Below are 173,990 nucleotides of genomic sequence, written 5' to 3'. Positions count from 1 at the left end.
GGCGGGTGTCGGCCACGAGCAGGCGGTTGTTGGCCGCGTCGAGCACCAGCGGCCCCGCCGTCTGCACAAAATTGTCCTTGAGGAGCACGTCCCCCGTGCCAGACGCCGCCACGCTACGCAACTGGTCGGTGGTGCTCGTGGGCGCGCCGTCGCTTAGCGTGTAGTACACTTGGGCGTGGCCCTGAAGCGGCAGCAGCACCAGTAGCCAGACGCAAAGGCTGCCCAGCAAGGTCAGCCTTTGGAAAAGAGTGCATAAAGATGTTTTCATCTGAAATTGGGAAAGGAAAAAATAAGGATTAAAGAACAGCGAATGCCTTCGTGCACAGTGAAAAGTTAGGCAGAAATCCCAACAACCAAAGCGGAATGGTTAAATAAATTCACAATAAATAACAACGCGGTACCACTCCGTTCCCCATCAATAGAAAACAGCGTGATACCGCGTTGTTACTACACCAAGCGCTTAGCTACGAGGCGGGTACAAGCCATTGAGGCAGATGATGTAGTTCATGCCCAGATAGGGCTGCATCAGGCTAACCGGCTGACTGTTGCCGGCCATGCCAATGGCGCTGGGGCTGGCGGGAACCAGGTTGGTGGCCGCCCCATAGGTATTCACGGTCACGGGAGATTCGTCGCTTCCCGCGCCATTGTCAACGGCCAGCACGTTGTTGGCGGGGTTGTTGGTAGTGGCGCTGCCGCTCGAAACCTGCATCTGGTGATTGTGGGCGGGCAGGTTGCCCGTCGTCAGCGTCACCGAAGCGGTGCCGGCTACTTCTCCTGGCACTACCGGCGGCAGGCCGGCGCCATTGCCGGCGCCCACGGGCACGCGGCCCATCAGGTTGGGCAGGGCAAACGTCGTCCGCCCGTCGCCGCCGTAGGTGGTGCCCAGAATGGAGAAGAGCGCCGAGTTCTGGGCGATGGACATCAACTGCCCATTGCAGAACGCCCAGTTCTGGGGCGCAAAGTTGCCCGCAAACAGTTTCACGATACCGATGTACTCATCCATAACAGAAAAAAAGGAAAAGGGTAAAAAGAGCCCCGGCACCCTGCCAGAGCCAGAAAGAAGTGTGTTGCAGTTGGGCTACTCGGGCCGGCTGTCCCTGCGCTCGCCTAACCGGGGCATGAGGCATGGCAGCGGCCGGTACCCGGCTCCAACCGCTTGGCCAACGCCTTGCGCAGGGGCGGACGCAGTCGGTGGTTGGCCGGCAGGCCAACGACGTAGCTGCCAACGGTTTCAGGCTAGGCAAACAAGCTGCGGCGTGCGCAACACCCTGTTTGTGCCAGCAAAGGAAAGGGCCTAACCCGGTCGTTTATAGCGTAGAAATACGTGGTTTCGGAAACCGCGTATTTCTACTAGTGCCTAGCGGAGCCGGGCAATGCCGGCACCGGCCCGCTACACCTCCAGCATGCCGTGTTTGGCGGCGAATACCACGAGGCCTGCCACGTTGCGGGTGCCGGTTTTTTCCAGCAGCCGCTGCCAGTGGCCTTCCACCGTGCGCTTGCTGATGAACAGGTGCCGGGCAATTTCGGCGGCGGTGTGGCCTTCGCAGATGAGACGCAGCACTTCCTCCTCGCGGGGCGTGAAGTGGTCGGGCTCCAGCAGCTTGGCCGGCTGTTGGCGGGTGGGCTGCTGCACGCCCCGCATCAGCGCCCGCGAGATGCGGGGCGTGAAGTGGTAGCCGGTGGTGAGCACCTCTTCCAGGGCCCGGATGAGCTCTTCGGGGCCGGCGTCTTTGGGCAGGTAGCTGCGGGCGCCCAGCTTCATCATCTGGGTGATGAATTTATCGGCCGAATGCATGGAGAGCACCACAATTTTCAGCTCGGGAAACTTGCTCAGCAGCTCCTGGGCCACGGCCGGGCCGTCCATGTGCGGCATTTGCAAATCGAGCAGCAGCACGTCGGGCAGGCGCAGCTCGAAGGAAGCCAGCAGTTCGGGCAGGGTAGAAGCTTCGGTTACGGCCTCCACGTAGGGCAGGGCCTGAAGGATGTAGCGCAGCCCCTGCCGAAACAGGGGGTGGTCGTCGAGAAGAGCAATGTGGACGGGGTGGGTAGGAGCCATGCCAATGGGGTAGCCAAGGTGGGGCAAAGGGTAATGGAGGACGAATGTAACGACTAAATAATCAGCATATTCAGCTGGGTTGTTCTGGCGTTTGCAACTCGATGCGGAAGCAGGTGCCCCCGGCGGCAGGCACCTGTTGGTGCAGGCGGGCGCCCAGCATTTGCACCCGCACGTCGATGTTGCGCAGGCCCGCCCCGGCCACCACGGACGGTACTGGACTGCCGCCGGCCGGGGCGGGCAGGCCGCAGCCGTCGTCTTCCACCGTCAGCACCAGCCGCTCGCCCCGCTGCTGCAGCGCCACGTCGAGGCGGGTGGCGCCCTTGGCGTGTTTCTGGGCGTTGTGCACCAGCTCCTGGCAAATGCGGTACAGGGCCAGCTCCTGGCGCAGGGCCAGGGGGCGCGGGTAGTGCAGCGCAAGGCCGATGCGCAGCGTGCCGGTTTCGTTGGCCACGTCCACGAGGTGTTGCAGGGCCTCGGCCAGGCCGAAGCGGGCCAGCACGGCGGGGTAGAGGCTGTGCGAAATGCTGCGGGCGTCCTGCACGGCGGTGGCCATGAGCTCTTCCACGAGGGTGAGCAGGTCGGGCGCATTGGCGGGGCCGGGCTGGCTGCCGAGGCGGTTCACGAGCAGCTTGGCCGTGGCCAGCGTGGAGCCGATGCCGTCGTGCAGGTCTTGGCCGATGCGCTCCCGCTCGCCCTCCTGGGCCTCGATGACGGCGGCCAGCAGGGCTTGCTGGTGCAGGGCTTCGGCGGTGCGCAGGCGCAATTGCTGCTGCAGCAGGCGCTTTTGGTAGGTTACCAGAAACAGCAGCAGGCACCCCGCCGCCACCAGCATCATGGCGATGCCCCAAAACAGCAGGGAGCCGAAAGCTACTTCTTCGGGGGAAGCCATAGGGCCAGGCTGTAGCAGCAGTAGAGCGTGATGAACAGCAGCGAGTGCACCATCCACACGTTCATGTTCAGGCCGTGGGAGTAGCGCAGCAAGAAGTTGCTGAAAAGCGCAATTTGCAAATACCCCAGGCAATAAATCGTGAGCCCGGCCGACACCCAGAACATGGGTTCACGCTTGAGCTGCTGCACGTGAAGCTCGTGCAGCAGCTTGCGGAAATACAGCCCCACCAGCCCCAGCACCAGCACGCTTTGCAGCACCTGCTGCCCCGGCCGAAACTTCCATAGCCCGTCGGCCACGTGCAAACTGTCGAAGAGCACATAGGCCGCAAAGCCGCCCACCAGCCAGGGCAGGCCGCGCGTGAACGCCGCGGAGGCCAGGGTTTTGTCGTAGACCACGGCCAACAGCCAGAACTCGCCAATGGCGCACAGCGGCATCAGAAAGAGGTTGTTTTGGTGGTAGAGCATCATCACCAGGCCCACCAGCTCCAGCGGCAGGATGAACCACATGAGCGCCGTCAGGTAGCGCAGGTTGAGCGGCAGGTAGCGGAAGCGCACCAGCCCCACAAACGCCGCCACCACCACGGGCACGGGCGAAACCCGAAGTATTATCTGTTGCAGGGAAAGGTGCAGCAAGTCTGCCATCAGGACAAGGATGCTTCGATTAGCGAGTGGCCCGACGTTAGTCTACGGGCGGGCAGGGCGTCGACAGGTCGAAGAAGACGTCGTCAGCGGCCTGCAGCTGGCCGGCGGCGCCCTGCGTGGGGTCGAAGCGGCGCACCATCAGGCCGAAGGTTTGCGTGGGCTGGTCGTCGGGGGTGGTGTAGCCGTGCAGGCCCAGCCATACCCTCACCTGCTGCTTGTCGTAGGGCTGGCCATTGGTGAAGAGCGGCGTGAGGAAATCCTTCAGGTCGAAGTTGTAGCCCTTCAGCACGCCGTAACTGGTGGTGAACATGGCCGACGTGAGGGGCGCGGCCTCGGCCCAGGCGGCTTGCCAACGGCCCGCCAGGCCGCCGGGCAGGGGCTCGCCTACCGTGGGCGGCACGGCCTGGCCGGCGTCGGGCAGGTAATAGGCCGTGAGCTGGCGGTCGTCCTTATCGGCGGCAAACAGCACCAGCGAGAAGCGGTACTGCCCGGTGCTGGCGTCGGGCATCAGCACGAAGCGCGCCTTGATGTGCTGCACACCCACGGCCGACACCAGCTCGGCCACGCGCTGGATGGAAAAATACACGTACGTGAGCCGGCCGCTGTCGCCGTTGGCGAAGTAGCTCGTCACCTCGGGATTACTCACGTCGCTGATTTTGCTGTGCCACACAGCGGCGTATTCGTCAAACAGGGCGGGGGCCAGCGTGCCTTCGGCGGTAGTACTTTTTTGCATGTGAGCAGTGGGGTGAGAAAGTGAATAAGTGAGTGCGGCAACGCCGCGACTTGCCAGCGTGCGACGCTTTTCTGTCCGAAGGCGCTGCCGTAACGGTTTGGCGGAGCAAAGAAACAGCGTACTCCGCCGAGAATAACCCGTAGAAGTACGCTGATTAAAAACCACGTATTTCTACGTGGTACCCCGGCCTGCTCCAGGCCTGGCTACGCAAGGTTGAATGAGGCAACGCCGGGAATGCGGGCCTCCTGCACTGCTTGGGCTGGCGGCGCCTACCCCAACTCCACCATGGCTTTGATGACGCCAGTGGCGGGGTCGAGCCACTGCCCAAACTCGGTTTTCACTTCCTCAAACCGCACGCGGTGCGTGATGTAGGTGGTGGGCTGCACCAGGCCCTGCTTCATGGAATGAATGACGTGCTCGAAATCGGCGCGGGTGGCGTTGCGGCTGCTCATGAGCGTGGCTTCGCGCTTGTGAAATTCGGGGTGCGAAAAGCTGATGTCGCCCTTCTGCAGGCCCACCAGCACGAAGCGCCCGCCGTGCGCCAGGTACGAAAACGCGCCCAGAATGGCCTTCTGGCTGCCCGTGGCATCAATCACCACGGTGGGCATGTCGCCGTGGGTGATTTCGGTCAGCTGCGCCGCCACGTCGGGGGCCAGCGCGTTGAGGGTGTGGGCCACGCCCAGCTTTTCCTGGCAAAAGGCCAGGCGCTGCGCGTTGATGTCGAGGGCAATGACCCGGGCCCCGGCAATGCGCGCAAACTCCATCACGCCCAGCCCAATAGGGCCGGCGCCCACCACCAGTACAAACTCGCCGGGCTCGACGGCGGCCCGCCGCACGCCGTGGGCGCCAATGGCCAGCGGCTCCACCAGGGCCAGCTCGTCGTAGCTCAGGCCTTCGCCGTGCACCAGCTTGTCGGCGGGCACGGCCACCACGTCGGTCATGCCGCCGTCGGTGTGCACGCCAAACACCCGGATGCTGGCGCAGCAGTTGGGCAAGCCGCGGCGGCAGGCAATGCAGTGCCCGCAGTTGAAATAAGGAATAAAGGTGACGGCTTCGCCCACGGCAAAGCCTTCGGCGCCGCCGGCGTCGAGCAGCTCGCCGGCCAACTCGTGGCCCAGCACGCGCGGGTAGCTAAAAAAGGGCTGCGTGCCCTGAAATGCGTGCAAATCGGTGCCGCAAATGCCGATGCGGCGAATGCGTATCAGAGCCTGGCCGGGCTGGGCGGTGGGGGAGGGCCGCTGCTGGTAGGCAAACCGACCCGGCTCAAGGCAAACGAGGGTGTTCATGGGGGAGGAGGTGAAATGGTGGGGCGGTGAAGGGGGCACCTGTCATCCTGAGCGCAGCGAAGGACCTTCTTACGTTTGAGCAAATGGCCCTGACGTGAGAAGGTCCTTCGCGGCGCTCAGGATGACAGATGCTCTCGGCGGCTAGGCATTGGCCAGGGCGCGGTCGAGGTGCACGTAGCCGCCGTCGACGTGCAGAATCTGGCCGGTGGTGTGGCTGCTGCGCGGGGAGAGCAGAAAGGCCGTGGTGTTGGCCAGCTCTTCGGCGGTGGTCATGCGGTTGCCCAAGGGGATTTTGCTGGTGATTTCGCGCAGCTTCTCCTCGGGGTTGGGCAGGGTCTGAATCCAGGTTTCGTAGGCGGGCGTCCAGCATTCGGCCACCATCACGGCGTTTACCCGGATGCCGTATTTGAGCAGCTCCACGGCCCACTCGCGGGTGAGGGCGTTGCGGCCGCCGTTGGCCGCGGCGTAGGCCGAGGTGTGGCCCTGGCCGGTTTCGGCGGTTTTGGAGGTGATGTTGACGATGGCGCCCCGCGACTTTTTCAGCTCGGGCAGCGCGTGGTGGGCCATGAGGTAGTAGTGCACCACGTTGCGGTGCAGGCTCTGCATGAAGGCGGCGTAGTCGCCGGTTTCCAGGCCCACGCCGTCGTTCACGCCGGCGTTGTTCACCAGCCCGTCGATGCGGCCATACTGCGCGACGACGGCCTGCACGGCGCGGGCGCACTCCTCCGGCTCGGCCAGCTCGGCCGCCACCTGCCCCGCTTGCCCGCCCGCGGCCTCGATAGCCGCCACGGTTTGCTGGTTGTCGGCCGCGTTGCGGCCCACAATGACCGGAATGGCGCCCTCGGCCGCCAGCACGCGCGAGATGCCTTCGCCAATGCCCTTGGCCCCGCCCGTGACGATGATGACCTTGTTCTGCAGCTGCAAATCCATGTTTTCAGGTAATAGGTAACAGTGAGCAGTTATCAATTAATGGGTCAGTTGGTAGAAAGCGGCGGCGTTGTCGCCCCAAAACTGCGCCTGCTCGGCAGCCGAAAACGGTTGCATGTACGCTTCCAGAATGCCCAGGGCGCGGGCGTAGCCGCCGGCCACGTTGCACACCGGCCAGTCAGACCCGTACATCACCCGGCTGGGCCCAAAGGCGTCAAACACCACGTCCAGATAAGGCCGAAAATCCCGCGGCTGCCAGCCCTGCCAGTTGGCTTCCGTCACCATGCCCGATACTTTGCAACTCACGTTTCCGTGCGCGGCCACGGCCCGGATGTCGCGGGCCCACTCCTCAATGAGCTGGTCTTTGATGCGCGGCTTGGCCAAATGGTCGACCACGAACGGCTGATTGGGAAATGCCGCGGCCAGCTCGGCCGCAAAGCCGAGTTGGTCGGGGAAAATCAGCACGTCGTAGGTGAAGCCATGCGCCGCCAGTGCCCCAATGCCGCGCCGGAAGCTCGGCTTCAGCATCAGCGCGCGGTCGGCCTCGCCCTGCAGCACGTGGCGGAAGCCCTTCAGCTTCGCAAACTGGCTGTAGTATGCCAGTCGCTCGGCAACATTCGGCGCCTGCAAATCGACCCAGCCCACCACGCCTTTGATGAAATGATGTGCAGCCGCGTTGGCCAGCTGAAACTCGTTTTCGGCTTCGGTTTGGTCCGACTGCACCACCACGCAGCCATCGAAGCCGTGCCGTTGCAAAACGGGCGCTAAGTCGGCCGGCAGAAAGTCGCGCTGAATAACGGCCATGTCGTCGCCTATCCAGGCGTCGCGCACGGGGTCGAATTGCCAGAAGTGCTGGTGGGCGTCAATTCTGGCCATACGCTTTCACGGTTTGGCGCGAGGTGCCCAGGCCGGTTATGCCCAGCTCCACCACGTCGCCGGGCTTGAGGTAGACGGGCGGTTTCATGCCCAGGCCCACACCGGCCGGCGTGCCTGTCGAGATGATGTCGCCGGGCAGCAGGGTCATGAACTGGCTGAGGTAGGAAATCAGGAAGGGAATCTTGAAAATGAGGTTGGCGGTGGTGCCGTCCTGCATCACCTGCCCGTTCACGCTCAGCCAGAGGCGCAGGTTGTCGATGTCGCCGATTTCGTCGGGCGTGGCCAGGAAGGGGCCCACCGGCGCGAAGGTGTCGCAGCCCTTGCCCTTGTCCCAGGTGCCGCTGCGCTCCAGCTGAAACTCCCGCTCACTCACGTCGTTGTGCAGGGCGTAGCCGGCAATGTACTCGTGGGCGTCGGCCTCGTCCACGTAGGAAGCTTTTTTGCCAATCACCACGGCCAGTTCCACTTCCCAGTCGGTTTTGACCGAGTTTTTAGGAATTATGAGGTCGTCGTTCGGGCCCACGTAAGCGGTGGTCGACTTCATGAACAGGACCGGTTCGGGCGGGGGCGTGGCGCCAGTTTCGCGGGCGTGGTCGGCGTAGTTCAGGCCGATGCACAGGATTTTGGACGGCCGCGCCACGGGCGGGCCCAGCCGCTCATTGGCCCCGATTTGCGGCAGCTTTCCTTCGTTTTCTTTCAGGAATTGCGCCAGGCGCGCGAGGCCGTCGGTGGCGAAAAACGCTTCGTTGTAGTCTTCGCCAAAAGCCGAGGCGTCGTAGTGCTGGTCGTGGAGGATGACGCCGGGTTTTTCCTGGCCGGGCTGGCCGTAGCGGATGAGTTTCATAGGGTATGTGGGTTTACGTGCTGGCGGGCGCCTCACCCCCCGGCCCCCTCTCCGAAAGGAGAGGGGGAGCCGAGGTGGCGCGGTAAAGATGCTGCGGGGCCCGTGACGCGACGTTCCTGTAGTGTCCTGTTGCGCGGAGATGGGCGCCGGCGGATTGGGACCGGGCTAGGTATTCAGCTTGATGAAGCCGCCGTCGAGCGGGTAGTCGCAGCCGGTCACGAAGCCGGCCTCGTCCGAGGCCAGGTACAGGGCCAGGGCAGCCACTTCGTCGGGCTGGCCCATGCGGCCGATGGGTTGGCTCTTTGAGAGCTTCTCGAAGATTTCGGCTTCTTTGCCGGCGTAGTTTTTGGCAATGAAGCCGTCGACAAACGGCGTGTGCACCCGCGCCGGCGAGATGCTGTTGCAGCGGATGTTGCTGCCCAGGTAGTCGCGCGCCACCGAAAGCGTCATGGCGAAGATGGCGCCCTTGCTCATGGAGTAGGCCAGGCGGTCGGTGAGGCCCACGTGCGCGGCAATGGAGGCCATGTTCACGATAGCGCCACCGCCCTGCGCCTTCATCAGCGGCACGGCGGCGAAGAGGCAGTTGTAGGCGCCCTTCACGTTCACCTGGTACACGCGGTCGAAGTCGGCTTCGGAGGTGGTTTCCACGGTGCCCACGTGGGCAATGCCCGCGTTGTTCACCAGCACATCAACCCGGCCAATGGCCTGAAACGTGGCCACCACGGCGGCCTGCTGGCTCACGTCGGCGGCGTGCACGGCGGCCGTGCCGCCGGCTTGCCGGATTTCAGCCACCACGTCCCGGCCGGCCTCGGCGTTCAACTCAATGATGTGCACGGCGGCGCCCTGGCGGGCAAACAACAACGCAATGGCCCGGCCAATGCCGCTGCCGCCGCCGGTGATGACGGCCGTTTTTCCGGATAAACTAAACATGCAGGAAAGGAGATTGAAGCAGGAAAGCGGGCAGAACAGCCTGCCCCCTACAAATACAACGCGCCGCCACTCCAGAAGAATGGCGGCGCGTTGGCCCCGGGCCAGGCTAGCCGGCCGGCCGGCAGTTTCAGTTGCTTAGCGCAGCGGGTCGAACGCCCCACCCCAGACGCCGTTGTTCTGCTGCACTTTGGGGTTGTTGTCGATGGCTTGCTGCGGGATGGCAAAGAAGTAGTACTCCGGCTTGTAGGCGATGTTGTACTTCGTGTCGACCTGCTTGGTGGCAATGGTGAAGTAGTTGGTGTAGATGTTGTCCAAGCCGCCGGGGGCCGCGGCAAGGGCGTCGCGGGTCGTGGCGAAGTCGCTCGGGGCCGTGGCCGTCAGCGTGATGGTCAGGCCCAGGCGGCGCTTGCCGTTTAGCGTGCTTTCGAGCTTGCGCCAGCGGCGCAGGTCCCAGAAGCGCTTGCCTTCGAAGGCGAACTCAATCTGGCGCTCATACAGGATGGCATCGAACATCTGGGCGCGGCTCATGCCGGTGGTCAGGCCGTAGTTGCCGTCGGTGCCGGCCTCGATGCCCGCGCGCTTGCGGATGGCTTTCAGCTGGTCGAAGGCCGTGGTCAGGTCGTTGATGCCGCAGGCGGCTTCGGCCAGGTTCAGCAGCACTTCGGCGTAGCGAATCTCCATCCAGTCGGTGCCCACGTACACCGCCGAGCTCACGTCCACGGTGGGGTTGATGGCCTTGCGGGTGTAGAAGCTGGTGGTGCTGGCTTTGGTTTCCACCGAAGCCGTGCCCTTGTAATAGGTCCAGAGGCGGTAGGAGGTGTTGCCGTTGAGGGGCCACACGCAGCCGTTGTAAGCAATGGTTTTGTCGAAGCGCGGGTCGCGGTTTTTGTAAAACAGCTGCTGGCTGTACACGTAGCGCGTCGACTGGCCGGGGCGCTTGCCGTCGAGCATGGGGTAGGCCTGCACCATGTCCCAGGTGGGCTGGTTCGAGCCGCCGCCGGTGCCCGTATACGAGGGACGGGTGCCGTTGTCGTAGGTATTGTTTTTCTTGGTCTGGTCGCCGCTCGAGGTGTTGAAGCCGGTAATCATCACCGCCTCGGGGTTGTTCACTTCCTGGAACCACATCTGGTCGTAGGAAGCGTGCAGGGCGTAGCCGTTGGCCGAGAGCGTGTTTTTGGCGGCCAGGCTGGCGTCGTAGGCGGCCTGCCAGCGGGCCACGTCGTCGCCGGGGTTGAACTGCGGGCTGGCGGCGTAGAGCAGCGCGCGGCCTTTGAAGGCCAACGCGGCGCCCTTTGTGATGTGCCCCCAGTCGGCCGAAGCGGGCCACTTGCCCGGCAGCGCGCGGGCCGCCGAGTCCAGGTCGGCCGCGATGGCGGCGTAGGTTTCGGTGGTGGTGTTGCGGGGCAGGTAGGTGAGGTCGCGGGCTTCCGAGCCCACGCCGTTGAGCGGGCTCATCACCAGGGGCACGCCGCCGTAGAGGCGCACGAGGTCGAAGTAGCGCCAGGCCCGGAAAAACTGCGCTTGCGCAATCAGGCGGTTTTTGGTGCCCGCGGGCAAGCTGCCGGCCCGCACGTCCCGGATGAACATGTTGATGGTCCGGATTTTCCCGTAGTTGTTGCCCTTGTCCAGGGTGGTGCCGAAGTCCGTCACGTCGTTCGGCTGCACGGTGCCCTGCAGGTAGGCGTTGTCGGCAAACGACTCGTCGGACAGGCCGGTGGGGTTGACCGTGCTGAAGCCAACGCCGCCCATGCCAAACCACAGCGGCAGGTTCTGGTCGTAGATGTAGTTCAGGCTCAAGTTGGCCAGCGTCGAGTCGTTGTAAATCAGGTCGCCGGGGGTGGCGCCCAGGTTTATCTTGTCCAGGGCCTTCTCGCAGCTGCCCAGGGCCAGGGCGGCGCCGGTGGCCAGGGTCAGCGCGGAGTATTTCAGAAACGATTTCATGATACCGGAGGGGTGGGAATTAGAGGCCAATGTTCAAACCAAACGACAGCGACCGCAGGGTGGGGTAGGCGTCGTACGCCCCCGAGTACACTTTGTAGCTGTAGGGGTTGTAGAAGTTGAAGGGGTTGATGGCCGTGAAGTACATGCGCACCGACGACATGCCCAGGCGGCCGGTCAGGTTGGTGGGCAGGGTGTACGACACGTTGGCGTTGCGCATGCCGGCCGACAGCGAGCTGCGGAACCAGAACGACGAAGCCAAATCGTAGGAAGCCGCGTAGTACGGCGCCGGGTAAGCGGCGTTGGTGTTGTCGGGCGTCCAGTGGTCGACCCAGAACTCGGGGCGGTTCGACGTGGCCGTGCCCACCTTGCGAGCTGCCGATTCTACCACGGCCTGGCCGCCCCACGAAATGCCCATGGTGGCCGAGATGGTGAGCGACTTGTAGCTGATGGTGGGGTTGAAGCCGATGCCGTAGTGGTTGTCCTTTTTAGGCGTCAGGAAGGTCTGGTCCACGTCGGTGATTTTGCCGTCGGGGGCGGTGTAGTTGCCGTTGGCGTCCTTGGGGCCGCGGATGTCTTCGTAGTACAGCATGCCCGGCTTCAGCGGCAGGCCCTGCACGGTGTAGCCGGGGTGGGCGCTCAGGTAGGCGTCCACGTCTTGCTGCGTGCGCATCATGCCCAAGTACTTGTAGCCCACCACGCCCTGGTCGGTCGATTGGCCCGTCGGGTCGTCCCACTGGCCGAGCTGGCCCCTGGGCACGTCTACCAGAATCTGCTTGTTGTCGCTATAGCTGAAGAAGGTGTTGAGGCGGAACGATAGGTCCTGCGTGATTTTGTCGCCGTAGCCCACCGAGATTTCGTAGCCGAAGCCGTCGACCGACGAGTAGTTCTCCGACGGCAGCGACGCGCCAATCAGCAGCGGGGCCGAGCCCGTGAGGGACGTCAGCATGTTGTAGCGGTGGTCGTAGAAGTAGTCGAAGCCCAGCGAGAGGCGGCCGCTCAGGAACTGGGCGTCGAGGCCGGCGTTGTACTTGGTGTCGTCGTCCCAGCGGGCGGCGCGGTTGGCCAGCGCGTTGTTGGCGGCGAAAATGAGCGGACGGTCGGTGTTGCCGCCAAACACGGCGCCCTTGCCCGTTTGCAGGGCGTAGTTGGTTTGCCAGTTGTAGGGCTTGGTGGCGTCGGAGCCCAGGAAGCCCAGCGAGCCGCGCAGCTTCAGGAAGTTCACAAACGACACGTTGTTCTTGAAGAACGACTCTTCCGACACCACCCAGCCGGCCGAGAACGACGGGAACAAGCCCCAGCGGTACTCCGGCGCGAAGTTGGTGGAGGCGTCGTAGCGCAGCGTGGTTTCGAGCAGGTACTTGCCGGCGTAGTCGTAGTTGAAGCGGCCGGCGTACGACAGCGTCCCCGATTCCGATTCGGTTTCGGTGGTCGTCTGGGTGCCGGTGGCGTAGTTCTGGTTGGGCAGGCCGCCGATGATGACGCCCTCGGCCATGGCCGCCACCCCGTCGGTGCGGGTTTCCGACTGCTCGAAGAAGGCAATGGCCGACACGTGGTGCTGGCCAAACTGCCGGTCGTACGACAGGTAGCCGTTCAGCTGGTAGCTGTCGAAGTAGGTGGGGTTCAGGCGCACCCGGTCGCCGTTGTTCAGGCTCACCACCTTGCTCACGTCGCCGCCGTAAATGTGCTTGTTGGTGCCCAGCATCGTGAACTGGTACACGTTGTACTTCGTGCCGTACTGCTTGCCAAAGGAGTTGTCCATGGTCTTGCTGTACAGCACCCGCGCCTTCAGGCCCTTCAGGAACGGCAGCTCGTAGTCGATGTTGGCCGTCACGTTCAGGCCCGTGTTGCGGGTGGCCGTGAAGTTGTCCGACTTCTGCACCTCAAAGAAGTTGAAGGCGTCGATGGTGTTGGTGTTGCTGCTCGTCGAGAGCAGCGTGGGCAGGCCGTTCACGTAGATGGGCGCGAACTGCGGCGTGTAGAGCAAGCTCTTCATGTCGTTTTCCACGTTCTCGCCCCCCTGCTTGAGGTAGTACATGCGCTTGTTCGACAAGTCGCCGCTCACCGACAAGCCGGCCTTCAGGCCGCGGGCCACCTTCACGTCGGTGCTGGCGCGGTAGGTCCACTTGTTGGAGTTGATGTTGTCGAAGTTGGCGTTCTGGTAGTTGTAAGACAGGCCCGCGAAGTAGGTCACCCGGTCCGAGCCGCCGCTCATGTTCAGGGCGTGGCGCGTCACGATGGCGGGTTGCCAGGCCGTTTTCAGCCAGTTGGTGTTGTTGTTTTGGAAGTGCTGCAGCTCGTCGGGCGTGTACATCGACGCGTCGGTGGGCGACTTGCCGGCCGCCGTGTTGAGGTCGTTGAGGTATACGGCCTGCTGGTAGCCGTTCATCATCTTGGGCAGCATGATGGCGTCGGCGGCGCCCACCGAGCCGCTGTAGCTGAACTTGGGCGCGCCAATCTGGCCGCGCCGCGTGGTGAGCAGCACCACGCCCTGGCCGCCGCGGGCGCCGTAAATGGCCGCCGCCGCGTCTTTCAGAATGGAAATCGACTCAACTTCCGACTGGTCGAGCACGTTGAAGTCGTCCTCGGTGCGCACCACGCCGTCAATCACAAACAAGGGCCGCAGCGTGCCGCCGTCCTTCGACAGAATGATGGGGTTGCGAATGGTGATGGCGCCGGCGTCGCCGGGGCGGCCCGTGCCGCCGCTCACGCCCACGCCGGGCAGCTGCCCCTGCAGCGCCGTGGACAGGCTGCCCACGGGCAGGTCCTGAATTTTCTGCATATCCACCGTGGCCACGGCCCCGGTCATGGTGGCCCGGTTTTGAGTGCCGTAGCCCACCACCACCGCTTCGTCCAGGGCGGTATTGTCGTCTTCGAGGCTCACTTCGAGCGAGGTGCGGCCGTTCACCGCAATTTCCTGGCTCTTGAAGCCGATGAAGCTGAAAATCAGCGTCTCGTTGCCGGTGGGCAGGTTGAAGTGGAAGGTGCCGTCCGGGCCCGAGCTGGTGCCGGTTTTGGTGCCCTTGATGAGCACCGTCACGCCCGGCAGCGGGTTGCCCTTCGAGTCCTTCACCAGGCCGGTGAAGCCCACGGTGATGCCTTTGGACGATTTGGTCTTGGCCGGGGGGCCAGCCACGGCGGCCTGGGCGGGGTCGGTGCCCAGCAAGGCCCCGCCCACGAGCAGCGCGCAGGCCAGTCGGGTGGGTGCCCCCGCAGGCAGGGGCAAATGGGCTCGTAACGATTGGGACATAACAGTTTGGTGGGTTAAACTGAGAAAAAGGTGAGAAAGCTTATTGAGCGCCGCCGGCGGCCTTGCGGGCCGCGATGCGGGCCTGCCAGTCCTTGCCGGCCTGGTTCATGTCGATGCCGGCGGCCGAGAGGTAGTTGTTGATGCGGCCCTTGTACTTGCCAAACCAGGCGTGTTTCTGCTCCGAGGTGCCGCCGTCCATGGCGTGCTCGCGGGCTTCGGTGAGCCAGGCCAGCATCTGGGCTTTTTGCTCGGCCGTGAGGTTGGGCAGCATGTCGTTGTAGGCCGTCATCGTGATGGGCAGCACGCCGTAAGTCATGCCGTCCTTCACCTGCTCCACCTGGGCCGGGGTGAGGCGGCGGCTGAGTTTTTTGAGGTACTGCGGGTGCAGCTTGGCCAGGGCGGCTTCGGTGTCGGCGTCTACTTTGGCCAGCTCGGCCTTGGTGGCGTCGGTGGCGGGCTGGGCCTTGAGGGCGGCCTTGCGGGTTTTCTGCTGCTTGTAGATGTCGTTGAGCTGGCGGTACTGGTCGGCAATGAGGTCGCGCACCTGCACCGAATCCTTGGCCTTCAGGCCGTCAATTTTGGCCACTATTTTGGCTGCCCGCTCCGTGATGGTCCGCGTGTAGGCGGCCTCTTTCGATTCGGCGGGCGCCGGCGCTTGGGCCGATGCTTGCACGAGGGCGGTTGCAGCAAAGAGACCTGTTAAAAACAGGGCCCGCATTGAATTATTCATGTTTCACAGATAGTGCTAGAATAGTAGCAAGTTATCTGTGTTTTTTAAGCCAATTCTGTAAGTTTCAACTAACTTATTGTACGATATTATCATGAGTATGAAGTTTTGATTAAGCCAACCAAAACCCAGTTGCAGAAAGTGTGTTTCTGCTGGTAAAAAGGCCATTTCAGAGACCAAATACCCTTTCCTAGCCATGCCCCACAAAGTGCCTAATTGGCTGGGAAAAGCCACGCAATCGTTCCCGGGATTTTAGTGCCATATAGTATAATTGCCCATTGAAGCGGCTTACACCTCGGGCACATGCGCCACTCTATATAGCGTTTCGGGGGCGGCCTCGGGAGCGGCTACCGGCCGCTTGCGCCAGTAATTGGCCAGAATGGAGCCCGAAATGTTCATCCACGGGCTAAACACGGCGGCGGGCAGCCCCACCGTGCCCAGCTTGCCCATGCTGCCGGCCAGGCCCGAGGCCATGCCGCCATTTTGCAGCCCCACCTCGAAGGCCACCGTGCGGGCCGAGTTCACATCGAGCCCAAACAGCCGGCTCAGCCAGTAGCCGAAGAAATAGCCCGCCGCGTTGTGCAGCACCGAGGCCAGAAACAGCAGGAAACCCACGCGCAATAGGTTGTAGTGCCCGGCCGCGGTGGTCACGGCCGTGAAATAAATAATGCCGAACATGGACAGGTAAGGCATCACCTTATCGGTTGCGGGCAGCTTTTTCGCCAATTGATGGTACAGCACACCCACCACCACGGCCGCCACCAGGAAGCTGAAAATCTCCAGCGCCTGTAGCAACTCGGGACTCGGGACGCTGCGCTCAGCGAAAGCCCACACGCCCAGGGGCAGCGCCGCCAGCCAGAGCACCCCAGCCGCAGCCAGCAGGCCCACCACGCGCCGTCCTCGCGGCGGGGCGGTTTTCAAATAGTCGTGCAGCAAGGCGGCCATGATGGGCACCAGCACAATTTTGATGATTTCCATCATCATGCTCACAAACTTCACCTCGATGAGCGTGCCCGCCAGCAGCTTTAACAAGAGCGGCGTGAGAAACGGCGCCGCCAGCGTGGCCATGGCCGTGACCACCACCGACAGCACCATGTTGGCCCGGGCCAGGTACACCATCACGTTCGAGGCCAGCCCGCTGGAACAGGAGCCGATGAGGATGATGCCGGCCGCAATTTCCGGCTCGAAGTGAAACACCCGGGTGAGCAGCAAGCCCATGAGCGGCATTACCGAAAAGTGGCACAGCAAACCAATGAGCACGCCCTTGCCCGTGCTGCCCAGCCCCGAGAAGTCCCGGAGGCTCATCTGAATGCCCATGCCGAACATCACCAGTTGCACCACCGCCAGAATCAGCCACTTGTGGCGCAAATCCACACCGCCCCACGTTTTGAAGGCGCCGGGATACACCATGCCCGCCACCACGGCCACAATTATCCAGGCCGTGTACTGGTAGCTGCGCAGCAAGGACACCGCTTTCAGGCCCAGGGCCAGGCTCACCGCTGCTGCCACCGCCGCTGGCTGCCACAGGGCAGCGTTTTGCTGGCTGATACCAATGAGCAAGGCCACGCCCGCGAGGCTGGCAATAAGCAAGCAGAGTTGGAAGAGACGGTTCATGGAGCGCGGTGATTGGGATGACGGGCCGTTTTTAAAGATGGGCTGGGGCAGGCCCCGCGCTTACAGCAACTCGGCGGCCAGTTGGCGGATGGCTATGCCGGGGCTGGCCAGAATGGGCACCGGTCGGTCGGCCGCGGCCAGTGTGTCGACGACCCGCGCCATGCTGGCCTGGGCCAGCACCACCACGTCCACTGTGGTTGCCAGCTTTTTGAGCGCCGCGGCTACAATGGCATCATGGGTGGCGCCATCGCCGCTCATGAGGGCCTCGAAGGCGCCTTCGCAGAGCACTGAGGTCAGCTCAATTTCCTGGCCGGCGCGGGCAGCGCGGCGCTGCACCAGGTCGGCGGTGGGGCCGAGGGTGGTGGGCAGCGTGGCGATGACGCCGATGCGCCGACCGGTGCGCACGGCCTCATCGGCCATGGGCTCGTCGACGCGCAGCACGGGCACCCCGGCCAGGCCGGCAGCCTGCTCCACCGCCGCGCCGATGGACGAGCAGGTGACCAGCACGTAGTCGGCCCCGCCAGCCTCGGCCGAGTTCACGTAGCCCACCACCCGGCGGGCCACGGCCGGCGTGAGGCTGCCTTCGCGGTTGATGGTGCGGACCAGGCTGTCGTCGACAATGTTGAAGGTTTGCACGCCGGGCAAGAGCTCGGCGCAAAGCTGCTGGAACACGGGCACCAAGGTGGCGGAGGTGTGGACGAGGGCGAGGGTTTTAGGGGGCATGGCATTAATGATAAAGGAGGAGTAAAAGCTTGGGCCAGCTGGTGGCGTGGACTTTGCGAGTTTGCGCATTGCTTGCTGTGCCGCTGTTCGCCCGGCGCGGACTCGCAAAGTCCACGCTGGCATTCAGCGTTAATTGCCACGCATTTGGCCTTCGAGCAGCACGCCGAAATAGTCGGGCGCGCCTACCTGGCCACCCTTGAAATTGACTTCGGCGCCGTGCAGGGGCGAGCCCGGCGCCGAGGCGCGGCACAGGGGAGCGCCGGGGTAGAAGGGCGCTATCATTTCCACCGCTTCGATGCCCATGGCGCGGGCGGCGTAGCTGGAGGTGTCGCCGCCGGCCACCACCACGCGGCGCACGCCGGTTTGCCGCACGGCTTCGCGGGCAATGCGGCCCAGCGCGGTGCCGAGCACTTCGGCGGGTAGGCTTGGCGTGGGGCTGCCCGCTCCGCCGTTGGTATGAATGATGACGCTGCGCCCTTGCCGAAGATGGCCAATGACTAGCTGCTGAAGGGGCCCTGATGCATCCGGCAAACCAGCGCCCGCCGCCAGCTCAGGCGCATCGAGCACGACTTCCGCAAAGCCGTTGGCCTTAGCCCAGGCAATCTGCCCGGCCGTGACGGGGGAGCAACTGCCCGATACCACCAGCAGCGGCGCGGCGCGGCCGGGCGCGGGCCAGGCTGTCACCGGCTTCAACGTGTCGTTTTGCTGCCAGAGCTGTCCCAGCGCCATTTCAATGCCGGAGGACCCCACCGAGAATAAGGGGCCGTGTGCCGTGGCAAAGCTGTCGATGGCCGCGCCAATGGCTAACAGCTGTTCTTCGTAGATGGCATCAAACAGGATGACTTCGGCTCCGGCCTGTACCTGAGCAGCCAGGGTAACCCGCATTTCGGCCAAGGGCCGGGTGATTTGCAGGAGGTCGAGCAGCCCGGTTTGCAGGTCAGTTTGCCGGGCGAGATGCAGGCGCAGGTCGCTTTCGTTAGCGGGCGTGGTGGGGTGGCGGCTCATCGACGGGTGCCGGTCGAGGCGGAAGATGCCGCCGTCGCTGCCGATGCCCAGGCGCGCAAACAGGTTGCCAAAGGCGCAGTAGCGGCCCAGCGGCGGCGCGGCCACCAGCAAAGGCACGAAGGCACCCGGAAACACGCCGCGCCCCACCTCAGTGGCCCGGCCAATGCTGCCGATGCTGGGCGACGAATCGAACGTGGAGCACACCTTATAATGCACGTGCCGCGGCAGCAGCTCTCGCAGTTTTTCAAAAGCCGGTTGCAGCACCGCCTGCATGGCATGGGGCGGCATGGCGCGGGTGAGGCCGGCCACGCCAATGGCATCCAGGCCAGGGTAAGCGGCGAGCTGAGCGGCCGTGGGTGGCTCGATGAACAAAGCCGTGCGGGCCCCGGCCCGGCTCAGAAATTCGAGCGCGTCGGTACTGCCGGTGAAGTCGTCGCCATAATAGGCGAGGAGTAGCGGCTTGCTCATTTGGCGCCGAATTTTTCAACCGCCGCCGCAAATTCAGGGTGCTGCGCGGCGGTTTCCGTTAAGCTACGGCCGTCCACGGCGCCCTGCCAGGCTTGCTGCAGGGCCTGTACGCCGGCCGCCGGGCCCATGGGGTGGGCCAGGATGCCGCCGCCGGCCATGTAAAGCAAATCGGTGGTTCGGGTGCGGCGGTAAGTCTCAAAGGCCTGCCCGCCCCACTGGCCGGACGACACCACCGGGAGCACCGAATAGCCGCCCAGCAGCGGCGCCTGGCAGGCTTCGATGGAGGCCACCACGCTGTCGTCGGACTCCCAGAACTTGTTCTGGATGCCGTTGACGTGCAACTGGTCGACGCCCGCCAGCCGCCACAGCTTTTGGTAAGCGCGGAAGTCGATTCCTAATAAGGGATGCCGCGTCATCATGCCCCAGCCGTTGCGGTGGCCGTGAATGGCCAGGGCCCGCTGGTCGCAGATTTTGCGGGTGCCGGCCAGGCCCACGCTGTTGATGCTCACCATGGCGCAGGTGCCGCCGGCGCGCACCACGTACTCGTAGCGGCGCAGCATCTCGTCCACTTCCCCGCTGATGTTGAAGGCATACATCACCTTTTTGCCGGTGCGGTCGGCGTGGCGGTTGACGACGGCTATCACGGCATCGACGCGGGCCTCGAAGGGTGAGTTGGCGGCGGCCATCTGCAGCTCGTCGTCCTTCACGAAATCGATGCCCGCTTCAGCCAGCGTCTGCACCAGCCCAGCCGTTTGCTCCGGCGTGAGGCCGATGCTAGGCTTGATGATGGTGCCGATGAGCGGCCGGCCCTGCACACCGGTCAGCTCGCGGCAGCCCGCCACGCCGAAGGCCGGCCCGGCAAAGTGCTGCGCGTACGAGGCCGGCACGTCAATGTCCATCAGCTTCAGTCCCGTAAACTGGCGGATTTCATACAGATTCCCTTGCAGCGTGGACACCAGCAGCGGCAGGTTGTACCCAAAATTTTCCACCGACCACGACACCTGCACCCGCGCCCGATGATACAGCCCGTTGCTGGTCGTCGCGCCCGGAATGGCCGGCTCGCGCACCGTTTCCAACTCCTCAACCGACTCTACGCGGGCGGCGAAGCGCTGCTTGAGCTCCGCCGTTTCGCCCGGTACGGCTACGAAGGTGCCGGACGACTGCTCGCCGGCCAGCACGGCCGCCGCGTCCTCGGGGCGGAAGGGGGTTTCGATGTAGTAAGTGGCGGTGATGCGTTCCATATTATTGCAGACGTGGCGCCTCACCCCCTGACCCCCTCTCCGAAAAGGAGAGGGGGAACCAGATATGCGCGGGCGTCGGGCTCCCCTCTCCCTTAGGAGAGGGGCCGGGGGTGAGGCGTCATGTTAGGTTTTAGCTCTGAAAAACCGACTTCAAATAGGCTGTATTCGCGCCGAAATTCTTCTTCACGTTGCGCGGGTCGGCGGCGTCGCGGGAGCGTTCAATCACCAGCCAGCCCTCCCAGCCCATGCCGGCAAGGGTTTGCTTCACCTTGTTCATATCTAGGCGGGTGTTGTTTTGCAGCCACACGCCGTCCTCGTCGGTGGCGTGCATCTGGCAGATGCGCTTGCGGCCAAGGGTTTTCAACTCCGCATACAGGTCGCGACCTTCCTTGAGCGGGTTCGAGAAGTTGAAGTAAATCTGGATGTTTTTCGAGCCGATTTCCTTCAGCAATTCCACTTCGCCTTTGGCATCGAGCGCGGTTTCGATGCCGACAACGACGCCGGCTTTCTTCGCCATTTCGCCCACCACCTTCAGCCGCTCCACAATGGCAGGACGCAGCTCGGGGTTCTTGCGCAGGTCGCCCTGCGTGCCCAGGGGCAAGAAAGCCACTTTCACATTCAACTGCTTCATGGTGTCGAGGCAGTCCTGAATCATGCGCTGGTAGGTGGGGCGCGTGGCGAAGGACTGGGCATAAAACCCTGTCATCGCCAGCGAGCAGATTTCCAGGTTCAGCTCCTTGGCTTTGTCGATGAACTGCTGACGGATTTCGGGTTTGGCGAGCTGGTTGTCGAAGGTCTCGCGCTGGCCCAGGCCGCCCATGTCAATTTCCACGCCGTCGGCCCCAATGTCCTTGGTGAGCTGCAGCGCGCCCAGCTTCTGACGCTTTAGAATCATCAAGTCGACCACCGCCACTTTGTAGGTAAGCTTCTTTTTGGTGGGCGCGAGGGCACTGGCCCAGCCGGGCAGGAGCAGGCCGCCCGTCAGGAGCGAGCTGGCTTTCAGAAAATCGCGGCGGGAAAGGGTAGCAGTTTTCATCACAAAGCTGATTTAGCGAGTCTTATCAGTGCGAAATGGGCGGGCCGGCAAACCGGCTTCGGAAAACAGGTTGGGTTGCGCCACTTCGTCCCAGCCGAAGCGCACGGCCGTAGGGTGCGGCACGCTCGGGGCCGATACCAGCACCTGCGGACCCTGGATGCGGGCCTGCGCGGGCACAAACACGCCGTCGGCGCCGGCAATGGTGAAGTCGCTCAACGCCTTGCCGTCTTTGCTGACCAACGGTGCGGCCGTGGCAAACGAAACCGTGGCCACCGCACCCTTTACTTTCAGGCTGCGGAAAACCGGGCCTTCGGCCACTACGCTGGGCGTTTTATAGGTATTCGCCAGCGCCAGCAACGCCAGCCGCCGCCCGATTTCCCACTTGAAACCCGGATGAATGCCGCCTTCGGTATTGGCCAAATCGGTGGTTTCAATCATGCCGGTGTGCGGCACCTGCAGCACGGCCGCCTGCGCTTCGCGGAACAGCGGCAGGGTTTCGCGCGTGAGCACCACTTTGTCGTGGGTGTCGGAGTACTTAAACGGAGCCAGCGACACGTAGTAGAACGGTAGGCTGGCGTCGCCCCAAGCCGCGCGCCAGCTGCTGATGAGCGTGCGCATTTTCTGGGTATACGTCGTGGTTTCGGCCAAAAAACAGTTGCTTTCGCCCTGGTACCAGAGGAACCCACGCGCCGCCAGCGGTGCCAGCGGCTTCACCATCGTCTCCCAGAATTTGCCCGGGTCGCCGTCCACTTTCTTGCCCGCAAAAGCCGGGTCCTTTGCGAAAGCTTCTTCCGAAATCCAAGGCTCGATGCGGCTGCCGGGCACAGCGGAAGAAACCATGCCAACTGGCACGTTCAGGCGCTTATTCAGTTCCTTGGCGAAGAAATAGGCCGCCGCCGAGAACGAGCGCAGGGCCGAATCCTGCGCGATGGCCCAGTCGTGGTGCAGGGTGTCGGGTTTGGGCAGCGTTTTGCGGTTGACCAGGAAAATGCGGATGGCGGGGTTGTGGGCCACGCTCAGCTCGTCGACCGGGTTGGGGCCGGGCACGTCGGGCCGCGTCACCTTGCTGTTTTTGCGCATGGTGTATTCCATGTTCGACTGACCTGAGCACACCCAAACTTCGCCCACCAAAATGTTGCGCAGCCGGATGGTATTGCTACCGCTGATAACCAGCTCCGCCGGTGTGGCGGAGGCTTTGAGCGGCTTGAGCAGCACCTGCCACTTGCCCGCCGCGTCGGCCTTGGCGCTGGGGCGCTGACCGGCGAACTGCACCGTCACGGCCTCGCCCGGCGCGGCCGCGCCCCAAATGGGCACCGGCTTTTCGCGTTGCAGCACCATGCCGTGCCCGAGGATGCGCGGGAGGGTGATGGTGGCGCGGGCGGGTAGGGAGAGGAAGAAGGCAAGAACGAGGCAGAGACGCAATATTTTGCGTCTCGTCGTTGAACGACCAGAACTGCGCCGTCCGTCATGTTCGGGCGTCATCGTTCGAACATCGTCGTTCAACGAAGAGACGCAAAATATTGCGTCTCTACACTGTTCTGTTGTCCTCATTTCTTCTGAATCCAAATAACTTCCGCCCCCGTTGCCGCACCATTAAGCGTGACGGATTTTCCCCCTTTCACCGTCTCTTTCGAGTCGGTTAGCGCGCCGGTTTTGGGGTTGATGTGGTGCACCGCAAACGTGCCGCTCATTCCCGACAAATCGACTTGCACCGGCGACTGGCCCTCGCGGTACAGCAGCAGGCCGGTTTTGCCGTCGCTCATGGCCCACTGGTCGGCGGGCTTGCCGGGCAGTTCCATTGGTTTCATCCCGGCCACGGCCGTTGCAAAGCCGGCATCGGCCACGCGGGGCAGGCTGGCCATCGAGCCGCCCGCCAGCAGCACGGCCCAGCCGAAGGCGTCGTAGCCATCGGCCGAGTAGAGCACGGCTTTGTCGGGGAACTGCTGGCGGTACTCGCGCACGGCCCGGTACACCTGCTCAAACGAGCTGCGCTTGGGCGGCGTGAGGCGGGCGTGCTGGCGCGGGGCCAGGTTCTGGCCGCCGGCCGGCGCGTAGGCCTGGCCGTTGAACTGATAGTGCCAATAGTTGATGTCGATGACATCGACCACCTTGGCCCGCGCTGCATCCGCCAGAATGGCGTCCTGCACGTCTTTGGTGGTGCTCAGGGCGATGGTAGCGTGCTGGCCGGTTTCAGCTTCCCACTCTTTGATGGTATCGAGCCAGAACTGCACGAAGGCCAGCGGACCGGTGAATTCGGCTCCGATAAGGTGAATGACGCCGGTCTGGCCCTTGAAGTTATTGAGGCACTGGCGGATGTAGGCGCGGTGCAGCGGCCGGCGCGTGGCATCGGTCACGTCGTAGAATTGCTCGGCCATGAAGATGCGCTTGTCGCCGGCGTAGGGCGCGGGCTCCGGGAAACCCGTGTTGTTCACGTTGTTCACCGGGCGCCAGGGGAAGTCGGCGTAGTGCGCGCCGGCCTCGATGATGTTGTGCTGGAAGTAGTGCTGGTTGAGCAGCACGAGGCTTTTTTGGTCGGCCAGGTCGGCAAACTGGTGCAGGCGGCTCCAGTACCAGGCGTTGTACTTGGTGAGGTCGTAGCGGCTGAGGCCATCCCAGGCCAAATCCTTGCCGCTGCGGGAGAACGGCAGCTCGTAGAACGGCGCCCACACCTCGCCGTCCATGCGGCGGATGCGCTCGTGGTCGTCGCGCCGGCGCTCGTACCACAGGCCGTAGTTGTGGTGCAGGGCCACCACGTTCTGGGCCCGCATCGAGTCAGTCATTTCCGCCAAATCATCGGTCAGCCCGCGGCCAATCTGGCCCGGCACGAAGCGCGTGATATGGGGCTTGGGATTGAGCAGGCCGTAGGGGCGGGCGCTGCCGTTCCACCAGGGCACCTCCTGGCGGCGGCCCAGCACCAAGGCGTTGCCGCGCACCAGCACGCCCTGCGCCACCTGCAGCGGGGCTGCATAGGTCGGCGCCGGGGCTGTCTTCACCTTCAGCTTGTCGATGCTGGGGGCTGAGTTTTGAACCGAAATCGGCTGGCGCGTAGATGCGGCCTTCACCAGCTCCAGCACGGTAGGGGCGGGGTTCACCGAGAGCTTTGTCAGCTCCTGGGCCACGGCCACTTTGGGGCTGCTGCTGGCCTCGGTGGGCACCGGCAGCAGGATAGCGCGGGCCTTGGCGGCGTCGCCGAGCCGCTCCTGCAACTGCGCGTAGTAGAGGCTGCGCGGGTTAACGTTTTCGTTGGATTGGTCCCAATAGCCGTTACCGGCGAACTGCGCCCAGGTGCCGAAGGCCCAGTTCTGGGCCGTAGGCGGGCGGTAGCAGTCCACGCGGGACGCGGTGCACTGCCAAAACACGCTGTTGGCCACGGCCCAGCCGGCGCCCTGCCCGTCCTGCTCACGGTTGCCGAAGCGCAGGGCCTGGCCGTATTCCTTCACAATGTCGAACAGCACGCCCGAAGCCCAGCTGTCCACGCCGCCGCTGAAGCTCAGGGCTTGCTCGGCCTCGCACTGCACGAAGGCGTTGGGGCCGGCCGCGCAGAAACCCAGCGCAAAATCGTGGTAGCCATTCTCCGCATACAGCCGCTGAAACAGTGTCTGCGAACCCAGCGTGTAAAACGTATTGCGCCGCTCGTTGCCGATTTCCGACACCGGCTCAGTCGAAAGGCAGTCCTCCACCGTCAGGCGGCGCGTGGTGGCCTGGGCCAGCACGGCCGAGCCGGCAAAATGCCGGAAGCTGACCTGCCGTACCCAGGCATCCTGCGCGTTTTCAATGTCAATAGCCACCCAGCGGTGGTTTTCGTCTTTGGGGTTAGCGGCGTCAAAGGTTGATTCGAGCCGAAGGTTCTCTACGCCTACCTGCGAAACCAGGCCCGGCCAGGTATAGCGGGCCACGGTGCCGCCGCCATAGGCTTGGTCGAGCGCGGTAGTTAGCGGCGCATCCAGGGTGATGCCGTTGGCATCCACGGCAACTATCTGCCGGTCCCAGGCTAGGTCGCGCTGGCCGGGTTTCCAGCCCAGTGAGGACAGGCCGCCGCCGAAGGTTTCCATGCCCAGCTTATGCACCCAGGCGGCCGTGCTGGGCCGCCGCACCTGCACCCGGTCGCCCACCTTGAAGCTGTTGGCGTTGCCCACTTTTAGCGTGCGCGCATTCACCGGCACGTACTTATCGGTGATGGCCAGCGCGGTTTCAAACCGGCGGTCGTTGCGCCCGGCCACAGTCAGCAGGTGGTCGCGGCTCACGCCCGTGCCGATGACGACGGTTCCCCCGTCGCCCATGCCGCTGCCGCGCAGCACCACGCCCGACGCGCGGATAAACAGCCGTCCAGCCACCTCATACGTGCCCTTCTCCAACAGCACTGCGCCGCGCAGCCCATCCTTGCCCAGCGGTAAACCGGCCACGTAGTCCAGCGCCGCTTGAATGCGCGCGGTGCCATCGCCCGCCTTCACCGTCACCTTGATATTGGCCGTGGGAATGGCCGCCTCGCCCGCCCGGTAGCCAGCGTAGGAAAAGTCCGGTACCCGATTGCCCAGCGAATCCGGCGCGTAGCTCAGCTTGCCGTCCTTATATTCGATGGGGCCGGGTGGCGGGGCCGGCTTGGGCGCTTTCTGCGCGGCAGCCGGGCCGGCGGCGAGCAGGCCGGAAAGGAGCAGGAAGTAAACAGTGCGGGTGGGGCGGGGCACTGGAAAGTAGGTGGGCGTTTTCAGAGCAGCTTGATGGGATAGTCGAATAATCAAGAACGTCATGCTGAGCGCAGCCGAAACATCTCTACCGCGCAATGCATTTCATTTTACCATTGCAGTAGAGATGCTTCGACTGCGCTCAGCATGACGTTCTAAAACCGATAAGAATGGGTTACGGCTTCACCGTATTCAGTGCCACCAGGCTGTTGAGGTAGTTCTCAATGTTGGCGTAGCCGTTTTTGGCAATGGCCGCCGCGTCGGCTGCATTCTTGGGGTCGAAGCCGTTCTTCTTTTCGTAGTCGTCGGGCATGCCGTCCTTGTCGGCGTCGGCGTAGGGCTTGCCGGCGTAGGTGGGGTAGCCACCCACCTGCACCGGGTCGGTAATGATGCCCTGCTTGTAGGAATCAATCGGCAGGCGGCGGTGCTCAAACTGCGTGGTGGGCAGCTTCACGCCCTCTTTATAGGTGATTTTGCCGGTGCGGACCTGCTCCACCACGCGGGTGTCGACGGGGTCGCGCTTGGGCAGGATGGCGCCGGCATTTTCCAGCACGTAGCCGTAGGCTTTATCGGCCGGGATGATGGTAATTTCCGGCATCGGCAGGGGCTTGTCCACCTTCATGTCGGCCTGGTACTTGCCGGCGTTGGGCTGCTCTTCCACCTGCACGCCGCCGTTCCAGTTGTCCTTGGTTACCTCCGGGAAGCCTTCCACGATGTTGCCGGCCACGTAGGCGCGGCCGTACACCTGGTACTTCAGCTTGCTGCGGCCCGATTCAGGCTTCAGAATGCGGTGGCCAATGTTGGTGTCTTTCGGCGTGGAGGGGCCGGGCTTGTAGTAGTTGTTGATGATGTTGTAGAGGGCGCGGTAGTCGCCGCCGTCGGTGGAGCGGTGCACCCAGTTGAACATCACGTTGTTGGCGAAGTTGAACACCCCGTTCCAGCCGATGGACGGGTTGCGGCCCGCGTTGTCGGCCCACAGGTTGCGCATGAAGGTGCAGTTCTCGCCGCCCAGCGTGCTGCCGAAGGCGTGGTTCCAGGTATCGAGCGCTTCCGAGAAGATAGAATTCTGAATGGTGATGTTCACCGTCCCTAGCTTCTGCTCCGGAATGCCAGTGCTGTCGTTGTACATGTGGCGGTACATCGACATGTTCTCGTCCAGCCCCCAACTGGCCGAGACGTGGTCAATCATGATGTTGCCAATCGGGTTGCCGCCGATGGAATCGTCGCGCCGGCCCACGTTGGTTTCGCCCCGGCGGAAGCGCATGAAGCGAATCAGCACGTCGTGCGTGTTCAGCCACACCGATTCGCCAGCCACGCAGATGCCGTCGCCGGGCGCGCTTTGGCCCTCGATGGTGATGTATGGCGCCCGAATCATGAGCGGCGTTTTGAGGCGGATGATGCCGGCCACGTTGAACACCACGATGCGGGCGCCGCCCTGCTCGCAGGCCTCGCGCAGGCTGCCGGGCCCGCTGTCGGCCAGGCTGGTCACCATAATCACGCGGCCGCCGCGCCCGCCGTAGGTATAGGCTCCGCCGCCCTCCGCGCCCGGAAACGCCGGGATGCTGGCTTGCGGCAAATCGATGGGCCGGGCCGCCCACGGAATGTAGGGCTTGCCCTCGCGCTGCTCCTTCTGGATGATGGGGTAGGCTTTGTTCCAGGCAATTTCAGACTGCCGGTAAGCGTCCTTCATCATGGCCTCGCTGGCCTTCTGCACGTCCTGCGGAATCTTCGGGTACTGGGCGTGGGCCGCGAATTGCGCGGAGAAAAAGAGGCCTAAAGTGCCAAGCGAAGCAAGCGGTTTGTTCATGAGCGGGGTGGGGGAGTTTGGATGAAGCGAAATAACAGGGTAAAAACCGCCGGCACCTATACCATTTTCTCGACCCTGTGTAGGATGTTAGCATTCGCTTTAGTCGAGAAGGGGGCGACACGGCTTTGCTGAGTATACGCTCACCCGGGCACCTTTCCCCTGTCTGCTTCCCAGTATCGGAGCACTGCTATTGCTCAGCTCAAAAGGACAGAAAGGGGGCTTTGACTACTGAAAATGCACTTACATCAACTTACATATTCGCATCCCTGGCTTGCGAGCCGGTCGTTTGTGACGCTTCACCAATCCTCAATATTCAAGTAGCGCAAGCGGCTTTCGCAGTTGATTTATCGATTGTGTAAAAACCGGTTTGGCGATGGCAACATGCTATAAAAGCCCGCCAACATGGTACATAGAATTAGGTTGAGCACCCGATAATTTTGACCTGATGCCATTCGCCCATTTTGCTTCTTCTTCAGGTCGATTGCCAGCGCGCCGAAACCGCTGGAATCAGTTGGTTTGCTGCGCCGCCCTGTTGGTCGGCCTGTTGCTGGGCGCGGCCCGGGTGGCCGCTGCAGCTGGTGCCATTAAGCCGTCAGAACACCGTAGAGACGCGACACTTCGCGTCTCCTCGTTGAACAGCTACCTACGGTTGCCCGGCAGCGTCCAGACAAACACCACCCGGCGCCAACGCCGAGACGCGAAGTATCGCGTCTCTACAGCCCGCCAGGCAGCTGCGCAAACCCGCACCATCCTCCTGCCCAAAACCGCCCACGCCCGCCTGCAATATGGCGCGGAGCAGCTGGCCAAAGCGCTGAAAAATGTTGGGTATCAGGTACAAATACAACAGACCAACGAACTGCCCAAGGGCAAGCGCAAGGAACTGATTGTAATAGGCCTCCATTCCGACCCGCTAGTGCAGGATGCCGCAATAATATACCATGCGCCCAATAGTCAAAAGCCTGGCAAGGAAGGATTCACCATCACCTCCATGGATAAAGGGGCGCTGCTAATAACGGGCCTCGATAATTCCGGCGTCCTCTACGGCTGCCTGGAGCTGGCCGAACAGGTGAAAACGCAGGGCAAGCTCAGCGAAAATATTCACCTCACCGACCAACCTGAGATGGTGTTGCGCGGCACCTGCATCGGCGTGCAGAAGCCCACCTACCTCCCCGGCCGCAACGTGTACGAATACCCCTACACGCCCGAAACATTCCCCTGGCTTTACGATAAACAGCTCTGGGTGAAGTACCTCGACATGATGGTCGACAACCGGTACAACTCGCTCTACCTCTGGAACGGGCACCCGTTTGCTTCGCTGGTGCGGCTGAAGGACTACCCGTTTGCGGTGGAAGTGGACGACGCCACGTTTAAGAAAAACGAGGAGATGTACCGCTTCCTCACCGAGGAGGCCGACAAGCGCGGCATCTGGGTGATTCAGATGTTTTACAACATCATCGTCTCCAAGCCTTTCGCCGAGCACTACAACATCAAAACCCAGGACCGCGCCCGGCCCATCGTGCCGCTCATTGCCGACTACACGCGCAAGTCCATCGCCGCCTTCGTGCAGAAATACCCCAACGTGGGCCTCATGGTAGCGCTGGGCGAAGCCATGGAAGGCGCTGGCCAGGACGACGTGGACTGGTTCACGAAAACCATCATTCCCGGCGTGCAGGACGGCCTCAAGGCGCTGGGTACCACCGAGCAGCCGCCCATCGTGCTGCGCGCCCACGACACCGACGCGCCCCGCGTCATCACCGAAGCGTTGCCGCTCTACAAAAACCTTTATACCGAGGCCAAATTCAATGGCGAGGCGCTGACGACTTACACGCCGCGCGGCTCCTGGGCCGAACTGCACCGCAAACTGAGCGGCATGAATTCGGTGCACATCGAGAACGTGCACATCCTGGCCAACCTGGAGCCGTTCCGCTACGGCTCGGCCGATTTCATTCAGAAATCGGTGCAGGCCATGCACAACATTTACGGTGCCAACGGCTTGCATCTCTACCCGGAGTCGTCGTACTGGGACTGGCCCTACACGGCCGATAACGTGGCCGGCCGCCAGCTGCAGGTAGACCGCGACTGGCTGTGGTACGCCGAGTGGGCCCGCTACGCTTGGCGCGCCAACCGCCCCCGCCCGGCCGAAGTCGCGCACTGGAGCCGGCAGCTGGCCGCGCAATTTGGCTGCGACGAGCAGGCTGGCCAGCAGATACTGACGGCCTACGAGGAAGCCGGCGAAATCGAGCCCAAGCTGCTGCGCCGCTACGGCATCACCGACGGCAACCGGCAAACGCTCACGCTGGGCATGCTCATGAACCAACTGATTGACCCCAAGCGCTACGGCTTGTTTACGCTGCTTTATGAGTCGGAATCGCCGGAGGGCGAGATGATTATTGAGTACGCCGAGAAGGAGGCGAAAGGGGAGAAGCACGTGGGCGAAACCCCGCCGCAGGTGGCCAACGAAGTGGTGGAACACGGGAAGAAAGCTGTGGCCGCCATTGAGCGGGCGGCGCCAGCCATCAAGCAAAATCAGGCCGAGTTTGCCCGCGTTAAAAACGACATGTATTGCCAGGATGCGCTGGCCAATTTCTACGCTGAAAAGGCTCGGGCGGCCCTGCAGGTGCTGCGCTACAAGTACTCGCACAACGTGCAGGACCTCACGGCCGCCGTGCCGCTGCTGCAAAGCAGTGTGGCCCGCTGGCAGAAGCTGGTCGACCTCACCAAGGACACCTATCTCTACGCTAACAGCATGCAAACCTCGCAACGTAAAATCCCGATGCGCGGCGTGGACGGTACCTACAAAACCTGGGCAGAAATGCTGCCCGTGTATAAAAAGGAACTGGCCGATTTTCAGCACAACATCGACTCGCTGAAAACCGCTAAATCCCGCGTGGCTGCCCCGAAAATTGAGGTGCTGCGCAACGCCCCGGTGAAGCTGCTGAGCAAGGCCGATACTTACCCCGTTGCCAGCGGCCAGGCCGTTTTCGCTGATACCACGGCGCGCATCACGGCCCTCGCGCCGGAACTGGCGAAGCTGCAGGGCCTGCGTTTTGGCAAGGCACAGCAGGTGGCGCAGGGCACTGAAATCCGCTTCAGCACCACCAAGCCGGTGCGGCTGCTGGTCGGCTTTTTTAATCAGAAAAGCCCGCGCTTCCTGCCCATTCCAACCCTGGAAATTGACGCCAGCGCCAACGACTACGGCCAAGTCGACAGCAAGATTACCAATGCGCTAGCCATCGAGGGCATGCCGCCGGTGAATGTACACGCCTACGCTTTCAAGGCCGGTACGCACACGCTGAACCTGGCCCGCGGCGCCTGCCTGGTGCTGGGGTTTGTGGATGCCAGCCAGCCGCTGCGGACCTACGATGCCGGGCTGGGCGAGAGGGTGCGGAAGGTGGGCGAATTGGATTGGTTGTTTGAGTAAGGTCGTTCTGGCGGGGCGCCTCACCCCCCGGCCCCCTCTCCCAAAGGAGAGGGGGTGCCTGATGAAATCATAGAGAAGCCAGTCAATAAAACGCCTGGCACCCCTTCTCCTTTGGGAGAGGGGGCCGGGGGGTGAGGCGCCCCGTCTGCGCAAATTGAAATCCTTATGAAACACACCCGCCTGCTTCTTTCCCTCAGCCTGCTCAGCGCTACGCCCGCCGTCGCCCAGCAGCCTGTGCTCACGCCCGAGCACCTGCGCGCCAGCGTGGCCCGCTTCAATGCCCTGGACAAGGAGGACGTCATCAACCTGGTGCCCAATGCCCAGGCCGCCGACTGGCTGGCCCGCGAGGTGCCCCTTTTCGAGTGCCCCGATTCGGCCATTCAGGAGACGTACTACTACCGCTGGTGGACCTTCCGCAAGCACCTCAAGCAGACGCCCGACGGCCACGTGTTCACGGAGTTCATCACGCCGATGAAGCACGCCGGGCCCTACAACACCATCAGCAGCGCGCTGGGGCACCATATCAACGAGGGCCGCTGGCTGCACGACCCGCAGTACATCGACCAGTACACGCGCTTCTGGCTGACGGCCAAGCAGCCGCAGGTGAATGCCAAGCTGCACAGCTTCAGCAGCTGGCTGCAGGACGCGGTGTATAGTTTGTATGAGGTGAATAACAACCAGGCTTTTATGCAGGAGCTGCTGCCCGCCCTCAATGCCGACTACCGGCAGTGGGAAAAGGAGCGGCGGCTGCCCAGCGGCCTGTTCTGGCAGTACGATGTGCGCGATGCCATGGAGGAATCCATCAGCGGCGGGCGCAAGGAAAAGAACGTGCGGCCCACCATCAACAGCTACATGTATGGCAACGCCAAAGCCCTGGCCGCAATGGCCAAGCTGACCAAAAATGACACGTTGGAGCGCAAGTACGCCGCCAAAGCCAAGCAGCTCCGCGCCGATGTGCAAAAGACGCTCTGGGACCCCAAAGCTAACTTCTTCAAGGTGCAATACGAGAAGGGCGGCCTGTGCGAGGCACGGGAGGAACTGGGCTATATTCCCTGGTACTTTAACTTGCCCGCCGACAAAGCCACTTATGCCAAACAGTGGGAGCAACTCACTGATGAGCAAGGCTTCAAAGCGCCCTGGGGCCTGACCACGGCCGAGCGGCGCGCGCCCGGTTTCCGCACCCACGGCTCGGGCCACGGCTGCGAGTGGGACGGCGCAGTGTGGCCTTATGCCACCACGCAGACGCTGAAAGGCTTAGCCAACCTGCTCACCGAATACAAGCACCACGACGGCATGAGCGCGCAGGTGTACTACGACGAACTGCGCAAATACGCCCTCTCACACCAGAAAAACGGCGTGCCTTACCTGGGTGAGTACCAGGATGAAAAGAACGGCGAGTGGCTGAAAGGCGACAACCCGCGCAGCAGCTACTACAACCACTCCGGCTTCGCCGACTTGGTGATAACCGGCTTAGTAGGATTAAAGCCACGGGCCGATAACATAGTGGAGGTTTTCCCGCTGGTACCGCCCGGCAAGTGGGACTACTTTGCCCTCGACCAGGTGCGCTACCACGGCCGCATGATTTCCGTGGTTTGGGACAAGACCGGCCAGAAGTATGGCAAAGGCCAGGGCCTGCGCATTCTCGCCGATGGCAAGGAAATAGCCCACGCCAGTGAATTGAAGCGGGTGACAGCCAGGCTGCCCGGCTGAACGATGTAGAGACGCAACATTTTGCGCCTCGTCGTTGAACGTCCGATACCGCGCCAACGCGCATTGTAAACAACATCAGCAACGACGAGACGCAAAATGTTGCGTCTCTACATCGTTCAAGCGACACTCGCTATGAAGCACTTCTTCTCCGCCTTTCTCCTGCTCCTCACCGTCTCGGCAGCCCGCGCCCAGGACCATTACAACGTTCTGAAATACGGCGCGAAAAACGACAGCACCAAGCTGTCCACCGCGGCCATTGCCAAGGCCATTGACGCGGCCAGCAAGGCGGGCGGCGGCACGGTGTACTTCCCGGCCGGGCGCTACCGCACGGGCCCCATTCACCTCAAAAGCAACATCACCATTGAAATAGGCGCGGGCGCCGTCCTCTATTTCAGCGACAATTTCGACGACTACCTGCCCATGGTGCCTTCGCGCTACGAGGGCATCGACGTGACCAGCTTTTCGCCGCTGTTCTACGCTTACAAGGCGGAAAACATCACCATCAAGGGCCGGGGCATCATCGACGGGCAGGGCAAGAAGTGGTGGGACTATGCCGAGGGGCAGTCGCGCAAAAGCCAGGATTCGAAGTGGCAGCAGGAGTTCAAGCGGCTCAATGCCAATATTCTTAAGCCCGATGAGCAGGGCGGCGTGATTGACCGGGCGTTCTTGCGGCCGCCATTCATTCAGCCCATGTTTTGCAAGAATGTGCTCATTGAAGGCATCACCATCCGCAACTCGCCGTTCTGGACGGTGAACCCGGAATTCTGCGAGAACGTGACCATTACGGGCGTCACCATCACCAACCCGAAGTCGCCGAATACCGACGGCATCAACCCGGAGTCGTGCCGCTACGTGCACATTTCGAACTGCCACATCAGCGTGGGCGACGACTGCATCACCATCAAATCGGGCAAGGACGCGGCCGGGCGCAAAATGAACGTGCCGGCCGAAAACTACACCATCACCAACTGCACCATGCTCAGCGGGCACGGCGGCGTGGTCATTGGCTCGGAGATGTCGGGCGGGGTGAAGAAAATCGTGATTTCCAACTGCGTGTTTGATGGCACCGACCGCGGCATTCGCATCAAGACGGCCCGGGGCCGGGGCGGCGTGGTGGAGGATATTCGGGTCGACAACATCGTGATGAAGAACATCCGCGACCAGATGATTGTGCTCGACATGCAGTACGCCAAATCCACGCCCGAGCCCGTTTCGGAGCGTACGCCGCGCTTCCGCAACATCCATTTCAGCAACATCACCGCCGAGGGCAACCAGGCCGGCCTGCTGAACGGCCTGAGCGAAATGCCCATCGAGAACGTTTCGTTTTCCAACCTGAACCTCGACGCCAAGCAGGGCTTCACCATCCGCGAGGCGCGCAACATCGCCTTCCACAACGTGCAGGTGAACACCGCCATCGGCCCGGCCGTGCGCGCCGAAAGCGTGCAGTTGCTGCGCCTCGACGGCGTGGGCAGCGCCACCCCGCTGGCCGGCACCCCGCAGGTGGAGCTGACGAACGTGGAGGATGCCTTCGTGTATAACTCCTTTCCGGCGCTGGGCACCGAAACCTACCTCAAGCTCAAAGGCGCCAAAACCCGCAGTATCGTGCTGCAAAACAACAATTTCAAGTACGTGAAAGCGCCCGTGTCGCAAGACGAGGCGGTGACGGAGCGCGTTGTCGGGCCGTAGTTAGAACGAAACTTGGCCGTCATGCAGAGCACAGCGAAGCATCTTGCTTGCCACCACTAAATCAATCGATTGAATTACCGCCTGCGGGCAAGATGCTTCGCTGTGCTCTGCATGACGTTCTGATTTGTAATAAGTCCCTTTCTTAATGCCGCGCCTCTTCCTTTTCTTCCTGCTCCTCACCATCCCTGCCGCCGCGCAGCAACCGCTGAAGCTCTGGTACGCCCAACCGGCCGCGAAGTGGACCGACGCACTGCCCATCGGCAATGGCCGGCTGGGCGGTATGGTGTACGGTGGGGTGGGGCAGGAGCACATTCAGTTCAACGAAGCCACGCTCTGGACCGGCCGCCCGCGGGCCTACGCCCGGCCCGGCGCCGCGCAGTACCTGCCCCAAATCCGGCAGCTGCTGGCCGAGGGCAAGCAGGCCGAAGCCGAGGCCCTGGCCGAGCAACACTTTATGGGCCTGAAGGACCACGAGGAAACGTACGACACCGAAAAAGCCGCCTGGCTGCAGAAAATACGGGCCGTGAGCGTGGCGCAGGCCCTGGCCCAGCCGGGCTGGAAACCGCTGGCCATCCCGACGCCCAACGGCTGGGAAAGTGCCGGCCTGGAAGGACTGGACGGCGCCGTGTGGTTCAAAACCACCTTCGACCTGCCCGCCGCCTGGACCGGCAAAGACCTCACCCTGAGTTTGGGCCGTATCCGTGACGTGGATGTGACCTACGTGAACGGCCAGCAGGTGGGCACCGACGAGGGCATCAGCAAAAAGCGGCGCTACCGGGTGCCGGCCGCCGTGCTTCGGCCGGGACGCAATGAGGTGGCCATTCAGGTGCTGAATTTCTATGATAAGGGCGGGCTGATTGGCGTGAAGGAAAAGCAGCCGGTGTTTGTGGTCTACCCCGAGAGTGCCGCGCCCGAAACCGGCGTGGCGCTGAGCCCCGACTGGCAATACTGGGTGCAGGATGCCAACCCGCCGCTTACCCCGAGCTACCAGGCCTCGTACCAGCCGTTTGGGGATTTGTGGCTGGATTTCCCGCAGGCTGGTCCTGCAACGGGTTATCGCCGCGAGCTGGACATCCGCCAGGCCGTGGCCCAAACCACCTACCGGCAAAACGGCGTGACGTATACCCGCGAGTACTTCGCGAGCACCCCTCAGCAAGCCCTGTTCTGCCACCTGACGGCTTCGGCCAAAGGCAAAATCACGCTGAACGCCCGCTTCGCGAGCCTGCACGACAAACGCAAAATCTACCGCGTCGACGACCACACGCTGGCTTTGGCGGTGCAGGTGCGCGACGGGGTGCTGCGCGGCGTGAGCTACCTGCGGGCGACGACGAAGGGCGGCAAAGTGACCGTGACCAACGACCAACTGCGCATCGAAAACGCCGATGAAGTCACCTTCAGCCTCACCGCCGCCACCAATTTTAAGAGCTACCAGGACGTATCGGGGCAGCCCGAGCAGCTGGCGAAACAGCCGCTGGACCAGGCTGCAAAACGAAGCTACGCCGACCTGAAAGCGGCACACATGCGGGACTACCAGCAGCTGTTCAATCCCTTTGCCATCGACCTCGGCCACACCGCCAACGAGCAGCTGCCAACCGACCAACGCATCCTGAAATTCAGCCCCACGGCCGACCCCGCGCTGCTGGCGCTGTACCTGCAATTTGGCCGCTACCTGCTGATTTCCTCCTCGCGGGCCGGCGGGCCGCCGGCCAACCTGCAGGGCCTCTGGAACGAGTCGCTGACGCCATCGTGGGGCAGCAAGTACACCACCAACATCAACCTGGAAATGAACTACTGGCCGGCCGAGGTGCTGAACCTGTCGGTCTGCACCGCGCCGCTGTTTGGCTTCATCGACCAGCTTGCCCAAACCGGCCGGGCCACGGCCCAGGCCAACTACAACGCCCCCGGCTGGGTGCTGCACCACAACACCGACATCTGGGCCGGCACCGCGCCCATCAACGCCGCCAACCACGGCATCTGGGTGACGGGCGCGGCTTGGCTGTGCCAGCCCGTTTGGGAGCATTACCAATTCACGCAGGACCGGGAGTTTCTGCGCCAGCAATACCCCGTGCTGAGGGACGCCGCCCGGTTCTATGCCACTTTCCTTGTGAAAGACCCGCGCACCGGCTGGCTCATCAGCACGCCCTCCAACTCGCCCGAGCACGGCGGCCTGGTGGCCGGGCCCACCATGGACCACCAGATTATCCGGGAGCTGTTTAACACCACCAGCGCCGCAGCTAAAATCCTGGGCGAGGACGCTGACTTGCAGAAAGAACTAACCACGAAAGCCGCCCAGATAGCGCCCAACCAAATCGGCCGGCACGGCCAGCTGCAGGAGTGGCTCGAGGACAAGGACGACCCCACCGACACGCACCGGCACGTGTCGCACCTCTGGGGCGTATTCCCGGGCTCCGAAATCAGCCCGGCCGACCCCAAGCTGCTGCAGGCCGCCCGCACCTCGCTCACCCAGCGCGGCGACGGCGGCACCGGCTGGAGCCTGGCTTGGAAAGTCAACCTCTGGGCCCGTTTCCGCGACGGCGACCACGCCCAGCGCATCCTCCAGAACCTGCTTTCGCCCGCCGAAAACGGCACCGGCCCCGAGCAGGGCGGCGTTTATAAAAACCTGTTCGACGCCCACCCACCGTTTCAGATAGACGGCAACTTCGGCGGCGCGGCCGGCATGGCCGAAATGCTCCTGCAAAGCCAAACCGGCGCCCTCGACCTGCTGCCCGCCCTGCCCACGGCCTGGGCCACCGGCAGCGTGCGTGGCCTGCGCGCCCGCGGCGGCTTTGTGGTGGATATGCAATGGGACGGCGGCAAGCTGACCACCGTGGAAATCAAGTCGGAAGCCGGGCAAGAGTGCGTGGTGAAGTATGCCGGGAAGGAAACGCGGTTGGCAACGAAAGCGGGAAAGATTTACAAGTTGAATGGGGAACTGCGCTAGGCGTGGCGCCTCACCCCCCGGCCCCCTCTCCCCAAGGAGAGGGGGTGCCTAACGAATAGCTGAAAATGAACAACGTTTCACACCTCGCTCAAGAAAGTCATCAGGCTTCCCCGAAGAATGCTTGGCCGCATTCCCTTGGGGAGAGGGGGCCGGGGGGTGAGGCGCCACGTCAGAACGGCATGCGAATTCTTTTCCTGCTCCTTTTAGTGCTGCTAGCTTCCCAAGCCCACGCCCAGACGCCACGCATCACCATTCCCCTGCTGGACAACTGGCATACTGCTGCCGACGACCACAACCAGCGAGCTTACCCCAACTTCGAACGGCCCGATTTCAACGACCACGCCTGGCAAACAGTGGCCGTGCCCCACAACTGGGACGCTTACGAGGGCTACCGCCGCCAGCGCCACGGCAACCGCCACGGCTATGCCTGGTACCGCAAAACCTTCACCACGGCGCCCGTTGCGAAAGACGCTCGGAGCTTCCTGTTTTTTGAGGGCGTGGGTTCCTACGCCACGGTGTGGCTCAACGGCCAGCAAGTTGGTTACCACGCCGGCGGCCGCACCACCTTCACCCTCGACGTGACGGCTACGCTCAAGCTCGCCGGCCAGCCCAACGTGCTGGCCGTGCGCGCCGACCACCCGGCCAACATCCAGGACCTGCCTTGGGTGTGCGGCGGCTGCTCCGAGGAACGCGGCTTTTCGGAAGGCTCGCAGCCAATGGGCATTTTTCGGCCGGTGTCGTTGGTAGTCACCAGCCCGGTGCGGGTCGAGCCTTTCGGCGTGCACGTCTGGGCCGATTCTACAGTGTCAGCTCAGGCGGCGCAGTTGCGAGTTGACACTGAGCTAAAAAACTACGGAGCTAGAGCGCAAACTCTGACCATCAGCAGCCAGCTGCTGGACCGGCAGGGGAGGAGCGTGGCCGCAGCCAGCACCAAACAAAAGCTGGCGCCCGGGGCCAGCGCCCAGCTTCACCAGCAGCTGCCGGTGCTGAAGCAGCCGCATTTGTGGTCGCTGGCCGACCCGTATCTGTACCGGTTGGTGACAAAAATCAGCGCCAAGGGCAAGCTGCTGGATGAGGTGGAAATGCCCTACGGCATTCGCTGGGTGAGCTGGCCGATTGGCCGGGCCGCTGCGGCCGGGCAAAAGCAATTTTTGCTCAATGGTAAGCCGGTTTTCATCAACGGCATTGCCGAGTACGAGCATCTGCTGGGCCAGAGCCACGCCTTCACACCGGAGCAGATTCGCACCCGCGTGCAGATGATAAAAGCCACCGGCTTCAATGCCTTCCGCGACGCCCACCAGCCGCACAACCTGCGCTACCAGGCCAACTGGGATTCGCTGGGCCTGCTGTGGTGGCCGCAACTGGCCGCCCACGTGTGGTACGACACGCCTGCGTTTCGCCAGAACTTCAAAACCTTGCTCACCGACTGGGTAAAGGAGCGCCGCAACTCGCCCTCGGTAGTTCTGTGGGGCCTCGAAAACGAGAGTACGCTGCCCGCTGACTTCGCCCGCGAGTGCAGCGCCCTCATCCGCCAGCTCGACCCCACGGCCTCGCGCGAGCGCAAAATCACGACCTGCAACGGCGGGCAGGGCACCGACTGGGACGTGCCCCAAAACTGGACCGGCACCTACGGCGGCGACCCCAACCAGTACGGCGCCGACGTGGCCCGCCAGGTGCTCATCGGCGAGTACGGCGCCTGGCGCACCCTCGACCTGCACCAATCCGGCCCGCCCGCCTTCAACAGCGGCCCGTTCAGCGAAGACCGTTTTGCCCAGCTCATGGAGCTGAAAGTGCGCCTCGCCGAAGCCGCCAAGGACCAGACCGCCGGCCATTTCTTCTGGCTGCTGACCTCGCACGACAACCCCGGCCGCGTGCAGGGCGGCGAAGGCCAGCGCGAGCTCGACCGCATCGGGCCCGTCAACTACAAAGGCCTGCTCACGCCTTGGGAAGAGCCTACGGATGCGTTCTATATGTTCCGGGCCAACTACGCGCCGAAAGCCACGGAGCCGATGGTTTACGTGGCCTCGCACACCTGGCCCGACCGCTGGCTGACACCCGGACGGAAAGACAGCATCACCGTCTATTCCAACTGCGACGAAGTCGAGCTATTCAACGACGTAAATGCCGCCTCGCTGGGCCGCAAAACCTACCCGGCGGGCATTGGCACCCATTTCCAGTGGGATGGCGTCGACATCCAATACAACGTGCTCTACGCCGTGGGCTACGTGGCCGGCAAGGCCGTGGCGAAGGATTACATCGTGCTGCACCACTTGCCCAAAGCACCCAACTTCGACCAATTCCTGGCCGATGCCCAGCCCCTCACCCAGCCTCAACCGGGCCTCAACTACCTCTACCGCGTGAACTGCGGCGGCCCCGCTTACCAGGACCAGCACGGCCAGACCTGGCAGACCGACCAGCCCCGCACCGGCCCCAAAACCTGGGGCTCGGAGTCGTGGACGCAGGCGTTTCCCGGTATCGCGCCCTTCTTTGCCAGCCAGCGCCGCACCCACGACCCCATCCGCGGCACCCGCGACTGGCCGCTGTTCCAAACCTTCCGCTACGGCCGCGAGAAGCTGCGCTACGCCTTTCCGGTGCCCAACGGCGAGTACACGGTGGAGCTCTATTTCTCCGAGCCCTGGCTGGGCACCGGCGGCGGGCTGGATTGCACCAGCTGGCGCCTATTCGACGTGGCTATCAACGGCGAAACGGCTATCAAAAACCTCGATATCTGGAAAGAAGCCGGCCACGACCAAGCGTTGAAAAAGACCGTGAAAGCCCACGTGACAGACGGTCAGTTGGTCGTGTCCTTCCCGCACGTCGCTTCCGGCCAAGCCCTGATTTCGGCCATTGCCATTGCTACTGCCGACGCCAGGGCCCAGCCGGCTCCGGCGCCGCAACCCATCATCGGCAGCCTGAAACTCAACAACCCGGCTCAGGCCGCGCAGTGGTCGGCCCAAACCTGGCTCGATACGGGCAACCCGAGTTTCAGCGACACGCCGGCTTCTTTTAGCGCCCTGCCCTCCGCGCTCTACGGGGCCGAGTGGCTGCGCGGGCCGGGCCAGGGCGGAGTTGTTGGCGGCACATTTAGCACCCGTACTGCCGCCGATGTTTATGTGGCCCTTGACGTGAAGCAGGCGACTCGTCCGACTTGGCTGAAGGAGTATGAGGATACCAAAACCACCCTCGAAACGGCCGGACCAGCTACCAATACTTTCCACCTGTACCGCAAGCGCTTCCCCGCCCACGCCACCGTTTCTTTGGGCGCCAACGGTAGCGCCTACCTCGTGGCCGTAAACCGCGCCAGCACCATCGAGCCGGCCTACGACCTCAAGGCCGTGACCGGCTACAAGCCCGCCACGGCCCGCCTCAGCGGCCCCGGTCTGGTGAAGGAAACGGTGAACACGAAGGAAAGCATCACCTTCAAAGAGCCCAGCGGCGGCGCCCTGGAATGGAGCATTCAGGTAGGCGTGGCCGACACGTACTCGCTCACCTTCCGCTACGCCAACCAGCTCGCCCGGCCGCTCGCCGGCACGCTCACCGTGGCCTTGGCCGATGGCACCGTGCTTAAAACCGAAAAAGTAGAATTGGTGCCCTCCAAGCCCGGCAAGTGGAACTACCTCACCACCTCCACCGGCGGCATGATAAACGCGGGCAGCTACCGCATCAGGCTCGCCGCCACCGATGCCGCGGGCCTGAGCGTTTCGGGGCTCGACGTGCAGTAAGGAAACGGCTGGTCAAGATGCTACAATAGGAGGGGAACATGGTATACCCGGCCGGTTTCGGGCCGAGGTAAATTTGTGCGTAGGCGGCGGGCCCGTTTTGGGCTCAAGTCGCGGCAAATCGGTATTATGGCCTCATGAGCAATTTGCGAGTTCTTGACCTGGTCATCATCGCCCTGTATCTGGTGGCCATGATTGCCGTAGGGGCCTGGTTTTCCCGTAAAAACCTGAATGCCGAGCAATATTCCAGCGCTTCGGGGCTGATTCCGGGCTGGGCCATCGGTATGTCTATCTACGCTACTTTCCTCAGTAGCAACACGTTTTTGGGCGTGCCGGGCAAGGCCTTCGGCACCAACTGGAACGCCTTTGTTTTCAGCATTTCGATGCCGCTGGCGGCCTGGGTGGCCACGCGCTACTTTGTACCATTTTACCGTAGCACCGGCGAAATATCGGCCTATACGCACCTGGAGCACCGTTTCGGCAGTTGGGCGCGCACCTATGCCGTGGCGTGCTTCCTGCTCACGCAGCTGGCCCGCATCGGCTCCATCTTCTTCGGCATTGCCCTCACGCTGCAGGCCCTCACGGGCTTTTCGATGGAGATGATAATGCTGGTGACGGGCAGCTGCATCATCGTGTACACGGTAATGGGGGGCATCGAGGCCGTTATCTGGACCGAGGTGGTGCAGGGCGTGGTGAAAACCTTCGGGGCGCTGCTGATTCTGTACCTGATTGTGACCAACATGCCGGGCGGCTTCTCCAACATCGTGGCCATTGGGCAGGCGCAGCATAAGTTCAGCCTCGGCGGCTTCGCGCCGGATTTCACCACGTCCACGTTCTGGGTGGTGCTGCTCTACGGGTTCTTCATCAACCTCAACAACTTCGGGGTCGACCAGAACTACGTGCAGCGCTACCACACCGCTACCTCGGCTAAGCAGGCGGCCAAGTCCATCTGGCTCTGCGTGTTGATTTATGTGCCAGCTTCGCTGCTGTTCTTCGTCATCGGCTCGGCGCTATTTGCCTACTACCAAGTGCACCCCGAACTGATTGAGGCCGTGAAGCTGAAAGTGGCCGCCGAAAAGCTGCCCCTCACCGCCACCGCCGGCCAAATTGCCCAGGCCGCCGCCGCCCTGCAGCCGGCCGACTACGGCGACAAGGTGATGCCGCATTTCATGGTGACCAAAATCCCGCCCGGCTTTGTGGGCCTCATCGTGTCGGCCATCCTCTCGGCGGCCATGAGCACCATCAGCTCGGGCATGAATGCCTCGGCCACGGTGTTCACCGTCGACATCTACGAGCGGTATTTCAAGTCCAACCTCACCGTGAAGCAAACCATGCGCGCGCTGCACGTGGGCACGGTGGCGGTGGGCCTGCTGGGCATGGGCGTGGGCATTGCCATGATAGGCGTGAAAAGCGTGCTCGACGTGTGGTGGCAGCTGTCGGGCATTTTCGCGGCCGGCATGCTGGGCCTGTTTCTGCTCGGCATCATTAGCCGGCAAACGCGCAACGCCGAAGCCCTCACGGCCACCATCATCGGCGTGCTGGTCATCGTCTGGCTCACGCTCTCGCCCCAGCTGCCCGAGTCCCTGGCGGCCCTGCGCAACCCGCTGCACCAGAGCATGGTGATTGTGGTGGGCACGCTCACCATTTTCCTGCTGGGGCTGCTGCTCACGCGCTTTCGCAGCCGCCGCGCCCCGGCCCTGGCCCCCGAAGAAGTAAAACAGTCCGTGCACTAGCCGGCCCGCCATTTTCTACCCCGAACGGCCCGCCTGCGGCCCCGAACATTAAGCCCTTATGGTTATGCAACATTCAGCGAAGGGATTTATCCCGGTCATGCTCATGCCTTTTCAGAACGATGGGCAAATCGACTATCCGGCCCTTACCCGCCTGACCGAGATGTACTTAAAGGCCGGTGCGGCCGGTTTGTTTGCCAATTGCCTGTCGAGCGAGATGTTTGAGCTCAGCGCCGAGGAGCGCCTGCAAAGCATCCGCCACATCGTGGACGTGGCCGCCGGCGAGGTGCCCGTGGTGGCCACCGGCACCTTTGCCGGCCCCCTCACCGAGCAGGCCGATTTTGTGAAGCAGGTGTACGCCGCCGGCACCGAGGCCGTCATCGTCATCACGGGCCTACTGGCCCGGCAGGAAGAGTCCGACGCAGTGTTCAACGAGCGTTTCCACCGCCTGCTGGACTCGACGGCCGGCGTGCCGCTGGGCTTCTACGAGTGCCCCGAGCCCTACAAGCGCGTACTATCGGCCGAGCAGCTGGGGCAGTTCGTGGGCACCGGCCGCGTGACGTACCACAAAGACACCTGCCTCGACATTGAGCAGATTCGGGCCAAGCTGGCGGCCACCCAAGGCCATCGGTTCGGCTTGTACGATGCATACATGGGCCACGCCGTGGAAAGCCTGCGCGCCGGCGCGGCGGGCCTCTCGTGCATTCAGGGCAATTTCTTTCCCGAGCTCATTGTGTGGCTGTGCCGCAACTACGACAACGCCAGCCTGCGTGCTGAAGTCGACGAAGTGCAGGATTTCTTCATCAAGAACATGGGCGTGATGCACGACGTGTACCCCACGGTGGCCAAGTATTCGCTCAAGCAGCGCGGCGTCGATATTTCCACGTTCACGCGCCGCAAGGTGGGCAATTTCACCAGCACCATCCGCGCCGGCGTGGAGGCGCTGTACGGCGACTACAGCGTGCTAAGCCGCAACCTGGAGCTGGTGGCGTAGGGTGTCGTTCAGACGGGGCGCCTCACCCCCCGGCCCCCTCTCCGAAAGGAGAGGGGGAGCCACGGCATTACTTCGTTAATTAACAAAAAAAAGACCCGCTGTGCGATTGCAGCGGGCCTTTTGTGTAAGCTAAGAGATTAAAATACGTTCGGCTCCCCCTCTCCCTTGGGAGAGGGGGCCGGGGGGAGGCGCCACACTACGGCCCTACGCCGCCATGGCCAGTTCCTTGTGGCTGTGCAGGTACTTTTTCTTGTACTCCAGCGGCGTCATCTTCGTGATTTTCTTGAAGTGACGGTAGAAATTCGACACGTTGTTGAAGCCGCATTCGAAGCAGATGACCTCCGTCGGCAACTTGTCCTCAATAAGCTGGCGGCAGGCTTGGCTGATGCGGATTTCGATGAGGAAATCGTAGTACGTTTTCTTGGTAATCAGCTTGAAGTAGCGGCAGAACGACGTAACGCTCAAGTTGCTGATGGAGGCAATTTCATCCAGCGTGATTTCCTTTTTGTAGTTCGACAGCGTGTAGTTGCACACCTTGTTGATGCGCTGTACGTCCGACTCGTTGCTCTGCTTAAAGGCGTGGTGCTCCGAGGCAATGGTCTTCACCTCCGTGGTTTCGGAGAGTATTTTCAGGATGGAGAGGAAAATGATGATGCGGTCGAGGTCGGTGGCGTGCACGGCCTGGCGCATGAGGGGCGCAAGCTTGGCCTTGGCCTTGCCGGTGATGAGCAGGCCGCTTTTGGCTTTCTCAAACAGCTTGGGAATGAGGTAGGCCTCGGGCAGGCCGAAGAGGTAGCGGCCCAGGCACTCGGGCAGGAACTGAATCACGATAGCCTCCACTTCCTTCTCGGGGTTGCCCTGGAAATACTCCTCGTTGCAGCGCCAGGTGTGGGGCAGATTGGCGCCCAGCAGCACAATCTCGCCCGAGGAGAAGTTGCTGATGTTGTCGCCCATCAGGCGCACGCCCTCGCCCTTGATGACGTAGTGCAGCTCCAGCTCGGGGTGATAATGCCACACCGTGCCGAAGTTGGGCTTCTGGTCGTGCCGCACGCTGAACGAACTCTGGGGAGCTACCGGAACTTTGTGAAAATGGGCTTTCATGAGAAGAGAGGGATGGTGGGAATTGACGGGATTTAGACGGATACCGGGGCGAGGGAACGAAAACGTTTGTGATAGAAGGGCAGGAGGACGGAGTGCTTACGCCAGGTGAGCAAGCTTCTCTAGGATGTTATCCTGCCGATTGCCGGGCGCAAACCCCGATAATTCGAAGCAGCTTTGGTTGGTAAGTAGTCACTAATTTATCTGCCTTTCCCAGGGCAACTCTCCTGTACTTGCCTGCCCTTGCCATTCAGCGCACAAATTCTGGGAAGGGTACCGGCACGGCGAAAAGCGAGGGCCAGAAAATCGCGCAAATGGCCTTGCGCCGGTCCCATGCTAACATCCTACACTAAGTAGGCAAGAACCGGCAGGTCCGCGCGGGGCGGGGCTAGCAAATTTGTCTAGCTGGTATTTCCGCTTGTTTCCGACGCCACTTCCTGCCCCAGTCGGCCGCGCCGAAGCGGCCCGCCAGGACCTGGTTCACCCAAAAAGCCTCTGCACGCCGTGGCCACTTTCCCCACCAAAGAAGTTCTGTTACTCGCCAGCGGCGACCTGCGCCTCGCCGCCAACCAAAACTGCTGGGCCGCCCAGCAGGCCATGGAAAAAAGCCTGACGGCGGCCCTCGCCCGGCAGGGCTGGACGGTGAAGCGCGCCCACGCCTACGACCCCGTGAAAAAGCACGGCTTCATCGACTCGCAGCGCATGGGCATGGACGTGTTTCGCACCCTCGAGCCCTGCCAGCCGCTCATCGTGGCCGAAAGCGTGTGGCAGTACTCGCACCACGTGCTGGCCGGCCTCACCACCCACCAGGGCCCCATCCTCACGGTGGCCAACTGGAGCGGCACCTGGCCCGGCCTGGTGGGCATGCTGAATTTGAACGGCTGCCTCACCAAAGCCGGCGTGCGCTACAGCACGCTCTGGAGCGAGGATTTTACCGACGAATTCTTTGAAAGCAACCTGAAAAACTGGCTTGCCTACGGCCGCATCGAGCAGGACGAGCGCCACGTGCTCAGCTTCAACGACGCCACCGTGCCCGCTGCTGAGGAGGAAACCGGCCGCGAGTTCGGCCAGCGCTTCCGGCAGCACAAGGCCATCATGGGCGTGTTCGACGAGGGCTGCATGGGCATGTACAACGCCATTGTGCCCGACGAGCTGCTGCACGCCACCGGCGTGTTTAAGGAGCGCCTGAGCCAGTCTTCCCTCTTTGCGGCCATGCGCACCGTGAGCGACGCCGACGCCCAGGGCGTGCTCGACTGGCTGCTGGCCCGGGGCATGAAGTTCAACTGGGGCACCCACGACGCCACCCAGCTCACCCCGGCCCAGACCCTGGAGCAGTGCAAGATGTACATCGCCGCCGTGCGCATCGGGGCCGAGTTCGGCTGCGACACCATCGGCATTCAGTACCAGCAGGGCCTCAAGGACCTGACCGTGGCCAGCGACCTGGCCGAGGGCTTGCTCAACAACACCGACCGGCCGCCCGTTTTTTCGGCCGAAACCGGCGAGGAGCTGTACGCCGGCCAGGCCCTGCCGCACTTCAACGAAGTGGACGAGTGCGCCGGCCTCGACGCCCTGCTCACCTACCGCCTCTGGAACGAGCTGGGCCTGCCCGGCGAAACCACCCTGCACGACCTGCGCTGGGGCCAGGCCTTCGACACCGGCGACGGCGAAGAGTTTGTGTGGGTGTTCCTGATTTCGGGCGCCGCGCCGCCCGCGCACTTCGTGGACGGCTACAAGGGCACCAGCAGCGAGCGGCAGCCCCCCATGTACTTCCGCCTGGGCGGCGGCAGCGTGAAGGGCGTGAGCCGCCCCGGCTCCCTCGTGTGGAGCCGCGTGTACGTGATGGACGGCAAGCTGCACTGCGACCTGGGCGTGGGCGAAGCCGTGGCCCTGCCCGCCGCCGAAACCCAGCGCCGCTGGAAGCTCACCACCCCGGAGTGGCCCATCATGCACGCGGTGCTGCGCGGCGTGAGCCGCAACCAGATGATGGCCCGCCACAAGGCCAACCACATCCAAGTGGTGTACGCGCCCTACGAGGCCAAAGCCCACCAGCTCTGCCGCATCAAGGCCGCCGCCCTGGCCGAGCTGGGCGTGGAGGTGCATTTCTGCGGCGACGTGCAGGGCGTGAGCAAAGCCGTGGTGCGCACCCTCGTGGCCGAGCCCGCTTAGTGCCCGCGGCCCGGAGCCGCCCCCCCGACGCTACCTACTCTCCTCCTCAAATTCCCACGCTATGAAACAAATACTGTTCATTTTCGCGGTGGTGCTTTTCATCAGCCACGCCGCCTTCGCCCAAAACCGGACCCTTACCGGGCAGGTGGTGAGCGCCGACAAGTCGGAAGCCCTGCCGGGCGTGACGGTGGTGGTGAAGGGCACTACGCTGGGCACCGCCACCGGCGCCGACGGCAGCTTCACGCTGCAGGTGCCCGACAAGCAGGACGTCACGCTCGTGATTTCCTACCTCAGCTACAAAGCCCAGGAGCTGAACGTGAAGCCCGACCAAGCCCGCGTGGAGGTGCGCCTCTCGCCCGAAGCCGCCGCGCTGGACGACGTGGTGGTGATTGGCTACGGCACGGTGAAAAAGCGCGACCTCACGGGCGCGGTGGTGTCGGTGAAAGGGGAGGAGGTCGCCAAGCTGCCCACCACCACGGTGGTGGAAGCGTTGCAGGGCAAGATTCCGGGCGCCGACATCACGCGGGCCAATGGCTACGCGGGCCAGGGCGCCGCGGTGCGCATTCGGGGCAACCGCTCCATTGGCAACCCCAGCAGCTCCAACAACGTGCTCTACATCGTGGACGGCGTGCAGGGCGTGAACGCCTCCGACATCGACCCGAACGACGTGGAAAGCATCGAGGTGCTGAAGGATGCTTCCTCGACGGCCATCTACGGCTCGCGCGGCGCCAACGGCGTCATCATCATCACCACCAAGCGCGGCTCGAACAACAAGCCCAAGCTCACGCTCAACGCCTACACCGGCATTACGCAGGTGGCGGGCTACGGCAAGTTCATGGACGGGCCGCAGTACGTGGCGTTTCGCCGCGAAGCCTTTCGGGCGGTGGGCACCTGGAACAGCCCGGCCGACGACAGCAAGGTGTTCAACGCCGCGCAGCTGGACGCCATCAACAACCAGCAGTACATCAACTGGCCCGATTTGCTGCTGCACAACGGCTTGCAGCAGAACTACCAGCTGGGCGTGGCCGGCGGCTCCGAAAACACCAAGGTGTACTTCTCGGCGGGCTATTTCGACGAAAAGGGGCTGATGAAGCTCGACCGCTTTAAGCGCTACACCGCCCGCCTCAACATCGACCAGACGGTGAACAAATGGATGAAAGTGGGCATCCAGTCGCAGCTGGCCTACCTCAACAACGACATCCGGCGCGACCCCTTCAACCTGGCCTCGCAGGCCGCCCCGCTGGGCACGCCCTACGACGCCGACGGCAACCTGATTTTGTTTCCGCTGGGCGGCACCGTGGTGAACCCCCTGGCCGACGAGCAGCCCGGCGCCTACCAGCGCAACACCAAAACCAACCGCATCACCGCGGCCGCCTACCTCGAGCTCACGCCCCTGAGCGGCCTGAATTTTCGGTCCACGCTGGCGGCCAACTTTGCCACGTCGGAAGCGGGCAGCTTCTATGGCAAAAACACGATTGACGGCCGGGGCGCCAACTCGCAGGCTTCGCTCACCAACAACCAGAACCGCAACCTGAGCTTCGAAAACGTGCTGACTTACCGCAAGGAGTTCGGCGACCATTCGCTGACGCTCACCGGCGTGGGCAGCATCCTGACGTTCACCAACACGTCGAGCTTTTTGGGCGGCTCCAACCAGGTGTTGCCCTCGCAGTCGTTCTACAACCTGGCCGGCGCCAACCAAAACCCCTTCTACGGCAGCGGCCTGGTCGACAGCAAGCTCATTTCCTTCACCGAACGCATCAACTACACCTTCAAGGGCAAGTACCTGCTCACGCTCACGGGCCGCTCCGACGGCTCCTCGAAGCTGGCGCCGGGCAACAAGTGGGCGTTTTTCCCCTCGGCGGGCCTGGGCTGGCGCGTGATTGACGAGAACTTCCTGAAAGACCAGAAGGTGCTGAACGAGCTGAAGCTGCGCGGCAGCTACGGCGTATCGGGCAACGACGTGATTAACGCCTACGGCACCCAGAACTCGCTCACGCTGGCGCAGATTTCCTTCAACGAAACCACGGCCGCGCCGGCCTACACCATTTCGCCCACCATCGGCAACCAGAGCCTGAAGTGGGAGCTGACCACCACGGCCGACTTCGGCGTGGACTTCGGCCTGTTCGACAACCGCCTGAGCGGCAGCATCGACTACTACGATGCCCGCACCACCGACCTGATTTTTCCCTACACGCTGCCCCTGTTCACGGGCGTGACCACCGTGAACCGCAACATCGGCAAAACCCGCAACCGCGGCGTGGAGGTGTCGCTGACTTCGCAAAACTTCCGCGGGGCGGACTTCACCTGGTCGACCACCCTGACCTACGCCCGCAACAAGGAAACCATCGTGTCGTTGCCCAACGGCAACGTCATTGCCGACGACTACCGCAACTCGCTCATCGAAGGCGAGGCCTCGCAGATTTACTACGACTACCAGAAACTCGGCATTTGGCAGCTGGGCGAGGAGACGGAAGCGGCCAAGTTTGGCGCCATTCCCGGCGACATCAAGGTGGCCGACCTCTCGGGCCCCGACGGCGTGCCGGACGGCAAAATCACCTCCGCCGACCGCACCATCATCGGCACGCGCGTGCCGAAGTGGACGGCCGGCCTCAGCAACGACCTGCGCTACAAAGGCTTCGACCTGAACGTGCTGCTGGTGGCCCGCGTGGGCCAGTGGATTAGCTCCGACTACTACGCCAAGTACACCCGCAGCGGCAACAACAACGGCGCCGTGGTGGAATACTGGACCCCCGAAAACCCCACCAACGAGTACCCCCGGCCCAACGCCACCCGCAGCCTGAGCTACGTGACCACGCTCACCGAGCGCGAGGCGTCGTTTGCCAAAATCCGCAACGTGACCCTGGGCTACACCCTGCCCAAAAGCGTGACCAGCGCCCTGCGCATCGACAACGTCCGCCTCTACGTGTCGGGCAAAAACCTCTACACCTTCAGCAACCTCAAAGACTTCGACCCCGAGGGCGAAGGCGTGATTGACCGGCCGCTGAACCGCGTGTACGTGTTCGGCTTAAACGTGGGCTTCTAACCGAATCAGCAGTCATGAAAACGACTTTTCTTCCTTCCCTGACCCGTTCCCTGGCGCTGGCCGCGTTGGCGCTGGCCGCCACGGCCTGCAAAGACCAGCTCGAAGAATACAACCCCAGCGGCTCGACCGCCGAGGCCGTCTTCACCACGCCCGAAGGCTTCGAAACGGCCGTGAACGCCGCCTACACCTACAACCGCGCCCTCTACGGCAAGGAAGCCGGCTACGCGCTGCTCGAAGTGGGCACCGACATCTGGACCAACGCCGCCAACAACGGCGGCACCGTGGTGAGCGGCGTGAGCCCGCAGCCGGCCCTCACCACCTACCAGGGCCTCAACGCCGACAACATCTGGGTGAAAGCCCAGCTCTGGCAGCAATGCTACGCCGGCATCAACCTGGTAAACCAGGCCCTGAAGTACGTGAACACGGCCGGCCTGCTGCCGGCGCGCCGCCCCGTGCTGGAGGCCGAGCTGCGCTTCATGCGGGCCTGGTACTACTACCACGTGGCGGAGTCCTTCGGCGACGTGCCCCTGCGCCTGGAGCCCACCGAAGGCGTGGTGACCACCGCCACCCGCGCCGCGGTAGCCGACGTGTACAACCAGATTTTTCAGGACGTGGATTTTGCCGTGGCCAACCTGCCCGTGACCACCGCCGACTACGGCCGCATCACCAAGCCCGCCGCCGAAGGCTTTGCCGCCAAAGTGTACCTCACCCGCGGCCAGTACCAGCGCGCCGCCAACCTGGCCAAGCGCGTGGTGAACAACTACACCGCCCAGGGCGTGCGCCTGGTGACGCCGTATTCGGACTTGTGGGACTTCGCGAAGCAGAAAAACACCGAAGTGCTGTGGGCCGTGAACTACTCCACCAACCTGGCCTTCAACGCGGGCAGCAACCTGGGGCACACGTTCTTTCTGATGGACTACAGCACGCTGCCCGGCATGCAGCGCGACGTGCTGAACGGCTTTGCCAACGTGCGCTACATGCCCACGCGCTTCCTGCTCGACCTGTTCAACGAGCAGAACGACGCCCGCTACGCCGCCACTTTCAAGCAGGCCTGGCTGAGCAACAACGCGGCCACCATTCCGAAATGGACCGCCGCCGAAGTGGCCCAGAACCCCACCGGCCTAGCCGGCCTCACGGGCCAGAACAAGTATGCGCTGGGCGACACGGCCGTGCTCACCACCAAGCGCTCGATTGACAATTTCCAGCAGCAGTTCACGCGCCGCTACCGCTACCGGGTGTACGACCTCGACGACATGTACAACACCGACGGCACGCCCAAAGACCGGTTCCATTACCCCTCGCTGAAGAAATTCGACGACCCCACGCGCGCCACGGCCACCGTGACCGAAAGCGCGCGCGACGCCAACCTGCTGCGCCTGGGCGACATCGTGCTCATTGCCGCCGAAGCCCAGTTCCGCCTCAATAAGCTCGATTCGGCGGCCCTCTACATCAACCAGATTCGCACCCGCGCCGCCCTGCCGGGCCGCACCGCCGCCATGCAAATCACGGCCAGCCAGGTCACGCTCGACTTCATTCTGGACGAGCGCGCCCGCGAGCTGGCCGGCGAGCAGGTGCGCTGGTTCGACCTGAAACGCACCGGCAAGCTCCTCGACCGCGTGCGGCTCTACAACCCCGACGCCAAACCCAACATCCAGGACTTCCACGTGCTGCGCCCCATCCCGCAGAGCGACATCGACGCCGTGACCAACAAGGGCGAATTCAAACAGAACCCCGGCTACTAAGCCGTGACCGTGCAAAAACACCACCCCCCAATGAACCACCGCCGCGCCCTATTCGCCGCTCTTTTTGCTACTGCTTGCGCTGCGCCCGCGGCCCGCGCCCAGTACCCCACCATTCCGCCCGAAGTGCAAGCCAAGGCCGATGCGGCCCTGGCCGAAGCCGAAAAACGCTCGGAAGAAGCTTGGCAGAAGGCCCTGCCCATCGTTCAGGCCGAAGCCAAAGCCGGCAAGCCCTACGTGCCCTGGGCCGCCAAGCCCTCGGATTTGCCGCAGTCGAAACGCCTGGCGTTTCCGGGCGCAGAGGGCGGCGGAGCCTACGTGTTTGGGGGGCAAGGTGGCAAGGTGTACGTGGTGAAGAGCCTGGCCGACAGCGGCCCCGGCACCCTGCGCGAAGCCCTGGAGCAGGGTGGCGCCCGCATCATCGTATTCAACGTGGCGGGCATCATCAAGCTGCAAAGCCCCATCATCATTCGGGCGCCCTACGTCACCATCGCGGGCCAGACGGCGCCCGGCGACGGCATCTGTGTGGCTGGCGAGTCGATTTGGATTAACACCCACGACGTGGTGGTGCGCTACCTGCGCTTCCGCCGCGGCGCCATGGACGTGGCCCGGCGCGATGATGGCCTGGGCGGCAACCCGGTGGGCAACATTATCATCGACCACGTGTCGGCGAGTTGGGGACTGGATGAGAACATGTCCATCTACCGCCACGTGTACCACAATCCCGAAACCGGCAAGGCCGACAAACTGCCGACGGTGAACGTGACCATTCAGAACTCCATCTTCTCGGAGGGTTTGGACACCTACAACCACGCCTTCGGCAGCACTATTGGCGGTTTGAACAGCCTGTTTACCCGCAACCTGTGGGCGAATAACATTGCCCGCAACCCCTCGGTGGGCATGTACGGCGACTTCAACTTTGCCAATAACGTGGTGTTCAACTGGTGGAACCGCTCGGCCGATGGCGGCGACAACCACTCGGAATACAACTTCGTGAACAATTACTACAAGCCCGGCCCCATCACGCCCGCCGGCCAGCCCATCAGCTACCGCATTCTCAAGCCCGAGTCGGGCCGCGACAAGAACGCGAAGAACCTCTTCGGCAAAGCCTACGTGGCCGGCAACGTGGTGGCGGGCAACGACAAAGTGACGCAGGACAACTGGGCCGGCGGCGTGCAGGTGGAGGACCAGCCCGACGCAGCGAAAGTGGTGGCTGAAATCCGGACCGATAAGCCCTTCACGCTGCCCAACATGAATACCGTGCTGCCCGCCCAGGAGGCCTACCAGTACGTGCTGGCCAACGTGGGCTGCACCCTGCCCCGGCGCGACGCCGTGGACGCCCGCATCGTGGAGGACGTGCGCACCGGCAAAATCACCTACGCCAAAAATGCCCAGCCCACGCCCAAAAGCCCCTACATCAAGCGCCGCCTGCCCGAGGATTCCTACAAAAATGGCATCATCACTGACCCCGCCCAGGTAGGCGGCTACCCCGACTACAAGGGCACTCCCTACGCCGATGCCGACAACGACGGCATGCCCGACAAATGGGAAACCGCCCACGGCCTCAACCCCCAAAGTGCCGCCGACGCCACCCAGGACCGTGACAAGGACGGCTACGCCAACATCGAGGAATACCTCAACAGCGTGGTGCCGCTGCAAAACGTGCGGCCCAATGCCGGCAAGGCGAAGTCTTAAAACGAACGTCATGCAGAGCGCAGCGAAGCATCTCGCTCGTGCCACTAACCAGATTGTTTACTCTAGCACGCGAGATGCTTCGCCGCGCGCTGCATGACGTTCTTCTGCTTAGGCTGGGAGCTTACCGCAAACCGAATGACCCTGAAAACCCGCTTCTCTGCGCTGCTTTTGCTGCTGCTAGTATCCTTTGCACCGGCCGCCGAACCCACCGGCCCGCTCAAAGTATCGCCCAACGGCCGCTACCTGATGACGGGTAGCGGCAAACCGTTTTTCTGGCTGGGCGATACCGGCTGGCTCCTCTTCAGCAAGCTCAAGCGCGAGGAAGCCGAAACCTACCTCGAAGACCGCCGCAAAAAAGGCTTCAACGTGATTCAGGTGATGGTGCTGCATCAGGTGCCCATCGCCAACGTCTACGGCGACTCGGCTCTGCTGCACGCCAACGTGGCCCGGCCCCTCACCACGCCTGGCAACTCGCCCACCGACGCCGCGCAGTACGACTACTGGGACCACGTCGACTACATCGTGGACCTGGCGGCCAAAAAGGGCCTCTACATGGGCATGGTGCCGGTGTGGGGCACCAACGTGAAGAACGGCAAGGTGAATCAGGCGCAGGCCAAAACCTACGCCACCTTCCTGGCCGAGCGGTATCGAAACCGCCCCAACATCATCTGGCTCAACGGCGGCGACATTGCCGGCTCCGATTCACTCAAGGTGTGGAACACCATCGGCGCTACGCTGAAAGCGGTGGACCCCAACCACTTGGAAACCTATCACCCGCGCGGCCGCACGCAGTCGTCGGACTGGTTTCACAATGCCAGCTGGCTGGATTTCAACATGTACCAGTCGGGCCACCGCCGCTACGAACAGGACACGTCGAAAAACGAAACCAACCACTACGGCCAGGACAACTGGCGCTACCAGCAGGCCGACTATGCCCTGAAACCGGCTAAGCCTTCGCTCGACGGGGAGCCTTCTTATGAAGGCATTCCGCACGGCCTGCATGACATTACCCAGCCCCGCTGGACCGACGCCGACGTGCGCCGCTACGGCTACTGGTCGGTGTTTGCGGGCGCGTTCGGCTACACCTACGGGCAGAACTCGGTGATGCAGATGCACAGCAGCTTCGACAAGGGCAGCGCCTACGGCTCGAAAGAGTTGTGGTCGTCGGCCATCAACGCGCCGGGCTCGGCCCAGATGCAGTATTTGAAGCAGCTGATGCTGTCGCGGCCCGGCTACTTTGAGCGCGTGCCGGACCAGTCGTTGATTGCCGGCGAAGTGGGGGAGAAGTACAACCGCCAGTTTGCCACGCGGGGCAAGAATTACGCCTTTGTTTACACGTATAATGGGCGGAATATGAAGGTGAATATGGGCAAAATTGCCGGCGCAAAAGTGAAGGCCTCGTGGTATAGCCCACGCGATGGCAAAACCATCGCCATTGGTACCTTTCCGAATAAAGGCACCCAGGAATTCAACTCGCCCGGCGAACACAAGGACGGCAACGACTGGGTGCTGATTCTGGATTCCATCAGCTAAAGCGCCGTGTCTAACTCCCTCACCAAATCCTTATTCATCCTCGGCAGCGCCGCACTGCTGAGCTCCTGCTCCAAAGAGGCGTACATGTTCACCTCCTTCCGCGAGCCGGCCACCGACGGGCTGCACTTCCTCTACAGCTACGACGGCTACAAGTGGCAGGACGCGGGCAAGTCGTTCCTGACGCCGCAGGTGGGCCCGAGCAAGCTCATGCGCGACCCCAGCATTGCGCAAGGGCCGGATGGCACCTACCACCTCGTGTGGACCTGCGGCTGGAAGGGCGACAAGGGCTTTGGCTACGCCAGCTCGAAGGATTTGGTGCACTGGTCGGAGCAGCGCTTCATCGACGTGATGAGCCACGAACCCGGCACGGTGAACGTGTGGGCCCCCGAAATTTTCTTTGACCCTCCCACGCAGCAGTTTCTCATCGTGTGGGCCAGCACCATCCCGCTACGCTTCCCCAAAGGCCAGGAAGAAGAGGACAACAACCACCGTCTCTACTACACCACGACCAAGGATTTCAAGACGTTTTCCGCCACGAAGCTCTACCTCGACCCCGGTTTTAGCGCTATAGATTCCGAAGTGCTGCGGCGCGGCGTCGACGATTACGTGCTGGTGGTGAAGGACAACACCCGGCCCGAGCGCGACATCAAAGTAGCATTCGGCCCCACGGCCACCGGGCCGTTCCCGAAGGTTTCGGCCCCCTTCACGGCCAACTTTACCGAAGGCCCCAGCGTGGCCAAACTGCCGCATAATCAGTGGCTGATTTATTATGACGCCTACCGTGAGAAGAAGTACGGCGCCGCCAAAACCAGCGACTTCCTGACCTTCACCGACGTCTCGGCCCAGGTCAGTGTACCAACGGGCCACAAGCACGGCACCATCTTCATGGTGCCCCGCAAGACACTTAAGAATCTGTTGCAAACCGCGCCGGTAGGAGGGGCGGCCGCAACTTCAGCTACAGGAAAACCATGAGTAAAGCTCAACTGCCGGCAGGATGTAGGGTGGATTCTGCGAGTCCGCGCACTGGCGAACGCCCTAGTAGGGCGCGGAGTTGCAGTGTCCACGCTACGGTGCTGGCGGCGCTGCTGCCCGCCCTTGGCCACGCCCAAACCGCGCCCGTCGAAACCATCCGCTACACCGGCACCACGCTTAGCAACGTGGACTACCACCACGGGCAGCTGCGCCCGGCCATCGGCACGCACGCCCGGCAGGTGCTGCGCGCCAACCGCGAGCACCCCGACGCGGCCAACGGCGAGGGCTGGACCTATAACCACGCCCCGATGCTGGCCTACTGGCAGGGGCAGTTCTACTACCAGTACCTCAGCAACCCCGTGGGTGAGCACGTGCCGCCCGGCCGCACCCTGCTGCTGACCAGCAAGGACGGCTACACCTGGACTAACCCCACCGTCATTTTTCCGCCCTACAAGGTGCCCGACGGCTTCACCAAGCCCGACCAGCCCGGCAAGGTGGCCAAAAACCTGATGGCCGTGATGCACCAGCGCATCGGCTTCTACACCTCGAAGAAAAACCGCCTGCTGACGCTGGGCTACTACGGCGTGGCCCTCGACGCTAAGGACGACCCCAACGACGGGCAAGGCATCGGCCGGGTGGTGCGCGAAGTGCTGCCGGGCGGCAAATTTGGCCCGATTTACTTCCTGCGGAACAACAAAACCTGGGATAAGTCGAAGTCCACCTACCCTTTCTACACCACCAGCAAGGATAAAGGCTTCGTGGCGGCCTGCGAGGAAATCCTGGCCAACCCGCTGATGATGCAGCAGATGGTGGAGGAGCAGGACAAGGACGACCCGCTCATTCCCATCAAAAAGGATTACAAGGCCTTCAGCTATTACCACTTGCCCGATGGCAACCGCGTGGTGGGCCTCTGGAAGCACGCCCTCACCACCATCAGCCCCGACGGTGGCAAAACCTGGCCCAACCCGGTTATTCGGGCGCCGCATTTTGTGAACAGCAACGCCAAAATCTGGGGCCAGCGCACTTCCGACGGCCGCTACGCCACGGTATACAACCCCTCGGAATTCCGCTGGCCGCTGGCCATTTCGACTAGCGAAAACGGCCTCGACTACACCGACCTCTGGCTGGTGCACGGCGAAATCACGCCCATGCGCTACGGCGGCAACTACAAGAGCTACGGCCCGCAGTACGTGCGCGGCATCCAGGAGGGCGACGGTGTGCCGCCCGACAAAAAGCTGTGGGTGAGCTACAGTGTGAATAAGGAGGACCTGTGGGTGGCCACGGTGCCCGTGCCCGTGCGCGCCACCGCCAGCAGCCACGCCAATGAGGTTTTCGCCCAGCTGCCAACCGGGCAGGAACTGGACCAGTGGAACACCTACAGCCTCGTGCAGGCCCCGGTTGAAGTCGGCAAGCTGCCCGATGGCTCGAAGTGTCTTGTGTTCAAGGACTCCGACCGGTTCGACTACGGCAAGGCCGAGCGCGTCATCCCCGAAAGCAAGCAACTGGTGGCCGAACTCTCAGTAGTGCCCGGCCAAAACGACCACGGCCTGCTGCAAATCGAGTTTCAGGATGCCAAAGGCCAGCCCGCCGTGCAGTTCAGCTTCGACTCGACCGGCACACTCAGCTATAAAGCCGGGGCCCGCTTCAAGGGCGTGACCAAGTACCAGCCCAACCAGCCGCTGGACCTGAAAGTGACCCTAGACGCTCCAAGCCGCACCTGCACCGTCACAGCCAACGGCAAAACCAGCACCTTCATCTTCTTCGCCCCAGTCGCTGCATTCGAGCGGGTGATGTTCCGCACTGGTCCGGCCCGCCATTTTCCCACGCCCGACACCCCCGCCGACCAAGCCTACGACCTACCCAAAGCTGGCGAGTCGGAGCCGCTAGCCGTGTTTTACCTGAAGGCGCTGAAGACGTCAGCGCCTGACCCGGCTGCAAAAGGGTTGGGTAAAAACTAAAACGACCACAATCCAGAACGGTCATGCAGAGCGCAGCGAAGCATCTCGCGTGCTCAAGTAATCAATACGGATTGCAACGACCCAAGCGAGATGCTTCGCTGCGCTCTGCATGACCATTCTTTCTGACTTTCGATTCCCCACAATTTCCACTGTGTTCAAATACCTACTAGTCTTCCTGCTGCTCCCGCTGAGTCAACTCCACGCCCAGCGCACCGAAACCCAGATGCTTTCTGGCACGGGCAACGACAAAACCGTGAAGTGGCAATTCTACTGCACCGCCGGCCGCAACTCGGGCAAGTGGACCACCATCCCGGTGCCATCGAACTGGGAACTGCAGGGCTTTGGCAAATACAACTACGGCCACAACAAAGACACTGCTCGCGGCAAGGAAAGCGGCCTCTACAAGTACCAGTTCAAGGTACCGGCGAACTGGCAGGGCAAGGTCGTGAACATCGTGTTCGACGGCTCGATGACGGACACCGAGGTCAAAATCAACGGGCAGTCGGCCGGGGCCGTGCACCAGGGTTCGTACTACCGCTTCAAATACGACATCTCGAAGCTGCTCAAATACGGCAAAACCAATCTGCTCGAAGCCACCGTGGCCAAGCACTCGGCCAACGAATCGGTGAACGACGCCGAGCGGCGGGGCGACTTCTGGCTGTTTGGCGGCATCTTCCGGCCGGTATTTCTGGAAGCGCTGCCGGTGAGCCACATCAGCCGCGTGGCACTGGATGCGCGAGCCGATGGCTCCTTCAAAGCCAACGTGCATACGGGCGGCGCGGCCGATGAAGTGGTGGGCCAGCTCTACACCCTGGGCGGCCAAAAAGTGGGCGGCGAGTTCCGGGCGGCCGTGGCGGCGGGCAGCCCCGCGCAGCTCCAAACCACCGTTTCCAACCCCCAACTCTGGACTCCCGAAACGCCCACCCGCTACCGCCTCGCCCTGACCTTGCGCCAGGCCGGCCAGGCCGTGCACACGCTCAGCCAGCCCTTTGGCTTCCGCACCGTGGAACTGCGCGAGCGCGAAGGCTACTACGTCAACGGTGTGAAAATCAAGTTCAAGGGCGTAAACCGGCATTCGTTCTGGCCCAGCTCGGGGCGTGCCACCAGCAAGGCGCTGAGTATCATCGACGTGAACCTGATGAAGGACATGAACATGAACGCCGTGCGCATGTCGCACTACCCGCCCGACGACCATTTCCTAGCCGCCTGCGATTCCCTGGGTCTGTTTGTGTTCGATGAGGTAGCCGGCTGGCACGCGGCCTACGACACGCCCACCGGCACCAAACTCACCGAGGAAATGGTGATGAAAGACGAAACCCACCCCAGCATCATCGGCTGGATAAACGGCAACGAAGGCGGCCACAACTTCGACCTCGACCCTGTACTCGACCGCATGGACCTGCAAAAACGCCCAGTGGTGCACGCCTGGCAGGTGTTCCGCGGCACCGATACCCAGCACTACATCAACTACGACTACGGCAACGGCACCCACCTGCACGGCCACAATATTGTGTTTCCTACCGAGTTTCTGCACGGCCTCTACGACGGCGGCCACGGCGCGGGTCTCGAAGACTACTGGGAGCAAATGTGGCGCGAGCCGCTCTCGGCCGGCGGTTTCCTCTGGGACTTTTCCGACGCCGCCGTGGTGCGCACCGACAAAGGCGGCATCCTCGACACCGACGGCGACCACGGCCCCGACGGCGTCCTGGGGCCCTACCGCGAAAAGGAAGGCAGCTACTTCACCATCAAAGAAGTATGGAGCCCCGTGTTCTTCGAGCGCCGCGAAATCACGCCCGCCTTTGATGGCATCTTTCGGGTGCAGAACCGCTTTACTTACACCAATCTGAGTCAGTGCAAGTTTAGACATCAGCTATACCGCCTGCATGGTCCTATCGGTACCGGTACCCTAGCTACTTCCAATGCTAGTATCGTGGCCCCCACTGTGGCCCCCACCGAAACCGGAAATTTGCGCCTCAACCTACCTGCTGACTGGCAAACTTACGATGTGCTCTACGTCACGGCCACCGACCCCGCCGGCCGCGAAATCTACACCTGGAGCTGGCCCATTGCCCACCCCGCGCAGGTGGCCCAGCGGCTGGTGCCCATCACCGGCCCCGGCACCGCCAGCCTCACCGAAACCGACTCGCTCTACACCACCACCGCCAACGGCGTCACATGTACGTTTAGCCGCCGCACCGGCCTGCTACGCCAGGTCCGCAACGCCAAAGGCCTCATTCCGCTCACCAACGGCCCCGTGCTAGCCGAGGGTGAAACCGCCTTCGAAGGCCTCACCCAGCACCAAGACGGCGCCAACGTGGTCATCGACGCGAAGTTTGGCAAGGCCAGCCGCTACCAGTCGCTGCAATGGACGGTGTACCCCTCGGGCTGGGTCCGCATGACGGCCAAGTACTTCCCCAAAGACTACGATTTTGCCCTGGCCGGCCTCAGCTTCAACTACCCCGAAAAGGAGGTGCGCGGCATTCAGTGGCGCGGCGACGGCCCCTACCGGGTCTGGAAAGACCGCCTGAAAGGCACCAACCTAGGCGTCTGGACCAAGGCCTACAACAACACCAGCACTGGCGAGCCCGACGGCACCAAGAGCCCGCTCTATCCCGAGTTCAAGGGCTACTACTCCAACTTCTACTGGCTCACGCTCCAAACCACCGGCCAGCCCCTCACCATCGTCTGCGACCAGGAAGACGTGTACCTGCGCCTCTTCACGCCCCGCTTCGCCGCTAAGCCCTACAACACGGCCCCGGCCTTCCCCAGCGGCAACCTCTCGTTCATGCACGGCATCACGCCCATCGGTACCAAGTCGCAAAAAGCCGAAAACATGGGCCCTATGGGCAAAACCAATATGTACTACGACTACAGCAAAGACCCGTCCTACGCCAAGGAAATCACCCTCTACTTCGATTTCACCGCCAAGCCTGCCGCCCCCAAGGCTGTCGGGAAGCGGTAGGGAGGGGCGCAGCTTTGCAACTTTAGAACTGTCATGCTAAGCGAAGTCGAAGCATCTCTACCGCTTCGTTGCTATCTTTAAGCAAGGTTTAGTAGTTCAAGAGTTGCGCTAAATAATCCAGTCATGGCAAAGCTGACCCGGTACAATAGCTTCGAAGAATTGAAGGCGGCTCCGCTGGAAAATCCATTATCGCCAGCAGAGCGCGCTAAGGCACATGCAGAATTCGAGGCACTGATGAAGCGTTTGCAACAAGAGTTTGCCGCTCAGAAGAAGCTAAAGTCCTCTAATGAACGATAATACACTTGGCAGCCTCGTAGCCGTTTGTAGCATTCTCAATAAACATGCGGCTGAATACTTAGTGGTGGGCGGTAGCGCTGTCATACTACACGGCTACTTCAGGCTTTCTACTAATGCTGCCGGTATAGTTGCAGACAAACCAGATTTAGATTTTTGGTATAATCCAACATATAGCAACTACTTCAAGATTTTGAAGGCGTTGGAAGAGTTGGGGCAAAATGTCTCAAAATTCAAAGCCGAGCAATCGCCTAATCCTGGGAAATCATTTTTCAGGTACGAGTTTGAACAGTTTACACTTGACCTTTTACCAAGTTTGAGGGCTCCGCTAAAGTTTAATGCCGCTTTCGTGACTAGGGAAACAGTCGTGTTCAGCGAAATAGAAATTCCCTTTCTAAATCTGGATGACTTGATAGCGGATAAAGAAGCCAATGCCCGGCCAAAGGACCTGGCGGATATAGCGCAATTGAAAGCCCGCCGCGCTTCCGAGGAGGGGTAATGAAGCGGTAGAGATGCTTCGGCTGCGCTCAGCATGACCCGGTGTATCTTGCCACCTCCATGCAGCCCACCCCGCTACCCACCAAACCCCATTACCCCATCCTCGACGGCCTGCGGGGCGTGGCGGCCCTTATGGTGGTGGCCTTTCACCTGTGCGAGGCCCACGCCACCAGCCACCTCGACCAGGTGATTAACCACGGCTACCTGGCGGTGGATTTCTTCTTTTTGCTGTCGGGGTTCGTGATTGGCTACGCCTACGACGACCGGTGGGGCCGCCTCACGGTGGGCGGTTTCTTCAAACGGCGGCTGGTGCGGCTGCAACCCCTGGTGGTGCTGGGCATGGTGATAGGGGCGGGGATGTACTACTTCCAGGCGTCGGCGCTGTTCCCCATCATCGGCCAGACGCCGGTGTGGAAGATGCTGCTGGTCATGCTCATCGGCTGCCTGATGGTGCCGGTGCCGCCGGCCCTCGACGTGCGGGGCTGGCACGAAACCTTTCCGCTCAACGGGCCGGGCTGGTCGCTGTTTTTTGAGTACGTGGCCAACGTGCTGTACGCGACGGTGGTGCGCCGCTTCTCCAACGTGGCGCTGGGCATCTTGGTGGTGCTGGCGGCGGGGGCGCTGCTGCACCTGGGCCTCACCAGTCCCCAGGGCGATGTCATTGGGGGCTGGTCGCTGGAGCCCGCGCAGCTGCACATCGGCTTCGCCCGCATGACGTATCCGTTTTTTGCGGGGCTGCTGCTGTTTCGGCTGGCGCGGCTGCGGCCAGTGCAAAATGCCTTTTGGTGGTGCAGCCTGGCGGTGGTAGTGGTGCTGGCCATGCCCCGCGTCGGCAGCCCCGCGCAGCTGTGGCAAAATGGGCTCTACGATGCGCTCTGCATCATTTTCGTCTTCCCCGGCATCATCTTCTTCGGGGCCAGCGGGGCGGTGCGCTCGGGCGCGGCCCAGCGGCTGTGCCGCTTCCTAGGCGATATTTCGTATCCGATTTACATCACGCATTACCCGCTCATCTACACCTACACGGCCTGGGTCGCGACCCATAAAGTGTCCTTGCGCGAGGGCTTGCCCGTGGCGGCGCTGGTCTATCTGGCGGCGGTGATTCTTGCTTATGGGTGCTTGAAGTTTTACGATGAGCCGGTGCGGGAATGGTTGAGGAAGAAGGTGTTGAGGGATGGGGTTTAAGTTGCGTCAGGGAAGTTTTTTCTGTAATGAAATAAATAAAGTAAAGTCATTTTCTCTTGCTATATTGCAGGTGAAATTGGATTTTTCACATTGTTTCAAGGATTTCCAATATCATTCTGTCACATAATTAGTAAAATTGAAAATCATGGCCGACAAGAAAGTAATATTCGTAGCATTTGCAATCGAAGATGTAAGGCAAAGAGATTTCTTAAAAGGACATACTAATTTGGCCCATTGCCCATTCGAGTACATAGATATGTCTGTAAAAGAGGCTTATGATAAAGACTGGAAAGACCGGGTGAGGACTCGTATCCGTCGTTCGCATGGAGTAATAGTCTTAGTTAGCAAGGATTCGCTAACGTCAACTGGGCAGAAATGGGAAATTGAATGCGCAAAAGAAGAAGGTAAACCTATTCTAGGTATTTGGGTATACACAAATGACCGAACATTCTTAGCAGGCGTTTCCACTAAAGAATGGACTTGGGATACAATTGGAAGTTTCATTGATAAAGTATAATCTGTAGTATTATGAAGATTGCATTGATTGTTGGGATAAATTTTTACGAACATGGCGGCTCATTGTACGGTTGTGTCAATGATGCTTATAGCGTAAAAAGTATGCTAGAAAGGAACGACGGCGGCTCCGTGAATTTTGATTGCAAATTATTAACTGCATCATCAGATAGAGAAAAAATAAAAAGAGGTGCTTTAAAGGATTCAATTCAAAAATTGTTTTCAACTAAAGCAGAAACTGCGTTGTTTTATTTCGCAGGCCATGGGCATATAGAGGCAACTGGGGGCTATCTTCTTGCTTCTGATGCAAGCCGTGGTGATGAAGGAGTGTCATTGTCAGAAATACTCGTGATGGCAAATTCCTCCCCAGCTACTAATAAGATTATTATACTGGATAGTTGCCATTCCGGAATTGCAGGAGATGCTCCAGGTAAAGATGATATGGCAAATCTTACAGAGGGATTAACAATACTTACAGCTTCGACTAAAGAACAGTATGCTTCAGAAGAGGATGGAAGTGGTGTATTCACATCGTTATTAGTAGATGCGCTGAGCGGTAGTGCTGCTAATCTTGTAGGTGAAATAACTCCTGGCAGCGTTTATGCTCATATCGACCAGTCTTTAGGTGCTTGGGAGCAAAGACCTGTATTTAAGACAAACGTTAGGAATTTCGTTTCTCTTCGTCAAGTTGCGCCAGCTATTCCTTTAGAGGAACTGCGCCAAATCTATGAACTGTTTCCGACGCCTGGTTTCGAATTTCCTTTAGACCCAACCTATGAACCCGAGATGAAAGGCCGTGGAGAGGATATGCCATTGCCTATTGAAGAAAATACACGCAAGTTCGCAACTCTGCAAAAATTTAATAGACTAAATCTTCTAGTGCCTATTGGTGCTCCTCATATGTGGCACGCAGCGATGGAAAGCAAAGCTTGCAAATTAACCGCGCTTGGTGAACACTATCGTAGATTAATAAAAAAATCGAGAATTTAAGCTCATGCTTTTGTTTAGGATATACGAAAACGAGTAATAATCGATTTTTATGAAGTACGATGTATTCATCAGTCATTCGAATAAAGACAAAGTATTTGTCCGTAAACTCGCTAATGATTTAATGCATAATGGTGTATCTGTTTGGTTGGATGAGTGGAATATTAATTTAGGTGATTCGTTTGTAGACGTTATAAATCAAGCAGTGCTTGATTCCAGATTTATGTTGGTGATAATGTCACCTGATTATTTCAATTCTAAATGGACACAGCAAGAATTAATACTTGCTATGAGTAAAGAAGTTGATGATAAATCCATAAAAACAATACCTATTATGTATAGGGATTGTCAAATCCCCAGTGTCATTGCATATAAACAGTACGCGGACTTTCGTGATGAGGGTGCTTATTCTGTTAATTTTAACATGCTATTACGTGACTTATTTACGATAAATAAGGAGGATTTGTCCTTTAATAGTGTCGATAATATCGAGTCTAAAGAACATATTATTGGTTCGAGTAAGGAAAGTATTAATAAAGGAGAGCTTGACCAGTTAAAAGACATATTAAAAGAAGCAGTTGATGCTCTGAAATCTCAGCCTAGCAGTAAATCAGAAGAAGTCCTAGTAGATGATAAACTTTGCTTTACTGTTATGCCTTTTTCAGTTGAAGAATTAAATATAGTTTATGAGGATTTTGTTAAGCCAGCTGTTGAGGAGTTTTGTAATTTAACTTGCGAAAGGGGCGATGATGTTTTTGGGTCGAATGTGGTAATGGATGATATTAGAAAAAGCATTGAAAAAGCAAGGATAATTATTGCAGATTTAACTGGTCGAAATCCAAATGTATTCTATGAGGTTGGTATTGCTCATACCTTAAATAAACCTGTTCTGCTATTGTCTCAAGATGTTGAAGATATTCCCTTTGATTTGAGGCACAGAAGAATATTGATTTACGAGTATAGTCCTAGAGGATGTAAAAAGCTTGAGAAAGACATTGTTAAAAGCATAAATTCTATGATGAAATAGTTGAACGCTAATACGATTGCTAGCAGAATAGTATAACTAAAGGCTGCATTTTCACCCCCATTCCACCATCCTCCCCACACCATGCACAAATCGACCAGATTCGTGCTAACATCCTAGAATAACGGGAAGCAAAAAAGTCCGAACTATGTGGGTGCCGAACTGCGCCCCGCGCACCCCCCAGCCGGCCCGGTGGCCGAGGCGCTTGCTCTACGTTGGGGCGGGCGCAGGGGGGAGGCTCCGACTATGGCTGCCCGACTCCTGTTTCTTCTGCTTACTTGTTTATCGCTCACGGCGTTGGGGGCCGCGCCGTCCGCCGCCGTGCAGCTTCAGCGGCTGCGCTGCGAGCTGCTGACCAACCCCGAAGGCATCGATGCCACTGCCCCGCGCCTGAGCTGGGAGCTGCGCAGTGCCGCGCGCGGCCTCACCCAAACCGCCTACCAGGTGTTGGTGGCCTCTACCCCCGACAAGCTGGCCGCCGACGAAGGCGACCTCTGGAACTCGGGCAAGGTGGCCTCGGCCCAATCGGTGCACGTGGCCTACGCCGGGGCGCCGCTCCGCAGCCGCGCCCGCTGCTACTGGAAGGTGCGTACCTGGACCGACCAGGGCGAAACCGCCTGGAGCACGCCCGCCCGCTGGAGCATGGGCCTGCTCAACTACCTCGACTGGAAAGGCCGCTGGATTGGCCTGGACCGCGCCTTTCCCTGGGACGATGAATCGACCCACGCCCGGCTGTCGGCCCGCTATTTCCGCAAGGAGTTCAAGGCCGACAAGCCGGTGGCGCAGGCCACCGCGTCCATCATCGGGCTGGGGCTGTACGAGCTGTACCTCAACGGCCAGCGCGTGGGCGACCAGGTGCTGGCACCCGGTCCCACCGACTACACCCAGGGCGTGAAGTACAATACCTTCGACGTGACCGCGCTGCTGCGGCCCGGCGCCAACGCCCTCGGCACGGTGCTCGGCAATGGCCGCTTCTACGCCATGCGGCAGCACTACAAGCCGTACAAAATCAAGACCTTCGGCTACCCCAAGCTGCTGATGCAGCTGGACGTGACCTATGCCGACGGCAGCCACGAAGTCATCAAAACCGACGAAACCTGGCAGGCCACCGCCGACGGCCCCATCCGGGCCAACAACGAGTACGATGGCGAGGAATACGACGCCACCAAGGAAATGCCGGGCTGGGCCACCGCCGGCTTCGACGCCAAAAAGTGGCTCAAAGCTGAGCTGGTGCAGGAGCCCGGCGGCGCCTTCGAGGCCCAGATGAACGAGAACATGAAGGTGATGGAAACCCTTAAGCCGGTGGCCCTCAAGCCGCTGGCAGGCGGCAAGTTCATCCTCGACCTGGGCCAGAACATGGCCGGCTGGCTGCGGCTGCGCGCCACGGGGCCTAGGGGCCAGAAAATCACGCTGCGCTTTGCCGAGACGCTGCAAAAAACCGGCGAGCTCTACGTGGCCAACCTGCGCGATGCCCGCGTGACCGACGTGTACACGCTGCGCGGCGGCGCCCGCGAAACCTGGGAGCCGACGTTTGTGTACCACGGCTTCCGCTACGTCGAAATCAGCGGTTACCCCGGCACGCCCACGCTGGCCGATTTCGACGGCCGTGTGGTGTACGACGACCTGGCGACGACGGGCGAGTTTGTGACCTCAAATGCTACTATTAACCAGGTGTATAAGAATGCCTACTGGGGCATTCGGAGCAACTACAAGGGCATGCCCGTAGACTGCCCGCAGCGCAACGAGCGGCAGCCCTGGCTCGGCGACCGCACCACCGGCGCGTATGGCGAGAGCTTCGTGTTTGACAACTCGCGGCTGTACGCGAAGTGGCTCGACGACATTGCGCAGGCCCAAAAAGCCGACGGTAGCATCCCCGACGTGGCCCCCGCCTTCTGGCGCTACTACGGCGACAACGTGACCTGGCCCGGTACCTACCTCACCATCGCCGACATGCTGTATCAGCAGTACGGCGACGCTCAGCCCATCGCCAAGCACTACGACTCGATGCGCCGCTGGCTCGCCTACATGCGGGCCAACTACATGACCGCCGGCTACCTCGTGACCAAGGACAAGTACGGCGACTGGTGCGTGCCGCCCGAGTCGGAGAAGCTGATTCACTCGCAGGACCCCGCCCGCAATACCAGCGGCGAGGTCATCGCCACCAGCACCTACTACCACATGCTGATGCTGATGCAGCGCTTCGCCACCGTGCTCGGCAAGCCCGCCGATGCGCAGGAATACGCCGCCCTAGGGGCCAAAATCAAGGATGCCTTCAACCAGAAGTTCCTGAACGCCCAAAACCAGCAGTACGCCAACAACACCGTGACGGCCAATCTGCTACCCCTGGCCTACGGCCTGACGCCGGACGCCGAGCGGGGCAAGGTGTTCCAGAACATCGCCGATAAAATATTGGTCGAAAACAAGGGCCACATCAGCACCGGCGTCATTGGCACGCAGTGGCTCATGCGCGGCCTCACCGCCGAGGGCCGGCCCGACATTGCCTACAAACTGGCCACCAACCGCGACTACCCGAGCTGGGGCTACATGGCCGCCAACGGCGCTACCACCATCTGGGAGCTCTGGAACGGCAACACCGCCGACCCCGCCATGAACTCCCAAAACCACGTGATGCTGCTCGGGGATTTAATTATTTGGTACTATGAGGATTTGGCGGGCATCAAGTCGGCCGCGCCTGGTTTTCAGGAGCTGGAAATGAAACCCGCCATGATTGACGGGCTAACGTCGGTGCAGGCGTCTTATAATTCGGTGCGCGGGCTGGTGCGCAGTAGCTGGACGCGCGATGCGAAGCGTTTCACCTGGAACATCACGGTGCCGGGCAATACGAAGGCGCTGGTGTACGTGCCGGCCAGGGATGCGAAGGACGTGACGGAAGGCGGCAAAAAGGCTTCTGGCGCGGCTGGGGTAAAGTTTTTGCGGATGGAAGGCGGTAGAGCGGTCTTTGAGGTTGGGTCGGGGGAGTATGCGTTTGTGGCGAAGCAGTGATGGGTAAGTGTAACCAAAAGAGCGTCATGCTGAGCGCGGCGAAGCATCTCTACCACTCCGTTCAACGTGGCGCCTCACCCCCCGACCCCCTCTCCGAAAAGGAGAGGGGGAGCCTGACGACTGCCGGATTAGGGCTAAGACTAGAGGCTAGAGCTAGTTCCCCCTCTCCGAAAAGGAGAGGGGGCTAGGGGGTGAGGCGCCCCGTCCGGCGAGCTTCTTGCACTACCCCCACATTCTAATTATTCAGACTTCCGCTTAATGAATCAAACACGAGCTATAAATAAGCTGAAAATAAAGGCCCTGGCGCTAGCCTCCGCGCTGCTGCTAGCCCGCGCCCCATCCGCCCATGCCCAAACCCTCGCGCCCGCCAGCACGCAAATCCCCGCCACCGCCAAGTGGTCTGAGCGCATGGCGCTATCGGTGCTGAAGCGTAGCCCGTGGCTGCAAGACCCTGCCCTAGGTGATTCCTGGGGTTACACCCAGGGCCTGCTGATGCACTCGCTAGAAGCGTTGGAGCACCAGAACCACGACCCGCGCCTACGCACCGCCTTGCAGCAGTACGGCAACAAAATGGTGGATGCCCAGGGCGAAATTCACAACAAGGACTACAAGCCGCTGGACAACAGCCTCGACAACATCAACTCAGGCAAGCTCCTGTTTCAGTTCTACACCGATACCAAGCAGGAGAAGTATAAAATAGCGCTGCAAAAGCTGCACGCGGAGCTTCAGCAGCAGCCCAAAACCACCGACGGCGGCTACTGGCACAAAAAGAAATACCCCAGCCAGATGTGGCTCGATGGGGCCTACATGGCCAGCCCGTTTGTGGCCCAATACGCGGCGTTTTTCAAGGAGCCGGCCGGGTTTGACGAGGCGGCCAAGCAGCTGCTCTTGCTCGAAAAGCACCTGCGCGACCCCAAAACCGGCCTGCTCTACCACGGCTGGGATGAGAAGCACGTGCAAGCCTGGGCCAACCCCCAAACCGGCCAGTCGCCCAACTTCTGGGGCCGCGCCATCGGCTGGTACGGCATGGCTTTGGTGGATGTGCTCGACTACCTCCCCGCCCAGCACCCCGACCGCCCCAAACTGGTGCAGGTACTCGACCGGCTGGCCGTGGCCATCCAGAAATACCAGGACCCCGCCAGCGGCCTCTGGTACCAGGTGGTGGACAAGGGCGGCCAGCCCGGCAACTACCTGGAGGCGTCGGCCTCGTGCATGTTCGTGTACACGCTGGCCAAGGGCGTGAACAAGGGCTACCTCAACAAGAAGTACCGCCCGGTGGCCCAAAAAGGCTTCGACGGCATCACGACCAAGCTCATCGAAGTTAAGTCCGACGGCGAACTGAACCTGCTGCAAGTGTGCGAAGTAGCCGGCCTAGGTCCCGGCACCGAACGCAACGGCTCCTACGAATACTACGTTGGCGAGCGCATCAAAATCAACGACCTAAAAGGCGTCGGCCCATTCATCTTGGCCAGCCTTGCACTCAATAAATAGCGGCTTCGGCCGGCTACGAATAGCTATGAAAAAGACTCTTTTGCTACTGTCCCTCGGCCTGCTCGGGCACGCGGTTTCGGCCCAAACCCATCCATGGAAACAGGGCATCGTCACCGACGAATTCATCTTCGAAAAAGCGCCCTTCCCCGAGAGCCACGCCGCCACCATCGCCGAGACGCCGAAGGGCCTCGTGGCCGCTTGGTTTGGTGGCACCAAGGAGCGCAACCCCGATGTGGGCATCTGGGTGAGCCGCCAGGAAAACGGCCACTGGACTGCCCCCGTGGAGGTCGCCAACGGCATCCAAAACGAAACCCTGCGCTATCCCACCTGGAACCCCGTGCTCTACCAGGCGCCGGACGGCGAGTTGCAGCTGTATTATAAAATCGGCCCGAAACCCTCGGACTGGAAGGGCTGGCTGCGCACCTCTAAGGATAATGGCCTGACGTGGTCGGCGGCCCAGGCGCTGCCGGAAGGCTACATCGGGCCGGTGAAAAACAAGCCCGTATTACTCAAAAACGGCACCTTGCTCTCGCCCACCAGTACCGAAGGCAGCGGCGGCTGGCTAGTGCATTTCGAAGCTTCGCCCGATTTTGGCAAGACCTGGACCAAAACTGCGCCCGTGCCCAACGGCGCCACCCAGGGCGCCATTCAGCCCAGCATCCTCACCTACAAGGACGGTCGCCTGCAAGCCCTCTGCCGCAGCCGCGACCGCGCCATCCTCGAAACGTGGTCCACGGACCAGGGCAAAACCTGGTCGCCGCTGGCCAAAACCACCCTGCCTAACAACAACTCCGGCACCGACGCCGTGACCCTAAAAGACGGCCGGCAGCTGCTGGTCTACAACCACGTGCTGCCCCCCGGCACCCTCGCCAAAGGCCCCCGCACCCCCCTCAACGTGGCCGTGTCGAAGGATGGCAAAGAGTGGTACGCTGTAGCCATTCTGGAAGACTCACCCATCAGCCAATACTCGTACCCGTCGGTGATTCAGACCAAGGACGGGCTGGTGCATTTCGTGTACACCTGGCGCCGCCAGCGCATTAAGCACGCCGTGCTCGACCCCAAAAAGATGAAGCTGGTGAAGATTGAAAACGGCGTGTGGCCGGCCATGAAAGGCTACACCGCACCGGTAGGCACGGCGGAGATTACGAAGGATTAATCGCACTATAAGTCAGAACGTCAACCAAAAACGTCCGTCATGCTGAGCGGAGCGCAGCGTAGCCGAAGCATCTCTACCTCAATACTAAAATCTGTCGCTAGCAACGAAGCGGTAGAGATGCTTCGACTGCGCTCCGCTCCGCTCAGCATGACGGTTTCTTGACCGTTTTCCGCTAGCACAAATCACATTCCCACCCATGTCCAGAATCTTCCGCCTGCTCCTAGGTTCGCTTTTCCTCACCACCGCCAACGCCCAGGCGCAAAACTCCGACGACCAGTACCGCGAGCCGTTGCAGCAGGTGCTGGCAGAGATTCAGCAGCGCTACGGGGTGAAAATCCGGCCCGACGCGGCCATGGTGAAGGACAAGTACGTGACCTACGCCGAGTGGCGCTTCCGCCCCGACGTGGACGAAACCTTGCGTAGCGTGCTGGCCCCGTTCGACTACCAGGCAGCGAAAACCGGCGACAAAACTTATAAGCTCAAGACCTTTCAATACCACCTCAAAACGCCCGACGAAGGCGCGGCCCAGCTGGCGCAGCTCGCCAGCCAGTACCACGACGCAGCCACCTGGGAGAAGCGCAAAGCCGAACTGCGCAGTTGCATGTGGTCGGCGCTGAAACTGTCACCCATGCCCGTCAAACCGGCCAGCAAGCCCATTATTACCAACAAAAGGCAATACGACGGCTACACCGTGGAGAACGTGGCCATCGAAACGCTGCCCGGCTACTACATGACGGGCTCGCTCTACAAGCCTCTTAAATCCATGGGCAAAATCCCCGTAATCATCAGTCCCGACGGACACTTCGGCGACGGGCGCTACCGGGCCGATGCGCAGTTGCGTTGCGCCACGTTGGCCCGCATGGGCGCGATGGTGTACAGCTACGACCTCTTCGCCTGGGGCGAGTCGCTGCTGCAATTCAAGGGCGAAGACCACCGCCGCAGCCTCGCCATGACGGTGCAGGCTCTGAACGGCGAGCGGGCACTGGACTACCTGCTGTCGCTGAAAGACGCTGATAAAAACCGCGTGGCCATCACCGGCGGCTCGGGCGGCGGCAGCCAAACCATGCTGCTCACGGCCCTGGACGACCGCATTAAAGTGAGCGTGCCGGTGGTGATGCTCTCGACCTACCACAGTGGTGGTTGTCCTTGCGAAAGCGGCCAGCCCGTGCACCTCTGCGGCAACGGCACTAACAACGCCGAAATCGCCGCCATGGCCGCCCCACGCCCCCAACTCGCCATAACCGACGGCGGCGACTGGACCGCCCAGACGCCCGAAGTAGCCTACCCCTACCTCCAGAAAATCTACGGCTACTACGGCAAAGCCGACCTTGTGCAAAATGCCCATTTGCCCAAGGAAGGGCACGATTACGGCCCTTCGAAACGGCAGGCTATGTACGAGTTTCTAGCCAAAAACCTAGGGCTGAATTTGGCGGCCGCCGAGGATAAAGCGGGCAAGCTGGACGAGTCGAAAGTGACCATTGAGAAGGAGGAAGCGCAGCATGTTTTTGGGCCGAAAGGGGAGGGGCTGCCGGCGAATGCGCTGCACAGTTTTGAGGACTTGCAAGCGGTTTTCGCGAAGGCCACGGCACCCTGATGTATCGTGGACGCTGCGAGTCCGCGCAACGAGCGTAGCGAGCATCTGCGTCTGCGCCTGTTAATTCCAAACATAATTCAAGTGCAGCCGCCACTACTCGCTGCGCTCGTTACGCGGACTCGCAGCGTCCACGATACATTCCGCATGACTCGAATGTTACTCATCGCCCTCAGTCTGCTAGGTGCCGCGTCAGCCCACGCCGCCGACATCTGGGTAGCGCCTAACGGCTCCGACCGCAACCCTGGCACTGCTGCCCAGCCGCTAGCCACCCCAAATGCCGCACTGCGCCAAGCCCGCGACCTGCGCCGCTTGCACGATGTCTCGGTGGCCGATGGCGTGCACATTTGGTTGAAGGGCGGCGAGTACCGACTGACGGAGCCGTGGTTTTTTCGCCCCGAAGACGCGGGCACGGCCGCCAGTCCCACGGTGGTAGCTGCCGCGCCCGGCGAACACCCGGTCCTGAGTGGCGGCGTGTCGGTAACGGGGTGGCATAAAGCAGTTGGCAAGATTGCCGGTCTGCCGGCTGCCGCGCAGGGACAGGTATGGGTGGCCGCCGCGCCGCTGCTGGCTGGCCGCGCCCTCGATTTTCGCCAGCTGTGGGTGAATGGCCGCAAAGCCACTCGTGCCCGTACGCCCAACAACGACAACCTGCCCCGTTTGCTCGCCTGGGACACTGGTAAGCGCGAAACTACCGTGCCGGCTGCTGCCCTAGGTGGCATAAAGCAACCCGGCCAGATGGAAATGGTGCTGCACCAGATGTGGGCCGTGAATGTGCTGCGCGTGAAAACCCTGGCCATGCAGGGCGACAAAGCTCGCGTGACGTTGCAGGAGCCCGAAAGCCGAATCCAGTTCGAGCACCCCTGGCCGCGGCCCATTATCAACGGCAAAAACGGCAGTTCGGCTTTCTACCTGACCAATGCCATCGAACTGCTCGACCAGCCCGGCGAGTGGTTTTATGACGCGCCGCACGGGCAGGTGTATTACTGGCCCCGCTCCGGCGAAAACCTGGCTACTGCCCAAGTAGTAGTGCCCGCTTTGGAAACGGTGGTGCGTGTAGCCGGCACTCTCGACCAACCGGTGAGCTACGTGCAGTTTAAGGGCCTGACGTTTGCCTACACCACGTGGCTGCGGCCCTCGGAGCAAGGCCACGTGCCGCTTCAAGCCGGCCAGTACCTGCTCGATGGCTACTCGCTGGCCAAGCCCGGCACCCCCGACAAAGCCGGCCTTGAAAACCAGGCCTGGATAGGTAGGCCACCGGCTGGGGTAGAGGTACTGAACGCGCACCACACGCGCTTCGAGCGCTGCCAATTCCTGCATATGGGCGCCACGGGGCTGGACTGCCAGAGCGGAACCCACGACGACGCGGCGGTGGGCTGCACCTTCCGCGACGTGGCTGTGAACGGCTTGCAACTGGGCAAGTTTTCGGACGAAAGCGTGGAAACGCACCTGCCCTACAACCCGCAGGATGAGCGCGAAATATGCACCAACGAACTGGTGGAAAACAACCTCGTCACCGATTGCGGCAACGAGGACTGGGGCGCAGTGGGTATCGCCGCGGGCTTCGTGCGGGGCGTCACCATCCGGCACAACGAGGTGGCGCAGGTGCCCTACACCGGCATTAGTCTGGGCTGGGGCTGGACCAAAACCGCCAACGCCATGCGCGACAACCGCGTGCAGGCCAACTACATCCACCACTACGCGCAGCATACCTACGACGTGGCCGGCGTGTACACGCTTTCAGCTCAGCCAGGCACAGTCATTACCGAAAACCGCGTCGATGAAATTGGGCGCGCACCCTACGTACACGACCCCGACCACTGGTTTTACCTCTACCTGGACGAGGGCTCGTCCAACATCACGGTGCAGGACAACTGGTGCCCGGCCGAGAAATTCCTGGCCAATGCCAACGGGCCGGGCAATGTGTGGCAGAACAACGGCCCGATGGTGAGCGAGGCCATTAAGCAGGCGGCGGGGCTGGAAGCGGGGTATCAGGATTTGAAGAAAGCTGCAGCTCAGAAATGAATAAGAAAAGCCTGTCATGCAGCGCGCAGCGAAGCATCTCGCGTGGCTCAGTAATCAATACCGATTGCAACAACCCGGGCCGAGCGAGATGCTTCGCTGCGCGCTGCATGACGCATTACTAAAGAACACATCAACCCACCTGATGATAAAGCCCTACCTGAGACGAATTGCGGCTGTGCTGCTTCTATTCCTCCTAGCCACCTCCGCCCAAGCTCAAATCGCCGCCCAAAAAGCCACCTGGATTTGGTACCCCGGCGACTACGAAATTTGGCTGGGCAACCAGATGCAGAACCGACGCACCGAGCGCGGTACGTTCTTTCCGGTGTTTTGGCGGATGGACAGTCATTACGTACTTATAGACTTCCACAAGGATTTCGACCTCGCGCAGCCCGAGGAAGTGGAACTGCGTGCCGAGGGCCAGTACAATGTGAAGCTCGATGGTAAGCCGTTGACCGGCGCGCCCACCCGCCTGACGGTGCCAGCCGGCAAGCACCGGATTAATCTCAAGGTGTACAATCAGGCCACGCCGCCGGCCGTGTTCGTACGCGGTAAAACCATTGCTTCCGACGCCTCATGGCTGGTGACCTACGAGGATAAGGAATGGATTGACGCCTCAGGCAAAACCTCCGACCAGTCGGGTACGACCTGGCTACAGGCGGGCGCCTGGAATTTTGATGCGCCCGAGGCACGGCCTTCGGCTTTTAAGCTACCGACGGAGGTGCGCCGAGCAGCCCGCGTGGAGCGCACGCCGCAGGGCATGGTGGTCGATTTTGGCCGCGAAACCTTTGGCTACATCAAACTGCATGGCGTGAAAGGCAAGGGCCAGGTAGCAGTGTATTTCGGCGAGTCAAAGGAAGAAGCTTTGGCTACCGAAACCTGCGAAACGCTGGAATACCTGGCCGTGGACCAGCCGCAGAAAGGCGACCGGGTGACGAGCTTGTCGAAGGCATTTCGCTACGTGAACATCCGGCCGGAAGCGGGCGTGAGCCTCGATTCGGTCTCGCTGCTGTACGAGTATGCGCCGGTGGCGGAGCGGGGTAAATTCCGCAGCTCCGATGCGCAGCTGAACAAAATCTGGGACGTGGCGGCCTACACCATGCACCTTAATACGCGGGAGTTTTTCATCGACGGCATCAAGCGCGACCGGTGGGTGTGGTCGGGCGATGCCTACCAGAGCTACCTGATGAACTACTACCTCTACTTCGACACGCCGACCGTGAACCGCACGCAGTTTGCCCTGCGCGGCAAAGACCCGGTGACCAGCCACATCAACACCATCATGGACTACAGTTTCTACTGGTTCATCAGCGTGTACGACGCCTACCAGTACACGGGCGACAAGGCCCAGGTGCAGCAGCTCTACCCCCGCATGCAGAGCCTGATGGACTACTGCCTCGGCCGCCGCAACAAAGACGGCCTAATGGAAGGCCTGGCCGGCGATTGGGTGTTCATCGACTGGGCCGACGGCCTGAGCAAGAAGGGCGAAGTCAGCTTCGAGCAGCTGCTGCTCTGCCGCAGCCTTGAAAGCATGGCCTTGTGCGCCAAGTTAGTCGATGACCAGGCCGGTGCGCAGAAATACCAGCAGCTGGCCACTGACCTCAAGGCCAAAATCTTCGCCACCTACTGGAATGCCGGCAAGGGTGCCCTAGTGCACAGCCGCATCAACGGCCAGCCTACCGATAACGTGACGCGCTACGCCAACATGTTCGCCATTTTCTTCGACTACCTCAGCCCCGAGCAGGAGCAGCAGGTGAAGAAGTCGGTGCTGCTGAACCCGCAGGTGCCCAAAATTACGACGCCTTACATGCGCTTTTATGAGCTGGAAGCGCTGTGTGCGATGGGCGAGCAGCCGTATGTGCTCAAGGAAATGAAGTCGTATTGGGGCGGGATGCTGGACCTGGGGGCCACTTCCTTTTGGGAGGAATACGACCCCACCAAGAAAGGCACCGAGCACCTGGCCATGTACGGCCGGCCCTTCGGCAAGAGCCTATGCCACGCCTGGGGCGCCAGCCCGATTTACCTGCTCGGCAAGTACTACCTCGGCGTGAAACCCCTCACGCCGGGCTACGCGACCTACGAAATCGTGCCCAACCTCGGCGGCCTGCAATGGATGGAAGGTGCTGTGCCCACGCCGCAGGGCGACATCACGGTGGCCGCCAGCCCCAAGCAGTTGAAGGTGAAAGGGGCTATGGGTACCGGCACGTTGCGCTTCAAAAGCAAGTCAAAGCCTTCTTGCAAAGGCGGCAAAATCGTCTCTAAGAGCAACGGGCAGTATGAGTTGACGCTGGAAAAAGGGCGGGAGTATGTGGTGACTTACCAGGCGCTGTAATGGAACGACCTCTGCGTACCTCTGCGAAACCCACTGCGTACCTCTGCGGCAACCGGCGTCTGCTCAGCTTGCTGCTGTGGTTCCTGTTGCCACTGACTGCCACTGCGCAAGCCGGTGAGAAAATGGCGGTAGTAGAAATAATCGGCCGCGGGCAAGCGCCTGTCGCGACCAAAAATCTGCTGAATCTGTGCCGCAAATACCAGGTGCCCACCACAAGCGTGTACCGTTGGCAAAACCACCTGGTTGCCTACGGAAAAGCCGCCAGCATGCAGGCATTGCAAAAGAATCTGGCCGCCGTTTACGCGGGCAATGAGGTGAAATTCTACGCCGCTCCCTTCTACAAATTCGACCGTCATTACTGCTCAGATAAAACCACGGCTAAGCAGTGGGACAACATTGTCCTCACGGCCAATCTGGTGAAGGACCCCGCCAAGCAGCAGCAGTACCTGAACCACCATGCTACCCAGTTTCAGAAGTGGCCCGAAGTGGCGCAGGGCTTCTGCAACGCCAGCTTTCAGCAACTGCTGGTGTTTCGGCAGGGGCGGCAGCTGATGCTGGTTATAAGCATCCCGAAGGGGGCCAATCTGGATGAGCTAAATCCTAAAACCTCGTTCAATAACCCGCGCGTGGACGACTGGAACGCGCTGATGAAGCAGTACCAGGAAGGCTTGCCGAATACCAAACCCGGCGAGACGTGGGTGTTCCTGAATCTGGTGGCAACAAAGCAGCCGGTGCTGCTCAAGAAATGAAAAAGGCGGTCATGCAGAGCGCAGCGAAGCATCTCGCGTGGGATATCAAACGGTCAATAATTCAAAACTCATAATTACCCGAAATGCTAACCCTCGGAATCTTGGGCCTCGGCGAAGGCCGCAGCACCATGTCGGCTGCCCTGAACAGCCCAAAATGGAAACTCAAAACCATCTGTGACCGCAACGAAGACCTGTGCCGTCACCGCGCTGAAGAATTCAACTTCCCGCACTACACCACACAGTACCAGGACTTGCTCGATGACCCGGAAATTGACGCCGTGGCCATTTACACCCCCGACCACCTGCACGCCGAGCACGTGGCCCAAGCGCTGCGCGCCGGAAAGCACGTGGTGTGCACCAAGCCCTTCATCGACGACCTAAGCAAAGCTAATGAGCTGCTGGAACTGAGCCGAACCTCGGGTAAAAAGCTGTTCGTAGGCCAAAGCTCCCGCTTTTTCGAGCCCATGAAGCGGCAGCGGGCCGACTACGAGGCCGGCCTCATCGGCGAGCTCATTACCATCGAAGCCTACTACCACGCCGACCACCGCTGGTTCTTGGAGAAAGGCTGGTCGCTGGAAAATGCCTTCAAGTGGCTCTACGGCGGCCTCAGCCACCCGGTGGATTTTATCCGCTGGTACCTGCCCAACATTGAGGAGGTGATGGGCTACGGCATGCTCAGCAGCAACGGCGCCAAGGGAGGCCTCAAGCACCAGGATACCATGCATCTCATCTTTAAAAGCACCGATGGCCGCGTGGCCCGCGTGAGCGGCTGCTACACCGGCCCCGTGCAACCCGTGACGCGCGACTCGGAGATGAGCTGCATCCTGCGCGGCACCGAAGGCGCCAGCCAGGGCGACTACATGGACCTGCGCTACGCCATCACCGACAAGACCGGCGAAGAAAGAATGATTACCTGGGAGCACAAGCTCAAGCACTACTTCCGCTTCGAGGGCAAGAGCCACCACGCCGGCGAGTACCAGAACTACCTGGAGTATTTCGCCGATTCCATCGAGCAGGATTTTACCGCTTATCCGGATTTGAAAGAGGGCATCGGCACCATAGCGCTGCTGCAAGCCATGGACCGCTCACTGAGCACCGGCCAGCCGGTGAAGGTGCGCGATTTGCTGGCTGAGCACGGAGTTGAGCTTTAAGTCAAAGCCCTCACAGCGCCGTCATGCCGAGCGCAGCCGAGGCATCTCGCTTGGGGTAGTAACCAAATCGTGCAAAGAAGCAAGCGAGATGCCTCGGCTGCGCTCGGCATGACGACCTCTCAAAACTTACTTCTTTTTCAAATCCCACCCCCGATATTACTCCCCCATGGGCAACAACCTACTCGGCCACATCACCGCCTGGGACTACGCCATTGTCGCGGCCTACGTCGTGATTCTGGCCGGCATTGGCTACCGGGCCAGCACCGCTAAGAAGACGGAAGAATCCTTGTTTCTGGCCAATAAGTCGCTGGGCTGGGCCAGTATTGGGTTCAACATGTGGGGCACCAACGTGGGGCCGTCGATGCTGCTGGCTTTTGCTAGCATTGGATACAGCACGGGCATTGTGGCGGTGAATTTTGAATGGTACGCCTTTGTGTTTTTGTTTTTGTTGGCAGTGGTGTTTGCCCCGCGCTACCTGGCGGCCAATGTGAGCACCATGCCCGGATTTATGGGCCGGCAGTACGGCGACTCCACGCAGAATATCCTGGCCTGGTACGCACTGATTAAAATCCTGATTTCGTGGCTGTCGCTGGGCTTGTTTTCGGGCGGGCTGCTGGTGCGGCAGATTCTGGGCATCCCCATGTGGCAGTCGGTGGTAGTGCTGGTGCTGTTTGCGGGCGCGTTCACGTTTGCGGGCGGGCTCAAGGCCATTGCCCGGGTCAACGTGTTTCAGATGCTGCTGCTCATTGGCGTGTCGCTCACGCTCACCGTCATCGGCATCACGAAGGTGGGCGGGCTGACGGAGCTCTACCACCGCGTGCCCGGCCACTATTGGAACCTGCTGCACCCGGCCGCCGACCCCAAGTACCCGTGGTACGCCATTCTGCTGGGCTATCCGGTATCGGCGGTGGCGTTTTTCTGCACCGACCAGGCCATGGTACAGTCGGTGCTGGGAGCCAAAAGCCTGGAGCAGGGGCAGTTGGGCGTCAACTTCATCGGCTGGCTCAAAATTCTGTCGCTGCCGCTGTTCATCCTCACTGGCGTGCTGTGCTACATCCTGTTCCCCGACCTGAAAGACCCCAAAGAAGCCTACATGACGATGGTGACGAGCCTGTTTCCGGCCGGTATGAAGGGCCTGGTTATCGTGGTGCTCATTGCCGTGCTGGTGGGCACCATCAGCTCCTCGCTCAACGCCCTGAGCACCGTGTTTGCGATGGACGTGTACGCCCGCAACATCAACCCGCAGGCCACCGACGCCGACGTGGTGCGCGTGGGCCGGCGCACGGTGCTGGTGGGCTGCGCATTCGCGGTGCTCATGGCCCTGGCCATCGACTCGGTGAAAGGTCTCAACCTGTTCGACGTGTTTCAGGCGGTGCTGGGCTTTATTGCGCCGCCGCTGGCAGTGGTATTTTTGCTGTCGGTATTTTGGGCGCGCACCACGCAGCGCGCCGTCAATGGCATCTTGTCGTGGGGCTCGGCGTTCAGCCTGGGCGTGGGCGTACTCTACCTATGGGTATTACCGCCCGACACGCACCCCTTCTGGCCGCACTACCTCATGCTGTCGTTCTACATCTTTGCCGCGCTATTCGCTGCCGCTGTGCTCATTTCCCTCACTGACCCGGCCGGCCAAGCCCGCCGCCAGGCCGTGGACTACGGCGTGCTGGCCCGGCCTACGCGGCGTGTGCAGTTCCTCTGGGCCGCGCTGGCGGTGGTGATGGTGGGGCTGTATGTGGTGTTTAACGGGCATTAGCAGTAGCGTGGACTCTGCGAGTCCGCGTCCCTGAGATGTTCATTCCGGCGCGGACTCGCAGAGTCCACGCTACATCACAACTACATCCTTGCGCCGCGCCTCGGGCAGCACTTTCAGCACCTGCACTTTTCCATCTTTCACTACCGCCTCCACAGTTGTCTGATAGGGCGCGTGCAGTTTGAAATGCACATCCCAGGTCTTAGGCCAGGCAGGGAGCAGAATAATCTTACGGCCGTCGGTTTGCAGCAGCATTTCCTGCAGGCCTATCATGCCCGAGCCGCCCCAGTTGTGGTCGGGTGCCCAGTCGTAGCCCGGCCCCCAGAAGGCCGGGAAGCGGCGGCCCGAGTCTTGCAATTTCTTCACCGTCAGCTCGGCGGCTTCGTCGGTCAGGCCGAGGCGGGCGGCGAAGATATTGTGCTGCTTCCAGCCCACGTGGCTACGAAATTTCTGTACGTCGGCGTCATACAAGTAGGTGTTGCGGGCGGTGTCAAGGCCGGGTTTTCCCACGCCGTAGAGGGCCCACGGAAACACTGGGTAGAGTTGGGGGCTTTCGGTGTTGTTGATGCGCTCCCAGCTTTTAGCTGGCGCGATGGTGGGGCGGCCCTGGCTCTCGCGGAAGCTGATGGCCGGGATGCGGCCCAGCATGGTGGTCCACTTTTGGCGCTGCGCGGGCGTGCCGTAGCGTGGCGGCAGCGCCAGCAGGCGCATGAGCACCGTGCGCAGGCCGGCGATGGTCGAGGTCGAGTTATAAGCCATCTTGTACGTCTCGGCCCCGGAGCCAGGGTAGAGCACCAGGTGGCCCGCGCCGTCGAGGGCCTTGGCCCCGCGCTGCCGGGCCAGGTACTGGTAGTGCTCGTCGAAGAACGTGAGGCAGCTTTCTACGAAGGGCAGGTAGGCAGCCACATCGCGCCCGGCGTAGCGCTCGGTTTCCAGCATCATCAGGCAAAACTCCAGCACGGTGTCCCACTCGTATTCCAGCCAGGCGTTGTATTCCAGGCCCTTATCGAAGGCGGTGGGGCGCTTCCAGTTGTATTCGGCCGGATTGGGCAGGCCGAAGTTCTCGAGCTGCTCGGTGAAACAGGCGCCGGGGTGGCGCCAGTAGGTTTGGCTGCGCAGCTCGGCGTTGCGTAGCAGGCGCAGGTAGAAATCAAACTGCGGTTTCAGCAACTCAAAGTCGCCGTTTTTCAGCATAGGCCAGTACACGAGGCGCTGGTTTTGGGCGGTGTGGGTGCCGCCGCCCCAGTTGCGGAAGTCGGGCGTGAACTTGAGCGTGGAATCCGTCAGCACCGGGTCGTAGGTAAAGAGGCCGCCGTTGAACTTGGTGGGCCACTGGCCGAAGGCGTTGCAGCCCAGCATGTAGCGCAGAAGCTGGTAATTGCGCCCAGCCTGCCACTCGGGCGCGTTGGCGGCCGCCTTATCGGGCTGGATGTGGACGAAGCTGCGCTGCCAGTAGTTGCGCCACCAGGCCAGGGTGCGCTGGCGGGCGGCTTTCGGGTTCTGTTGAGCGGCGGTCAGGGACTGTTGTAGCTGCTGTTGCCACTGTTGCGCGCTCGCAGCTGAGGTTGTGTGCAACACGACGTTGAGAGCGTGTGCGCGGGCGGGGGCACGGCTTTTCAGCTTCCAGCCCGTGTAGGGCGTGTTGAGGTACTGGCCGCTGGTAGTGCCGGCTGGTTGCATATTCCGGCCTTGCAACGCGCCGCCGAAAATCAACCCAGCCAGTGGATTGTAAAGCTGTGCTTTTATTCCATCCAAACCCTGTTGCATTGCCACCACATCGAACACCGTCTGCGAATGGTTTTGGTGGAAAAATTCTACGCCCTGGCCACGGAATGCGATACTGTCGCGGCGGGTAACGACCTCACCTTGAGGCGCCCATTTGTAGGAATTCTGGTTGTTTTCCTTGCCCTTGGGGCGGCGGTCGGCAAAGCGCCAGCTTTCGTAAGTGGCCTCGGCGGTCAGCTTCTCGTTGCTGCTTATTTCGACGTGGATAATTGGCTTGAAAACTTCTGCCCAGATATGAACCTGAGCCGTGGCCTTGCCCACGGTGCCAGTCAGCGTTACGTCGCCCGTTTGCAGTGTCAGCCCTTGTTTGAAGATGCCTTTCTCAAACGGATTGGGCGAGAGGTGCAGGCGCACGCGCCCTAGCTTCAGCAGCGAGTTGTTCTCATCGAACGTGCCGCTGCGGGCGATATAGAATAGCACGTCGCCGTTTTCGGCCCACACGTTCAGGCCGATATCGCCGCCGCCGCAGGGCATGGATTCGCCCGCGTTTTTGCTGGGACTGGTCCAGGTGACGTTGTTGGTGGCGAGTTCGGGGCTTTGGGCATGAGATAGGAGAGGGAACAGGAAAAGCAGAATCGCCCAGCCGTGGCGCCTCACCCCCCGGCCCCCTCTCCGATGGATAGGGGGTGAGTTCAACGAAGCTTGCGTCAGGCTTCCCCTCTCCATCGGAGAGGGGGCCGGGGGGTGAGGCGAACGGCAGAAGGCTTTTCTCATTGCGCCCAATCATCCGTCCGGAACGACGACACCGGCAGCCCTTCGTTGCTGAACAGCGTGGCCTGCGTAAAGTCCTGAAAAGCGTAACGCACCGCCACCGGCGCCTTCACCGCCTCGGCCGACACAGTAATGCTGCTACCGCTGATGCTGGCTTTGGCCGGGTACCATTTCTGGTCGGCACCGGCTATTTCGAAGCCAGTCAGCTCCTGCCCAAACGTTGTCATGCCCATCGGCGAGTTTTTGAAGCGCACGGTGGCCGTATTGTCTTTCACCGTCAACGATTCGTAAGTTGGGCTGAGGGCGCCGAAGCCTTTCAGACCGTAGGTTTGGGCCAAGGCCAGCAGGGCCAGGCGGGTGCCGCCGGGCTCCTTGCGCATGGGGTGGATGCTGGCTTCCTCGCCCACGTCGAGCAGCACGGCCATGCCGGTGTTGGGCACCTGGTCGGGCAGCTTGCGCTGGGTATCGCGGATGAAGGCCGAGTTGTACTTGCCGCCCTTGTTCTTGGAGGTGCGGGTGTAGTCGAAGGGCGCAATCTGGGCGAAGTAGAACGGGAAGTCGCCCATGCCCCATTTCGTGCGCCACTGCTTCACCATGGCGGCGAACAGTTGCGCGTACTCGTCGGGCCGGTCGTAGTTCGACTCGCCCTGGTACCAGATGGCGCCCTTGATGCCGTAGCCCTCAATGGGGTGCAGCATGCCGTTGTAGAGCGTGGTGGCCGTGCGGCTCACCAGCTTGATGGTATCGCTCTTGGCCGGAATCTTCACGCCGGCAAACTGCCGCAGGTTCTCGGCGTCCATCCACGCTTCAATGAAGGAGCCGCTGTAGCTGCAGTGCAACAGGCCCACCGGCACGCGCAGCTGCTCCTGCAACAACCGGCCGAAGTAGTAGGCCGTGGCGCTGAAGTTGCTCACGGCTTCAGGCTCGGCCAAGCGCCAGGGCGAGGGCTTGCTGTTTTCCTGCACCTCCGTGACGGACGAGCGGGGCACGGTGTACAGCCGCAGCTGCTCGTTCTTCGAGTGTAGAACGGCCTCGTTCGAGCCCAGAACCGGCTGGCCCTTGAAGCCCTTCATCGGCATCTCCATGTTCGACTGCCCACCGCAGAGCCACACCTCGCCCACTAGCACGTTCTTGAGCTGCACAGCCGGGCCGTCGCCGCTGATGCTCAGTGTGTAGGGGGTATAGCTCGCAGTCGGCGTCTTCACTTTCAGCCGCCACTTGCCGGCCGCGTCGGCCTGGGTAGTGTATTTCTGCTTGCTCCACGAGGGGCTGACGGTGATGGTGTTGCCGGCTTTGGCCCAGCCCCACACCGCGCATTCGGCCTGCTGTTGCAGCACCATGTTGTCGGTGAAGAGGGAGGACAGGCGGAGTTGGGCGTGGGTAAGGAAGGGGAAGAAGAGAAGAATTGCCCAGCCGTGGCGCCTCACCCCCCGGCCCCCTCTCCGAAAAGGAGAGGGGGAGCCGGATGACTTTTTTACAATACTAGTTTTTACTTTCATGTAATCAATTGCTTGCTAATAATAATCGTAAGACACCCCCTCTCCTTTTCGGAGAGGGGGCCGGGGGGTGAGGCGCCACGGCTGGCGAGAAACCGTAGCATTGGGCCCTACCGGCTCACCGGAATCCACACCTCCATGTCGGCGTGGCCGCGGTTTCCCCAGGCGTAGTAGGGGATGAGCGTGACCGGGACCGTGGCGGGCTTTTCGGCGGGCAGCTTGCGGTAGAGCTGCGAGCCCCACTGCGCCGCTGCGGGCATGAGCGTGGCCTGGCCGGTGAGGAATACGACGTCGCTGTTTTCCACCTGCTGGTGCTGCGGTGTGAAGCTGGCCGCCGCGGGCAGCGTGAGGCCCGAGAGCTTCTGGTTGGTCGGCAGGTCCTTGGCTTCGAGGCAGTACACGATGGGCCCGCGCTTCACGGCTACCTGGTTGCGGGTTTCCTCAACCAGGGGGTTGGCTTCCACGAGCTGGGCGGGCATGGGCAGGCTCAGTTCCACCCGGTCGCCGGCTTTCCACGGGCGGTTAATTTCGGCGTAGCTGCCGGGCGTGAGGGTGGCCGCCACGGGTTTGCCGTTCACGAGCAGCGTGGCGCCTTCGCACCAGCCCGGCACCCGCAAAAACACCGAAAATGCCTTCTTGGGCGCCTGGTCCAGCGTGAGCTTCACGGCGCCGTCCCAGGGGTAATTCGTTTCCTGGCGCAGCTTCAGCGGGGCGCCATCTTTGAGTTTGGTGTTCAGGGTGCTGCCGCCGTAGAGGTTCACCCACAGGCCATTGTCGGAAGTGCTATACACGTAGTTGTTCACCTCCGCGATGGTGCGCACCACGTTGGGGGGGCAGCAGTTGGAGAGGCTGATGTAGTCGACCCGGTCCTTGGACCAGCGCTGGTGGAAAGGCAGCGCGTCGGAATACGCCAGCGGGTTGGTGTAGAGGAACTTCGTGCCGTCGAGGCTGATGCCGGAAAGCACGCTGTTGTAGAGGGCGGTTTCCAGCACATCGGCGTACTTGGCGTCGCCGCTTACCTGCAGCATGCGCCAGTTCCAGAGCACGTTGCCGATGTTGGCGCAGGTTTCGCCGTGGGCGGTGTAGTTGGGCAGCTGGTAGTCGCGCCCGTAAGCTTGGTGGATTTTCTGCACCGTGTCGGGCTTGTAGGCCGTGCCGTCGGGCGACACGCCGTCGTAAAGCGCCCCGCAGGCGCCCGTCACGTACATTTTGTGCTGGGTCACGTCGTCCCACATCTTGTTCAAGGTGGTGAGCAGGGTCGCGTCGCCAGTTTCGGCGTACACGTCGGCCGCGCCGGCAAAGAGGTAGTTGGCCCGCACGGCGTGGCCGCCCGCCTTCTGCATCTGGCGGAACGGAATGCGGTCCTGGTTGTCGTCGGTGCCGATGTCGGCGGCCAGCCCTCGGATGTCAATCAGGCTCTTGGCCAGCTCCAGGTAGCGCGGGTCGCGGGTGGTGCGGTACATCTCCACCACGCCCATGTAGTGCGCCGGGCAGATGGCGTTGCGCGCCAGCTCGGGCGAAGCCGTTTTGTAGAAATTATACAGGTAGTCGGTGGCTTTCTTGGCCGCGTTGAGCAGCGTGGTTTTGCCCGTGGCGCGGTAGTGCACGCAGCCGGCCGTCATCAGGTGGCCCAGGTTATAGGTCTCGAAATTCAGCCGGTTTTTGAAGGCGGCCTTTTGGCTCGGATTGTTCAACTCCGCAATGGTGCTCTGGGTGCTGATGTAGCCATCGGACCGCTGCACCTTCACAATTAGGGCAATGGCCTCGTCGAGCTGCTGGTCCAGCTTGGGGTCGTGCGTCACGGCGTAAGAGGCCGACAGCGCTTCCAGCAGCTTGAAGAAGTCGCCGTCGTGGAAGGGCGGCCCCTTGTGCTCGCCTTTCTCCAGGCCGGCCGCAATCTCGAAGTTTTTGTAAGCATGGTTGCGGTCGGAGTGGTAGAGCGCCCACATTGTCGGAATCATCGACTTCTGGCACACGTCGAACCGCTCGGCCCAGAAGCCCTTGGTCCACTGCACGCTGCCCATGTCCACGCTACTGAGCTTGGCGTGGGTGCTGGTAGATGTATTGACGAGGGCCTTTTGCTGCGCTTGCGCGGGCACAGCTGCCAAGGCCAGCCCGAGCCCGAGAATACCCAGGCGAATTACAGAATTTGACACGTTCATAATAGATTAGTGGGGTTGCGAGTCAGTAAGGTGGCTGGTGCTGAGGCGCACGGGCCCCATCATGCCGGCCGGCAGCAGCGGCTTGTTAGCAGCCGGCGAAGCGGCCGTGGTTTGGGTGAGTCGTTTTTCGGGCGGGATGCTCTGGTCGCCGATGAGGCGGTTGGCCCAGGTGTTGGTGACGAGGATGCGAAGCTCGTTGTCGCCTTTCCGGATGGCGTCGGTGATGTCGAGGCGGTAGGGGGCCGTCCAGGCAATGCCGCAGGGCTTGCCGTTTAGCTGCACTTCGGCGATGTTGGCGAGCTGGCCCAATTCCAACCACACGCGCTGCTGCGTCCCTTTCGCCGGTTTCCACTTGAAAGTTTGGCTGTACTCGGCGGTGCCGGAATAATGGCTGATGGCCGCATTCGGGTGCTTGCTCCAATCGGTGAGTTGAGCGAAGGCCACCGGCTGCGCCGGACCGCCCATTGTGGGGTCGAAGCGCACTTGCCAAGCCCCGTTCAGGGTCTGCACCGGCCGCGTTTCCGTCCAGTTCACACCCGCGTGGGTGCCAGTCTGCGTGCTCGGCTCGCGGAATACCACGAAAATGGAGCCGTTGCGGTCCAGATTAAGCGGCAGCAGCGTGCGGCCGTTTTCAGTTTTCCAAGCGGAAGCCGGGCGAGTTTCACCGGTTACGGCATCCCACAATTCCGGCTTGCGGCCCGCTACGCGCAAACTGAGGTCGATGGTACGGGCCGAGTCGAGTTGGTTGGAGATGAAATAGATGTCGAATTGAGAATCGGTGCGGTGCGTCCAGGCGATGCCACGGGCGCGCTGGCCGCCGGCTGTGCTGGCAGTTACGTCACGCTCCAAGCCAATTGGCAAAAATGAGTCGGCTTTGTAAGGCCCGTGCAACACTCGAATTGTCGCACCATTATCAGTGTAAGTAGCCTGTTTGTAATGCCCTGGCAATACCGGGATGGAAGCAGTTGAGGCAGCTTGTGTTGCGGAGGATTCCACAGATTCAGAAATGCTTGACAGTTCTTCCCCAATGCGTTGTACCTCTTTATCGGCGTTTGGGAAGCCTCGCAGTTCCGGCGAATGATTGGGCTGTCGGTTAAGCAACATCGTGGCGCCTGCCTGCACCAGTTCCTTTAGCTTCTTCGCCACCTCCGGCGACATAGCGCTGCTATCCGGACTCATTTTCAGCGCACCAGGCACCACCAGCAGGCCGTAGCTGGCGCCGCCCGGCAGAACGATGCGGCCGTTTTCTACCTTCGCCAGCCGCAGCAGCGCGTCCTTGTTGAAGGAATCGTATTGGTAGCCGTGCAGCGGGTCCACCAGCATGTCGGCCGTTTCCATGTTTGCCGAGGCAGATACTTTTTCGGGTTGCTCGCGCATGGGCAGGCCCGCGTTGGCAAGGCGCTTTTGCTCGGCGGCCACAGCTTGCGGGCCGAGAATGCCGGGCAGGTCATTCACCAAGCGGTTGGGCAGGATGGCCCGGCGCGGCGTTTCCTCGCCCGTAAACACGGCCACGTCTACCACCGGGCGGCCGAGCTGCAGCAGCGCCTGGCAGCGGCGGGCATAGTCGACCCAGGCGCGGCCGGGTTTCCACCAGGTTTGGTCGCGCTGGAAAAACAGGCCGATGCTGCTCAGCGTCATGCCCGGCTTGCGGTCGAGCCAGGGGTTGTGCACGAACACGTGGTACACCAGGCGGTTGACACCCAGCGCGTAGTTACGGTCTTGCAAGGCTTTGAGCATGCCGGGATGTTCGTCCCAGGCCAGTTTCAGCTCCGTGAAAGCCTCGGCCTGCACAATTTTTTTGCCGTAGATGTGCGCGCCCGACACGGCGTCGAGCATGTCGTTGGGCTTGTCGTGGGTGGGGCTGCGCAGCCAGAATTCACCCATCGGCGCGTCGGCGTGCTGGTAGTGCAGCAGGCCGTCGCTCACCATGGTGGGCGCGATGGCCTCGGCGGAAAATGTGCAGCCTTTGGCGTGCGCCAATTCCTTTAGCGTTACATAAAACTTATCGTTCACCAGCTCTGCAATGGTCTGGCGCACATCGAACAGCACCCGCTCCGACTGGTCGGCGCTGCCCAGCGGCACGCCGGCCATCACGGGCAGCCAGGGCAGCAGGTCGTAGCCGCGCCGCTGCTTGAACTCCGATGGAAAGTTGGCCGACCAGTTCTGCGAGCCGCACTCCCAGCTGTCGACGTGGAAGACCTTGAGCACCCGCGCCGCCAACTCCGGCCCGCCCTGCCGCACGGCCTCGCCAAACCACTTGTCGAACTGCAGGCTCACGGCGGCGGGGTTGAACTTGTCGCACTCCAGCCCGCGCCCGCCGCCGCCGGTGGTGTTGATTTGGCCGGTGCTGGTGTGGCCCATGCGCAGGATGGTCCAGCGGCCGGGCGGCGCGGTCCAGGTCAGGCGGCCGTTGGCGTCGAACTTGTCGGTCAGGTTGAAAACCTTGCCAAGGGGCACGCATTGCGCGTCGGGCAGTTGGGCGGGTGTGGTGCGCTGGCTCACGCGCCACACGTCGCCGTTCTTGCCTTCGAACTGATGAATGCGCGCCTCACCCGACAGCTGTATTTCCGACACTTTCAGACTCTGCTTCCACTTGGCTGCGTCGAGGTCTTCGGCGCCCGGCTCCGAGCCGACGGGGTCGTACAGGAACCGAAAAAACCGGGCCGTGGTGGCGGGCAGCGCGTGCGTCACGGCGCTGCTGTCCTGCCAGCCGCTGCGGGGCGGCTGTAGCCGCGTCAGTTCGCGAAAGGTGCGGCCGTCGTCGCTTACTTCCACCCGCAGGCGGTTGGCCTGGTAGTTATAGCCGTTGGAGCGGATGCGGATAGAGCGGCAGGTAAAGGGCTGGTCGAATGCGTATTGAATCCAGCCGGTTTCGCTGGTTTTGAAGCCTTTCTTATTGCCAGCCGTGGCCAGTGGCTCCAGGTTTTCGCCGGTCAGGCTGCTGGTTATGGTAGGCTTAATCGTGGCTGTTGAAACACCGCTACCGATTGGAGTGGGAAAGGCGTACACCGCCACGTCGCGGTAGTAGCCCTGCACCCGGGGCGGCTGGGGCAGCGTCAGGCTCAGCTTTTTGCCGCCGGTCACTTGCGTTTGGGCCGATACCACGTGCTGCATCGACAGCTCCGGCGTTATCCATGGCCCGCCGGCCAGCGCAAAACCGTCGCTCACGTGCATGGCCAGTTTCAGGCCCAGTCGGTCGGCTTCCTGCATGGAGTGCTTCACCATAGCCCACCATTGCGGCGAGAGCTGCCGGGCGGGCGGCGAAATGGCCGGCGGGTTTTCCACATCCTTTATCGGCATCAGATAGGCCCCGCCGATGCCGGCTTCCTTCATGGCTTCCAGGTCGGCAGTGATGCCGGCTGGGGTCACGGCCCCATTCATCCAGTACCAAAACACCCAGGGCCGGGCCGCTTCGGGCGGGTTTTTGAAGACGGCTTCTAAATCGGGCGCTTGCTGGGCGCACACCGAGGCCGGCAGGGCGCACGCCAGGAGTAGCCCAAACGCAAAACCCCACCCCCGGCCCCTCCCCTCCGGGGGAGGGGAGCCTGATGCTAAGACAGTAGTGCTAATTTTTTTATTGATAATCATCTGTATGAGCCTTTAACGTCAGGCTCCCCTCCCCCGGAGGGGAGGGGCCGGGGGTGGGGTTAACGATGCCGGGGGTGGGGTCATACCAGCCGCCCCTTCACCCGGTAGCCGTACATTCCAAAGAGCAGAATCACCAGGTAGCAAACCATCGGGATGAGGTAGCCAATCTGGATGTTGTCGCCGCGCATATCGATGAGCGTGCCCATGAGGGGAGGCATGATGGCGCCGCCCACGATGGACATCACCAGCCACGATGAACCGGGCTTGGTGTCGTCGCCGAGGCCGGCGATGCCCAGGGCGAAAATGGTGGGGAACATAATGCTCATAAAAAAGCCCAGTCCGCCCAAGGCGTAGATGACATAAGCCCCGTCGCCGAACACGGCCACCGCGCACAGCGCCATGGCGACAACAGCATAAATCGACAGCAGCTTCTGCGAGGCGATGTACTTCAGCAGGGCCGTGCCAATGAAGCGCCCCACCATAAACAGCAGCCCGTACACGGCCAGGTAGTAGCCGGCCGTTTTCTCATCAACCCCGGCGCCCTGTTTGGCCATCCGAATGAAGAAGCTCGTGACGCACACCTGTGCCCCCACGTAGAAAAACTGCGCCACCACAGCCCAGGCGAGGTGCCGGTGTTTCAGCACCGCGAAGAAGCCGCCGCCTTTCGACGGCTCGGCTTCGGCGGCCCGAACTTCGGGCAGCTTGCTGAAAAAGAACAGCACCGCCACGGCCACCAGCACACTGGCCAGCACGATGTAGGGCAGTTTCACGGCCGCGGCTTCGTGGTTGAGGTAGGTGATGCGGACGGCATCGGGCATGGCGGCCAGTTGAGACTTGGTGTATTCCTTGCCCGACAAAATCAGGTTGGCCCCGATGATGGGCGCCACGAAAACCGCCAGCCCGTTGAACGACGCCGCTAGGTTCAGCCGGCTCGTCGCCGACTCGGGCGGGCCGAGCACGGCAGCATAAGGGTTGGCGGCGGTTTCCAGCGTCGTTAGCCCACAGCCAATGATAAACAGCGCGGCCAGGAACAGGCCATAGGAGCGGGCATCGGCGGCGGGTACGAACAGAAACGCCCCGCCCGCAAAAGCCAGCAGCCCCAGAATAATGGTGACCTTGTAACCCAGCCGCTTGAGTAGTATTCCCGCCGGAATAGCCATCAGGAAGTACGCCAGGAACACGGCCGTATCGACCAGGGTAGACTGCCGGTTGTTGAGCTGACAGGCTTTCTGGAGGTGCGGAATAAGAATAGAATCGAGGCTGTGCGCCATGCCCCACAGAAAAAACACGCCCACCACCAAGATAAAAGGCAGCAAATAGGCGCGGGCACTGACGGGGCCGCCGGTGGCAATGGGTGGTGGGGGGGAAGCGGGAGCAAGGGCCATTGGGTGGGATTTTAGGGAATTAAGTCGGGGAATTAGGCGCGTAGTTTCACCACCAGTAGGTGGTCGCAGGCCAGCACCACTTCGCCGTGCTCGTTGATGACTTCCACGTGCTCGGTCACGGTGCCGTAGCCGGGCTTTTTGCCTTCCTCCTTGGCCGAAATCGTGACTTCGGAGTGGATGGTGCTGCCGATGAACACAGGCTTCACAAAGCGCAGTCGGTCGTAGCCTTTGGAGAAGGCTTCGGGGTTGATTTCGGAGGCGGTGAGGCCGATGCCGATGCTGAAAATCATGGTGCCGTGCGCGATGCGCTGGCCGAAGGGCTGGGTTTTGCACCACTCGGCGTCGAGGTGGTGGGGGAAGAAGTCGCCGGTGTGCCCGGCGTGCACCACGAAGTCGGTTTCGGTGATGGTGCGGCCCAGCGTCACGCGCTTATCGCCGAGGGTGTAGTCTTCGAAAAAGGTCGATTTGAAGTACATATTCTTAGTTGTCAGTTGCTCATTGTTGGGCGGTCATGCAGAGCGCAGCGAAGCATCTCGCTCGGGGTGTAATTAGTGGTGGCAAGCAAGATGCTTCGCTACGCTCTGCATGACCGTTTTTTCAAGTTGTTGGGCTGTTCCCGTCGCTCGATGCGTAGGCCGCTTCCACCACGGCCATGGTTTTTATCACGTCTTCCACGCTGGTGGGCAGCACATCGGTTTCGCCGTTTTTGTAGCGCATCAGGCTGCCCATCGTGCCCATGAAGGCATCCGGAAACCACGAGCCTTCCAGCGCCACGGTGTGCCACACCGGCTTTTCGCCTTCGCGCATGAGGCAATATTCGAACTTGTCGGGCACGCCGTTCGGGTAATCCATCAGCAGGCCCATGCGGGCTTTGATGGCGCCTTTCGTGCCTTCCCACTTGATGAAGCTCTCCTGGTTTTCGGGACCGAAGGAGTGGTCGTGGTTGGTGTTGATGACGGCGTGCATCGTGTCGCCATAATCAAACAGAATGGTGGAGCGCGACGACGACAGCGCCTTGGCCGGGTGCCGCAGCGTCTTGGCCAGCACGCGGCCGGGCTCGCCCAGGAAGCTGCGAATCAAGTCGATGTAGTGGATGCTGTGGTACTGAATTTCAAGGCGTGGGTGCACCATCACGTGCGGAAACAGCTCCCAGGGCGTTTCCAGCGTCACGCGCACTTCCAGGTCGTACAGCTCGCCGATGAGGCCTTGGCGCAGCATCTCGCGGGCGGCGGCCACGTAGGGCGCAAAGCGTAGCTGGCAATTGATGGCGGCCACCAGGCTTTTGCGGCGGCACACCTCCAGGATTTCCTGGCTCTGCCAGAAGTAGTCGCCCATGGGTTTCTGAATCAGCACGCCCGCGCCGTCGGGCAGCTGGTTCAGGGTTTCCACGAACTGCTCGGGCATGATGGTGATGTCGTACACGGCCTCGGCGGGCGCGTGGGCCACGGCGTCGGCCACCGAGTCGTACACGTGCGGGATGCCCCAGGCGGCGGCCAGCTTCTCGGCCCGGGCCCGGGTGCGGTTGGTGATGCCGACCACCTCAAAACCGGCCTTGCGGTAGGCCGGCAAATGCGCGTCATTCACAATGCCGCCCGCGCCGATGATGACGATGGGCAGCGGCCGCTGCGGCAGCACGGGGAGGTAGTTGATGGCGTGGCTGTCGATGTTAAACATGGTCGAGCGAATTGATTTTTTCCTGGCCGGCGGCGAGCAAATCGGCCACGGGCGCGTCGGTGTTGATGGCCTGAAGCACCACCTCATCGATGATGCCGGCAATCTGCGCCCAGTTGGCTTTGGGCGGGAGGCTTTGGGCCTGTTGGTGCAGCATTTCGAGCTTGTGGTAGTATGGCACGAGGGCGTTAATCTCGGCATCGTGCCAAGTCGAAAGGCGGCAGCCGATACCGCCTTCCAGCGTCAGGAGCTTGTCGTTTTCGGGGCGCGTGGCGAAGCGTAGGAAGTCGTAGGCCACGGCCTTGTGCCGGCTGCCCGCCCCGATGGCGTAGAGCCAGTACACGTTCAGCGAAGCCGACTGCCCGCCCGCGCCGTGCGGAATGCGGGCAATGTCGACCCGGCCGCGCACCGGGCAGGCGGCGTCCACGTCGCACACGGCCGCGAAGCCGAACCAGTTCACCATCATGGCCGCTTCGCCCCGCGCAAATGCCTGGCCCGCCGCTACCGACTCGTACTGCATGGTATGTGGGTGCACGGCCGCCTGGTCGCGCAGCAGCTGGCGGTAGAATGCGAGGCCTTCGGCTGCCGCCGCGCTGTCGATGCAAACGTGGCCTTGGGCGTCGACCAGCTCGCCGCCGCGCGTCCAGAGGTGCAGGCAGAAATCAAAGACGGTATTGTGGCCATCGGGGTAGCCGGCGGCTACGAAGCCGTACAGGTTATCGGCCGGGCACTGGAAGAAGCGGGCTACCGTCTGGAAATCTTCCCAGGTTTCGGGTACTTGCAATGGGCGGCCGTGTAGTTGCTGAAAACGGGCCTGCTCCTGCGGGTTCTCAAACAGGTCTTTGCGATAAATTAGGCATTCCGGCCCGTCGTGGAAGGGCAGGCCCAGCGCGGTGTCGCCAAATTGCTGCATGCCCAGCAACGAGGGGCTCCAGCCCTGCGGAAAGTCGGCGGGCGGGTTCGTGGTGAGGTAGGGCGTGAGGTTTTCGAGGGCCCCGGCGGCGTGGGCTTCGGCCAGCCAGTCGGTGTTGATGTGGGCCACGTCCCAGGCACCGTTTTTCAAGCCTTCATCCGTGAGCAGGCTGGCGTGTAGCTCGTGCAGGTCCATGGGCACCATCTCCACGGCTAGTGGGCAGCCGGTTTCCTCGCAGAAGCTAGCCCACAGCTTCGCCATAGCGCTTTCAAACGGGCCGAACTTGCGCACGGCAATGCGGAAAACGGCGGGCTCAGGCGTCATGGCGGGCGGGCTGCAAGGTGGTGAGTTCGGCCAGGATGGAGGCATTGTCCTGGCCCAGCTGGGGCGAGCCGATGGGCGAGGTCAGCAGCTCGCCATTGATGCGGATGGGGCAGCGCGTGGTGCGGTAGCGGTAGCCGTCGGCCATCGTCACCTCCTGCACCATGTTCAGCGCCGCGAAACCGTCGTGGGCCAGCAGCTTGTCCCAGCTCAGCACGTTGGCGCACCAGATGTCGGCGGGTTCCAGCACGGCCAGCCAAGCTTCGGTGGTGTCGGTGCGTAAGTGGTCGGCCAGCGTGGCTTTTATCTCGTCGCGCTGGGTGAAGGCCTGCGCGGGCTCGGGGTAGCTCAGCAGCGCCTCGCAGCCCAGCAACTGGCCCAGTTTGGGGATTGAGCCCATGGCCAGCGCGAGGAAGCCATTGCTGGTCTGGTAGATGCCGTAGGGCGCGCCGAGGTAGGCGTGGGCATTGTTGTGTTGGGTCCGCGCGGGCAGGGCGCCCCCGTCGTTGAAAAAGGTGGTGAGGGTTTCAAACTGAAAGTCAAACGCCGATTCCAGCATGCTCACCTGCACCAGCCCGCCCGCGCCGATGCGGCCGCGCCGCACCAGGCAGGCCAACAGCCCCTGCGCCAAGTGCGCCCCGGCCAGCATATCCACGATGGACAAGCCCATGGGCACGGGGCCGGCGTCGGCGTTGCCGCTCAGCCAGGTCAGGCCCGACACCGATTGCAGCAGCAGGTCCTGGCCGGGCTTGTCGCGCCAGGGACCTTCGGGACCGTAGCCGGATATTTCGCCGTACACCACGCTAGGGTTCTGCGCCTTCACGCGGGCGTAGTCGAAACCCAGGCGCTCCATCACGCCGGGGCGGTAGTTGTGCATCACCACGTCGGCGCGGCTGATTAGCTCCCACACCTGCGCTTTGTCGTCCTCGTTTTTTAGGTCAACGGCGAAGCTTTCCTTGTTGCGGTTGATGGCGTGAAACACCGACGACTCGCCGTTCATGATGACGTTCGAGGTGTAGAGGTGCCGGCAGATGTCGCCCGTTTCGGGCCGCTCGATTTTGATGACGCGCGCCCCCATGTCGGCCAGCCGCAGGGCGGCGGATGGGCCGGAGAGGAACTGGCTGAAATCGACGACCAGCAGGCCAGCGAGGGGCTTCTGGTTGGCAGTTTCCAGCGGGTCTTGCGCGTTGCGAAGCGTTTGCGAATCAGAAGCCTGTTGTGAAAATGAGCCGACCAGCCCAAACTCCTCGCCGATGGCCGCTGTATTGTGCCCTGGCTTCGGCGCGGCCTTATCCGAATACAGCTTCTCGCCATCAATCCGAATGGGGCAGCGGGTGGTAGCCAATTGCTGCCCGTCGCTGAGCTTCACCAGCTGCTTCATGCCCAGCACTTCGAAGCCGGGGCTGCGGGTGGCTTGCTGGTAGTTCAGCACCTCGGCGCACCAGATGCCCAGCGGCTCCAGCTTCGCCAGCCAGGTGGCGGTAGGGGCTTCGCGCAAAGCAGTAGCAAGGCGGGCGCTGATATCGTCGCGGCCATCAAACCAGGAGCTGGCGGTGGGGTAATCGGATAGAATATCCAGCTTCAGCGTGGCGTCGAGCTTATCCAGGTTGCCCATGGCCAGCGCCAGGTAGCCGTCCTGGGTTTGGTAGATGCCGTAGGGCGCGCTCAGGTAGGGGTGCGCAGTGCCGCGGGCCGCACCGCGCTGGGGCAGTTGGCCGCCGTCGTTCAGGTGGGTGGTCAGCAGCTCAAACTGCATGTCGAGCACCGACTCCAGCAAGCTTACCTCAACCAGCGCGCCACGGCCCGTGCGGTCGCGCTTGAGCAGCGCGGCCAGCAAGCCTTGGGCGAAGTGCGAGCCGCAGATAATATCGGCCACGGCAATGCCAAAAGGCGTCGGCCCATCGTCCTTCGTGCCCGACAAATACGTAAGGCCCGACATCGACTGAATCAGCAAATCCTGGCCCGGCTTGGTGGCCCAGGGGCCGGTGGCGCCGTAGCCCGTCACCACACCGTAGACAAGGCGCGGGTTCAAGGCGCGTACTTCTTCGTAGCCGAGGCCGATTTTCTCCATAATGCCCGGCCGGAAGTTGTGGGTCATCACATCGGCCCGGGCCAGCAGCTGCTTCACTTGGGCCAGGTCATCGGGGTTCTTGAGGTCGGCGGCGTAGGATTCCTTGTTGCGGTTGATGGTGTGGAAAACCAGGCTGCTGCCTTCCACAAACAGGTTTTTGATGGCAATCTGCCGGCCGGCCTCGCCGGTGCCCGGCCGCTCAATCTTGATAACGCGTGCGCCGAGGTCGGCCAGCCGCAGGCCCGCCGAGGGCGCGGCCAGAAACTGGCTGAACTCGATAACTAAAAGACCGGAAAGGGGGAGGGACATGGGGTTAGCATTTAATGTAGCGTGGACTCTGCGAGTCCGCGCAACGAGCGCAGCGAGTATGGACGTGAGGATGTGAAGGCGCGAGTCACTCGCTGCGCTCGTTGCGCGAACTCGCAGAGTCCACGCTACATCGTTCTGGATTTCACATACAATTCGTTCAGCTCACCCAGCAGCTTCTTTTCATCGCCGCCGTTCATGAGGTATTGGCGCACGGGCTCGCCGGCGTGGTCCTGGAAGAACATGTGGCCGTGGTAGCGCGGGCGCAAAAAGGCGCGCTGCAGGGCCGGGAGCGTGGCGTTGAAGTAATTGCTGGACTCACTATTCACGTGTTCATCTTGCCAAGCGGCCAGGTGACCGGGCTGGCCGCCGTTGTCGAAATACAGGGTCTGCTGGCAGGCAGGGGAGGCCACGAATTCGGCGTAGCGCACGGCGGTGGCCACGTCGGCGCACTTGGCCGAAATGGCCAGGCCGGTGCCGCCCAGGGTGCTGCGCAGGCGCGTGCCGCCGGGCGCGAGGGCTACCATGTCGTGGAAGTGCAGCAGGCGGCGGGCGTAGCCGCGGCGGGCGTAGTTGGAGTAGCCATAGGCGAAGGGGCAGTAGGCCAGCGTGTCGGTCTGCGTCATGGTCTCGTACACCTGAATGGGGTTGCGCTGGAAACAGGCCGGGTCTACCTTGCTGGCCAGCTGGCGGAACATCTGCAGCGCTTGCACGCCCACGGCCTCGCTCACCACCTCGTTTTCGCGCTGGCAAGGGTCTTCGCCCAGCGAGCAGCAGAACATGTAGAAGCTCATCAGCGTGTCGATGGGGATGAGCGCGAAAGCCACCAGGCCGCGGTCGGCCAGGGCCAACAGGTCGGCGAAGGTTTCGGGCAGGGCGAGGCCGTGCCGGGCCAGCAGGTCGGGGCGGCTGGCGGCCACGGGCGTGGCCGCGTCGATGGGCAGCGCCCACTGGTGGCCGTTGAAGGAGTAGCTCACGAAGGAATGACCCACAGTATTGGCCTGCTGGTCGGCCAGAAATTCGGCGGGCAGGTACTCATCCAGCGGCAAAATGGAACCGGTGCGCGCTGCGAAGCCCGCCCACGGGTGGTCAATCACCAGCAAGTCGAACCGCTCAGCCAACTGCTGAATTGACTCGTCGGCGAACTGTTGCAAGGAGCGTTTCTCCCAGCTGATGTTCACATTGGGATGCAACTCGGCGAAGCGCTGGGCGGTGGCGGCCATGGGCACGAAGCCGCGGCTGTGGTTCCAGGTGATGCCTTTCAGGTGGAGGTGGTCGGTGGGCATTGGGGGTGGGCGTTTTCGCTTTGTGTTTAGAACGGTCATGCTGAGCGCAGCCGAAGCATCTCTACCGCTTCGTTGCTGCAAGCATTGATTAGTTGCGCGGTAGAGATGCTTCGACTGCGCTCAGCATGACGACCTTTTATTCTGCACGGCGTTCTGGGCTATTATTGAATTTGATGCTGTCTGCCAGCTTGCTCGCATCCTGTTTGTCACTCACGGGCCGCAGGTAGAAGCTGTAACTGTAAGGCTTGGCCGGCACCTGGTATTTATCGATGGGGGCGGCCTGGGCGTCCCAGCTGGTGTTGCCGCCCACGCCCATCTGTACCAGGTCGATGTTGAGGGTGATGAAGCCGGCGTCTTTCAGCTTGTTGGTGTGGCGGGCTTGCCGGATGTTTTGCTCGGTATGCGGCCAGGCGCTCATGCTCAGCAGGCTGTCGGCCACCACCAGCAGGCCGGTGTTCTGCTTATCTGCGAGCTGCATCCAGCGCACGTCTGTGCGGTTGGCGTACTCCATCGGCACCACGTAGGAATCGGCAAACTCGCTGAGCGGCTGTGAATAGATGCCCGCGTCGAATCCGTAGCGGCGGTCGATGTAGTTTTCCAGCGGCCCGCGGCCGTAGAAGCTGACATTATCGTAGGCGCGCTTGACGCCCAGTTGCATGCCCACCCGCGGAATGTTGGGCAGGCCAGCGGCGGGCGTGAGGGCGTAATCCACTTTCAGCGTGCCGTCGCCGTTCAGCGTGTAGGTCACGCGCACAACGGTTTTGCCTTCGATGAGACTATAGGTACTGGTGAGGCGGGGGCGGCTGGTGTTGCTTTGGTCCAAAGTCAGGCTTTGCAGCTTAGGCTCGGCTGCGAACCATTCTTTCAGCTTCTTGTCGGCTTTCCAGCCGCGGCGGTCGTTGTCGGTGAGTGGGCGGGTAAAGTGGGGCAGCAGCGGGGCCGCCAGCTGCTCGGTGCCGCGGTAGCGGTAGGAGGTCAGCGCCCCGCTGGCTTTGTCGATGGTCACCTGAAAATCCTTGCCGCTCAGCTGGTAGGCCGTTGCTGCATCGCGCACGGCCACGGCCGGCTGCTTGGCCGCAGCCGCTTTAGGCTGAGCCAGGCCGCTGAGGGCCAACTGGTTGGTGGCGACTTCGTAGCCGGCGGCGGCCCATGCCGTCGTTTGGGGCAGGGTGAAGGAAATATTAGCCAGGTACTCCGCACCAGCCTTCATTTTCGGCAGGTACTTCGCCAGCGAAATCACCGTGTCGCGCCCGGCGGCCAACCGCAGCCGGGGCAGCGGGCGGGTGCTGATAACGCGGCCGTTTTCGCGCAGAATGAGTGTGGCGGCGTAGGCGTCAGCGTTGAGCAGCGCGGCGCGGTTTTCCACCCGCACGAGGCCCTTGGCAGCATCCACCAGCGTGCATTCCAGCAGCTGATACACGCGCTTGCACTCGTAGATGGCGGCGTGCGGCCGGCCATCAGAAGCCACGATGCCCTTGATGGTGAAGTCGTCGTAATATTTCTCCTGAAAGTCGCCACCGTAGGCGTAAAACGTTGTGCCGGTCGAGTCCTTCTTCTCCAGGCCCTGGTCTTTGAATTCCCAGATGCAGCCGCCAATCACGCGCTTGGTGGCCCGCCAGCCGTCCCAGAATTCCTTCATGTTGCCGGTGGCGTTGCCCATGGAGTGGGCGTATTCGCAGAAGAAAATGGGGCGGGTGTCGCCGTTCTGCTGGTTGGCCAGCAGCTCGCCCGTAAACAGGCCGGGGTACATGCGGCTCACCATGTCCACGTAGGGCTGGTCGCGCGGCACCTGGATGCGGTAGGCGTGGTTTTTGGGGTAGTTCGGGTCGCTCGGGTCGATGTAGCCGGGCAGGTGCGGGTCGCCTTGGGCGGGCTCGTAGTGGATGGGCCGGGTAATGTCGAAATCGCGCAGCCAGGCGGCCATGGCGGCGTGGTTGGGGCCGCGGCCGCTCTCGTTGCCCAGGCTCCAGAAGATGATGCTGGGGTGGTTTTTGTCGCGTAAGGCCATGCGCATGCTGCGCTCCTGGTAGGCGGCGGTCCAGGCCGGGTCATTGCTCAGCTTCGAACCCAGGCCGTGGGTTTCGAGGTTGGCTTCGTCGATGACGAGGATGCCGTACTCGTCGCAGAGGTCGTAGAAGTAGGGGTCGTTGGGGTAGTGGCTGGTGCGGATGCAGTTGAAGTTGAATTGCTTCAGCGTGCGCACGTCGTCGCGGATGTCGTCGCGGCTCACGGCCATGCCCTTGGTGGGGTGGTGGTCGTGGCGGTTCACGCCATAGAGGTAAGTCAGCTTGCCGTTGATGAGCAGCTTGCCATTTTCCTTAGAGAATTCGATGCTGCGGAAGCCCACCTTGCAGCTTTTGGCCTCCAGCACCGCGCCGGTCTTGTCGGTCAGCGTGAGCACCAGCGTGTAAAGGTTGGGCGCTTCGTCGCTCCACTTCAGCGGGTTGCGCACGGTGGTTTCGAGCAGGCCGAACTTGGCGTTGTCGAGGCGCGGGTACTTCTCGTTCAGAATGCCGTCGGCCGTGATTTGCAGCGGCTTATCCAGCACAACTTTGCCCTGCTGGTTGTAGAGCTGCGCCGCTACCTGGTAGCCGGCGAGGTCGTTGTTACCGGTCAGGTTTTCGAGGCGTGGGCGGATGCTCAGCACTGCGTCTTTGTAGTCCTTGTCCAGCTTGGCCTGCCAGTGGAAATCGGCAATGCGCAGCTTGGGCTCGGCCAGCAACAGCACTTCGCGGAAGATGCCGCTCAGCCGCCAATGGTCCTGGTCTTCGAGGTAGGAGCCATCAGACCAGCGCATTACCTGCACCGATACCACATTCTCGCCGCCTTGCAAATAGGGCGTCACGTTGAACTCCGAGGGCAGGCAGCTGTCCTCCCCGTAACCCAGAAATTTCCCGTTCACCCACACCTTAAACGCCGAGCTGACGCCGCCAAAATGCAGCGTCACGTTCTGGCTCTGCCAGCCGGCCGGCACGGTGAACGTGCGTTGGTAGGACCCCACCCCGTTGTAGTCCTGCGGCACGGAAGGCGGGTCGACGGGCCGGAACGGGTACTTGGCGCTCTTGTAAATGGGCAGGTCGTAGCCGTTCAGCTCCCAGTTCGACGGCACAGCTAGCTGCTTCCAGCCCTTCACCCGGCTTTTGTAAAAGTCCTTGGGCGCATCGGCAGGCTTGCTGGCGAAGCTAAAATCCCACAAGCCATTGAGCGACATGAGGCGCGAGCAGAGACTGCGGTTACCCGTTAGGGCGTCTTTTTCGGACGAGAAAGAGTACGCCGTGGCGCGCGCCCGGTCGCGGTTGATTTCGGTAAGCTGCGGAACCTGGTAGCCGTCGGCCTCGGGGCCGGGATAGACGGTGGGGATGTGCGAGACGTTGGGGAAGAAGTACACGCTGGCTTCCTGCGCGTGGGCCGCGCTTACCAGCAGTAAAAGCAGCATCGTCCAGACGTGGCGCCTCACCCCCCGGCCCCCTCTCCCGCGGAGAGGGGGAGCCAGGTGGCTCTGATTAGTTGAAGAAGGTTGATTATTAATTCTGGTCATTCTCTTTTAGTCAATTCTTTAATCGTCTGGCTCCCGCTCTCCGCGGGAGAGGGGGCCGGGGGAGGCGCCACGTCAGGGCTTGCTTTGAAGCGCCACCGAAGCTCCCGCCAGCCCCTCGGCCTCGGCCCGCATCGTAATCTGGCCGCCTTTGTCTGTGGTCTGAATAATGGCCAGCGCCATACCATTGTAAGCCTTGCGCTCCGGGACTTTAAACGACTCCATACTGGCCTGGTACCCATTGTCCACGCCCGCCACGAAGCCCGGCCCGCTCACCGTAAACCTCACCAGGTTGGATGCGTCGGGTACTAAGTTGCCAGCCGCATCCAACACGCGCACGGTGATGAAAGACAGGTCTTTCCCATTAGCTTGGAGCTGGTTGCGGTCGGCCGTGAGCTCAATTTTAGCGGCGGGGCCGGCGGTTTTCACGGTGCTGGTCAGCACTGTCTTTCCGGCGTGGCGCGAAATGGCTTGCAGGGTACCGGGGGCGTAGGGCACGCGCCACATCACATGCAGGTCGTCGGCGCCTTTCTTTTTCGTGCCCAGCGACTTGCCATTCAGGAATAGCTCTACTTCGTCGGCCTGGCTGTAGTAGGCCCACACGTCCACGGTCTGGCCGGGGCGCCAGTTCCAGTGGGGTAGCAGGTGTAGCACGGGCTTGTCGGTCCACTCGCTTTGGTAGAGGTAGTAGGCGTCTTTGGGGAAGCCGGCCAAGTCGATGAGGCCGAAGTAGGAGCTGCGGGCGGGCCAGGGGTAGGGCAGGGGCTCGCCCAGGTAGTCGAAGCCGCTCCACACGAAGGCCCCGCTGATGAAAGGGCTGTTGCGAACGGCCCGCCAGGCGGCCTCGTGGGTGGCGCCCCAGTAGGGCGCGGCGTGGTCGTAGCTGGAGGCGGTGAAGTCGGCGTTGCCGGTGGTGAGCTTGGTTTTGCCATTTTTGGGCCAGATGCGCAGGCTGTCGGAGGGCAGGTCGTAGTGGCCGCGCGTTTCATAGGCCGCCGCTATTTCGGTAGCCAGGAAATGCTGGCCGGGGAAGCTGGTGGGCAGCTTGGGGTAGTCGGCGTGCTTGTAGTTAAAGCTTAGCACGTCGAGCACACCGGCCTGGCTGATGAAGTTCTTGGCCGGTTCCTGCTCCGTGAGGGCGGAGGTGACGGGCCGGGTGGGGTCGAGGCGCTTCACGGTAGCGGTCAGCTCGCGGGCCAGGCGGGTGCCGGTGCTGTCGAACTGCTCGCGGATTTCGTTGCCGATGCTCCAGATGAACACGCTCGGGTGGTTGCGGTCGCGCCGAATCTGGTCTTCCAAGTCGCGCTGGTGCCACTGCTTGAAATCGAGGTGGTAGTCCTGCGAGTTCTTCTTTTTCTGCCACATATCAAACGCCTCGTCCATTACCAGAAAGCCCATGCGGTCGCACAAGTCCAGCAGTTCCGGTGCGGGCGGGTTGTGCGACATCCGAATGGCGTTGCAGCCCATGGCGCGCAAAATCTGCAGTTGCCGCTCCATCGCCCGCACATTTACCGCTGCCCCCAGCGCGCCCAGGTCGTGGTGCTGGTTCACGCCCTGAATGCGCAACGGCTGCCCGTTCAACAGAAAGCCCTTCTGCTGGTCGAACACGCAGGTACGCACGCCCAAAGTCGTTTCGTATTCGTCCTCAATGGTTTTGCCCGCTAACACTGTGGTTCTTACCCGGTACAAGTAAGGCTTCGTTATTGACCAGAACAGGGGAGTTTTTAGGTTCAATTGCTGGGCTACTGTAGCTGCCGTGCTGCTCAGCTTCACGCCGCTGGTGAGTTGCCGCGCCACTTCCTGACCGTTTTTATCCAATACCACCGTTTCCAGCGTCACCGTTTGCGGCTTGCCGGTGGCGTTGCGCAATTGCGTTTGCACGGTCACCGTCGCGGCCTGCGTGCTCACGGCGCGCGTGCTCACGAAGGTGCCCCATTCATCCACCGCCACTTGGTGGGTAGTCACCAGCCGCACGTTGCGGTAAATGCCCGAGCCGGTGTACCAGCGTGAGTCGGGTTGGGCCGAGTTATCAACGCGCACGGCCAGCACGTTGGGCTGGCCAGTGGGGCGCAAATAGGGCGTCAGCTCGTAGCGAAACGAAATGTAGCCGTTCGGCCGGAAGCCCAGCGAATGGCCGTTCAGCCACACCTCGCTGCGTTTGTACACGCCGTCGAATTCGATGAAAACGTTGCGCCCCGCCGTGGTCGGCAGCGTAAACGTCTTGCGGTACCAGCCGATGCCGGTGGGCAAGCCGCCGCCCTCGGGCTTGGCGGGGTTTTTCTCGTCGAATTTACCTTCGATGCTCCAGTCGTGCGGCAGCGTCAGCTTACGCCAGGCGGCGTCGTTGAAAGCAGCGTCTTTCGCGCCGGCCTCGTCGCCGAGATAGAACTTCCAGCCTTTGTTGAAGTCGGCCGTAACCCGCGCTGGCGATGGTGCGCCGAAAGACGCTTTCGATACGCTGAGTAGCAGAAGAAGCAGGACGAGCAGGCGGGGCATCGGGCGGGATTTTGGCGGATGTAGAGACGCAACATATTGCGTCTCGTCGTTGCTGATGTTGTTTACTCGGTGCGGTATTCGATTCAAATGGCGCGGCACTGGTCGTTCAACGACGAGACGCAACATGTTGATTATCTAATGTTTGGCCTCGGATTTAGCAGGTTTTGGTTTCTTCACCGGCGGCGCGATAAACGCCACTGCACTCTTGCCCAAGTCTTTAGATGTGGCCACTGCAATGCCGCGCTGGTCGGCCTTGTTCACGGCGCAGTAGTAGTGGTACACCACACCTTTGTATTTCAGGACAAAGGACTTGTGGGCGAATAGCTCGTCGTAAGGTTCCGATGGCTCCACGAGGTTGGCGCCCGTCCAGTCGGTCCAATGGGTGAGGTCGTAGGAGCAGGCGAAGCGGTTCACGGCGCCCTTCAAGCCGGGGTAGAAGGCGCCGAAGTAGAACATCGTCCAGAGGCCGTTGTCCATCTTCTGCAGGTAGGCGTCGCCCGTAATGCCGGTGTGGTGGTTGAGCACGGGGTTGCGCAGGTAGCGCGTCCAGTGCGTCATGTCGTCGCTCACGGCCATGCCGATGCGCTCGGCCCCGCGCTTGGCGTTGAGGCTGTCGCCGTTGGCGTTGTAGTACATCACGAAGGGGTGGCCGGTGAGCTTGGCCCGGTCCCAGGTCACGGAGCTTTTGTAGATGGTGTGGTTTTCCCACCAGCGCACGTCCTTGTCGTCTGGGCGCAATACCGGTTTCGCCAGGCGCTGCCAGGTGGGCAGGGTGGTGGGGTCCTTGTCCGTGGAAGCCAGGCTGATGGAGAGCAGGCCCTTTTCGTAGCCGCGCGAGTTGCCGCCGAAGTACGACAGCCAGTACTTGCCCTGATAAGGCTGCCACTCGTAGCTGCCGCCCCACTTGGGGTCTTGCAGGGCCACGTAGCCGGCTTTCTGGTTGGTGTCCCAGTCGGTCGTGTCGGTGAAAGCCAGAATTTTGCCTTTGGTTTCCCACTTCAGCAGGTCCTTGCTCTGGGCCAGCCAGGTTTCGTAGCCGCGCCCGTCGAAGATGATGTAGGTCATCCACCACTGCCCGTTTTTGCGGAACACGCTGGGGCAGTCCATTTTCTTCTGGTTGTCGTCGGTCACGAGCACCAGGCCGTACTTGTGGGGCGTTTTCACCTCCTCGTACACCTTCTGCATCTCGGCGGCGGGGACTTCTTTGGGCAGCACCTTCTGTTCCCGGGCCGGCTGGTACAGGCCGCTGATTAGCAAAAGCGAAGCAAGCTTGATTTTCATGCGATTACAAGGTTGAACTAACCTCAAAATGATAGGTGCCAGAGCCGGCCTTCACCCGCGCCCGGCCCTCCGCGAAGCCCAGCAGCTGCAGTTCCGGGTGCTTCGCCAGCGGCTGGCCGCCTTCGGTGATGCGCGCCGACGCAGCGGCCGGCAGGTAAACCGTGGCCGTGGTATTGGCCGGAATGGTCACGCTTAAATCAAAGCCGTTGCCGACCTTTTTCCAGTCGCTCCCAATCAGCCCATAAGGCGAGAGGTGCGTGGCGCGGGCACTGCGCACGTCGCCCACCGGCTCGGGCCGAATGTCGATGTTATCAAAAGCCACCGACCCCTCGGCCGGCCGGATGCCCGTTAGGCCGCTGTAGAGCCATTCGGTGAAGTGGCCCAGCATGAGGTGGTTGTTGGATACCGTGGGCAGCGCGGCCCACGACTCGGTGAGGGCGGTGGCGCCGTGGGCCAGCTGGTAGCCGTAGCCGGGCACGTCGGTGCGGCTGTTCATGGCGAAGATGACGTCGGAGCGGCCGGCGTCTTCCAGCACGCGCAGCACGTAGCGGTAGCCGATGTCGCCGGCCGTCAGGGCGTTGTTGCGGCCGCGGATGTCCTGCACGAGGTTCTCAATCACTGCCGCCTTATCGGCCGGCGCCACCAGGCCCATGTACACGGCCAGGGCGTTGGCGGCTTGGCTGCCGGTGGCGTACTGCTTGGTTTGCGAGTTGAAAAACTTCTGGTTGAAGGCCGTTTTCACTTTCGCGCCCAACTGCTCGTACGCGGTGGCGTCGGCCGTATAGCCCAGCAAGCGGGCGATGCCGGCCAGCAGCGTGAGGTCGTAATAATAGGTGGCCGTGCCCGTCACGCCCATGGGCGTGAGCTGCGAGGTGCCCGGCGGCTTGGGGCCGAGGTCGTACCAGTCGCCCAGGCCCTTCGTTATAATGTGACCTTGCGCCTGCGTGCCGAGGTAGGCCACGTAGCGGCGCATCAGGTCGTAGTTTTCGGCCAGCACCTGCCGGTCGCCGTACCACTGGTAGAGGTACCAGGGCAGGATGATGCTGGCGCTGCCCCACTCCGGCGAGTCGCGAAAAATGTCGCCGCCCCACTCAAACTTCACGTATTCGGGCGCGATTTCCGGCACCAGCCCCTCAGCCGTTTGCGAGGCGCGCATGTCGGCCAGGGTTTTGCGGCCGAGCGTGGCAATGTCGTAGCCGTAGCGCATCGACGCGCCCATGAGGTGGGTTTCCTCCAGCCAGCCCAGCTTTTCGCGGTGCGGACAGTCGGTGAACACGCTGGCCAGGTTGCTTTTGATGGACCAGTCAATCAGCGTGTGGGTGCGGTTGAGCAGGTCATTGGAGCACGAAAACTCCCCCACCTGCGCCGCTGCGTTGCGCGTGTGCAGGGCCGTAAGGCTGACGATTTCGGGCCGGTTCTTCGGGTTGGGTTCGCCTTTGGGCACGCCGCCTTCCACCTGCGCGTAGCGAAAGCCGTAGTAGGTGAAGCGCGGGCGCCAGGTTTCGAGGCCGTTGCCTTTCAGCACGTAAGTGAAGTAGAAGCCGCGCCCCACGTTCTTCTGCGTGATGGTTTTGTCGGCCGCCAGCAGCTCGGCGGGCGCAATGCGCACCGTGTCGCCGCGGCGTCCCTTCACCTGCAACTCGACAATGCCCGAGGCGTTCTGGCCAAAATCGTACACCCACTTGCTGGGCTGGGCCTGGGAGGTGCTTTGGGCTTTAAAAGCGTCGAACACCCGCAGCGGCTCCTGCTGCTGGGCCAGCAATTCGGCCGGGCCATCCACGGTGATGACGGGCCGCCACTGTTGCGCGTCGAACTTGGCCGTGGCCCAGCCCGGCTGCTCCAGCGCGGCGTCGTAGTCCTCGCCGCCGTAGATGCTGCTGAAGGTGACGGGCCCGGCCGTGGTTTGCCAACTGGGGTCGCTCACCACGTTCTGCTGCGAGCCATCGGCGTAGGTCAGCGCCAGGCGGCAAATCAGCTTCGGGTAGCCGAAAGCCGACTTGAGCTTGCGGTACCGCTCCTTCACCGGCGGCACGTAATAGAAGCCGTTGCCCAGCATCACGCCCAGCGCATTCTGGCCGCTTTTGACCTGGCTGGTTACGTCGAAGGTCACGTACTGCGCCTGCTTATCGTATTTCGTCCAGCCCGGGTCGAGGAAGTGGTGGCCGACTTTCTGGCCATTCAATACGGCTTCAAACTGGCCCAGCCCGCTGATGAACAGGGTGGCTTTAACCGGCTTTTTTCTGGCTTCAAACTGCTTGCGCAGCAGCGGCAGCACGTTGTTGCCGGTGTAGGTGTCCTTGCGGCCGTCCACGGGCAGCACAGTCACGCGGTCGGCGGGCAGTTGCTCGTAGGCTATCCAGCGGGCGCCTTGCCAGTCGGCGGGCGCAAACAGGCCGGTTTGCCACTCGGCCGGGGCCGACCACGCCGACGCCGCGCCTTGGTTGTCCCAGGTTTTTACCTTCCAGAAGTACGTGGTGGCGGGCTGCAGGGCGCTGCCCGCGTAGCTCACCTGAATGGACGCCGGGGACGAGACTTTGCCCGAGTCCCAGACGTTGCCCCGGTTTTGGTCGAGGCTTTGGCGGCTGTCGGCCACCAGCACCTGGTAGGCGGTTTGACGCACGTTGCGGCGGTCGGCGCGCAGCTCCCAGCTCAGGGCCGGCGTGCGGGTTTCTACGCCTTGCGGGTGAGACTGGTACTCGCACTTTAGGTTGGCCACGCGCACGAACACGGCCGCATCCGGCCGCTTCGCCCCCGCCCCGACGCCGCCCAGCAGCGCGGCCCACAAGCAAAGATTAAAACGTACAACACCGGTACTCTTCATTGCGCCAGGGCTTGCAGTTGCCCTAGGGGGCGGCGCCCTGTCGGGCAGGCTGCAAGGAAATGATTACAGGGAGTGGCGCCGGCGTAAGTTGTTTAGCATCAAGAAAATAATGGCAAAAGCAAAAACAGGCCGGCTCTCTACAAATGAAAGAGCTCCCGGCCAGTGCCGTGTCCCCCGAGTTGGCAACTTTTTGTAGCATCTTAGCATAGGCCCAACGCCCCGGCAAACCGCCATCAGGAAGAATACCTCCCTCTTCCAAGACGGTTTGCTAGGGCGTTGCGAAGGCCTGCCGGAAGCCCAGCGGCAGCGGACCTACCCGGCTACCGCACCGGCGCTCCCGTTGCGCCAAGCGCCTGTTCGCGCAGCAGCGTGCCGTCGGCCGTTTCGAGGCGGGCCACAAACGGCGTGCCCGCGGGCCGCACATGAAAAAACGTCCAGTTGTATTGGTGGTTGCCGGCGGGCAGGAAGGGCAGCTTTTTCAACTCTTCCACCAGCGTGCCGTCGGGCAGGCGCATGCGCAGGTAGGCATTGCGCACCGGCTTGTCGAGGCTAAAGCGGAAGGCAAAGGCTTGTTTGATGGGCGCCGCGTCCACTTCCGGCGTGGCGTCGGTCACCTTCGTTTCCTGCAGCACCCGGCCCTGCTCGTCCACCAGCCGCACCCAGAAGCCGGGCTGCTCGTCGATGCCCACGGTGGCGTTGAGGCCGAGGGAGTAGCGCATCACGCCCGGCAACAACGCCCAGCGCGGCGCCACCGTGTACCGTTCACGGCCGTCGGCCCCAAACACCTTCAGGGCCGCTACCTGCTGCACGGGGCTGTGGTAGGTAATGAACACCCGCTTGCTGAATGTGCGCACCGACGGCCGGTGGTCGAGCGAACTGCGCACGCGGGCCGCCGCTTGGCCCGTCACGCGGCTCAGGTAGCGCATCACGTTGGTGGCGCCGCGCACCAGCGCGGGCGCCACGCTGATGTCGCGCAGCTCCTCGCGGTCGGTGATGGCCCACACAAACATTTGCCCGTAGTAGCTGGCCAGGCCGGGGTATTTCTGCAGCGAGTCGCCGAGCGGCTGCAGGCCCCGGCCGGCGAGGCCGCGCAGCTCATACGCCACGCTGGGGGCAGGCGCGTGGTCGTGCTGCTCCATGCAGAAGCCCCACAGGCGCACCGTGCCACGGCCGCGCGGCGCCAGCACCAGCTGCTTCTCCTCAAACGTGAACACGTCCTGCAGGCTGGGGTCGCCGGCCGCGAAGTGCAGGCCGGGCGGCACGCGCACCTGCACCGGCTGGTCCGTTAGGTTGGTGAGGGTGCACTGCAGGTTGTCGGGGCCCAGGCCATTGGCGCGGGCCGCCACGGCCACCACGCGCCGGGCCGCGGCCTCGGCGAGGTTCAGCGTGGGCAGGGGAGTGGCCTGGGCAAAGCACGGGAAGACGATTGCCAGTGCAAGGGCGAAAAGCTGTTTCATGGAAAGCAGTCGTGACGGAATATTCCACACAACGCGCTACATATACATACTAGTATTGATTGAGGATTAACATTCACTATTTCACTTATTGAGTCGCTTAGTGACGTGTCGTTTTTTCTGCTTGCAGAGCAGTTGATTTATGGATTTTGTGTTATTGACAATGGTCTGATTTAAAATGAATTAACCCTAAATTTTGCGGAAGCTTTGTGGTTGAGCTTAGCGGGTGAGTGCATGGTAGAAGTCAGGGAAGGATTTTGAATTTTCCATGCCGCCGTACTTACTTTGCTAGTGGGATAGCCGGGTCCAATCCGCAAGGATTTCCATTTTGCCGCGCTCAAACTAGTTTGCCAGCGCCGCAGAGTTGGTATATTTACTTATAGACCTCTTCGCTAATAGTTAGCACCTTTTACCGGATGAAAACAACTTTTACCGACTCTCTTTTTCGGAAGAACTGGACGATGCTATGCGCCGTGGCAGGCCTGCACCTGATGGGCGGGCAGCTGCTGCGGGCTCAGGACATCATCTACAAAGCCGCCGGCGATTCCATCGTCAGTTCCGTCGATGAAGTGAACGACGACGAGGTGCTGTACTTCAACGTGCCCACCACCAAAGGCAGCGTGCGGCGCAAGCTGAGCGTGAAAGAAGTGAGTAAGATTAAGTACGCCAACGGCTACGTCGAACTGTTTGAGAGCACCACCCTGTCGAGCGGCCGCACGGTCACCAGCGCCCTGGCCTTCGACGTTATTTACACCGTTTCGGGCAGCGAGCTGAAGGCCAAAGTGCTGGAAGTGGACGAATCGAGCGTGACGTACAGCCTGCTGAATTCCAAAACGGTCGACAAAATTGCCACCGACCGCCTCATTGGCATTCGCTACGCCAACGGCTACGAGGAAGCGTATAATGCCCCGGCCGCCCTCAAGCAAAAGGCCGCCGCCCAGGCCCTGGCCGCGGCTTCGCAGAAGGCCAGCGCGGTGCTGAACCCCGACGTCATCAAGCTCGACAACGGCAAGGAAATCAAAGCTCGGATTCAGGAAGTCGACGAGCTCAACATCTACTTCACGCCCTTCGACGGCGACGCCGGCAAGCGCGAGGCCATTGCCCTGGAAAAGGTGTTCAAGGTGATGTACGCCAACGGCTACGAGGAAACCTACGCCGTGAGCAAAAAGGCCCTGGCCAAAGAGGAAGCGGCCGAAGAGCCCGAAGCCAAGCCGTCCAAGGCACCTGAGCCCAAACCCGCGAAGGTGGTCGAGGCCAAGCCCGCCAAAGTGGCCGAGCCCAAGCCCGAGAAAGAGAAAATAGCCAAAGCCGCGCCCAAAAGAGCCGAGCCGGCCGAGAAGAAGCCCGCGGTGGCCGCCGCCCCGCTGGCCCCCCAGGAACTGGCCGTCATCAGGCTGACGGACGTGCTGAAGAAAGAGCCGATTACCAGCCTGCAAAAGGCGGCTTTCGAGCCCATGAGCGTGGAGTACTTGGACCTGCGCAGCAACAACCTCAAGGCGCTGCCAGCCGAAGTGAAAAACTTCAAAAACCTGGTGGCCATCAATCTGAGTAAGAACAACCTGCGCAAGTTTCCGGTGGAGCTGCTGGACCTGCCCAACCTGCAGTACGTGTGGCTCGACGAAACCGGCCTGCAGAGCCTGAGCTTTGAGGGCGAGCCGCTGGAAAAGCTCAAGAAGTCCCACATCGTGTTCATCTCGGCCAAGAGCAACCGCCTCACGCGGGTGAGCTCGTCGGTGTTTGGGCTGGGCAACCTGCAGGAGCTCAAGCTGAACAACAATCAGATTAGCGGCATCACTTGGGACAAGAAAACCGACCTGAGCCAGTCCTACCTGCAGTCCATCGATTTTCAGAGCAACCGCCTCAGCAGCCTGCCAGTTGAGCTCAAGGACCTGCCATCCCTCACGGAGCTGAGCCTGTCGAACAACAACATCAAGTCGCTGGACAAGGAAACGGCCGGCTTCAAAACCCTGAAGTCGCTGAAGCTGAATAGCAACCCGCTCAAAAAAATCACGCCGCAGTTTTACCAGCTGTCGGCCATTGAGGAAGTCGACCTGAACCAGACCCAGCTTACTTCGCTGCCGGACTCCGTGTCGAAGCTGTCGCGCCTCAAGGTGCTGGTGCTGCCGGGCACGTTTGCCACCTTCCCCGCCGATTTTGGCCGCCTCAAGCTGCTCACGGAGCTGCGCCTGAACAACTCCACGCCCTACAGCAAAATCCAGCAGTTTCCGGCGGCGGTGCTCAGCTGCCAGCGCCTGCGCACCCTCGACCTGTCCGGCGCAGACATCAAGGCCCTGCCCGGCGAAATCGCCAAGCTGAAGCGCCTCGAAAACCTGTACCTGAGCAACTGCCGCCTTAGCACCCTGCCCGAAGAACTGTTCACCCTGCCCCGCCTCAAGGTGCTCGACCTGAGCAACAACAAAATCACCCAGGTGTCGAAGTCGGTGGCCGAGCTCAACTCCCTCGAAAACCTCAACCTCACCGACTCGCCCGTGGAGGGGGCCTCGCTGCTATCGCTGCGCCGCTCGTTGCCCTCGGCCCAGATTGAGTACTTCGACGACGACTTCGGCCTGAATTTTACCAGTGCCCCTCTGCCAGCCAACAAGCTGTCGAACTTCAAACGGCTTTTCGCGGCCTGCGACCAAGGCAGCCCGGCCGCCTACGTGGAACTGGGCGACTTCTTCAACAGCTCCAAAGATTATGGGCTGGCGGTGAAGGCATACCGGGTGGTGGCCGAAAACCCGCGACTGGCAGGCACCGGCAAGTCGATGGCCTGCCTGCTCAGCATCGCCGAAATCTACGACGACGTCGACAACGTGAAGCCGTACACGTCGCCCTACAAGCGCAAGCGCTACGCCGACTACGACGACTACCTCAACACCTCGGCCAACAACAAAGCGTTTCAATCCTACCTGGCCATCACCAAGGTCAACCCGCTCGACCCCGTGGCCCGGCAGGCGCAAAAGAAGGCTTCGGCCCGCGCCAGCATCATCTGCAACGAGATTGCCGAAAACCTGGAGAAGATTTTTGAGCGCAACACCGCCGAGATTGAGCGCCTCATTCAGGGCTCGGGCGACATGCAGAACCTGTCGGCAGGCGGCGAAAAAATCATGAACGACGCCGTGGTCGACAACAGCGAGGCCGGAGCCGCCGTGGGCGCCGTGCTCAGCATTTTCGGAAGCGTGGCCGCCACGGCCAAGGAAGACAAGTCGGAGAAGTACAAGTCGCAGAACGTGCGGCTGAAGTCTGACATCTCCAGCCTGAAAGCCCAGGCCACCCAACTCGCTGCCAACTAGGACTTATGAAAAAACTCATTACCCTGATAGCGTTTGGCATTGGTTGCGTGGTCGCCCGTCCGGCCCACGCGCAGGGGCCGGACCGCGCCGAGTACCAGCAGCGCTTCAACGACTGCAACAGCCAGGAGGCCAAGCTGCGCGGCGAAGTCGGCCGCTTGGTAAACGACCGGGACGTCATCATGCAGGAGTTCATGAACGGCGAATTCTGCAGCGACTGCAAGCGCAGCAAAACCGAAGTCGAAAGGCAGGATAGAGTCGCCTTCGGCACGCACATCGCCGCATCAAAGGGCCGGCACATCGTGCGGGCCACGCAGGCCGAAATCGACGCCAAACGGCAGAAGCTCAACGAGGAGGTTCGGCGCAAAGAAGCGGCCGCTGATGCCCAGCGTGAGCGGTGCGACAACATTTTGGCGAGCTACGACAAGGCTGCCAAAGACGCGCAAGCGCGCGCGCAGCAGGAAGCCGAACGCGACGCCAAGCAAGACGCCGACGAGCGCGCCCGGCACGAGGCCGACGAAAAGCAGAAGCAGCTGGCCGCCGCCCAGCAGCGGGCCGAGGCCGAGCGCCAGGCCCGCGAAGAGGAGCGCCGGCGCCGCGAAGAAGCCGAGCGCATCCGGCAGGCGCAGCTGGCGGCCAACCTGCAGTACTTTGAGGACCGGGTGAACAGCAACAACGCCGAAACCCAGGCCAAGCTGGACGAGGCCCGGCGCAACGGCACCCTCAACGGCATCAACCAATACAGCGACGACAGCCGTCGCAACGCCCGTAACACCGTGGCCGGCACCAGCAGCGGCAGCCTGCGCCGACAAGCCATGGACGACGGCAGCGGCGGGTTTTTAGCAGAGGAGGCCGTGGCGGCCAGAAGTTCGGTAAGAGAGCAACTGAACTCTTTGGTAGAAGAGGGCCGGCAATACCTGCGAGACAAGTTTGTGAAAGAAGGCAACGACCGGCTGTGGGGAGTGGAAGACGACGACGACGACGACAACAACGGGGCTCCTTGGACCCTGTCAAACCTGAAAAAAAGGGCGTCCGAGGCACTTACCCACCACGTGGTGGAAAGGGTGGTTGAGATGGATAAAAAAAATGGCGGGGTGTTGTATAAATGGTACGACGACTACAAAAGCGCGAAATACGAGCAAAGTCTGCACGAAGACAGAAGGCTTGTGGATTTTCATGAAGACGCGACAAATGCCATCGTGGAGGATATTTCCAAATTCAGAGACCTCGACGAATATTCGGATTCAAACAGCGCTTCCGAAGGATTCTTGCAGGAAGCCGAACGCAAGCTAGGCGGCGTCAGGCGGAAATGGACGAGAGAAGGACGGCGCACCCTTCTCGATGAACTCGTTCCGTAAAATCATACTAACTCATGGCCTTAGCTACAAAACGTTTCCTAGTTGGCTGCTTCGCGCTGTTCTGCTCACTGCAGGCGGCTGCTCAACAAAGCCCGCTGGATAAATTAATTTTCCTGAAAAAGGGGTACGTGCAAAATTCCTACCCGCCGGCATTGGGGGTGTTCAACTTTACTGTTCTAGACCCGGGCGTGGCCATTGTGCCAGTAGGAGGGGGGATTTATATGGCTGGCCTGAAAAAGTGGTTTTTGCCGCCGTCCAAGACGAACCTACCGTTTGCTGTGGACTATTGCCAGCCCGATTCCACGCTCTACATCTTTGCTTTCAATAATGCCAAATCCTTCCTTTTAAAGTCGGTGAGGGATGAAAGCCAGCAGCCTTTCAAGAAGGTGCTGGAAATGCCCAAAGGCATTTACGGCATACGGGTGGTGTCCAAGAAATCCATGTGGATTTGGGGCAAGAAAGGCGAAAAATGGTGCGTTTGGAAGTACGACTCGGTAAAACTCAGCCCCGTTTTCGAGTCGAGTTCGCCAATAAATGATTTAGTAGTGGTTAACGACAAAGTCGTCGCCATTGCAACTAATAAATCAATATTAAAGCTGGGCGCCAATCACGCTCCGGAGGAGATAATTAAAATGGATGCGGAGATTGATGGTCTGGCCATAAGCTCAGAAGGCACTTTGTACGTGTCTACCAATAAAGGAATTTTGCACTATATCGAGCCAGAACTGGCTGAAGATGCGGAAGTTATAACATATGGAATTCACGGGAAAATTACACGATACAGAAATAACCTGTACGTTTTAAGCCGCGAGAATAACGAGGTGCTTCGAATTAAGCTCTGATAAACAAACCGCATAAAGGTGGATTGGCTTAGCCGCTTATCTGCTGCATCACACGCATTCGAAAATACAGAACATGAAATACATCTACTTGTCCGTGCTACTGTGCATCGGTAGCAAGCTGGCCGCTCAAGACCTGATTTACCTCACCGACGGCACCAAGCTGCCGGGCAAAGTGACGGAGATAACGGCGGAAAAAGTCAAGTTCAAGAACATGGCCAACCCGAGCGGGCCGACTTACAGCCGCACGCCCGACAAGGTGTCGTTTGTGTTCAATGCCGCGGGCGACTACCTGGTGTTTTCCAAGGAAAAGCCGTTTTCCGACAAGGACCGGGACGCGTTCCTGGCCGGCGCGGCTAAGTCGCGCTTTCTCGATGCCCTCGTCGATAATAAAGGCACGGTGACCTCCACCATCATTGCCAGCGAAACCGACGCCGACGTGGTGTGCAACAACAAAGGCGAGGAATCGAAGGTGGCCAAGTCGTCGCTGGCGTTCCTGATTCGGCGCGACGGCAGCCACCAGGTGTTTGGCAGCCCCGAGCAGGCCGCGCCCATTTTGCTGGCCAGCCAGGGCAAAATCAGCAGCGCGCTGCCGCCGGCTGCGGCCCCCCAAGCCGTCCCGACCCCCGAGCCGCTTACTCGCCTCAACGGTACGCCGGCCGTCGCCGGCGGCAGCGAATCGGGCACGGCGGGCGCCGTGGTTTCGCCCATGGACATGAAGCTGTTCAACCGAAAAGCGCTCGAAAAAACCGAGGAGTTTACCGGCTACATGAAAATGATAGTAGCGGTGAACACGAACAAGGAAACCGCTAAAAAAGGCATCAGCCTGGCCTGTGCGTTATTCCTGAACGACGACTCGCGGGTGGAAGTATCCAACGTGAACAGCGACGTGCGCAACAAGTACAAGATTCGCGAATACCTAAACCGCCTGATGCTGCGGAGCGGCCAATTCGACAAAGTGCAGATTGAGTACGCCAACGTCAACTACGCCTCCAAATTCAAAAAAGGCGCCGACGGCAATTATTACGGCGTGGTCACCTTCGTGCAGACGTTTCGGGGCTTTGTCGACGACAAAGTGGTGTACGGCGACGTGACCAAGCGCAACGTGACGGTGGTGCTTAAGCCCTACGAAAAAGCCGTGAACGGCGAGTCCGTAGCCGCCTGGGACGTTTTCCTGGACGACGTGGGCGTGGTGGAAACCAAGAAAATCTAGGCCCGCACCTGAACGGCCGCCGGAGCAAGGCTCCACCCCGTGAGGCGGCTGCTGGCGGCCCATGGGCTCCCACAACATTGGCCGGTTCATAAACGGGCATGCCACGGGGCGCCGGCTCACGCTATCGATACACTTAAGTCATGCGTTACAAAATCTGGCTGTTGGCACTTGTGCTGCTTTGCCCGGCGCTGGGGTTTGGGCAGAGCTACGAGAAGGAGTATGGCGTTGCTTTCGCGTGGGAAGTGAAGCAGGTCGATGAGTTCATTGAGCGCTTCAACAACGACGAATTCTCCTTCCTGCGGGAATACCTGAAAAAGAAGGAAGCTGCGCAGCCGCTCACGCGTGAGCGGCTGCTGAAAAGCCTGTTCAACGCCAAAGGCACCAACTGGAATTACGGCGACATCACGGCATTTATCAAGCAGGTCAACAGCGCCGAGCACCCGCAGTACCTGAATTTTGACGACGGCAACTGGTACGCCAGCGTGCAGTGCCAAGTGGTGCACCGCGGCAAGCCCGAAAAAGCAGTGCTGAAGCTTAAAATCAGCACCCTCGCCGATGGCAGCTCCAAATGGGTCATCACGGAAGTGGGGTTTCCGGGGCAGGTAGAAGCGGCCGCCACTCCGGCCGCCGAGGCGCCCCGCGTGTTCGGCCCCAGGCCGACGGACGCCAACGTGTCGCTGAATCCGATGAGCCACGCCATCGACTTCATGAACATCGATTTGGTGACCAAAAAGCCGGAGAACATTGAGAATTTTCTCGACGCCTCGCCCAATCGCAGCCGCACCCTGGATGCGTTTGTGGACGCGTGCCTGAAAAACCAACTGAAGGTGGTGCGGGCCATGTCCATCAGCTACACCTTTCTTCAGATAAAAGGCTGGCAAATAGAGGTGAAGCAGTTCAACCGGCAGTCGCTCAATTCCGGCTGGCTTATCAGCAAGCTGGTCAAGCTTTCCTAAGGCACTTATTTATACGTAGCACATGAATTTCGTCGCTTTTTGTTCATCACACGCCCGATTATTGGCGTGGGCGCTGTGGTTGACGCTGTGTACGGCGCAGCAGGCCGCTGCCCAAGACAAGGTGTCGCTGAAAGACGCCAAGGAGATGACCTACCAGGCGCAGTCGACGGTGGAGGAGCTGCAGAACCTGCTGAATTACGTCACCTTCAACGACAACGCGCCCAGCGAACTGGCCGAGGTCATCAGCAGCAGCTACAAGCCGTCGCGCAACCAGATTTTTCTCAGCAAGGACGTCATCGTGGAAGACGACGTGAACCCGGCGGCCGGCCTGGGCAAAACCAAGGACCTACCGGTCGAAAAGTACCTCGATGCCCTCGACGTGCAGTACGAAAAAACGCCCGACGCCAGCGTTGCTTTTTCTAATTTGGTGATTTCCAAAATCAAGAAGAAAGAGTACCTGTACGTAAAGGTCCGCTTCGACGAAGCTTTTGCCAGCAAGGAAAAAGCCAGCGGCAAAGCGTATGAGACGCGGCAGCGCGAAGCCTTGGTGCGCCTGAACAACTTGGGTGGAAACAAGTGGCAGGCCCTGATTGTGGGGCTTAGCTTTTACAATCCGGCCCTGCCCGTGGAGGCCACCGACAACGACCTGCTCATCACCGCCGACGCGTCGGCGGAATCGGCTCTGGTGACGCAGGAAGACTTTGTGCGCGAAAAAGACGACTTCGTGCTGGGCAAGCAGCAGGAGGAAAAGCGCAAGCAAATAGCGTATGACGAGTACGTGACACAGGGCAATAACTACGTGGCCAGCAAGCAGTACAAGGACGCGTTGGAGTTTTACGGCAAAGCGAAGGAGTTGCGCTCGCTAGTGCCGGCTCTCGACAAAAAGATTCTGGACACCAAGCGCCTCGAGGCCGAGAACACCTTCGAAAGCCTGAAAAACAAGGCCGAGCAGGCCAAGAGCGAGCGGCGCCACGCCGATGCGCTGCGGTTTTACAAGCAGGCCCTGGCCATCAAGCCCGAAGCCCGCGTGGCCATGGAAGCGGAAATGGCCCTGCTGACCAAGAAGCTGGACGAAATTGCCCTGCCCAAAAACAAACTTGAGGCCAACGACCTGCAGGGCGCCATCGACGCCTGCGACAACATCCTGAAAGAAAACAAAAAGGGCAAAAACGACTTCCCGGAGCTGTTTTACATCAAAGCCCAGGCCTACCAGCAACTCGGCGAAAAACAGCCCAACGACGCCCGCTCCCTGGACCGCGCGTTGGAGAACTACACCATGGCGCTGCAGTACTACCCGAACTACACCAGCGCGCGGCTGGCCCGGGCCAATTTCTACGTGAAGCACAAGCACGACTACGTGAGCGCCGTGACCGACTACGACGTGCTGACGGCCAATGCCCTGGACGATGCCCCCGAAAAGCCGAAATACTATAGCGTGAAGGGCAGCTGGAAAAACCAGCTGAAAAACTATTCGGGGGCGCTCGAAGACTACGCCAAAGCCATTGCGCTGAGCCCGGAAAACGGCGCGGCGCACTTCGACATGGCCGAGCTATTGTACCGCCTGCAGCGGCACCCGGAAGCGCAGGTGAGCTTCAACACGGTGCTGGAGCTGGAGCCGAAAAACGGCAAGGCGTACTATTACCGGGGCCTGAACTACCTCGGCCTGCGCGACGTGCCCAGCGCGGGCAAAGATTTCAGCGCCGCCGAAGCCATTGGCCTCGAAGCCGACCAGCTGAAAAAAGTAGAGGCCATCAGTGCAAACTATTTTGAAGAGGCGCTGGCGGCCTTCAAAGCCAAAAAGGCAGCTAAAGCCGACAGCCTCTACGACAACGCCCTGGCCGTGCGGCGCTGCAACGCCAAGGCTTGGCACGGCAAAGCCGAAATAGCACTGGCGGCGGGCGAGGAACAAGCCCGGAAGCGGCAAGCCGCCAAAAGCAGCTACCAAAAAGCCATCGAGCTATACCAAAAAGCCATTGCCTGCAAGCCCGCCTACTCGGACGCGCAGTATAAAAAGGGGCTGGCTTACCAGAAAATAGCCGAATACAACGCGGCGCTGGACAGCTACACCGACGCCATCAAGAGCGACGCCAACAGCGTGCAGGCTTACATGGGCCGCGGCAATACCAACCTGGAAACGAAGCAATACGCCAAAGCCATTGCGGATTTTTCGCGCGCCGCCACGCTGCTGCAAAACAGCCTGCAGGCCGCCAAGAAAGACAGCCAGAAGGAACTGGCGCTGACGCTCAGCAACAATTTGTCGCAGGCGTACCAGCTGATGGGCCAGGCCTGGTTTTACAAGAACGACTACACCAAAGCGGTGCTGCTGAGCGACAAGGCGCTGGAAGCAAACCCCAAAAATGCCGAAGCGCTGTATTACCAAGGCTTGTCGTACCAGGCCGTGCACGACCTGTCCAAAGCGCTGAAAGCGTATGCGGAAGCCATCAAATACGCGCCCCACTACAAGTACTATCACGCCAACGGCAGCGCCTCCCTGCAGGCCGATAAATACGAGCAGGCCATTGCGAGTTTCAACGCCGCCATTAAGCTCGACACGCTGCCCGAGCTGAAAGACAGCCGCTACCTGCGCGGCCTGAGCTATTTCAAAAGCCGGATGCTGGAGCCCGCGCTGAAGGATTTTACCGAGTACGAGAAGTCAGTAGAAAAAACCGACAGCTTGTTCTACACCGATTTTGGGATGCTGAACCTGTACCTGAACCACGACGCCGTGGCCATCGACCACTTCAAGCGCACCCTCACCACCCAGCCCAAGCACCCGCTGGCGCTCTACGGCCTGGGCTGCGCCTACGCCAAGGCCGGGCAGTTCGACAAGGCCCTGCAGCAGTTTGAGCAGGCTTACCAAACCCGCCAGCTGAAAAAGGAGGACATCAAGCTGGAGGAAGAGACCTTCCTCGTGGAGCTGAACAAGGTGAAGGCCCACAAAGCCCAATACGCGCAGCTGAAAAAGACCTATTTGCCGCCCTCGCAATAAAGCGTGGGCCAAGCGACGCGGACTTTTTGGTGAAGCAGAACGGAATTACTTATTTACGATGAGCGAGGTAGCGGAAGCCGGTATTTGGGAACAGCTAGAGCTGGAAATTGAGCAGGAAAGCGAGGCGGTGGACGGCCTGCGCGCCCTGCTGAAGCAGACGATTGTGGGCCAGGACGACCTGCTCGAAAAGCTGCTGGTGGGCTTGTTCGGCAACGGGCACATCCTGCTGGAGGGCGTGCCGGGGCTGGCCAAAACCCTCACGGTGAAAGCGCTGGCCCAGGCCATCAGCGCCCAGTTCAACCGCATCCAGTTCACGCCCGATTTGCTGCCCGCCGACGTGCTCGGCACCATGATATTCAACCTGCACACCAACGAGTTCAGCGTGAAGAAGGGGCCGATTTTCTCCAATTTCGTGCTCGCCGATGAAATCAACCGGGCCCCGGAAAAGGTGCAGAGCGCCCTGCTGGAAGTGATGCAGGAACACCAGGTGACCATCGGGGGCAGCACGTACCCGCTGGCGCCGCCTTTTCTGGTGCTGGCCACCCAAAACCCCATCGAGCAGGGCGGCACCTACGAGCTGCCCGAAGCCCAGATGGACCGCTTCATGCTGAAGGTGGTGATTTCCTACCCCTCGCTGGAAGAGGAAAGAATCATTGTGCGGCGCAACCTAGCCGAAGAAAAGCCGGCCCTGGCCGCGCCTTTTTCGCTCGAAAATGTGCTGCGGGTGCAGGACCTGGTGAAGCGCATCCACATCAGCGAGAAGGTGGAGGACTACATCCTGAACCTGGTGTTCTGCACGCGCTTTCCGGAGCGGTACGGGCTGGCGCACCTGCAGCCGCTGGTGCGGTTTGGGTCGTCGCCGCGGGGCAGCATCAACCTGGCGCTGGCGGCGCGGGCCTTCGCCTTCTTGCAGAAGCGGGCCTACGTGACGCCCGACGACGTGCGCCACGTGGCCTACGACGTGCTGCGGCACCGCGTGGGCCTGACCTACGCGGCCCGTGCCGAAAACCTGACCTCCGACGCCATTCTGGGGCACATCATCGGCGGGGTGCCCACCCCGTAATCATCGCCGCCCGGCGCGCCCGCATGGAACTCCAGGAACTCATTCAGACGGTGCAGCAATTCGAGCTGCTCTGCCAGCGCCTCACCCAGCAGCCGCTGGCGGGCCTGTTCAACAGCTCGTTTAAGGGCCGCGGCTGGAGCATCGACCACATTCGCAAGTACGAAGTGGGCGACAACATCAAGGACATTGAGTGGAACGTGACGGCGCGCTTCCGCGAAACGTACGTGAAAACCTTTACCCAGGAAAAAGAGCGGCTGGTGTGGATATTGGTGGACGTGAGCCGCTCCATGCTGCCCGCCGCGCCGGGCCAGGGCAAGGGCAAATACGAAGTGGCGCTGGAGATAAGCGCCGCGCTGGCTTTTAGCGCCATCGAGAGCCAGGACCGGGTGGGCGTGGTTTTTTTCAGCGACCGGGTGGAGCACGTGGTGCCCGCGGCCCGCGGGAAGGTGCACTTCTGGCGCATTGCCAAGGAACTGGTGGCCGCGCGTCCGCTGAGCCGGGGCACCAGCGTGGCGGCGGCGCTGCAGTTCCTCGTCAGCAGCCACGCAAAGAGCAGCGTGGTGTTTCTGGTGTCGGACTTCGTGTCGGACGATTACGCCACCGCCTCGCAGGTGCTGGCGCAGCAGCACGAGCTGCTGGCCGTGCGGGTGGTTGAAGAGCGCGAGGCCGAGGTGCCCCGCCTGGGCTGGGTGCAGCTGCGCGATGCCGAGAGCGGCCGCACCCGCTGGCAAAACACCTCGCGCAGCGGCTTTCGCCAGCAGCTGGCGCAGCACCAGGGGCAGGTGGCGAGCCGCTTTGAGGCGGCGTATGGCCCCACGGCGGTGCGCAGCTTGGCCGTGGGCACCGGCGGCAAGCATCTGGAAGCGTTAGTCGGGTTCTTGCAGCACGCGAAATGAGGGGACTGCGATGGGCTTTCTGGGGTGCCCTGCTGCTGGCGGGCGGTGCGGAGGCCGCCGCGCCGGGCCGCCCGGTGCGGGCCCAAGTGGATGCGCGCGCCTGCAAAATCGGGCACCCGGTGGTGCTCAGCCTGCGCGTGGCCCGGCAGCCGGGCGAGCAGGTGCGCTGGCATCTGGCCGATGAAGCCGTGCAAAACAAGGAAGGCCTGCTGCTGCAAGCCCAAACCCGCACCCTGGGCGCGGCAGAACTGCAGCACCGCATGGTGTTCACGTCGGCGCAGGGTGGTCGCTGCCAGCTGGGGCCTTTCGCGGTGGTGCTGCAAGGCCGGCAAGGAGTTGACACCGTGTACGCGCCCGCCATTGCCGTGCAGTTTCAGGCCGAGCCTTTGCGCCGGGAGTTGCACGCGCTACGCCCCGTGGTGCCCGCGTGGCAAGCGGTGCCAGCGCCCCGAAAGTGGGCGCTGCTGGCTTCGGCCGTGCTGCTGGCGGGGGCGGGGGGCGCGGCCTGGCAACTGCTGCGCAAGCGGCCGCCGCAGCCCACGGAACCTCCCCAGCCGCCGACGTTGGACCAAGCCCGCCAGTTGGCGCTCGACAAAATGGAGGCACTGGAAATGCATTCCCAGCTACACGCCCACGCGGCAATGCCCGACGAGCTAGTGGGCATTGTGCGCGAATACCTGGAATGCCGCGCCGATGCAGAAAGGAACGCAGAGCCGCTTGCTGACGCGGCTGGCCTGGCCGAACTGGACCGCGCCCGGTTTGCGCCAGCGCCCCCCGACGCGGCTGGCCGGGCGCGGCTGCTGGCCCTGGCCCGGCAACTGGTGCTGAGCGGAGCCGAAACCGGGGTGGTTCTAACCGAAACACTCGTCCGATGAACCACGCCGCATTTCACAATCCGGGGTGGTTGCTGCTGTTTCTAGCGTTTCCGGTGCTGCTGTGGCTGCACGTGCGCTACTGGCGCCGGCGCCAGCCCGTGCTCACGCTGGCCAGCCTGCCCGCGCCGTTGCAGGTAGCGCACCAGGCCCTCACGCCGCCGGATGTGCTGTTTGGGCTGCGGCTGCTGAGTCTGGCGGGCATTGTCCTGGCCCTGGCCAATTTCCAAACCGCCACGGTGAGCCGGCAGAAAGTGCCGGCCCAGGGCATCGACGTGGTGCTGGCCATGGACATTTCGGCCAGCATGCAGATTGAGGACATCAAGCCCAACCGCCTGGAAGGGCTGAAAACCGTGATTTCGCGCTTCGTGGCCGGCCGCACCCACGACCGGCTGGGCCTGGTGGTGTACGCCGGCGAGAGCTTGAACTGGTGCCCGCTCACCACCGACTACGGCTTTCTGCTGCGGCAGCTCAACCGGCTCGACCAACCCGCGCTGGCCGACGGTACCGCCATCGGGCTGGGCCTGGCTTCGGCCGTGAACGCCCTGCGGCCCGGCAAAGCCAAAAGCAAAGTCGTCATTCTGCTCACCGACGGCGAAAACAACACCGGCTTCATCGAGCCCGTCACGGCCGCGCAGCTGGCCCGCAAGCACCGCATCAAGGTGTACACCATTGGCATCGGCAGCACAGGCACGGCGCCGCTGCCGCTCTACGACCTGAACGGACGAAAAACCTACCACTACGTGCCCGTCAAAATTGACGAGCCGGCCTTGCGCAGCATTGCCCGCCAAACGGGCGGCAAGTATTTCCGGGCCAAGGATGCGGCCGCGCTGCGCCGGATTTACGCCGAAATCGACGCTTTGGAGCAGTCGCCCACCGGCTACCGCACGCAGGTGCAGTACACGGCGCAGTACCGGTGGTTTGTGTGGGCGGCGCTGTTCTTTTTCGGGCTGGGCGAAGGCCTGCTTTTCACGGTGCTGCGCAGCTTGAGTTAAATGATAAGCGTCGAACACCCTTCGTATCTGTACCTCGCCGCGGCCGTACCCGTGCTGGCCGCCGGCTATCTGTTGCGCCGCCGCGCCCAGCAGCAGGCCCACGGGCAGATGCTAGGCGCGGCGCCGGTCAGCGCGCGCCTGCGCCAGGCCCTGCGGCTGCTGGCCCTGGCGGCGCTGGTGCTGGCCCTCAGCAACCCGCAGCCCCGGGCGCAAGCCGCTGGGCCAGTGCCGGACCAGCAGCCGCGGCGGCTGGTGTTTGTGGTGGACGTGTCGACGAGCATGCTGGCGGCCGATGTGCTGCCCGACCGCCTCACCCAGGCCAAAAAAGTGGTGGCCGAAACCGTGCGCGGGCTGCCCGGACGGGAGGTAGGTGTGGTGGTGTTTGCCGGCAATGCCCAGCTCTTTCAGCCCCTGACCACCGATGCCGAAGTGCTCAGCCAGGCCTGCGCCACCATCGGCCCGGCCCTGGTGCCGCGCCAGGGCACCTCGCTGGCCGAGGCCCTGGCGCTGGCGGCCCTGGTCCTGAAGCCCACGCCGCAGCACCGGCAGGTGGCCTGTGTCCTTTCCGACGGCGAAAACCACGCCCCGCGCTACGCTGCCCTGGCCGACTCGCTGAGCAAAGCCGGCCTGGACATTGTGGCCGTGGGCGTGGGCACGCCCGAAGGGGCGGCCATGTACACGCAAAGCCGGCCCGGCGAAGAGCCCCGTGCCAAGCGCGACCGGCGGGGGCAGCCCATCATCTCGCGGTTTCAGGAAGCCAGCCTCAGGCGCATGGTGCAGGACCGGCCCGGCCGCTACATCCGGCTCGATAACTGGCGCAGCGCCAGCGCCAGCCTGCGGCAAGCCCTGCAGAAGCTGGACCCCAGCGCCCGTCCGACCGCCGACGCAAGCCCGGCGCAGTACTTTCAGTGGTGCCTGCTGGCGGCGCTGGTCCTGCTGGTGGCGGAGTTTCTGGTCCCTCTCTTCCACCGCATTCGAGCCTAAGCATGGAACGCACTAGCCGATACCGACAGCTTTGGGGCGCCGCTCTGGCCGTGGTGGCGGGGGCCGGACTGTGGGCAAACACCAGGCCCGGCGCCCTGGCCGCCCGCCTGCTGCGCCTAGCCGAAGGCAACCACGCTTACACCGCGGCGGCCTACGGCGACGCGGAAGTGCATTATCGCGCCGCCCTGGCCGGCGAAGTGCCCTTGGCGGCGGCGCGCTACAACCTGGGCAACGCCCTGCAGCAGCAAGGTCGCTATGCCGAAGCCATTGGTCAATACCGCGGCGTGCTGCACGCCGGGGCGCCCCAGGCCGAAGCCTTGGCGTGGGCCAACCTTGGCCAAGCTTATTACCACACCGGAGAGTTGTCGCGCAGCCTGGCCGCGTTTCGCCGCGCGCTGCTGCTGAGCCCCCACGACGACCAGACGCGGCAGGACTTCCTGTTTGTGCGGGCCGCAATTCTGCAAAAGCAGCAAAGCCCGCCGCCGGCTAAAAAAGGGACGCCGACGCCAGCTAAGAACGAGGCCGAAAGCCGGCCCGGCAGTGATGAAAAGAAGGACGACGCCGGCCAGCAGCAGGGGGCGGCCGAGCAGCAGCTGTCGGCCAAAACCATGGAGGAGCTGCTGGGCCAGCTGAGCGAAAACGAAAACCAGGTCAGAAACAAGATGAGCGGCCCCCGGCAGCAAGGACGAAAAACGGCTTCGGATGAAAAAGACTACTAGGCCAGCGGGTTTCCGACTGCGGGCGGGCTTGTGGGGCGTGTGGCTGCTGCTGGCCAGCGGCCCCGTGGCCCGGGCGCAGCACGCCGACGCGCCGCACGCCCGGGCCGCCAAGCGGGGCGAGGACGTTTTTCTTCGGGCCGTGGCCAGCAGCCCCACCGCCTACGCCGGACAGGCGCTCACGGTGAGCTACCTGCTGTATTACCGCGTGCCGGTTGTCGACCCCGACGCCGAAATCAACCTCAAGTTCAAAAACTGCCAGGCCGAGGAATACCCGGCGACTGCCCGGGAGCACCGCGAAACCGTGGCCGGCAAACCCTACCAGGTGCGCGTGCTGAAGCAGTACCACGTGGTGCCGGAGCTGGCCGGCACGCTGCAACTGCCCGCGCTGGCGCGGCAGTACAGCTTCAGGGCGCCGCCCGCGCCGGAGGACTTTTTCGGGGAGCCGAAAATGGTGTCGAAACGGGTGACGTCGGAGGAAGTGCAAGTGCCCGTGCGGCCGCTGCCCGCCGCCCCCGATTCGGTGGCATTTGCCAACATCGTGGGCCGGTTTCGGTTCCGGCCTTCCTACACGGTATCCCGCAAATCGGCCAATCTACTCACGTTTCAGCTCAAAATAACGGGAGATGGCAACCTGCGCAAGACCAAGCTGACGCCGCCGGCCCTGCCCGCGGGCCTCGACGCGTTCAACATCGCCGGCCAGGAAAAGCATACCCTGACCGCGAAAGGGCTGAAGGCCGAGTACACGTATTCCTACGACGTGCTGGCCAACTACCGCGGCACGTATAGCCTGCCGGGCATCCGGGTGCTGGGCTTCGACCCGGAGCAGGGCAACTACACGGCCTACCGCGCGCCGGCCTACACCTGGCGCGTGGAGCAAGGCCCCGTGGCGCCAGCGGCCCTGGTGGCCGGGCCGGGCCGCGCCGCCCGCAAAAACGCCGGGTTGCAAACCAAGGCCAGCCTTTTTCAGAACGACGGCCAGCTGCGTTTTTTGGGCTCGCACGCCTATTACGGCGGCTTGCTGCTGGCCGTGGGCTTGCTGCTGGCGGGCGCGGTGCAGACCGAGCGACTGCGGCGGCGTGCGGCCAACCCGCGCCGCTATCTGGCCAGAACCGCCCGCGCCCGGGCCGTGGCGGCCTTGCGGCGCCACGCCCGAGCCGAGACGCCCCTCGATGCACACTGCAAAGCGCTGAGTGAAACCCTGGTGGACTACCTGAGTGCCCGGTTTGGCCTCGCCCCCGTCCAGCTCACCGTGCGCGAGCTGCCGGTCCGCCTGCAGGCGCGCGCCGTGCCCGAAGAACTGCAACGCGAAACCGTCGCTTTCCTGCAGGCTCTGGCCAAAATCCGATTTTCCGGCCATTCGTCCGGCGCGGCCGACGGCCCCGAGGCCCAACACCTTCTCGACCTTATTACGCGGCTCGACGCCTGCCCTCATGACGAAATACCTGCTTCGCTGGTGCCTGCTGCTCGCTAGCCTTGCCAGCTGCACTGGTCGGCCCGAGGAGGCCAAGTTGATTTTCCAGCAAGGCAACGAGCGGTTGGCCCGGGCCGACTACGCGGGCGCCATTCGTTGCTACCGGCAACTGGAGCGCCAGGGCGTACGTCGGCCCGAGCTGTACTGCAACCTGGGCACTGCCTGCTACAAAACCGGGCAACTGGGCTGGGCGGTGTATTGCTACGAGCAGGGCCTGCAACTGGCGCCGGCCGATACGCAGCTGGCGGCCAATCAGCGAATGGCTTGGCGCAAGGCCTGCCTGCCGGCCGTGCCGCGTTCTGCATTTGCGCCCGGCTCGCCCGCCTTGCTGTTGGCAACCGATGCCGGGGCCAAAGCGGCCGTGGGGGGACTGCTGCTGGGCGCGGCGCTGGTGGTGCTGGCCGGATGGGGCCGGCGCGGCGTGCGGGCCGCGGCCCTGCTGCGCGCGGGGCGGTATGTGCTGCTGGCAGCCGGTGGGCTGTTGGGGCTGGCCACGGGGGCTGGGATTTCCTACACGAGGCACGGCATCGTGGTGGGCGCCGCCGTGGCGGGCCGGAGCGGGCCCAGCCCCGCAGCCCGCAAAGCGTTCGACCTGCAATCTGGGGAGCAGGTTGTCATCGAAAACCGCTATCAGGGCTGGCTGAAAATCAAGCGGGCCAGCGGCGAAGCCGGCTGGGCGCCTGCTCCCGCTGTGGCCGTGCTGCAGCCCCGTTAGGCGCCCCGCACAAGGCAGTAGGGGAGGCGCGGGCCGGCCCGAACAGCCGTTGGGGGCTGGGTTGGAGAAATCTTTTTTGAAGAACCTGCGTCCGGCTACCGGTGCAGGGGTTGCGCAAACCGCTGCACCTTTGCCCGGGCAACAATATCTTTTCGCTACTTCTGATGATTGTTCAACGCATGATGGGCCGGCTTAGCCTGCTGGCGCTGCTTGGGGGCTGGCCCGCAACGCAGGCCATGGCCCAGCAAGTACCGGTGCCGCGCGATACGTCGTTCACGGTGCACAGCGCCTTCGCCAAAGCCCTAAAAACCAATCCCGGCATCAGCATTGCCCGGCCGGCGGCACCGGCCACTATTGAGGCCCGCCTGAACCAGACCTATTGCACCCTGGGCAGCCGGGCGCTGCAGCTGGACGTGTTTTACCCCAAAGCCAAACGCAAACGGGGCTACCCGGCGGTGCTGTTCGTTCACGGGGGCGGGTGGCGCTCCGGCGACCGGTCACAGCACGTGGCCATGGCCCAGCAGCTGGCCGCCCGGGGCTACGTTACGGCCACGGCCGAGTACCGCCTCTCCACCGAAGCCCTCTACCCCGCGGCCGTGCACGACCTCAAGGCCGCCATTCGGTGGCTGCGCGCCAACGCAACTGCCTACCAGATAGATACCGCCAAAGTGGCCGTGTGGGGCTTTTCGGCCGGCGGGCAGCTGGCGGCCCTGCTGGGCACCACCAACGGCGACCCGCAGCTGGAAGGCACCGCCTGCCACACCCGCTACTCCAGCCGCGTGCAGGCCATCGTGGATGTGGACGGCACGCTCGCGTTCATCCATCCCGAATCGGGCGAGGGCGATGACCGCAAGGGCACCTCGGCCGCCACGTATTGGTTTGGCGCGCCCAAAACCGAGAAGCCGGAGCTGTGGCTGCAGGCCGGCGCGCTCAGCCACGTCACGGCCCAAACGCCGCCCATCCTGTTTCTCAACAGCTCGGTGGCGCGCATGCACGCCGGCCGCGACGACCTGCGCCGGCAGCTCGACGCCTTCCACATCTACCACGAAACGCACGCTTTTCCCGACGCGCCGCACCCGTTTCCACTGTTCAACCCCTGGTTTGAGCCCACGCTGAACTACACGGCGACATTCCTGCAGCGCGTTTTCAAATAAGCTGGCGGCAGCACCGGCTGGCTTACTTGCGCGCCGGAACCCAGCCGGTGCTGCCGGCGAAAATAGTGCTTAGGGTATACTGCTTGGCCTCCTTGGCCGTGAGCTGGCGGGACCATTTCACGCGGCCACTGGGCTTTGCGCCGGGTCCGAGGGAGTTGAACTCGGCGTAGTAGGCCGTCTTTTCGTTGTCGGGGCTGCGCCAGTTGTCCCAGCCCTCGGGCCGGATGTGGGCGCCCATCTCAGTGTTGAGAAACACCGTGCGGGCATGCGGGCGCCAGGGCCGGCCCAGGAATACTTTGGCGGCTTCGGGGCCGGCCGTGAGCTTGCAGTTCAGAAACACCAGCCCGAAGGCCTGCCGCGGCCAGGTGGAGGCGGCCGTGATGTAGGAATCGGTCTTGCTGAGGATGGTGCAGCCGTCGAACACGGCCGTGCTGGACCCGAAAATGAAGTCGGTAGTGCCTTCGATGTAGCAGTCCTGGTAGTACTGCCGGCTGTTTTCCACGGCCAGAAACAGCGTGTCCTGGTTGCCCAGCAGGCGGCAGCGGCGGAAGGTGGCGCGGTCGCCTTCCACGTGCAGGGCCACGGCCTGGCCCACGCGCCCGGCCGAGTTCTCGAAGGTGATGTTTTCGGCGGTGAAGTCGTTGGCTTCCACCCGCACCGTGGCCGAGGTGTAGGTGCTGTGCTTGGCGGCATCACCGGAATAGTCGCCGAAGGTGATGACGGTGCCTGCCGCGCTTTCGCCCAGCAGCGTAATATTGGTTTTCTGCGGCGGTATCAGCAGTTTTTCGTGGTAGGTGCCGTTTTTGACGAAGATGGTGGCCGTCACCTGCATGAAGTCGCGCACGGCCATCACGGCTTCCTGAATGGTGCGGTAGTCGCCGGTGCCGTCGGCCGCTACGGTCAGGCGAATGGGCACCAGAAAGGTTTCTTTTTTGGCGGGGGCCTGGGCAGCGGGCGGCGCTACCTGGGCGTGGAGCACCGAAGACGCCAGCATCAGGCCGCTGGCAAGCAACAGGGGGCGAAAAACCATAAGGCAACAAATCGAAATACGGCGGAATAGCCCGGAACAGGGCGGCGGTAAAGGTGCCGACAAGTTTCAGGACAACCTAGTTTTCGGGCCGAAAAACCACCCGGGCTGTAGCCGGACCGATTGAGTCCGGGTAGGAGTTGTCTGCATCACCGTCTTTCTTTACGCCACCAGCCGGGGTTTGCCGGCTGGGTTGGCGTTGTCCTATGATGGAGTTGTTTGCTGAGTTTTGGGGCGCGGCGCGGTGGGCGTCGGTGGTTCGGCGCGCGCTGTGGGGCGCGGCTTTGGCCCTGGGCCTGTCGGCGGGTTCGGCGGCGGCCCAGGGGGCCCAGGTATCGAAGGTGTGGGTGCCCGACCTGGGCAACGGTACCTACAAAAACCCGGTGCTCTACGCCGATTATTCCGACCCCGACGTGGTGCGCGTGGGCAGCGACTTTTACCTCACCTCGTCGAGCTTCAACGCCGTGCCGGGCCTACAAATCCTGCATTCCCGGGACTTGGTGAACTGGTCCATCATCGGGGCCGTGTTTCAGGAGCAGCCGCCGCTGGCCCGCTACGCCCTGCCCCAGCACGGCAACGGCGTGTGGGCGCCGGCCATTCGCTACCACCACCAGGAGTTCTACATCTACTACCCCGACCCCGACCTGGGCATTTTCGTGACGAAGGCCAAAAACCCGGCCGGGCCCTGGTCGAAACCCGTGTGCGTGAAGGAGGCCAAGGGCTGGATAGACCCCTGCCCGCTTTGGGACGCCGACGGCCGGGCCTACCTCGTGCACGGCTTTGCGGGCTCGCGCGCCGGCATCAAAACCATTTTGGCGGTGAGCCCCATGAGCCCCGACGGCCAGCGCCTCACCGGCCCCGACGTGCTGGTGTTTGATGGCCACAAAAACCACCCCACGCTGGAAGGCCCCAAGTTTTACAAGCGCAACGGCTACTACTACCTCTTTGCCCCGGCCGGCGGCGTGCCCACCGGCTGGCAGCTGGTGCTGCGCTCCAAAAGCGTGTACGGGCCGTATGAGGAGAAAATTGTGATGGACCAGGGCAAAACCGCCGTCAACGGGCCGCACCAGGGCGCATGGGTGGATACCGACACCGGCGAAGACTGGTTCCTGCATTTCCAGGACCAGGGCGCCTACGGGCGCGTGGTGCACCTGCAGCCCATGCGGTGGCAAAACGACTGGCCCGTCATCGGCGAAGACCCCGACGGCGACGGCAAGGGCCAGCCCGTGCGCACCTACCGCAAGCCCCGCATCAAGAGCCCCGCCCAGCCCCTGGCCACGCCGCCCACTTCCGACGAGTTTGGCGGCCGCCAGCTCGGCCGGCAGTGGCAGTGGCACGCCAACCCGCAAGATTACTGGGCCTACCTGTACCCGGCCCAGGGCAGCCTGCGCCTGTACGCGGTGCCGCTGCCCGATGGCTTCAAAAACTACTGGCAGGTGCCCAACCTGCTCCTGCAAAAGCTGCCCGCCGAAGCATTCACGGCCACCGCCAAGCTTACCTTCAGCTCCCGACTGGAAGGCGAAAAAGTGGGCCTTATGATGATGGGCCTCGATTACGCCTACCTCTCCCTGGCCAACCAGGGCGGCAAGCTGCAGCTCAGCCAAACGGTGTGCAAGGACGCCGACAAGCTCTCGCCCGAAGCCACCTTGGCCCCCGTAGATGTGCCCGCCGCGCAGGCCGCCCAGCCCATCTACCTGCGCGTGGCCGTGAAAGCCGGCGCCAAATGCCAGTTCAGCTACAGCTTCGACGGGCGCACCTTCCAGCCGCTGGGCGCCGAGTTCACCGCCCGCGAGGGCAAGTGGATTGGGGCCAAAGTGGGCCTGTTCTGCTCGCGCACGGCCAAGTTCAACGACGCCGGCAGCGCCGACATCGACTGGTTTCGCATTGAGTAAGCAGGGCGCGCGCATAAGCGACCACGAGTAAACCGCGCCGTACTCCAGACCTACAAATAGCCCCGCCTTGCTCCGGGCCGCGCCCCGGCCCGCCACGTTTCGTCACCGCCCCGCAATCGGCTTTCTCTGAGCCGGCTTCGGGGCAGTGGGCGTTGTGCCCGGCACATCAGGCGAAGCAGGGCCGCGGCCACGCAATTGGACTGCCCGAGCAGCGGGCTTATCCGAAACCGCTTGATTTGTATCTGAAAACAGTACTTTTTTATTTTAAAATTATAATAATAGGACTTTTTCTCGATAATCTGAACCATGCTGCTGACCTTGCAGTTAGGTGCGCTACGACAGGTAGTGGGTCGTGGCGAGCAGTTGGAGACGGAGTAGTAGTGTAGTGGAGTAAAGTGCTGAAGAACTACGCAATAGTGCGTGAAGTTGAACCCCCCCAAAACGTGTTTATGAAGAAAGTACCCTTGATGTTGGGCCTGGCGGCCGCTGTATGCAGCCTGCCCGCTTGCCAAAAAAACCTCGAAGAAACCCCCACCCCTCAGGCCGTGGCCGCCAATGCCAGCCGCGCCGACCAACTGGCCGCCCAAAACTGGCACCAGACCGGCCTCACGGTGAACACCGTGAGCGGCGACAAAGCCGTGACGGCCGATTTGTTCTCGCACGTTAGCCCCGGCACGCTCGACCAGTCGGTTACGTTTCAGGCCGGCGGCGTGTACACGGTGCTGAAAGGCGGCGCCGCCAGTCCCCTCGTGGGCCGCTGGCAGCTCAACCCCGCCAGCGACTCCGTCATCGTGACCTTGCCCGGCCAGGTGCGCCGGCTGGCCGTGACCGAACTCAGCCCCACCAGCTTGCGCCTGACTTTCACCGACGCCGCCGTGAACGGCGCCGTTTCCACCTACACCTCGGTGTATTCCCACTGAGCCGTTCCATACCCAGCCCAACTGCTTGCAAACAGAAAGGCCCGGCTTGCCCAAGCCGGGCCTTTCTGTTTGCAAGCAGCGCCGCAGCCGGCACGTGGCGGGAGCCAACCCCAACGGGATTATATTCATTTTGCTATATGTTCGGCTATTGCCTTGGCGCATTCGGATAGCGAAAAGCATTGTTCGCTAAGAGTGAATAGCATTTTGGATATCTAAAATTTAACTTTCATCATGTAGGGGGTTCGGGCTGCTTGCCGCCGACGACACATTTCGCACTGCTGTTGCGCGTTGGTTGGCCACCGAGCACCGAACCGCTTGCCTTGCCCATGACCGCATTCTCCAATCTTACCACCAGTACGCTATGGCACTTTCTTTTCTCCGGTCTTCGCTACAAGTTGATTTGGCGGCCGCTCACCAGTCGCAGGAGGAAGCCGCGGCCTACGCCCGGCGCCTGCACGAAATAGAGACCAAGCTGTTATGCCGCGCGTTTGGCGGCCGGGCGGTGCTGCCCAGCGACTACGAACTGCTGCAGCGTTACCTCAACGGGGAGCTCTCCCGCGCCGAAGTATTCCGCGAGTTTTACGATGCTGCCTGAGCCCGCAGGCTGTTTAGCACAATTAGGTTATGCTTTCAAAAAGCTGGTTGTTTCACCTCTTATGCTTTTGACTATGAACCGATTTGTATCTCCGCAATGCCAGAGCTGCCCCAGCCGCCACAACTCGCTGCTGCGCTGCTGCACCGACGCCGACCTGGAAACGATGTCGCTGGGCAAAACCAGCCATCAGTACTCGGCCGGACAGGTAATTTTTCAGGAAGGCAGCCGCTCGCTGGGCCTCTACTGCGTGCACGAAGGCAAAATTAAAATCACCAAAACCGGCGGCGACGGCAAGGAGCAGATTATTCGCCTGGCCAAAAGCGGCGACACGCTGGGCTACCGCGGCCTGGTCACGGGCACGCCGCACTCGGCCTCGGCGGTGGCGCTCGACGACTGCACCGTGTGCCTGGTGTCGAAGCAGGACTTTTTTCAGCAGCTGAACACCAACGCCAATTTCTCGGGGGCCCTCATCCAGCTCCTGGCCACGGTGCTGAGCGAAGCCGAAAGCCGCATGCTGCACCTGGCCTACAAGCCCGTGCGCGAGCGCCTGGCCGAAGCCCTGCTGCTGCTCATGCGCACCTTCCGCACCGAAGGCGACCTGCAGCCCTTCACCCTGGCCATCTCGCGCGACGACCTGGGCGCCCTGATGGGCACCACCAAGGAAACCACCACGCGCATGCTCTCCGAGTTCAAAAACGAAGGCATCCTGACCACCCGGGGCAGCGCCATCACCATCCTGTCGCCGGTGCGGCTGGTCGAAATCGCCACCCTCTACGACTAGGATTACGCCACTTGCCGCTCCTCGTGCGGCGAGCTCACCGGCAGCAGCAGCACCGGCACAGGGCTCTGGGCCAGCACCCGCGCCGTGACGCTGCCGGCAAAGCCAGCGCCCCACCGGTTGCGGGCCCGCACGGGCACCACCAGCAGGTCGGCGGCCACCTGCTGCACGCCCGCCAGAATGCCGGCGGCCGGGTCGGGGGCGGGCACGTCGCAGGCGTCGATGGTGAGGTGGCGCAGCGCGAGCCCGCACGATTGCACCGCGTGCAGGGCATCGGCGCCGGAATAGAGGGCGTGGGGCCGCTGCGCGTGCAGCACCGTGAGCCGCGTGGGCAGCGTGAGCAGCAGGGCGTGCATGGTGCGCAGGCCCTGGGCCACCACAAACGGCTCGCCCTCGGCCGCCAGCGCAATGCGGCGGGGCGGCATGCGTCCCGCGGCGGGCGAGGGCACCATCAGCACCGGGAGCGTGCTGGCCTGCAGCGTGCGTTGGGCCTGGCGGGCCAGCTGCTCGGCCGGCGGGCGCGGCAGCACCAGCAGCAGCGCCCCCGAGGCCGAAGACGCCTCGCAGGCCGGCAGCGGGCGGAGGCCGTCGGCCGAAGCGGCTGGGCAGTGCACGGCCAGCCGGGGCGGGGCGGCGCTGCCGGCGGGCCCCTCGGCGAGGGTGGCTGGCAAGAGCCGCGCGGCCAGGAGCTGGGCCAGCGAAGCCGCGTACTGCGTGGCTTCGCGGGTGGGCGGGCTGCCGAGCGTAACGATAGAGGCATCCATGCGGTGCGTGAAAACGGATGGGTGAAGGCCGGTGCCAAGGGCACAGCCCGCCGGTGGGGGGCTGGCGGCGGCAGGATGCAGGCAAAAGTATACGGCCGCTTAACGCAGCAAAATGACTAGGCATAATGCTGTAAATGAGCTTGGTCAATTCTGTGGGCTGCGTAGGGCGGCGGCCCGGCCCGCGGCGCCATGACCGGGCTCACTTTTTGAAATGACGCGGGTCAATGCGCGCCCGACGGCCGCGCGGCCACTTTTACGGCGCTGCGGGCCGGGCCGGCCCGGCGCAGGTGTTTGTTCGTTTTAGCTGCTGTACTTGCCATGGCCCTTGCCGCCGATATCATTGCCCCCGACACGGCCGCGCCGCCGGAAGCCGTGCGGCTAGCCGGCTGCCTGCTGCCCGGCCAGTTTCTGGTGGCTTTCGACCTGTGGCAGCAGCGCTGCTGCTACGCCAGCCCCCAGGCCGAAACCCTACTGGGCTACCCGCACCAGGAAATGAGCCTGGCCCTGCTCTACGACGCCATTCACCCCGACGACCTGCCGCTCGTGACGCGCGCTTCGGAGCTGGCCATGGAGTTTATGCAGCTCTCGGGGCAGGCGGGGGCCGACGGGCCGGCGGGCGCTTCCCCGTCGCCGTTCACCATCTGCTTCAGCATCGACTACCGGCTGCGCTGCCGCAGCGGGCACTACCGGCGGGTGCTGCGCCACAACTTCGTGCTGGCCCACTCCGAGTCGGGGCACCCGCTCGTGACGGGCAGCCTGTTCACCGACATCACGGGCCACAAAACGACCCTCGACGTCCGCTTCAGCCTCGACCACCCCGATTTTGCCCACTGGCTGCGCACCCGCAAAGGGGAGCGCGAGCGCACCGGCGACGAGCTCAGCATCCGGGAGCAGGAAATTCTGGCGCGCATGCTGGCCGGCGAAAGCACCGCTGCCATTGCCGACAGCTTGTTCATCAGCTATTTCACCGTCAAAACGCACCGCCGCAACATCCTGCGCAAGATGAAAGCGCACGGCGGCCGGCTGGCCCACCTCGACGCCGGCATTGTGCAGCTGCTGGCGTAGGCGGCAGCAGCCGCCAGCGCCTCAATACCGCGTGCACCCAAAAGCGGCCCATGCCGAACGCATGGGCCGCTTTTGGGTGAAACCGGGGCTGCCGCGGCACTGCCCGGCGGGCTAAAAGCGCCTTACCGGGGGAGGGGCGGGGGCAGGCGGCGGGGCCCTGCTTATACGTGGCCGGCGCGGGGCGCCGGTGGTGCGGCTTAGCGCGCGTGCGGCGGCGGAAGTGCCGACTGCAAAGGCACGAGGGCGGCCAGGGCCGGGCGGCGGGTGGGAGGCGCCTCGCCCGCGTGCGCCCGCCCCGGCGACTGCGACGGCCGGGGCGGCTGCTCCAGGTGCAACCGGCCCAGCAGCAGCAGAAAAAGCAGCGTGTATTTCATGGCGGCAGGGACGGCACCCGAGCCAAGCAAGAAGATGCCTGTGGGCCGTGGGGTAAAGGTGAGGCGGGGGCCAACGTTGGGTAAATGAGCGATATCAATTTTGCCGGTGAGGCTGCTCATTTCAGGCCCCGTTACCGGCTTTAATATTTGAACAAGCTATTGGTAATCAAAACGCTGATGGCGCGGCTTGCCCCTTTCCGGGGACCCTGGAGGCGATTCGGCGACTGCTTGACGGCTCCGGATTTATCTACCCATCTCAACCCCTTTTCCCTGTGCTCCTGACCATGCCCGAGATACTGGGGCGCGCCCAGCGGCGAGCCGGCCGCCTGCTACGCGAGCTGCTGCCCCACAACGACCACTACCGCCCCCTGGGCGTGCACGCCAGCAGCCGCGCCCTGGCCGCCGCCACCGACGCCGTGCGCTACCGGCCGGTGGTGCCGGCCTTCACCTCGCGCCTGGTCATCCCGGAAGGGTTTTACAAGGCCGTGTCGGTATACGAAAGCACGGCCCACGGCAAGCCCCGCGCCGAAGAGGCCATGCCTGAAGCCTTCGTGCTGGAGCTGCAGGGCGGCCGCCTCTACGCCGACAACTGGGACAGCGTGGCCGTGATTGCGCCCGACAACTACCTGGTGGGTGACGTGTCGTTTCAGCACAACCGGCTGGGCTGGACGCTGACCGCGCCCGAGGCCAACAACATCTTCGCCCAGCGCTACTTCCTGGAGCCCGTGCGGGTGCCGGGCACGGTGCTGAGCCTGCTCTCGGGCGGGGGCGCGGCCATGGGCAACTACTACCACTGGCTCATCGACTCGCTGCCGCGCCTGCACTTGCTGCGCGAGGCGGGCTTGTTCGACGACATCGACTACTTCCTGGTGTACGACCGCAAAAACCAGTTCGTGCTCGACTCGCTCCTGCACCTGGGCATTGCCGATGCGCGCATCATCGACGTGACCACCCACCGGCACCTGCAGGCCGGGCGCCTGCTGGTGACTTCGCCGGTGCGCGCCGGGGGGCGGCACTCGCCGCCGTGGGTGCGCCAGTTTTTGCAGCAGGCCTACCTGCCGGTGCCGGCCGGCACGCGGCGGTTTGCTTCCAGGGTCTACATCAGCCGGCGCGACGCCAGCATGCGCCGCGTGCTCAACGAGGCCGAGGCCGAGCAGATACTGGCCGGGCTGGGGTTTAAGACTTACGTGCTCAGTGACTTGTCGTTCATCGAAAAGGTGGCGCTGTTTAGCGGGGCCGAGGCCATTGTGGCCACGGTGGGCGCGGGCATGGCCAACCTCATGTTTGCCATGCCCGGCACGCCGGTGCTGGAACTGCACCCGCACACCTTCGTCGAGCCCGAGTCGATGGACACGGCCTACCGCGTGGGCCTGCCTTACCACTGGCTCACGTGCCAGCCCAGCTCGGAGCGCAGCACGTCCTACTACCACGCCCGCCACCTCGACCTGTTCGTGGACCCCCGCGAGTTGCTGAACGCCGTGCGCCGCATGCTGCGCCAGGCCGGCAAGGTGTAACCCTTCACCCTTCAACTTCCTGCCTTATGCCACACGTGGTGCTCTCAATCGTGACCTGGAACAGCGCCGAAGTCATCGAAGCGTGCCTGGCTTCGGTGCTGGCCCAAACCTACTCCGACTTTGAGGTGTGGGTGGTCGACAACGCTTCGGCCGACGACACCCGCGTCCGGGTGGCCGCCGTGGCCGCCCGCGACGCCCGCGTGCGGCTGCACCCGCTGCCGCGCAACACCGGTTTCTGCGGCGGCCACAACTACGCCCTCGACCGCAGCCAATCGGCGGCCGTGCTGCTCGTGAACCCCGACATCGAGATGGCCCCCGACTACTTGGCCCGCGCCTTGGCCGCGCTCGGTGCTGACCCGGCCATTGGCACCGTGTGCGGCCTGCTGCTGCAAAGCTCCGACGAGCGGCCGCGCATCGACAGCGCCGGGCTGGTGCGCCTGCCCGACGGGCGCTTCGCCTTGCGCCACCACGGCCGCTACCTGCACGAAACCCCGCTGGCCGCCGGCCCCGTGGACGGCGCCGACGGTGCCCTGCCGTTGTACCGCCGGGCGTTTATCGATGATTTGCGGGTGGAAGGACAGTTTTTCGACGAGCGGTTTTTTGCCCACAAGGAAGACTGGGACATTGCCTGGCGCGGGCAGCTCTACGGCTGGCGCACCGTGTGCGAACCCGCCTGCCGGGCCCTGCACCCGCGCCAGTTCCGGCCCGCCGACTGGCGCCTGCGCCGCCGCCTGAGCGGGGCCATCAAGGCCGATGCCGTGAAAAACCAATGGCTGCTGCTGCTCAAGAACCCCACCGACCGGCAGCTGGCCGGCTACTGGCTGCGGGCGCTGCCCCGGCAGCTGGGCATTTTGCTCTACGCCCTGCTGCTGGAGCGGGCCTCGCTGCGGGCCTACCGCTTTGTGTGGCAGCACCGGGCGGCCATTTGGGCCAGCCGGCGGCTCATTCAGGCGCGGGCGGCGCGGCCGGGGCCGCTGGCCCGCCCCGCACGCGCGGCCGCCGTGCCGCGGCCCGCCGAAGCGGAGCTCACGGCCTGAGGCCGCGCGCCACCTGCGCGAAACCACCTGTTTGCAACAAGCGCCACGGAGAGAAGAACGCGCGGCCCCGCACCCGGGGAGCGCAGTGTAGTTGGCTGGGCGCTGAAGGAAAATTCACAGAATTATTCACTTCTAAATCAGCCATTTTTATGAAAACCAAGCTTTACACGCTGCTTTTGTTGCTGGGCACCTGCTGGTGCCCGGTGCTGCTGTTGGCCGGGGGCAGCGCCCGGGCCGCCACGGTCACGGGCTTTGTGCTGGTGAACGCCGACACCGACCTTGATGTGTGTGCCCTCACGCCGGGCATGACGCTGGATTTGAACACGCTGCCCACCCGCAACCTGAACATCCGGGCCGATGTCGACACCAGCCCAGCGGGCAGCGTGGTGCTCGGCCTGAGCGGCACGGAGGCCTGGACGGCCACCGAAAACGTGCCGCCCTACGCCCTGTTCAGCGACGTGGCGGGCGACTACTTTGCCTGGACGCCGCTGCCGGGTAGCTACTCGCTCACGGCCACGCCCTACGCCGGCGGCAACGGCACCGGCGCCGCCGGCACTCCGCTCACCCTGAGCTTCTCGGTAGTGGATTCGGGCATGGCGGTGGCCAGCTTCACGCTGGTGAACGCCGATACCGACCTCGACATCATGCCCCTGACCAATGGCGCGGCCCTGAACCTGAACGAGCTGCCGGGCAATGGCCTGAACATTCGCGCCAATGCCGCGCTGCCGGCCGCCGGCAGCGTGGTGTTCAGCCTGAGCGGCGCGGAGGCCTGGACGGCCACCGAAAACGTGCCGCCCTACGCCCTGTTCAGCGACGTGGCGGGCGACTACTTTGCCTGGACGCCGCTGCCGGGTAGCTACTCGCTCACGGCCACGCCCTACGCCGGCGGCAACGGCACCGGCGCCGCCGGCACCCCGCTCACGCTCACGTTTAGCGTGGCGGCCAGCCCGCTACCGGTGCAGCTGACGTCGTTCGTGGCCAAGGCGACGGCAGCAAACGAGGTGCAATTGCGCTGGCAAACGGCCTCCGAGCGCAACTGCCGCGAGTTTGAAGTGCAGCGCAGCTCCGACGGGCGGCAGTTTGCCACCGTGGGCCGGGCCGCCGGGCACGGCACCACCCACGTGGCCCAGTCCTACGCCTACTTCGACCGCGAGCTGCCCGGGCAAGCCCCTACGCTCTACTATCGGCTGCGCCAGGTTGATACCGACGGCACGTTCGCGTTTTCGTCGGTGCAGATGGTGGCGGTGCGTAGCGCTGCGGCCGCGCTGCAACTCTACTCGCCGCTGCTGCCCGCCGAGGCCGTGCGCTACAGCTTCTCGGGGCCCCTGGCCGGAGACGAGTACCTGCGGCTCTACAACGTGCTGGGCCAGGGGCTGGGGCAGTTTGCGGTGGCGGCCGGGGGCGCCGGCACGGTGCCCACGGCGGGCTTGGCCTCGGGGGTATACTGGCTGCGGCTGGGCAGCGCACAGGGAGTATACTCGGGCCGCTTTGTGGTGCCGTAGCGGCATCATTGCTTGCTAAGTCGACGCGCCACCCATCGTTTGCCCACTTGAAATTCAACCAGGTAGATGCCCGGCGCCAGCCCGGTGAGGCCCACCGTGGCCGCACCGCCCGCCAGGATGCCTTGCGCCACCAGCTGGCCCCGGGCGCTGCGCACGCGGTAGGCCGTGGCCGCTGGCGCCCACAGCAACACCCCCTCCTGGGCAGGATTCGGAAACAAGCCCGGCCCGGGGCTGGATTCGGCCACGGCCACCACCGGCGAAAAGCTGGCGGCGCCGTTGCCGTCTACCTGCTGCAGGCGGTAGTAGAGCGGCGTGGCCGGGGCAGTGGCGTCGAGGGTGGAGTAGGTGGCCGGCTGCGCAGTGGTGCCCCGGCCGGGCACGGCGGCCACGGTTGCGAACCGAGTGCCGTCGGGGCTGCGCTGCACGGCGAAGCGGGCGTTGTTGTGTTCGCTGGCGGTGGCCCAGCGCAGTTGCACCCCCGTAGCCAGGCGCTGCGCCGCAAAGGCCGTGAGCGTGACGGGCAGGGGCGTGCCGCCGAAAACCTCTTGGTACGCAATGGTCTGGAGGGCCGTGGCGGCGGGCGGGGCAATGTCGAGGTCGATGGCGGCCTGCTCGGTGGGGCCCAGCGTGCGCGGGTCGCGGCCGGTGAGCCGGCCAAACAGCACGCAGGCGTTCAGGTAAGCGCCCCACTTGCTGGGGTGGGAATTGTCGGCGGCCCACAGGTTGACCCGGCCCGCGGGCGGACCAAACGGGTCGCGCAGGGCCACCCCGGCCTGCATGGCCCGCAGCCAGGCATCGCCCACCGGGGCCACGCCCGCAAAGCGCCCGTTGGCGGCCGCCAGTTGGTAGTAGGCGGCGTGCAAGTCCTGGGTCATCACGTCCACGGTAGAGCCCGAATAGGGTTGGTTGGGGAATTCCACCAAATCGGCGCGGGCCCAGGTCTGGTGTAAATACACTCGTGCGGCGGGATTGGCGGCGTGCACGGCCTGTTCGAGCCGGGTGGCGTAATCGGCAAACACGGCGGGCTGGCCGCCCCGCGCCACCGGCAGCGGCAGCAGGCTTTGCTCCTGCAGCACCACGCCGTCCCATTTGCTTTGCCCGATGATGGGCAGCGCGTTGTTGTAGTGGTATTGCAGAGTAACCTCGCTGATGGCTTCGAGGTGCACCTCGTAGTTGAGGCTGGCTTGGGTGGTGAATTTCTTGAAGATGCCCGCCACGCCGCTCCACGGGCCGGGCACGCTTCCGGTGGGGTCTTCGTAGCGCGGGTGGCCGGGCGGCAGTCCCGCGTTTTCGTCAACGATGCCCGCGCGGTTGTAAGTCAGCACCGGGTCGTAGGCGCCGTGCGTGTAGCTATTGCCCACAAACAACACCCGCACCTGCCCCCGGGCCGGCCCAATGAAACCACCTGCCAGGGCCGCCGCCAGGCCACCCCGCAAAAGGGCGCGCCGGGTGGCGGCGCGCCAGGAACAACGTAGATGAAGCATACGCAAGGAAACAGGAGCAAATCGAAAGCCCGACCGCCGCGTTACTCGCGCAGCAGCCGCAACTGGGCCGTGGCCCGCGGCTGGCCGGGGGCCTGGTGGTCGAGCCAAAGCATGTACCACCCAGTGGTGATGCCCGCGGGTGACAGCGGCAGCGGGGCCCGGCCGCCCGAGGCGGTAAGCTCGCCGGTGGCCACCGTGGCCCCCAGCGCCGACAGCACCCGGTAGTGCACCGGCCCCTGCCACTCGGCGGGCAGCACCAGCCAGTAGCGGCCGTCGGGCGAAGGGTTGGGGTAGGCCAGCGCCTGGGTGGGCGCCGCCGAGGGGCTGGCGGCCGCCAGGGCCGGGCGGGCGGCCGGCGGGGCCGCCACGTCGGTCACGCTGAAGCTGATGCTGAGCGCCGTGCCCGCCGTGCCCGCGGCATCGGAGCCCGAGTAGGGCGTGGCTTTGAGGGTGTAGCTGCCCACGGGCGGCGTCCAGGCCGGGTAGTCGCCGCCCGAATCGGCCAGCAGCGAGTAGGGCACCAGGTTTTCGGTGTGGGTAATGGCCTGTGCCCCCGTCAGCAGGAAAGTCACGCTGCCCACCGTGGCGGGGTTGGTGACGGCCCGAACGGCCAGGTTGCGGCTGGGCAGCGCGGCCAGGTTGAGCGTGGCGCCGCTGGCCAGGGGCTGCAGGTCGAGGTCGGTGTCGGCGTTCACCAGCACAAAGCCCGTAACCTGCTGCGGCGTGAAGGTGGCCGTGATGGTTTTGTTGGCCGTCATCAGCACCGTGAGCGGGTTGGTGGTGCCGGTGGCCCCGCCGCCCCAGCCCGTAAACCGAAAGCCCGTGGCCGGCGTGGCCGTGAGCGTCACACTGCTGCCACTGAGGTAATTCGTTGAATTCGGGTTTTTCGTCACCGTGCCGCTGCCCACGACGGTGGTGGTGAGCGTGTAGCGCGTGGTAGTGGCCGTAAACGTGGCCGTGATGGCCTTGTTGGCGTTCATTGTAACAGCAAGCGGGTTGGTGCTGCCCGTGACGGCGCCGCTCCAGCCGCTGAAAGTGTAGCCCGAGGCCGGGGTGGCCGTGAGCGTGACGGCGGTACCACTGGCATAGGCCGTCTGGTTGGGGCTCTTGGTCACGGTGCCACTGCCCACGGTGCTCACCGTCAGGGTGTACTGCGCCACGAAGGTGGCTGTAATGGTTTTGTTGGCCGTCATCGAGATGGTGAGCGGGTTAGTGCTGCCCGTGGCGGCACCGCTCCACCCGCTGAAGGCGTAGCCGGCGGCCGGTGTGGCCGTGAGCGTCACGCTGGTGCCGCCGGGGTAGCTGGTCTGGTTCGGGCTTTTGGCGATGCTGCCGCTGCCCATCACGCTGGTGGTGAGCGTGAACGGCCCCAAGGCCTGGTCTATCACGCTGAAGCCAACGCTCAGGGCGTTGCCCGCCGTGCCGGTGCCGCCCCCGGCGGTGTAGGGCGTGGCCAGCAGCGAGTAGCTGCCCACAGCCGGTGTCCAGGCGTAGTAGGTGCCGGCCGCATCGTCCGAAAACAGCGCGTAGGGCGCCACCGACTCGGTTTGGCTGCGGGTGGCCGTTCCGCTTAGGGCAAATACCACGCTGCCCACCGTGGCGGGGTTGGTGTTGGCCCGGATGTTCAGGTTGCGGCTCGGCAGGGTGGCCAGGTTGAGCACCGCCCCGGCCGTCAGAGCCTGGATGTCGGCCCCCGTGCTCGCGTTCACCAGTGTGTAGCTCACCACGCTCTGCGCCGACGAAGTGGCCGTGAACGTGGCCGTGATGGCCTTATTGGCGTACATCGTAATGGTGAGCGGGTTGGTGCTGCCGCTGGCCGCGCCGCTCCACCCGCTGAAGGCGTAGCCCGTGGCGGGCGTGGCCGTAAGCGTCACGCTCGTGCCGCTGGAGTAAGTGGTCTGGCTGGGGCTTGCGGCCACGGTGCCGCTGCCCACTGTGCTGGTGCTGAGCGTAAACGGCCCGGTGGCCGCGCCGTCCGTCACCGAAAAGCTGATGGTCAGGGCCTGGCCGGGCGTGCCGGTGCCGGCCGCGGCCGGATAGGGCGTGGCCGTGAGGACGTAGTTGCCCACGGGCGGCGTCCAGGGGAAATAATTGCCGCCATCGTCCGAAAACAGCGCGTACGGCACCACGTTTTCGGTGGCATTCTGGGTGGCCGCGCCGCTCAGGCTGAACACCACGCTGGCCGTGGTGGCCGGGTTGGCATTGGCTCTGATGTTGAGGTTGCGGGTGGGCAATGTGGCCAGATTCAACACTGCGCCATTCACCAGCGACTGAATGTCGGTGTCGTCGTCGGCGTTCACCAGGGTGAAGCTAGTGGCGTTGCAATCGGGGTTGAGGCGCACTTCCTGGGTGGTGGCCAGGCCGGCGGCATCGGTGACGGTGAGCAGGATGCGGTAGTAAAAGGTTTCGGCGCCGCAGCCGTAGGGCACGATAGTGGTGCTGGTCTGGCGGGTGGTGTCAATGGGGTCGGGGTGCTCGTGGGTGGCGTGGTGCAAGAAGGTTTGCCACTGGTAGCTCAGCAGGTGGCCGCTGTGCTCGGCGTCGGTCACGGCGGCGCGCAGCTGGTACACGGTGTTGCTGGTGAGCGGGTATAGCGTGCCCACCGCCGGGCTCGTGATGGTGACCTGCGGCGGCGTGTTATTAGCCGAAACCAGCACCGTGGCTTGGTTGCTCAGGCTTTGGGCGTTGGTCACGGTAAGCGTCACGCGGTAGGCCGTGGGGGCGTTGGTGGGCGTGGTGAAGGTGTGCGCCGGGTTGGCCGCCGTGCTGATGGTGCCGTCGCCAAAATTCCAGAGGTAGGTGAGCGCGCTGCCGGCCGGGTCGGTCGAGTTGCTGCCCGTGAACTGCACCGCCAGCGGGCTGGGGCCGTAGGTTTTGTTCACCGAAGCCACGGCCACGGGCGGCGCGCCGGTGGTACCGTAGCTGATTTTGCGAATCTCCGAAGGATAGAAATTGACGTAGAACAGGCCAGTTTCGCCGGGGCTGGTGGCGAAAGCCACCGGCACCGCGCCGCTGGGCACGAAGTCGTTCACGGCGCTGGGCTGGTTGGTGCCGCTCACCGCGAGGCTGCGCACCCAGCCGCCCACGTAGTCGCCAAAAAAGTAGGTGTTGCGGTACTGCGCCGGCCAGTCGGCGTAGGGGTAAAACACGCCGCCCGTGGCCGCGCTGCCCCCAAACGGCGACCCGCTCACCGGCGAGCCCGCCGCCCCGATGTTGGCCGTGGCCGCCACCCCGCCGCTGAAAACGCCCGTGCGCGCCGGCCCGCTGGTGTTGTGGTTCCAGTCAATCAGCGGCCGGGTGTGCACGAAGGTGGGCACCGCGGCCGGCACCGTCTGGGCCGTGTTGCAGGGGTTGGGGAAGGTGGCCGTGCCCGTGGGCGTTTCCTGCTTAATCAGGTCCCGGAAGCTGAAATACTGCTGCGTGCAGCTGCCCGTGCCGTAGAGCGGGTTGGGCGCGTCGAGGTTGGCCACGCTAGCGTTTTGGAACACAGTGAACGGCGTCAGCCCCTCAAACAGCGGCCAGCCGGCGTTCACGCGGGGCCGGTCCACCACGTGCACTTCCTCCCAGGTGGCGGCCCCCACATCGCCGAGGTAAATGGTGCCGGGGTTGGCGGCCGCGGGGTCGGGGCTGCCGGTGCCGGGCTTCAGCGCCATCCGGAAGGGATTGCGGAAGCCCAGCGCCCACACCTTCGAGCGCGGCGCGTTGGGGTTGGCCGCGTCGTAGAACGGGTTGCTGGGCACGCCGGCCCCGGTGGCCGGGTTGATGCGCAAAATCTTGCCATTGAGGCAGTCCACTAGCTGGGCGCGCAGCGAGCCCACGTTTTCCTTGGGCCGGATGATGCCATCGGCCTGGGCTTGAGCGGCGTAAGTCAGGTTGTAGTTGCCCATGTCCTGGTAGGGGTGGGCGCCGTCGCCGGTGGCAATGAGCAGCGTGCCGTCGGTGCCAAACGCCAGCGCGGCCGTCACGTGGCCGTTGAAGGTGGAGGGGATGCCGGTGGTCTTGGTGGCGCCCAGCAGCACCAGGCGGCTAGCCAGGTTCACGGTGTAGCCGGTGCCGGCGGGCACGGCCGTGTAGCGCGTGAGCCGCCCGATGGTGGCACTGTAGTAGTCGTTGGTGGTGGCGCTGTAGCTGGCCGTGCCGAAGTTGAGCAGGTAGTGCCGGTCCACCACGTACAGCAGGTAGAAATAGCCGTTGCTGTCGAAATTGGGGTCGAGGGCGAAGCCCAGCAGGCCGTGGTCTTCCCAGGCGCCCACTTCCTCCCGGATGTCGATGAGCAACTGGCGCTGGCCGTTGGCCACCGTCCACACCCGGCCGGGCCGCTCCCACACAAACATGCGGCTGCCCGTGCTATTGAACGTCAGCCCCACCGCTTCGTCCCAGCCCGCCGACACGGTGGTCGAAACAAAGCCCGTTGGGGGCGTTTGGGCCAGCAATGGACTACTGAACAAGAGCAGCAGGAGGAGCAGAGACGTTTTCATGGCGATGGAGGAAAGGAGAAAGGATGGGTCTATTTGGCCGTCTTGCAGCGCGTGACAACTTGCGAGGGGGCGTTCTGGCGGGCGCCTCACCCCCCGGCCCCCTCTCCTCAGGGAGAGGGGGAGCCGCGGCAGTGCGGGGTCTCTAGGTAGTCGGGACACAAGCCAGCCGGAAAGAATTTTTAACTGTCTCCTGGCTCCCCCTCTCCCTGAGGAGAGGGGGCCGGGGGGTGAGGCGCCCCGCCAGAACGACCCCTCACAAGATGCCCTTTTATTCAATGCGCACGCTGTGCCGATTGAACAGGCAGAAGAGCTTGGGCAACGGGTCGCCCAGGAAGCTCATGAGGCTGGTGTTGCCGAAGGTGAAGCGCACCTTGTCGCGCAGCCGCGACAGGTATTTGTACTTCAAGAAGTTATTGAACGGGATGTAGCGGCCCAGCGCGAAGGCGGGCCTCGCCACCGGCCGGTTGAGGGCCGCCAGGCAGGCCAGCACCGGGAAGTTGACCTTGGCCGTGACGGCCGAGCCCACCACCGTGAGCCAGAAGCGCGGGTTGATTTCGATGACGTTGATGGCCCCGCTGTCGGCGTCGTAGCGCAGGTCGAGGTGGGCCACGCCGTTCCAGCGCAGGGCCGTCATCAGGCGGTCGACCACGGCCAGCACGGCGTCGTTTTTCACAAACTCAATGGCCTGGGTGGGTGCGTAGGCATTGGCCGCCGGCAGCAGCCCGCGTTGCACCGAATAGGCAAGCAGCTGCCCGTCCTTGTAGAGCACGTTGCAGTCGATGTCGTAGCCTTCCAGGTAGGTCTGGATGATGTATTTGCAGCCTGGCGGCAGCTGGGCCACGCGCTCCAGCAACGGCCCGGATTCCCGAAACAGCTCGATGCCAAGGCCGCCTTCGCCGCCGGTGGGCTTCAGCAGCACCGGGAAGCGCAGGGTGGCCAGCTGCTCGGGCAGGTGCTGGCCGATGTTGGTGATGGTTTGGGGGCCGGGAATGTCGTGGCGGCGCATGAAGCCGGCCAACCAGCTTTTGTCGGCCGCTATTTCGTAGGCGTGGGCGCTGGGCAGGGGCAGCACGCGCAGCGCCGTTTCCAGGGCCGGGTGGTGGGCAATGCAGAAGCGCATGCCTTCCACGTCGATGGGCAGCAGCACCTGGGCGGCCGTGCGCGCGGCCACCTGCTGCACAAAGGGCACAAAATCAGCGTCGAACGCACCCTGGGGCTGGCGGTGGTGCGAGCGCACGTAGCGCGAGTAGCGAAACGGGCTCGTGGCATCGCGCGACACCATGTGGACGACCATGCGCTCGTCCCGGCTCAGGCAAAACAGCACGGCGGCCGTCAGCCGGTATTCGCCCTCCAGCACCAGTACGATGAGCTTTTCCATGGGTGTAATTGTGGGAATTTGAAGTTGTAGGATTGGAAAAAGACCGTCATGCTGAGCGAAGTCGAAGCATCTCGCTCGCGCCGTTGGCGGGCAGGCGTGGCGCCTCACCCCCGACCCCTCTCCCAAGGGAGAGGGGAGCCTGACAAAGCGGGAGAGATGCTTCGGCTCCGCTCAGCATGACGGTCTTTTTGGTCGTTTTCGCGGCCGTTAACTGCTCAGCTGCCCTTGGCCTTTTCCATCAGGAAGTAGGCGAAGTGGTGGTCGTTGTTGAGGGGCTGCACCGGCTCCAGGTACAGCAGTTGGGGCTCGAAGCCGCACTCGCGGGCCATCGTCCAGAACTCCTCGATGAAGTAGGTGGTCATGTTGCCCAGGTTTTTGGAGTAGCCCCAGCGGTACGACATGCTGTTGAGCTTGTGCGTGCTGTACTTTATCTGAATGAAGGCCAAGCCTTCATCGGCCAGCAGCTCGTGAATGGTGCGCAGCACCCGCCGGCCGTATTCCTTCGAGGGCAGCAACTCAAACACGTAGGTCGAGAGCACCAGGTCGCAGGGCTTGTCGATGAGGCGGGCCACGCGCTCGGGCTCGGGGGCCTGAAAGAGCACCGGCTCGAAGTTGTGCAGGCCCAGGGCTTCCACTTGCCGGTTGCATTCGGTCAGGCTGGCCTCGGTGATGTCGACGCCGTAGTAGCAGGCCGCTCCGGGCGCGAAATGCACGGCGCAGGTGCCGCCCCCGCAGCCCCAGTCCAGAATGCGGCGCGGCTTCTTGCTTAGCCAGTCCTCGCCCGCCAGCCGGTAGAAAATGCGCAGGCTGTTCTGGCCCAGGCCCACCCAGCGCGAGTCGTCGGCGAAGATGCTCTGGCCGCGGAAGTGGGCCGGGCCGCCGTCGCGCCCTTGGTTCGAGAGGTTGTTCCAGAAGGCCTGCGAGTCGGCAATGATTTTGTCTTCCGGCTCGCGGATGCCCGCGTAGTTGTCCAGCAGCCGGCGGCTGACGCGAATAATTCGCTCGATGTAGCGGTGCATGACGAAGGAGGGCACGGAAAGCCAGGAGGACTTGCGTAAAAGAGGGTTCATGGGGCGCCAAATGGTTAGTTGTAAGGGCGGTACACGGGCTGCACAGGGCGGCCCAAGAGGTAGCGGTCGAGGCCCTCGTTGAGGGCGCGGCGGTACACGCCCAGCGCCTCGTGCACGCGGGCCACGGTCTGGTCCACGATGCTGGCCGTGTGGGCGTAGCTGATGACGAAGGAGGGCAGCAGCAATCCCCGGCGCATGGTTTCTTGCAAAAACAGCGTCCGGAAGCCCTGCGAGGGCTGGCCGTCGGCGTCGCGGGTGCCGTAGGCCAGGCAGCAGGGCGAGCCAACTACCTGGAAGTAGGGGGCCACGTCCTGGTCGCGGGCGGCGGCTTCGAGGCCCTCGCGCAGGCGCCGGCCCTGCTCGTGCAGGTGGGCCACCACGGGCTCCAGGGTGTAGGTGCGCATCACGGTGCGGGCCACGGCCAGGGCGTGGGTTTCGGCCCCGTAGGTGGTCGAGAGCAGGAACACCCGCTCGCGCTGGTGCTGCAGGCCGCCCAGCTCCATCAGCTCGCGCCGGCCGGTGAGGGCCGCAATGGCAAAACCGTTGCCGAGGGCCTTGGCGAAGGTGCTCAAATCGGGCCGCACGCCGTGCACGGCCTGGGCGCCGCCGTGGTGCCAGCGAAAGCCGGTGATGATTTCGTCGAAAACCAGCACCGTGCCTTCCTGGTCGCACAGCCGGCGCAGGCCGGCCAGGAAGCCGGGCGCCGGCGGCACGTCGCGCTCCACCTCCAGGATGACGGCGGCCAGCTGGCGCGGGTGCTCGGCAAAGAGCTGCTCCACGCCGGCCAGGTCGTTGTAGCGAAAGCGCAGCGTGAGGGCGCGCACAGCATCCGGCACGCCCGCCGCCACGGGCGTGGTGCCCATAAACCAGTCGTCGGTGGAGAAAAACGGATGGTCGGCGCAGCAGGCCACCAAGTCGCGCCCGGTGTGGGCGCGGGCCAGCTTGATGGCCGCCGTGGTCACGTCGGAGCCGTTTTTGGCAAACTTCACCATGTCGCCGGCCTGCGTGAAGGCCAGAAATTCCTCGGCCGCGCTCAGCTCCAGGGTGGTGGGGCGGCCCAGGTTGGTGCCGCGCGTCATGGCGCGGTGGGCGGCCTGCACCACGGGGGCGTAGGCGTGGCCCAGCGTCACGGCGCGCAGCCCCATGCCGTACTCAATAAACTCATTGTCATCCACGTCCCACACCCGGCAGCCGCGCCCGCGCACCAGGTACGGGGCCATGAACTCGGGGAACTGGTCGTCGCCCTTGGCGTAGGTGTGGCTGCCGCCCGGAATGGCGGCGTGCAGCCGCTCCTGCAGCAGGCGCGAGCCCCGAAAATCGTTGGGTGTCAGGAGTTGCGGGTTGTCCACGGGCAAGGCGTGGAGCGGGGGAGGGGAAGCAGCGGTCATGGCGCAGGGTCGGGAACGGGCGTGAGCAGGTCGTGGGCCAGCAGCAGGTCGGCGGCGTGCTGCAGCTGGGCAAAGGGCAGGCCCGAGCGGTCGGCGATGTCGAGCAGGCTGTGCTGCCCGTCGGACAGGTTGAGCACCCACAGCAGCGCACGCTGGGCGCGGGCCGCGTCGGGGCTGCCGCTCACGGCGGCGTAGAGGCCGCGGCGACCCAGCGCGGGCTCGCCGTAGGGGCTCAGGTTCTGGTAGCGGCGGTTGGCTTCCAACACGCTCGCCACGCTTTGCACCAGGTGCAGGGAGTCGAGCAACGCCTCGGGCCGCACAAAATCCAGGTCGTCGGCCGAGGTGTGGTATTCCGGAAACTGGCCGTAGGGCGTGCGCGACAGGCAGCCCACCGGCAGGTCGAAGCCCGGCGAGCAGTACTGCCGCTCGTCGTAGCCGTAGGGTTCGAACTCCGCCACGCGGTGCGGCACCGCCGCCTCGCGCAGGGCCAGCGCCACGGCGCGGTCCACCACGGCGGTGCCGCGGCGCGATTTTTTGTAGGTGAAGCCACCCGCTTCGCCCAGCAGGCTCAGCACCAGCCCGTGCCGGATGCGGGCCACGGCCTGGGCGTTGGCACTCAGCCAGGTGATGGCCCCGATGGTGCCGGGCGCAAACACGAACCGGTAGCTGTAGCGGCACGGCTGCTCCCGCAGGTGCTGGGCCAGAAACGTGGCCACCGCAATGCCCGAGAGGTTGTCGTTGGCCAGCGAGGGGTGGCACACGTGGCTCGAAACCAGCACCTCTTCCTCGGTTTCGCCGGGCAGCAGCAGCTCGCCGTAGGTGAGCGCGCCGGGGGCCAGCGTGCTGTCGATGCACACCTCGTAGGTGGGCTCGGCCAAGGCTTCCAACTGCTCGTGCGCCAGGCAGAAACCCCAGGTTTCGGCGTAGTAGGCCGTGCGGTAGGGGATGAGCTGCGGCTGCTCGGGCAGCGAGTACAAATGCTGTTTCAGCTCTTCCAGCGCGTAGGTGCCGCGCACCGGCAGGCTGTAGCCCAGCACGTGCAGGTTGTGCCGCCGGAAGTCCACCACCCGCTCGCCGCGCCCGTTCTTAATCCAGGCGTCGCGGATGTTCCACTCGCGGGGCACCTCCCAATCCAGCACGGGCGTGCCGGTGGGCACCTCGTGCACCTGCAGGTCGGGGAGGTATTCCTGCAGAATGGCCAACGTCTGGCGCACGCCGTCGCCCGTGATGCTCCGGCAAATGGGGTAGAGCCGGCGCACCAACGCGTGCAGGTCCTCGCCGCGGGCGGCGGGCGGCGCCGCGGCGGGCGCCAGGGGAAGAACGTCGGCAAGCAGACTCATGACAAGCAGAAAAAAAGGCGAGAAAGGGCAGCGGGGTAACTATCCGGATTTAAGCAAAAACCCGGGGCTCGGGAATGGGCACCACAAACTGCCCGCCCCACTCGCGGATGACGGCCATCTGGGCCATGATTTCCTCGCGCAGGTTCCAGGGCAGAATCAGGAGGTAATCGGGGCGCGTTTCCAGGATGTGGCTGGGGTCGAGGATGGGGATGCGGGTGCCGGGCAGGAAATTGCCCTGCTTGTGCGGGTTCAAATCCACGGTGTAGTCCACGAAATCGGTCCGGATGCCGCAGTAGTTGAGCAGGGTGTTGCCCTTGCCGGGAGCCCCGTAGCCGGCCACCGTCTTGCCGGCGCGCTTGGCCTCGATGAGGAATTCGAGCAGCTTGCGCTTGGTTTCGCGCACCTGCTCGGCAAAGTCGGCGTAGAAGCCCAGGTCGCACACGCCGGCGGCCATTTCGCGGTTGCGCAGGTCGGCCACGGCCGGGGTCACGGCCAGGTGCGGGGCGGTGGCCGCCGCGTGCCGGGCGTAGATGCGCAGCGAGCCGCCGTGGGTGGGCAGCTCCTCCACATCGAACAGGGTGAGGCCGTGGGCGGCAAACACGCGCTCCACCGTGAAGAAGGAGAAGTAGCTGAAATGCTCGTGGTAGATGGTGTCGAACTGCCGCCCTTCGATGAGCCGCAGCAGGTGCGGAAATTCCATCGTGATGACACCCTCCGGCTTGAGGGCCAGGCGCAGGCCGTCCACGAAGTTGTTGAGGTTGGGCACGTGGGCCAGCACGTTGTTGCCGATGAGCAGGTCGGCCGGGCCGCAGCCGTCGATGAGCTCGCGGGCCGTGGCGCTGCCAAAAAAGCGGCGCAGCGTGGGCACGCCCTTTTGCTCGGCCGCGCGGGCCACGTTGCCGGCCGGCTCCACGCCCAGCACCGGAATGTCCTTTTCCAGAAAATACTGCAGCAGGTAGCCGTCGTTGCTGGCCACTTCCACCACCAGGCTGCTGCCGTTCAGGCCAAACCGCTCGGTGGCCATGGCGCAGTACTGCCGGGCGTGCTGCAGCCACGACGACGAGTACGACGAGAAGTAGGCGTAGTCTTGGCGGAACACCTCGTCGGGCTCCACAAACTCGCCCACCTGCACCAAAAAGCACTCTTCGCACACGTAGGCGTGCAGCGGGTAGAAGGCTTCGGCGTGGGCAAACCGCTCGGGGGTCACGTGGTCCTGGCACAGCGGCGAGGTGCCCAAATCAACGAACGTGTGGCGCAGCGGCGTGCCGCAAAAGCGGCAATAGCTGGCAGGGCTGGGCGCCACGGCTGTGGCCGGCGCACCGGCCGCAGCAGGCGGCAACGGCAGAGCAGAGGCAGCAAAGGAGGTTTCCATCGAGAAAAAGAAAGGTGAGCAAAAGAAGAAAAAGCGGGCTGGCTCGGCCGGGCCGGCCTAGCGTTTTTGGGCCACCGAGGGCGACGCCACCGGCTCGGGCAGCGGCCCGCCGGCCAGCAGCCGCGGCCGCAGGCGGTCGGCCGCCGTGTCGACCTGCGCCCGAATCTGGGCCAGGGCCGCGCGCAGGGCCTCGGCGTCGGACAGGGGCGGGGCTTCGGCCTGCGAGTAGCCGTGGTACATGGCCACCTTCACGGCCGAGGTGCCGGTGCCCTCGTACTCGCCCAGCACGTTGCCGTCGGCGTCCAGCACCTGCAGCTGCGCCGTGAGGGTGGTGCGGTAGGTTTCGAGGGGCACGCCCAGCAGGCTCGGCGTGAGCAGCGTGACCACCTGCATGGTTTGGAGCGCGCGGCCGGTGCGCCGCACGTTGGCCCGCGTCACCTGCAGGCGGGCGTAGCCGAAGGCGTGTGGCGCGGGGCTTTCGGCCAGGTTGGCGTGCAGCTCGCTTCGCCACAGCTGCAGCAGCTCGGCGGGCTGCGTGGCGTCGGTGCGGGCCAGTGCGCCCAGCTCGGCCACGGCCTCCAGGGGCGGCAGGCGGTGGGCATTGGCCGCCGGGGGCACCTGCCACAGCGCCGGCCCCGCCGACACGCAGGCCGTCGCGGCCACGCCAATCAATCCCATCCAGCAGCACAACAACGGTTTCATAGGAAGTCTGTGTTAAAGTCCGACAATGAAAAAATGAGGGCGGCAACCCGGGGCGCGGGCGGCTTAGTGGACGCTGGCGCTCAGCAGCTCGGCGGGCAGCGCGGGGCGCCGGGTTGCGGGCGGCTGCCAGTCGGGGTAATTCAGGTCTTTGGCCGAGATGAGCTGGGGGCGCACCGGCCAGCGAATGCCCAGGGCGGGGTCGTTCCAGCGCAGGCCGCGGGCAGCGCTGGGCTCGTAGCAGGCCGACATCAGGTAGCTCACGTCGGTGTGGGGCGCCAGCGTGAGGAAGCCGTGGGCGCAGCCGCCCGGCACCAGCAGCTGCTGGTAGCCGGTGGCCCACAGCTCCACGCCCAGCCACTGCCCGCAGGTGGGCGAGTCGGGCCGCAGGTCCACCACCACGTCATAAATGGCCCCGCGGGTGCAGCGCACCAGCTTGGTTTCTTCGTAGGGCGCGGCCTGGTAGTGCAGCCCGCGCAGCGTGCCCGGCCGTGGGTTCACCGACACGTTGGCCTGCGCCACCGTCATGGCAATGCCGTGCTCGGCCAGCTCGCGGGTGCACCAGGTGCGGGCAAAAAAGCCCCGTTCGTCTTCCAGGCGGTCCACGTCGACGAGGAAAACACCCGGCAATTTGGTGGCGGTGAGCTGCATGGCAAACGCGAAAGCTGGCGCAGCCGGGCGGGCTGCAGGGTGAGGGAAACGAAACGGCCAGGCGGCCTCAGGCCGGCACCGGTGCGGCGGGGCGCAGGGTGGCCGGCGCCGGGCGGGGCATCGGCGCCCAGGTCAGGTCGGGGGTCAGGTCGCCCTGCTCCACCAGAACTTTCAGCACCCGCAGGCGCATCAGCCGCGAGGTGCGGAAATCGGGGTCGATGAACCACATTTCCAGCAGCTTGCCGGTGAGCTCGGCAATGGTGGCGTCGAGGCTCATCAGGGGCTGGTGCTCGGGGGCCAGCTGCCGAAACAGGTCGAAGTCGACGCGGTACGACCGGCGGTCGGGGGCGCCGGTCGGGCTCAGGCGCACCTTGGTGTCGGGCCGGTTGCGGGCCACGGCCTCGGCCAACTCGCGCACGCGGTAGTTCCAGGCATTGCTGCCCACGTTCAGGGCCAGAAACGGCCCGCCCAGCGGGCGGTGGGTGGCCCAGAGCACCGCGCGGGCCATGTCGCGCACGTGGATGAGGGGCCGCCAGGGCGTGCCGTCGCTCAGGATAGTGATTTCGCCGGTGGCCACGGCGCTGGCCACAAAGTCGTTGAGCACCAGGTCGAGGCGCAGCCGCTCGCTCCAGCCGCAGGCCGTGGCAAAGCGCAGGCAGGTCACCCGAAACTTATCGTCGGCCAGCGCGGTCAGGTCACGCTCGGTGGCCACCTTGGAGCGGGCGTAGGCCGTGAGCGGGTTCAGGGCCGCGTCTTCCGACTTCCATTCGTCGCCGCCCAGGCCGTACACGCTGCACGAGCTGGCAAACACAAACGCGCGGGCGCCGTGGGCCTTGGCCACGCGCGCCAGGTGCACGCTGGCCTCGTGGTTCACGGCCATGGTCACGTCTTCGTAGGCTGTGCCCATGGGGTCGTTGGAAATGGCGGCCAGGTGCACCACCACGTTCACGCCCGTGAGCAGGCCGGAAGGCAGGTGGCGCACGTCGCCGAACACCTGGCGGTCGAGGCACACTTCGGGCAGCGGGGCCGGGCCGGTGAGGCAGTGGGCAAACAGGCCGAGGTCGTACCCAATCAGCTCGGCGTCGGGAAAGGCCTGCCGGAGCTGGCGCACCACGCCGGGGCCCACGTAGCCCAGGTTGCCGGTTATCAGAATGCGAGGAGAATCCATGACGCAAAGCGGGAGAGGCGCCGCGCGGGCACCGGTGAATGAAGCGAAGGAGCTGGCAGGTCAGTCAGTGGGGATTTGGCCGGTGGCCACGAGGTAGCTGGGCAGGCGCCGGGCGCCCGCCAGGGGCGAGGGCAGGCGCCGCCGGGCCGCGGCCGGCGCAGGGGCGGCCGGGGCGGGCGTCGGCACCGCCTCGGGGGCGGGTTCCCACACTTTCCAGGCGGCCTGGCCGCGCTGCCAGAGGTCTTCCAGCAGGTTGCGGTCGCGCAGCGTGTCCATGGGCTGCCAGAAGCCGGGGTGGCGGTAGGCGGCCAGCTGGCCCTCGGCCGCCAGGCATTCGAGCGGGTCGCGCTCCCACACCGTGGCGTCGCCGCCGATGTAGTCGAGCACGGCCGGCTCCAGCACAAAGAAGCCGCCGTTCACCCAAGGCATCAGGCCGCCGTCGGGCTTCTCGCTGAAGCTGTTGATGCGGGCGTCTTCCTCGCCCAGGTTGAACACCCCGAAGCGGCCCGGCTGGCGCACCGCCGTGAGCGTGGCCAGCAGGCCCTGCCGCCGGTGAAAGGCAATGCTGGCCTGAATGTCGACGTCGCCCACGCCGTCGCCGTAGGTCAGGCAGAAGGTTTCGTCGTCCAGGTAGTGGCGCACGCGGCGCAGGCGGCCGCCGGTCATGGTTTCCTGGCCGGTGTCCACCAGCGTCACCGTCCAGGGCTCGGCGCGGTGGTAGCGCACCTGCATCTCGTTGCGGTCCATGCGGAACGTCACGTCGGAGTTGTGCAGGAAGTAGTTGGCGAAGTACTGCTTGATGAGGTGGCCCTTGTAGCCGCAGCAAATCACAAAATCGGTGATGCCGTGGTGGGCGTAGATTTTCATGATGTGCCAGAGAATCGGCTGCCCGCCAATCTCGACCATGGGCTTGGGCCGCAGCCCGCTTTCCTCGCTGATGCGGGTGCCGTAGCCGCCCGCCAGAATCACTGCTTTCATACACAAAAGGCTAGGAATGAACGGTGGAAAGGGCGTCGGCGCGCCGAAGCTTCAGGGCGCCGTGGCGCAGGCTGGTGCGTAGGCCGCGCCGGCCGCTGGGGCGAGCGGGCAGCGCCTTGGCCTGCCAGCGCGTGAGCAGGTGGCGGGCCAGCAGCCACACAAACCAGGTGTTGGTGACGAGGTAGCGGCGGGCCAGGCGGCGGGGCTCCAGCCAGAGGCGGTAGGCCCACTCCAGCCACAGCCCGCGGGCCCACTCCGGCAGGCGCCGCTCCAGCCCCGCATACACCAGGAAGGCCTGGCCCACGCCCAGCATGCAGGCCCGCACCCGGCCGCGGTGCTCGGCCATCCAGCGCTCCTGCCGGGGGCAGCCCAGCGCCACAAACACCAGGTCGGGGTCGGCGTCGTTGATGGCGGCCACGGCGGCGGCGTCTTCTTCTGGCGTGAGCGGGCGGAAGGGCGGGGCCTGCCAGCCGGCCACCCGCAGCGCGGGCAGCTCGCGCCGGGCCCGGGCCACCATGGCCGTCAGCACCGCCTCGGTGGTGCCGTAGAAATACACCGACTGCCCGCGGGCGGCGGCCTCGGTTAGCAGGGCGGGCAGCAGGTCCATACCGGCCACGCGGGGCTGCGGCTGGCCGTGCAGCCAGCCCAGGGCCGCTGCTACGGGGCTGCCGTCGGGCGTCACCACGCTGGCCTGGTCCAGCACGCGCCGGAACTGCGGGTCCTGGTGGGCTTCCACCAGCATGTGGGCGTTGGCGCAGCACACGTAGGCCGAGGCGCGGGCCGCCCCCAGCCGCAGAATGGCGTCGATGAACTCGGGCACGGCCCCGGTCGAGATGCGGGCGTCCAGCACGGGGCGTTTCAGTAGCAGGGTTGACATAAGCAGGGAAAGGTGATGGCGGGAAGGGAGGGAGGTGATTGGTGAGGCCAGGCCCGGCTCAGTAGGCGTTTTCTTCGCCGCGAACCATGTTGACCACGGTTTGGCCGATGATTTTCAAATCGAGAATGAAGGACCAGTTTTCCAGGTACTTGAGGTCGTACTCCACGCGCTTCTCCATGGCGTTGGGGGCGCGGGTTTCGCCGCGGCAGCCGTTCACCTGGGCGTAGCCCGTGATGCCGGGCGTCACGGCGTGGCGCAGCTGGTAGGTGTTCATGCGCTGGGAGTATTCCTGCAGCTGCGAGAGCATGTTGGGCCGCGGCCCCACCACCGACATGTGCCCCAGCAGCACGTTGAAGAATTGGGGCAGCTCGTCGAGGTTGTACTTGCGCAGGTAGTAGCCCACGCGCGTCACCCGGGGGTCGCCTTTGCGGGCCTGCAGCTCGGTCTGGCCGTGGCCCGTGTGCATGGTGCGCAGCTTGTAGCACGGAAACAGCCGGTTGCGCCGCCCCGGCCGCAGCTGCTTGAAAAACACCGGCCCCCGCGAGTCGAGCTTGATGGCCAGCGCCAGCACCGGCATCAGCAGCGGAAACAGCAGCCCGATGACCAGCCCCGAAAACACCACGTCAAAGCTGCGCTTGAGCAGGCGGTTGGCCCAGATGGCCAGCGGCTCGCGCCGCACCGTGAGAATGGGCAGGTGGTCGTAGTGGTACACGCTCACGTCCTGGCGCATGGTGCCGGGGTAGTCGGGCACGATGCGAAACGAGAGGAAGTTGTTGATGGCGAAGTCCGACAGCTCCCGGATGAGCTGGTGATGGTCGAAGGGCAGCGCGAAGTAGATTTCGTCGACCGGCGTGCGCAGGCAGTAGTCCTTCACCTCGGCCACCGGGCCGCGCACCAGCGGGCGCAGGGCCGGCGCCACCGGCTCATCGGCAAAAAAGCCCTTGAACTGGGTGCCCATCGGGTCGTGGGCGGCCAGGAAATGGTAGAGGCGCTGCCCGCTTTCGCTGGCCCCCACTATCACGTAGCGGCTGTGGGGCTCGCCGAAGTAGCGCTGGTAAGCCCGGTAGCAAAACGCCAGCACGAAGCGCCCCAGCACCACGCCCGGAACGGCCAGCCCGTACACCAGCAGCAGCTCCTTCAGGGGCAGTTGCTGCACGTCGAGCAGCAGCGCCGTGCCCAGCAGCAGCAGCGCGTGCATCAGAAAGGTGCGCAGCAGGTAGCCCAGCTTCTCGGCGTAGGTAATCAGCCGGTCGAGGCGGAAGATGTTGGCGTACTGCCGCGAGAGCGTCCACCAGAGCAGGGCAAAAATGATGAACAGAAACGGCGCGTAGCCGGTAAACTCCCAGCTGTGCCACACCAGGAAGCCGGCCAGGCGAAACGCCCCAAAGATGATGGCAACATCCAGCAGCGGCAGGATAAACCGAGTCGAATCGGTATAGTGCGCGTATCGTTCCATAAGCTTGAGGAGTAAGGGTGAAGCATGAGAATGGAGCTGCCGGGCAGGGAATGTTGAGATGATGTGGTGAAGGAAAAGAAGCTATTTCCACTAATCAATGATTTAATTGACCTCCGTCTATAAGGCAAAGTGCATGTATATAAAAAACACTATGTAAAAAGCTTCTTGAGGCCCAACAGACATCGTTCGGCTGGAAAAAACCCAATTTATTTTTATGGTACTACCCCGGGGGTATTTTTGCTTTTATCAGGAAGTAGGCAGTGGCATGAGCGGTTTTTTCTGCTGCTGGAACCGTCCGCCAGGGACATTAACCGCTTCCTTTTTGGGCCGTTCGCCGCCCGGAACAACAAAAAAGCCTGGCCAATCTGGCCAGGCTTTTCAGCAGTAGTGGTAAGAAGTAAGTGCTTGCGGGAGCCGCCTATGCGGTGCGCAGGGCCGGCTCGTGGCCGGGCTGCAGGCTGCTTAGAGAATACTGGCGGTGGTCGGCGGTCAACCGGTCGTCGGTCCGCACGGTCAAGCCAGGGGTAGCGGTTTCAAGGATGAAACGGAGGCCCTGCACAGGGGCAGCCTGGGCACTGGCGGGGCGCAGGCCGGCCTGAGCAGTGGCGGCCGAAGCCACCTGAGCTTGCGCGTCGGGGCGGCTGGTGGCCGGGAATAGGCCGAAGCCGTTGGGGCTAGGCGCTATGCTGCGCATGGCCGTGGAGTTGTGCTTCCAGATTTCGAGGCCGGAGAGGTTGGCGTTGCCGCCGGTGGTGCCCACGTTGAGGGTGCCGTCGGTGACGTTGGCCGTGAACGGGCCCACCCGCTCCCAGTGGCCGGCCGAGCCGGTGCTGTAACCGGTGCGCACGGTCTGGCCCTCGAGCTGGATGTTCAGGGTTTCGGGCGAGTTGTCTTCCCAGATGTACAAGTACACCGAGTACGTGCCGCTGGCCACGCCGCCCACGGCCAGGGTGGGGCCCGTGCCGAACAGGGCCGAGCGAATCATGCCCGCCCGCGCCGCGTCGGTGCTGGGGTTAATCGAAGAAGACGGGCTCGACCAGCCCGAAGCGTTGGTGCTGAAGTTGGCCGCGCCGCTGCTGGCTTCCCAGTTGCGCCCGTCAATCGTGGTGGCCGCGCCGCCCAGGTTAAACGCCCGGTAGAACGTAGCGTTGGCCGGGCCGGTGGCCAGCGGATTGGCAGGCGCGCTCACCGTCACATTCACAGCCGTAGAAGCCGTGGCGGCGCCGGCGTTGTCGGTGGCGCGGGCCGTGAGGCCGAGCGTGCCGGCGGCCGTGGGCGTGTAGCTGAAGGCGTAAGGAGCCGTCAGGTCCTCGCCGAGCTTGGTGGCGCCGTTGAAGAACTCCACTTTGCTCACCGTGCCGTTGGCGTCGGCGGCCGTGGCCGACAAGGTCAGGGCCGTGCCCACCGTGCCCGTCGCGGGCGCGCTCAGGCTCACCGTCGGCGGCGTGTTGGCCGGGGCGGTGGTGCTGTTCTGCTTGAAGATTTCGAGGCCGGAAAGGTTGGCGTTGCCGCCGGTGGTGCCCACGTTGAGGGTGCCGTCGGTGACGTTGGCCGTGAAGGGGCCCACCCGCTCCCAGTGGCCGGCCGAGCCGGTGCTGTAACCGGTGCGCACGGTCTGGCCCTCGAGCTGGATGTTCAGGGTCTCGGGCGAGTTGTCTTCCCAGATGTACAAGTACACCGAGTACGTGCCGCTGGCCACGCCGCCCACGGCCAGGGTGGGGCCCGTGCCGAACAGGGCCGAGGTAATCATGCCCGCGCGGGCCGCGTCGGTGGCCGGGTTGAGCGAGGCGCCGGGGCTCGACCAGCCCGAGGCGTTGGTGCTGAAGTTGGCCGCCCCGCTGCTGGCTTCCCAGCTGCGCCCGTCGATGGTGGCCGCCGCGCCGCCCAGGTTAAACGCCCGGTAGAAGGTCGAATTTGCGGGGTCGCCCGAGGACGTTACAGGCGGCGTCGTGGTGGTGCCGGTGCCCACCGTCACGCTAGCCGTGTTCGAAGTCGTACTCGCGCCGGCGTTGTCGGTGGCGCGGGCCGTGAGGCCGAGCGTGCCGGCGGCCGTGGGGGTATAGCTGAGCGAATAAGGCGAAGTCAGGTCCTCGCCGAGCTTGGTGGCGCCGCTGAAGAACTCCACTTTGCTCACCGTGCCGTTGGCGTCGGCGGCCGTGGCCGACAAGGCCAGGGCCGTGCCCACCGTGCCCGTGGCCGGCGCGCTCAGGCTCACCGTCGGCGGCGTGTTGGCCGGCGCCGTGGTGCCGCTGCCGGCGGAGCCGCCGGGGCCGAGCGTCACGTTGTTCTGGGCCAGCTTTTGCTGCCAGAGGGTCAGCTCGTTCTGCTCCACGCCCAGCGTGATGGGGTTGGGCAAGTGGTTGGTGCCGGTGCAGGTGGCGCAGGCGCCGTTCGAGAGGTCGTGCCGGTCCTGGAAAGGAATGGTGTAGCCCGGGTTGCGGTAGCCGATGGTGTTGTTCTGAATGGTATTGTTGTAGAACACGCTGCTCGACACCTGGTGGCCGTTGAACACGGCCGTGCCCGCATATACGGCGTTCAGCGGCGTGCCATCGGGCAGGTAGGCGCTGGTCACAATGCGGTTGTTGTAGTACTTGATGTCGTGGCCGGCGGCAATGTTCATCCCCGCGTTGCAGGTCGAAACGAACTGGTTGTCATAGGCTTCCAGAAAGGCCGGCACGGTGCTCACGGTGGTGCCGTCGCCGTCGGTGGTCATGCCCGTGCCCGAGTAGGTGCTGCTGGTGGCCGGGAAAGGGTAGGCGCCCTGCACGTAGTTGTCGTGCACGCGGGCCGGGCTCTGGGCCGTGCCGCCCGAGTTGTAGAAGTTGATGTTGTCTTCCACCGACGACAGGTTGGGCTCATTAATCACCTGGTTCCAGGCAATTTCGATGTTGGCGATGTTGCGCACCGTGTTCAGGCCGATGAAGTTGGCCAGGTTGCGCCCGCCGTTGCGGGTGCGGCCGTCGATGTCGAGCACCTTGTTGCGCAGAATGCGCACCGTCTGGCTGGCCGAGCCGTCGCCGCTGAACTGGTAGATGGTAAAGCCCGTGGTGTGCTCCAGGTAGTTGTTCTCGGCCCGAATGTTCCGGGCGTTGGTGGCGGCAATGAAGCGGCCGCGGTACCGGTCGTCCTGGGTGGGCGTGGTGCCGTAGGCCTGGCTGTTGAGCACGGTGATGTCGCCGGGCGTGCCGTTGGCCTGAATCAGGTCGCCGGGGCCCACCAGAATGCAGCCCTGCAGCGTCACCGGCGACGACGTAGCGATGGTCACGGCCGGCGTATTGGAGTCGGTGCTCTTGTAATTGCCGGTGTAGGTGCCGCCTTGGGTGATGGTGATGGGGCCCTGATACGTCACGTTCGGGACGTTTTGGGCCTGGGCCAGTGCCGGCGCCAGGGCCAGACTCAGCCAAGCGGCACGCAGCAATGACGAAATGCGATTTTTCTTAGAATGGACTTTCAAACTGGTGGTTCTGGTTTAAGCAATAGCGCCGAACTCAACCCTTGCAGGCTGCGAAACGCCATCAATGAAAGAAAACACCCAGGTTGTTTTTGTTCAATTATCGCCGCAGCCTGCGCTGCCCGAGCCAATTCATCGCCATGTGTTCGCCAGCCTCATTCCGGACTGTGGCCAGCGGCCAGCACGGCAACGGTTTTCGCCGCGAAAAACGCGGGAACCCCCATTATTAAATTGACTCTGACAAGTGATTCAGGCTTTTACTTCAACAACACAACTCCAACACCCTCGGCCGACGGCCCCCTGGCCGCCCTTGTTTGGTTCGTCAGCTTCCGCAGAAAATTCCTTCTTGGCGAAAGACTTACCACGTAACCCGACGAGCCTTCTTGATGTTCATCTTGTAAAAGTGATACACCAAGACTTGCTCTTCGTAGCAAATCTACAAAGCGAAGGGGAATTTAGTTCATCCCGGGGAACTTGTACTATTGCCGATGTATGCAAACAATAGAAAATCGAAATTGAATATTTTTACGTTACCTCCTCATTTATCGGTACTTAGCACAGAAGCGTTTGTGAGTGCTCGGGAGCAAAAAAAGTTGAAAAGGACGGCTTCAACTCACGCTGTCAGTGAATTGAAGCCGCCCTCCGCGGCTGTGAAGGCCAGGCAAGCCGCCCCGGTACGGGCGGCCGCTGCGGGTTTACTGGTCGAGAAACACCGCAAAATCGGTTAGCTGCACCGGCTGGTCGGCTTGGTGCAGGTGGCACAGCGGCACTTCGCCGTAGAACGAGGCCCACATGGAATAAGAACTGGGCGGCCCCAGCAGGTAGTCGCAGCCGGCCAGGGCGTAGAGGTCTTCCACAAAATGGCCGCTGCCGCGGTGCACGGGCAGGCCGGCAAAATCGGCCAGGTGCAAGTCTTCGTCGGAGCACAGCAGGAACTCGACGCGCCGGCTGGGGGCAAACTGGGCCCGCAGGGCCCGCATGTGGCGGGCGTACACGTCATTGCCGAAGAAATACTGCCCGTTGGCAAAGGTGGCGTAGTCGCCACGCCGGATGTGCACGCCCACCAGCACCTCGGCGGTGCTGCGGCAGCGGGCCAGCACGGCCGCCACGGCCTGCCGGTGCGGCGGCACCAGCGCAAACAGCCGGCGGATGAGGGCGGCGTGCCGGGCAAAGCTGGGCCGGTCGCGGAAGCACCAGCCGTGCAGCAGCACCACGCGCTGGCGCACGGCGGCGAGGTAGGGCGCCGCGCCCAGGTCGAAGGTACCGGCGCTGTCGTCGAGGTAGAGCAGCTGCGGCAGGCCCGTCCAGGCCGGCAGCCAGCGGCGCACGGCGGCCAGCCCCCGAAACACCTGCGGCCGCTGCACCAGGCCCAGCAGCCACTCCAGGGCGCGGGCCAGCCACTGGTGGGGCAGTAGCGCCAGCCGCACCGGCAGCGCACCGAAATCATCGGCCGCCGGGGCCTCAAAAAAACGGGCGTAGGCCGCAAAGCTCGGGTTGGCCACGGCGTGTCCGTGCTCGGCGGCGTTGGCCACGAGGTGGGCAAAGAGAAACAGCCGGTTGCCCAGCTGGCCGAAACGTTTTACCAGAATGACCATGAGATGGTAGGGGTAGAGACGCAATATGTTGCGTCTCGTCGTTGAACGAAGACGCCCGAACGGTGACGCTAAAACGCTATGCAAACGGCGCGGCTGACGTGACGCAACATATTGCGTCTCTACCCCGGTTTTAATGCAGAAAATACCCCAGCAGCCGGCGCAGGTAGCCGTTGAGCAGGAAGAAGGGCAAAAAGAAAACCGGCGCGTTTTTGAGGGCGAAGTAGGTGAAATTGCGCAGGTTGCCACCGCCCCGGATGCCGAACAGGTGCTGGTAGTAGCCGCGCAGGCTGCGCCGCCGCCGGGTCTGCACCTGGCCGCTGTCGTCGGGGTAGGTGAGCAGGTGGGTGTCGTAGTTGACGTACACCGGGAACCCGGCCCGCCGGGCCTGGCTGGTGAAGTCGTAGTCGGCCAGGTAGTGGGGCAGGTGGCGCTCGTCGAACAAGCCCTGCGTGACGAATACCGCGGCCGGAATCAGCAGGCCGCGGCCGGGCAGGTAGGTCACGGGGTGCAGCCCGCACCGGTCTTCGGGCGGCAGCGTGGCCAGCAGGTTGTGGCGCTGGTGGGTCAGAAAGCTGAAGGTTTCGCCGCCAAACACGGGTTGGCCGGTGGCGGCGTCGAGCTCCACGGGGCCGAGCAGGGCGCTGGGCTGGCGCCGGGCCCAGCGCAGGGCATTTTCGATGAAATCGGGCGGGGCCACCACGTCGTTGTTGAGCGTCATGACGCGGTCGGCGCCACGGGCCAGGGCGTGGCGAATGCCCAGGTTCACGGCGGCCGTCCAATAGAGCTGGCCGGTGCCGGGCAGCACCTCCACCGCCGGAAACTCGCGGGCCAGGTGCGCGGCGGTGCCATCGGTGGAGCCATCGTCGACGACGACCACCCGGAAATGCTGCACCTTCTGCGCTTGCAGCGACTGCAGGCAGGCCCGCGTGAAGTGCCAGCGGTTGAAAACGGGAATGATGACGTAGAGCACGGCCGTGATGAAAAGGTGAGAAAGGGTGACGAATAAGGCGTTGGCCCGCCGTGGCTACGCCACTTCGGCCGGCACGGGCGCCGGCACCAGGTCCGACAGCACGTGGGCGGCGTCGGCGGCGCGCAGCAGCAGGCGGGCCACCAAGGCCGGCCAGCTCTGTTCGCGGGCATAGGCGAAGCTGGCCCGACCCCGCCGTTCGAGCTCGTCGGGGTGGTCGTAGAGGTGCTCCACGGCGCGGGCCAGGGCGGCGGCCGTGGCCTCGGGCGACTGCACCGGCACTTTCAGCCCCGCGTCGTCGGGGATGAAGTCGGTGGCGCCGTGGTGGTCCAGCGTCAGAATGGGCAGGCCCATGGCCATCGACTCTAAGTACTGGGCCGCGTAGCTGTCGCGCAAGCTGCAGAGCATGAACAGGTCGTGGGCCAGAAAAGCCGAGCGCACCGTGGCGTAGGGCGCGTTGCCGTGCCAGGTCACGCGGTGGTGCAGGCCGGCGGCCTCTATCCAGCCGGGCAGCAGCGGGGCCACTGGCCCGTCGCCGTAAATGTTGAGGTGAAACCGCACCCGCGGGTGCACCTGCCCCAGGGCCTCGAGCACCAGGTGCAGCCCCTTGCGCGGAAACAGCCGGGCCAGCCACAGAATGCGCAGCTCGCGCCCGGCCAGGGGCGCGCGCGCCGGGTACTCGGGCGGGAAGAAGCTGAGGGGCAGGGCCGTGCTCATGGCCAGCTCCACGTGGCGGGCGCCCAGTTCCCAAGCCAGCTGGGCCGTTTCGCGGTTGGCCGCAAACACCAAGGCGGCGTGGCGCAGCGTCTGGCGCACGTTGGGGTCGAAGGTGATTAGCAGCCAGCTCACCAGGTTGCGCAGGGTTTCGGTCTTGAACCAGTCGGGCAGGTAGCGGCGCAGCAGCTTGGGCGCCTGCTGCCCCCCGCCCACGGGCCCAAAAATGAGCGGCCGGCCCAGGCGCCACAGCCAGGAAGCAAACTGCAGGCTGCCAAAGGTGACGTGGTGCACCAAGTCGAAGCACACACTTTGGTCGAGGGGCCGGGCCAGCCGCCAGGCGCGGTACTGCCACACCATGTAGTGCAGGTACACGCCAAACTGCCAGCGGTACAAGAACTCCACCCACCCCGGCACGGGCACGAACACAAAGTGCAGGCGTTGGGCCGCCGGATTGGCCGCGCGGGCATGCATTTCGGCCTCAATGGCGTCTTTCCCCCAAGGCGTGGTGAGGCACCACACCTCGTGGCCGAGGTTGGCCATCTCCCAGGCCCAGTTGAAGCCATTGCCGCCCTCGCCGCCGTGAGTCGGGTCGCAGGCATACGCCGAAAGCAAAATTTTCATCGCGGAGCAGCTTCAACGGTCACGGGAGAAAAGGAGGGGCCGACGCCCGCCGCCACCGCCGGGCGGGCCGGCCGCAGCAGGCCCCGCAGCTTGGCCCGCAGCCGCCCGCCCAAAAAAGCGCGAAACTGCTGCCGGTCGCGCGGCCGGTCGTTGAGCACCCGGCTGGGGTGGCGCAACGGCCAGTGCAGCTGGCCCGTGGGCAGGGCGGCGTGGGGGTCGGTGGCGTCCTGGGTGTGGGTGGCCTCTTCGTGTCCGAAGCCGATGTTGGTGACCAGGTTCACGCTGGGCATGATGGTGAGGCCGGCGTGGGCCGCCCGGGCAAAATGCCACTGGTAGTCCCAGGTGGTGAAGGGACGCGGGCCGTGGTACAGGTCCCAGAACTTGCGCAGGAAATACTGGCTTTCGAGCTGGCTGCTGAAGCTGCCGCGCAGGCGGCCGTGGGCGGCCAAAGTGGGCAGGGCGTGCAGGTGCAGGTCGTAGTGCTGCCAGGCGCGGCGCCAGGTGGCCCAGCCCCAGGTGTGTACTTGTTGGGAGAAATAATAGGAGTCGGTTTTGGGGCCCAGCGCGCTGCCGGCGTCGGGGCCAAAATGGTTGCCCCCGATGTGCATCACGCGGGTGTCGTGGCGGTAGCGGGCCAGCAGCTCGGTGCAGAACGGGATGAAATCGGGCGCGGGCAGGCAGTCGTCTTCCACGATGATGCCTTCGGTCTCGTGGGCAAAAAACCAGTTGATGGATTCGGACACGGCCACGCTGCAGCCCAGGTTGTTGACGCGGAACAGCGTGTGCACTTCGCAGTTCCAGCGGGCCGTAATCTGCATCACCACGGCCCGCACCTGGGCGCAGAGGGCCTCGTCGGTGGGGTGGCCGGGGCGGGCGCCGTCGGCGGCCACGTACAGCCGATGCACCCCGGCCACCATCAGCCGGTTGAGCACCTGGGCCGTGGCGTCGGGGCGGTTAAAAACCAGGAACAGGACCGGCGTCTCGCAACGGGGCCGTACGGGGGGCTTGTCAGCCGGCGGAAGTGGGGGCGAGGGTATCATGGGGGATGAGGCTTGCGGAATGATTAAAAGAATTGGTGGCCAGCGGGCTGATTTCCAGTCCGTAGCGCACGGCCTGATAAATTTCGAACGTGCGGTCCAGCACCGTGGCGGGGTCGTGGCGGGCCAGGGCCACGGCCTGGGCCTGGCGGGCCAGGCGGGCGCGCAGGGCGGGGGCGTGGTGCAGGCGCAGCACCTGGGCGGCCAGGCTGTCGGGCGTGGGCTCGGCAAAGAGGCCGGTTTCGCCGTCTTCGATGAGGGAGCTCACGCCGCCCACGTTGGTGGCCACCACGGGCAGGCCCGCCACCTGGGCCTCGCACACGCTGTTGGGGCTGTTGTCGAGGTAGGACGGGTGAATGAGGCACTCGGCTTCGCGGCAGAGCCGGGCCAGCTGCTCGCCGTTCTGGTAGCCGCGGTATTCCACGTCATCGGGGCGCAGGTGGCGCAGCGGGTAGCGGCGGTAGGCGTCGGCCACCTCGTTGGGGTAGTGCCCGCCGGCTATCACCAGCTTGAAGTCGGTGGTTTGGCGGAGGATGTCGAAGGCGGCCAGGGTTTCTTGGTAGCCCTTCATCACCTGCGAGCCCCCCATGAACAGCAGCACCGGCCGGCCGCCGGCGGGCGCGGCGCGGGGCTCGTGCGCGGCCCGGAAAAACGGCTCGCGCAGGGCCTCCCAGTTGTGGTAGATGCGGGCTTTGGGGTTGAAGCGGGCCGCGTGGGCGGCGTCCCAATGCGTGCGGCACGAGAAGTTGGGCATCAGCGGGAGGTACTTGCGCTCGTAGTAGCCGGCCAGCGTCCAGAGCACCTTGCGCCACGAGAGCAGCCCCGGCACGCACTTCACGCACTCCGACACCAGCCCCTGCATCGAGAGCAACAGCGGCATGTCGAGCCCGGCCGCCGCCGCCGGAAACTGCAGCTCCGAGCCGTGTAGGTGCAGCAGGTCGTAGCGGTGCGCGTGCTGGCGCAGGTAGCGCGCCGTGATGCCGATGCGCTGCTGGTAGAGCGTGAACAAGTCTTGCCGAAAGGCCGGCACGCGCAGCGAAATGAAGCGGATGCCTTCGTGGTCGAACTCTTCCACGGGGCGCTCCTGGCGGGCGTTCCAGTTCAGAATGCTGAGCTGCACGCGCGGGTGCCGGCTGAGCAAGTCGGCCAGCGTCACGAGCCAGGGCACGGGGTGTTCGCGGGTGATGCGCGGCGAAGGGTAAGCCGCAAGCCACAGGATTTTCATGGCCGGAAGAGTTAGAAAGAAGAAAAAGGGCAGGGCCGGCGTGCCGCCTACGGCGTGGCCCCAACTCGCGGCGGGTGCGCCGCCAGCAGGTCAGTACTTTGCAAAACGGCGGGTTCCAGGTGTGCGCTGGCGTTGGCTGTTGGCAGCGCCCGCCCCGGTGCTGGCCGGGCGGCTCCCGCCGGCGCCGGCCGGCTGGTGATGGCCAGCAGCAGGCCAATGAAGCCGTAGGCGTAGTTGGGCCAGTCGTAGGAAAGCCCGAACACCGGAAACGTGGCCACAAACGCCAGCAGCGCCGCCGGGCCTTCCTGCAGGGGCGCCAGGCTCAGCAGGCAGCGGCCCAGCTGCACCGCCGGCACGCCCAGCACCAGCAGCATCCCCAGCCAGCCAAAGTAGAACAGCCGGTCGAGGTAGAAGCTGTGGAAGTGGTGGCCGGTGAAGTCGGGCCACACTTGCTTGCCCGAGTCGTCGCTGTAGAACTGCACGGGCACTTCAAAGCCCTGCAGCCGCCAGCCGGCCAGGGGCCGCTCGCGCACCAGCGGCAGGTAGGCCTCGTACTGCTGCATGCGGAAGGTGCCGGTGCCCTGCGTGGTGGGGTGCTGAATGTCGCTGATGCTTTTGGCCAGTTTCTGCACCACGTCGGGGTTGTCGAGCACCACGGCCAGGCCGCTGGCCAGCCCCAGCCCCACGCCCAGCGCCCCCAGCACGGCCAGCCGCGTGCCCCAGGCCCGCGCCGCCGGCACCCGCAGGGCCAGCAGGCCCAGGTCGAGCACCAGCGCCAGGGCCGTGCACACCCACACCGTGCGGTGCTGCAAAAACACTATCAGCGCCAGGCACAGCAGGCCAGCCAGCCCATAGACCAGGTTGTTGGAGGAGATATAAAAGTTGAGGCAGAGCAGCAGCACCGGCAGCAGCAGGTAGGCCGACGTGACGCTAAACCCCCGCTCGGTTTCCAGAAACGAGCCCAGCGTCAGCGCCTCAGGGTAAACGACAATCAGACTGAGCAGCAGCGTCGCCAGCATCAGGCCCGCCAATTGCCGGTAAGACGGCGGCGGAAAACGCCGGTAAACCGCGTACATCCCAAACAGCGGGAGCAGCGCCGTCAGCTTGCTAAACACGTGGGGGTATTTGGCCCACGAATGCCACAGCGCGTACGACTCCAGCGCCAGCCCCGCCATGCTGACCAGCAGCACCGCCAGCCACACCTGCACCACTGGCTGAAAGTATCCGTAGTAGCGCACCGCCGCCGCCAGCGATAAGGCCGTCAGGGCGTACTCGTAGCGCAGCCCCAGCCCGGCTTCGTCGGCCTTCCCAAAAAAGAAGGCGTTGAAGGCCGGGTTGGTGAACAGCACCGCCAGCAGCGGCAGCAGGTACAGAAAGCGCAGGTTGAGTTTCATGGCGCGCGTAGGTTTCCAGACTATCTAAAGTCAAGTCACAGGTAGTAAGGGTAATGTGTGTTTAAAGTCATTCAGGCGTTTCATTATTCTCGCTTCTCGCTTCTCGCTTCTCGCTTCTCGCTTCTCGCTTCTCATGGCATGGTCAGCACGAGTTCGGACATGGGCACGGCCAGCGAAGCCCGGAAGTGCCGCCGCGCGTGCTCATAGAAATTGAGGGTGGCGTCCACCATCTGGCGCACGTCGAAATGGGCGGCGGCATGTGCAGCTTGCTCGCGGCTGAGCTGCCGGCGCAGGCTGGGGGCGTTGAGCCAACTGTGCAGCACGGCGGCCAGGCCGGCCGGGGTGATGTCGGGCGGCAGCAGGGCCGCGGGGGTGGCGCGCAGCACCTCGGGCACGCCGCCCACGGCCAGCGCCAGCGCGGGCACGCCGGCCGCCATGGCCTCCACCAGCACCAGCCCGAAGGTTTCGTGGGTGGCCACGTGCACGTACAGTTCGGCGGCGCGCAGCAGCGGCAGCACCTGCTCGTGCTCGCGGTAGCCCAGCAGGAGCACCACGTCTTCCAGCCCAAGCTCGGCAATGTGCTGGCGGAGCAGCGCCTCGTCTTCGCCCTTCCCCACCAGGCCCACCACAAAATCCTGGCGGAACTGGCGCAGGGCGTGGGCGGCCCGCACCAGCAGCAGCTGGTTTTTGCGGCTTTCGAGGTGGCCGATGTTGAGCAGCACGGGGCGGCCGGCGGCGCGGCGGCGCAGCTCCGCATCGGGCGTGGCGGCGCGCCCAGCGGCCAGGTCGATGCCGTTGGGCACCACGCGGCTTGCGCAGTGGGGCGGCAGGGCGGCCCGCACCGCCTCCAGCCCAAACCTCGACACGCCGATGAAGTACTGGGTGCGCGCCAGCAGGTGCGCGTACCACCGCCCGATGGCCCGCGCCGCCGCGGGGCCGCGGGGCTTCTGGCGCAGCTCGTCGGCGGCCGGGTGGGCGTTGAAGTGGCCCGTCACCACCACCGGCACGCGGTTGCCCAGGGCGTGGCGGGCGGCCAGGCCGCTGCCCAGGTCCTGGGCGTTCACCACGTCGTAGCGGCGGCTAGGGTCGATGCCCCAGCGAATGTGCAGGTAGTAGGCCACGGTGGTGGCCAGGGCGCGGGGCACCGGCCCCAGCCGCCGCAGCAGGTGGCGCAGCCCCGCCACCAGGTGCCGCCGCGGCCCGGTGAGGGTGGCAGGCGTCACCACGTCTACCTGGTGCCCGCGCTGGCGCAGCTGCTCGGCCAGGCGCACGTAGTGCACCCGCACCCCGGAAGGCGCGTCGGGCTTCAAAAACGAAACCAGCAGAATGTTCATGGCTGAAGGGGCGAAGGCTGCGGCCCAAAGCCGGGCGTGAACGACGACGAAAGCGGTGCCTGCCGCTCCAAAAACCGCAGGTAGCCGGCCAGGAAGCGGGCCCCGGGGCTGGCCGCATTGCCGGGCCGCAACCGCCCCAGGAAACGGCGCAGCTCCTCGCGCAGGGCCGGGCGCGGGCGCAGCAGCATGAGCCCGCCCAGAACCACGGCGCCGGCCAGCATCAGCAGGGTGAGGGCGGCGGGGGCGGGCCAGGCCAGGGGCTTCAGAACCCAATGCAGCAGGCCCAGCAAGGCGCCCAGCGCCGCCGCATGAAACAGGCCCGGTCCGTAGGCGGCCAGCAGGCGCGGGTAGGGCAGGGCCAGCTCGTGGTGCATCAGCCGCAGGAACAGGGCCGTGCGCACTAGCTCATTCAATACCAGAGCGCCGGCAAAGCCCGCCAGCCCGTAGCCGCGCAGAAAAAAGAAGAATAACACCAAGCTGCAAAGGGCCAGCAGGTTGGCGTTGATTTTGGCCGTGAGGGCCGCCCGGGCATCGCACACAATGCCGGCAAACATGGTAATGAGACTCAGCGGCACGGCGGCGCACAGAATGCGCAGCACCGGCACGGCGGCTTCCCAGCCCGGCCCCAGCACGGCGCGCACCAGCACCGGCGCGGCCACCGCCACGCCCGCCCCCAGCGGTAAGATGCCCGCCGCCACCAGCGTGATGCTGCCCAGGTACACGCCGCCCAGCTTGGCGCGGTCGGCCTGCACCTGGCTGAAGGCCGGGAAAATGACCCGCGACACGCTGCGCGTGAGCAAATACAGCGGCAGCGTAATCAGCATCGAAGCCCGGTTGTAGATGCCGAGCAGCGCGGCGCCCAGCAGCCGCCCAATCAGCAGCGTGTCGAGCGAGCTGGTGATGAATTCGAGGAAGCTGGTGAAGGTGATGCGCGTGCCGTAGGCCAGCAGCGGCCGGTAGTGCGCCCACCGGAAATACAGCCGTAGAGAGTGCCGCGTCACGGCATAGGCCAGCAGCGCCACCAGCAGGCCCTGGGCCAGGTTGGCCACCACCAGGCTCCACACGCCCCAGCCCGCCCAGGCCATGGCGATGCCCAGCCCGCCGTAGGCCAGCACGTAGGCGGTGGTTTCGATGATGGCCAGCGTACGGAAGGCCATGCGCCGCCGCAGAATGCTCAGGGCCGTGGCCGACAGCCCGTTGAAGAACAGCCCGAGGCCCATGAGGCGCACCAGCGGCACCACGGCCGGCTCGTCGAACACCAGCCGGGCCAGCGGGGCGCCCACGGCCAGCGCCAGCGCGCACGCCCCGCCCAGCAGCGCCGCCGAGGTGAAGGCCGCGCGCACATCCTCGTCGGTCATGTCGGGCTTTTGCACGAGGGCGTGCTCCAGCCCAATCTGCGAGAAGTAGGTACCAAAGCGAATGACCACGCCCGCCAGCGCCACCAGCCCGAAGGCGGCCGGGGCCAGCAGCCGGGCCATCACGCCGGTGTAGCCCAGCTGGAGCACGGCCATCACCACCGTGGCGGCCGTGCTCCAGCTGATGCTGTGCAGCGTGGAAGTAGTCAGGTTTTTTGCTGAAGCCATGAGGGGGGCGAGGCCTTATTTGTAGTAGGCGTAAGCATTGCGCTGGTGGCGGTGCTCGTAGCTGCCGGCAAAGCGCACGTCGTTGATGAGCAGGTACACCTGCCGGATTTTCTCGTCCTGGTACAGCTCGTTGATGCGGCCCACCAGGTCGCGGTCGGTGTAATTGTGGCGCACCACGTACACCGTGGCGTCGAGGTGCTGCACCAGCACGAAGTATTCGGCCACGAAGCCCACGGGCGGCGTGTCGAGCACCACGTAGTCGTACTCGGCGCGCAGGCGTTGCAGCAGCGTGGCCATGCGCGGGCTTTCGAGTAGCTGCGTGGGCCGGGCCGGCACCGGGCCGCAGGGTATCAGGTCGAGGCCGGGCACGCCGCTGGGCCGGCGGCACTCGTCGAGGGTGCAGTCGTCGGCCAGGTAGCTGGTGAGGCCGTGCAGGGAGCTGGGCGCCAGCAGGAAATAGGCGGCCACGGTGGGGCGGCGCAGGTCGGTTTCCACCAGCACCACGCGGCGGCCGGAGTGGGCCAGCTCGGTGGCCAGATTCACGGCGCAAAAGGTTTTGCCCTCGCCGGGCACCGTCGAGGTCACACCCAGCACCTTTTTATCGGGCCCGGCCGTGAGGTACTGCAGGTTCACCCGAATAGAGCGAAACGACTCGGCAATGGGGCCTTTGTTGCGGTGGGCCA

General features: G+C 63.3%; 118 protein-coding genes (1 of these 118 only partly in view). 54 read left to right on the top strand and 64 right to left on the bottom strand.

Annotated elements, in window-relative coordinates; genetic code table 11:
* The 22 genes from JAO73_RS15725 to JAO73_RS15620 all read right to left on the bottom strand — a co-directional run.
* Positions 1-199 (bottom strand): hypothetical protein (locus JAO73_RS15725; protein ID WP_198978093.1); only part of this gene is annotated, 199 nt, incomplete at its 3' end.
* A gap of 261 nt (positions 200-460) precedes the next feature.
* Complete coding sequence (locus JAO73_RS15720; RefSeq protein ID WP_198978092.1) at positions 461-1,003, bottom strand: phage tail protein; 543 nt, start codon at positions 1,001-1,003, stop codon at positions 461-463.
* 387 nt (positions 1,004-1,390) lie between these two features.
* On the bottom strand, positions 1,391-2,056 hold the full coding sequence (locus JAO73_RS15715; protein ID WP_198978091.1) for a response regulator transcription factor: 666 nt from the start codon (positions 2,054-2,056) through the stop codon (positions 1,391-1,393).
* 70 nt (positions 2,057-2,126) lie between these two features.
* Positions 2,127-2,945 carry a sensor histidine kinase gene (locus JAO73_RS15710; protein ID WP_198978090.1) on the bottom strand — a complete coding sequence of 273 codons (819 nt, stop codon included), beginning with the start codon at positions 2,943-2,945 and terminating at the stop codon, positions 2,127-2,129.
* Complete coding sequence (locus JAO73_RS15705) at positions 2,924-3,586, bottom strand: hypothetical protein (RefSeq protein WP_198978089.1); 663 nt, start codon at positions 3,584-3,586, stop codon at positions 2,924-2,926. The genes JAO73_RS15710 and JAO73_RS15705 overlap by 22 nt, the downstream gene beginning before the upstream one ends.
* A gap of 37 nt (positions 3,587-3,623) precedes the next feature.
* The gene (locus tag JAO73_RS15700; protein ID WP_198978088.1) at positions 3,624-4,319 is read right to left on the bottom strand and encodes a hypothetical protein; all 696 of its coding nucleotides are present in this window, start codon (positions 4,317-4,319) and stop codon (positions 3,624-3,626) included.
* A gap of 269 nt (positions 4,320-4,588) precedes the next feature.
* The gene (locus JAO73_RS15695; protein ID WP_198978087.1) at positions 4,589-5,605 is read right to left on the bottom strand and encodes a zinc-binding alcohol dehydrogenase family protein; all 1,017 of its coding nucleotides are present in this window, start codon (positions 5,603-5,605) and stop codon (positions 4,589-4,591) included.
* Between the two features lie 141 nt (positions 5,606-5,746).
* Positions 5,747-6,535, bottom strand: coding sequence for an L-fucose dehydrogenase (locus JAO73_RS15690; protein ID WP_198978086.1), 789 nt, complete (start codon positions 6,533-6,535; stop codon positions 5,747-5,749).
* 36 nt (positions 6,536-6,571) lie between these two features.
* Entirely contained in the window at positions 6,572-7,408 is an 837-nt protein-coding gene (locus JAO73_RS15685; protein WP_198978085.1) for an amidohydrolase family protein, read from the bottom strand.
* Positions 7,395-8,252 (bottom strand): fumarylacetoacetate hydrolase family protein, encoded by an 858-nt coding sequence (locus tag JAO73_RS15680; protein WP_198978084.1) that lies wholly within the window; start codon positions 8,250-8,252, stop codon positions 7,395-7,397. Before JAO73_RS15680 ends, JAO73_RS15685 begins: the two co-directional genes overlap by 14 nt.
* A gap of 165 nt (positions 8,253-8,417) precedes the next feature.
* The gene (locus tag JAO73_RS15675; protein WP_198978083.1) at positions 8,418-9,182 is read right to left on the bottom strand and encodes an SDR family NAD(P)-dependent oxidoreductase; all 765 of its coding nucleotides are present in this window, start codon (positions 9,180-9,182) and stop codon (positions 8,418-8,420) included.
* Between the two features lie 135 nt (positions 9,183-9,317).
* Positions 9,318-11,123, bottom strand: coding sequence for a RagB/SusD family nutrient uptake outer membrane protein (locus tag JAO73_RS15670; protein WP_198978082.1), 1,806 nt, complete (start codon positions 11,121-11,123; stop codon positions 9,318-9,320).
* Positions 11,124-11,142: 19 nt separating this feature from the next.
* Positions 11,143-14,370: a SusC/RagA family TonB-linked outer membrane protein gene (locus tag JAO73_RS15665; protein WP_198978081.1), complete on the bottom strand. Its 3,228-nt coding sequence runs from the start codon at positions 14,368-14,370 to the stop codon at positions 11,143-11,145.
* 40 nt (positions 14,371-14,410) lie between these two features.
* Complete coding sequence (locus JAO73_RS15660; RefSeq protein ID WP_198978080.1) at positions 14,411-15,043, bottom strand: DUF3826 domain-containing protein; 633 nt, start codon at positions 15,041-15,043, stop codon at positions 14,411-14,413.
* 342 nt (positions 15,044-15,385) lie between these two features.
* On the bottom strand, positions 15,386-16,711 hold the full coding sequence (locus JAO73_RS15655) for a bile acid:sodium symporter family protein (RefSeq protein WP_198978079.1): 1,326 nt from the start codon (positions 16,709-16,711) through the stop codon (positions 15,386-15,388).
* 60 nt (positions 16,712-16,771) lie between these two features.
* Positions 16,772-17,434, bottom strand: coding sequence for an aspartate/glutamate racemase family protein (locus JAO73_RS15650; protein ID WP_198978078.1), 663 nt, complete (start codon positions 17,432-17,434; stop codon positions 16,772-16,774).
* A 129-nt stretch (positions 17,435-17,563) separates the two neighbouring features.
* A complete protein-coding gene (locus JAO73_RS15645) occupies positions 17,564-18,907 on the bottom strand; it encodes a four-carbon acid sugar kinase family protein (RefSeq protein WP_198978077.1) in 1,344 nt (447 codons plus the stop codon).
* Positions 18,904-20,148: a ribulose-bisphosphate carboxylase large subunit family protein gene (locus JAO73_RS15640; protein WP_198978076.1), complete on the bottom strand. Its 1,245-nt coding sequence runs from the start codon at positions 20,146-20,148 to the stop codon at positions 18,904-18,906. Before JAO73_RS15640 ends, JAO73_RS15645 begins: the two co-directional genes overlap by 4 nt.
* 130 nt (positions 20,149-20,278) lie before the next feature.
* On the bottom strand, positions 20,279-21,184 hold the full coding sequence (locus tag JAO73_RS15635; RefSeq protein ID WP_198978075.1) for a sugar phosphate isomerase/epimerase family protein: 906 nt from the start codon (positions 21,182-21,184) through the stop codon (positions 20,279-20,281).
* 12 nt (positions 21,185-21,196) lie between these two features.
* Positions 21,197-22,606, bottom strand: coding sequence for a sialate O-acetylesterase (locus JAO73_RS15630; RefSeq protein ID WP_198978074.1), 1,410 nt, complete (start codon positions 22,604-22,606; stop codon positions 21,197-21,199).
* A 125-nt stretch (positions 22,607-22,731) separates the two neighbouring features.
* The gene (locus JAO73_RS15625; RefSeq protein WP_317191233.1) at positions 22,732-25,869 is read right to left on the bottom strand and encodes a DUF6298 domain-containing protein; all 3,138 of its coding nucleotides are present in this window, start codon (positions 25,867-25,869) and stop codon (positions 22,732-22,734) included.
* Positions 25,870-26,041: 172 nt separating this feature from the next.
* Entirely contained in the window at positions 26,042-27,673 is a 1,632-nt protein-coding gene (locus JAO73_RS15620; protein ID WP_198978073.1) for a pectate lyase family protein, read from the bottom strand.
* Positions 27,674-28,118: 445 nt separating this feature from the next.
* Between JAO73_RS15620 and JAO73_RS15615 the strand changes: the two genes are divergently transcribed.
* From JAO73_RS15615 to JAO73_RS15585, 7 genes are all read left to right on the top strand, one after another.
* Positions 28,119-31,094 carry an alpha-d-galacturonidase gene (locus JAO73_RS15615; protein WP_502213695.1) on the top strand — a complete coding sequence of 992 codons (2,976 nt, stop codon included), beginning with the start codon at positions 28,119-28,121 and terminating at the stop codon, positions 31,092-31,094.
* Between the two features lie 165 nt (positions 31,095-31,259).
* The gene (locus JAO73_RS15610; protein ID WP_198978071.1) at positions 31,260-32,804 is read left to right on the top strand and encodes an MGH1-like glycoside hydrolase domain-containing protein; all 1,545 of its coding nucleotides are present in this window, start codon (positions 31,260-31,262) and stop codon (positions 32,802-32,804) included.
* A 132-nt stretch (positions 32,805-32,936) separates the two neighbouring features.
* Positions 32,937-34,490, top strand: a complete 1,554-nt coding sequence (locus tag JAO73_RS15605) for a glycoside hydrolase family 28 protein (RefSeq protein ID WP_198978070.1) — start codon at positions 32,937-32,939, stop codon at positions 34,488-34,490.
* A 145-nt stretch (positions 34,491-34,635) separates the two neighbouring features.
* A complete protein-coding gene (locus JAO73_RS15600; protein WP_198978069.1) occupies positions 34,636-37,431 on the top strand; it encodes a glycoside hydrolase family 95 protein in 2,796 nt (931 codons plus the stop codon).
* Positions 37,432-37,637: 206 nt separating this feature from the next.
* Positions 37,638-41,153: a malectin domain-containing carbohydrate-binding protein gene (locus tag JAO73_RS15595; RefSeq protein ID WP_198978068.1), complete on the top strand. Its 3,516-nt coding sequence runs from the start codon at positions 37,638-37,640 to the stop codon at positions 41,151-41,153.
* 134 nt (positions 41,154-41,287) lie between these two features.
* Positions 41,288-42,883 carry a sodium:solute symporter family protein gene (locus JAO73_RS15590; RefSeq protein ID WP_198978067.1) on the top strand — a complete coding sequence of 532 codons (1,596 nt, stop codon included), beginning with the start codon at positions 41,288-41,290 and terminating at the stop codon, positions 42,881-42,883.
* Between the two features lie 58 nt (positions 42,884-42,941).
* Entirely contained in the window at positions 42,942-43,874 is a 933-nt protein-coding gene (locus JAO73_RS15585; protein ID WP_198978066.1) for a dihydrodipicolinate synthase family protein, read from the top strand.
* 204 nt (positions 43,875-44,078) lie between these two features.
* On the opposite strand, the gene JAO73_RS15580 is transcribed toward JAO73_RS15585, so the two are convergent.
* Complete coding sequence (locus JAO73_RS15580) at positions 44,079-44,975, bottom strand: AraC family transcriptional regulator (protein ID WP_198978065.1); 897 nt, start codon at positions 44,973-44,975, stop codon at positions 44,079-44,081.
* Between the two features lie 501 nt (positions 44,976-45,476).
* Between JAO73_RS15580 and JAO73_RS15575 the strand changes: the two genes are divergently transcribed.
* From JAO73_RS15575 to JAO73_RS15465, 23 genes are all read left to right on the top strand, one after another.
* Positions 45,477-47,138, top strand: a complete 1,662-nt coding sequence (locus JAO73_RS15575) for a fucose isomerase (RefSeq protein ID WP_198978064.1) — start codon at positions 45,477-45,479, stop codon at positions 47,136-47,138.
* A 61-nt stretch (positions 47,139-47,199) separates the two neighbouring features.
* A complete protein-coding gene (locus JAO73_RS15570) occupies positions 47,200-50,181 on the top strand; it encodes a SusC/RagA family TonB-linked outer membrane protein (protein ID WP_198978063.1) in 2,982 nt (993 codons plus the stop codon).
* A 14-nt stretch (positions 50,182-50,195) separates the two neighbouring features.
* Positions 50,196-51,923: a RagB/SusD family nutrient uptake outer membrane protein gene (locus tag JAO73_RS15565; RefSeq protein ID WP_198978062.1), complete on the top strand. Its 1,728-nt coding sequence runs from the start codon at positions 50,196-50,198 to the stop codon at positions 51,921-51,923.
* 30 nt (positions 51,924-51,953) lie between these two features.
* Positions 51,954-53,615, top strand: coding sequence for a pectate lyase family protein (locus JAO73_RS15560; protein WP_198978061.1), 1,662 nt, complete (start codon positions 51,954-51,956; stop codon positions 53,613-53,615).
* A gap of 135 nt (positions 53,616-53,750) precedes the next feature.
* A complete protein-coding gene (locus JAO73_RS15555; protein WP_198978060.1) occupies positions 53,751-55,148 on the top strand; it encodes a glycoside hydrolase family 140 protein in 1,398 nt (465 codons plus the stop codon).
* A gap of 6 nt (positions 55,149-55,154) precedes the next feature.
* Complete coding sequence (locus tag JAO73_RS15550; RefSeq protein WP_317191232.1) at positions 55,155-56,120, top strand: glycoside hydrolase family 43 protein; 966 nt, start codon at positions 55,155-55,157, stop codon at positions 56,118-56,120.
* Between the two features lie 98 nt (positions 56,121-56,218).
* Positions 56,219-58,078: a six-hairpin glycosidase gene (locus tag JAO73_RS15545; protein WP_317191231.1), complete on the top strand. Its 1,860-nt coding sequence runs from the start codon at positions 56,219-56,221 to the stop codon at positions 58,076-58,078.
* 151 nt (positions 58,079-58,229) lie between these two features.
* The gene (locus JAO73_RS15540) at positions 58,230-61,040 is read left to right on the top strand and encodes a glycoside hydrolase family 2 protein (protein ID WP_317191230.1); all 2,811 of its coding nucleotides are present in this window, start codon (positions 58,230-58,232) and stop codon (positions 61,038-61,040) included.
* 123 nt (positions 61,041-61,163) lie between these two features.
* Positions 61,164-61,337: a hypothetical protein gene (locus tag JAO73_RS15535; RefSeq protein WP_198978058.1), complete on the top strand. Its 174-nt coding sequence runs from the start codon at positions 61,164-61,166 to the stop codon at positions 61,335-61,337.
* Positions 61,327-61,833: a nucleotidyl transferase AbiEii/AbiGii toxin family protein gene (locus tag JAO73_RS15530; RefSeq protein ID WP_198978057.1), complete on the top strand. Its 507-nt coding sequence runs from the start codon at positions 61,327-61,329 to the stop codon at positions 61,831-61,833. Before JAO73_RS15535 ends, JAO73_RS15530 begins: the two co-directional genes overlap by 11 nt.
* A gap of 59 nt (positions 61,834-61,892) precedes the next feature.
* Positions 61,893-63,014 (top strand): acyltransferase family protein, encoded by a 1,122-nt coding sequence (locus tag JAO73_RS15525; RefSeq protein ID WP_198978056.1) that lies wholly within the window; start codon positions 61,893-61,895, stop codon positions 63,012-63,014.
* A gap of 145 nt (positions 63,015-63,159) precedes the next feature.
* Positions 63,160-63,531: a TIR domain-containing protein gene (locus tag JAO73_RS15520; RefSeq protein WP_198978055.1), complete on the top strand. Its 372-nt coding sequence runs from the start codon at positions 63,160-63,162 to the stop codon at positions 63,529-63,531.
* Between the two features lie 11 nt (positions 63,532-63,542).
* Positions 63,543-64,517: a caspase family protein gene (locus JAO73_RS15515; RefSeq protein ID WP_198978054.1), complete on the top strand. Its 975-nt coding sequence runs from the start codon at positions 63,543-63,545 to the stop codon at positions 64,515-64,517.
* Between the two features lie 49 nt (positions 64,518-64,566).
* The gene (locus tag JAO73_RS15510) at positions 64,567-65,541 is read left to right on the top strand and encodes a toll/interleukin-1 receptor domain-containing protein (RefSeq protein ID WP_198978053.1); all 975 of its coding nucleotides are present in this window, start codon (positions 64,567-64,569) and stop codon (positions 65,539-65,541) included.
* 243 nt (positions 65,542-65,784) lie between these two features.
* The gene (locus JAO73_RS15505; protein ID WP_198978052.1) at positions 65,785-68,541 is read left to right on the top strand and encodes an alpha-L-rhamnosidase; all 2,757 of its coding nucleotides are present in this window, start codon (positions 65,785-65,787) and stop codon (positions 68,539-68,541) included.
* A 258-nt stretch (positions 68,542-68,799) separates the two neighbouring features.
* Complete coding sequence (locus tag JAO73_RS15500) at positions 68,800-70,032, top strand: glycoside hydrolase family 88/105 protein (RefSeq protein ID WP_198978051.1); 1,233 nt, start codon at positions 68,800-68,802, stop codon at positions 70,030-70,032.
* A gap of 25 nt (positions 70,033-70,057) precedes the next feature.
* Positions 70,058-71,188 (top strand): sialidase family protein, encoded by a 1,131-nt coding sequence (locus JAO73_RS15495; RefSeq protein ID WP_198978050.1) that lies wholly within the window; start codon positions 70,058-70,060, stop codon positions 71,186-71,188.
* A gap of 196 nt (positions 71,189-71,384) precedes the next feature.
* The gene (locus JAO73_RS15490; protein ID WP_198978049.1) at positions 71,385-72,782 is read left to right on the top strand and encodes an alpha/beta hydrolase family protein; all 1,398 of its coding nucleotides are present in this window, start codon (positions 71,385-71,387) and stop codon (positions 72,780-72,782) included.
* A 144-nt stretch (positions 72,783-72,926) separates the two neighbouring features.
* Complete coding sequence (locus tag JAO73_RS15485; protein ID WP_233169230.1) at positions 72,927-74,804, top strand: right-handed parallel beta-helix repeat-containing protein; 1,878 nt, start codon at positions 72,927-72,929, stop codon at positions 74,802-74,804.
* Between the two features lie 175 nt (positions 74,805-74,979).
* A complete protein-coding gene (locus JAO73_RS15480) occupies positions 74,980-77,133 on the top strand; it encodes an alpha-L-rhamnosidase-related protein (RefSeq protein ID WP_317191229.1) in 2,154 nt (717 codons plus the stop codon).
* On the top strand, positions 77,133-77,882 hold the full coding sequence (locus tag JAO73_RS15475) for an L-rhamnose mutarotase (protein ID WP_198978047.1): 750 nt from the start codon (positions 77,133-77,135) through the stop codon (positions 77,880-77,882). Before JAO73_RS15480 ends, JAO73_RS15475 begins: the two co-directional genes overlap by 1 nt.
* Positions 77,883-77,965: 83 nt before the next feature.
* Positions 77,966-79,033 (top strand): Gfo/Idh/MocA family protein, encoded by a 1,068-nt coding sequence (locus tag JAO73_RS15470; protein WP_198978046.1) that lies wholly within the window; start codon positions 77,966-77,968, stop codon positions 79,031-79,033.
* Between the two features lie 166 nt (positions 79,034-79,199).
* Complete coding sequence (locus JAO73_RS15465; RefSeq protein WP_198978045.1) at positions 79,200-80,783, top strand: sodium:solute symporter family transporter; 1,584 nt, start codon at positions 79,200-79,202, stop codon at positions 80,781-80,783.
* Between the two features lie 69 nt (positions 80,784-80,852).
* Here JAO73_RS15465 and JAO73_RS15460 read toward each other — a convergent pair whose 3' ends face one another.
* The 15 genes from JAO73_RS15460 to JAO73_RS15385 all read right to left on the bottom strand — a co-directional run bounded on the left by JAO73_RS15460 (position 80,853) and on the right by JAO73_RS15385 (position 110,065).
* Entirely contained in the window at positions 80,853-83,231 is a 2,379-nt protein-coding gene (locus JAO73_RS15460) for a DUF5703 domain-containing protein (RefSeq protein WP_410504998.1), read from the bottom strand.
* A gap of 44 nt (positions 83,232-83,275) precedes the next feature.
* Positions 83,276-84,616 (bottom strand): sialate O-acetylesterase, encoded by a 1,341-nt coding sequence (locus JAO73_RS15455; RefSeq protein WP_233169228.1) that lies wholly within the window; start codon positions 84,614-84,616, stop codon positions 83,276-83,278.
* Between the two features lie 266 nt (positions 84,617-84,882).
* A complete protein-coding gene (locus JAO73_RS15450) occupies positions 84,883-86,928 on the bottom strand; it encodes an aceric acid hydrolase (protein ID WP_410504997.1) in 2,046 nt (681 codons plus the stop codon).
* Between the two features lie 12 nt (positions 86,929-86,940).
* Positions 86,941-90,399, bottom strand: coding sequence for a glycosyl hydrolase (locus JAO73_RS15445; protein WP_198978041.1), 3,459 nt, complete (start codon positions 90,397-90,399; stop codon positions 86,941-86,943).
* A 203-nt stretch (positions 90,400-90,602) separates the two neighbouring features.
* Positions 90,603-91,907 (bottom strand): L-fucose:H+ symporter permease, encoded by a 1,305-nt coding sequence (fucP, locus tag JAO73_RS15440; RefSeq protein ID WP_198978040.1) that lies wholly within the window; start codon positions 91,905-91,907, stop codon positions 90,603-90,605.
* Between the two features lie 32 nt (positions 91,908-91,939).
* Complete coding sequence (locus tag JAO73_RS15435) at positions 91,940-92,383, bottom strand: MaoC/PaaZ C-terminal domain-containing protein (RefSeq protein ID WP_198978039.1); 444 nt, start codon at positions 92,381-92,383, stop codon at positions 91,940-91,942.
* Between the two features lie 121 nt (positions 92,384-92,504).
* Positions 92,505-93,581: a Gfo/Idh/MocA family protein gene (locus JAO73_RS15430; protein ID WP_198978038.1), complete on the bottom strand. Its 1,077-nt coding sequence runs from the start codon at positions 93,579-93,581 to the stop codon at positions 92,505-92,507.
* Positions 93,574-94,815: an extracellular solute-binding protein gene (locus tag JAO73_RS15425; RefSeq protein WP_198978037.1), complete on the bottom strand. Its 1,242-nt coding sequence runs from the start codon at positions 94,813-94,815 to the stop codon at positions 93,574-93,576. The genes JAO73_RS15430 and JAO73_RS15425 overlap by 8 nt, the downstream gene beginning before the upstream one ends.
* Positions 94,805-97,192 carry a CaiB/BaiF CoA transferase family protein gene (locus tag JAO73_RS23055; RefSeq protein WP_233169227.1) on the bottom strand — a complete coding sequence of 796 codons (2,388 nt, stop codon included), beginning with the start codon at positions 97,190-97,192 and terminating at the stop codon, positions 94,805-94,807. Before JAO73_RS23055 ends, JAO73_RS15425 begins: the two co-directional genes overlap by 11 nt.
* A 125-nt stretch (positions 97,193-97,317) precedes the next feature.
* Complete coding sequence (locus JAO73_RS15410; RefSeq protein ID WP_198978036.1) at positions 97,318-98,475, bottom strand: ABC transporter substrate-binding protein; 1,158 nt, start codon at positions 98,473-98,475, stop codon at positions 97,318-97,320.
* 136 nt (positions 98,476-98,611) lie between these two features.
* Positions 98,612-101,911: a glycoside hydrolase family 2 TIM barrel-domain containing protein gene (locus JAO73_RS15405; protein ID WP_198978035.1), complete on the bottom strand. Its 3,300-nt coding sequence runs from the start codon at positions 101,909-101,911 to the stop codon at positions 98,612-98,614.
* Positions 101,912-102,085: 174 nt separating this feature from the next.
* The gene (gene galB, locus JAO73_RS15400; RefSeq protein WP_198978034.1) at positions 102,086-104,506 is read right to left on the bottom strand and encodes a beta-galactosidase GalB; all 2,421 of its coding nucleotides are present in this window, start codon (positions 104,504-104,506) and stop codon (positions 102,086-102,088) included.
* Between the two features lie 135 nt (positions 104,507-104,641).
* Complete coding sequence (locus JAO73_RS15395) at positions 104,642-105,787, bottom strand: glycosylase (RefSeq protein ID WP_198978033.1); 1,146 nt, start codon at positions 105,785-105,787, stop codon at positions 104,642-104,644.
* A 4-nt stretch (positions 105,788-105,791) separates the two neighbouring features.
* Positions 105,792-108,572: a family 78 glycoside hydrolase catalytic domain gene (locus tag JAO73_RS15390; protein WP_198978032.1), complete on the bottom strand. Its 2,781-nt coding sequence runs from the start codon at positions 108,570-108,572 to the stop codon at positions 105,792-105,794.
* A 356-nt stretch (positions 108,573-108,928) separates the two neighbouring features.
* Entirely contained in the window at positions 108,929-110,065 is a 1,137-nt protein-coding gene (locus JAO73_RS15385) for a hypothetical protein (protein WP_198978031.1), read from the bottom strand.
* 413 nt (positions 110,066-110,478) lie between these two features.
* On the opposite strand from JAO73_RS15385, the gene JAO73_RS15380 reads away from it, so the two are divergent.
* From JAO73_RS15380 to JAO73_RS15310, 15 genes are all read left to right on the top strand, one after another.
* Complete coding sequence (locus JAO73_RS15380) at positions 110,479-113,355, top strand: leucine-rich repeat domain-containing protein (RefSeq protein ID WP_198978030.1); 2,877 nt, start codon at positions 110,479-110,481, stop codon at positions 113,353-113,355.
* A 5-nt stretch (positions 113,356-113,360) separates the two neighbouring features.
* Positions 113,361-114,710: a cell envelope integrity TolA family protein gene (locus tag JAO73_RS15375; protein ID WP_198978029.1), complete on the top strand. Its 1,350-nt coding sequence runs from the start codon at positions 113,361-113,363 to the stop codon at positions 114,708-114,710.
* Between the two features lie 14 nt (positions 114,711-114,724).
* Positions 114,725-115,552, top strand: coding sequence for a hypothetical protein (locus JAO73_RS15370; RefSeq protein ID WP_198978028.1), 828 nt, complete (start codon positions 114,725-114,727; stop codon positions 115,550-115,552).
* Between the two features lie 73 nt (positions 115,553-115,625).
* Positions 115,626-116,762, top strand: coding sequence for a hypothetical protein (locus JAO73_RS15365; protein ID WP_198978027.1), 1,137 nt, complete (start codon positions 115,626-115,628; stop codon positions 116,760-116,762).
* Positions 116,763-116,902: 140 nt separating this feature from the next.
* Positions 116,903-117,718: a hypothetical protein gene (locus JAO73_RS15360; protein WP_198978026.1), complete on the top strand. Its 816-nt coding sequence runs from the start codon at positions 116,903-116,905 to the stop codon at positions 117,716-117,718.
* Positions 117,719-117,740: 22 nt separating this feature from the next.
* Positions 117,741-120,707 (top strand): tetratricopeptide repeat protein, encoded by a 2,967-nt coding sequence (locus JAO73_RS15355; RefSeq protein WP_198978025.1) that lies wholly within the window; start codon positions 117,741-117,743, stop codon positions 120,705-120,707.
* Between the two features lie 58 nt (positions 120,708-120,765).
* On the top strand, positions 120,766-121,770 hold the full coding sequence (locus JAO73_RS15350) for an AAA family ATPase (protein ID WP_198978024.1): 1,005 nt from the start codon (positions 120,766-120,768) through the stop codon (positions 121,768-121,770).
* A 23-nt stretch (positions 121,771-121,793) separates the two neighbouring features.
* Positions 121,794-122,666 carry a DUF58 domain-containing protein gene (locus JAO73_RS15345; RefSeq protein WP_198978022.1) on the top strand — a complete coding sequence of 291 codons (873 nt, stop codon included), beginning with the start codon at positions 121,794-121,796 and terminating at the stop codon, positions 122,664-122,666.
* Complete coding sequence (locus tag JAO73_RS15340) at positions 122,663-123,541, top strand: hypothetical protein (protein WP_198978019.1); 879 nt, start codon at positions 122,663-122,665, stop codon at positions 123,539-123,541. Before JAO73_RS15345 ends, JAO73_RS15340 begins: the two co-directional genes overlap by 4 nt.
* Entirely contained in the window at positions 123,538-124,533 is a 996-nt protein-coding gene (locus JAO73_RS15335; RefSeq protein WP_262896067.1) for a vWA domain-containing protein, read from the top strand. Before JAO73_RS15340 ends, JAO73_RS15335 begins: the two co-directional genes overlap by 4 nt.
* The gene (locus JAO73_RS15330) at positions 124,534-125,517 is read left to right on the top strand and encodes a VWA domain-containing protein (RefSeq protein ID WP_198978016.1); all 984 of its coding nucleotides are present in this window, start codon (positions 124,534-124,536) and stop codon (positions 125,515-125,517) included.
* Between the two features lie 2 nt (positions 125,518-125,519).
* Positions 125,520-126,236, top strand: coding sequence for a tetratricopeptide repeat protein (locus JAO73_RS15325; RefSeq protein WP_198978014.1), 717 nt, complete (start codon positions 125,520-125,522; stop codon positions 126,234-126,236).
* Positions 126,220-127,707, top strand: a complete 1,488-nt coding sequence (locus JAO73_RS15320) for a BatD family protein (protein WP_198978012.1) — start codon at positions 126,220-126,222, stop codon at positions 127,705-127,707. The genes JAO73_RS15325 and JAO73_RS15320 overlap by 17 nt, the downstream gene beginning before the upstream one ends.
* The gene (locus tag JAO73_RS15315; protein WP_198978011.1) at positions 127,667-128,422 is read left to right on the top strand and encodes a tetratricopeptide repeat protein; all 756 of its coding nucleotides are present in this window, start codon (positions 127,667-127,669) and stop codon (positions 128,420-128,422) included. The genes JAO73_RS15320 and JAO73_RS15315 overlap by 41 nt, the downstream gene beginning before the upstream one ends.
* Positions 128,423-128,586: 164 nt before the next feature.
* Positions 128,587-129,576, top strand: a complete 990-nt coding sequence (locus JAO73_RS15310) for an alpha/beta hydrolase (protein WP_233169226.1) — start codon at positions 128,587-128,589, stop codon at positions 129,574-129,576.
* Between the two features lie 22 nt (positions 129,577-129,598).
* Here the strand turns inward: JAO73_RS15310 and JAO73_RS15305 are convergent, their stop codons facing one another.
* A complete protein-coding gene (locus tag JAO73_RS15305; RefSeq protein WP_233169225.1) occupies positions 129,599-130,606 on the bottom strand; it encodes a pectinesterase family protein in 1,008 nt (335 codons plus the stop codon).
* A 203-nt stretch (positions 130,607-130,809) separates the two neighbouring features.
* On the opposite strand from JAO73_RS15305, the gene JAO73_RS15300 reads away from it, so the two are divergent.
* The 4 genes from JAO73_RS15300 (at position 130,810) to JAO73_RS15285 (ending at position 134,791) form a co-directional block, all read left to right on the top strand.
* Positions 130,810-132,495, top strand: a complete 1,686-nt coding sequence (locus JAO73_RS15300; RefSeq protein ID WP_233169224.1) for a glycoside hydrolase family 43 protein — start codon at positions 130,810-130,812, stop codon at positions 132,493-132,495.
* Positions 132,496-132,944: 449 nt separating this feature from the next.
* Positions 132,945-133,415: a hypothetical protein gene (locus JAO73_RS15295; protein WP_198978009.1), complete on the top strand. Its 471-nt coding sequence runs from the start codon at positions 132,945-132,947 to the stop codon at positions 133,413-133,415.
* 361 nt (positions 133,416-133,776) lie between these two features.
* A complete protein-coding gene (locus JAO73_RS15290; protein ID WP_198978008.1) occupies positions 133,777-134,010 on the top strand; it encodes a hypothetical protein in 234 nt (77 codons plus the stop codon).
* 73 nt (positions 134,011-134,083) lie between these two features.
* Positions 134,084-134,791 (top strand): Crp/Fnr family transcriptional regulator, encoded by a 708-nt coding sequence (locus JAO73_RS15285; protein ID WP_198978007.1) that lies wholly within the window; start codon positions 134,084-134,086, stop codon positions 134,789-134,791.
* Positions 134,792-134,793: 2 nt separating this feature from the next.
* Here JAO73_RS15285 and JAO73_RS15280 read toward each other — a convergent pair whose 3' ends face one another.
* Positions 134,794-135,552 carry a universal stress protein gene (locus JAO73_RS15280; protein ID WP_198978006.1) on the bottom strand — a complete coding sequence of 253 codons (759 nt, stop codon included), beginning with the start codon at positions 135,550-135,552 and terminating at the stop codon, positions 134,794-134,796.
* A gap of 318 nt (positions 135,553-135,870) precedes the next feature.
* Between JAO73_RS15280 and JAO73_RS15275 the strand changes: the two genes are divergently transcribed.
* A complete protein-coding gene (locus tag JAO73_RS15275) occupies positions 135,871-136,617 on the top strand; it encodes a LuxR C-terminal-related transcriptional regulator (RefSeq protein ID WP_198978005.1) in 747 nt (248 codons plus the stop codon).
* 197 nt (positions 136,618-136,814) lie between these two features.
* On the opposite strand, the gene JAO73_RS15270 is transcribed toward JAO73_RS15275, so the two are convergent.
* Positions 136,815-136,991, bottom strand: coding sequence for a hypothetical protein (locus tag JAO73_RS15270; RefSeq protein ID WP_198978003.1), 177 nt, complete (start codon positions 136,989-136,991; stop codon positions 136,815-136,817).
* Between the two features lie 284 nt (positions 136,992-137,275).
* On the opposite strand from JAO73_RS15270, the gene JAO73_RS15265 reads away from it, so the two are divergent.
* The 3 genes from JAO73_RS15265 (at position 137,276) to JAO73_RS15255 (ending at position 141,044) form a co-directional block, all read left to right on the top strand.
* Positions 137,276-138,505, top strand: coding sequence for a glycosyltransferase family 61 protein (locus tag JAO73_RS15265; protein WP_198978001.1), 1,230 nt, complete (start codon positions 137,276-137,278; stop codon positions 138,503-138,505).
* Between the two features lie 35 nt (positions 138,506-138,540).
* A complete protein-coding gene (locus tag JAO73_RS15260) occupies positions 138,541-139,542 on the top strand; it encodes a glycosyltransferase (RefSeq protein ID WP_198977999.1) in 1,002 nt (333 codons plus the stop codon).
* Positions 139,543-139,691: 149 nt separating this feature from the next.
* Positions 139,692-141,044, top strand: a complete 1,353-nt coding sequence (locus tag JAO73_RS15255) for a T9SS type A sorting domain-containing protein (protein WP_198977998.1) — start codon at positions 139,692-139,694, stop codon at positions 141,042-141,044.
* A 5-nt stretch (positions 141,045-141,049) separates the two neighbouring features.
* On the opposite strand, the gene JAO73_RS15250 is transcribed toward JAO73_RS15255, so the two are convergent.
* From JAO73_RS15250 to JAO73_RS15185, 14 genes are all read right to left on the bottom strand, one after another.
* On the bottom strand, positions 141,050-142,528 hold the full coding sequence (locus JAO73_RS15250; RefSeq protein WP_198977996.1) for an SGNH/GDSL hydrolase family protein: 1,479 nt from the start codon (positions 142,526-142,528) through the stop codon (positions 141,050-141,052).
* Positions 142,529-142,569: 41 nt separating this feature from the next.
* Entirely contained in the window at positions 142,570-147,006 is a 4,437-nt protein-coding gene (locus tag JAO73_RS15245) for an InlB B-repeat-containing protein (protein WP_198977991.1), read from the bottom strand.
* Between the two features lie 268 nt (positions 147,007-147,274).
* The gene (locus tag JAO73_RS15240; RefSeq protein WP_198977989.1) at positions 147,275-148,384 is read right to left on the bottom strand and encodes an ATP-grasp domain-containing protein; all 1,110 of its coding nucleotides are present in this window, start codon (positions 148,382-148,384) and stop codon (positions 147,275-147,277) included.
* 215 nt (positions 148,385-148,599) lie between these two features.
* Positions 148,600-149,454 carry a class I SAM-dependent methyltransferase gene (locus tag JAO73_RS15235; protein WP_198977987.1) on the bottom strand — a complete coding sequence of 285 codons (855 nt, stop codon included), beginning with the start codon at positions 149,452-149,454 and terminating at the stop codon, positions 148,600-148,602.
* A 14-nt stretch (positions 149,455-149,468) separates the two neighbouring features.
* Positions 149,469-150,842, bottom strand: coding sequence for a glutamate-1-semialdehyde 2,1-aminomutase (locus tag JAO73_RS15230; protein WP_198977985.1), 1,374 nt, complete (start codon positions 150,840-150,842; stop codon positions 149,469-149,471).
* On the bottom strand, positions 150,839-152,182 hold the full coding sequence (locus JAO73_RS15225; protein ID WP_198977983.1) for a DUF4910 domain-containing protein: 1,344 nt from the start codon (positions 152,180-152,182) through the stop codon (positions 150,839-150,841). The genes JAO73_RS15230 and JAO73_RS15225 overlap by 4 nt, the downstream gene beginning before the upstream one ends.
* Before the next feature lie 49 nt (positions 152,183-152,231).
* Positions 152,232-153,554 carry a class I SAM-dependent methyltransferase gene (locus JAO73_RS15220; protein ID WP_198977982.1) on the bottom strand — a complete coding sequence of 441 codons (1,323 nt, stop codon included), beginning with the start codon at positions 153,552-153,554 and terminating at the stop codon, positions 152,232-152,234.
* Between the two features lie 57 nt (positions 153,555-153,611).
* A complete protein-coding gene (locus JAO73_RS15215) occupies positions 153,612-154,256 on the bottom strand; it encodes a hypothetical protein (protein WP_198977981.1) in 645 nt (214 codons plus the stop codon).
* 63 nt (positions 154,257-154,319) lie between these two features.
* Positions 154,320-154,904: a dTDP-4-dehydrorhamnose 3,5-epimerase gene (gene rfbC, locus JAO73_RS15210; RefSeq protein WP_198977980.1), complete on the bottom strand. Its 585-nt coding sequence runs from the start codon at positions 154,902-154,904 to the stop codon at positions 154,320-154,322.
* Between the two features lie 67 nt (positions 154,905-154,971).
* The gene (locus JAO73_RS15205) at positions 154,972-156,072 is read right to left on the bottom strand and encodes an NAD-dependent epimerase/dehydratase family protein (RefSeq protein ID WP_198977979.1); all 1,101 of its coding nucleotides are present in this window, start codon (positions 156,070-156,072) and stop codon (positions 154,972-154,974) included.
* Between the two features lie 60 nt (positions 156,073-156,132).
* A complete protein-coding gene (gene rfbF / locus JAO73_RS15200) occupies positions 156,133-157,050 on the bottom strand; it encodes a glucose-1-phosphate cytidylyltransferase (protein WP_198977977.1) in 918 nt (305 codons plus the stop codon).
* Positions 157,051-157,060: 10 nt separating this feature from the next.
* The gene (locus tag JAO73_RS15195) at positions 157,061-157,927 is read right to left on the bottom strand and encodes a WecB/TagA/CpsF family glycosyltransferase (RefSeq protein ID WP_233169222.1); all 867 of its coding nucleotides are present in this window, start codon (positions 157,925-157,927) and stop codon (positions 157,061-157,063) included.
* A 58-nt stretch (positions 157,928-157,985) separates the two neighbouring features.
* On the bottom strand, positions 157,986-159,383 hold the full coding sequence (locus JAO73_RS15190) for an exopolysaccharide biosynthesis polyprenyl glycosylphosphotransferase (RefSeq protein WP_198977976.1): 1,398 nt from the start codon (positions 159,381-159,383) through the stop codon (positions 157,986-157,988).
* Positions 159,384-159,801: 418 nt separating this feature from the next.
* Positions 159,802-162,801: an Ig-like domain-containing protein gene (locus JAO73_RS15185; protein ID WP_198977974.1), complete on the bottom strand. Its 3,000-nt coding sequence runs from the start codon at positions 162,799-162,801 to the stop codon at positions 159,802-159,804.
* Between the two features lie 24 nt (positions 162,802-162,825).
* On the opposite strand from JAO73_RS15185, the gene JAO73_RS15180 reads away from it, so the two are divergent.
* Positions 162,826-163,203 (top strand): hypothetical protein, encoded by a 378-nt coding sequence (locus JAO73_RS15180; RefSeq protein WP_198977972.1) that lies wholly within the window; start codon positions 162,826-162,828, stop codon positions 163,201-163,203.
* Positions 163,204-163,529: 326 nt separating this feature from the next.
* Here JAO73_RS15180 and JAO73_RS15175 read toward each other — a convergent pair whose 3' ends face one another.
* The 9 genes from JAO73_RS15175 to JAO73_RS15135 all read right to left on the bottom strand — a co-directional run.
* Positions 163,530-164,429 carry an O-fucosyltransferase family protein gene (locus tag JAO73_RS15175; protein ID WP_198977971.1) on the bottom strand — a complete coding sequence of 300 codons (900 nt, stop codon included), beginning with the start codon at positions 164,427-164,429 and terminating at the stop codon, positions 163,530-163,532.
* A 130-nt stretch (positions 164,430-164,559) separates the two neighbouring features.
* Positions 164,560-165,399: a glycosyltransferase family 2 protein gene (locus JAO73_RS15170; RefSeq protein ID WP_198977970.1), complete on the bottom strand. Its 840-nt coding sequence runs from the start codon at positions 165,397-165,399 to the stop codon at positions 164,560-164,562.
* A gap of 54 nt (positions 165,400-165,453) precedes the next feature.
* Positions 165,454-166,734 (bottom strand): glycosyltransferase family 4 protein, encoded by a 1,281-nt coding sequence (locus tag JAO73_RS15165; protein ID WP_198977968.1) that lies wholly within the window; start codon positions 166,732-166,734, stop codon positions 165,454-165,456.
* Positions 166,731-167,774 carry a nucleotide-diphospho-sugar transferase gene (locus tag JAO73_RS15160; RefSeq protein WP_198977966.1) on the bottom strand — a complete coding sequence of 348 codons (1,044 nt, stop codon included), beginning with the start codon at positions 167,772-167,774 and terminating at the stop codon, positions 166,731-166,733. The genes JAO73_RS15165 and JAO73_RS15160 overlap by 4 nt, the downstream gene beginning before the upstream one ends.
* Positions 167,743-168,996 carry a glycosyltransferase family 4 protein gene (locus tag JAO73_RS15155; RefSeq protein WP_198977964.1) on the bottom strand — a complete coding sequence of 418 codons (1,254 nt, stop codon included), beginning with the start codon at positions 168,994-168,996 and terminating at the stop codon, positions 167,743-167,745. The genes JAO73_RS15160 and JAO73_RS15155 overlap by 32 nt, the downstream gene beginning before the upstream one ends.
* A gap of 47 nt (positions 168,997-169,043) precedes the next feature.
* Entirely contained in the window at positions 169,044-170,390 is a 1,347-nt protein-coding gene (locus tag JAO73_RS15150) for an O-antigen ligase family protein (RefSeq protein ID WP_198977962.1), read from the bottom strand.
* A 131-nt stretch (positions 170,391-170,521) separates the two neighbouring features.
* Positions 170,522-171,724: a glycosyltransferase family 4 protein gene (locus JAO73_RS15145; RefSeq protein ID WP_198977961.1), complete on the bottom strand. Its 1,203-nt coding sequence runs from the start codon at positions 171,722-171,724 to the stop codon at positions 170,522-170,524.
* Positions 171,721-173,307: a lipopolysaccharide biosynthesis protein gene (locus tag JAO73_RS15140; protein WP_198977959.1), complete on the bottom strand. Its 1,587-nt coding sequence runs from the start codon at positions 173,305-173,307 to the stop codon at positions 171,721-171,723. The genes JAO73_RS15145 and JAO73_RS15140 overlap by 4 nt, the downstream gene beginning before the upstream one ends.
* 15 nt (positions 173,308-173,322) lie before the next feature.
* A protein-coding gene (locus tag JAO73_RS15135; protein ID WP_198977958.1) for a polysaccharide biosynthesis tyrosine autokinase crosses the window boundary here: on the bottom strand, positions 173,323-173,990 show its 3' end. Its footprint extends 1,723 nt past the window's final position; only the last 668 of its 2,391 coding nucleotides appear in the window; its start codon lies beyond the right edge, outside the window — the gene reads right to left on this strand; its stop codon occupies positions 173,323-173,325.

It is taken from the genome of Hymenobacter miniatus, assembly GCF_016427455.1.
Classification (GTDB): Bacteria; Bacteroidota; Bacteroidia; order Cytophagales; family Hymenobacteraceae; genus Hymenobacter; species Hymenobacter armeniacus.
The sequence above is the reverse complement of the archived record's forward strand: the minus strand, read 5'-3'. Positions and strand labels throughout refer to the sequence as shown.

Excerpts from the sequence above, each read along its gene's own strand:
- JAO73_RS15485 (WP_233169230.1), top strand. The coding sequence starts at position 72,927 with ATGACTCGAATGTTACTCATCGCCCTCAGTCTGCTAGGTGCCGCGTCA.
- JAO73_RS15555 (WP_198978060.1), top strand. The coding sequence starts at position 53,751 with ATGACCCTGAAAACCCGCTTCTCTGCGCTGCTTTTGCTGCTGCTAGTA.
- JAO73_RS15495 (WP_198978050.1), top strand. The coding sequence starts at position 70,058 with ATGAAAAAGACTCTTTTGCTACTGTCCCTCGGCCTGCTCGGGCACGCG.
- JAO73_RS15195 (WP_233169222.1), bottom strand. The coding sequence starts at position 157,927 with ATGTCAACCCTGCTACTGAAACGCCCCGTGCTGGACGCCCGCATCTCG.
- rfbF (WP_198977977.1), bottom strand. The coding sequence starts at position 157,050 with ATGAAAGCAGTGATTCTGGCGGGCGGCTACGGCACCCGCATCAGCGAG.
- JAO73_RS15700 (WP_198978088.1), bottom strand. The coding sequence starts at position 4,319 with ATGCAAAAAAGTACTACCGCCGAAGGCACGCTGGCCCCCGCCCTGTTT.
- JAO73_RS15690 (WP_198978086.1), bottom strand. The coding sequence starts at position 6,535 with ATGGATTTGCAGCTGCAGAACAAGGTCATCATCGTCACGGGCGGGGCC.
- JAO73_RS15600 (WP_198978069.1), top strand. The coding sequence starts at position 34,636 with ATGCCGCGCCTCTTCCTTTTCTTCCTGCTCCTCACCATCCCTGCCGCC.
- JAO73_RS15160 (WP_198977966.1), bottom strand. The coding sequence starts at position 167,774 with ATGATACCCTCGCCCCCACTTCCGCCGGCTGACAAGCCCCCCGTACGG.
- JAO73_RS15580 (WP_198978065.1), bottom strand. The coding sequence starts at position 44,975 with ATGAAAGCCCATTTTCACAAAGTTCCGGTAGCTCCCCAGAGTTCGTTC.
- JAO73_RS15570 (WP_198978063.1), top strand. The coding sequence starts at position 47,200 with ATGAAACAAATACTGTTCATTTTCGCGGTGGTGCTTTTCATCAGCCAC.
- JAO73_RS15150 (WP_198977962.1), bottom strand. The coding sequence starts at position 170,390 with ATGAAACTCAACCTGCGCTTTCTGTACCTGCTGCCGCTGCTGGCGGTG.
- JAO73_RS15665 (WP_198978081.1), bottom strand. The coding sequence starts at position 14,370 with ATGTCCCAATCGTTACGAGCCCATTTGCCCCTGCCTGCGGGGGCACCC.
- JAO73_RS15310 (WP_233169226.1), top strand. The coding sequence starts at position 128,587 with ATGATTGTTCAACGCATGATGGGCCGGCTTAGCCTGCTGGCGCTGCTT.
- JAO73_RS15270 (WP_198978003.1), bottom strand. The coding sequence starts at position 136,991 with ATGAAATACACGCTGCTTTTTCTGCTGCTGCTGGGCCGGTTGCACCTG.
- fucP (WP_198978040.1), bottom strand. The coding sequence starts at position 91,907 with ATGGCCCTTGCTCCCGCTTCCCCCCCACCACCCATTGCCACCGGCGGC.
- JAO73_RS15180 (WP_198977972.1), top strand. The coding sequence starts at position 162,826 with ATGGACTTTCAAACTGGTGGTTCTGGTTTAAGCAATAGCGCCGAACTC.
- JAO73_RS15340 (WP_198978019.1), top strand. The coding sequence starts at position 122,663 with ATGAGGGGACTGCGATGGGCTTTCTGGGGTGCCCTGCTGCTGGCGGGC.
- JAO73_RS15385 (WP_198978031.1), bottom strand. The coding sequence starts at position 110,065 with ATGAAACAGCTTTTCGCCCTTGCACTGGCAATCGTCTTCCCGTGCTTT.
- JAO73_RS15610 (WP_198978071.1), top strand. The coding sequence starts at position 31,260 with ATGAAACACACCCGCCTGCTTCTTTCCCTCAGCCTGCTCAGCGCTACG.
- JAO73_RS15460 (WP_410504998.1), bottom strand. The coding sequence starts at position 83,231 with ATGGAGAGGGGAAGCCTGACGCAAGCTTCGTTGAACTCACCCCCTATC.
- JAO73_RS15565 (WP_198978062.1), top strand. The coding sequence starts at position 50,196 with ATGAAAACGACTTTTCTTCCTTCCCTGACCCGTTCCCTGGCGCTGGCC.
- JAO73_RS15425 (WP_198978037.1), bottom strand. The coding sequence starts at position 94,815 with ATGACGCCTGAGCCCGCCGTTTTCCGCATTGCCGTGCGCAAGTTCGGC.
- JAO73_RS15380 (WP_198978030.1), top strand. The coding sequence starts at position 110,479 with ATGAAAACAACTTTTACCGACTCTCTTTTTCGGAAGAACTGGACGATG.
- JAO73_RS15525 (WP_198978056.1), top strand. The coding sequence starts at position 61,893 with ATGCAGCCCACCCCGCTACCCACCAAACCCCATTACCCCATCCTCGAC.
- JAO73_RS15335 (WP_262896067.1), top strand. The coding sequence starts at position 123,538 with ATGAACCACGCCGCATTTCACAATCCGGGGTGGTTGCTGCTGTTTCTA.
- JAO73_RS15710 (WP_198978090.1), bottom strand. The coding sequence starts at position 2,945 with ATGGCTTCCCCCGAAGAAGTAGCTTTCGGCTCCCTGCTGTTTTGGGGC.
- JAO73_RS15295 (WP_198978009.1), top strand. The coding sequence starts at position 132,945 with ATGAAGAAAGTACCCTTGATGTTGGGCCTGGCGGCCGCTGTATGCAGC.
- JAO73_RS15155 (WP_198977964.1), bottom strand. The coding sequence starts at position 168,996 with ATGAAAATCCTGTGGCTTGCGGCTTACCCTTCGCCGCGCATCACCCGC.
- JAO73_RS15530 (WP_198978057.1), top strand. The coding sequence starts at position 61,327 with ATGAACGATAATACACTTGGCAGCCTCGTAGCCGTTTGTAGCATTCTC.
- JAO73_RS15205 (WP_198977979.1), bottom strand. The coding sequence starts at position 156,072 with ATGGATTCTCCTCGCATTCTGATAACCGGCAACCTGGGCTACGTGGGC.
- JAO73_RS15355 (WP_198978025.1), top strand. The coding sequence starts at position 117,741 with ATGAATTTCGTCGCTTTTTGTTCATCACACGCCCGATTATTGGCGTGG.
- JAO73_RS15365 (WP_198978027.1), top strand. The coding sequence starts at position 115,626 with ATGAAATACATCTACTTGTCCGTGCTACTGTGCATCGGTAGCAAGCTG.
- JAO73_RS15670 (WP_198978082.1), bottom strand. The coding sequence starts at position 11,123 with ATGAAATCGTTTCTGAAATACTCCGCGCTGACCCTGGCCACCGGCGCC.
- JAO73_RS15535 (WP_198978058.1), top strand. The coding sequence starts at position 61,164 with ATGGCAAAGCTGACCCGGTACAATAGCTTCGAAGAATTGAAGGCGGCT.
- JAO73_RS15235 (WP_198977987.1), bottom strand. The coding sequence starts at position 149,454 with ATGAACCCTCTTTTACGCAAGTCCTCCTGGCTTTCCGTGCCCTCCTTC.
- JAO73_RS15140 (WP_198977959.1), bottom strand. The coding sequence starts at position 173,307 with ATGGCTTCAGCAAAAAACCTGACTACTTCCACGCTGCACAGCATCAGC.
- JAO73_RS15280 (WP_198978006.1), bottom strand. The coding sequence starts at position 135,552 with ATGGATGCCTCTATCGTTACGCTCGGCAGCCCGCCCACCCGCGAAGCC.
- JAO73_RS15175 (WP_198977971.1), bottom strand. The coding sequence starts at position 164,429 with ATGGTCATTCTGGTAAAACGTTTCGGCCAGCTGGGCAACCGGCTGTTT.
- JAO73_RS15465 (WP_198978045.1), top strand. The coding sequence starts at position 79,200 with ATGGGCAACAACCTACTCGGCCACATCACCGCCTGGGACTACGCCATT.
- JAO73_RS15685 (WP_198978085.1), bottom strand. The coding sequence starts at position 7,408 with ATGGCCAGAATTGACGCCCACCAGCACTTCTGGCAATTCGACCCCGTG.
- JAO73_RS15620 (WP_198978073.1), bottom strand. The coding sequence starts at position 27,673 with ATGAACAAACCGCTTGCTTCGCTTGGCACTTTAGGCCTCTTTTTCTCC.
- JAO73_RS15615 (WP_502213695.1), top strand. The coding sequence starts at position 28,119 with ATGCCATTCGCCCATTTTGCTTCTTCTTCAGGTCGATTGCCAGCGCGC.
- JAO73_RS15650 (WP_198978078.1), bottom strand. The coding sequence starts at position 17,434 with ATGCCCCCTAAAACCCTCGCCCTCGTCCACACCTCCGCCACCTTGGTG.
- JAO73_RS15455 (WP_233169228.1), bottom strand. The coding sequence starts at position 84,616 with ATGGTGCTGCAACAGCAGGCCGAATGCGCGGTGTGGGGCTGGGCCAAA.
- JAO73_RS15300 (WP_233169224.1), top strand. The coding sequence starts at position 130,810 with ATGATGGAGTTGTTTGCTGAGTTTTGGGGCGCGGCGCGGTGGGCGTCG.
- JAO73_RS15375 (WP_198978029.1), top strand. The coding sequence starts at position 113,361 with ATGAAAAAACTCATTACCCTGATAGCGTTTGGCATTGGTTGCGTGGTC.
- JAO73_RS15520 (WP_198978055.1), top strand. The coding sequence starts at position 63,160 with ATGGCCGACAAGAAAGTAATATTCGTAGCATTTGCAATCGAAGATGTA.
- JAO73_RS15285 (WP_198978007.1), top strand. The coding sequence starts at position 134,084 with ATGAACCGATTTGTATCTCCGCAATGCCAGAGCTGCCCCAGCCGCCAC.
- JAO73_RS15515 (WP_198978054.1), top strand. The coding sequence starts at position 63,543 with ATGAAGATTGCATTGATTGTTGGGATAAATTTTTACGAACATGGCGGC.
- JAO73_RS15305 (WP_233169225.1), bottom strand. The coding sequence starts at position 130,606 with ATGGTTTTTCGCCCCCTGTTGCTTGCCAGCGGCCTGATGCTGGCGTCT.
- JAO73_RS15645 (WP_198978077.1), bottom strand. The coding sequence starts at position 18,907 with ATGAGCAAGCCGCTACTCCTCGCCTATTATGGCGACGACTTCACCGGC.
- JAO73_RS15255 (WP_198977998.1), top strand. The coding sequence starts at position 139,692 with ATGAAAACCAAGCTTTACACGCTGCTTTTGTTGCTGGGCACCTGCTGG.
- JAO73_RS15350 (WP_198978024.1), top strand. The coding sequence starts at position 120,766 with ATGAGCGAGGTAGCGGAAGCCGGTATTTGGGAACAGCTAGAGCTGGAA.
- JAO73_RS15360 (WP_198978026.1), top strand. The coding sequence starts at position 116,903 with ATGCGTTACAAAATCTGGCTGTTGGCACTTGTGCTGCTTTGCCCGGCG.
- JAO73_RS15585 (WP_198978066.1), top strand. The coding sequence starts at position 42,942 with ATGGTTATGCAACATTCAGCGAAGGGATTTATCCCGGTCATGCTCATG.
- JAO73_RS15405 (WP_198978035.1), bottom strand. The coding sequence starts at position 101,911 with ATGCTGCTTTTACTGCTGGTAAGCGCGGCCCACGCGCAGGAAGCCAGC.
- JAO73_RS15345 (WP_198978022.1), top strand. The coding sequence starts at position 121,794 with ATGGAACTCCAGGAACTCATTCAGACGGTGCAGCAATTCGAGCTGCTC.
- JAO73_RS15265 (WP_198978001.1), top strand. The coding sequence starts at position 137,276 with ATGCCCGAGATACTGGGGCGCGCCCAGCGGCGAGCCGGCCGCCTGCTA.
- JAO73_RS15715 (WP_198978091.1), bottom strand. The coding sequence starts at position 2,056 with ATGGCTCCTACCCACCCCGTCCACATTGCTCTTCTCGACGACCACCCC.
- JAO73_RS15145 (WP_198977961.1), bottom strand. The coding sequence starts at position 171,724 with ATGAACATTCTGCTGGTTTCGTTTTTGAAGCCCGACGCGCCTTCCGGG.
- JAO73_RS15325 (WP_198978014.1), top strand. The coding sequence starts at position 125,520 with ATGGAACGCACTAGCCGATACCGACAGCTTTGGGGCGCCGCTCTGGCC.
- JAO73_RS15695 (WP_198978087.1), bottom strand. The coding sequence starts at position 5,605 with ATGAACACCCTCGTTTGCCTTGAGCCGGGTCGGTTTGCCTACCAGCAG.
- JAO73_RS15370 (WP_198978028.1), top strand. The coding sequence starts at position 114,725 with ATGGCCTTAGCTACAAAACGTTTCCTAGTTGGCTGCTTCGCGCTGTTC.
- JAO73_RS15680 (WP_198978084.1), bottom strand. The coding sequence starts at position 8,252 with ATGAAACTCATCCGCTACGGCCAGCCCGGCCAGGAAAAACCCGGCGTC.
- galB (WP_198978034.1), bottom strand. The coding sequence starts at position 104,506 with ATGCCCCGCCTGCTCGTCCTGCTTCTTCTGCTACTCAGCGTATCGAAA.
- JAO73_RS15675 (WP_198978083.1), bottom strand. The coding sequence starts at position 9,182 with ATGTTTAGTTTATCCGGAAAAACGGCCGTCATCACCGGCGGCGGCAGC.
- JAO73_RS15240 (WP_198977989.1), bottom strand. The coding sequence starts at position 148,384 with ATGGAAAAGCTCATCGTACTGGTGCTGGAGGGCGAATACCGGCTGACG.
- JAO73_RS15705 (WP_198978089.1), bottom strand. The coding sequence starts at position 3,586 with ATGGCAGACTTGCTGCACCTTTCCCTGCAACAGATAATACTTCGGGTT.
- JAO73_RS15315 (WP_198978011.1), top strand. The coding sequence starts at position 127,667 with ATGACGAAATACCTGCTTCGCTGGTGCCTGCTGCTCGCTAGCCTTGCC.
- JAO73_RS15590 (WP_198978067.1), top strand. The coding sequence starts at position 41,288 with ATGAGCAATTTGCGAGTTCTTGACCTGGTCATCATCGCCCTGTATCTG.
- JAO73_RS15275 (WP_198978005.1), top strand. The coding sequence starts at position 135,871 with ATGGCCCTTGCCGCCGATATCATTGCCCCCGACACGGCCGCGCCGCCG.
- JAO73_RS15470 (WP_198978046.1), top strand. The coding sequence starts at position 77,966 with ATGCTAACCCTCGGAATCTTGGGCCTCGGCGAAGGCCGCAGCACCATG.
- JAO73_RS15435 (WP_198978039.1), bottom strand. The coding sequence starts at position 92,383 with ATGTACTTCAAATCGACCTTTTTCGAAGACTACACCCTCGGCGATAAG.
- JAO73_RS15290 (WP_198978008.1), top strand. The coding sequence starts at position 133,777 with ATGGCACTTTCTTTTCTCCGGTCTTCGCTACAAGTTGATTTGGCGGCC.
- JAO73_RS15640 (WP_198978076.1), bottom strand. The coding sequence starts at position 20,148 with ATGGAACGCATCACCGCCACTTACTACATCGAAACCCCCTTCCGCCCC.
- JAO73_RS15505 (WP_198978052.1), top strand. The coding sequence starts at position 65,785 with ATGGCTGCCCGACTCCTGTTTCTTCTGCTTACTTGTTTATCGCTCACG.
- JAO73_RS15250 (WP_198977996.1), bottom strand. The coding sequence starts at position 142,528 with ATGCTTCATCTACGTTGTTCCTGGCGCGCCGCCACCCGGCGCGCCCTT.
- JAO73_RS15635 (WP_198978075.1), bottom strand. The coding sequence starts at position 21,184 with ATGAAAACTGCTACCCTTTCCCGCCGCGATTTTCTGAAAGCCAGCTCG.
- JAO73_RS15430 (WP_198978038.1), bottom strand. The coding sequence starts at position 93,581 with ATGTTTAACATCGACAGCCACGCCATCAACTACCTCCCCGTGCTGCCG.
- JAO73_RS15560 (WP_198978061.1), top strand. The coding sequence starts at position 51,954 with ATGAACCACCGCCGCGCCCTATTCGCCGCTCTTTTTGCTACTGCTTGC.
- JAO73_RS15225 (WP_198977983.1), bottom strand. The coding sequence starts at position 152,182 with ATGAGTCTGCTTGCCGACGTTCTTCCCCTGGCGCCCGCCGCGGCGCCG.
- JAO73_RS15220 (WP_198977982.1), bottom strand. The coding sequence starts at position 153,554 with ATGGAAACCTCCTTTGCTGCCTCTGCTCTGCCGTTGCCGCCTGCTGCG.
- JAO73_RS15720 (WP_198978092.1), bottom strand. The coding sequence starts at position 1,003 with ATGGATGAGTACATCGGTATCGTGAAACTGTTTGCGGGCAACTTTGCG.
- JAO73_RS15475 (WP_198978047.1), top strand. The coding sequence starts at position 77,133 with ATGGAACGACCTCTGCGTACCTCTGCGAAACCCACTGCGTACCTCTGC.
- JAO73_RS15605 (WP_198978070.1), top strand. The coding sequence starts at position 32,937 with ATGAAGCACTTCTTCTCCGCCTTTCTCCTGCTCCTCACCGTCTCGGCA.
- JAO73_RS15655 (WP_198978079.1), bottom strand. The coding sequence starts at position 16,711 with ATGAACCGTCTCTTCCAACTCTGCTTGCTTATTGCCAGCCTCGCGGGC.
- JAO73_RS15395 (WP_198978033.1), bottom strand. The coding sequence starts at position 105,787 with ATGAAAATCAAGCTTGCTTCGCTTTTGCTAATCAGCGGCCTGTACCAG.
- rfbC (WP_198977980.1), bottom strand. The coding sequence starts at position 154,904 with ATGCAGCTCACCGCCACCAAATTGCCGGGTGTTTTCCTCGTCGACGTG.
- JAO73_RS15190 (WP_198977976.1), bottom strand. The coding sequence starts at position 159,383 with ATGGAACGATACGCGCACTATACCGATTCGACTCGGTTTATCCTGCCG.
- JAO73_RS15230 (WP_198977985.1), bottom strand. The coding sequence starts at position 150,842 with ATGACCGCTGCTTCCCCTCCCCCGCTCCACGCCTTGCCCGTGGACAAC.
- JAO73_RS15410 (WP_198978036.1), bottom strand. The coding sequence starts at position 98,475 with ATGCCCACCGACCACCTCCACCTGAAAGGCATCACCTGGAACCACAGC.
- JAO73_RS15215 (WP_198977981.1), bottom strand. The coding sequence starts at position 154,256 with ATGAAACCGTTGTTGTGCTGCTGGATGGGATTGATTGGCGTGGCCGCG.
- JAO73_RS15245 (WP_198977991.1), bottom strand. The coding sequence starts at position 147,006 with ATGAAAACGTCTCTGCTCCTCCTGCTGCTCTTGTTCAGTAGTCCATTG.
- JAO73_RS15500 (WP_198978051.1), top strand. The coding sequence starts at position 68,800 with ATGAATCAAACACGAGCTATAAATAAGCTGAAAATAAAGGCCCTGGCG.
- JAO73_RS15330 (WP_198978016.1), top strand. The coding sequence starts at position 124,534 with ATGATAAGCGTCGAACACCCTTCGTATCTGTACCTCGCCGCGGCCGTA.
- JAO73_RS23055 (WP_233169227.1), bottom strand. The coding sequence starts at position 97,192 with ATGTCCCTCCCCCTTTCCGGTCTTTTAGTTATCGAGTTCAGCCAGTTT.
- JAO73_RS15490 (WP_198978049.1), top strand. The coding sequence starts at position 71,385 with ATGTCCAGAATCTTCCGCCTGCTCCTAGGTTCGCTTTTCCTCACCACC.
- JAO73_RS15510 (WP_198978053.1), top strand. The coding sequence starts at position 64,567 with ATGAAGTACGATGTATTCATCAGTCATTCGAATAAAGACAAAGTATTT.
- JAO73_RS15320 (WP_198978012.1), top strand. The coding sequence starts at position 126,220 with ATGAAAAAGACTACTAGGCCAGCGGGTTTCCGACTGCGGGCGGGCTTG.
- JAO73_RS15165 (WP_198977968.1), bottom strand. The coding sequence starts at position 166,734 with ATGAAAATTTTGCTTTCGGCGTATGCCTGCGACCCGACTCACGGCGGC.